Annotated in this window: 209 protein-coding genes, 2 tRNA genes, 2 other RNA genes, 2 pseudogenes and 1 riboswitch (2 of these 216 cut by a window edge); of the genes and pseudogenes, 124 read left to right on the top strand and 91 right to left on the bottom strand. The window is 49.1% G+C overall.

Translation table 11 applies throughout. The annotated features are described in order from the left end of the window. Both dnaX and ffs read right to left on the bottom strand, forming a co-directional pair. Positions 1-403, bottom strand: partial view of a DNA polymerase III subunit gamma/tau gene (gene dnaX / locus ACYQ1O_RS07845; protein ID WP_459991107.1) — the start only. The gene continues 1,229 nt to the left of window position 1, outside the view; 403 of the gene's 1,632 nt are visible here — the first part of the coding sequence; the start codon lies at positions 401-403; its stop codon lies off the left edge, out of view. A 38-nt stretch (positions 404-441) separates the two neighbouring features. Further along, positions 442-538: signal recognition particle sRNA small type (gene ffs / locus ACYQ1O_RS07840), an RNA gene on the bottom strand. A gap of 265 nt (positions 539-803) precedes the next feature. Between ffs and ACYQ1O_RS07835 the strand changes: the two genes are divergently transcribed. From ACYQ1O_RS07835 to ACYQ1O_RS07810, 6 genes are all read left to right on the top strand, one after another. After that, positions 804-1,952, top strand: a complete 1,149-nt coding sequence (locus tag ACYQ1O_RS07835) for a type III PLP-dependent enzyme domain-containing protein (RefSeq protein ID WP_459991106.1) — start codon at positions 804-806, stop codon at positions 1,950-1,952. A gap of 10 nt (positions 1,953-1,962) precedes the next feature. Next, positions 1,963-2,955: a zinc-dependent alcohol dehydrogenase family protein gene (locus ACYQ1O_RS07830; protein WP_459991105.1), complete on the top strand. Its 993-nt coding sequence runs from the start codon at positions 1,963-1,965 to the stop codon at positions 2,953-2,955. Positions 2,956-2,981: 26 nt separating this feature from the next. Beyond that, on the top strand, positions 2,982-4,910 hold the full coding sequence (locus ACYQ1O_RS07825) for an O-linked N-acetylglucosamine transferase, SPINDLY family protein (protein WP_459991104.1): 1,929 nt from the start codon (positions 2,982-2,984) through the stop codon (positions 4,908-4,910). 118 nt (positions 4,911-5,028) lie between these two features. After that, a complete protein-coding gene (gene mrcB / locus ACYQ1O_RS07820) occupies positions 5,029-7,410 on the top strand; it encodes a penicillin-binding protein 1B (RefSeq protein WP_459991103.1) in 2,382 nt (793 codons plus the stop codon). 14 nt (positions 7,411-7,424) lie between these two features. Further along, the gene (lolA, locus tag ACYQ1O_RS07815) at positions 7,425-8,051 is read left to right on the top strand and encodes an outer membrane lipoprotein periplasmic chaperone LolA (RefSeq protein ID WP_459991102.1); all 627 of its coding nucleotides are present in this window, start codon (positions 7,425-7,427) and stop codon (positions 8,049-8,051) included. A 9-nt stretch (positions 8,052-8,060) separates the two neighbouring features. Then, entirely contained in the window at positions 8,061-9,371 is a 1,311-nt protein-coding gene (locus tag ACYQ1O_RS07810; RefSeq protein ID WP_459991101.1) for a replication-associated recombination protein A, read from the top strand. Positions 9,372-9,386: 15 nt separating this feature from the next. On the opposite strand, the gene ACYQ1O_RS07805 is transcribed toward ACYQ1O_RS07810, so the two are convergent. Further along, a complete protein-coding gene (locus ACYQ1O_RS07805; RefSeq protein WP_459991100.1) occupies positions 9,387-10,055 on the bottom strand; it encodes a protein-L-isoaspartate(D-aspartate) O-methyltransferase in 669 nt (222 codons plus the stop codon). Positions 10,056-10,065: 10 nt separating this feature from the next. Continuing rightward, on the bottom strand, positions 10,066-10,806 hold the full coding sequence (gene surE, locus ACYQ1O_RS07800) for a 5'/3'-nucleotidase SurE (protein ID WP_459991099.1): 741 nt from the start codon (positions 10,804-10,806) through the stop codon (positions 10,066-10,068). A 74-nt stretch (positions 10,807-10,880) separates the two neighbouring features. On the opposite strand from surE, the gene ACYQ1O_RS07795 reads away from it, so the two are divergent. Beyond that, a complete protein-coding gene (locus ACYQ1O_RS07795) occupies positions 10,881-11,435 on the top strand; it encodes a Smr/MutS family protein (protein WP_459991098.1) in 555 nt (184 codons plus the stop codon). A gap of 104 nt (positions 11,436-11,539) precedes the next feature. Here ACYQ1O_RS07795 and truD read toward each other — a convergent pair whose 3' ends face one another. Beyond that, positions 11,540-12,559, bottom strand: coding sequence for a tRNA pseudouridine(13) synthase TruD (gene truD, locus ACYQ1O_RS07790; protein ID WP_459991097.1), 1,020 nt, complete (start codon positions 12,557-12,559; stop codon positions 11,540-11,542). 162 nt (positions 12,560-12,721) lie between these two features. Between truD and ACYQ1O_RS07785 the strand changes: the two genes are divergently transcribed. Beyond that, complete coding sequence (locus tag ACYQ1O_RS07785; RefSeq protein ID WP_459991096.1) at positions 12,722-13,279, top strand: DUF1294 domain-containing protein; 558 nt, start codon at positions 12,722-12,724, stop codon at positions 13,277-13,279. On the opposite strand, the gene ispF is transcribed toward ACYQ1O_RS07785, so the two are convergent. Next, a complete protein-coding gene (gene ispF / locus ACYQ1O_RS07780; RefSeq protein WP_459991095.1) occupies positions 13,252-13,722 on the bottom strand; it encodes a 2-C-methyl-D-erythritol 2,4-cyclodiphosphate synthase in 471 nt (156 codons plus the stop codon). The two genes, ACYQ1O_RS07785 and ispF, sit on opposite strands and share 28 nt — an antisense overlap. Next, positions 13,719-14,429, bottom strand: a complete 711-nt coding sequence (gene ispD / locus ACYQ1O_RS07775) for a 2-C-methyl-D-erythritol 4-phosphate cytidylyltransferase (protein ID WP_459991094.1) — start codon at positions 14,427-14,429, stop codon at positions 13,719-13,721. The genes ispF and ispD overlap by 4 nt, the downstream gene beginning before the upstream one ends. Positions 14,430-14,596: 167 nt before the next feature. Here ispD and ACYQ1O_RS07770 point away from each other — a divergent pair, with 167 nt between their 5' ends. Further along, on the top strand, positions 14,597-15,553 hold the full coding sequence (locus ACYQ1O_RS07770; RefSeq protein ID WP_459991093.1) for a chromate resistance protein ChrB domain-containing protein: 957 nt from the start codon (positions 14,597-14,599) through the stop codon (positions 15,551-15,553). Between the two features lie 15 nt (positions 15,554-15,568). Beyond that, a complete protein-coding gene (gene chrA / locus ACYQ1O_RS07765) occupies positions 15,569-16,927 on the top strand; it encodes a chromate efflux transporter (protein WP_459991092.1) in 1,359 nt (452 codons plus the stop codon). Between the two features lie 68 nt (positions 16,928-16,995). Here the strand turns inward: chrA and ACYQ1O_RS07760 are convergent, their stop codons facing one another. Both ACYQ1O_RS07760 and ACYQ1O_RS07755 read right to left on the bottom strand, forming a co-directional pair. Further along, entirely contained in the window at positions 16,996-17,613 is a 618-nt protein-coding gene (locus ACYQ1O_RS07760) for a class I SAM-dependent methyltransferase (protein ID WP_459991447.1), read from the bottom strand. A 19-nt stretch (positions 17,614-17,632) separates the two neighbouring features. Further along, the gene (locus tag ACYQ1O_RS07755) at positions 17,633-19,138 is read right to left on the bottom strand and encodes a class I adenylate-forming enzyme family protein (protein WP_459991091.1); all 1,506 of its coding nucleotides are present in this window, start codon (positions 19,136-19,138) and stop codon (positions 17,633-17,635) included. Between the two features lie 270 nt (positions 19,139-19,408). Between ACYQ1O_RS07755 and ACYQ1O_RS07750 the strand changes: the two genes are divergently transcribed. Continuing rightward, the gene (locus tag ACYQ1O_RS07750; RefSeq protein ID WP_459991090.1) at positions 19,409-20,194 is read left to right on the top strand and encodes a glycosyltransferase family 2 protein; all 786 of its coding nucleotides are present in this window, start codon (positions 19,409-19,411) and stop codon (positions 20,192-20,194) included. A 24-nt stretch (positions 20,195-20,218) separates the two neighbouring features. Continuing rightward, complete coding sequence (locus tag ACYQ1O_RS07745; protein WP_459991089.1) at positions 20,219-22,459, top strand: CHASE2 domain-containing protein; 2,241 nt, start codon at positions 20,219-20,221, stop codon at positions 22,457-22,459. A gap of 10 nt (positions 22,460-22,469) precedes the next feature. Here ACYQ1O_RS07745 and ACYQ1O_RS07740 read toward each other — a convergent pair whose 3' ends face one another. The 3 genes from ACYQ1O_RS07740 to ACYQ1O_RS07730 form a co-directional block, all read right to left on the bottom strand. Then, complete coding sequence (locus ACYQ1O_RS07740) at positions 22,470-22,916, bottom strand: GtrA family protein (RefSeq protein WP_459991088.1); 447 nt, start codon at positions 22,914-22,916, stop codon at positions 22,470-22,472. 146 nt (positions 22,917-23,062) lie between these two features. After that, positions 23,063-25,003, bottom strand: a complete 1,941-nt coding sequence (locus ACYQ1O_RS07735; protein ID WP_459991087.1) for a hypothetical protein — start codon at positions 25,001-25,003, stop codon at positions 23,063-23,065. 126 nt (positions 25,004-25,129) lie between these two features. Beyond that, entirely contained in the window at positions 25,130-26,107 is a 978-nt protein-coding gene (locus ACYQ1O_RS07730) for a malate dehydrogenase (RefSeq protein ID WP_459991086.1), read from the bottom strand. 249 nt (positions 26,108-26,356) lie between these two features. On the opposite strand from ACYQ1O_RS07730, the gene ACYQ1O_RS07725 reads away from it, so the two are divergent. The 5 genes from ACYQ1O_RS07725 (at position 26,357) to ACYQ1O_RS07705 (ending at position 33,545) form a co-directional block, all read left to right on the top strand. Continuing rightward, complete coding sequence (locus tag ACYQ1O_RS07725) at positions 26,357-27,214, top strand: NADP-dependent methylenetetrahydromethanopterin/methylenetetrahydrofolate dehydrogenase (protein ID WP_459991085.1); 858 nt, start codon at positions 26,357-26,359, stop codon at positions 27,212-27,214. 6 nt (positions 27,215-27,220) lie between these two features. Then, a complete protein-coding gene (locus ACYQ1O_RS07720) occupies positions 27,221-28,570 on the top strand; it encodes a glycerate kinase type-2 family protein (RefSeq protein ID WP_459991084.1) in 1,350 nt (449 codons plus the stop codon). Positions 28,571-28,590: 20 nt separating this feature from the next. Continuing rightward, a complete protein-coding gene (gene glyA / locus ACYQ1O_RS07715; protein WP_459991083.1) occupies positions 28,591-29,844 on the top strand; it encodes a serine hydroxymethyltransferase in 1,254 nt (417 codons plus the stop codon). A gap of 164 nt (positions 29,845-30,008) precedes the next feature. Next, on the top strand, positions 30,009-31,673 hold the full coding sequence (locus tag ACYQ1O_RS07710) for a galactose oxidase early set domain-containing protein (protein ID WP_459991082.1): 1,665 nt from the start codon (positions 30,009-30,011) through the stop codon (positions 31,671-31,673). A 198-nt stretch (positions 31,674-31,871) separates the two neighbouring features. Beyond that, the gene (locus ACYQ1O_RS07705; protein ID WP_459991081.1) at positions 31,872-33,545 is read left to right on the top strand and encodes a formate--tetrahydrofolate ligase; all 1,674 of its coding nucleotides are present in this window, start codon (positions 31,872-31,874) and stop codon (positions 33,543-33,545) included. A gap of 106 nt (positions 33,546-33,651) precedes the next feature. Here the strand turns inward: ACYQ1O_RS07705 and ACYQ1O_RS07700 are convergent, their stop codons facing one another. Next, a complete protein-coding gene (locus tag ACYQ1O_RS07700; protein ID WP_459991080.1) occupies positions 33,652-34,041 on the bottom strand; it encodes a 4a-hydroxytetrahydrobiopterin dehydratase in 390 nt (129 codons plus the stop codon). A gap of 107 nt (positions 34,042-34,148) precedes the next feature. Between ACYQ1O_RS07700 and ACYQ1O_RS07695 the strand changes: the two genes are divergently transcribed. Further along, complete coding sequence (locus tag ACYQ1O_RS07695; RefSeq protein ID WP_459991078.1) at positions 34,149-34,535, top strand: YajD family HNH nuclease; 387 nt, start codon at positions 34,149-34,151, stop codon at positions 34,533-34,535. Here ACYQ1O_RS07695 and rnhA read toward each other — a convergent pair. Together rnhA and ACYQ1O_RS07685 are read right to left on the bottom strand one after the other, a co-directional pair. Next, positions 34,532-34,966: a ribonuclease HI gene (gene rnhA / locus ACYQ1O_RS07690; protein ID WP_459991077.1), complete on the bottom strand. Its 435-nt coding sequence runs from the start codon at positions 34,964-34,966 to the stop codon at positions 34,532-34,534. The genes ACYQ1O_RS07695 and rnhA overlap by 4 nt on opposite strands. After that, entirely contained in the window at positions 34,959-35,675 is a 717-nt protein-coding gene (locus tag ACYQ1O_RS07685) for a class I SAM-dependent methyltransferase (RefSeq protein WP_459991076.1), read from the bottom strand. Before ACYQ1O_RS07685 ends, rnhA begins: the two co-directional genes overlap by 8 nt. Before the next feature lie 98 nt (positions 35,676-35,773). Between ACYQ1O_RS07685 and ACYQ1O_RS07680 the strand changes: the two genes are divergently transcribed. Further along, complete coding sequence (locus ACYQ1O_RS07680) at positions 35,774-37,513, top strand: lytic transglycosylase (protein ID WP_459991075.1); 1,740 nt, start codon at positions 35,774-35,776, stop codon at positions 37,511-37,513. A gap of 314 nt (positions 37,514-37,827) precedes the next feature. On the opposite strand, the gene ACYQ1O_RS07675 is transcribed toward ACYQ1O_RS07680, so the two are convergent. The 9 genes from ACYQ1O_RS07675 to ACYQ1O_RS07635 form a co-directional block, all read right to left on the bottom strand. Continuing rightward, complete coding sequence (locus ACYQ1O_RS07675; protein ID WP_459991074.1) at positions 37,828-41,241, bottom strand: mechanosensitive ion channel domain-containing protein; 3,414 nt, start codon at positions 41,239-41,241, stop codon at positions 37,828-37,830. Between the two features lie 205 nt (positions 41,242-41,446). After that, positions 41,447-43,003, bottom strand: coding sequence for a fused MFS/spermidine synthase (locus tag ACYQ1O_RS07670; protein ID WP_459991073.1), 1,557 nt, complete (start codon positions 43,001-43,003; stop codon positions 41,447-41,449). Between the two features lie 55 nt (positions 43,004-43,058). After that, complete coding sequence (locus ACYQ1O_RS07665; protein WP_459991446.1) at positions 43,059-43,925, bottom strand: FAD:protein FMN transferase; 867 nt, start codon at positions 43,923-43,925, stop codon at positions 43,059-43,061. Positions 43,926-43,998: 73 nt separating this feature from the next. After that, positions 43,999-46,686, bottom strand: coding sequence for a DUF3570 domain-containing protein (locus tag ACYQ1O_RS07660; RefSeq protein WP_459991072.1), 2,688 nt, complete (start codon positions 46,684-46,686; stop codon positions 43,999-44,001). Then, positions 46,673-46,897: a DUF4266 domain-containing protein gene (locus ACYQ1O_RS07655; protein WP_459991071.1), complete on the bottom strand. Its 225-nt coding sequence runs from the start codon at positions 46,895-46,897 to the stop codon at positions 46,673-46,675. Before ACYQ1O_RS07655 ends, ACYQ1O_RS07660 begins: the two co-directional genes overlap by 14 nt. A 25-nt stretch (positions 46,898-46,922) precedes the next feature. Then, complete coding sequence (locus tag ACYQ1O_RS07650; protein WP_459991070.1) at positions 46,923-47,438, bottom strand: TlpA family protein disulfide reductase; 516 nt, start codon at positions 47,436-47,438, stop codon at positions 46,923-46,925. Between the two features lie 126 nt (positions 47,439-47,564). Further along, positions 47,565-47,999 carry a hypothetical protein gene (locus ACYQ1O_RS07645; protein WP_459991069.1) on the bottom strand — a complete coding sequence of 145 codons (435 nt, stop codon included), beginning with the start codon at positions 47,997-47,999 and terminating at the stop codon, positions 47,565-47,567. 154 nt (positions 48,000-48,153) lie between these two features. Further along, positions 48,154-49,014, bottom strand: coding sequence for a HEAT repeat domain-containing protein (locus tag ACYQ1O_RS07640; RefSeq protein WP_459991068.1), 861 nt, complete (start codon positions 49,012-49,014; stop codon positions 48,154-48,156). A 60-nt stretch (positions 49,015-49,074) separates the two neighbouring features. Continuing rightward, entirely contained in the window at positions 49,075-49,911 is an 837-nt protein-coding gene (locus ACYQ1O_RS07635; protein WP_459991067.1) for a hypothetical protein, read from the bottom strand. A gap of 584 nt (positions 49,912-50,495) precedes the next feature. On the opposite strand from ACYQ1O_RS07635, the gene ACYQ1O_RS07630 reads away from it, so the two are divergent. From ACYQ1O_RS07630 to ACYQ1O_RS07595, 8 genes are all read left to right on the top strand, one after another. After that, a complete protein-coding gene (locus ACYQ1O_RS07630; protein WP_459991066.1) occupies positions 50,496-50,999 on the top strand; it encodes a peroxiredoxin in 504 nt (167 codons plus the stop codon). A 46-nt stretch (positions 51,000-51,045) separates the two neighbouring features. Further along, complete coding sequence (locus ACYQ1O_RS07625) at positions 51,046-51,471, top strand: VOC family protein (protein ID WP_459991065.1); 426 nt, start codon at positions 51,046-51,048, stop codon at positions 51,469-51,471. Next, a complete protein-coding gene (locus ACYQ1O_RS07620; protein ID WP_459991064.1) occupies positions 51,449-52,219 on the top strand; it encodes an SDR family NAD(P)-dependent oxidoreductase in 771 nt (256 codons plus the stop codon). The genes ACYQ1O_RS07625 and ACYQ1O_RS07620 overlap by 23 nt, the downstream gene beginning before the upstream one ends. An 88-nt stretch (positions 52,220-52,307) precedes the next feature. Further along, positions 52,308-52,580 (top strand): type II toxin-antitoxin system RelE family toxin, encoded by a 273-nt coding sequence (locus ACYQ1O_RS07615; RefSeq protein WP_459991445.1) that lies wholly within the window; start codon positions 52,308-52,310, stop codon positions 52,578-52,580. A 174-nt stretch (positions 52,581-52,754) separates the two neighbouring features. Further along, complete coding sequence (locus tag ACYQ1O_RS07610) at positions 52,755-54,083, top strand: AAA family ATPase (RefSeq protein ID WP_459991063.1); 1,329 nt, start codon at positions 52,755-52,757, stop codon at positions 54,081-54,083. Next, positions 54,076-54,738, top strand: coding sequence for an RloB family protein (locus tag ACYQ1O_RS07605; protein ID WP_459991062.1), 663 nt, complete (start codon positions 54,076-54,078; stop codon positions 54,736-54,738). The genes ACYQ1O_RS07610 and ACYQ1O_RS07605 overlap by 8 nt, the downstream gene beginning before the upstream one ends. After that, positions 54,722-54,883, top strand: a complete 162-nt coding sequence (locus tag ACYQ1O_RS07600; RefSeq protein WP_459991061.1) for a hypothetical protein — start codon at positions 54,722-54,724, stop codon at positions 54,881-54,883. Before ACYQ1O_RS07605 ends, ACYQ1O_RS07600 begins: the two co-directional genes overlap by 17 nt. A 41-nt stretch (positions 54,884-54,924) precedes the next feature. Next, entirely contained in the window at positions 54,925-56,487 is a 1,563-nt protein-coding gene (locus ACYQ1O_RS07595; RefSeq protein WP_459991060.1) for an NCS2 family permease, read from the top strand. A gap of 18 nt (positions 56,488-56,505) precedes the next feature. On the opposite strand, the gene ACYQ1O_RS07590 is transcribed toward ACYQ1O_RS07595, so the two are convergent. From ACYQ1O_RS07590 to apbC, 7 genes are all read right to left on the bottom strand, one after another. Continuing rightward, positions 56,506-57,021: an ArsI/CadI family heavy metal resistance metalloenzyme gene (locus tag ACYQ1O_RS07590; RefSeq protein ID WP_459991059.1), complete on the bottom strand. Its 516-nt coding sequence runs from the start codon at positions 57,019-57,021 to the stop codon at positions 56,506-56,508. 285 nt (positions 57,022-57,306) lie between these two features. Then, positions 57,307-57,383, bottom strand: a tRNA-Met gene (locus ACYQ1O_RS07585). A gap of 56 nt (positions 57,384-57,439) precedes the next feature. Then, positions 57,440-58,531, bottom strand: a complete 1,092-nt coding sequence (gene ychF, locus ACYQ1O_RS07580; protein WP_459991058.1) for a redox-regulated ATPase YchF — start codon at positions 58,529-58,531, stop codon at positions 57,440-57,442. Between the two features lie 132 nt (positions 58,532-58,663). Beyond that, complete coding sequence (locus ACYQ1O_RS07575) at positions 58,664-60,838, bottom strand: YgiQ family radical SAM protein (RefSeq protein ID WP_459991057.1); 2,175 nt, start codon at positions 60,836-60,838, stop codon at positions 58,664-58,666. Next, positions 60,835-61,719, bottom strand: a complete 885-nt coding sequence (locus ACYQ1O_RS07570; protein WP_459991056.1) for a spermine/spermidine synthase domain-containing protein — start codon at positions 61,717-61,719, stop codon at positions 60,835-60,837. Before ACYQ1O_RS07570 ends, ACYQ1O_RS07575 begins: the two co-directional genes overlap by 4 nt. A gap of 221 nt (positions 61,720-61,940) precedes the next feature. Beyond that, a complete protein-coding gene (mfd, locus tag ACYQ1O_RS07565) occupies positions 61,941-65,396 on the bottom strand; it encodes a transcription-repair coupling factor (protein ID WP_459991055.1) in 3,456 nt (1,151 codons plus the stop codon). 436 nt (positions 65,397-65,832) lie between these two features. Next, positions 65,833-66,924 (bottom strand): iron-sulfur cluster carrier protein ApbC, encoded by a 1,092-nt coding sequence (gene apbC / locus ACYQ1O_RS07560; RefSeq protein ID WP_459991054.1) that lies wholly within the window; start codon positions 66,922-66,924, stop codon positions 65,833-65,835. 402 nt (positions 66,925-67,326) lie between these two features. On the opposite strand from apbC, the gene ACYQ1O_RS07555 reads away from it, so the two are divergent. From ACYQ1O_RS07555 to ACYQ1O_RS07540, 4 genes are all read left to right on the top strand, one after another. Further along, entirely contained in the window at positions 67,327-68,382 is a 1,056-nt protein-coding gene (locus tag ACYQ1O_RS07555) for an HD domain-containing phosphohydrolase (protein ID WP_459991053.1), read from the top strand. 2 nt (positions 68,383-68,384) lie between these two features. After that, the gene (locus ACYQ1O_RS07550; RefSeq protein ID WP_459991052.1) at positions 68,385-71,981 is read left to right on the top strand and encodes a transporter substrate-binding domain-containing protein; all 3,597 of its coding nucleotides are present in this window, start codon (positions 68,385-68,387) and stop codon (positions 71,979-71,981) included. Positions 71,982-72,162: 181 nt separating this feature from the next. Beyond that, on the top strand, positions 72,163-74,226 hold the full coding sequence (gene metG, locus ACYQ1O_RS07545) for a methionine--tRNA ligase (protein WP_459991051.1): 2,064 nt from the start codon (positions 72,163-72,165) through the stop codon (positions 74,224-74,226). A 255-nt stretch (positions 74,227-74,481) separates the two neighbouring features. Continuing rightward, positions 74,482-75,012, top strand: coding sequence for an SRPBCC family protein (locus ACYQ1O_RS07540; RefSeq protein WP_459991050.1), 531 nt, complete (start codon positions 74,482-74,484; stop codon positions 75,010-75,012). Between the two features lie 51 nt (positions 75,013-75,063). On the opposite strand, the gene ACYQ1O_RS07535 is transcribed toward ACYQ1O_RS07540, so the two are convergent. Continuing rightward, a complete protein-coding gene (locus ACYQ1O_RS07535; RefSeq protein WP_459991049.1) occupies positions 75,064-75,726 on the bottom strand; it encodes a response regulator in 663 nt (220 codons plus the stop codon). A 334-nt stretch (positions 75,727-76,060) separates the two neighbouring features. Between ACYQ1O_RS07535 and ACYQ1O_RS07530 the strand changes: the two genes are divergently transcribed. From ACYQ1O_RS07530 to trhO, 17 genes are all read left to right on the top strand, one after another. Further along, complete coding sequence (locus ACYQ1O_RS07530) at positions 76,061-77,869, top strand: methanol/ethanol family PQQ-dependent dehydrogenase (RefSeq protein ID WP_459991048.1); 1,809 nt, start codon at positions 76,061-76,063, stop codon at positions 77,867-77,869. A 167-nt stretch (positions 77,870-78,036) separates the two neighbouring features. Beyond that, entirely contained in the window at positions 78,037-78,882 is an 846-nt protein-coding gene (gene moxJ, locus ACYQ1O_RS07525) for a methanol oxidation system protein MoxJ (RefSeq protein ID WP_459991047.1), read from the top strand. A 15-nt stretch (positions 78,883-78,897) separates the two neighbouring features. Beyond that, entirely contained in the window at positions 78,898-79,368 is a 471-nt protein-coding gene (moxG, locus tag ACYQ1O_RS07520; protein ID WP_459991046.1) for a cytochrome c(L), periplasmic, read from the top strand. A gap of 13 nt (positions 79,369-79,381) precedes the next feature. After that, positions 79,382-79,669, top strand: coding sequence for a methanol dehydrogenase [cytochrome c] subunit (locus ACYQ1O_RS07515; protein ID WP_459991045.1), 288 nt, complete (start codon positions 79,382-79,384; stop codon positions 79,667-79,669). Positions 79,670-79,833: 164 nt separating this feature from the next. Further along, positions 79,834-80,844, top strand: a complete 1,011-nt coding sequence (locus tag ACYQ1O_RS07510; protein WP_459991044.1) for an AAA family ATPase — start codon at positions 79,834-79,836, stop codon at positions 80,842-80,844. Between the two features lie 149 nt (positions 80,845-80,993). Further along, entirely contained in the window at positions 80,994-81,611 is a 618-nt protein-coding gene (locus tag ACYQ1O_RS07505; RefSeq protein ID WP_459991043.1) for a hypothetical protein, read from the top strand. A gap of 217 nt (positions 81,612-81,828) precedes the next feature. Beyond that, the gene (locus ACYQ1O_RS07500) at positions 81,829-82,665 is read left to right on the top strand and encodes a DUF58 domain-containing protein (protein ID WP_459991042.1); all 837 of its coding nucleotides are present in this window, start codon (positions 81,829-81,831) and stop codon (positions 82,663-82,665) included. Continuing rightward, on the top strand, positions 82,662-83,630 hold the full coding sequence (locus ACYQ1O_RS07495) for a nonribosomal peptide synthetase MxaA (RefSeq protein WP_459991041.1): 969 nt from the start codon (positions 82,662-82,664) through the stop codon (positions 83,628-83,630). The genes ACYQ1O_RS07500 and ACYQ1O_RS07495 overlap by 4 nt, the downstream gene beginning before the upstream one ends. Continuing rightward, positions 83,627-84,607: a vWA domain-containing protein gene (locus ACYQ1O_RS07490; protein ID WP_459991040.1), complete on the top strand. Its 981-nt coding sequence runs from the start codon at positions 83,627-83,629 to the stop codon at positions 84,605-84,607. The genes ACYQ1O_RS07495 and ACYQ1O_RS07490 overlap by 4 nt, the downstream gene beginning before the upstream one ends. Beyond that, a complete protein-coding gene (locus ACYQ1O_RS07485; protein ID WP_459991039.1) occupies positions 84,604-85,155 on the top strand; it encodes an MxaK protein in 552 nt (183 codons plus the stop codon). The genes ACYQ1O_RS07490 and ACYQ1O_RS07485 overlap by 4 nt, the downstream gene beginning before the upstream one ends. 84 nt (positions 85,156-85,239) lie before the next feature. Then, positions 85,240-86,190: a vWA domain-containing protein gene (locus tag ACYQ1O_RS07480; protein WP_459991038.1), complete on the top strand. Its 951-nt coding sequence runs from the start codon at positions 85,240-85,242 to the stop codon at positions 86,188-86,190. A 315-nt stretch (positions 86,191-86,505) separates the two neighbouring features. Continuing rightward, complete coding sequence (locus ACYQ1O_RS07475) at positions 86,506-87,600, top strand: response regulator (RefSeq protein WP_459991037.1); 1,095 nt, start codon at positions 86,506-86,508, stop codon at positions 87,598-87,600. A 66-nt stretch (positions 87,601-87,666) separates the two neighbouring features. Next, positions 87,667-89,469, top strand: a complete 1,803-nt coding sequence (locus ACYQ1O_RS07470) for a PAS domain-containing protein (protein WP_459991036.1) — start codon at positions 87,667-87,669, stop codon at positions 89,467-89,469. Continuing rightward, complete coding sequence (locus ACYQ1O_RS07465) at positions 89,459-91,366, top strand: PAS domain S-box protein (RefSeq protein ID WP_459991035.1); 1,908 nt, start codon at positions 89,459-89,461, stop codon at positions 91,364-91,366. Before ACYQ1O_RS07470 ends, ACYQ1O_RS07465 begins: the two co-directional genes overlap by 11 nt. 28 nt (positions 91,367-91,394) lie before the next feature. Then, on the top strand, positions 91,395-94,547 hold the full coding sequence (locus ACYQ1O_RS07460) for a response regulator (protein ID WP_459991034.1): 3,153 nt from the start codon (positions 91,395-91,397) through the stop codon (positions 94,545-94,547). A gap of 88 nt (positions 94,548-94,635) precedes the next feature. Further along, positions 94,636-96,954: a TonB-dependent receptor gene (locus ACYQ1O_RS07455; RefSeq protein ID WP_459991033.1), complete on the top strand. Its 2,319-nt coding sequence runs from the start codon at positions 94,636-94,638 to the stop codon at positions 96,952-96,954. A gap of 220 nt (positions 96,955-97,174) precedes the next feature. After that, positions 97,175-98,164, top strand: a complete 990-nt coding sequence (gene trhO, locus ACYQ1O_RS07450; RefSeq protein ID WP_459991032.1) for an oxygen-dependent tRNA uridine(34) hydroxylase TrhO — start codon at positions 97,175-97,177, stop codon at positions 98,162-98,164. A 52-nt stretch (positions 98,165-98,216) separates the two neighbouring features. On the opposite strand, the gene ACYQ1O_RS07445 is transcribed toward trhO, so the two are convergent. The 10 genes from ACYQ1O_RS07445 to tilS form a co-directional block, all read right to left on the bottom strand. Then, entirely contained in the window at positions 98,217-100,391 is a 2,175-nt protein-coding gene (locus tag ACYQ1O_RS07445; RefSeq protein WP_459991031.1) for a glutamine synthetase III family protein, read from the bottom strand. Between the two features lie 354 nt (positions 100,392-100,745). Beyond that, a complete protein-coding gene (ftsB, locus tag ACYQ1O_RS07440; RefSeq protein WP_459991030.1) occupies positions 100,746-101,015 on the bottom strand; it encodes a cell division protein FtsB in 270 nt (89 codons plus the stop codon). Between the two features lie 86 nt (positions 101,016-101,101). Continuing rightward, complete coding sequence (gene eno, locus ACYQ1O_RS07435) at positions 101,102-102,382, bottom strand: phosphopyruvate hydratase (protein WP_459991029.1); 1,281 nt, start codon at positions 102,380-102,382, stop codon at positions 101,102-101,104. Positions 102,383-102,463: 81 nt separating this feature from the next. Continuing rightward, complete coding sequence (locus ACYQ1O_RS07430; protein WP_459991028.1) at positions 102,464-102,937, bottom strand: hypothetical protein; 474 nt, start codon at positions 102,935-102,937, stop codon at positions 102,464-102,466. 35 nt (positions 102,938-102,972) lie between these two features. Further along, positions 102,973-103,806 carry a 3-deoxy-8-phosphooctulonate synthase gene (gene kdsA / locus ACYQ1O_RS07425; RefSeq protein ID WP_459991027.1) on the bottom strand — a complete coding sequence of 278 codons (834 nt, stop codon included), beginning with the start codon at positions 103,804-103,806 and terminating at the stop codon, positions 102,973-102,975. Between the two features lie 42 nt (positions 103,807-103,848). After that, positions 103,849-104,463, bottom strand: coding sequence for a Uma2 family endonuclease (locus ACYQ1O_RS07420; RefSeq protein ID WP_459991026.1), 615 nt, complete (start codon positions 104,461-104,463; stop codon positions 103,849-103,851). Between the two features lie 29 nt (positions 104,464-104,492). Then, positions 104,493-105,107: a Uma2 family endonuclease gene (locus tag ACYQ1O_RS07415; protein WP_459991025.1), complete on the bottom strand. Its 615-nt coding sequence runs from the start codon at positions 105,105-105,107 to the stop codon at positions 104,493-104,495. 18 nt (positions 105,108-105,125) lie between these two features. Beyond that, a complete protein-coding gene (locus tag ACYQ1O_RS07410; RefSeq protein ID WP_459991024.1) occupies positions 105,126-105,602 on the bottom strand; it encodes a Uma2 family endonuclease in 477 nt (158 codons plus the stop codon). 77 nt (positions 105,603-105,679) lie between these two features. After that, the gene (gene pyrG / locus ACYQ1O_RS07405; RefSeq protein WP_459991023.1) at positions 105,680-107,305 is read right to left on the bottom strand and encodes a CTP synthase; all 1,626 of its coding nucleotides are present in this window, start codon (positions 107,303-107,305) and stop codon (positions 105,680-105,682) included. 227 nt (positions 107,306-107,532) lie between these two features. Next, positions 107,533-108,849: a tRNA lysidine(34) synthetase TilS gene (gene tilS / locus ACYQ1O_RS07400; RefSeq protein WP_459991022.1), complete on the bottom strand. Its 1,317-nt coding sequence runs from the start codon at positions 108,847-108,849 to the stop codon at positions 107,533-107,535. A gap of 90 nt (positions 108,850-108,939) precedes the next feature. On the opposite strand from tilS, the gene ACYQ1O_RS07395 reads away from it, so the two are divergent. Both ACYQ1O_RS07395 and ACYQ1O_RS07390 read left to right on the top strand, forming a co-directional pair. Further along, positions 108,940-109,179: a TIGR02647 family protein gene (locus ACYQ1O_RS07395; protein WP_459991021.1), complete on the top strand. Its 240-nt coding sequence runs from the start codon at positions 108,940-108,942 to the stop codon at positions 109,177-109,179. Positions 109,180-109,722: 543 nt separating this feature from the next. Further along, positions 109,723-112,104: a hypothetical protein gene (locus ACYQ1O_RS07390; protein ID WP_459991020.1), complete on the top strand. Its 2,382-nt coding sequence runs from the start codon at positions 109,723-109,725 to the stop codon at positions 112,102-112,104. Between the two features lie 85 nt (positions 112,105-112,189). On the opposite strand, the gene ACYQ1O_RS07385 is transcribed toward ACYQ1O_RS07390, so the two are convergent. Continuing rightward, positions 112,190-112,411 carry a (2Fe-2S)-binding protein gene (locus ACYQ1O_RS07385; protein WP_459991019.1) on the bottom strand — a complete coding sequence of 74 codons (222 nt, stop codon included), beginning with the start codon at positions 112,409-112,411 and terminating at the stop codon, positions 112,190-112,192. Positions 112,412-112,620: 209 nt separating this feature from the next. Here ACYQ1O_RS07385 and ACYQ1O_RS07380 point away from each other — a divergent pair, with 209 nt between their 5' ends. From ACYQ1O_RS07380 to corA, 13 genes are all read left to right on the top strand, one after another. Then, positions 112,621-113,517, top strand: a complete 897-nt coding sequence (locus ACYQ1O_RS07380; RefSeq protein ID WP_459991018.1) for an NAD(+) kinase — start codon at positions 112,621-112,623, stop codon at positions 113,515-113,517. A 51-nt stretch (positions 113,518-113,568) separates the two neighbouring features. After that, positions 113,569-115,920 (top strand): EcoAI/FtnUII family type I restriction enzme subunit R, encoded by a 2,352-nt coding sequence (gene hsdR / locus ACYQ1O_RS07375; RefSeq protein WP_459991017.1) that lies wholly within the window; start codon positions 113,569-113,571, stop codon positions 115,918-115,920. A 52-nt stretch (positions 115,921-115,972) separates the two neighbouring features. After that, positions 115,973-116,314, top strand: a complete 342-nt coding sequence (locus ACYQ1O_RS07370; RefSeq protein WP_459991016.1) for an endonuclease domain-containing protein — start codon at positions 115,973-115,975, stop codon at positions 116,312-116,314. A 73-nt stretch (positions 116,315-116,387) separates the two neighbouring features. Continuing rightward, the gene (locus tag ACYQ1O_RS07365; protein WP_459991015.1) at positions 116,388-117,866 is read left to right on the top strand and encodes a type I restriction-modification system subunit M; all 1,479 of its coding nucleotides are present in this window, start codon (positions 116,388-116,390) and stop codon (positions 117,864-117,866) included. Between the two features lie 250 nt (positions 117,867-118,116). Further along, entirely contained in the window at positions 118,117-118,260 is a 144-nt protein-coding gene (locus ACYQ1O_RS07360) for a hypothetical protein (protein WP_459991014.1), read from the top strand. Positions 118,261-118,614: 354 nt separating this feature from the next. After that, entirely contained in the window at positions 118,615-120,384 is a 1,770-nt protein-coding gene (locus ACYQ1O_RS07355; RefSeq protein WP_459991013.1) for a restriction endonuclease subunit S, read from the top strand. Positions 120,385-120,621: 237 nt separating this feature from the next. After that, positions 120,622-122,307: a DNA repair protein RecN gene (recN, locus tag ACYQ1O_RS07350; protein ID WP_459991012.1), complete on the top strand. Its 1,686-nt coding sequence runs from the start codon at positions 120,622-120,624 to the stop codon at positions 122,305-122,307. 18 nt (positions 122,308-122,325) lie between these two features. After that, complete coding sequence (locus ACYQ1O_RS07345) at positions 122,326-123,351, top strand: agmatine deiminase family protein (RefSeq protein WP_459991011.1); 1,026 nt, start codon at positions 122,326-122,328, stop codon at positions 123,349-123,351. Between the two features lie 103 nt (positions 123,352-123,454). Then, complete coding sequence (locus ACYQ1O_RS07340; RefSeq protein ID WP_459991010.1) at positions 123,455-123,886, top strand: glutaredoxin family protein; 432 nt, start codon at positions 123,455-123,457, stop codon at positions 123,884-123,886. Positions 123,887-124,027: 141 nt separating this feature from the next. Then, a complete protein-coding gene (locus ACYQ1O_RS07335) occupies positions 124,028-124,399 on the top strand; it encodes a hypothetical protein (RefSeq protein WP_459991009.1) in 372 nt (123 codons plus the stop codon). A 228-nt stretch (positions 124,400-124,627) separates the two neighbouring features. Further along, positions 124,628-124,966 carry a zinc ribbon domain-containing protein YjdM gene (locus ACYQ1O_RS07330; protein ID WP_459991008.1) on the top strand — a complete coding sequence of 113 codons (339 nt, stop codon included), beginning with the start codon at positions 124,628-124,630 and terminating at the stop codon, positions 124,964-124,966. Positions 124,967-125,035: 69 nt separating this feature from the next. After that, positions 125,036-126,229, top strand: coding sequence for a hypothetical protein (locus ACYQ1O_RS07325; protein WP_459991007.1), 1,194 nt, complete (start codon positions 125,036-125,038; stop codon positions 126,227-126,229). 13 nt (positions 126,230-126,242) lie between these two features. Next, the gene (gene corA / locus ACYQ1O_RS07320; RefSeq protein ID WP_459991006.1) at positions 126,243-127,232 is read left to right on the top strand and encodes a magnesium/cobalt transporter CorA; all 990 of its coding nucleotides are present in this window, start codon (positions 126,243-126,245) and stop codon (positions 127,230-127,232) included. A 110-nt stretch (positions 127,233-127,342) separates the two neighbouring features. Here corA and ACYQ1O_RS07315 read toward each other — a convergent pair whose 3' ends face one another. The 4 genes from ACYQ1O_RS07315 to ACYQ1O_RS07300 all read right to left on the bottom strand — a co-directional run bounded on the left by ACYQ1O_RS07315 (position 127,343) and on the right by ACYQ1O_RS07300 (position 129,942). After that, entirely contained in the window at positions 127,343-128,974 is a 1,632-nt protein-coding gene (locus ACYQ1O_RS07315) for a M10 family metallopeptidase (RefSeq protein ID WP_459991005.1), read from the bottom strand. A 244-nt stretch (positions 128,975-129,218) separates the two neighbouring features. Beyond that, a non-coding RNA gene (gene ssrS, locus ACYQ1O_RS07310) (6S RNA) lies at positions 129,219-129,397 on the bottom strand. Positions 129,398-129,418: 21 nt separating this feature from the next. Further along, positions 129,419-129,718, bottom strand: a complete 300-nt coding sequence (locus tag ACYQ1O_RS07305; protein ID WP_459991004.1) for a cell division protein ZapA — start codon at positions 129,716-129,718, stop codon at positions 129,419-129,421. Continuing rightward, positions 129,715-129,942 carry a TIGR02449 family protein gene (locus ACYQ1O_RS07300; RefSeq protein ID WP_459991003.1) on the bottom strand — a complete coding sequence of 76 codons (228 nt, stop codon included), beginning with the start codon at positions 129,940-129,942 and terminating at the stop codon, positions 129,715-129,717. The genes ACYQ1O_RS07305 and ACYQ1O_RS07300 overlap by 4 nt, the downstream gene beginning before the upstream one ends. Positions 129,943-130,049: 107 nt before the next feature. Here ACYQ1O_RS07300 and ACYQ1O_RS07295 point away from each other — a divergent pair, with 107 nt between their 5' ends. From ACYQ1O_RS07295 to ubiH, 3 genes are read left to right on the top strand one after another with little or no spacing between them, the layout of a single operon-like run. Continuing rightward, entirely contained in the window at positions 130,050-130,571 is a 522-nt protein-coding gene (locus ACYQ1O_RS07295; protein ID WP_459991002.1) for a UPF0149 family protein, read from the top strand. A gap of 18 nt (positions 130,572-130,589) precedes the next feature. Continuing rightward, a complete protein-coding gene (gene pepP / locus ACYQ1O_RS07290) occupies positions 130,590-131,900 on the top strand; it encodes a Xaa-Pro aminopeptidase (protein ID WP_459991001.1) in 1,311 nt (436 codons plus the stop codon). Then, entirely contained in the window at positions 131,900-133,093 is a 1,194-nt protein-coding gene (gene ubiH / locus ACYQ1O_RS07285; protein WP_459991000.1) for a 2-octaprenyl-6-methoxyphenyl hydroxylase, read from the top strand. Before pepP ends, ubiH begins: the two co-directional genes overlap by 1 nt. 27 nt (positions 133,094-133,120) lie before the next feature. Here the strand turns inward: ubiH and ACYQ1O_RS07280 are convergent, their stop codons facing one another. Then, positions 133,121-133,402, bottom strand: a complete 282-nt coding sequence (locus tag ACYQ1O_RS07280) for a hypothetical protein (protein WP_459990999.1) — start codon at positions 133,400-133,402, stop codon at positions 133,121-133,123. A gap of 541 nt (positions 133,403-133,943) precedes the next feature. Here ACYQ1O_RS07280 and ACYQ1O_RS07275 point away from each other — a divergent pair. The 7 genes from ACYQ1O_RS07275 to cobT all read left to right on the top strand — a co-directional run bounded on the left by ACYQ1O_RS07275 (position 133,944) and on the right by cobT (position 140,620). Beyond that, positions 133,944-134,087, top strand: coding sequence for a hypothetical protein (locus ACYQ1O_RS07275; RefSeq protein WP_459990998.1), 144 nt, complete (start codon positions 133,944-133,946; stop codon positions 134,085-134,087). Between the two features lie 329 nt (positions 134,088-134,416). After that, positions 134,417-134,622, top strand: a riboswitch (cobalamin riboswitch). 112 nt (positions 134,623-134,734) lie between these two features. Continuing rightward, positions 134,735-136,585, top strand: a complete 1,851-nt coding sequence (locus tag ACYQ1O_RS07270) for a TonB-dependent receptor domain-containing protein (RefSeq protein ID WP_459990997.1) — start codon at positions 134,735-134,737, stop codon at positions 136,583-136,585. Positions 136,586-136,638: 53 nt separating this feature from the next. Continuing rightward, on the top strand, positions 136,639-137,229 hold the full coding sequence (locus tag ACYQ1O_RS07265) for a hypothetical protein (RefSeq protein WP_459990996.1): 591 nt from the start codon (positions 136,639-136,641) through the stop codon (positions 137,227-137,229). 93 nt (positions 137,230-137,322) lie between these two features. Then, positions 137,323-138,225, top strand: a complete 903-nt coding sequence (locus tag ACYQ1O_RS07260) for an ABC transporter substrate-binding protein (protein ID WP_459990995.1) — start codon at positions 137,323-137,325, stop codon at positions 138,223-138,225. A gap of 8 nt (positions 138,226-138,233) precedes the next feature. Then, positions 138,234-138,929 (top strand): Dph6-related ATP pyrophosphatase, encoded by a 696-nt coding sequence (locus ACYQ1O_RS07255; RefSeq protein ID WP_459990994.1) that lies wholly within the window; start codon positions 138,234-138,236, stop codon positions 138,927-138,929. A 4-nt stretch (positions 138,930-138,933) separates the two neighbouring features. After that, positions 138,934-139,575: a 5,6-dimethylbenzimidazole synthase gene (bluB, locus tag ACYQ1O_RS07250; RefSeq protein WP_459990993.1), complete on the top strand. Its 642-nt coding sequence runs from the start codon at positions 138,934-138,936 to the stop codon at positions 139,573-139,575. A gap of 4 nt (positions 139,576-139,579) precedes the next feature. Continuing rightward, the gene (cobT, locus tag ACYQ1O_RS07245; RefSeq protein ID WP_459990992.1) at positions 139,580-140,620 is read left to right on the top strand and encodes a nicotinate-nucleotide--dimethylbenzimidazole phosphoribosyltransferase; all 1,041 of its coding nucleotides are present in this window, start codon (positions 139,580-139,582) and stop codon (positions 140,618-140,620) included. Here the strand turns inward: cobT and ACYQ1O_RS07240 are convergent. Beyond that, the gene (locus ACYQ1O_RS07240) at positions 140,555-141,046 is read right to left on the bottom strand and encodes a phage integrase N-terminal SAM-like domain-containing protein (protein ID WP_459990991.1); all 492 of its coding nucleotides are present in this window, start codon (positions 141,044-141,046) and stop codon (positions 140,555-140,557) included. The genes cobT and ACYQ1O_RS07240 overlap by 66 nt on opposite strands. Before the next feature lie 432 nt (positions 141,047-141,478). Between ACYQ1O_RS07240 and ACYQ1O_RS07235 the strand changes: the two genes are divergently transcribed. The 3 genes from ACYQ1O_RS07235 (at position 141,479) to ACYQ1O_RS07225 (ending at position 146,128) form a co-directional block, all read left to right on the top strand. Beyond that, positions 141,479-142,954, top strand: a complete 1,476-nt coding sequence (locus ACYQ1O_RS07235) for a hypothetical protein (protein WP_459990990.1) — start codon at positions 141,479-141,481, stop codon at positions 142,952-142,954. A gap of 913 nt (positions 142,955-143,867) precedes the next feature. Further along, positions 143,868-145,943: a carbon starvation CstA family protein gene (locus tag ACYQ1O_RS07230; RefSeq protein WP_459991444.1), complete on the top strand. Its 2,076-nt coding sequence runs from the start codon at positions 143,868-143,870 to the stop codon at positions 145,941-145,943. After that, entirely contained in the window at positions 145,943-146,128 is a 186-nt protein-coding gene (locus tag ACYQ1O_RS07225) for a YbdD/YjiX family protein (protein WP_459990989.1), read from the top strand. Before ACYQ1O_RS07230 ends, ACYQ1O_RS07225 begins: the two co-directional genes overlap by 1 nt. Positions 146,129-146,166: 38 nt before the next feature. Here ACYQ1O_RS07225 and ACYQ1O_RS07220 read toward each other — a convergent pair whose 3' ends face one another. The 3 genes from ACYQ1O_RS07220 to ACYQ1O_RS07210 all read right to left on the bottom strand — a co-directional run bounded on the left by ACYQ1O_RS07220 (position 146,167) and on the right by ACYQ1O_RS07210 (position 151,120). Then, a complete protein-coding gene (locus tag ACYQ1O_RS07220; RefSeq protein ID WP_459990988.1) occupies positions 146,167-146,778 on the bottom strand; it encodes a hypothetical protein in 612 nt (203 codons plus the stop codon). A gap of 337 nt (positions 146,779-147,115) precedes the next feature. Further along, positions 147,116-149,353 carry a bifunctional SulP family inorganic anion transporter/carbonic anhydrase gene (locus ACYQ1O_RS07215; RefSeq protein WP_459990987.1) on the bottom strand — a complete coding sequence of 746 codons (2,238 nt, stop codon included), beginning with the start codon at positions 149,351-149,353 and terminating at the stop codon, positions 147,116-147,118. 189 nt (positions 149,354-149,542) lie between these two features. Then, positions 149,543-151,120, bottom strand: coding sequence for a SulP family inorganic anion transporter (locus ACYQ1O_RS07210; protein ID WP_459990986.1), 1,578 nt, complete (start codon positions 151,118-151,120; stop codon positions 149,543-149,545). 117 nt (positions 151,121-151,237) lie between these two features. Here ACYQ1O_RS07210 and ACYQ1O_RS07205 point away from each other — a divergent pair, with 117 nt between their 5' ends. The 4 genes from ACYQ1O_RS07205 (at position 151,238) to ACYQ1O_RS07190 (ending at position 154,389) form a co-directional block, all read left to right on the top strand. Next, positions 151,238-151,930 carry a response regulator gene (locus ACYQ1O_RS07205; protein WP_459990985.1) on the top strand — a complete coding sequence of 231 codons (693 nt, stop codon included), beginning with the start codon at positions 151,238-151,240 and terminating at the stop codon, positions 151,928-151,930. After that, positions 151,902-153,287, top strand: a complete 1,386-nt coding sequence (locus ACYQ1O_RS07200) for a sensor histidine kinase (protein WP_459990984.1) — start codon at positions 151,902-151,904, stop codon at positions 153,285-153,287. Before ACYQ1O_RS07205 ends, ACYQ1O_RS07200 begins: the two co-directional genes overlap by 29 nt. A gap of 131 nt (positions 153,288-153,418) precedes the next feature. Next, positions 153,419-153,871, top strand: coding sequence for a regulator (locus ACYQ1O_RS07195; RefSeq protein WP_459990983.1), 453 nt, complete (start codon positions 153,419-153,421; stop codon positions 153,869-153,871). Then, positions 153,868-154,389 carry a DUF2380 domain-containing protein gene (locus ACYQ1O_RS07190; protein ID WP_459990982.1) on the top strand — a complete coding sequence of 174 codons (522 nt, stop codon included), beginning with the start codon at positions 153,868-153,870 and terminating at the stop codon, positions 154,387-154,389. The genes ACYQ1O_RS07195 and ACYQ1O_RS07190 overlap by 4 nt, the downstream gene beginning before the upstream one ends. A 129-nt stretch (positions 154,390-154,518) precedes the next feature. Here the strand turns inward: ACYQ1O_RS07190 and ACYQ1O_RS07185 are convergent, their stop codons facing one another. Next, the gene (locus tag ACYQ1O_RS07185) at positions 154,519-154,998 is read right to left on the bottom strand and encodes a hypothetical protein (RefSeq protein ID WP_459990981.1); all 480 of its coding nucleotides are present in this window, start codon (positions 154,996-154,998) and stop codon (positions 154,519-154,521) included. Between the two features lie 39 nt (positions 154,999-155,037). Next, positions 155,038-156,876: a biosynthetic arginine decarboxylase gene (gene speA / locus ACYQ1O_RS07180; protein WP_459990980.1), complete on the bottom strand. Its 1,839-nt coding sequence runs from the start codon at positions 156,874-156,876 to the stop codon at positions 155,038-155,040. 87 nt (positions 156,877-156,963) lie between these two features. Between speA and speE the strand changes: the two genes are divergently transcribed. Genes speE through ACYQ1O_RS07160 form a run of 4 tightly spaced genes read left to right on the top strand, consistent with a single transcriptional unit; the run spans position 156,964 to position 160,262 of the window. Continuing rightward, positions 156,964-157,812, top strand: coding sequence for a polyamine aminopropyltransferase (gene speE, locus ACYQ1O_RS07175; RefSeq protein ID WP_459990979.1), 849 nt, complete (start codon positions 156,964-156,966; stop codon positions 157,810-157,812). Next, positions 157,813-158,397 (top strand): MarR family winged helix-turn-helix transcriptional regulator, encoded by a 585-nt coding sequence (locus tag ACYQ1O_RS07170; protein WP_459990978.1) that lies wholly within the window; start codon positions 157,813-157,815, stop codon positions 158,395-158,397. It abuts the gene before it with no gap. A gap of 50 nt (positions 158,398-158,447) precedes the next feature. Next, the gene (ubiK, locus tag ACYQ1O_RS07165) at positions 158,448-158,735 is read left to right on the top strand and encodes a ubiquinone biosynthesis accessory factor UbiK (RefSeq protein ID WP_459990977.1); all 288 of its coding nucleotides are present in this window, start codon (positions 158,448-158,450) and stop codon (positions 158,733-158,735) included. Positions 158,736-158,753: 18 nt separating this feature from the next. Next, positions 158,754-160,262 (top strand): YifB family Mg chelatase-like AAA ATPase, encoded by a 1,509-nt coding sequence (locus ACYQ1O_RS07160; protein ID WP_459990976.1) that lies wholly within the window; start codon positions 158,754-158,756, stop codon positions 160,260-160,262. 12 nt (positions 160,263-160,274) lie between these two features. Here the strand turns inward: ACYQ1O_RS07160 and ACYQ1O_RS07155 are convergent, their stop codons facing one another. From ACYQ1O_RS07155 to ACYQ1O_RS07140, 4 genes are all read right to left on the bottom strand, one after another. Then, complete coding sequence (locus ACYQ1O_RS07155; protein ID WP_459990975.1) at positions 160,275-160,958, bottom strand: Fe2+-dependent dioxygenase; 684 nt, start codon at positions 160,956-160,958, stop codon at positions 160,275-160,277. A 2-nt stretch (positions 160,959-160,960) separates the two neighbouring features. Continuing rightward, positions 160,961-161,656 carry a PepSY-associated TM helix domain-containing protein gene (locus tag ACYQ1O_RS07150; protein ID WP_459990974.1) on the bottom strand — a complete coding sequence of 232 codons (696 nt, stop codon included), beginning with the start codon at positions 161,654-161,656 and terminating at the stop codon, positions 160,961-160,963. 439 nt (positions 161,657-162,095) lie between these two features. Beyond that, positions 162,096-164,261, bottom strand: coding sequence for a TonB-dependent receptor (locus ACYQ1O_RS07145; RefSeq protein ID WP_459990973.1), 2,166 nt, complete (start codon positions 164,259-164,261; stop codon positions 162,096-162,098). A 251-nt stretch (positions 164,262-164,512) separates the two neighbouring features. Next, entirely contained in the window at positions 164,513-164,794 is a 282-nt protein-coding gene (locus tag ACYQ1O_RS07140) for a hypothetical protein (RefSeq protein WP_459990972.1), read from the bottom strand. An 84-nt stretch (positions 164,795-164,878) separates the two neighbouring features. Between ACYQ1O_RS07140 and ACYQ1O_RS07135 the strand changes: the two genes are divergently transcribed. Next, complete coding sequence (locus ACYQ1O_RS07135) at positions 164,879-165,028, top strand: hypothetical protein (RefSeq protein WP_459990971.1); 150 nt, start codon at positions 164,879-164,881, stop codon at positions 165,026-165,028. A gap of 92 nt (positions 165,029-165,120) precedes the next feature. Here ACYQ1O_RS07135 and ACYQ1O_RS07130 read toward each other — a convergent pair whose 3' ends face one another. From ACYQ1O_RS07130 to ACYQ1O_RS07075, 12 genes are all read right to left on the bottom strand, one after another. After that, positions 165,121-167,334 (bottom strand): TonB-dependent siderophore receptor, encoded by a 2,214-nt coding sequence (locus tag ACYQ1O_RS07130; protein WP_459990970.1) that lies wholly within the window; start codon positions 167,332-167,334, stop codon positions 165,121-165,123. Positions 167,335-167,406: 72 nt separating this feature from the next. Beyond that, complete coding sequence (locus tag ACYQ1O_RS07125; protein ID WP_459990969.1) at positions 167,407-167,583, bottom strand: hypothetical protein; 177 nt, start codon at positions 167,581-167,583, stop codon at positions 167,407-167,409. Further along, positions 167,580-168,719, bottom strand: coding sequence for a PepSY-associated TM helix domain-containing protein (locus ACYQ1O_RS07120; RefSeq protein WP_459990968.1), 1,140 nt, complete (start codon positions 168,717-168,719; stop codon positions 167,580-167,582). Before ACYQ1O_RS07120 ends, ACYQ1O_RS07125 begins: the two co-directional genes overlap by 4 nt. After that, positions 168,719-170,887, bottom strand: a complete 2,169-nt coding sequence (locus ACYQ1O_RS07115) for a TonB-dependent siderophore receptor (protein WP_459990967.1) — start codon at positions 170,885-170,887, stop codon at positions 168,719-168,721. Before ACYQ1O_RS07115 ends, ACYQ1O_RS07120 begins: the two co-directional genes overlap by 1 nt. A 71-nt stretch (positions 170,888-170,958) precedes the next feature. Further along, complete coding sequence (locus ACYQ1O_RS07110) at positions 170,959-171,282, bottom strand: hypothetical protein (RefSeq protein WP_459990966.1); 324 nt, start codon at positions 171,280-171,282, stop codon at positions 170,959-170,961. Positions 171,283-171,326: 44 nt separating this feature from the next. Then, on the bottom strand, positions 171,327-171,749 hold the full coding sequence (locus ACYQ1O_RS07105) for an ExbD/TolR family protein (protein ID WP_459991443.1): 423 nt from the start codon (positions 171,747-171,749) through the stop codon (positions 171,327-171,329). Continuing rightward, the gene (locus tag ACYQ1O_RS07100; protein ID WP_459990965.1) at positions 171,749-172,438 is read right to left on the bottom strand and encodes a MotA/TolQ/ExbB proton channel family protein; all 690 of its coding nucleotides are present in this window, start codon (positions 172,436-172,438) and stop codon (positions 171,749-171,751) included. The genes ACYQ1O_RS07105 and ACYQ1O_RS07100 overlap by 1 nt, the downstream gene beginning before the upstream one ends. A 2-nt stretch (positions 172,439-172,440) precedes the next feature. Beyond that, a complete protein-coding gene (locus ACYQ1O_RS07095) occupies positions 172,441-173,259 on the bottom strand; it encodes an energy transducer TonB (RefSeq protein ID WP_459990964.1) in 819 nt (272 codons plus the stop codon). Between the two features lie 87 nt (positions 173,260-173,346). Continuing rightward, positions 173,347-173,529 carry a hemin uptake protein HemP gene (gene hemP / locus ACYQ1O_RS07090; protein ID WP_459990963.1) on the bottom strand — a complete coding sequence of 61 codons (183 nt, stop codon included), beginning with the start codon at positions 173,527-173,529 and terminating at the stop codon, positions 173,347-173,349. A 17-nt stretch (positions 173,530-173,546) separates the two neighbouring features. Continuing rightward, a complete protein-coding gene (locus ACYQ1O_RS07085) occupies positions 173,547-173,822 on the bottom strand; it encodes a hypothetical protein (RefSeq protein ID WP_459990962.1) in 276 nt (91 codons plus the stop codon). A 313-nt stretch (positions 173,823-174,135) separates the two neighbouring features. After that, on the bottom strand, positions 174,136-174,807 hold the full coding sequence (locus ACYQ1O_RS07080; RefSeq protein WP_459990961.1) for a response regulator: 672 nt from the start codon (positions 174,805-174,807) through the stop codon (positions 174,136-174,138). Beyond that, positions 174,804-176,252 (bottom strand): sensor histidine kinase, encoded by a 1,449-nt coding sequence (locus ACYQ1O_RS07075; protein ID WP_459990960.1) that lies wholly within the window; start codon positions 176,250-176,252, stop codon positions 174,804-174,806. Before ACYQ1O_RS07075 ends, ACYQ1O_RS07080 begins: the two co-directional genes overlap by 4 nt. 203 nt (positions 176,253-176,455) lie before the next feature. Between ACYQ1O_RS07075 and ACYQ1O_RS07070 the strand changes: the two genes are divergently transcribed. The 8 genes from ACYQ1O_RS07070 to ACYQ1O_RS07035 all read left to right on the top strand — a co-directional run bounded on the left by ACYQ1O_RS07070 (position 176,456) and on the right by ACYQ1O_RS07035 (position 186,175). Continuing rightward, entirely contained in the window at positions 176,456-177,157 is a 702-nt protein-coding gene (locus ACYQ1O_RS07070) for an MlaA family lipoprotein (RefSeq protein ID WP_459990959.1), read from the top strand. Between the two features lie 108 nt (positions 177,158-177,265). Beyond that, the gene (lptA, locus tag ACYQ1O_RS07065) at positions 177,266-177,799 is read left to right on the top strand and encodes a lipopolysaccharide transport periplasmic protein LptA (RefSeq protein WP_459990958.1); all 534 of its coding nucleotides are present in this window, start codon (positions 177,266-177,268) and stop codon (positions 177,797-177,799) included. Between the two features lie 288 nt (positions 177,800-178,087). Then, positions 178,088-178,738, top strand: coding sequence for a CerR family C-terminal domain-containing protein (locus tag ACYQ1O_RS07060; protein WP_459990957.1), 651 nt, complete (start codon positions 178,088-178,090; stop codon positions 178,736-178,738). A gap of 2 nt (positions 178,739-178,740) precedes the next feature. Next, positions 178,741-180,258 (top strand): efflux transporter outer membrane subunit, encoded by a 1,518-nt coding sequence (locus ACYQ1O_RS07055; protein WP_459990956.1) that lies wholly within the window; start codon positions 178,741-178,743, stop codon positions 180,256-180,258. Between the two features lie 308 nt (positions 180,259-180,566). Further along, positions 180,567-181,394 carry a MipA/OmpV family protein gene (locus ACYQ1O_RS07050; protein ID WP_459990955.1) on the top strand — a complete coding sequence of 276 codons (828 nt, stop codon included), beginning with the start codon at positions 180,567-180,569 and terminating at the stop codon, positions 181,392-181,394. A gap of 80 nt (positions 181,395-181,474) precedes the next feature. After that, positions 181,475-182,584, top strand: coding sequence for an efflux RND transporter periplasmic adaptor subunit (locus tag ACYQ1O_RS07045; protein ID WP_459990954.1), 1,110 nt, complete (start codon positions 181,475-181,477; stop codon positions 182,582-182,584). Beyond that, positions 182,581-185,694 (top strand): efflux RND transporter permease subunit, encoded by a 3,114-nt coding sequence (locus ACYQ1O_RS07040; RefSeq protein ID WP_459990953.1) that lies wholly within the window; start codon positions 182,581-182,583, stop codon positions 185,692-185,694. Before ACYQ1O_RS07045 ends, ACYQ1O_RS07040 begins: the two co-directional genes overlap by 4 nt. Beyond that, on the top strand, positions 185,681-186,175 hold the full coding sequence (locus ACYQ1O_RS07035; protein ID WP_459990952.1) for a YkgJ family cysteine cluster protein: 495 nt from the start codon (positions 185,681-185,683) through the stop codon (positions 186,173-186,175). Before ACYQ1O_RS07040 ends, ACYQ1O_RS07035 begins: the two co-directional genes overlap by 14 nt. 49 nt (positions 186,176-186,224) lie before the next feature. On the opposite strand, the gene ACYQ1O_RS07030 is transcribed toward ACYQ1O_RS07035, so the two are convergent. From ACYQ1O_RS07030 to rlmE, 8 genes are all read right to left on the bottom strand, one after another. Further along, positions 186,225-186,605: a group II truncated hemoglobin gene (locus ACYQ1O_RS07030; protein ID WP_459990951.1), complete on the bottom strand. Its 381-nt coding sequence runs from the start codon at positions 186,603-186,605 to the stop codon at positions 186,225-186,227. A 71-nt stretch (positions 186,606-186,676) separates the two neighbouring features. Next, positions 186,677-187,405, bottom strand: coding sequence for a DUF3581 domain-containing protein (locus ACYQ1O_RS07025; RefSeq protein WP_459990950.1), 729 nt, complete (start codon positions 187,403-187,405; stop codon positions 186,677-186,679). Between the two features lie 349 nt (positions 187,406-187,754). Then, a tRNA-Leu gene (locus ACYQ1O_RS07020) sits at positions 187,755-187,839 on the bottom strand. A gap of 16 nt (positions 187,840-187,855) precedes the next feature. Beyond that, the gene (gene secG, locus ACYQ1O_RS07015) at positions 187,856-188,392 is read right to left on the bottom strand and encodes a preprotein translocase subunit SecG (protein WP_459990949.1); all 537 of its coding nucleotides are present in this window, start codon (positions 188,390-188,392) and stop codon (positions 187,856-187,858) included. A gap of 6 nt (positions 188,393-188,398) precedes the next feature. Next, positions 188,399-189,154, bottom strand: a complete 756-nt coding sequence (gene tpiA, locus ACYQ1O_RS07010; protein ID WP_459990948.1) for a triose-phosphate isomerase — start codon at positions 189,152-189,154, stop codon at positions 188,399-188,401. A gap of 55 nt (positions 189,155-189,209) precedes the next feature. Next, positions 189,210-190,550 (bottom strand): phosphoglucosamine mutase, encoded by a 1,341-nt coding sequence (gene glmM, locus ACYQ1O_RS07005; RefSeq protein ID WP_459990947.1) that lies wholly within the window; start codon positions 190,548-190,550, stop codon positions 189,210-189,212. A gap of 165 nt (positions 190,551-190,715) precedes the next feature. Then, on the bottom strand, positions 190,716-192,635 hold the full coding sequence (gene ftsH, locus ACYQ1O_RS07000) for an ATP-dependent zinc metalloprotease FtsH (RefSeq protein WP_459990946.1): 1,920 nt from the start codon (positions 192,633-192,635) through the stop codon (positions 190,716-190,718). Positions 192,636-192,787: 152 nt separating this feature from the next. Then, positions 192,788-193,405 carry a 23S rRNA (uridine(2552)-2'-O)-methyltransferase RlmE gene (gene rlmE / locus ACYQ1O_RS06995; protein ID WP_459990945.1) on the bottom strand — a complete coding sequence of 206 codons (618 nt, stop codon included), beginning with the start codon at positions 193,403-193,405 and terminating at the stop codon, positions 192,788-192,790. Between the two features lie 47 nt (positions 193,406-193,452). On the opposite strand from rlmE, the gene yhbY reads away from it, so the two are divergent. After that, entirely contained in the window at positions 193,453-193,725 is a 273-nt protein-coding gene (gene yhbY / locus ACYQ1O_RS06990) for a ribosome assembly RNA-binding protein YhbY (RefSeq protein ID WP_459990944.1), read from the top strand. 52 nt (positions 193,726-193,777) lie between these two features. Here yhbY and greA read toward each other — a convergent pair whose 3' ends face one another. From greA to ACYQ1O_RS06970, 4 genes are all read right to left on the bottom strand, one after another. Then, positions 193,778-194,254 carry a transcription elongation factor GreA gene (greA, locus tag ACYQ1O_RS06985; RefSeq protein ID WP_459990943.1) on the bottom strand — a complete coding sequence of 159 codons (477 nt, stop codon included), beginning with the start codon at positions 194,252-194,254 and terminating at the stop codon, positions 193,778-193,780. Positions 194,255-194,291: 37 nt separating this feature from the next. After that, on the bottom strand, positions 194,292-197,513 hold the full coding sequence (carB, locus tag ACYQ1O_RS06980) for a carbamoyl-phosphate synthase large subunit (RefSeq protein WP_459990942.1): 3,222 nt from the start codon (positions 197,511-197,513) through the stop codon (positions 194,292-194,294). A 25-nt stretch (positions 197,514-197,538) separates the two neighbouring features. Further along, complete coding sequence (carA, locus tag ACYQ1O_RS06975) at positions 197,539-198,666, bottom strand: glutamine-hydrolyzing carbamoyl-phosphate synthase small subunit (protein ID WP_459990941.1); 1,128 nt, start codon at positions 198,664-198,666, stop codon at positions 197,539-197,541. Positions 198,667-198,799: 133 nt separating this feature from the next. Then, positions 198,800-200,032: a multifunctional CCA addition/repair protein gene (locus ACYQ1O_RS06970; RefSeq protein WP_459990940.1), complete on the bottom strand. Its 1,233-nt coding sequence runs from the start codon at positions 200,030-200,032 to the stop codon at positions 198,800-198,802. A 145-nt stretch (positions 200,033-200,177) separates the two neighbouring features. Here ACYQ1O_RS06970 and ACYQ1O_RS06965 point away from each other — a divergent pair, with 145 nt between their 5' ends. The 4 genes from ACYQ1O_RS06965 (at position 200,178) to rsfS (ending at position 203,356) form a co-directional block, all read left to right on the top strand. After that, positions 200,178-200,969, top strand: a complete 792-nt coding sequence (locus ACYQ1O_RS06965; protein WP_459990939.1) for a sulfite exporter TauE/SafE family protein — start codon at positions 200,178-200,180, stop codon at positions 200,967-200,969. Positions 200,970-201,104: 135 nt separating this feature from the next. Beyond that, positions 201,105-202,361: a glutamate-5-semialdehyde dehydrogenase gene (locus tag ACYQ1O_RS06960; protein WP_459990938.1), complete on the top strand. Its 1,257-nt coding sequence runs from the start codon at positions 201,105-201,107 to the stop codon at positions 202,359-202,361. Continuing rightward, the gene (gene nadD / locus ACYQ1O_RS06955; RefSeq protein WP_459990937.1) at positions 202,362-202,985 is read left to right on the top strand and encodes a nicotinate-nucleotide adenylyltransferase; all 624 of its coding nucleotides are present in this window, start codon (positions 202,362-202,364) and stop codon (positions 202,983-202,985) included. Positions 202,986-203,002: 17 nt separating this feature from the next. Further along, complete coding sequence (gene rsfS, locus ACYQ1O_RS06950; protein ID WP_459990936.1) at positions 203,003-203,356, top strand: ribosome silencing factor; 354 nt, start codon at positions 203,003-203,005, stop codon at positions 203,354-203,356. Between the two features lie 109 nt (positions 203,357-203,465). On the opposite strand, the gene ACYQ1O_RS06945 is transcribed toward rsfS, so the two are convergent. Both ACYQ1O_RS06945 and ACYQ1O_RS06940 read right to left on the bottom strand, forming a co-directional pair. After that, positions 203,466-204,800, bottom strand: coding sequence for a hemolysin family protein (locus tag ACYQ1O_RS06945; protein WP_459990935.1), 1,335 nt, complete (start codon positions 204,798-204,800; stop codon positions 203,466-203,468). A gap of 176 nt (positions 204,801-204,976) precedes the next feature. After that, positions 204,977-206,233, bottom strand: a complete 1,257-nt coding sequence (locus ACYQ1O_RS06940) for a L,D-transpeptidase family protein (protein ID WP_459990934.1) — start codon at positions 206,231-206,233, stop codon at positions 204,977-204,979. Between the two features lie 449 nt (positions 206,234-206,682). Between ACYQ1O_RS06940 and ACYQ1O_RS06935 the strand changes: the two genes are divergently transcribed. Continuing rightward, positions 206,683-208,089: an amino acid permease gene (locus ACYQ1O_RS06935; protein ID WP_459990933.1), complete on the top strand. Its 1,407-nt coding sequence runs from the start codon at positions 206,683-206,685 to the stop codon at positions 208,087-208,089. A gap of 63 nt (positions 208,090-208,152) precedes the next feature. Here the strand turns inward: ACYQ1O_RS06935 and ACYQ1O_RS06930 are convergent, their stop codons facing one another. Beyond that, positions 208,153-208,605 (bottom strand): chromate resistance protein ChrB domain-containing protein, encoded by a 453-nt coding sequence (locus ACYQ1O_RS06930; protein ID WP_459990932.1) that lies wholly within the window; start codon positions 208,603-208,605, stop codon positions 208,153-208,155. A gap of 16 nt (positions 208,606-208,621) precedes the next feature. Continuing rightward, positions 208,622-209,008 (bottom strand): cupin domain-containing protein, encoded by a 387-nt coding sequence (locus ACYQ1O_RS06925; protein ID WP_459990931.1) that lies wholly within the window; start codon positions 209,006-209,008, stop codon positions 208,622-208,624. A gap of 179 nt (positions 209,009-209,187) precedes the next feature. Between ACYQ1O_RS06925 and ACYQ1O_RS06920 the strand changes: the two are divergent. Continuing rightward, positions 209,188-209,364: pseudogene (locus ACYQ1O_RS06920) on the top strand (IS110 family transposase); the annotation flags it as partial. 24 nt (positions 209,365-209,388) lie between these two features. Continuing rightward, a pseudogene (locus tag ACYQ1O_RS06915) lies at positions 209,389-209,570 on the top strand (IS110 family transposase); the annotation flags it as partial. Between the two features lie 164 nt (positions 209,571-209,734). Here the strand turns inward: ACYQ1O_RS06915 and ACYQ1O_RS06910 are convergent. The 3 genes from ACYQ1O_RS06910 to ACYQ1O_RS06900 all read right to left on the bottom strand — a co-directional run bounded on the left by ACYQ1O_RS06910 (position 209,735) and on the right by ACYQ1O_RS06900 (position 211,885). Continuing rightward, positions 209,735-210,085 (bottom strand): hypothetical protein, encoded by a 351-nt coding sequence (locus ACYQ1O_RS06910; RefSeq protein WP_459990930.1) that lies wholly within the window; start codon positions 210,083-210,085, stop codon positions 209,735-209,737. Positions 210,086-210,217: 132 nt separating this feature from the next. Further along, positions 210,218-210,865, bottom strand: coding sequence for a hypothetical protein (locus tag ACYQ1O_RS06905; protein ID WP_459990929.1), 648 nt, complete (start codon positions 210,863-210,865; stop codon positions 210,218-210,220). 252 nt (positions 210,866-211,117) lie between these two features. Beyond that, entirely contained in the window at positions 211,118-211,885 is a 768-nt protein-coding gene (locus ACYQ1O_RS06900) for a helix-turn-helix domain-containing protein (protein WP_459990928.1), read from the bottom strand. Between the two features lie 340 nt (positions 211,886-212,225). Between ACYQ1O_RS06900 and nifV the strand changes: the two genes are divergently transcribed. The 21 genes from nifV to ACYQ1O_RS06795 all read left to right on the top strand — a co-directional run bounded on the left by nifV (position 212,226) and on the right by ACYQ1O_RS06795 (position 227,090). Next, a complete protein-coding gene (nifV, locus tag ACYQ1O_RS06895; RefSeq protein ID WP_459990927.1) occupies positions 212,226-213,344 on the top strand; it encodes a homocitrate synthase in 1,119 nt (372 codons plus the stop codon). 125 nt (positions 213,345-213,469) lie between these two features. Beyond that, complete coding sequence (locus ACYQ1O_RS06890) at positions 213,470-213,628, top strand: hypothetical protein (RefSeq protein ID WP_459990926.1); 159 nt, start codon at positions 213,470-213,472, stop codon at positions 213,626-213,628. Between the two features lie 11 nt (positions 213,629-213,639). After that, positions 213,640-214,407, top strand: coding sequence for a serine O-acetyltransferase (cysE, locus tag ACYQ1O_RS06885; RefSeq protein WP_459990925.1), 768 nt, complete (start codon positions 213,640-213,642; stop codon positions 214,405-214,407). Then, positions 214,407-214,910, top strand: a complete 504-nt coding sequence (locus ACYQ1O_RS06880) for a tetratricopeptide repeat protein (RefSeq protein ID WP_459990924.1) — start codon at positions 214,407-214,409, stop codon at positions 214,908-214,910. Before cysE ends, ACYQ1O_RS06880 begins: the two co-directional genes overlap by 1 nt. A 395-nt stretch (positions 214,911-215,305) precedes the next feature. Next, positions 215,306-215,617: a nitrogenase-stabilizing/protective protein NifW gene (gene nifW, locus ACYQ1O_RS06875; RefSeq protein WP_459990923.1), complete on the top strand. Its 312-nt coding sequence runs from the start codon at positions 215,306-215,308 to the stop codon at positions 215,615-215,617. Further along, on the top strand, positions 215,614-216,093 hold the full coding sequence (locus ACYQ1O_RS06870) for a nitrogen fixation protein NifZ (RefSeq protein ID WP_459990922.1): 480 nt from the start codon (positions 215,614-215,616) through the stop codon (positions 216,091-216,093). Before nifW ends, ACYQ1O_RS06870 begins: the two co-directional genes overlap by 4 nt. Positions 216,094-216,249: 156 nt before the next feature. After that, positions 216,250-217,104: a nitrogen fixation protein NifM gene (nifM, locus tag ACYQ1O_RS06865; RefSeq protein WP_459990921.1), complete on the top strand. Its 855-nt coding sequence runs from the start codon at positions 216,250-216,252 to the stop codon at positions 217,102-217,104. 112 nt (positions 217,105-217,216) lie between these two features. After that, on the top strand, positions 217,217-218,491 hold the full coding sequence (clpX, locus tag ACYQ1O_RS06860; protein ID WP_459990920.1) for an ATP-dependent Clp protease ATP-binding subunit ClpX: 1,275 nt from the start codon (positions 217,217-217,219) through the stop codon (positions 218,489-218,491). A gap of 100 nt (positions 218,492-218,591) precedes the next feature. Further along, positions 218,592-219,209, top strand: coding sequence for a Grx4 family monothiol glutaredoxin (gene grxD, locus ACYQ1O_RS06855; protein ID WP_459990919.1), 618 nt, complete (start codon positions 218,592-218,594; stop codon positions 219,207-219,209). 400 nt (positions 219,210-219,609) lie between these two features. Further along, positions 219,610-220,068, top strand: a complete 459-nt coding sequence (locus tag ACYQ1O_RS06850) for a flavodoxin (RefSeq protein ID WP_459990918.1) — start codon at positions 219,610-219,612, stop codon at positions 220,066-220,068. Between the two features lie 2 nt (positions 220,069-220,070). Next, a complete protein-coding gene (locus ACYQ1O_RS06845) occupies positions 220,071-220,442 on the top strand; it encodes a Rieske (2Fe-2S) protein (protein ID WP_459990917.1) in 372 nt (123 codons plus the stop codon). A gap of 15 nt (positions 220,443-220,457) precedes the next feature. Then, entirely contained in the window at positions 220,458-220,910 is a 453-nt protein-coding gene (locus ACYQ1O_RS06840) for a SoxR reducing system RseC family protein (protein WP_459990916.1), read from the top strand. Beyond that, a complete protein-coding gene (locus ACYQ1O_RS06835; protein ID WP_459990915.1) occupies positions 220,891-221,190 on the top strand; it encodes a hypothetical protein in 300 nt (99 codons plus the stop codon). The genes ACYQ1O_RS06840 and ACYQ1O_RS06835 overlap by 20 nt, the downstream gene beginning before the upstream one ends. Then, positions 221,187-221,450 (top strand): DUF6156 family protein, encoded by a 264-nt coding sequence (locus tag ACYQ1O_RS06830; RefSeq protein ID WP_459990914.1) that lies wholly within the window; start codon positions 221,187-221,189, stop codon positions 221,448-221,450. Before ACYQ1O_RS06835 ends, ACYQ1O_RS06830 begins: the two co-directional genes overlap by 4 nt. Before the next feature lie 193 nt (positions 221,451-221,643). After that, complete coding sequence (nifB, locus tag ACYQ1O_RS06825) at positions 221,644-223,134, top strand: nitrogenase cofactor biosynthesis protein NifB (RefSeq protein WP_459990913.1); 1,491 nt, start codon at positions 221,644-221,646, stop codon at positions 223,132-223,134. A gap of 200 nt (positions 223,135-223,334) precedes the next feature. Next, a complete protein-coding gene (locus ACYQ1O_RS06820) occupies positions 223,335-223,613 on the top strand; it encodes a 4Fe-4S dicluster domain-containing protein (RefSeq protein WP_459990912.1) in 279 nt (92 codons plus the stop codon). Between the two features lie 13 nt (positions 223,614-223,626). Continuing rightward, the gene (locus ACYQ1O_RS06815) at positions 223,627-224,046 is read left to right on the top strand and encodes an ArsC/Spx/MgsR family protein (protein ID WP_459990911.1); all 420 of its coding nucleotides are present in this window, start codon (positions 223,627-223,629) and stop codon (positions 224,044-224,046) included. After that, the gene (locus ACYQ1O_RS06810; protein ID WP_459990910.1) at positions 224,039-225,322 is read left to right on the top strand and encodes an FprA family A-type flavoprotein; all 1,284 of its coding nucleotides are present in this window, start codon (positions 224,039-224,041) and stop codon (positions 225,320-225,322) included. Before ACYQ1O_RS06815 ends, ACYQ1O_RS06810 begins: the two co-directional genes overlap by 8 nt. Before the next feature lie 291 nt (positions 225,323-225,613). Further along, positions 225,614-225,901, top strand: coding sequence for a 2Fe-2S iron-sulfur cluster-binding protein (locus tag ACYQ1O_RS06805; RefSeq protein WP_459990909.1), 288 nt, complete (start codon positions 225,614-225,616; stop codon positions 225,899-225,901). A 22-nt stretch (positions 225,902-225,923) separates the two neighbouring features. Continuing rightward, positions 225,924-226,274, top strand: a complete 351-nt coding sequence (locus tag ACYQ1O_RS06800) for a 2Fe-2S iron-sulfur cluster-binding protein (protein ID WP_459990908.1) — start codon at positions 225,924-225,926, stop codon at positions 226,272-226,274. A gap of 237 nt (positions 226,275-226,511) precedes the next feature. Next, entirely contained in the window at positions 226,512-227,090 is a 579-nt protein-coding gene (locus tag ACYQ1O_RS06795) for a nitrogen fixation protein NifQ (protein ID WP_459990907.1), read from the top strand. Positions 227,091-227,112: 22 nt separating this feature from the next. On the opposite strand, the gene ACYQ1O_RS06790 is transcribed toward ACYQ1O_RS06795, so the two are convergent. Both ACYQ1O_RS06790 and ACYQ1O_RS06785 read right to left on the bottom strand, forming a co-directional pair. Next, positions 227,113-228,144, bottom strand: coding sequence for a DUF1444 domain-containing protein (locus tag ACYQ1O_RS06790; protein ID WP_459990906.1), 1,032 nt, complete (start codon positions 228,142-228,144; stop codon positions 227,113-227,115). Positions 228,145-228,185: 41 nt separating this feature from the next. Beyond that, complete coding sequence (locus tag ACYQ1O_RS06785; RefSeq protein WP_459990905.1) at positions 228,186-229,745, bottom strand: hypothetical protein; 1,560 nt, start codon at positions 229,743-229,745, stop codon at positions 228,186-228,188. 257 nt (positions 229,746-230,002) lie between these two features. On the opposite strand from ACYQ1O_RS06785, the gene ACYQ1O_RS06780 reads away from it, so the two are divergent. Both ACYQ1O_RS06780 and ACYQ1O_RS06775 read left to right on the top strand, forming a co-directional pair. Continuing rightward, entirely contained in the window at positions 230,003-230,359 is a 357-nt protein-coding gene (locus ACYQ1O_RS06780; protein WP_459990904.1) for a hypothetical protein, read from the top strand. A 175-nt stretch (positions 230,360-230,534) separates the two neighbouring features. Continuing rightward, positions 230,535-230,686: the beginning of an AAA family ATPase gene (locus ACYQ1O_RS06775; protein WP_459990903.1), read on the top strand. The gene runs 799 nt beyond the window's last position; the window shows 152 of its 951 coding nt (coding positions 1-152); it begins with the start codon at positions 230,535-230,537; its stop codon lies beyond the right edge, outside the window.

The raw sequence follows: 230,686 nt of genomic DNA, 5'->3' as shown, positions 1-230,686 counted from the left end.
TATGCCCGGACAGCATGTGGACTTCGTCAATCAGATAGACTTTATAACGGCCTTGGTTGGGGGCATATTGGGCGTTGTCGAGCAAATCGCGGGTATCTTCAACTTTGGTGCGGGACGCGGCATCCACTTCAACCAAGTCTAAAAACCGGCCTTCATCAAAGGCAACACAAATGGCACATTGACCACAAGGATTGAAATCTTGCAGATTTTCGCAATTGATGGCTTTAGCAAGGATTCTGGCGAGGGTTGTTTTGCCGACACCACGTGTGCCAGTAAACAGGTAAGCATGATGCAGACGGTTGTGCTGCAAGGCGTTTTGCAAGGATTTGACGACGTGGTCTTGACCAACCACATGATTGAAATAGTGAGGTCGCCACTTTCTGGCAAGAACCTGATAACTCATGGCAGGCTCGAAGGAGTTTTTGCGAGATTGGGCGGTAACCGTACCAGCCACATCCCGGCACACGAATCTGCTGCTACCGTTGCTCCCTTCCGGGCCTGGCGGGGTTCGCAGCGTATCGTTGCGGGAGGACCGATACGATCACCATAATGTTTAGCCATCGGCTAAGAGCTGACTATTATGGTGCAATCCGATAAATATTACAACCTGAAATATTTGCCAGATGGGATAATTTTAGCCACGTTACCTTTCATTTACTTAAAAAGTCTTTATCATCAAAATGTTGTCACTTTTAAATAAAATATATTTATCACTTATCGTACGGATAAATTTGTCGACGATAGGATTCTGTGCTTTATTAGCAGACTAAACACCCTTAATTGCCAGCCAATTTTCTACCGCTATGGATCTACAAACCCTAAAAAGCCAAGTCAATCGCTCGCCAGCTTTTATTGTTGATGAGGATGAAATCAAACGCTCCTTAGCCCTATTAAGCGATTTGCGCGCCCAGTCCGGCGTTAAGGTGTTGTATTCGATAAAATCATTGCCGCTTTCCAACGTATTGGAATGCGCCAAACCCGTTGTTGATGGCTTTTCGGTCAGCTCCTTGTTTGAGGCCAAGCTGGCCCGCGAAATATTGGCAGGAAAAGGCAGCATTCACCTCACCACACCGGGCATTAACTTTAATGAACTCGATGATTTGCTGGCAACCGTCAGCCACCTCAGCTTTAATTCGTTAAGCCAATGGCAACGCTTTAGGCAACAAAAACGCAAAGTAGTCACATCTATCGGCGTGCGCCTGAACCCCAAGCTTTCATTTATTGACGACGACCGCTACAACCCTTGCCGCCCTTATTCAAAACTAGGCATATCTATCGATGAATGCTGGCAAAACAACCTGCTGGAAAATATCCAAGGCTTGCACATCCACAGCGTTTTTGGCTACGAAAACTACCAACCGCTGATTAAAACGTTAGAAAAAATGCGCAGTTATTTTGGCAAACAGCTGAACCAGCTCCAGTGGATCAACTTGGGAGGCGGCTACTTGTTTAACCAAATCAGCAATCACCAGCCCTTTATCGAGCTGGTTAAGCAGCTTAAAAAAGATTATGGATTAGACGTTTATATAGAACCAGGCAAAGCCGTCGTCGGTGATGCCGGTTACTTATTGACCACTGTTATCGACACCTTTGCCAGTGATGGCAAAGCGATTGCCGTTTTAGACACTTCCGTCAACCATCAACCGGAGGTGTTCGAGTACGGCTTCCAACCCGAATTGCACGAACACCGCGACAAAGGGCCTTATGCGGTCATCTTGGCAGGCGGCACATGTCTTGCCGGTGATTTGTTCGGTGAATACCGCTTTAACGCACCGTTAAAAATTGGTGACAAACTGGTGTTTAAAAAAGTGGGAGCCTACAGCTTGGTTAAAGCCAGCCGTTTCAATGGCTTCAATTTGCCAGACATCTATGCCTATGAAGCGGGCTTGTTATGTCAAATCAAACATTACAGTTATGAAGATTTCCGCCAACAGTGGCTCACAGACAACTAAGGAACGTCCTATGAAAGCGATATTAATGACAGCCACCGGCAATCCCGACGTGCTTAAACCCAGCAACATTACCGAACCGGAAATCACCCACGCCAGCGAAGTGAAGGTCCGCATCCACGCTGCCGGGGTCAATCCCATCGACACCAAACTCAGACGCAACGGTCTGTTTTACAACAACGCCCTACCCGCCGTATTAGGCTGCGACGGTGCAGGCAGAGTAATAGCCACCGGTGACGCCGTCAGCCGTTTTAAAGTTGGCGACAAAGTCTGGTTTTGCCACGGTGGTTTAGGCTTGGAACAAGGCAACTACGCAGAATTTAACGTGCTGGATGAGCGCTGGATCAGCCTGATGCCTGCCAGCTTAAGCTACAGCCAAGCCGCTGCCGCACCTTTGGTTTGCATCACCGCCAGCGGCGCATTATTTGATCGGGGCGGTTTGCAGGCTGGGCAAACCGTGCTGATCCACGGCGGCGCGGGCGGGGTCGGTCATGTTGCCATTCAGCTCGCCAAAATCATGGGCGCACGGGTCATCACCACGGTGGGTAACGCACAAAAAGCCGCCTTCGTGCAAAGTTTGGGGGCGGATGAAAGCATTATTTACCCAGAACAAGATTTTGCCGAAGCCGTCAAAGACCTTACCCACGGCAAAGGAGTTGACTTGGTATTGGATACCGTCGGTGCCGAAGTTTTTAAAACCAGCATTGCCATCACCGCACATTTCGGACGTATCGTCACCTTGCTCGACCCCGGCGAACTTTGCCTAAAAGAAGCCAGGATGCGTAACTTATTGATCGGCTTCGAACTGATGCTGACCCCCATGCTAAGAAATCTACCGGAAGCCAGGGATAAGCAGGTCGAAATCCTCAAGCGCTGCGCCAAATGGGTGGACAACGATTTGCTGAAAATAGAGCTGAGCCACGTGATGGCTTTAGACGATGCCGCGCTGGCCCACCAGCAAATTGAAACCGGACACACCAGTGGAAAAATTGTGCTGAGCATTTAAAGGCAAAGCAGAAATTGGCGAAGGCGATGAGTAAAAAACTGCGGACAAAAATCCCACCACCCAAAAAACCAAGCGTGGCAAAGCCGCCACTACAACAGCCCAGTGACGAGCAAATCAACCACGTGGTGGCGTTGTATAAACAAGGCGATTTCGACGGCGTGGAACAGCAAGCCAAGGTGCTTATTAAACAATTTCCGCAACATAATTTTGGTTGGAAAGCCTTGGGCGCGGTGCTGCCACAATTGGGCAGATTGGAAGAATCGCTGGAGGTACAACTTAAATCGGTGCAACTCTCACCTTCCGATGCCGAAGCGCTTTACAATTTGGGCAATACTTACAAAGCCTTAAAGCGCTTGGACGATGCGGTAAAGACTTACCAACAAGCCATTGCCATCAAGCCTCATTTCAGCGAAGTCTATAATAATCTGGGTCTAAGCTTGCATGACTTGGGACGCCTAACCGAAGCCGCCAACAGCTACCAGACCGCACTGGCCCAACAACCGCAAAATGCTGAGTTGCACTACAACTTTGGCATCACGCTCCGTGAATTGGGCAATTTATGCGCCGCCGAGCAAAGCTACCGCCAAGCCATTGCCCTTAATCCCCGCCATACCAAGGCCTACAATAACTTGGGCAATGTCCTAAAAGACGTAGGCCGCTTGCCGGAAGCCGAACATTGCTATAACCAAGCCATTGCCATCAATCCCAATGACATCGATGCGCAAAGCAACCTGCTCTATACCTTTGACTACAAAACCAATTATTCTCCCGCCGTCCGTCTAAGCCACGCCCGGCGTTACGGCGAGATTGCCGCCCAACAGGCCGGCAAAACTTACACCAACTGGCAATGCCCGACACCTGCAAAGCCGTTGCGGGTAGGTTTTGTCTCCGGCGATTTGTGCAATCATCCGGTCAGTTTCTTTTTAAAAAGCCTGCTGGCACACACCAACAGCGCCGACATCGAATTTTATGCCTACGTTACCCGCACCAAAAATGACGATGTCAACGCCCAACTGCGCCCTTATTTTACCGCTTGGCAATCCCTTGAAGAATTGGACGATGAAGCCGCAGCCAAATTGATCCACCACGATAGCATCCATATTTTGATTGACTTGGCAGGCCACACCGCCCACAACCGTTTACCGTTGTTTGCTTGGAAAGCAGCACCGATACAAATCAGCTGGCTGGGCTATTGGGCCAGCACCGGTGTTAAGGAAATGGATTACTTCTTTGCAGATACAACTGGCGTGCCAGAACACTTGCGCTGGCAATTTACCGAACAAGTCTATTACTTGCCGAACACGCGGCTATGTTTTTCAGCACCGGACGCAGCAATCCCTGTTTCCGGCTTACCTGCTTTACGCAATGGTCATATCACCTTTGGCTGCTTTCAAAACTTAAGCAAAGTGACCGATCCGGTACTGGCTTTGTGGGGCAGGATTCTGGCACAACTGCCCAACGCGCGTTTGCGCCTGCAAAGCAAACAGTTCTTTGACGGGCAATTCACCGACCTGTTTTACCAACGCCTGGCGACACAAGGCATCAAACCTGAACAAGTCAGCATCCATAAAGCCAATCTCCGCGAGCAATACTTAGCTGCACACGCCGAAGTCGATTTTATTTTGGATACTTTCCCGTATAACGGCGGCACCACCACCTGTGAAGCCTTATGGATGGGCGTGCCGACACTCACTTTGCTGGGTGAAACCTTGCTGGCAAGGCAAGGTGCCAGCCTGTTGTCCGCCGCCGGATTGACCGATTGGATTGCCGATGACCCACAATCCTACGCCGATAAAGCCATCGCTTTCGCCACTGACATCCACCGGCTGGTGCAACTGCGCCAAAATTTAAGGCAACAGGTTTTGGCGTCGCCGTTATTCGATGGGCAACAATTCGCCCGACATTTTGAAACGGCATTGCAGGATATTTGGCAACAGAATCAATTGTGTAGTTGAGTATATTTGTAAATGCCGCATTGATGCCGCAACTCAGCATTGAGCGTTCTAATACACTATTTATGTATAATAGAAAGCCAATCAATTGCAGTTAAATAAAAACCAACGAACAGAGGCTATGGCAGATAGATCAAACAAGCGCGGGATGCGGTATGGGGCTAAAAAAACCGAACGGAAACCGTCCTCCCACTGGTTTAGAAATATATTCCTGCTTCTGTTGGTTGGCTGCGGATTTGTTCTGTTCAGTTATCTAGGTTATTTGGACTTTTACGTCCGCGAGCAATTCGAAGGCAAACGCTGGGCCATTCCCGCCCGAGTTTACGCCAACCCAGTCGAACTTTATGCTGGCGCCAACATGAGCGCGGCAAAATTTGAAGAATTGCTGCAAATTTTGCATTACCACAAAGATGCGCATTTAGGTTCGGAAGGTTCTTATTTTAAAAACGGCGCGCAAATCAAGCTCAAATCCCGCGACTTCGCCTTTTGGGACCAACATCAACCTAGCCTGTTGATGCAAATTGATTTCAACGAAAACAGCATTGCCGCCATCACCGACCTGCAAAGCTCGGAAAGTTTGCCGATTGCCCGTATAGATCCGGTACAAATTGGCAGCCTTTACCCCACCATTAAAGAAGACCGCGTCCTAATCAAGCTTGAAGAAGCTCCTGACAGCCTGATTAAAGGCTTGCTGGCCTCAGAAGACCGCGACTTCTACACCCACTTCGGCGTGTCCATGCGGGGCATAGCCAGGGCGTTATGGGCCAACGTGCAAGCGGGCGGTATGGTACAAGGCGGCAGCACTATCACCCAACAATTGGTCAAAAATTTTTATCTCAGTTCTGAACGGAAATTGACCCGCAAAATTAAAGAAGCCTTAATGGCTTTTATTTTGGAATTCCGCTACAGCAAAAACGAGATTCTGGAAGCTTATCTGAACGAAATCTACCTCGGTCAAAACGGCTCCAACGGTGTGCATGGTTTTGGCTTGGCGAGCGAGTTTTATTTTGGCAGCTCATTAAAAGAGCTGACCTTAGACCAAGTCTCTTTGCTGGTCGCCTTGGTGCGCGGGCCATCGGAGTATGACCCACGCCGCTTCGCCAACCGTGCCTTGCAACGCCGTAACCTAGTACTGACCGAAATGGCGGCAGAAGGCTATATTTCCCCGCAAGATGCCGAAGCCGCCAAAGCCAAGCCCATCAATATCATCCCAAAAGCGCAAAGGGCTTCGAACCGTTACCCAGGCTTTATGGACTTGGTGAAACGCCAGCTTAAGGAAGAATACCCCGAAGAGGAAATCACTTCGGAAGGCTTAAAGATTTTCACCACATTGGATACGCAAACCCAAGACACCTTGGAAAAAACCGTTGCCAACAAATTATTGCAGCTGGAAAAATTGCCGCACGCTAAAGACTTGGAATCCGCCGTCATCCTCACCCGTAAAGACAGCGGTGAAATTGCCGCCATGGTGAGCGGTCGCGAAAATGCCGTCTCTGGCTTTAACCGCGCTCTGGATGCAGTGCGGCCTATTGGCTCACTCATGAAACCGTTTGTGTACCTGACTGCCTTGGAAAACCCCAAGGAATGGACAATCACCTCGCGGTTAAACGATACCGGCGTGACCGTCAAAGGCGAAAACGGTACCGATTGGACACCGAAAAACTACGATCACAAAGAGCACGGCAGTGTGCCGCTGCATAAGGCATTGGCGAAGTCCTACAATTTGGCAACCGTCAATTTGGGCAGAAAAGTAGGCATTGGCAATATCGCCAAAAACTTAAGAAGCATCGGGATCAACAAAAATATCGACCTCTACCCTTCTTTATTGTTAGGCGCGACATCATTATCGCCGATGGATGTCGCACAAATGTACCAAACCTTAATGGACGGCGGTTTTTCCACACCCATTAAAGCCATCCGTGGGGTCATTAACGCCAAAAACGAAGCCGTCAACAGCTACCCGCTCAACATTAAGCAAGTGGTTGACCCTGGAGCAACGTTTATCGTCAACACCATTTTGCAAGAAGTCATGCACGAAGGTACGGCGGCTTCGGTCTATGACACCTTCCCCAAAGATTACGGCTTGGCCGGTAAAACAGGCACCACCAACGATGCCAAAGACAGCTGGTTTGCCGGTTTTTCAGGCGACTATCTGGCGGTGGTTTGGGTGGGGCGCGACGACAACAAACCGATTGGCCTCACCGGCGCAACCGGCGCATTGCCCATCTGGACCGCATTAATGCAACAAGTTTCCAGCCAACCGTTTACACTCGACCCCGACCAAGTGGAAAACATCAAAATGGTTTGGGTTAACGCCGATAGCGGCCTGCTCAACCGCAAAGGCTGCGGCAATGGGCGTGAATACCCTTATATTGAAGGATCGGAACCAACCAGTTACTCATCATGCGGCTCAGAACAACCCGATCAATCTGAACCAAACGATGCTTCTGAACCTAACGTAATCGAACAAGACAAACCTTGGTTTGATCTCTTCCCCGAATAATTGACAACGACACTATGAAAAAAACTTTTTTGCTCACGTTTGGCCTTCTGGCTTTTTTGGGCTTTTCAGCCGCCAGCCAAGCTGAAGAACCGATACAACAATTAAAAATATTTTTAAAAAACACCAAATCGTTGCAAGCCGACTTTAAGCAAGTGCTGGTCAACGAAGCCGGACAAGCCGCACAAACCAGCTATGGCGAGTTTTACCTGCAACGCCCAGGCAAATTCCGTTGGGATTACCACAAACCGTTCCAACAACAAATCATCTCCAATGGCGGCAAAGTTTGGTTCTACGATACCGATCTGGAACAAGTCACCGTCAAAAAACTTGACGAATCCGTGGGTACAACACCTGCGCTATTGCTCAGTGGTGATGTCTCCTTGGAACAAAACTACCACATGGAAAACCAAGGTACTGAAGGCACATTGCAAATTATTAAGCTGGTGCCTAAAAACCAAGACAGCAGCTTCAAATACGTGACAATTGGTTTGGACAAAGGCCAACTTGGCGGCATGGAATTAAGCGATAACTTTGGGCAATTGACACGCATCTATTTTTCCAACAGCAAACTAAACCAACCCATTGCAGCCAGCTTATTCGAGTTTAAAGCGCCCAAAGGCGCGGATGTTTTTTCCGAATAACCCCCCTTCATGTTTGATGATCTGACCAAACCGTTGGCTGACCGTATGCGTCCTAGGGCGCTAGATGATTACATCGGTCAGCCACACATCTTAAAACCCGGCAAACCGCTTTACGAAGCCATCCAATCAGGCCGGCTGCACTCGATGATTTTTTGGGGGCCGCCTGGGACGGGCAAAACCACGTTGGCGCGCTTGATTGCCCAACACTCCGATGCCGACTTTATCCCGCTATCGGCGGTTTTGTCAGGCGTTAAAGAAATCCGCGCAGCGGTTGCCGAAGCACAAAGCAGCCAGCACCTCCAGCGCCGCCGTACCGTGCTGTTTGTCGATGAAGTCCATCGTTTCAACAAAGCCCAACAAGATGCTTTTTTGCCTCATGTTGAAGACGGCACGGTTTATTTTGTGGGTGCAACCACCGAAAACCCATCGTTTGCCCTCAATAACGCCTTGTTGTCGCGCGCCCGCGTCTATGTGCTGAACGCTCTGACCGCCGAAGATTTATTGGCGGTGCTGGACAACGCCTTGAACGACACCGTACGTGGCTTGGGGCAGTTACGCCTGACTATCGCCGAAGACATCAAACTGCAGTTTGCCAAGGCCGCCGATGGCGATGCCCGGCGTTTATTGAATCTATTGGAAATCGCCGCCGAATTGGCAGAAGCTAAGGGCAGCAAAAGCATCGACGAAGCGTGTGCTTTGGAGATTTTATCGGGCGGTGTCAGGCGTTTTGACAACCAAGGCGAAGAGTTTTACAACCAGATTTCCGCTTTGCATAAATCAGTGCGCGGCAGCTCGCCCGATGCCGCCTTATACTGGCTATGCCGGATGGTTGATGCGGGTTGTGATTTGGCCTATTTGGCGCGGCGGATTGTCCGCATGGCCTCGGAAGACATCGGCAACGCCGACCCAAGGGCTTTGCAAATCGCCATCAATGCCTGGGAAGCGCAAGAGCGCCTGGGCAGCCCGGAAGGTGAGCTGACTTTGGCACAAGCTGTGGTTTATCTGGCGTGTGCGCCCAAAAGCAATGCTGTTTATGTGGCCTATAAAGCGGCGCTGAATGCCGCCAAACAAAGCGGCAGCTTGGCAGTACCCGTGCATTTACGCAACGCCCCCACCAAGCTAATGAAGTCTTTAGATTACGGCAAGGAATACCGTTACGCCCACAACGAACCGGAAGCCTATGCAGCGGGGGAAAATTATTTTCCTGATGAATTGGTGGGCAGTTGTTTTTACCAGCCCGTGGACCGTGGTTTGGAAATCAAGATAAAAGAAAAACTGAAGCATTTGCGCGAGCTTGACCAACAAGCGCAATTCAAGTGACCACAAAACCAAGCTTTAGCCTTGTTCTTTGCCCGATTTAAACGGTACAAAACTCACTTTGCCAAAATCTTCAATTTTATAATCGCTTGCCGTGCGGGTAACGCGTTTTAACACTTGGCTGCCACCGCTCACGCCGGTAGGAATCACCATCACACCTCCGACCGCCATTTGCTCCAAAAGCATCTGGGGAATTTCCAGAGGCGCAGCCGACACCAAAATGCCGTCATAAGGTGCGTAATCTGCCCAACCCCAGCCACCATCGCTGTGCATATAGCTGATGTTTTTAATCAGCAAATCGTACATGTGGCTTCTGGCAACCCGCTGCAACGGTAAAATACGCTCTACCGTATAAACTTTGCCGACCAGTTGCGCCAAGACGGCGGTTTGGTAACCGCAACCGGTACCGATTTCCAACACCTTCGTTAACGGGCCATTTTCCAGCAACAGTTCCGTCATTTTGGCAACCGTATAAGGATGGGAGATGGTTTGCCCGTATCCGATGGGTAAGGCATCATCATCATAAGCACGGCTGGCTAATGCTTCGGCAACAAAAATGTGGCGCGGTACCTTACGCATCACATCCAACAACTGGGGGTTACTAATGCCTTGTTCAGCCAATCGTGCCACCATACGCTCGCGGGTACGTGGTGAGGTCATGCCAGAACCTTGCAAAGATGATGTCATTATCAATCTCCTAAGCTAACCATGTTTTTAATGCATTAATCCTTTCATACCACGTCAAATCCAATTGCAATGGCGTTACTGACACATAGCCCGCATTGATGGCATAAAAATCAGTGCCTGGCCCCGCGTCTTGCTCACCGCCTGGCGGCCCCACCCAATAAATGCTACGCCCACGCGGATCGGTACTTTTAATGACTGGCTCGGACTTATGGCGTTGCCCCAAGCGGGTGGCTTGATAGCCTTTTATTTCGGCAAAAGGAACATCGGGTACGTTAACATTCAAAATAGTATCCGATGGAAGCGGTGAACTAATAATACGTTTTAATAGTGTTAAGGCAACCTCGGCGGCGGTATCAAAATGCACCGGATTGTTGCCCGCCAAAGAAATCGCAATGGCAGGCAAGCCTAGAAAGCGCCCTTCGCTGGCAGCGGCAACCGTACCGGAATACAAGACGTCATCACCCAAGTTAGAGCCATGGTTAATGCCGGCAAACACCATATCAGGCTCATGTTCCAACAGACCGGTAATGGCCAAATGTACGCAATCGGTCGGTGTGCCGTCTACTTTTATAAAGCCGTTATCGGCGGTATGGGCGCGTAGCGGCATTTCGAGGGTGAGTGAATTGCTGGCGGCGCTGCGGTTACGGTCTGGCGCAACAACTGACAATTCTGCCTGTCCTTGCAAGGCGTTAGCTAATGCCGCCAATCCTTCTGCCAAATATCCGTCATCATTAGTTAACAAAATGTGCATTATCAATAGCCCTTAGGCAGAATTAGCTATAAAATTTAAAATAGTAGCAATATTAAACGACAAAATCAGCTAGCGTGACAAAAAAAACACTCCTTCCAGAAGATAGCGATTTATTTCGCAGCACCATTGGCAATGTACAAAAAATCAAAGCCGATAAAGTGGCATTGGCACCGGACAACAAGCCCAAACCCTACCCCAAGCCCCGTAACTTAAGTGTTGAAGATGCTTTAACCGACCGCGCCAAAGGTTCGGACATCAATACGGTAGGCATTGAAGACACCTTAAGTTTTACCGCCTTTGATGCCCCCAAAAACTGCTTAAAGCAACTGCAGCAAGGCTATTTTGCTATTGACGCGGAAATTGACCTGCACGGCTTGAATAGTAACGACGCTAAAAAATACTTGCTCAATTTTTTACGCGATTGCGTCATAGACGGTTGCCAATGTGTGCATATCGTCCACGGCAAAGGCTACCGGTCGCAAGACAATTACCCTATCCTAAAAAATAACCTCAATTTATGGCTGCGCCAGCATCAAGATGTTCAAGCATTTTGCTCGGCTGCGCCCAAAGATGGCGGTAGCGGAGCAGTGCTGGTGTTGTTGTATTTGTCGGAAAAATACCAAAAATAGGTGTATTGAGGCTTACCAGCCCTAAACGTTATTCATGGTTCGACAGGCTCACCACGAACAGCTTCAAGAACACTAAACCCCATAGCAATCTATAAAAGATCGGATCAACAGTCGATAATCTCCCTCAACAAAGCGGTTGCATAACAGCCCGCCGGTAGCGAGAAGCTGAGCTGCAATACTGTGTCTTCGATAAATTGCCATTGCAAATCAGCGGCCTTAAGGCGTAAGGCACGGCGGGCTTTGGCAACACCGGCGGCTTCCAAGCCTTCTGCGAGTGCTTGATTGGCGGAAATAATTGTCTGTTCGATTGCCAACGCTTCACCCGCCACATCGGGCGCGCCTTTGCCCCATAATACAGCCGATGGATGGATAATTTGTTCCGCCACGCGCCGAAGGATTTCTTCATCAGGCTGTGTCGATTTAAAGCAAGTTTGCGCCCCGTCAAACATAAACGTATCGCCCGCCAACGCTTGGTTCCACGAGCCATCCAAAACGCGCGAGGCGAGAATATGGTTAAACAAGTAGGAGCGTGCCGCCGACAAATACAAGCTACGCTGCTCACGCCCCGCCTTCATGCCTTGAAACATCGCCAGCGCTTTGCTGACATTTTGGCCTTCGTGCCCAAAGCGTTGCGAACCATAATAATTGGGTATGCCATACGCTTTAATAGCCGCCAGTTGTTGTTCGGTTTTTGCCTTATCACCTTGCCAATCGCGCACCGTAATGACAAAACAATTGCCCGATAGAACACCGCGTTTTAGTTTGCGGGCATGGCGATGGCTTTGTAAGATTTTTATGCTGTCGCTGGCAAATAACGACCAATCGGGATCGGCTTTGCCCGGCAACCACACACTAAACCATTGTGTAGCCACTGCATAACGGTCTTTTAAACCTGCATAACCAATATCACGTTGCCGGACATCGGCGAATCGTGCCAATTGCCTGGCGATAAAATCGGTGTTTTCACCGGTTTTTTGAATTTGTACAAAGGCGTGTTCACCCTCGCCAGACGGAGCAAAAGACAATTGTTCGGTGACAATAAAATCTTCAGCTTGGCTACGGAAATTGCCCGTGGCGGAAGGTGTGCCGTAACAATAAGGCCAGATAGGCAGGTCAATTTTCATTTTTATATTTTTTAATCAATCAGTTGATGATTTTTTGCTACCCATGGAAAAAAGTTTGGCCTTATAAAAAACCATATTCTTTTCCTTAAGAAAAATTTCCGGCTATCATTCACCCGTTTTTCCGATGCCGGAAACCGATTTTTAGACCCACAACCTAACGCGATGATAAAACACACTTTCAGAGGCATTAGCCTTGCCCTATTTTTGTTGTTCAGCCAAACCAGCCTTGCTGATGTGTTCAAGTGCGTAGACAGCAACGGCGTGGTCAGCTACGTTGACCATGTTTGCGAAAAAGGCGCCACCAGTACCTTAGTAGAAAAATCCAGCCAAAAACAAAAAGCCCTTGCCGCCATAAAAGCACCGTTGCCCAAACTGGACATCTCCGGCTTAAGCATCAATACGCAACGCTTGCTGGCTGCGTGCTATTTAATCATGAGCGTGCTGTGTTTCTTTTTTTATTTTCTCGACAAGCAAAATGCGGAAACGGGCGGCTTTCGGACACCGGAAAGCAGTTTGCATTTGCTGGAATTATTGGGCGGCTGGCCTGGCGGTTTATTGGCACAACGGCTATTACGGCATAAAAACCGCAAAACCAGCTACCAAATCGTGTTTTGGTTGATCGCCGGTTTGCATATCGTGTTTTGGATTGATTACCTGATCCTCAACCGCAGCCTATCCGACGCCATCAAAAACTATTTGGCAACCATGACAATCGCCTGAACAGCAATGCCTTCTTTACGGCCTTCAAAGCCCAATTGTTCGGTGGTGGTGGCTTTTACGTTAATACAATCGACATCAACCAACAAATCCTCGGCAATATTGGCACACATGGCGGCTATATGTGGAGCCATTTTCGGGGCTTGGGCAATGATGGTCATATCGGCATTCACCAAGTGATAGCCTTTGGCTTGGACAATGCCATAGACATGACGTAATAAAACGCGGCTGTCCGCCCCTTTAAACTCAGGGTCGGTGTCAGGGAAATGTTTGCCGATGTCGCCCAAGGCCAACGCCCCCAAAAGCGCATCACACAAAGCATGCAACACCACGTCGCCGTCGGAATGGGCGATCAGGCCTTGCCCATAAGGGATGCTGACCCCCCCTAAAATGATATGGTCGCCTTCACCAAAACGGTGTACATCATAGCCTTGCCCTACTCTCATACTGATTGCTCCAAATTTAGTTGCTGCAAATAAAACGCCGCCAAGGCCAAATCTTCAGGCCGGGTGATTTTAATGTTCTCTGGACGGCCTTCGACAATCTTGGGCTGCCAACCTTGCAATTCCAACGCACTGGCTTCATCGGTGACAGCGGGATTGCCTTCGTTGGCTTCCAGTGCCGACTTTAACATGCCATACCGGAACATCTGCGGCGTTAATGCCCGCCAGACATGGCTTCTGTCGAGCGTAGCCACAATACTGCCTTCTTGCACATTTTTTAAGGTGTCGTGTGACGACAATGCCAAAATGCCACCGACAGGATCGTTCGCCAAAGTGTTTATCAACAAATGAATATCCGAAGGCATCAAACAGGGGCGGGCAGCATCGTGCACCAGGACCCAATCGTCGTCAGACGCTTGCGCCTGCAAGGCTTTTAAGGCTGATAACACCGAATCGGCGCGTTCTTTGCCGCCCGGCGCGGTGATAACTTGCTGATGCCGGGCAACCGGCAATTCGGGCCAATAGGGGTCTTCTACAGAAATGGCAACGCTGACGGCGGTAAACACGTCGGCGCGCAACAAATTGTGCAAGGTTTGTTCAATAACGGTTTGGCCTGCCAGCGGCAGATATTGTTTGGGGCAATTAGCGTTCATGCGCTTGCCGACACCGGCAGCCGGTACGACAGCCCAATATTTTGTAGGTTGGCTCATATCGAAAAGGGTTGGGATTGATCGCCGCTGACCTGATGGGGTCAAGGTAGCGGAAGTGCTGGCTATGTTACATGAATAAAGCCCGTGCGGGCAGTATTGACAAAGCCTATTCGGTGTCTCCAGTAAAATTGTAGAGTATTCTACAAACTTGTTATAGACTAAACATTATGAATAATTGGCTATTATTAATTTTGTCTTTACCGACTGAAAACACCACCGTGCGCATGCGTGTTTGGCGTAGTATCAAAACAGCGGGGGCGGCAGTGCTGCGCGACGGCGTTTATATCCTGCCTAACCGACCTGACTGCCTAAACCATTTTCAACAGACGGCAGATGCCGTTAACGCTGCGAATGGCACGGTGTTTTTAATGCCTGCCCGTTTTCCCGACGACGATCTGTGCAGTTTATTCGACCGCAGCCAGGAATACCTAAGCCTACAGTCCGACATCGAAAAGCATCATCAAGCCCTCACCGCCGGCACGCCGCCTGCTGATTTGGTAAAACCTATCCGCAAACTGCAAAAATCGCTGACCCTTTTGCAAACAATTGATTTTTTCCCAAGCACTGCACAAAGCCAAACCATAGCGGCAATGACGGAACTCAACACCACCCTCACCACGTTGCTGTCACCACAAGAACCATCCGCCAGCCAACAACCCATCATCAAGCACCGAGCGGAAGATTTCCAAAACCGCCGCTGGGCAACCCGCCAGCATTTATGGGTGGATAGGCTAGCCAGCGCCTGGCTCATAAAGCGCCACATTGATCCAGCCGCTCAATTTGTCTGGCTAGCTTCGATAGCTGATTGCCCTAGCGATGCCATCGGTTTTGATTTTGATGGCGCGCCGTTCAGCCATGTCGGCGCACGGGTCACCTTTGAAAGCATGCTAGCCAGCTTCGACTTGGAAACGCCTGCTTTGCTGCGCTTGGCAAAGCTGGTGCATTACTTGGATGTGGGCGGCATCAGACCCGCTGAAACCACCGGTATCGAACAAGTTCTGACAGGACTCAAAACCACGTTATCGGATGACGACCAATTTTTAGCGGCGGCAAACTGTGTGTTTGACGGTTTGTACGCCGCCTTTTTGCAAAGCACCCAACCCCATCACGAAAACCTTCTTTAACCACTGGAGAATCGTATGAACAAACCACAAGCCGTTAGCTTTGCCGAAGCGTTTAAGTTTTGGTTAAAAATGGGTTTCATCAGCTTTGGCGGCCCCGCCGGACAAATTGCCATCATGCATCAAGAATTGGTGGAAAGACGCCGCTGGATTTCCGAAAAACGCTTTTTGCATGCCTTGAACTACTGCATGTTGTTGCCAGGGCCGGAAGCGCAGCAGCTGGCAACGTATTTAGGCTGGCTGATGCACAAAACTTGGGGTGGCATTATTGCCGGTTTATTGTTTATCCTACCGTCCTTATTTTTGCTGATCGCCTTAGGCTGGGTCTATGTCAGCTTTGGGCAAGTGCCTGCCGTTGCCAGCGTGTTGTATGGCATCAAGCCCGCCGTCACGGCAATTGTCTTGTTCGCCGCACACCGCATCGGTTCGCGGGCTTTGAAAAACAACATCATGTGGACATTGGCGGCCTTATCCTTTATCGCCGTGTTTGCACTTAAAGCCCCCTTCCCTTTAATTGTACTGATTGCGGCACTGCTCGGTGCAATCGGTGGGCGCATCATGCCCGACAAGTTTATTGTCGGCGGCGGGCACGGGGCAGCCAAACAAAGCTACGGCCCGGCGCTGATCGACGACGATACCCCTGTCCCTGACCACGCCCGTTTTAGCTGGAAAAAGCTGGCTTGGATTGCCGTCATCGGTTTATTGCTCTGGGCAGGCGTATTAGGCTATTTGTGCTGGCAATACGGCTGGACGGGCGCACTAACGCAAATGGGCTGGTTTTTTACTAAAGCTGCACTGCTGACATTCGGCGGCGCTTATGCCGTATTGCCTTACGTCTACCAAGGTGCAGTCGAACACTACCATTGGCTGACCGCCACACAAATGATCGATGGCTTAGCCTTGGGCGAAACCACACCGGGGCCGTTGATTATGATTGTCACCTTTGTCGGTTTCTTAGGCGGCTTCAGCCAATTGCCTTTTGGAGCCGATGCGCCCTTATTGGCGGGCATTGTTGCCGCTGTGGTGGTGACATTTTTTACCTTTCTACCCAGCTTTGTGTTTATTTTGGCGGGCGGGCCGTTGGTGGAATCCACTCACGGCAACTTAAAATTTACCGCACCCTTATCAGCGATTACCGCTGCGGTAGTGGGTGTGATCCTTAATTTGGCGGTCTTTTTTGCTTGGCATGTACTTTGGCCTAAAGGTTTTGAAGGCCCTTTTGAAATCGCTTCGGCACTGATTGGTGTGCTGGCAATGCTAGCGTTGTTCCGCTATAAAATCGGCATCATGAAAGTGATCGGAGGGGCAGCGGTGATGGGCTTGGTGGTGGAAATGCTGGCTAAACCCTTGTTGTTGCAAATGGGTATTTCATTGTAACTCGCGTCAGGAGTGCAAAACTTGTTTGCACTCCACCTTGCCAATCAATTTTTTCAAACGAACAAGATTTATTTTTTAGCAACAATCAGCTTGATAATATCGCCGCTGCCCGCTTCGATGTGAACGCGTTGGAACGCACAAGACTGAACGTTTTTGACCGTATTGCGGTTGATATTGGCGCCAACCAACCAAAGCACCAAAGGATTGGCAAGATTCATCAACCAAGCCAAAATTGGCTGGCTACTGATGACATGTTCCAACAAAATAACCTGACCGCCAGGCTTGCAGACACGGTAAAGCTCTTTCAAGCCTTTCAATGGCTGCGGCACAGAACAAAACACAAAAGAAGCAACCACCGTATCAAAACTATTGTCGGCATAATACAAACCTTGTATGTCCATTTGCTCCAAATGGACGCTGACATTTTTTCTTTGCTGGTTCTTTTGCGCTTGCTTAAGCATGGCGGGACTGAAATCAATAGCTGTGATACGGGCATCGCTGGGGTAAAAAGCAAAATTTTTGCCGGTGCCGACACCCACTTCCAAAATATCCGGACCTTGCACTTTAGACCAAAGTTTTTGCCGCCAAGGCTTAAAGAACAAGCCTTCCATCATGGCTTCCATGCCATCAAAGTAAGGTGCAAGACGGTCGTAACGTTTTCTTATGGTAGTGGTGTCAGTTTTCATCGGCATAGGTTTTATCTGATTATTGCAAATATTTTCTTAAAATTTTGCCCAGCGGGCTGCGCGGTATCTCTGCGATAAACTCTACGCGCTTAGGGATTTTATATTCCGCCAAACTGGCTTTAGCATAGTCGATGATTTCAGTTTCTGTGCAGTCCATCCCCTCCACCAGCACCACAAAAGCTTTCAGCATTTGCCCATAGTCGGCGTGATCGACTCCGACCACCACCGATTCTTGTACTTTAGGGTAGCTGCCGATCACTTCTTCAACTTCTAGTGGGTCTACTTTGTTGCCTGCGACAATAAACAAAAGTTTTTTTCTGCCGGTAATGAACAAATAACCATCGTCATCAAGATGACCTAAATCCCCTGCAAAAAACCAATGGTCGACAAAGCAAGATTGGCTGAGCTCGGCATGGTCATCATAGCGGCTGGTCATGGCTGGACTGCTGATCCAAATCTCGCCTTCGCTACCGGCAGGCTGCACATTGCCCTCATCATCCCTTATGCCAACCTGCACGCCTGCCATTGGCAAACCGACAGACAATGGCTTTATCACCGCTTGTTGATGGTTTAAGGTTATCGCGCCGGTTTCGGTAGAACCGTATAATTGGCTGATAGGCTTGTTAAACTTGGTATAAAAATCGTCCGCAACCGCTTGTGGCAAAGGCGCGCCAGCAGAAATCAACAACCTAAGTGCGCCCAGTTCAGGTGGCTGCTCAAATTTGACGCCAGCCAACACTTTAAACATAAACGGCACAGCAGGATAAATCGTCACGCCATAATTGACCAAAGCCTGAAGTGTGCGGCGGGCGTTAAATTCAGTGGTTAACATCACCAATTGCCCGCCTGACAACAGGGCGGCCAATAAAGCATTCGATAAACCGTGGGCGTGGTAAAGAGGAATCGTACATAAAAAACAATCGCTTGAACTTATCCCAACTGTATTAGTCAAGCTATTGTATTCATTTAAAATTTGTTCTTGTGTGCGGGTGACCCGTTTGGATTTGCCAGTAGACCCCGATGAGAACATATAAAGCGCGGGTAGGGAAATATTTACTGTATCCAGGACAGGCAAGCAATCAAGCGCTTCCGCTTCAAGCAAATCGGTTTCTGTAAACAATAATCCAGTAAAATTGCTGGTCAGATCGAGCTGTTCAACCGTTTTGGATTTGGCAAAAACAACATTAGCGTGGCTAGAAGCTAAAAACAGCTGGATTTCGGCTTCCGTAAAATTCGGATTTAACGCGACAACAATGCCATTGATAGCAAAGGTTGCTAAAGTGGCGGCAATAAACTCAATGCTATTTGGAAATAATATGGCAACCGTTGGTTGCTTATCTGCCTGTTTTTCTAACAGGCAGAGACAAGCTTTTATTTTTTCTTGTATTTGAAGATAGCTATAAGGGACACCGTCACAAACAACGGCGACCTTGTTGGGCGTGAGATCGAAATGTTTTTGCAAATGCCCGTAAATACCAGCAACATTGGAATTCGCTTGTTTGATTTGATTTGCTTGAATACTCATTGATTGTCCGCCATTTTTTATATTAAATTAATAAATAAATTGCCATTAATGTATTAAGATACCGCTTGGCTTTTGTTGGTTTTATTTCGGTTTTAATGACTCTATTTTAGGTATATTAGGGACTGCTTCTTATTTTATCCAACTCTTAAAATGCTGATTGGGTTAAAAATTACCATTTTTTAATTTAACACTCTCTTTTTTTAACAAAAACATGTTACATAAAGCTAGCTGGATTTCATTAATTTAATACACCATTCACAGGACATTATTATGAATACCTCTGCACAATCTGCGACAAGCAACACAAGCAACACAAGCAACACAAGCAACACAAGCAACACAAGCAAAGCTTTATCGTTTGACAGTGTCAGTGTCATTTTTCCTGCCTTTAACGAAGAAAGTAATGTTGCCAATGCGGCTAACATGGCCTTTTCTATTTTTTCGCAATACTTTAAATCGGTTGAAGTCATTATCGTCAACGACGGCAGCGCCGACAAAACAGGTGAAATTATTGAGCAACTAGCCACTGAACTTGAAGGTTTTAGAGCCATCTCGCACCCCCACAACATGGGTTACGGACAAGCCATCAACACCGGTTTTTGTGCCGCCAAGAATGAGCTGCTGTTTTTTACCGACTCTGACCTGCAATTTGATCTTAATGAAGTTTCCAAGCTAGTGGAATGGATAAACGATTACGATTTGGTCATCGGCTATCGCGAAAAAAGAGCCGATCCTTTTTACAGAAAGCTTAACGCTAAATCGTGGAATATCCTTGTTAGTATCGTGTTAGGATTGAAAGTGAAAGACATTGATTGTGCATTTAAACTGTTCCGCCGCCAAGTGATTGATGATATTAAATTGGAATCTAAAGGTGCGATGATTAACACCGAATTACTGGCCAGCGCACAACGTAAAGGCATGACCATTAAAGAAATACCGGTTACCCATTTCCCTAGGCAATATGGCCAGCAAACCGGCGCAAAATTATCGGTGATTGTAAAAGCTTTCAAAGAATTGTTTTTACTTTCCAATAAAATCAATGCGATTGCTAAATAACACTGCTTATTAGATTTGCCATAGATGGCTAAAATTTTAAAAACATTACCGTTTACCGTTTGTGCTTTGTTGTTGGGGGTATTTGCCATTTTTGTCTCGTTGATTGAAGACGGTTACGACATTGAGAAAAAATGGGGATTGACAAGCTTGTTTGGCCTACGCGGCGAAATCGCAGCCCCTAAAGAAGTGGTCATCGTCAGCGTCGATCCCAAATCTTTAAATGCGACCGGGCTTCCAATAGATAAGCAAACTCCCAACATCATTAACCGCATGGCGCATAAAGCATTAATTGCCCAGTTAAATAGCCAGCAGCCCCAGATTATTGCATTTAGCTATTTTTTTAGGATCGATAAAGATCCTAAAATCGATTCCGATTTAGCCGATGCCATTGCCCACAGCGGCAATATCATCCTTAGCAGCCTTTTAGAGAACGCCGACACCATCGATATGGGGTCAGGCAATACGCTGCACATGGAAAGGATCAAGCCGCCAATAGAGGCTTTCGCCAATGCGGCATTAGCTGTTGCGCCGTTTGCCGTCGACAATTCTGACGGAATTAGCCAACAGTTTTGGACTTATAAAGAAAGCGCCGGCGACATGGCCACGCTTCCTACCACCATCTTCCACTGGTATGTGCTAAAAACAGCCTATACCGAAATTACTCATTTACTGTCATCCAACAACTCGGCATTTAAACCGCTATTGCCCAGCAGCTTTGAACAATTTAAAGCCAACAGGCAAGCCATCGAACAACTCCGCAATGTCTTATTAACAGGAGGGCAATCTTTCGAAGACTGGCAACAGTTACTTGCCAGCAGCCATTTTTCCGATGAAAAAAAGCAACTGATTGCCGCATGGTTAGCGTATTTAATGCATAACGATGACTTAGTTTACTTTAACCATTACGGCAGCAATGGCTCGATTACCACGCTACCACTCAGTACGGCACTGACCCTAACCGGCTTAAAACAAAACATGTTTGCCAATAAGATTGTTTTGGTTGGGCAATCAGAAGCCTTTGATACCGGTCAAATTAATGGCTATAAAAACACTTTCTCTAAACTTGGTGAAAACATCAGCGCTGTAGAACTGGCAGCAACCGCCGTTGCCAATTTGCTGACCAATACTTGGATAAAGCCACTGGCAGTGGGTGACCAATGTCTATTATTGTTAAGTTGGGTCGTATTTTTAACACTGCTTTGTTGGTTATTGGCTTACCCGTTGGCAGTCATCGCGCTACTGCTATGCTCTCTGGGGTATTGGGCAATCAGTTGCTACCTGTTCACCAACCAATCCATTTGGATACCTACAATCATCCCCACCTTGCTGCAAGCCCCACTGCTCTTATTCGGCATTTCTTTCAACCGTTTTTGGCAAACCCAAAAAGAGAAGCAAAATATCGAACAGGCCATTCAATATTACCTGCCCGAACACGTGGTCAATCAAATCAGCAACAACAATGCCGCCCAAGATATGCAGGCGTTTGGCGAGCTGATAAACGGCATCTGCCTTGCCACCGATGCCGGTCAGTACACCCGGCTCTCTGAAAGTTTGCCGCCAGACCAACTCAATGTGTTGATGAACAGTTATTACGGCGTCATTTTTCCTGAAGTCACCCATCAAGATGGCATTATTTCCGACATTGTTGGCGACGCCATGATGGCATTATGGCGCTCTGCCCCCAATAGCCATAACAAAGCCAGTGCGTGTCATGCCGCCCTAGCCATCAAACAGGCTGTCGATAACTTTAACGCCAACAACATCCATCAAATCCCCACGCGCTTAGGCTTGCATTATGGCGAGATGCGCTTAGGCAATGTCGGAGCCGTCGAACATTATGAGTATCGGGCGGTGGGTGATACCGTCAACACGGCAAGCCGTATTGAAGGCTTAAACAAACAATTGGGTACGCAAATCCTTATGTCGTCCCAGGTTATTGAGGGTGTGGCAGGATTTGTTAGCCGAGAGCTGGGAATTTTTTACCTGCCAGGCAAAACACTGCCCATTAATATTTATGAATTGATGGGCAACACGGAAGAAAGCTTGGCGCAACAATTGCCACTGATTATTGGATTTTCCAAAGCGTTAGGCTATTTTCAACAACACCATTGGCCTCAAGCGTTGCAATTGTTTTTACTACTGCAAAAACAATTCCCAAATGATGGCCCAACCCAGTTTTATATTAATCTTATCCGGAACGAATCACTGGCAAACGCCGTGATACAAACCAGCCTGCCCGTTGCTGTGGCAGTCAAAAAAAGTTGATCCGCCCCGTTTAGTGTTCGTGTTTGCCGGCCACTTTAAAATTAACGTAAAGGTTTAACAAATAATTCCAAGTACCGGTCACAAAGGCAATCAAAACCCTGGATAACAGGTAATTCCAAGCAAGCACGTTAACCATCAGATACATACCACCCGTAACAATGGCCAAGCCACAACCGGCGATAAGCAAAAAACCGCCATAACCGGCATGTAACGAGCGCAATGTGCCTTTGAAGACATATTTACGGCTAATAAAATAATTGATCGAAACGGCAATCAAAAAAGCGATGCCTGCCGACCAGACAGGATCAGCATTGAATACGCCAGTAAAAAGGTACAACAACAGCAAGTCGAACAAAAATGTTGAGCCGCCCACCATTGCATATTTAAAAAAGCGATGCAGTGACCTTATGTCCAGGTTTTTCAACTTTGTTTGGACATCATTAAAATCCAATTTCATCTTTATTATTCCAATCGAGTCTAACGAAAATTTATGATGGGCAAATCTAGCAGTTCAGTTTAAAAAAGCAATGTTTTGTTTATGTTCGCCGTCAAGCAATCCACAATGATCCTACTCCCAAACCGGTAGTATTTATCGTATTTAGGTTAACCCCAACCAATTCCGACCAACAAATCGTTATTGCCGTCATTTTGGAACACATAAGCGTCCGCACCAACATTAAAAACCACCGTTGCACCTGTCGAAGTAATATTGGTTTGCAGATAAGCCAATACATTCGTCAAGTTACCTGCCCCAATGCCGAGCGCACTGGCATACGTATCAACATCATCAAAAGTGATGAGACCGTTGCTGATTGCGTGACTTTTGATAACGCCCGCATCCGAACCATTCGTGCCTACTGTGTTGGCAGCAACCGTGGTGCTTTGCAAATCCAATTTGTCCACACCGGCGCTGGAGCTGACACTCAAGCCTTTTTGAAAACCGTTAATGACATCAAAGCTGCCGACCAAACTGTTGCCGGTCGCTATTTTTACCGTATCGGTAGCGGCAGTGGTTTCGGCAAGGTTGAGGGTGTCTTTACCCGAACCGGGGTTGTAAATGTCGGTGCCATTGCCGCCGGTCAGCATATCATCGCCCGCGCCGCCCAATAAATTGTTGGTGCCTGAATTGCCGACCAAGACATTATTCAGGCTATTCCCAGTCCCATTATTAGTGGCGGTTCCCAACAATGTTAAATTTTCAATATTGGCACCCAACACATAGCTGATGGCGCTGCTGACCAAGTCAACCTCTGTTGCAAATGTCGATGTTTCAATCACCACGTCGCCGCTATTGTCGACAAAATAACTGTCGTTGCCCAAACCGCCAATCATAACGTCAGCACCGGCGGCACCTTGTAAACTGTTATTTTTGTCGTTGCCGACCAGCGTGTTGTTAAGGGAGTTGCCGGTCGCATCAATGGCTGATGTGCCGATCAGCGTTAAGTTTTCAAGGTTTGCAGTTAAGGCAAAGCTGACCGAACTGAACACCGTATCAATTTCCGTTGCCACCGTGGAGGCTTCAACAATTAAATCGCCGCTGTTGTCGACCAGATAGACATCGCTGCCGATACCACCGACATAAGTATCGGCAATACTGCCACCGCCACCCCAGCTGAACATTTTGCCGTCCGCCCTTAATGCGGCAAAACTGCTGCCAATCGCAAACAACTGGGTGACGTCTACCGTACCGTTAATGTCACCAGCCACGGCACTGCTATTGCCGCCATAGTTGCTATCGCCCCAAGTCACCACCGAGCCATCGGCGCGCAACGCTGCAAATGCCAAACCGTTGGTCACCACTTTTGTCACATTCTGCAACGTTCCGGAACCGCTCAGCTTATCGGCAACCGCGCTACTGTCTCCGCCATGGACGCTATCGCCCCACGTTACCACCGAACCATCCGTAAGCCTGGCAGCAAATGCTGAACGCCCAGCCACCACCTCCACAACATCGACAGCACCACTGCCATTTAGCTTAGTGATGCCACTGGTACTGCCGCCATAAGCGGCATTGCCCCACGCCACCACCGAACCGTCTGTACGGCGGGCAGCGAAGGCTTTTTCTGTGTGGTAGATTTCCACTATATCAATAGCGGCATTTTGGTTGAGCGTAGCATTGACCGCACTGGTGTCGCCGCCAAAATCGGCATTACCCCAAGCGATAACCGAACCATCCGCCCGTAATGCCGCAAAAGCGGAGGATGTTGCGTATATTTTTTGGACGTCTTTGGAACTGGTCGAGCCGTTCAGTTCGCCTGCCACAGCACTGCTATTGCCGCCATTGTTGGCGTCGCCCCACGTGATGACCGAGCCATCGGTCCGTAAAGCGGCAAATGCAAAGGCATTGGCGTAAATACGGGTAACATCCGTCGTGCCGTTGAGTGATGTGGAAACGGCACTGATGCTACCTCCGTAGTTGGCATCGCCCCATGCATAAACAGCCCCGCCTGTTAATACGGAGGCATACGCAAAAGCCGTAGAAACTATTTGCCCTGGGTAAAGCAGATTATTTGCGTCGATAGCGCGGGTATAAAGGGTTGCCATGAAGATGCTCCAAAAAAACGGTAGAAAAGATGATAAAGCCGTGCAAATCAGCCGGACTGTGCAGAGAAAAAAAGCGGAAGGCATAAAAAAAGCCTTGATACGGTGGCATCAAGGCTTTTTTAATTGTTATAGCAAATGTTTAACCGCGTCACGTTCTTGCTTAAGCTCGGTTTCAGAATGCCGCAGTTTTTGCAGACTAAAATCGTTAATATCCAAGCCCTTAACAATAGATACCTCGCCATCAACAACCGTAACGGGGTAGGAATACACCAAGCCTTGCTCCACACCGTAACTGCCATCAGAAGCGACTCCCATACTGACCCAATCACCAGGTTCCGTACCAAAAATCCACGACTTCATTTGATCAATGGCGGCATTGGCAGCTGAAGCGGCACTGGATTGCCCCCGTGCCTGTATGACTTCCGTGCCACGTTGTTGGACCGTCGGTATAAAATCATCCACAAACCAATCCTGACCGACTAACGGCAAAGCCTCTTGGCCTTTGACTTTGGCATGGTGCAAATCAGGGTATTGGGTAGCGGAATGGTTGCCCCAAACCGTCATGTTTTTTATGTCTGTCGTTAATACGCCGCATCTTTCAGCCAGTTGGCTCAGCGCGCGGTTATGGTCTAAACGGGTCATGCATGAAAAATTGTCTGGCGTTAAATCGGGGGCATTGCAAATGGCAATCAAGGCATTGGTATTGGCAGGATTACCCGTCACCAACACTTTGACGTGACGGCTGGCGACTTCGTTAAGTGCTTTGCCTTGCACAGCAAATATTTCGGCATTGACCTGCAACAAATCCTTACGCTCCATACCCGCAGTACGCGGCCTTGCCCCGACCAAGAACGCGTAATCTACATTTTTAAAGGCTGTTTTTGGATTGTCGGTAATTTCTACACGGTGTAACAAAGGATTGGCGCAATCATGCAACTCCATAACAACGCCTTCAAGCGCCTTCAATGCAGGGGTGACTTCCAAAAGATGTAAGACAATCGGCTGTTCTGGGCCAAACAACTGACCAGCCGCCAAACGGAACAACAATGAATAGCTGATTTGGCCAGCTGCGCCAGTAACCGCTATATGTATCGGGGTTTTCATCGGTTTTCCTTGTATTTTTGCCTTGATAATCTTTAATTTGCCATTAGCCTAACGCCGCATTGGGAATGCACATCCTGTCACCTAGCCCAAAAGTGCCGTTTTAAAAACGCGTAATCGTACCATTCCTGACCTGCCAAAACACGCTAATAATGCGTATCCCAAGCATTGTTAATCGGTACGAGTAAAGCTTATTCGGTTATAATGCCGCATGAAACCATTTTTAACTTGCACACCACTTCCTCTTAATCCATGAAGAAACTGCTGTTCCAATTCGACACCGATACCCATCCTTCCGTCTTCGACACGGTCGTTGGCTACGATGGCGGTGCCGACCACGTCATCGGCTACGGTGGCTTAACGCCTGACAACATTACGCCATTGGTCGAAGGCACCATTTTTACCCGCGCACCCAAAGACAAAAAGAACACCGCCATTTTTGTCGGCGGCAGCAATATGCAAGCGGGGCAAGCCTTATTCACCGCCGTACAAAAGCAGTTTTTTCCTGGTTTTCAAGTTTCCGTCATGCTTGACAGCAATGGCAGCAACACAACAGCCGCAGCAGCCGTTGCCAAATTGGCAACCAGCGGCACGTTGCAAGGCAAAAAAGCAGTGGTGCTAGCTGGAACGGGTCCGGTCGGTCAGCGCGCTGCCGTCATGCTGGCATTGGAAGGCGCACAGGTTTCGTTAACGGGTCGGCAAATGGCACGTGCAGCGGAAGCTTGCGCGAATATGCATACCCGTTTTGGCGTGGAGATCACACCCATTGAAGCTTTCAGCAACGCCGACCGCGCAGCCGCCATTGCCGATGCCAATATCGTCATCGCCGCCGGCGCTGCGGGCGTGGAATTGCTGACGGTCGAACAGTGGTGCGACAACCCTCATTTAGAAATGATTGCAGATGCCAACGCCACACCACCGTTAGGCATTGGCGGAACCGATATGATGGATAAAGGTATCGATCGGCACGGCAAAATCATTTGGGGGGCGATTGGTTTTGGTGCATTAAAATTGGCCTTGCACCGCGCCTGCATCGCGCAACTGTTTGATGACAACAAACAAGTTTTTGATGCCGAAAAGATTTTCACCCTCGCCAAAGCGATGGCTTAAGCGGCAATGACCCACGCTTTGCCCCGCACTTCTGCGCTCGCTATTTTCCAAGCCGGTATTGCCGCTGCCGACCCTTATCAGGCAGTCAAGCATTGCTTGTCAGCTTCGGATGACCCTTTGGAAATCGCCCTTGATAACGGCAAAAAACGAGCTGGTCGGTGGTCAAAAATACATATTATCGCCTTTGGCAAAGCTGCCTGCGCCATGGCAAAAGCTGCGCAAGAAACCATTCCGGCACATTTATTGGCGGGTAACAGCTTGGCGATTACCAATTACGAAAATGTTGTCACGCTTGATAATATTGAAGTAATAGGCGCAAGCCACCCTTTGCCGGATGCCAATGGTTTGCAAGCGGCACAACAACTTGCCGAACGCGTCACTGCCGCACAAGCGGGCGAGTTGGTGTTGGTGCTGGTCAGCGGTGGCGGTTCAGCGCTGATCCCCTACCCTGTTGCTGGCATCAGCTTGGCTGATAAAATCGCCACCACCCAACTATTACTGGCATCGGGCGCAACCATCAACCAAATCAACTGCGTCCGCAAACATTTATCACAATTAAAAGGCGGCGGACTGGCAAAACTGGCGGCTCCTGCCGATTGCCATGCGCTGATTTTATCGGATGTATTAGGCGATGACTTAAGCGCCATCGCCAGCGGCCCTACCGTCCCCGACAGCAGCACCTATGCCGAAGCCGTGGCGATCTTGTCGGAAAAAAAACTTTGGGGGCAATTGCCTGGTAGTGTGCAAAAGCATCTACAGCAAGGTGTGGCGGGGCAAATTGCCGAAACCCCCAAATCTAACGACACCATTTTTAATAGCACTAGCCATACCTTAGTGGGTAGCAACGGCATCAGCCTAAAAGCCGCCGCAGAAACAGCCAGCCGCTTAGGTTTTGATTGCCGGATTGTCAGCGACCAGCTCACCGGCATTGCCCGCGAACAGGCCGAATGGCTGGCAAGCACCGCAAAAAACCTAGTTGCTAATGGTTTGGCACGTCCAACCGCCCTGCTTGCCGGCGGCGAAACAACCGTTATCTTAAAAGGTGACGGCTTGGGCGGACGTAATCAGGAAATGGCTTTGGCATTTGCCTTGGCTGCCGAACAACACGGTCTGACCGGCTGGACATTTTTAAGCGGTGGCACTGACGGACGCGACGGCCCTACCGATGCCGCAGGCGGTTTGGTCGATACCGGCAGCTTGGCTCGCATGGTTGCCGCCGGCATCAACCCGCAAACGGCGTTGGCAAACAACGACTCGTACACGGCGCTTAAACACTCACAAGATTTGCTGATGACGGGCGCAACCGGTACTAACGTTGCCGATTTGCAAATCTTATTGCTTCATCCTCATTGTTAAAACTTCTTTAGGAGAACCCCATGTTTACATCCACCATGTTCATTGCTGGCTTTGATGACGATTTGTTCCAAGCCATGGAAGAAGAACGCCAACGTCAGGAAGACCATATCGAACTGATCGCATCAGAAAATTACACCAGCCCACGCGTCATGGAAGCCATGGGCTCACAACTGACCAACAAATACGCCGAAGGCTACCCAGGCAAACGTTATTACGGCGGCTGCGAATTTGTCGATAAAGTCGAGCAGCTCGCCATCGACCGCGCCAAAGCCTTATTTGCTGCCGATTACGCCAACGTGCAAGCGCATTCCGGCTCGCAAGCCAACATGGCGGTGTTCATGGCCTTAATCCAACCCGGCGATACCATTTTGGGTTTAAGTCTTGCCGATGGCGGACATTTGACCCACGGCGCCAAACCGAATTTTTCCGGCAAACTTTACCATGCCATCCAATACGGTTTAAACGCCGAAACTTGCGAGATTGATTACGATCAAGTTGAAGCTTTAGCTTTAGAACACAAACCCAAACTTATCATTGCAGGCTTCTCCGCCTATTCCCGTGTCTGGGATTGGCAACGTTTCCGTGACATTGCCGATAAAGTCGGCGCGTATTTTGTCGTCGATATGGCACACGTCGCCGGATTGATTGCCGCTGGTTTATACCCAAACCCGGTACCGTTTGCGGATGTGGTCACCAGCACCACCCACAAATCCTTGCGCGGGCCACGCGGTGGCTTGATTGTCTGCAAAAGCAATCCTGAAATTGAGAAAAAAATCGACTCCAGCATTTTCCCTGGTATTCAAGGCGGCCCATCGATGCACGTCATCGCCGCGAAAGCCGTGGCTTTTAAAGAAGCGATGGAACCGGAATTTAAAGCCTATCAACAACAAGTGATTAAAAACGCCCAAGCCATGGCGAAAGTGTTTATGGCACGTGGTTATGATGTCGTTTCTGGCGGCACTGACGACCATTTAATGTTGGTATCGTTGATTGCCAAAGGTATTACCGGCAAAGCCGCCGATGCCGCCTTAGGCCGCGCCCATATCACCGTCAATAAAAATGCCGTGCCGAACGACCCGCAATCGCCGTTCGTCACCAGCGGCATCCGTGTCGGCACACCTGCACCGACTACACGCGGCTTTAAAGAAGTGGAAGTCACCGAAATTGCCAATATGATGTGTGATGTGATGGATAATTTGGAAGATGAATCTGTCATCGAAGCGGTTCGGGCCAGGGTTGCCAACCTTTGCGCGCGTTTCCCCGTTTACGGCTAATGCTTGTCCGGAGCCTAAACGGCGTTTAGGCTCCCCTCCACTAAAAACCCACCTCAGAACAATTTGAAATATTTGATTTAAATCAAGAAGTCAACAGGAGTATATTAGTAGACTAGGTCAGTTGACTTTGCCTAACCACCTCCGCCACTACCAGACACTCCGCCATGATTAATCCTATATATCAAATTACCCGCATACTGATTTGTTCCGCCCTGCTAGCGCCAGCAACTGCCTACACGCATAGCCAAGACGACGTATTAATGGATGAACACAGAGAATTGGATGATGTCGTTGTAACCACCCAACAAGAGCAAGCGCTAAAAAAACGATTGGCAACCAACAAAGCAACTTCCACAAACACCCGTACGTTAGCGGCGGTAGTGGCGGGGCAAGAATATCTGCAAGGCAAATGGGAAGGTCCTTATGATTGGCCCATTATCGGCATCCATTTGACGTTACTGAATAACGGTAAAGTCATGGCATTTGACTCCAGCGGAGACGGCCCAACCGCTGCCTTTAACGACCAAACTTATAGCCGTGGTGATTTATGGGATCCGACCACCAACACCCATACACCTGCCACCATCTCGCTTGGCTATAACATTTTTTGCAGCGGTCACGCCAATCTTGCCAACGGACAAGTTTTTTTGGCAGGCGGCAACAAAAACCAGTTGCTTGACGGCTTAAACAAACTCAGCAATTACAACCCCTATTTGAACACCGATTTTGCCCACCAATTTTCAGCCGTTGGCACAATGGTTTACGAACGCTGGTATCCGTCGGTTACCGCCTTGGCTAATGGCGAAATGCTGGTCAGTGGCGGCGGGGTCAAAACGCCGGAAGTCCGCAAAGCCGATGGCTCCATGCGGACCTTGTCCAACATCAACGAAAGTTTTGCGGCAAGTCGCCTATACCATTGGTTAAAACAAGCACCTAACGGCAAAGTGGCTTACGTTGGCCCAAGCCCACAATTACGTTACTTGGAAACCAAAGATAACGGCAAATGGGAAGTTGTCGGCAACCGCGACACACTGAACCGCAATTATGGCAGCCACGCCAGCTATGGCGTTGACAAAATATTGGTCAGTGGCGGCAACATTCCCGCTGTCGCTTCCGCTATCAGCGTTAATTTAAACACGCTATCACCCACGCCGGTGGCAAGTATGAAATACGCGCGCCGCCAACACAATTTGACCGTATTGCCTGACGGCAGCGTTTTAGCCACTGGCGGCTTCTCTGGCAGCAAAACATTATTTGACTACACGACAGCCGTTTATCCGGCAGAATGGTGGAATCCTAGCGCCAACACTTGGACAGAACTGGCACCGATGAGCGTCCACCGTGGCTACCACTCAACGGCGCTATTGCTACCTGATGCCCGCGTCCTGAGTGCCGGTGGCGGCATTTGCGACAGCTGCTTTGATGCGGGCTACCACAACAAAAATGCCGAGATTTTTTCTCCACCTTATCTGTTCAAAAAAGATGGCTCAGGGCAATTGGCTATCCGTCCAGTCATTAGTGCTGTACCTGACAATATTACCCCTAACAAATCTTTTACCATTAGCACCGCTAACGCCAACAGCATCCAAAAAGTGACCTTAATCCGTTTGGGATCCGTCACCCATAGCACGAATATGGAACAAAACTATATTCCGTTAATGTTCAGCAAAAACATCAACAGCTTAAAAGCCACAGCGCCCGCCAATAATTTTATTGCCCCGCCCGGTTATTACATGTTGTTTATCCTTAACACCAGCGGTGTGCCTTCCGTTGCCAAAATCATTAAAGTGAATGGCGGCGATACTGTTACGGTGCCTGCGGCAAACTAGGCAAAAAAAGAGCTTTTTCCGGCAGGGAGCGCCGGAATTTCTCCCCCTCCCTGACGGCTGCCGACATTCTGTTGCCCGCTTTTGCGGCATCTTTTACCCAAATTTGAAGCTAAATTGCCGTATAATGCCGCAATAGCTGATATTGCCTATCCGCTAAAAAAACTTGTTAACCGAATCCTCTTTTACCTAATACCTAAAATGTCTGATATAGAAATCGCCCAACAAGCCAACATGCAGCCCATTATTGCCTTGGCAGAACAGCACTATGGCATTGCTGCAGAACACCTTGACCCTATTGGTCATTACAAAGCCAAAATCTCGCTGGAATACATCAACAGCCTGGCGGATAAACAAGACGGCAAACTCATTTTAGTAACCGCCATCAGCCCTACCCCTGCTGGTGAAGGCAAAACGACCACCACTGTCGGTTTAGGCGATGCCTTAAACCGTATCGGCAAAAAAACCATCATGTGCTTGCGCGAGCCTTCTTTAGGCCCGTGTTTTGGTGTCAAAGGTGGCGCAGCAGGTGGCGGTTACGCGCAAGTGGTGCCCATGGAAGACATCAACCTGCATTTCACGGGCGACTTCCACGCCATTGGCGTCGCGCACAATTTGTTGTCAGCACTGATCGACAACCACATCAACCACGGCAACGAGCTGGACATCGACCCGCGCCGCATCCAATGGAAACGCGTCGTCGACATGAATGACCGCGCCTTGCGGAACATCGTAGTCGGCATGGGCGGCCCAGCCAACGGCTATCTGCGCGAAGACGGCTACGACATCGTCGTGGCCTCGGAAGTGATGGCCATTTTATGCTTAGCCACCAGCCGCGCCGACTTAAAAGCCCGCTTAGGCCGTATCGTCATCGGTTACAAATCCGATAAAATCACCCCCATTTATGCCAGCGACCTGAACGCCCAAGGCGCTATGGCGGCACTGTTGAAAGATGCCATCAAGCCGAACTTGGTACAAACTTTAGAAAACAATATCGCCATCATCCATGGCGGGCCGTTTGCCAACATCGCCCACGGTTGCAACACCGTCACCGCCACCAAAACCGCCTTAAAACTGGCGGATTATGTGGTGACAGAAGCCGGTTTTGGTGCTGATTTGGGCGCAGAAAAATTCATCGACATCAAATGCCGTATGTCCGGCTTAAAACCTTCCGCTGTGGTCTTAGTCGCCACCGTCCGCGCGTTAAAATTCCACGGCGGCGTCGCCAAAGAAGCCTTAAACCAAGAAGATTTGGCAGCCTTGAAACAAGGTTTTGCCAACTTAGAACGCCATTACCACAACATCACCCAACACTACGGCTTGCCGTGTGTGGTTTGCATCAACCACTTCACCTTTGACACCGAAGCTGAAATCAACTGGCTGCAAGCCCAATGCACCGAGCTGGGCGCAACCTGTATTGTCTCCAAACATTGGGCTTCGGGTGGCGCGGGCGCAGAAGCTTTGGCACATGCGGTTGCTGACGTGGTTGACGGGCGCGAACCCAGCTTTAGCTATGTGTATGATGAAGAACTGAGTTTGTGGAAAAAAATCGAAGCCATCGCCACTAAGCTGTACGGTGCCGCCAACATCACCGCCAATGCCAAAGTCAAAGCGCAACTGGCGGCTTGGCAAGCGGATTACGGCAAATTCCCGATTTGTATGGCGAAAACGCAAATGTCTTTCTCCACCAATCCCAATAGCAAAGGCGCACCGTCAGGCCACACGGTAGAAATCAGCGACGTGCGTTTGGCGAATGGCGCGGGATTTATCGTCGCCATTGCCGGCGATATGATGACCATGCCCGGCTTGCCGAAAGTACCGGCAGCCGAACGCATTGATATTGATGACAACGGTAAAATTACCGGCTTGTTTTAATCGATAACAGAACGGTTTAAACATTTAAAACCCGATGACGGTTTATAAGCCGGAATCGGGTTTTTTCATATCAGCTTGGGCGATAAACATCACGCCAATCGTTAGCTTAGGTTTTATCGTATTTAATATATTTAAAGCGAGGGTCATCCGGCGTACCTTCCAGCGATCCGCCTTCCAATCCTGGCTGCCACATGATGACTTCTTCCATTTTTTTTGCCAATTCAAAGTCTTTGTTGGTGATGCCCTTGGCGGCGTGGTTCATTAGCTTGACGATGACAAAGGCATAAGAAACCGTCAAATCAGGATGATGGAAAGCCACTTCGGCAAGATGCCCCACCGTGTTCACCACCATCAATGTCGCTTTCCAGCCACTGGTTTTGTATTTGCGGCGTATCCAACCGCTTTCCAAATACCAATGGGGCAATTCTTCCAATAAGCGTGCCTCAACTTCAGCATCACTGTAGGTTTCTTCGTGTTGTCGTTCTCTCCAGCCCATTTTGTACCTCGTATGTAGTTTAGGTTTGTTGCAACGAAAGATTACCGATGATCTTAACAATAAAATCGGCTATGCTTTTAGCTATTTATTGTTTGTTAAGGATTGTTATGCCGCAGAAAAAAACCGTTGCCGATAAAGCCAAGTTGGATGAAATTGTTGCCGAAGCACGTCGTAACCAAACGTTAAGGGAACAATCTTATCGGGGACAAGCGTTAAAAATGTATCCATGGATTTGTGGACGTTGCGCCCGCGAGTTTACCCACAAGAATTTGGCGGAACTCACAGTACACCATAAAAACCATGACCACGATTTTAATCCGCCCGATGGCAGCAATTGGGAGTTGTTATGCCTGTATTGCCACGATAACGAACATCAGCGCTATGAAGAAACCCGTTATGGCGTCAGCAGCCAAACCGCCAAAGCTGCAGCACCCGAGTCAACTCATAACCCGTTTGCCAATCTGAAATCCCTGTTGCAAAACAAAAACAGTTAAAGTGACGCAATCCCTAAATTGGCAAGCGCATCGGCCCGCTCGTTACCGTGATCGCCGGAATGGCCTTTTACCCATTTCCACTCAATATGGTGACAGGCAATGGCTGCATCCAGCCGACGCCATAGGTCTTCGTTTTTAACCGCCGTTTTTGACGCTGTTTTCCAGCCACGCTTTTTCCAATTCGGCAGCCATTCAGTGATACCTTGCAAGACGTATTTGGAATCGCTATTGATTTCAACCTTGCAAGGTGCCGTTAAGGCTTCCAAAGCCGTGATTGCCGCCATCAGCTCCATGCGGTTGTTCGTGGTATTGGCCTCGCCGCCAAAAAGTTCCTTGCGCTTGCCGTTGTAACTGAGCAAGACCCCCCAGCCACCAGGGCCTGGGTTACCTTTACAAGCGCCATCGGTATAAATGATTACAAGATTAGTCATGGTGTTCGTTTTGTGCCGAGCTGTTGAAAGTGTTTGCCATCGCCAAACGGGCTATGCCGTTGGTAACAGGCGTTAAGGGAATCAGGTTGTAACGGCGCTTGATAGCCTTGACAGCATAAGCTGTCGATGCCAAGGAATTGTAATGGCGGACAAATTTCCCATGTTGGGTGCTAATGGTTTCCAAGTTAAAATCCGAAGACGCCGTCACTTCGAAGTTAAGTAATTTAAGCCAGTCCAATATGCGACCGCGACCAATAAAATGACCGCGCCATGAGTCTGCCAAATGAATATCCCATAAATATTGGCAGCGTATCCAAAAACACCAAGGATTGAAATTAAGTGCCAAAAAAACACCTTCTGGCTTAAGAACGCGTTCAATTTCGCGCATGGTTTGAAACCGGTAAGCATCAAACTCCAATAAATGCGGCACAATAATCATATCGACACTTTCACTTTGTAAGGGCAAGCGATAAGCCTTGGCCTGAATTTTTCTGGCCTGTTTACAGCCTAGGTTTTTGGCATCTAAAATGGTGTAATATTTATACAACGAGCAATCAATAAATTCGTCTTCCCAACCCAATCCGCCAATCTGCAAGACTGTTTGTTGGCAACTGACAGTAATCTGTTTTTGCAGATACTCTGTCTCTAAATCCCTTAAAAGTTTGCCCCTGGGAGTTTGGTAACAGTCAAACAAAAAGTTTCGTTTCATTAATTATGCTCGATAAATCATATGTTAATGTATGACATTGAATAAAAACACGCTATACTAAAATCCATCCCACTCGAACTAATTCCCCTAAGGCCACTATGATGATGCATGTTAATTTTAACAGGCTAGTTAATCCTTTTTTAGTTTTGGTTGTCCTGTCGTTAGCAGGATGTTCCGGAACACCAAAAAACAACATAAGCTCAGGCGAAAATTCCGGTGTTGCTGAGAACGAAGGTTATTACAACCCAGATGACAACCACAGCAAGCTCAAGTTTAAATCCACCCGCCATTCCGGTAGCCAAGAGCAATTCGACACGGTTTGGGAACGCTTATTCTCGCTCTACTCCCTGCCCGAAATCCAAAATCCACGCGTTGACCGCGCTATCGACTGGTACCTGCAACACCCTGCTTCGTTGGCTATTATCCAACAACGCGCCGAACCTTACCTGTATTTGATCCTCGATGAAATCGAAGCCAAAGGCATGCCGGGTGAATTGGCTTTGTTGCCCGTAGTAGAAAGCGCCTTCGTACCCGATGCCTATTCGAAAGCAGATGCCAGCGGGCTTTGGCAATTTGTTCCCAGCACTGGCGAAGACTACGGCCTGCAACAAAATGAATGGTATGACGGCCGCCGTGACATTTACGCATCCACCCAAGCCGCCACGACTTACTTAAAAGAACTCAGCGAAATGTTTGATGGCGATTGGTTATTGGCGTTGGCTTCGTATAACTGCGGGCAAAATAAAGTCAAAAGAACCATCGAAAAAGATGACAGCCAATATTCAAACCCCGATTATTGGACACTGGATTTACCGCAAGAAACCCAAGACTATGTACCACGCTTGCTGGCTATTTCCAGAATTTTTGCCCATGCTGAAGAGTATGGCATCAATCTAAGATACATTCCCAACAAGCCCTACGTAGAAATGGTTGATGTGCAATCACCGCTCGACTTAAGAAAAGCAGCGCAATTAGCCAACACGCCATTCGATAAATTCAAAAAACTCAACCCAGGTTTTAACCGCTCCTGCACAGCACCGAACGGCCCCCACCGCCTATTAGTACCGGTCGATAAAGTAGAAGTTTTTAAAAGCAATTTGGCAACCTTGCCTTATGATGAGCGTTTGGACATCAACCAATATTTCTATGAGCAGCGCATGGCAACCGCCAAACGCGAAGAAGAACGTTTGGCACGTCAAAAGCGTGAAGAAGAAAAACAACAAGCTGCCGAAAACAGCCGTTATAAACCAACCATTGTTGCCAGCAGCGGCAAATACACTGTCAAACGCGGTGATACCTTGGCAGAAATTGCCGAAAAAAATCATACAACAGTAAAAAACTTGCAGGCTATGAACCATTTAGGCAAACAGCCTTTGCGCTACGGCATGACCTTACAAGTGCCAAGCACCACGACTACTGCCAGCAATAAAAACAACGTTCTGCCATTGCTGACTAAAACAACCGGTGTAGGCAAAACCAAAACCGCTGCCAGCCAAGTCTATGCCGTTAAAAAAGGCGACACCATATGGAGCATCTCGCAACGTTTCTCAGTCAGCGCCAAAGACCTTGCCGATTGGAACAAAATTACCACCAAAACGCCTTTGTTGGCAGGTCGTAAGCTTTCCATTAAAGCGTCAACCCCACAATTGGCAAGTAGCTCATCGGCAATCCGCTTAATCCATTACACGGTTGGTAAAGGCGATTCGCTAAACCACATTGCCAAAAAGTTTAATGTCTCAATCCCTGATTTACGTAAATCCAATAATGATGCATTGGCTAAAGGCTTGCGTCCTGGTCAAAAACTGAAAATCTTGATTGATGGTCAACCACGCTCCTAAGCCCCACACTTTGGTAAGTTATGTAAATTGCAGTTCGTCGCCTAGAATGCAAACCTAGCTTTGCATTGGTACAAGTTTAGGTTTGTACTCAATCCCGTTAAGTAAAGGATTTTTCCGTTCGTCCTGAGCTTGTCGAAGGATGAACGGAAAAATCCATCGCCAGCAAGTTGAGCCGTTCATGCTTCGACAAGCTCAACACGAACGGCTCAATTTGCTTACCTTAAAGGTATTTTGCTTGTAATCCGGTATCAACAAAAAGCCCAAAACAGTTAACTGTTTTGGGCTTTTTGTTGATGTGCAATGTCCTACTATTTTTAGCCAGATACCGCAGCACCTAATGCCCCTCTAAGAGAGGCATTATCCACTTCACCACTATTGGCATAATGCACATGTACATCCCGCTGCGGGAATGGAATGGAAATATTATTTTCCCTCAGTGCTTTTTCAATCCGCATATGGACATCATGGGTTACAGGCAAGCGGTTGGCAAGTTCGTTGACGAAAATGTAAATCGTAAAATTTAACGAACTATCGCCAAAACCTAAGCATAAAACCGTTGGTTCTGGCTCAGCCAATACCAATGGCGTAGCTTTTACGGTCTCTAAAATGACCTTGTGGGCAAATTCCGCATCCGAACCATAAGCCACACCGACCGGTATGGTGATACGGGTGACGGCATTGCTTAGCGTCCAATTGACCAACTGGCTAGTAATAAAAGTTTTATTGGGTACGATCAGCTCTTTTTGATCCCAGTCGGTTAGCGTAGTCGCACGCATTTGGATGCGGCTAACCTTGCCGGTCACATCACCAATAGTAACGGTATCACCAATACGGATGGGCCGTTCAAACAGCAAGATAATGCCCGACACCAAATTGGCAAAAATCTCCTGCAAACCAAAACCCAAACCCACACCCAGCGCCGCCACCAGCCATTGCACTTGCGACCAGCTGCCACCCAACTCATTGGCAACCGCAATCAGGCCAATGGAATACAGCACATACTTCGCCAACTGGTTGACGGCATAGCGGCTACCGGCCTCCATTTCCAAACGCCGGAACAACAACAATTCCATGACACCGGAAAAATTCCGTACCGAAACGCCAATAATAAACACATACAAACCCGCCAACAGCATATTGGTCAGCGTAACGGATTGTAAAACCTCTTCATTATTTTCTGTCAACACGGTATGTTGCCAAAGCACGATTTGGTCTAAAAATGAAAATGCTGGCAAAATATTTTTCCAAATCATCCCCAAACCCAAGCACAACACAAAGGCAATAAACACGTGCAACAAGCGGATAGTTTGTGCGTTGATGGTCGGAATATCGATCTCATTGTGTTCTACATGAACCAAACTGTCTTCAACGCTGGCAAGATGCCGTTCCTGTTGATGGGCTTGGGCTTCAAGCCGTTGCCTGGCGTTTTCTTGTGCCAGCTGCCGGTTAACCAACGATAACCATCGGAACACCAGGGCATGGATAAATACGTTAAAAATCACCAACCTTATGCTGGCAATCAGTTTTTGTTGCAGTTCCAATGCACTTAAATAATAGCCCGCTACCGCAAAGCCCATCACAATTACCGGCACAAAAACTAAAGCGGGAAACCATATGAAACGTAATTTCGCCAGCCAACTATCCGGATGGTTTTGTAAATAATCCCGAAGCAAACCTTTGCTGGGACTTAACAGACGAACCACCAACCAAGCCAATGCCAACAGGTTAACCAGCAAGGCCAAACGCCCTAAATTGTCACTGTGCATAGCAATTTTCGAGGCACCGGTACTGGCTACCAAAAACACACAAGGCACGGAAAACCAGCGATACCAAACAATCTGCTTGCGGATTAAGGCTGCATCTTGAGGACGCCACTGAAAATGCTGATAAACGATACTGTCATTCGCGAACAGTTTGGTGAAAAACTGCAGAAACAACAAAGGCATCGCCATTGCTTGCAAACCCGCTGCGATGGCTTCGGAAAAATCGGCAATCAGAACGTTACTGCCAATAAGGGTACCCAAAAAGTAAAGCGAAATAGGGAGAGGCATCACCCAAACAAAGCTGTACACCAAGGCATTAAGGGTGTCGTAAAAAGAAACTTGATTGACAGCCACCACCGCCAATAGCTTTTTTTTGGCCCAATGCCCTAAAAAAAACAATGACAACGTTGCCAGAACATCGGCAAAACTTAAAAATGGTAATCGGTAGACCGTCATAAAGGTATCACCCAGCAGTTGCATCCAGTTATTGGGTGACAACAGCCATCGGGTCGAATGGTATAAACCCGCCGGATAATTACCGTTGATGGGTTCGGAGCTGGGTACCCATAGCAAGCGCTCGTCCAAGTACACGGCGAACTTTTCCGCCTGCCCTAACAAATTTTCTTTGGCGAAATCGTAATCACCCAAAATCCGCAAATAATTGGCGTTATTGTGCGCCAACTTATTCAGCAATTCTTTTTGACCATCCAATAAAATCCGCAACTCGGCTTGGATCATCATACGTTCATTTGCCAACAAACCTGAATCCACTTGGGTTTCCATCAGATTGCGCAGAGCCGTATCAACATCGGCAATTTTCTTTTGCTTATCCTCGATTTTAAATTGCTGCAAACTGGTTAATGCCGTTTCATTCTGCAAATTTTCGGTTTGCACACTGTATTGGTCCCGATCAGGCAAATTTCGACGTTGTTCGCGCAAAATTTTACCCAAGGCAGGGCTTAAACCCGCTAGGCTGATTTTCTTTTCCGCGCTTTTAAAATCGCTGTCGAGTTCAGTAGCCAAGCTTTCTATTCGGTTTTTTTGCTCGTTATAACTGTCGATTTTTCCGGCAACGGCTTGCAGATCACGGCTATAGCCAATATTTTCGCGGGTTAGCGTTTGGATGGCTAACGGTTTGCCTGCCAATTCTTTTTCAGCTTGACTGAAAGCATCTTCCAAATCTTTTGCTTCGCGCTCGCGACGCGTGGTCATCAGATTTTCAATGGCGGCAATCGCCGGCAACATCAGGTTTTTTTGCAACGCCAGCAACTTGGTTTCGGCTTTTAGCAGCTCAACACGGGCAGGATTGCTGATGGCTTCGTACTCGAGCATTTTGAGTTCGGTTGTTTTGTAATCAACCTCCGTTTTTAAGTAGAGCTCACGGGCTTCCACTTCCAATTTGCTGTCACTGGCGCTGGCGGGCGTTTGCAGCTTGACTTGTGCGGCTTGAAGGTCTTGTTGAGCGGTGGAGGTTTCTTGGCGAATTTGTTGTAAGCGGCTGTTTTGTAAAATAAGCTCGTTTTCAAACTTATTCATTTGCGCATCCAAATTGCTGATTTTGCCTTTTTCTATAATCAGCCGCTGCTCCAGTTCTTCGCTGCTGATATTATCGAAAGCATCAATGCTTTGTTTATTGACACGACTTTCTATTTGCTCAATGTCTTTTTGTAAGGCTTTGGTTTTTATAGGGGCGCTTTTAATGGCCTGTTCATACGCTTGGGATTTAACCTTAAAATTTTCTATGCTCAGCAAGTTGTCTTGCGCACCCTGATAAACCGACAATACCTTCGACTTAAGCGCCTTATCCAAACCTTCGCGGGTATTTAAGGCATCAATTTTGGTTTGTAAATAGGTTTTGTTGATAGTGGTAGCCGTGTCTGGTTTTACGGCTTGGGCCAGTGAACTGCCAATAAATAACCACGTGAGCAATATCAACAAAAAACGGGGATTGCAAAAAACTCGCATACGGTTTAACCAAATAAAAATTGCTGGAATGAGGGCGAGCCAGTTAACAATGGAGGTTAACTGAAGGCGAAACGCAGATAGGAGTATACCAATATTCGCTATTGGACGACTAACCGCAAGCCAATAGCGAAGCTAAGAAAGGCGCTGCACCAACAAGAACCTTATCAATGCAGAAAAAATGATGGAGGGGGTATAACGGAAACCGCTAGCGGATCAATAAGTCAGAACCTAGCCAATCGACAATAAAACGACGGTAATGCTCGGCTTTAGCCGTTTGCAGATGTTCCAAAGGGTTGAGGTTGTCGGTTAACAGTACGCCACGTTGTGGGTCAACGCTAAATTGCCGTTCTTTCAGCCAAGCCACTTGGTCGGGCATTAGGCTTGTCGATTCAATATTAATGGCTTGTTGGGCCGCCAGAAAAATGAAGTCGTTAAAGTCTTTGCCTGGCTCCGAGACAAAAGTGGCTTGATTTGCAAACACTTGACCCAATGTTTTGGCAACCGATGCCAAAGCGGTGTGTTTGCTGTCAGCAAACGAAACGAAGTTAACTGCCAAAATACCTTGGGGTGACAGCAGGCCGCGCAATTGGGTGAGTGTCTCAACGGTCAGCAAATGTGCGGGTTCGGAACCACCAGTGAAGCAATCGTGAATGATTAAGTCGTAAGGGCCTTGCAGGCGACGGATTTCGTAGCGGGCATCGCCGATAATGGCTTGACCGTTGGGCTGATAGCCAAAATAGTTGCGTGCCGCTTCGGAGACGGCAGGGTCAATTTCCAAGGTATCGGTAACAATGCCATAACGGTCACGCAGCACTTGCGCCATATGGCCTGCGCCTAAACCGATGATTAACGCCTTGGTCATTTTATGTTCGGGAGTTAACGCCGGAATCAGGCCGACAATGTCTTGGTAACTTAACCGGCTTACGCCGCTGGCAAGACTGGATGCGCCAATGGCCGAGGCATCGGAAGTCAGCATACGCAAATCCCGCGCCGGTTGGTCGATAACCCTTACCCAGCCGTACAAGCTTTCTTGTTCGGACTGGATAATAAATTTACCGCCGCCATCGTAGACATGCCCTGCCCCGACCACTTTGGGCAACAAGCACAAACCGATAACTGCCAAGCCTAAGCATGGTATGACCGCGACGGTTTTAGCCATTTGTTTTTGCTCATAAACCGCCACCAAAATTGCCCAAAACAAAAGTATCACGCCTAAGCCAATCAAAATTTCGCGCGAGCCGATCATGGGAAACAGGAAAAAGCCCAAAATCAACGTACCGAATACACTGCCCATCGTGCTGACTGCATAAATGGTGCCTGAGCTGTTGCCGATGCCTTCCAATTGTTTAGTTGCCAATTTGATGGCAAAAGGTCCGACCATACCCAACAGCGTAAGGCTGGGTGAAAACAGCAACAAGGCACTGACAAATGCACCGGCACGCAAGCCCAGCGGATCAGTTGCCAGTAAAATGGGGCGAGTTAAAAAAGGGATAAGCAACGTCAACAAGGCGGCAAGGCCGATCACCAGCGATAAGCCGCTGCGCTTGGCGCTATCGGCCCAGCGTCCGCCAATAAAATAGCCAGTCGCCAAGGCAATCATGGTCACAGAAATGAGAGATGACCAAACGTACAAACTGGCACCGTAAAAAGGCGCGATCAGGCGTGTACCCAAGAGTTCGATGACCATGACCGAGGCACCGGTCAGCGATACGGTCAGATAAAGACCTAAACGGCCTAAGGCATTTAAAGGATTGTTTGTCATTGTTGTTATTGTTCTTCTCAAAAATATTCGATGTTGTAAGAGCTTTTATAACGGGCTAATGCCCAATAGAGCCGCCTGAACCACCCGCCACATCCACCCACAAATGCGGCAATCCCAAAGCCATCAACCAATCCGGCCCCGCCTGTTCTTTCAGCATGGCAATGGTGGACGCGCTGCCCGCCACTACGCAAAAATCGCCCACCACGCTGACCGCAGCCAAATGCCCCACCGGCCAACCGGTTTGGGGATTCAGTACATGCCCATAACGGATGCCATCAATCACTATGCAGCGCTCATAATCGCCACTGCTGGCTAAAGCGCCTTCATGCAAAAGCAAGGTGTCCAAAATATCGTTTTGATGGCGGGGATGGCGGATGCCAATGCGCCAAGCTTCTTTGTCCGGCCTAGGGCCGATGATTTTGATGTCGCCGCCCAAGTTGACCACCCCATGCACAATACCGGCGGTACGGCACATTGCCGCGACCCTATCGACGGCGTATTCCTTAACAATGCCGCCAAAATCGATTTCCATACCGGGCGTGGGAAAACTGAGCAACGGCGGTTGCCATTGCAATTTGTGCCAACCGACCTTATCAAGCAAACTGTCAACCACATGCGGATCAGGTAAGCTACCCGTATCAAACCGCCAAGCACGCCGTAAAATGCCGGAGGTGATGTCAAACAAACCATCGCTTTGTTGGTAACAAGCCAAAGCGTAATTGAGCAAGCCAGTAGTTTCGGCATCGACTTTAATACTGCCGCCCGCCGCCGCCACGCGGTTTATTTTCGACAAAAAACTGTTTTGCCGGTAACGCGAATAACGGGCTTCCAAGCGGTTGACATCGGCAATGGCGGCATCGGCTACACGTTTGGCCTGTTGGGCGGAACGGGCGAACAGTTGGATGTCGCACGGTGAACCCATCGCCTTAAAGGCATAACGGTAAAAAGTTAAGGCCGAAGACTTCAAAAAATTGCCAATACGCCAGACAAAACCATCAGAAAGCCACACTCCAATTAGCCGCTAAAGTACCATCGCGCGGCAACTGATAGCCGTTGACATCATCAACCACCGGCTCCAACCATTCGACGCTAAAGCGGTTGCCTTGCAAATCGCCTTGTGGAATGGTGACGCTGACACCAAAACCGACATCGACAAACCGACCGCCGTAGCTGCTTGAGTAATCCATCGGGCCAATCGGGTAATACGTGTTGTTATAGCGGTATTTGTTTTTGTTTTGATCGGTGTAAACACTGCGAACCGATGCCGATAGCCAAGGGTTGAGGGCATAACTGCTCCAAGCTGTGGCTTGGAAAATATCGCCAAAGGCAAAACCGGATTCATTTTTGTCATCAATACGTTTGGTGCCGCTTAGCTGCGCGCCCCAAGACAGCGATTCCCATTGCCCCGTGTAAGTCAAGCTGGGTTTGAAATCCCAAGTCCCGCTGCCCAATTGCATTCCGTAATGGTAATAACCAATATCAACGCCGTGGGTGCGCCTTAATTTAATGCCGACATCGCCTGTCGGTGCGCTAAGCCCTAAAGAGGCAATCAAATGATGGTTGCCGTAATTGAACAATTTGAACAAAGCGTACATGCCCGTATCACCAATACCGCCAGTTGCATGATGATGTTGAGAATGCATGACCGCCGCCTGAACATTCGCATCCGTTGGCGTTGTTGTGCCGTCTAAGCCTCTAATGGACATCCCCATATCCATCAACTGCGGCATCAGCATTAAAGTCAGCCAATCGGTGGGGGCGTACATCAAGTCAAACATATGCATGTGCATCGTCATTTCAGAAGGTGCGACATAACAAGCGTTGCCACGGCAACCGCGGTTAAGGATGGCTTGGTCGCTGGCTTCGTTTTCGTGATGCAATATGTTGCCGGATTGGCTGCTGTACATATAACGGTAGCCCACCATAAAGTCGCCGGCGTTGGGCAAAACATGGTCGAACATGACACCCGCAGGCGCATGTGCGCCATGATGATGCGCGTGTCCGCCGTGGTGATGGTCACTGTGTCCGCCACCGGAAAACTTAATGGCGGCAAGATCAACTTTCAAATTGGCATTCACCAACCAATAGTCAAAATCGGCGTAACTGCCCTCGCCGCCGCCACCGAGCTTAAGGTCGCCGGCGTGGCTGTAATATTCACCGCCTGCTTCAAGAGTAATGCCTTTGGCAAATTTCTTGGCAACGGTCAAACCGCCGCTTAATGCGCCATAACCGGATAATCGATGGTCGCTGGAATAGTTTTTAGGCAATTTGTTACGGTCGAAAGGTACTTTTTTATTGGTGGGATTAACCTTAATGCGCTCAAGAAAGCTCAATACATGTCCAGTGTCTTTATCGACATAACCTTGGGTGGTTTTGTAATACTCTTTGCCATCGTTGTTGCTGGCAGAAACATAGACCTCCCGGCCCAAGCTATCGACAGCATTGGAAGAAAAGGCTTGGTTGGACACCAGATAGGGCTGGTAAAAATCGGCGGCCTCTTGCGAGTAGTAACGGACTCTGGGCGTAACCGTCCATCCACCTTCAAAGGGTTGCGCCCAATCCGCTTCAAACGTATGGGCGGTGATACCCCAATCATCATTAAACAGCTTGTAGTTGAAATGCAATGCGGCATCGAAATAATCCAAATGCTGCACATAACCCAATGTGCCGTTCCATTGGTTGCGCTCATTGGGGCGTTGTTCAAGCAACGAAGTAACTGTGCCGTTCAACACACTGCCGGTTTGGCTAGGGTCAACAAAGGCGACTTGAACGACTTTGTAAGGGTTTTCCAAGTAGCCGGTGCTACGGGTAAAGCCAACGCCTGCGGTGACCAAGGCATTTTTGTTGATGATTTGCGTTAAGCCAATATTAGCCGCCCAATCTTCGCGTTTTCCGAACAAGGTACGCTGACCATTGCTGCCGATAGTGATTTCGCTGTCACTGTAAGCGGCATTATAAGAAGCGCCACCGGCACTGGTGTCGTAGATATAAGGCTGGGCATCGTGGTCGATGGTGGCTTGGGTATCGCTGTTGGTATAACTTAACGCAGCGTTGGCACTGGTCAGCTTTTGATTAAAGTCCCACCGGCCCGATAGATTACCAAAGCGGGATTCATAATCATTTTCTATGGAAATGCCGCCGCCTGCCGCCAACTCCGCCTCATCCCATTCATAACCCAATTTAAAGTCGCCTTGTTTGCGGGTTTCTGGCGAGGCTTGCGACAAGGTATGCACCAACTGGGTATTTTTGACCAGATTGCCTGAAGCGTCTTTTGATAAGGGATTGAGGTTTCTGTCAAAGCTGACGTTATTGGTGTTCAGGTAAGGTGATGCACCCGAAACCGCACCCACACCGGTATAGCGGCTGTTGCCACCAAAAGCCAAAGGTGCAGTAGCAACCGGCGTTGCCCCACCCCAAGTATCTTGAATGTAGTTGAAAGCAAATTTAACGCGGTCAGCCAATTTCACGCGCGCACTGGTATTCAGGCTATTGACTTCAATGGGCGCGAAAGCACTGCTTGCGCCAAAAAGGTTGCGCGCACCTTCTTGATAATGGCTGTATTGGAAATCGACTTCGCTGTCTTCGGCATAAGCAGGGGCGGCAACCAACCCTGGCAGTGCCAATGCAGCGACACTTAAAGCATTCAGTGCCGGATTCACCGGTTTGTTCTTAGTAACAGCCACAACCGCCTCCGCTGGCAGAACTGCTGCCCGAACCCGCTTCACGGCTACCGTAAGTATGGCCTTGTAAAGCCGACTGGATAGGGTTGGGATCAAGTGCCATATGTGGCTTGGCTAAAGTACCGCGCTCCCACGGCGCAACGGTACTGCAGGCCGACACTAACACTAAAAAACCGCTCAATAACGCGGCTTTGGCAAATTTTGTATAGTTCATAAAAAGACCTGGCAAAGCAACGTACTTACTTATTTTTGACGGCATCTTCAGCCAGCAATTGTTCGATTAAAGCCCGGACCTCTTCCGCTTCGGAAGGGCGGAAGCCCAAATGCACGTGACGGATCAGGCCTTTTTTGTCGATCAGATAAGACGAAGGCATACCTTTTACGGCAAAACTACGCGCACATTGCTCGCCACTATCGCTCACAATGCTGAAACTGGCGGGATATTTATCCAAGAAAGCTTGGGCAGCGGCTTTGTCTTCATCCAAATTAACGCCCAAAATTTGCAAGCCTTTGGCTTTCAAATCGTTATCCAGCTGGTTTAGAAACGGAAACGATTTGGCACAAGGCCCGCACCAAGATGCCCAAAAATCGACATAAACCACTTTGCCTTTAAATTGCGCCAAGGTTTGTTTTTGCTGGTCAGCCCAAGAAGTCAGCTCGCATTGGGCGGCGGGGTCGCCTTGCTCCAAGGCCATTGAAGCATAACTAGGCAGCAACAATGCCAGTAGAAATAACAATTGCAGTTTTTTTATCATTATTATTGTTTTTATTGTTGAAAACTAAAGGCAATTTTGCCATTCCATGGCATAGTTTTTAAATCGCTTAAGCAGCTGCCCGCCATCTGCCGAAAGATGGCAGATGGCTTATCAAACGGACAAGTATTACTTGTTTTGCAACATGAAAATGGATGTTCCTGTGTGGATACCGGTATTGGTTGTGCAATGGTAAGTCATGTTGTAGGTTTCTGCGCCTGCTTTGGTTTTATCAACGATGACAAAATAGTCACCAGGACCCGCTGCAACGGTAATCGTTGGACTAGGAGTGGCATCACCATCCACTTGGTCAGTTGCATTAGCTGCCAACAAATCCTTTACAACTTGGACACTAATCACAGGAGCGACAACCGGTGCCTGGTCAATAATGGAAACAGCCAACCTAGCAGGTGTACCGCTGCCATCATCATCGCAAGTCACCACATAGTAATCGGTTGCGCCAATGCCTGAACCCAATGATCCAGCTTGGTCATGTGCAGAAGCAAAGCCAGCGACGGTCAATAAAGAAGCAGCCAATAGTGTATTTTTTAAAGTCATGTTCATGGTTATCCTCGTATTTAAAATAATTTTTGTTTTCTATAAGTAGCTGATTCAAGCAACTCCATTCGTTGCCTAATTAATTTTTGATTGCCACAAATCCGACAACCTCATCCTTGCCTCGGTATCAATGCCTTCAATTGGAAAGCATTGATATGAATCATTTTAACAGGACATCCAGCTTATTGGCAGCATAAGCACGGACGGTTTCGTCACTGTCCGAAAGCGCCTGTTGCAACAAAGCGACATTACTGCCTGCGTTGTCGATCACCATTAACCTGACTGAACTGTCACTGTCCAGCAAGGCTTCCTGCAATTCTTTTGACGCCGCTTCGCCTTCGCGTTTGGCAAGACTGTTAATAGCTTGCGCCCGCACTTCGGCATTTTTATCGCTTAGGGCTGCACCCAACACTTGGCGGATAGAGCCATCATCTTCGTTACCTTTCGTTGCCAATTGGGCAAGGGCAGAAGCCCGCACCGACGCTTCCGGTGATTTTGCCATGGACAAGAGCTTTTCCAGTTGCTTCGGATCAAGCTGCTTGTTTTTATATTCTTTAGTTTTGGTTGGCTCTGTTGATGCCGAAACAACCGTACAATTTCCGGCCTGCGCCGCAGCCAAACCAAAATCCGTACCCAAAATCCATAAATCGAGCGGCATTTTTTGTGAATCTCCTTTTTCACCCGTTTGCGGATAGCGGACGGCTATGTCCACTTTATGCGCAAACAAACATTCCATAATGGCCTTGACCGATGAAGCCACACAGGTTGCGCTAATGGTCGCTACCGGCAACACTGAATAGTGGAAAGCCACACCCGTTTTGCGGGCTATTTCATCCAACACGGCATTGGGTTCTGCCTGATGCGCTTCCAGAATAAACTCAGTGCCTTTATCTTGTGTTATATCAAATCGGACAGTACCTTTGCTATCGGCGGCAGTATTGCCCAAACCGAAGCAAAGCCAAAAGGCCGCCACTAAGGCAGCCTTGTTTATTGCATATTCAACTTGCAATTTCAGCTTCATTTTCCAAATTAAATTCAAGGTAATTGACTAGCCCAACACTAGCCAATTACCCCAATCAACTTAGTTGCCAGGCCAGAAGGTTGGCGTAACAGTTGAAGGAATTGGCAAGTAAGCGTCGATGTCCGCATCAGAAGGTTCAATTGCCACATCGAAGCCAGCACCGCAAGAGGCATCAAGTGGTTGTGCAGTCAAGTCGCGGTTAATGGTCATGGTTGGCCAGTAGAACTTGCCCGCCGCTACGTCAGTGGCGTTGTAAGGCATTGTTTCTGGATCATTGAATTTTGTAGTCATGTGACCAATCCAAAAGTCTGCGCGATCATCGGCAGCATCGTTAACTGCACCGCGTTTACACCAGTTGGCGACAGCCATACGGACTTTCAAAGATTTTGCACAGTTGATAGCGCCAGAAGCGTCCGCTTTAAATTGTACCGCACTCATTCTGAAAGGAATCAAACCGACAACACTTGTACCGCCCTGTTTAGAACCGCCGTAAGTGTAAAAGCCACGTAAGTTGCCCGCCGCGTCAAAAACAGCTTTTTGGTTATTAAATAAGGATGGGAAAATTGCGCGTGGCCCCATACCTGTCCAAACACCACCAGTAACACCACCAGCAAGCACAGTGCTTAAGTCAATAGCTTCGATAGTGTTACCGGCAGAGTCAATCTTATTGACGGGAGAACCCGCACCATTGGGGAAAACAACGCTAGCACCCACAAGGTCTTGTGATGTACCAGAACCTTCGCCACCTACGTTACTGGCGCAGCCGTGAGTTGCTGTAAATGCATTGTAGATAGTGCTGGTGCCTGCGGTAATGGTGTCTTTAACGCCAGTGTGGGCGAATACGCCTTGACTTAAGGCACAAGTAACAATGGCAAGAGTGGTAAGTGATTTTTTCATCTGTTGTCCTCCAGTGGACATTAATATGATTCGTTTAAATTATTTTTAGGTGTGACCCGGCAACATCCTGTCACCTCATTTCCATGAGTCACGCATTCTATAAAGCAGGTAGCGTGCCAACTTTTTAATAATTTTAAAAAAGCCATTAAAAACACAAGTAATTGATTTTTATAGTTAAATATAAAAATTAGAGAATTGAACGATTTGATTCCCTTAAAGTTCCAGAGAAATACTTATCTTTTAATCAGGTAAAGCTTGTGTGATAACACACACCCATAAAACCAAGCCAACCACAAGCCATTGATATTAAATGTATAATTTTCGAGTGCGTGATATAACACAGTCAACTGTGTTATATGACACAGTTTAATTAATTCAAACCAGCGTCTGGCGTTACGGAAAAAATACTTATCCTTTAAATATAAGCCGGGGTACACGTGCGATTCCCTTGCCAATTCGACATAACTAATTGAATGGGAAATGTTATTTAATCACTGGACAATCAACCACCAGCTCACTATGATGCCAAGCACGCTCGCATCCATGCAGCGTGTCTAACTATTTGGGAATTATGAGGAGAATTTATGCTAGAAAAACAACAATATGCACCCATGTTCAGATCATTCAACCAACACAACCAATTGGTGAGCCTGGCCGATTACACCGGTGAGAAAAACATCGTCTTGTACTTCTACCCTAAAGACGACACCCCAGGCTGTACCATTGAAGCCAACGACTTTACCCGCCTCGCCGATGAATTTGCAGCGTTGGATACGGTCGTTATAGGAGTCAGCAAAGACAGCTGCGCCAGCCACGCCGACTTCATCAGCAAATACGGCCTAAAACTGGATTTGCTGGCGGACACCAGCGGCGCATTATGCGAAAGCTTCGGCGTTTGGCGCGAGCGTGAGAAAAATGGCGTAAAAAGCATGGCGATTTTACGTTCCACGTTTGTCATTGATAAAGAAGGCAAACTGGCAGAAGTCTGCTACGGCGTTAACCACGAAGGCCACGCCGAAGAGATGTTGGCATTGGTCAATAATATGGTCAACCCAGCCCCCGCCGTAGAAGAAGAGACCGCCCAATAACGGCAGCGGCGTATCGCTGCCTTGATCGACAACTTATAGAGTAAGCATGAAAATATCAGGAATTAACCATATCAATATCGTCCTCACCGAAGCGCAATTGGCGGACGTGGTGGCGTTTTATGTCGATGTCATCGGTTTGACACAGGGATTGCGCGCGCCGTCAAGACGCAATGGCGCGTGGCTGTATTGTGACGGCAAAGCCATCATTCACTTATCGGTTGTTGAAGAAAGCCTCTATCAAGGCCGCGATACCCATTTTAACCATGTCGCGCTGGGCTGTTCGGGTGTGGACGACTTATTGACCCTGCTAGCCCAACAAAACATCGCTTACGAAATTGACTACCGCTCGCCACCCGAAATGACGCAGGTGTTTTTGTACGATCCGGTTGGCGTTAAGGTTGAACTTAACTTCCCTGGTGAAAAACCAGCCACCCTTCAGGACTATCGTTATGATACCCGAACAATCGCTTGATCTGACCGGCAAAGTCGCGCTTATCAGCGGCGCAGCCGTCGGCATAGGCCGTGCCACCGCCTTAGCCTTAGGCAAAGCCGGTGCCACCATTGGCCTGCATTATTATTCCAGCCAAAACGCAGCCGAAACCTTATTGGCGGAACTGACCGGACTTGGCATTAAAGCTATCCTGCTACAAGCTGACTTAAGCAATGAAGCCCAAGCCCAAGCCATCGTAGAAAACTTAGTGGCTAGCGCAGGCCGCTTGGACATCGTCGTCAACAACAGCGGCGGCTTGGTCAAACGTGCAAAAATCGAAGACTGCACCTTAGAAAACTGGAACAAATCGCTGGACATCAACCTGACCAGCGCATTTTTGCTGACCAAACACGCCATTCCGCATTTGCGTGCCACCGGCAGCGGACGCATCATTAATATCTTATCGTTGTCTGTGCAGACTGGCGGTGCCAACGGTGGCGGTTCTTACGCCGCCGCCAAAGGCGGCTTGATGGTGTTCACCCACACGCTGGCGAAAGAATTGGCACCGCATGTGCGCACCAACTCCATCATGCCCGGTACGGTGGAAACCCAACACCACGAAATCCATTCCACACCGGAAATGATGGAAAACTACCGCAAACAAACCCCGCTAGGCCGCAACACCTTTGCCGAAGAAGTCGCCAGCTCGGTGCTGTTCTTAGCCAGCGATATGGCCTCGCATATCAACGGCGCGCTAATTGACATCAGCGGCGGACGTTTTTTGCGCTGATAGGAATTGGCAAAACCCCCAACGTGTTCATCGGCTAATGCCGACTGCAATAATTAGCCGATGAACCAATAACCCCAACCACTAAAACATCTGCGTTTTAGCAAAAGCCCACCCTCCCCTTCAAAACCAATTCAAAAAGAAACTGAAAGAACGCCTAGAAAATCCCCATGCTCCTGCGGCAGCTTTGTTGGATGCGCTAAACCTATACAAAATCAAACTGCCCCAACAAGGCTATCGTTTGGTTTATTCTATTGCGGATAACGTTGTGACAGTAACGGTCATCGCCGTTGGCAAGCGTGACCGGAATGAAGTTTATGAGATTGCGTTGGCTAGGTTGGGAACGGGAAAACCGAAAACTTGACCGATTGATGCGTATATCCAGATAACAAAGGATTGTTTATGTTACGCCACATCCATAATTGCAAAGTTTAATTAAGCCTATTGTGAGCTATTACCCACCTTACAATTCGACTTTTTTCGAAAATAATGCAAAAATCCTGATTACAGGTCATTTATTAAAGTTTCTCCCCTATCTATGCTTATCCGTTTCGGTTGTTCCAATTACAAATCCATCTATGGTTATCAAGAGTTGCTTTTTACCGCTTCTAGCTTGAAAGACCCGCAAGCGGATTTGATTAATACGTCGGCGCTTCCTGACGCGATTTTACCCAGCATTGCCATTTATGGGGCGAATGCGTCGGGTAAAACCAATATGATTGAGGCTTTAAAGTTTTTTGTCGAATTTATCCGTAACTCGTATAGAAAAGCTGAAACTAGCGGCATTCATAGGCCTGTTTTTAAGCTGAATGCCGATGCAAAAGATGAAACCAGTGAGTTTGATATGGATTTTGTTTTGGGCGGAATTCATTATCACTATGGCTTTAAAATCAATGATAAAGCCGTTATGGAAGAATGGTTGTTTTCTTATAGTTATGAAAACCGTAAATCAAGAAAAGTTTTATTCCATAGGAATAGTCAAGAAGAGAGCGAATATAAATTTAGCAAGTATTTGAAAGGTGAGAATAGGGTTATTGCCCGACTGACTAGAGACAATAGTTTGTTTTTAAGTACCGCAGCCCAAAATAACCACGAGTTTTTAGAGGGGATTCACGCTTATTTTTTGATGGCTTTTTCATTTAGATTTGACCAAGTGTTATCACTTAATACCATAGCTACTAATCTTAAAAATATCGGTGTAATTGATCAAATTAGCCAATTTTTAAAAAACTCTGGAGCTGGAGTAGATGGCATTAAATTAAAAATTAAAAATCCAGAAAAAAATGAGTTTTTAGTTAGGGAAAAAGCGAAAGCATTCGTGAAAGATGTATTTTCTGAAATGTTAGGTGAAGGCTTTGTTATCGGGCTTGATGAATTTGATGATTCTGTGTTCGATAATCGCTTAGAACTTTCCCATAAAGACCAAAACGGAAATCCTGTTTTGTTTGAATTAGAAGAAGAAAGCCTCGGCACAAAAGCAATGATCGCCCTATTAACGCCAGCCTTTAAAGCACTAAACCAAGGTGGCATTTTTATCGTGGATGAAATCGAATCCAGCCTACACGCACTCTTAACCCTTCAAATCATAAAATTATTCAACCATAAAGAAACCAACCCCAACGGCGCACAATTGCTGTTCACAACCCACGAAACCCATATTCTGTGCAGCAATCTATTAAGACGCGACCAAATTTGGTTTTCAGAAAAAAATCTTAGCGGCGAAACTGTCATCGCGCCGTTGACCGATTACCAATTACGCAGCACCGATAATATTCAAAAAGGCTATTTGGAAGGGCGGTTTGGGGCAATTCCATTTTTAGGCGATATTCAACAGCTTTTCCAACGCGAAAAAAATGTCAATGGCTAGACGACTCCCGCCATCGCGGTCAACTAGCCGAAAACTGGGTACAAAACCGCCAAAATTTCTAATCATTGCGGTTTGTGAAGGTAAAAACACTGAGCCGGATTACTTAAAAAGCTTTGCTAAACAACATGGCAACGGTTTAGTGGAAGTTGAAACCGTAGCTCCGGCGGGCGCACCTTTTACCATTGTGAAGAAAGCGGTCGAGATAAAAAAACAGCGGGATGCACAAGCCAAGAAAACGCTTGATAGCTTTGATGGTTTATTTGAAGTCTGGGCGGTTTTTGATGTGGACGAGCATCCAAATATCCCGCAAGCGCTTGATATGGCAAAAGCCAACAAAGTCCATACCGCCATATCCAACCCTTGTATTGAAATTTGGGCTTTATGGCATATCACGCCGCATTGCGCCCACATCCATAGACATGATCTTCAACGTAAATTGGCTTCGGCAATGCCAAAATATGAGCCAGAGCGTAGTAAGCAGTTTGATTTTGAACAAATAAAATACGATTTTGCCGTGGCTAAAACGCGTGCTGAAAAGCAATTGGCTGACCACGAGGCGACAGGCAATCCAATGGCAAACCCCTCAACCACTTTTTATCGGTTATTGGATAGAATCATTGAGAACGGAATTTTTTCTAATGCACCCAGCCGATAGTGCCGATAGCATCGCCCAATTACATCGCTATATCGCGGAACAAAAACCACTGCTGACCAAACGCTACGTAATATTGCTCGCCTATAATTTGTCCCAACAACTATGGGATGGCTGTTTCGGACGAAATGTTTTGGCGGTGATATAAGATGACCCACCATTAATTTCAACTTTTTCAAGGATGCGCCTATGAAATGGTTTGTACGTGCCGATATTGACGGTTTTTTTGGTTTGGCTTTGGACAATCTGGTGCAATTGCTGGTGATTGTCGGTTTATGTAGCCATGTGTTGGGCTTTTCCGATGACTTGATTTATCGGCATATTTTGCCCGGCGCGGCGGTGTCTTTGTTGGTCGGCAATCTTTATTACGCTTACCAAGCCAAGCAATTGGCGGCTTTGACTGGGCGTGACGATATTTGCGCCTTGCCTTATGGCATCAATACCGTGTCTTTGTTCGCGCATATTTTTTTGGTGATGCTGCCCGCGAAAATGGTTGCTGTGGCAGCGGGGGCGGCGGATCCTGACATCATTGCGTGGCAAGCGGGTTTATTGGCGTGTTTCGGTTCGGGTTTGATTGAGTTGTTCGGATCATTTGTCGCCGAACGCTTACGTAAAGCCACACCCCGTGCGGCGTTGTTGTCGACCTTATCCGGCATTGCCCTGACCTTCATTTCCTTGGGTTTCCTGTTCCGCACTTACGCACATCCCGTGGTGGGGTTGGTAACCTTGGCAGTGATTTTATTGGTGTATTTCGGCAAACTGAAATTTCGCGGCAATATTCCGGGTGGTTTGGTCGCCGTGTTATTAGGCGTGTTGCTATCTTGGCTGATGGGTTTGGCACCGGTGGGCATCAAGCCAGAAAATGATTTGGGCTTATTTTTGCCGATACCCGTTGTCGGTGATTTATGGGCTGCGTTGGCTTCGCCGCAAAGTTTGACCTATCTATCGGTGATTATCCCGATGGGTTTGTTTAATGTGATTGGCTCTTTGCAGAACATTGAATCGGCAGAAGCGGCGGGTGACAGTTTCCCAACGCGTCCGTCGTTAATGGCGAACGGTATCGGTACGTTGGCGGCGTGTGTGTTTGGTTCGTGCTTCCCGACGACGATTTACATCGGTCATCCTGGCTGGAAAGAGATGGGCGCACGGGTGGGTTATTCGATCATGAACGGCGCGTTTATGACCGTGATTTGCCTGACCGGAAGTTTGTCGTACATCGCCTGGGCTGTGCCGATTGATGCGGGCATGGCGATTGTGTTGTGGATAGGCATCGTTATCGCCGCACAAGCCTTTCAAGAAACGCCCAAAAGCCACGCGCCCGCCGTGGTCTTGGGCTTGTTGCCAGGCATTACCGCGTGGGGTGCGTTTATGGCGAAAAGCGGGGTGCGTGCCGCCAGCGATCCCAGTCAATCAGTGTCTTTATTTAACGATGCTTTAATCAGCCGCTTCCAAATGGCGGACATTTGGATACACGGCGCATTTGCCTTGGAACAAGGCTTTATTTTCACCGCGATGATTTTGGCAGCGATGACGGTAGCGGTCATTGAACGGCAATTTATCAACGCCGCGCTGTGGAGCGGTGCGGCAAGCTTGTTGTCCGCCAGCGGTTTGATTCATTCCTACCGCTGGACACCTAGCGATACCGCCTTGTCGTTAACGCCCGCTTGGGAATGGGCGTTAGCCTATGCGTTGATGGGCGTGGTGTTTTTCTTGGCGAAATGGCTTTGTGTGGAAGATAAAGCGGGTCATTAGCTTGATCCATTTCGTTCATTATTCACAACAATTATCGGTGCCGCTGGCTTCAGGATTGGGAACGCAGCAGGCCGATTTGCTTTTGCCGATGCTGGTGATGGGAATATTCACAGGCACACAGCAGCCGCTATTGGCTTCGGGAACGGGGATATTGTCTTCGCCAAAAGTGAGCGCGTCGGATAAGGTCAAGAAGTTTTCCCAAGCCAGCCCTTGCGGGTCTATTGTCCAATGCTTTTCGCTATTGGCATAGCAACAGGCGGTTTCGCCTTCATCCAGCAGGTTACCAGCCGAGGCACTTTGCGCGTGTTGTTTCAGTTCCGCCAATTCTTCGCTGCTTTCCACCTGAAATCCAAAATGGTTTAAGCCCAGCGCGTGGCCTCGGGCGGAAATGGCAAAATTCACTTTCGGGTCTTCCAGCATCCATTTGGCATAATCGGCTTGTTGCTTGCTAGGCGGCTGTCCGAATAATTTGCTATAAAAATCGACACTTTCTTGGATGTTGTTAACGGCAATGTGGACGTGGAAACGTTTCATGGGGTGTTCCTGTAGGTAAGAAAAGTATATATCTCAAAGAGATAGGGATAAGACTGTAAAATCGGGAAAAGGTCACAAGCAGAGGTCAATTTGTTGTGTTACCGGAACCAGAAAACTGTTTGGAACCGCTCGAACACCTAAAGTGAAAAGCAGTATCGTAAGGCTATTGATTAAAAACGCCAATTTAAAAATTGGTTCTTTGACCCATCTTTTCGTTGGGCATAAAAAAACCCGCTAAGCCGTAGGGCTTGCAGGTTTATTTTTTAAATCTTTTGGAGCTTTGTTTGGTGGTGATAGGTGGATTTGAACCACCGACCTGAGGGTTATGAATCCTCCGCTCTAACCAACTGAGCTATATCACCATTCTTAAACAAGTCCTTGTAAAGAGCGAGAATTATAAATAGCTGGATTTAACTTGTCAAACATTGAATCTAAAATGCATGACATCGCCATCTTTTACCGTATATTCCTTGCCTTCCAAACGCCATTTTCCGGCATCTTTTGCGCCTTGCTCGCCTTTGTTGGCAATGAAATCTTCATAAGAAATCACTTCGGCGCGGATGAAACCTTTTTCGAAATCGGTATGGATCACGCCTGCTGCTTGTGGTGCCGAAGCGCCAACCGGAATGGTCCATGCCCTCACCTCTTTCACGCCAGCGGTAAAGTAGGTGGCAAGGTTCAACAACTGATAACCGGCGCGGACAACGCGGTTTAAGCCAGGCTCTTCCAAACCTAAATCTTCCAAAAACTCTTTCTTTTCGTCTTCGTCCAATTGTGCGATTTCCGCTTCGATAGCCGCGCAAATCGGCACAACCATTGCACCTTCTTTAGTGGCAAATTCGCGCACGCTATCAAGCATAGGGTTGTTTTCAAAACCATCATCTTGCACGTTGGCAATGTACATGGTGGGTTTTAAGGTCATCAGGCACAAGTCGCGGATCAGCGCTTTTTCTTCAACACTCAGCGGCAACAAGCGTGCAGGCAAGCCAGCATCCAATTGCTTATAGACTTGTTCCAAGACATTTTTTTTCGCCAACTCGTCTTTGTTGCCGGTTTTGGCAATTTTGGTGGAGCGCAACAAAGCTTTTTCAACCGAGGCCATATCGGCTAACGCCAATTCGGTGTTAATGACCTCGATGTCGGAAATGGGGTCAACTTTGCCCGCCACATGGACGACGTTTTCATCATTGAAGCAACGCACCACATGGGCGATAGCATCGGTTTCGCGGATGTTGGCAAGGAATTTATTGCCCAAACCTTCGCCTTTTGATGCACCTTCGACCAAACCGGCAATATCGACAAACTCAATCGTGGTCGGCAATACGCGTTCAGGTTTGACGATTTCGGCAAGCTTTTCCATGCGCGGATCAGGCACTGGCACGACGCCAACGTTAGGGTCAATGGTGCAAAACGGGTAGTTTTCAGCCGCGATTTTTGCTTTGGTGAGCGCATTAAATAAGGTCGATTTGCCAACATTGGGCAAACCGACGATTCCGCAATACAGTGCCATAAAATTATTTTGTAAGAAAAATGTGGGTTAAAAAGCGCGTACAGAAAGAGAGACCAACTGACATGACCGCCTATTATACAAGCCTGAACGCAATCTAAAAAGTTCGCAGGCGCAGCAAACGTTTAAATGCAATCAGCGCACCTTGGGCCGGCTTTTAGGGGAAACCTTGCCGCCGCCGTTTTTTTGTGTAGGCAAACCGGTGTATTTGGTTTTAAACACCTGGCCTTTGCCGCTCGTCACCGGCATCGTGCCTTTGGGCTGGAACGACGGCACCAGATGATGTTTGCCATTGCCAATCAAATCTGACCGCCCCATTTCTTTTAAAGCATCGCGCAACAGAGGCCAGTTTTTCGGATCGTGATAGCGCAAAAAAGCTTTGTGCAAGCGGCGTTGTTTGACGCTTTTCGGGATGTAGATATTCGCTGCTTTGTGGTTCACTTTGTGCAGCGTGTCTTTGCCGGAATGGTACATCGCCGTTGCGGTCGCCATCGGTGACGGCAAAAACGCCTGTACTTGATCGGCTCGGAAGCCATTACGTTTCAGCCAAATCGCCAGATTCAGCATATCCTCATCCGTCGTACCCGGATGCGCGGCGATAAAATACGGGATCAGATACTGTTCCTTACCGGCTTCTTTGGAATATTTGTCGAACATTTCCTTGAAGCGGTCATACGTACCCATACCGGGCTTCATCATTTTCGACAATGGCCCTTGTTCGGTATGTTCGGGCGCAATTTTCAGATAGCCGCCGACATGGTGCGTGACCAATTCTTTAACGTATTCCGGTGATTCCACCGCCAAATCGTATCGTAAGCCCGAAGCAATGAAGATTTTCTTGATGCCAGGCAAAGCGCGGGCGCGGCGATACAGCTTAATCAACGGCGAATGGTCGGTGTTCAAGTTCGGGCAAATGCCGGGATAAACGCAAGACGGCTTGCGGCAAGCGGCTTCAATTTTCGGGTCTTTGCAAGCCAAGCGGTACATGTTCGCCGTCGGTCCGCCCAAGTCGGAAATGTGTCCAGTGAAGGCAGGCGAAGTGTCGCGGATGGCTTCAATTTCTTTGATGATGGAATCTTCCGAACGGCTTTGGATAATGCGGCCTTCGTGTTCGGTAATCGAGCAGAAAGTACAACCGCCAAAACAACCGCGCATGATGTTGACCGAATGCTGGATCATCTCGAACGCCGGAATATGCGCCTTGCCGTAGGTTTGGTGCGGCAAACGCGAGTACGGCAAATCGAACACGCCGTCCATTTCTTTGGTGGACAACGGGATCGGCGGCGGATTCAGCCACACATCGCGGCTACCGTGGCGTTGAATCAAAGGCCGCGCATTGCCGGGATTGGTTTCGGCGTGCATCACGCGCGAGGCGTGGGCGTAAAGTATTGGATCATCTTTAACCGCTTCGTAATCCGGCAAACGTATGACGGTTTTGGCGCGTTGGTTGCGCATCTGCAGTTTATCAAAACGGATCGCGGATTCGCCCGCCTCCAACAACGGGTTTTCCGGCGCGGCGGGTTTCAAATCGCAGGCAGGGTTTTCTTGGTACGGATCGACCGGCGGAATTAAAGCGCCGGGTTTGTCGATGTCGGTGGAATCTTTAACGGCAAAACCGGCAGGAATCTGTTTAACGTAGTGAGCCGTACCGCGTATGCCTTTCAAATCGTTGATGGATTCGCCATTCGCCAAGCGGTGCGCGATTTCGACCACTTGCCGTTCGGCGTTGCCGTAAACCAGCAAATCGGCTTTGCTATCCAGCAATACGGACTTGCGTACCGTGTCCGACCAATAATCGTAATGTGCTATGCGGCGGAGGCTGGCTTCAATGCCGCCGATGATGATCGGCACGTCTTTGAACGCTTCGCGGCAGCGGTGTGAATAGACGTTGACCGCACGATCAGGGCGTTTGCCTGCGGCACCATCCGGTGTGTAGGCATCGTTGGAGCGGATTTTTTTGTCTGACGTGTAGCGGTTGACCATCGAATCCATGTTACCGCCGGTCACACCGAAGAACAGGTTGGGACGGCCTAAGGCTTTAAAATCTGCCGCGCTGGTCCAATCGGGTTGCGACAAAATGCCAACGCGGAAACCTTGCGCTTCCAACAGGCGACCAATCAAGGCCATACCGAAGCTGGGGTGGTCGATGTAGGCATCGCCGGTCACTAAGATCACATCGCAACTGTCCCAGCCCAGCGCGTCCATTTCAGCGCGGGTCATCGGCAGTTCAGTTGCTACACCAAAGCGTTGCGCCCAATATTTGCGGTAGCCGAACAGATAAGGGGCGGCAGGAAATGCGGATTCGGTCATGATTTAAAAATATGCTTAAAAGTACTGGTGTTGTGTCTTTTTATATCTTGCAAAAAGACGGGATAATCAATTTGGTAAAGATGTTCAAGTTCTGCGGCCTGTTGTTTGAGCGTTTTAAAATCAAACAAAGGCATTTCGCTGTTAAAGGCTAGCCCGATGATGTTACTACGATCTTTCACCGGCAAAAACAACACCCGCCAGCCGAAAGCCGTGCCTAACCAATTGGCGCATTCAATAAAATCCGGTGCTTGCAGACCGCCCCACAGGTTGATGACCATCATGCCATCCGGTTTTAGCAGCTGGCGGCAAGCGTCAAAAAAAGCTTGGTTGCGTAAGGGTTGCGCCATACCTTCGTGGTCGAAGGCATCGACAAACACTACCCCGAACGATTCCGGCTGGGTTTCTGCGCGTTGCCGCACCGCTTGCGCCCCTTCGCCAACAATCACTTTTAAGCGCGGGTCTAAGGGCAAACCAAAATAGCTACGGGCAATTTTGACGACGCTTTTTCGGTATTCGACAACTTGCAGTCGGCAATCAGGAAAATGGTGCAGCAAATGCTTGGCTAAAGACCCTCCACCCAAGCCCAACAATAACGCCTCGTCAAGCAAGTCGGGTTTAAACAGCAAGTAGCTGGTCATTGCACGCGTGTAAGCCAATTGCAATTGTTCAGGCCGCGCCAAGGCCATGCTGCTTTGCAAAGCCGCCGAGCCAAAATGCAAGGTACGTATACCCGCACAATCGACCACTTCCAAAATCCCATCGTCGTCATGGCTTTCGTGGATCAACAAGCCATCGTATTTGTACATAAACAGACGGTTTTTAAAATAAAACAATGCATTATACACAAACTTACGGATTTTGGCGTTTACCCTGTAGGACATTTCTGACTACCTCCGTGATAGGTAAGATTTGTTCTTAACGCGGAACAACCAAGGTTGTCAAAACAATGGCTGAACTAAGCATACGCCAGATAGCGGAAGATTATCGAAAATGAAGGCAAGCGATGGAAGTGGAACCAAGGGAGCTTAGGAGGGTAGCAAAAACCAATACAGCAAAGGGTACGCAGCGTACCCTACTTTTTTACAATCACCCCATCAGCACTTTATTTTGCCGGTAAAGGATCCAAAAGTTGCAGCAAGCGGCTGATAAACTGCATTTTGCTTTCGGTGTCGGCGAACGTTTGGGTAAACCGTAGTTTATCGACACCGTCAAACTTATAGCATTGGCTTTGCGTTTGGATCAGTTCAATGAACTTTTCGGTATTGATATTGGGTTGCGGGCTAAAAATCAGACGCCCGCCTGCCGCGTTGGCTTCAATTTTTTTGATGCCCATCGATTCGGCCTGTTGTTTCAATTGCGCGATACTGAACAAGGTTTTCACAGGCTCCGGCAACAAGCCAAAACGATCCACCATTTCCACCTGTAACTCATGCAACTCTTCAGGGCTGTCGGCGCTGGAGATACGCTTGTACAACACCAAACGGGCGTGGATGTCGGGCAAATAATCTTCGGGGATCAGTGCAGCCGCTTGCAAATCGACTTCCGGGCCGCGATCCATGGGTGTATCCAACTCCGGTTGCTTGCCGGACTTTAACGCCGCCACGGCACGTTCCAGCAGCTCTGTGTAAAGCGTAAAACCAATTTCTTGGATTTGTCCGCTTTGTTCGTCACCTAACAACTCGCCCGCACCGCGAATTTCCAAGTCGTGTGACGACAACATAAAGCCTGCGCCCAAATCGCCAGAAGCTTCCACCGCCTCCAAACGTTTGACGGCATCTTTGCTCAACGCCGATTTATGCGGCACGACAAAATAAGCATACGCACGATGATGCGAACGCCCTACCCTGCCGCGCAGCTGGTGCAATTGCGCCAAGCCCAGTTTGTCGGCGCGGTTGATGATGATGGTGTTGGCACTGGGAATGTCGATGCCGCTTTCGATAATGGTGGAACACAACAGCAGGTTAAAGCGCTGGTGGTAAAAATCGAGCATGATGCGTTCCAGCTCGCGTTCCGGCATTTGCCCGTGCGCCATTTCAATACGCGCTTCGGGAACGAGCTTAGCCAAATCTTCCGCCATTTTGCCCATGCTTTTGACATCGTTATGCAAGAAAAACAACTGGCCGCCACGACGGATTTCGCGCAGACAGGCTTCTTTAATATCGGCATCGACCCATTCGCTGATGAAGGTTTTAATGGCGTGGCGGTTGGGCGGCGGGCTGGCAATAATGGAAATGTCGCGCAAGCCGGACATTGCCATGTTCAACGTGCGCGGTATCGGTGTCGCGGTCAAGGTGAGCATGTCCACCTCATTGCGCAATTTTTTGAAATGCTCTTTTTGGGCGACCCCAAAGCGGTGTTCTTCGTCAATGATGACCAAGCCCAATTGCTTGTATTTGAGTTCCTTGGACAGCAATTTATGCGTGCCAATGACAATATCCACCTTGCCTTGCTCCAAGTCTTCGGTGGTTTGCTTTTGCTGTTTGGGGGAAACAAAGCGCGACATGACTTCGATGCGGAAAGGCCAATCGGCAAAACGGTCGCAAAAGTTTTGGTAATGTTGCTGCGCCAACAACGTGGTCGGCACCAAAACCGCCACTTGTTTGCCGCTTTGCACGGCGATAAAGGCCGCGCGCATGGACACTTCGGTTTTGCCAAAACCGACATCGCCGCAAATCACCCGGTCCATCGGTTGTGGGCAAGCCATATCGTCCAAAATGGCTTCGATAGCGGTTTGCTGGTCGGGCGTTTCCTCAAACGGGAAGGCATCGGCAAAGGCTTGGTAATCGGTATTTTCCACGGCGAAGGCATGGCCTTGTTTGGCGGCGCGTTTGGCGTGGATTTCCAGCAGTTCGGCGGCAACATCGTGGATGCGTTCAATGGCTTTTTTCTTGGCTTTGCTCCATTGGTCGCCGCCCAGTTTATGCAATGGTGCATTTTCGGGGCTGACACCGGTGTAGCGTCCGATGACATGCAGACTGGAAACCGGCACATAAAGCTTGTCGTTGTTGGCGTATTCCAGCATTAAAAATTCTGCATCGATGCCGCCAATTTGCAAGGTCTGCAAACCCATGTAGCGGCCTACGCCGTGTTCCTGATGCACAACCGGCGAACCGATGGTCAGCTCGTTCAAATTGTTGACGATATTTTCCAGCTCGCGCACTGCCGAACGTCGCCGCCTGCGCCGTTGCTGGACTTTTTCGCCGGACAACTGGCTTTCGGTGATGATGGCAATCGCCGGATTTGCCAAACACAAGCCGCTATCGACGTGCGCCACCAACATGCACGGCGAGGTTTCGGACTTTAAAAACGCCTGCCAAGTATCGACTTGTTTGACCCGAATTTTGTAGCCGCGCAATTTGCCGATCAAGGCTTCGCGGCGGCCTGCCGATTCGGCAATGAACAGCACTTTGCCTAAAAATTGCTCGGTAAATTGCCGCAAACGCTGCACCGGTTCGGTGAGTTTGGCGTCGATGGTGACATTGGGCAGCACTTGGCTGTGGAAATCGACCGCGTCGGCAACGGCGCTGGCGGACAATTGTATGCGGTCAAAGCTTTCCGCCTTGGTTTGCAAATCCGCCGCCGACAAGAACAATAATTCCGGCTTTAGCAGCGGCCTTTCTGAATCGTATTTGCGTTGCAAAAAGCGGTCTTCCGCCTCGCTGTAAAACACCTGCGCTTGGCTGGCGAAGCTTTCCGGCACCACCAACACGGCGTTGCCAGGCAGATAATCAAACAAGGTGGCGGTATGGCTGACAAACAGCGGCAGGTAATATTCAATGCCATTGGGCGCAATGCCTTTGCTGACATCGCCATACAAGGTGTTCTTAGCGGAGGTTTGCGGAAACATGTCCCGAAACGTTTGCCGGAACAGTTTGATGGATTCGTCGGTAAACGGAAATTCGCGGGCGGGGAACAGCTCAATTTTGTCGATCTTTTCTAGCGAACGTTGTGATTCGGCATCGAATGTACGGATGGATTCCACCTCATCATCAAACAGCTCAATACGGAACGGCACTTTGCTGCCCATGGGGAACAAATCGACAATCGCCCCACGCACGGCAAATTCACCGTGTTGGTAAACTTGGCTGACGCATTGGTAACCCACGCTTTCCAACTTGATGCGGTTCAGTTCCAAATTAAAATCATCGCCCACGGCAATGGCAAAGCTGTTCGCCAAGACATGTTCCCTGGGTGCCAACCGGTGCATCAAGGTGGTCAGCGACACCACCAACGCGCCGCGCTTGGTTTGCGGCAACAGTGCCATCGTCCGTAAACGTTCGGAAGTAATTTCGGGCAGCGGCGAGAAGACATCGTAGGGTAAGGTTTCCCAATCGGGGAAATGCAAAATCGGCTGGCTGTTGCCGAGGAAAAACGCCAGTTCATGTTCCAAGCGCAAAGCGGTCGGATTATCGGCGGTGACAATCACCAGCAAGCGCTTTTCTTGCTTGATGGCAGAGGCCAAGGCCAACGCATCGGCACAGCCGTGCAAGCCCGTCCAAATTAACGGTTGGCCTTGCTGGGCGGGAACAGGGGGGGAAAAAATCAGATTATCAGCCATTAGCGGAATGTCGGGCGGTGAGCAAGATAGGTTTGGGTTAAACCGCAGAATTATACCTGAGTTTAAACGCCGACTTCAGAACCGCCAAATGGATGTTGCCCAGCAAGAAAGCCCAACTGCCATCGGCATGGATTGTGCCAATGGCAGTCGCTGCGAGACAGGAGTCGAGTAGTCCCCAGAAGCGATAGTGCTTGTGTTTTCACGAAGCGTTTTTTGCGTAGTGAAAATGCAGGCTGTCCGAAATCGCGTCGAGTCATTGCGGTAACGATGTCGCCTATCCCCTTGTTGGGTAGGCAGACGAGAGAAGCAGGACGGCTGGGGCAGCCGAAGGCAAGAGCGGTCGCGTGATTTTTGCTGATTGACCGGCACGGAGGCCGAAGCAATCTTTCGCAAAAATAGCGACTCCCTGCCAAAGCCTTTTGCCAAGCAGAACTAACTAGCTATTTTGAATGACAATATTGGGAAATTTACCACTAAAGTCTTTGGTCTTTAAAGCCAGCTTGGCGGCGGTTTTACGGGCAATGCTTTTGTAAATCTGCGCGGCACGTCCATCAGGGTCAGCCACGACCGTGGGTTTGCCCAAGTCGGCATCTTGGCGGATGTTGATGTCCAGCGGCAATGCCCCTAAAAATTCGACGCGGTTGGCATCCGCCATCGCCGCACCGCCACCCGTACCGAAAATGGCTTCTTCGTGACCGCATTGCGAGCAAATATGCAGGCTCATGTTTTCAACAATGCCCAACACCGGCACGTTGACTTTGCCGAACATCGCCAAGCCGCGCTGTGCGTCTATCAGGGCGATGTCTTGCGGAGTGGTGACGATAATCGCGCCGCTGACCGGAATCTGCTGGGCTAAGGTCAATTGGATGTCGCCGGTGCCTGGCGGCAAATCGATAATCAAATAATCAATATCTGACCAATTGGTGTCACGCAGCAATTGTTGCAAAGCGTTGGTCACCATCGGCCCGCGCCAAATGACGGCTTGGTCGGCCTCGACCAGATAACCGATGGACATGGTTTGGATACCGTAGGCAATCTTGGGCATCATGGTTTTTTTGTCTTGGCTTTCGGGTAAGCCCGATAAACCCAACATGGTAGGAATGCTCGGCCCGTAAATATCGGCATCCAAAATGCCTACCGTCGCGCCTTCTGCAGCCAATGCCAAAGCAATATTGGCGGATGTGGTGGACTTGCCGACCCCGCCTTTGCCCGATGCGACGGCAATAATGTTTTTTATGTTCGGCAAAGGTCTTAAGGTCTGCTGCACGGCATGGGAAACAATTTTTACACTGACTTCAACCACCACGCTGCCAATGTCCGGCAAGGTTTTTAAATGCGCCGTCACCGCTGCCGCCAGCTCTTCAACATAACTTTTTGCCGGATAGCCCAACTCGATTTTTACGCTCACATCCGCGCCTTCTACCGAAATCGACTTGACCGATTTTGCCGACACCAAATCTTGTCCGTGATTGGGGTCGATAAACAGCTTTAAGTAGTTTTCCACTGTTTGTTTGTCGATGCTTGTCATTGAATGCTCCATAAAAATAGAAATCGGCTTAATCGAAGCAGGATATAAGGCATAGGCTGATATTTCAATAGAATTCATGCCGGACTGGCGGCTATGCGACGCCGATGGCCTGATCTAAGGAAGCCAAAAAAGATTGGCATTCAAGCAGGCTTGAAGGTATAAAGACACAACCAAGGATGCCGTCATTTGCACATCAAACAATCAATAAGCCTTTTATTTATAAGGTATAAACTCATGTTAAAGACATAAAAACCATCGCCGTTGGCGGCTTTGCCAGCCCTTATCTGCCAATGCTTGCTTGGCATTATGCATACAACGCTCAACTGACTGTTTAATCTAAATGAATAGTTTATACTGCCAAATTTTTTTGTTGCCGTTCTCCTATAAGCAAAGGATTTAACCATGCTAAAGAACCCTCGGATCATGATAGTTGATGACGTGGTGGTCAATATCCAAGTCGCCATGAACATCTTGAAAGAAGACCATTACGATTTTTCTTTTGCTATGAACGGCTCCGAAGCCCTCGAACTGATCGAGCAAGAACCTGAAGTATTCAGCCTGATTTTGCTGGATGTGATGATGCCCGGCATGGATGGTTTTGAAGTTTGCCAAATCTTAAAAAACAACCCCGCCACCGCCGACATCCCAGTTATTTTTCTAACCGCACGGGTGGATATTGATTCCATATCAAAAGGTTTTGCCGTGGGCGGGGTCGATTACATCACCAAGCCCTTCCATCCGGAAGAATTGTTGGTCAGGACAAAAAACCATATTGAACTGTTCCATGCCCGTTTATTGCTTAAACAACATTGTTTGGTATTGGAAACGAAAGTAAAGCATGAGCGGCACAAGCTGTTGTCGGAATTGGAAGAAAATCAAAAAGACATGATTTTTATGCTGACCGAACTCATGGAGTCCACATCCGATGAAACCGGCAAGCATATCAAAAGGCTATCGGAAATCGCCGCCTTGTTGGCCAAATATCACCCTAGCCTAAACGATGAAGACGTTGAAATCCTTTACCATGCCGCACCGATGCATGATATTGGCAAAATGATGGTGGCGCCTGAACTGCTCAACAAACCAGGCCGCTATACCGACGAAGAATTTGAAGCCATGAAAAGTCATGCCAACCACGGCTACGAATTGCTGAAAAATTCCGAACGCAAGCTGATAAAAGCGGCAGCCATCATTGCCCATGAACATCATGAAAAATGGAACGGTCAAGGCTACCCCAGAGGTTTAATCGGCACACAAATCCATATTTATGGACGCATTGTGGCCTTGGCGGATGTTTTTGATGCCTTAGCGCACTCGCGGCGTTATAAAGACGCTTGGCAAATTGATGACGTGGTCAACTACATTAAAGGTCTCAGCGGCATCCAGTTTGACCCTGAATTGGTCGCCATATTCCTGGAACATCTGGATGAGTTTATTGCCATCTGCTATTCCAAATAAGCATGCCAATCCCACCCCTCCACAAGGCCAATGTTTGGCATTTGACGCTACGGTACTGTTTTTGCGCGTGGCTCGCTTTGCTTATCAGCAGCCACCCTGCCCACGCAGAAGACGACTTATCGCCCGCCAACGCAACCATTAACGCTGTTCCTAGCTTAAGCCCGGAAGAATTGGCCTGGATTAAAGACCACCCGGTTATCCGCTACGGTGGCGAACAAGACTGGCCTCCGTACGACTTTGCTGACAATAAAGGCCAACACGATGGCTTAAGCAAAGACATGCTTGAACTGATTAGCCAACATACTGGCCTGAAATTCCAAGCGACATTAGGTGATTGGAACGATTTGCTCGACAAAATCCAACACCACGAAATTGACTTGCTGCCGGTCATTTTTTATTCCGAACAACGCAGCCGCTACCTGCGTTTTACGCAGCCCTATCAAGAAATGCTCAATTATTTCTTTGTCCACGAGGAATTGGCAGCACACAACCTGGAGGATTTGAACGGAAAAACCTTGGCTATCCCCAAGGATTATGTGTTTATCGATACCCTCCGCAAACACTTCCCAAAAATAAAAATTTTGGAAGTTAATAACCTGAAGACAGCCGTACAAAGCGTCATCGAACGCAAAGCCGATGTTTTGGTGGACACTTATGCCGTACTCAGTTACTGGCTCAAGCAAAACGCCATCACCACTATAAAACCCTTCAAAATACTGCCGCACCAAGAAACTATCAGCCTGCACATGGCGGTTGCCGAAGACCAAGTGCTGCTCGCCAGCATTTTGGACAAAACCCTAGCCAGCATACCAAGCCAAGAAAAGTGGCAAGTGGAAGAAAAGTGGCTGGCTTTAGACCCAAAACTGCGCGGGCAACGCGTTGTTTTAAGCCCGCAAGAACGTGAATGGCTGGACAAGCACCCCGTTATCCGTTTTGGCGGCGACCCTAATTGGCTGCCCTACGAAGCCTTCAATAAACAAGGCCAATACATCGGTATTGTTGCTGAATACTTGGCATTGATTGAAGAAAAGCTGGGTATTCACTTAGAAATAATCCGTAGTCAATCGTGGAGCGAAACCGTTGGTTTGCTCGAAAAAGGCCAGCTAGACGTAGTATCAGCTGGGCAAGGCAGCACTTTGCCAATAGGTTCACAGCTTAAATTCACCCAAAAATATCTCAACAGCCCGATCATCATCGTCATGCGCGCCGATGCCGACTATGTGGAAAACATCGAGCAAATCAAAAGCAAAAAACTGGCGGCGATCAAAGACTATGATGACGTGCATTTCCCCGGCATCCCCTTACTTTATGTCGACAACATCCCGGATGGATTAACCGCAGTGTCCACCGGCAAAATAGACGCCCTGTTTTGCACACTCGCGCAAGCCAGCTACCACATCACCGAACTGGGCATTAACAATGTCAGGATTGTTGGCAAAACCGACTTTAAAACCGAAGTGGGCTTTGGTATGCGCGAAGAATTTGCCCCGTTAGTACCCATTTTAAACAAAGCCCTCAACGCCATCAGCCAAAGCGAAAAGCAAAAAATATACGATGCGTGGAGCAAGGAAAAATTTACCGACACCACCAATTACCGGCTTATCACGCAAATTGTTGTCGGCTTTTTACTGACCTTGCTGATTATTCTGATGTGGATGCGCTTGCTTACCAAAGAAATCAAGCGGCGCAAACAAACCGAAGCCGAACTGACCGCCTTAAATGCCCGTTTTACCTTAGCTACCGAAGCCGTGGCGTTGGGCATTTGGGAATTGCAGTTGGGTGATCCTGCCGTTTTCATTGCCGATGACCGCACCTTGGAAATGTACGGGCAACCCAGAAAGGCACAAGTCACTTTTGAAAGCTGGCTAAGCCATATCCATGCCGATGACCACGCGCATATTTTTGCCGAGCTGAATACGGTAAAGCAACACGGCGGACGCGGACGTATTGAGTTCCGCAGCTACAAGCCCAATGGCGAAATCGTCCACATCTACAGCGGCTACCGGGCCATCACCAATGCCGACGGGGTCAGCAGCGTGATTGGCGTCAATTGGGATATTACCGAACAAAAAATGACCGCTTTGGCTTTGGAAACCGCCAAACAACAGGCCGAATACGCCAACCGCGCCAAATCGGAATTCCTTGCCAACATGAGCCATGAAATCCGCACGCCCATGAACGCCATTATTGGCTTTACCGAACTGCTCAACGAACAGATCCAAGACCCCAAACTCAAAACCTTTGCGCAAACTATCCAAGCGGCGGGCAACAACCTGCTCAGTTTGATTAACGACATTTTGGACTTGTCGAAAATTGAAGCCGGCAAAATGCGCATCGAAATGGCACCCACCAACCCGCACGATTTGTTCGAGGAATTGGGCAGCATTTTCATAATTAAAATGCGCGAAAAACGCTTGGATTTGCTCCTGGAAATCGACACCAACATCCCGCCATGCCTACTGATGGATGCGGTTCGGCTGCGGCAAATCCTGTTCAACCTGATCGGCAACGCCGTCAAATTTACCGACCAAGGCTTTATCCGCGTCAGCGCCAAAGCTTGTAATACCGACAAGGCCTTAAGCAAAACCGATCTGCTGATTACCGTCCAAGACACCGGCATTGGCATATCGGCAGACCAATTGCCCATCATTTTTCAAGATTTTGAACAATCACAAGGCCAAGACCACAAAAAATACGGCGGTACAGGCTTAGGTTTGGCAATCAGCAAACGGCTTACCGAAATGATGGGTGGCAGCATCAGCGTCAACAGCCAATTGGGCAAAGGCACCACCCTGACCGTCAAACTGACCGGGATTGCCGTTACGACCCCAAAAAATCCGCAACAAAAACCCCAAGACAACCCTCAAACCGCGCAATTTTTACCCGCCACCGTCTTGGTGGTTGACGATATAGCCAGCAACCGCGAGCTACTAAAAGCCAGCATTGCAACACAGCCCATTACCGTTATCGAAGCCGAAAATGGCTTGCAAGCCGTGACCTTGGCGAGCCAACACGCTTTTAACCTGATTTTGATGGATATTAGAATGCCGGTGATGGATGGGTACGAAGCCTGCGAAAAAATCAAAGCCATTGTCAATGTACCCATCATCGCCCTAACAGCATCCATTATGATGGAGGAATACCAGCAATTGAAAAACCACCATTTCGATGGTTACTTACAAAAACCGGTGCATAAAAAAGACCTTATCAATGAAATGCTGCGTTTTTTGGGTCACAAGCCACACCTCCATTTACCCGACGAAGCCCAACCCTTGCTGACCATCCCCCCTGAACAACAGCTATTGCTACCCAAACTGTTGGGGCAATTGGAAACCGCTTCGGCCCAATACCAGCTTTGCAGCAAAAGCAACAACATTTCAGAGCTGAAAAAGTTTGCCGACAAACTGCAATACCTGGTCGAAAGCTGCCCACTGCCGGTCATCACCGACTATATCGCGGAACTCCATCAACATATTGACGCGTTTGACATTATTGCCATTAAGCAAACCATCCATCGCTACCCTCATCTGATACAAGAACTGTCCAATTTGGCAGAATCCCAAGAACCGCCGGAAAAAGCCTTCGACAAGCACGCGTAGAACGATAACAAACTGATTCCCTAAGTATTAACCGCGACCCATACCCAGCATATTTAGCCCCCGTACACGAAAGTGATACAGCACGGGAAGACGGGCAAAAAGCCAACGCATCTCACCAATCAAGCCAACAATTTATGCGATAATGCCCGCATTTATCCGTACTTAAAGTGACACGCCGACTATGACAACCCGAAAAATCCTCGTAACCAGCGCCCTGCCCTATGCCAACGGCCCGATCCACTTAGGCCATTTGGTGGAATACATCCAAACCGACATTTGGGTGCGCTTCCAAAAGCAACGCGGACACCAATGCTACTACGTGTGCGCCGACGACACCCACGGCACGCCCATCATGCTCCGCGCCGACAAGGAAGGCATTACCCCGGAAACCTTGATTGGCAAAGTTTGGCAGCAACACAACGCGGATTTCCAAGAATTTGGCGTGGCCTTCGACAATTACCACAGTACCCATTCCGACGAAAACCGCGAATTGTCGGCGATGATCTACACCCAATTACGCGATGCCGGGCATATCAGCTCACGCACCATCACCCAAGCGTTTGACCCCGTCAAACAAATGTTTTTGCCCGACCGTTTCATCAAAGGCGACTGCCCCAAATGCGGCGCGACGGAACAATACGGCGACGGCTGCGAAGTCTGCGGTGCCACCTATTCGCCTACCGATTTAAAAAATGCCGTCTCGGCCTTATCGGGCGAAAAACCCATCGAAAAAGAATCGGTGCATTATTTCTTCGATCTGGCGAATTTTGCCGACATGTTGACTGCTTGGACTAACGCCGGACACTTGCAGGCCGAAGTCACCAATAAACTGGCGGAATGGCTGCAAGGTGGCCTGCAGCAATGGGACATTTCCCGCGATGCGCCGTATTTTGGCTTTGAAATCCCCGACGCACCGGGCAAATACTTCTACGTCTGGCTGGATGCGCCGATTGGTTACATGGCCAGTTTTAAAAATTTGTGCGCGAAAACCGGCCTTAATTTTGACGAATTTTGGGCTAAAGGCAGTGATGCCGAGCTGTACCATTTCATTGGCAAAGACATCATTTATTTCCACGCCCTGTTCTGGCCCGCCATGCTCAGCGGTGCGGGCTTACGCACGCCATCAGCCATTTTTGCACACGGCTTTTTAACCGTGAACGGCGAAAAAATGTCAAAATCGCGCGGCACCTTCATCACCGCCCGCACGTATCTGGAACATTTAAACCCCGAATACTTGCGCTACTACTTTGCCGCCAAGCTCAGCGGCGGTGTCGATGATATCGACTTGAACTTTGACGATTTCAGCCAACGCGTCAACTCCGATTTGGTGGGTAAAGTGGTCAATATCGCCAGCCGTTGCAGCGGCTTTATCGCCAAACGCTTTGCCAATGGCTTGTCTGCTGACTGCGCCGAACCGGCTTTATTTGACAGCTTTATCGCCGTCAACGAAACCGTTGCCGAGTTCTACGAAGCCCGCGAATACGGCAAAGCCATGCGCGAAATCATGGCCTTAGCGGACAAGGCCAACCAGTACATCGACGAGAAAAAACCTTGGCTGATCGCCAAAGAAGAAGGCCAAGACGCGCAATTGCAAGCGGTCTGCTCGATGGGCTTAAACTTGTTCCGCGTGTTGGCGGCGTATTTGAAACCGGTGATCCCAACCTTGGCAAGCGAAGCGGAAAGCTTCTTGAACATTGCCCCGCAAGGCTGGGTGGCAGGCATGCAACCCTTGCTGGCACATACCATCAACGACTTCAAACCACTGATGACGCGTGTCGATGCCGATAAAATCACCGCCATTGTTGAAGCCTCAAAAGAAAATTTGGAAAAAACCCCGACCGTTGCAACTAAAGCCACCGCCAAACCTGCTGCCGCCGTCGAAAAATCTGAAAAATCTGAAGGCTTTGAGCCGATTGCCGACACCATCGACTTTAACGATTTTGCCAAACTCGATTTACGTATCGCCAAAATCATCAAAGCCGATCACGTTGAAGGTTCGGACAAATTGCTGCAACTGACCGTTGATTTGGGCAATGAAACCCGCACGATTTTTTCCGGCATCAAATCCGCTTACCAACCCGAAGATTTGCAAGGCAAACTGACGTTAGTGATTGCCAATTTGGCACCGCGCAAAATGCGCTTTGGCATGTCTGAAGGCATGGTGCTGGCTGCAGGGCCTGGAGAAAAAGAAATCTTCCTGCTCAGCCCTGACACCGGTGCCGTTGCAGGCATGCGGGTTAAGTAAGGCCAAAACTGTTTTACATTAAAAACTTGTTATTGTTATCGCCACAACGGATTGATTGCCGTTGTGGCGTAACACCGTCTGTTTATTGAAAAAGACGCTCCGTTTCCATTTGCACCCGCTCCGAATCAACCCCTTCCTACCTTTTTACTGCAATCATCATATTTTCAGGAATTATTCTTGCCAAGATCAGGAATAGCGCCCGATGTTTCTTGCTCTGGATTATCAATAATAAGCATTTTTCAGGAACAATTGCTTATGAAGTCCTCCGTATCCGTTTTCGCCAGTTTTTTAATCTTTCCTCTGTTTGCCTTGGCTCATGGGCCAACACCACAAAAAGCCAAAGAAAGCATCACGATTAACGCCCCCGTCAGTATCGTATGGGATACCGTCAAATCCTTCGACGGCATCGCCAACTGGCATCCTGATGTAAAAAACAGTATCGGCGATGGTAAACACGAGTCCGGCGGCATACGCACCATCACACTGCAAAACGATGGGCAATTGGTTGAAGAATTGGATTTTTACAGTGATAAAGACCACGAATACAGTTACCGTCTGAAAACCGAAAACACCCAAGCCTTTCCGGCAAGTTCATATTCTGTGACCTTGCAAGTCACTCCAGGCAGTGATGCCGGCAACAGCACCGTGGTCTTGAAAAGTCGGTTTTATCGTGGCGACACCGGCAACACGCCACCGGAAAATTTAAATGACGAGGCGGCGGTCAAAGCAATGAATAGTTTTTTTAAGAAGGGTTTAGAAGGGTTGAAAGCTAAAGTCGAGAAATAACTCAGCTAAATCAGGGTGGGCAAACCGCATTGCCCACCAACTTCCCGTCAATTATTGCAACGAATCCTGAGCCTCAATCAAACCCTGTCTGCTCGCCAACAACGTCATTTCGGCAATCGTCGCCACCCCCAGCTTTTCCTTAATCGCCGTGCCGTGGTTACACACGGTTTTGTAGCTCAAACATAATTTCTCTGCCGCCTTATGCGTGGTATAGCCGTTTGCCAGCAAGCAAAACACATCAAATTCGCGCGGCGACAATAATTTTATCTTTTCCGCATCGTCCAAGCCTGAACTCATGGTAACAGCCAATTGCTGGGCAAGTTCAGGGTCAACATAAGTGCCGCCTTGGGCGATTTTGCCGACAGCTGTTATCAAAACTTCAGGATCGCTGTTTTTAGTAATGTAGCCTTTTGCACCGGCTTTTAAGGCGCGAGTGACATAAACCAATTCATTATGGATGCTAAAGACCAAAATTTTCGCTTGGGGATCGCGATTAATAAGGCGACGGATGGTTTCAAAACCACCAAAACCTGGCATCGACAAATCCAACACCACTAAATCAGGCGAATATTGGTTGTATATCTGACAAGCCGTTTCGCCACGGTCTGCTTCGTAAATCTGGCCGATGTTTTCCGATAAAGACAGATAGGTTTTATAGCCTGCCCTGACGACCGCGTGATCGTCGACTAACAAAACATTAATTTTTTGTGCCACCTTTTCCTCCTAGGCAAACGCCCATCATGCCGTGTTTACGTTATTTGGCCTATAGGAGGATTTCCTTTTTATATTGTTTTCCCAAGCTTGACCATCGCTGACATTTGTCGGCAGCCGTTCATTCAGGAATTTTTCATCCAGATTTATCGCTATTTTCCTTGTGTTTTTAAAGGCTTATTCCGTAACGACCACACCACCGACTCCCGTAATATGCACATCCAGCATAGCCATGTACGCCGGCAATACCTTTGCCAGATCAAGTAAGCCAAACACATCGACTGCCATCGTACATGGCTAAGCCCTAATGAATACTAAAAATAATTCTGGAGGAATCATGAGGATTTTGAAAATGGCCCGTTGTGTCGGACGTACTGCGTTGGCGACGGGCATTGCCTTGGCTTTGGCGCAACCTGCGCTCGCCAACAAAGAACTGGAAAAACTGTCGCGCCAAAACACCAACTGGGCGATGCAAACTAAAGATTACAGCGCAACGCATTTTAGCGAGCTGTACGACATCAATGTCACCAACGTCAAAAATCTGAAACCCGTTTGGTCATTTTCCACAGGCGTGTTGAACGGTCACGAAGGCGGCCCGCTGGTCATCAACGGCATCATGTATGTGCATACGCCTTATCCAAACAATATTTTCGCCATCGACTTGAACGAGCCGGGCAAAATCCTCTGGGAATACAAACCCAAACAAAACCCAGCCGCCCGCGCCGTGGCCTGTTGTGACGTGGTCAACCGGGGCTTGGCTTATGCACCGGAAGGTAACGGCTATCCAGCGACTATTTTCCAAAACCAATTGGACGGCCATATCGTCGCCTTGAATGCCAAAACCGGTGAACTGCTTTGGAAAATGGAAAACTCCGATATTGCCATGGGATCGACTTTAACCGTCGCGCCGTTTGTCGCTAAAGACAAGGTCATCGTTGGCAGTTCTGGTGCGGAATTGGGCGTGCGTGGTTATGCGACCGCCTACAACATCAAAGACGGCAAACAAGCCTGGCGCGTTTATGCCACCGGCCCTGATGAAGACATCAAATTGTCCAAAGATTTCAACAAAGCCAACCCACATTACGGGCAGTTTGGTTTGGGTCTGAAAACCTGGGAAGGCGACGCGTGGAAAATCGGCGGCGGCACCAACTGGGGTTGGTATGCCTTCGATCCTGATTTAGACATGCTCTATTACGGCTCAGGCAACCCCGCACCGTGGAACGAAACCATGCGCCCTGGCGACAACAAATGGACGATGACCATTTGGGGTCGTGACGTGAACACAGGCGAAGCTAAATTCGGTTACCAAAAAACCCCGCATGACGAATGGGACTACGCAGGCGTCAACTACATGGGCTTGTCCGAGCAAGTGGTGGACGGCAAAAAACGCAAACTGCTGACTCATCCTGACCGTAATGGTTTGGTGTACACGCTTGATAGAGAAAACGGCGATTTGATTAACGCTTTCAAAATTGACGACACCGTTAACTGGGTGAAAAAAGTCGATTTGAAAACGGGCTTACCCATCCGTGATCCTGAATATTCAACACACATGGATCACGAAGCCAAAGGCATTTGCCCATCGGCGATGGGTTACCACAACCAAGGTATCGAATCATACGACCCGGCGAAAAAACTGTTCTTCATGGGCATCAACCACATCTGTATGGATTGGGAACCGTTCATGCTGCCGTACCGCGCAGGCCAGTTCTTCGTCGGCGCGACTTTGAACATGTACCCCGGCCCGAAAGGCACTTTAGGTCAAGTCAAAGCCATGAACTCCGTCACTGGCGAATTTGAATGGGAAGTGAAAGAGAAATTCGCGGTCTGGGGCGGCACAACGGCTACCGCTGGCGATTTGGTGTTCTACGGCACGTTGGATGGTTACATCAAAGCCTTGAACTCGAAAACGGGCGAAGAGCTGTGGAAATTCAAACTGCCGTCTGGCGTTATCGGTCATCCGATCACTTATCTGCATAACGGCAAACAATATGTGGCGATTTATTACGGCGTAGGCGGCTGGCCTGGTGTTGGCTTGGTGTTTGACCTGAAAGACCCGACAGCAGGCTTAGGTGCAGTGGGTGCGTTTAAAGAATTGGCGCATTACACGCAAATGGGCGGCGGTGTGATGGTGTTTGCTCTGTAGTGCATGGCAAACATCGTTCCCACGCTCCGGCGTGGGAATGCCGCCTGTGACGTTCCAGCGCACCCTCAGGGGCATAAATCACGCAACGCCGGAGCGTTGCAAGATGAATTCCCATTTATGCCCTGCCGGGTGCGCCGGAGGGTGGGAACTATAAGTAGAGAAAAAACATGCCATTAACAAAAAAACATTTATTAGCCCTCGTGTGCCTAGGTTTGGGTTTGTCAACGGCAAACGCCGATGACAGCTCCTTAAAAATCTGCGCCGCCGAAGATGAAATGCCGTACTCCAACAACAAAGGCGAAGGGTTTGAAAACAAACTCGGCCAGTTAGTCGGTCAGGCATTAAACAAAAAAATCGAATATGTCTATTGGACTGACCCGCGCTATTACCTGCGCGACACCTTGGACAAAGGCTTATGCGATGTCGTCATCGGCGTGGATACGGGCGACCCGCGTGTCTCCACTAGTGTGGCGTATTACCGTTCTGGGTATGTGTTCATCACCCGCAAAGACGGTCAGGCAATCAACTCGTGGGATAGCGAAGCTTTGCAAAAAGCCCAGCGTATCGCCTTTGTGCCGGGTTCGCCTGCGGAAGTGATGTTACGCGCCATCGGACGCTATAACGATATGTTCAATTATTCGCAAGAACTGGTCGGCTATAAGTCCAAACGCAACCAATACGTCAAATACGATACGGCAAAATTGGTCAGCGAAGTCGCCTCAGGCCATGCCGAAGTGGCGGCGTTATGGGGGCCGGCGGCTGGGCCTTATGTCAAAGCCTCTGGCACACCGTTGACGATGACCGTCATTCCCGACACCAACAAACGGGCGGACGGCGAAAAAGTCGGGCATCACTACAGCACGTCCATGGCGGTGCGTAAAGGCAACGAAGCCTTGCTTGCTGAATTGAACCACGTCATTAAAGCGAAACAACCGGAGATACGGCAGTTGCTGGAAGCCGAAGGCATACCGTTGCTGGACGCAGAACAAGTCGCCGTTGCCGCAACCCATTAAGGAAAAAATCAGCACATGAAATTATCAACACTCACCCTGTGTGCTGCGCTATCGCTGTTTTTTAGCGCGGCACAGGCCGACATCACCTTGCATAACGCCATCACCGGCGAAACCTTAGATATGAGCTTCGCCAAAAAAGGCGGCAACACCGATGCCTTCAAGCAATTTATGCAAGACGGCAAAAACCCTTACAACGGCAATAAAGAAGTCGTGGAAAAAGGCAAAAGCCTTTACATGACGGGCTGTTCCGGTTGCCACGGACACGAGGCGGAAGGCAAACTCGGCCCAGGTCTAGCGGACGATTACTGGACGTATCCACGCAACGCCACCGACCAAGGTTTGTTTGAACTGTTGTTCGGCGGTGCTAACGGCATGATGGGGCCGCAGTACGTCAACTTTAACACCGATGAAATGTTGCAAATCATGGCGTTTATTCGTGACATCTATACAGGTGATCCGAAAAAGGCCAAATGGTTAACTAAATAATGAGGATAACACCATGAAAAAATTAGCATTATTCAGCATGGCGGTACTTACCGCCGGATTGTCAGCGTCCGCCTTGGCCTACGATGGCACCAACTGCAAAGAACCCGGCGTGTGCTGGGAGCCTAAACCTGGCTATCCCGACAAAGTCGCAGGCAGCAAATACGATCCGAAACATGACGTTAACGAACTGAATAAACAAGCCCAATCGGTTAAAGAAATGGAAGCGCGTAACGAGAAACGCCGCCTGAATTTCGTCAAAACCGGCAAGTTTGTTTATGACGTGGATGACATCGCCAATTAAGTTTGGCGGTTTTTTAGAAGTAGGATGGGCTGACGAAAGGAAGCCCATCCGTTACGCCCAATGATGCGTTTTCCTTCGTTCAGCACATCCTACGATTTGTTTTTAGGCTAAATCCCCCTCAATTCCGGCAAATGTCACTTGCCGGATTTTTTTTACAGAAAACCATGACCGACCTAAACACCAGCCGCGACCAAGCCCTAAGCTTTGAACACCAACTCAACCAAATCGTCATCGGGCAAACTGCCGCCGTGCGCCATTTGTTATTAGCGATATTTGCACGCGGTCATGTTTTGTTGGAAGGCAATGTCGGTGTCGGCAAAACGACCTTGCTCCGTGCCATTGCTCACGGTTTGGGTGGCGATTACCAACGCATCGAAGGCACGATAGACCTAATGCCAGCCGACCTGATTTATTACACCTACCTAGATGCCAGCGGCAAACCCCGCGTCGACCCCGGCCCCTTGCTTAACCACCGCGAACGTTTGGCGACCTTCTTTTTTAACGAAATCAACCGCGCCCGTCCGCAAGTCCATTCCTTATTATTACGAGCAATGGCGGAACGCAGTGTCAGCGCATTCAACCAAACCTACCATTTGCCGCATCTGCAAGTATTTGCCGACCGCAACCGCGTCGAGCGCGAAGAAACCTTTGAATTACCCGCCGCCGCCAAAGATCGATTTATGTTTGAAATCAGCATCGACATGCCCAGCGATGAAGCAGTGTTGCAAGAACTGATGTTCAACCCGCGTTACCACGACACCGACCGCTTGGTGCAAGAAATGCCGGGCGGACAAATCGCCTATTACCAGCTGAATGAAGTCGCCGCCAGCATCCAAGCCCACATCCACAGCAGCGACAAACTCAAAGCCTACGCCTTGGCCTTGTGGCAAGCCTCGCATAATCCCGCCAAGTTCGGCATCCGCTTGACTGATGTCGACATGGCGGAATTGATCCAAGCTGGCGCCAGCCCGCGCGGCATGAGTTTTTTTCTCCGCGCCGCGAAAACCCGCGCTTGGTTGGAAGGCCGCGACAATTTGTTACCAGAAGATTTACAGGCAGTGTACCCGGTGACGATGGCGCACCGGATATTTTTCAGCCCTTTGTACGCTTACCGGAAAGAGGAACTGATGCCGCAATTGATTAAAGGAATATTGACGCAGATTGCTGCGCCGTGAATGTAAAGACAGACAGGCTCGTTCCCAAGCTCCAGAATTCGTAGGTCGGGTTAGCGATAGCGTAACCCGACATTTGCGGATTGCGTCGGGTTACGCTTCGCTAACCACGACCTACATGTGGAAATGAACATAAAAATAAGAGCGCTACCATGAATACCACTATAAAAAATCAACTAAACGCCATATTCGACCTCACCGCCTTACGCTTAGCCATCGCCGCTTACGCAGGCTTAGGCTTGTTCGTGGTGCTAATCGCCGAAGGCTTAGATAACCAAGAACCCGCGCCCTACGCAGCCTATTATGTCGGTGCGATTAACGAGGCCATCAGCCCAAAATTTTGGGATTTGCTCAGCGACACCAGCTTATTGCTGCTCTGCCTAAGCCTACCCGCCGCGTATTTGTCCCAACAACACGCCGCATTATTAACGCCAGCAAAGTATTTATGCCGCCTCAATAATCGGCTGTTTTTATTGGCGTTTACCTTAGGCGCGACGGCGTGGGGAATTTTGTTGGCGCAAATTATCTTGCGCTTGGCAGACGGCGCGTATCCCGCCGCTTGGGGCGATTTATTTTTTAATGCGCCAGCTTTTTTAATCCTAATCTTTTTGCCCTCGATCAACAGCTTATGGTGGTGCGCCGCACAAGCCGTAGCACAGCCGGACAGTACCGCGCTGCAATGGCTATTTGAAAAATTGGGCAAATACACCTGGCCTGCGTATGCCGCGTTTGCTGGTTTAATGGTGTTTTTGGTCGTTAATCAGCAATGAGTAATTCGTCCACAGAAGAAACGAAAATTTCAGCTTGTCAATAGCTCCAGCTTCTCTGTCATTAAGCAAACTGTGATGCAGAAAGAAGGTAGGTGCGAATTTATTCGCATTTATGCCCTGTGGCTACTGTGCGGATAAATCCGCACCTACACATTCTGGCTTTAGCTTAAATTAATAGTAAAGCTCGTGCTTGGGTACGAGCATAAATAATTAAACCATGAACCCAACCCAAATTTTCCAATACCGCTTAAGCACACCCAGCAACCGCGTTTATCCAGGTGCACATATCGGGCGCAGGGTCAGTAGCGGGCATTTGTTCAAACAGCATGAGCCGTTGCTGGCGCATCCCGACCCTCGACGCATTGATTTGCGGGCGAGTGTGTTGGATGTGTTCGGGCAATATCGGGTGCGGGTTTACCAGCAACACAGCTTGATTGATGTGCTATTGCTGGCGGATTTGTCGGCATCTATGAGCCAAAACAAAACCTTATTACTGGACTGTCTGGATGCCATCGCCGAATCGGCTTTCAGTTATGGCGACCGTTTTAGTTTTATCGGTTGTAATAGCCAAGCTTCGGCTCGTTATCATTTAAGTCATTGCCAACAACTCGGGGCACTCCGCAGCTTTAGCCAGCAATTGCAAGCCGCCCGTTTCACGCCACAGAATCCTGACTGGCAATCAGCTCTGCCGCATTTGCCCAACCGCTCGTCTTTGATATTTTTACTGTCCGATTTTTATTTTGATTTGGCTAGCCTTGCGCCTATCTTGCCGCAATTGCGCCAGCACGATGTCATTCCGCTAGTCGTCTGGCAAACAGCCGATTATGAAAACTTGCCAGAATGGGGCTTGGTCAATTTTCAAGATAGCGAAAGCCGTACCACGCGCACGCTGTTCATGCGCCCGGCGTTGCGACGCAGAATTGTGCAGAATTTCCAAAAACGGCGGCAACATCTGCAAAGTTTTTTCCGTGGCTATGGCTGTGAACCCTTGTTTTTGCAAGACAATTTCAACGCCACACAGCTGCAAGCGTATTTTTCACAGAGGGCGGTATGAAAGCATTGTGGTATTTTTTATGGAGCGCGGGCGTCCCGCCCGCCAGTCGCGGTCAAGATGACCGCGCTCCGACATTAATCCTACAAGGCTTACTGGTATCGCTGTGCTTAATAGCCTGTAGCAATTCACCCAACACAGCCGTCAGCGATTTTGAATTTTTAACCCCGCGCCCGTTCGGTTACATCAACGGCGATGAAATCCGCCACAAAATCATTATCGAAACCCGCAATGGTGTGCAACTGCAACGCGGCGGCCTGCCTAAGCGCGGCGCAATCAATCGCTGGTTGAATATCAATCAAGTGACCGTCAACGAAGCCAAAATCAGCGGCGGTTTCCATTATGAAATTGACTTGGTCTACCAAGCCTTTTACGCGCCGCTGGAAGTGAAAATGCTCACCATCCCCAGCTTTGATCTGCCCTTAGCGCAAGGCGGCAATAACGCCAGCCAAACCGTGCCTGCGTGGCATTTCACCTTATCGCCGTTGCGCGAGTTGTCGATCAGAAAAGACGAATCAGGCCAGTACATGCGCCCCGATGCCGCACCGCCGTTGCTCGATAATGCGGGCGTAGTTTACGGTTTGTGGGCGGCAATTGCCGTCACGCTTAGCAACGCGGGCGGTTTGGCGTATGTTTATGGCTATTTGCCAGGCTTGCCGAAACGCCGCGTGTTTAAACGGGCGGCGAAAAAACTCGCCGGATTGTCGGATGCGCAAACAGCGGAAGCTTTGACTGTGTTCCACCAAGCTTTGAATGCCGTCAATGGTGCACCCTTGTTCCAACATCAATTGGCGGATTTTTACCAACGCCATCCGGCTTATCAAAGCGTTGATGCGCAACTGCGGTGGTTTTTCCAAACCTCCAACCAATTTTTTTTCAGCGATACCGCGCCAACCCAGCCTGAAACGCTCGCCAGTTTACGCAAGCTCTGCGCGGCCTGTTTGGCTAGAGAACGGGGTTGGCGATGAGTTTGGCTGTGGATACGCCGTGGTGGCTGGCGGCTTTGTTGCTGACCGTATTGCCGCTGTTTAATAGCGGCATACAGCCCAGCACTTACCCGCACTTGCAGATGTTGCCTATCGACCCGCTGTCGCAAGCCATTTCCGTGTTATTGCGGGTTTGCGCGATGGCGACTATTGCCGCCTTGGTGTTGGGCTTGGCAGGTCTGCATCAAACTGAACAAAGCCGCGAGCGCATCGGCTATGGCGCAAACATCGTTTTGCTTTTAGATCGCAGCAATAGCATGGACAACACCTTTGCCGGCAAAACGCCGGATGGCGCGAACGAATCCAAAGCCACAGCGGCGCGACGGTTGTTAAGTGATTTTGTCGAACAACGCCCACACGATTTGCTGGGCATTGCCGAATACAGCACCGCGCCGTTGTTTGTGTTGCCGCTGACCGACAACAAAGCCGCGATACACGCAGCGATCAACGCCACCGCCACACCCGCTTTGGCGTACACCCATGTCAGCAAGGGCTTGAGCATGGCCTTGGATTTGTTTAAAGACCAACCCTTGAGCGGTTCGCGGATTGTATTGCTGGTGTCCGATGGCGCGGCGGCGATAGACCCGGACAGCGAATTGCAACTGCGTGTCGCTTTTAAAAGGCAAAACATCCGTTTGTACTGGCTATTTTTGCGCACCGCTAACAGCCCCGGCATTTTTGAGAAACCGCAAGACCCACGCGACGATAACGCCGGAGCGATGCCGGAACGTTACCTGCATTTGTTTTTTTCCAGCCTGAACATTCCGTATCAAGCCTACCAAGCCGAAAGCCCAGATGCCATGCAGCAAGCCATCGCCGACATCAACCGCTTGGAACACGCGCCGCTGCATTACCGCGAACGCATCCCCAAACGCGATTTGTCGGGAGATTGTTATTTATGGGCGACGGGCTTGTTAGCAATTTTGCTGGCGGTGAAATTTTTTGAGGTGAAAAGATGAGCAAAGTATGGGGGTTATGGGGCGTGTTGCTTTTGGGTACGGCGGCAATGCTGGTGCAAATCTGGACGTTGGTCGGTATCAGCCAAAGCAACCGAGCAATTACTGATTTGGCAGCAGGCAAAGATGTACCGCTGGAGAAAATCGTCAATGCCGCTCCGGAAGTGCGTTTGGCGCGGGCGATGGTGTTCAAGAAACAACAGCGTTATGACGAAGCCTTAGCGACTTTGAACTTGATTTTAGACGCACCCAATCCGGCCTTGCAGGCGAAAATCCGTTACAACTTAGGCAATATTTATTTGCATTTGGCGGTAGTCAAAACCGAAGCGATGGCGATCAACGAGGCCATGCCTTTGGTAGCTTTGGCAAAACAAGCCTACCGCCAAGCCTTGGCGTTGGATAGCCAGTTTTGGGATGCCAAATATAACCTAGAAGTCGCCATGCGCTTGTTGCCGGAAATGGACAAGGTCAGTAATGCAGAGGAAAGTCCGGTTAACCAGAAATCACAGTTGTGGACGACGGTGCCGGGGTTTCCTAGAGGCTTGCCTTAAATCGGAGTAAAAAAACATGTTTTTTTACTCCATTCCGCTCGTTCCCAAGTTTCTGCTTGGGAACGAGAGCAACGAGCGTATCTTATGCCCTCATACTACCTAAAAAACTACCGCTTCTGGCTATTAACCCTAGCCCTACTCGCCATGCTGGTCGCCCTCGTCCGCCCGACCCAAAACCAGCCGCGCCCTATCTATAACTACACGTTCATCATCGACATCACCCGTAGCATGAACGCCGCCGATTACCAATTGGACGGGCAAGCAGTCAGCCGTTTGGAATACGTCAAACACAGCTTGCGTGGCCTGTTGGCGAAATTGCCTTGCCAATCGAAAGTTGGCTTAGGATTATTCACGGAACGGCGTTCGACTTTATTATTCGAGCCGATAGAAGTTTGCCAAGGCTTCAATGAAATTGATACCGCCTTAGCGCAAGTCGATTGGCGTATGGCTTGGGCGGCGGATAGCCGTATCGCCAGTGGTTTGTTGAACACCTTGCAGATGCTGGAAAAACTCGATACCCACGTTATTTTCATCACCGACGGGCAAGAAGCTCCGCCCGTGAATCCCCGTTACCGTAGCGATTTTGCCGCTGTGAAAGGCAAGGCCAAAGGCATGATTATCGGTGCTGGCGGCTTGCAAGCCGTGCCTATCCCAAAATTCAATAACAAAGGCGAGCCAGACGGATTTTACCGCCCTGATGATGTACCGCACCGCTCAACTTTTGGTGAATCGGATTTGAACCCGGAAAAAATCCAAGGTTATAACGCCCGTAATGCCCCGTTTGGTAATGATACCAGCGCAGGCAACGAGCATTTGACGGCTTTGCAGGAAAGTTATCTGCAAGCCTTAAGCACCGAAGCGGGCTTGCATTATCAACGTCTGTCTAACGTTGATGATTTGGCTGTCGCCTTGCAAATCCCAGAATTTGCCAAACCAATCAACACTGCCGTGGATGTACGCTGGCAAGCGGCTTTAGTGGCATTGGCCTTATTGATGCTAGTTTTCATTCGGCGATTAGATCGTGGCTTAACTTGACCCTGAGTCATTGCCCAATGCTTAACGAATCCCAATGTAGTTTTAAGCTAGAAGCCTCAGTTCCCTCACCATTTAAACCACATCAAAAGCCAATGAAATACCTAAAAATACGTATTGCCCCACTGCTTAATTAAACAATTTGTGATCTACTTGTTAACTAAGCATTTATTTATAGGCTACACTTGAGCGCGGTTACAAACACATAGCCCATAAAAATCTTCTTATAATGTTATTTGTTAACATTTTTTTTAGGGTTTTTATGCTAGCCTGATTGCTGTATTGACTCAATATAATTAGAGGGTAAGAGGTTCTACAATGTCCAAAATCCCCAACCAAACCGTTTTAATTGTTGATGATTCTCCTGAGAACATCACCGTCCTCAGCGAATTGCTGCAACCGCTCTACGAAGTCAGGGTAGCAACATCGGGCAAAAAAGCCCTGAGCTTGGTTTCCAACATGCTCAGCCCTAACCTTATCCTATTAGATGTAATGATGCCGGATATGGACGGCTATCAAGTGTTTGAGCATCTACGTAACGATCCTGCCACCGCCGATATCCCTGTCATTTTCTTAACAGCAATGGATAGCCCAGAAGCCGTGCTGCACGGCCTAAAAATGGGTGCCGTCGATTACATCAGCAAACCTATCGTGCCGCCGATTCTACTGGCGCGTATCCATAACCAATTAGAGCTAAAGCACGTCCGCGATTGCCTGCATTACCAAAACTGCTCGTTGGAACTGGAAGTCAGCAAACGCATGGCGGAAAACGAATTGATCCAAGAAGTCTGCATCAGGGCATTGGCGCATCTGGCTGAAATGCGCGACCCCGAAACCGGCAACCACATCTTACGCACCCAAGCTTATGTGCGTTTGCTGGCAACACTCATTAAAGACAACCCCCGCTTTTCAGCAACGATTGACGATGCCTACATCAATGCCGTAGCCCGTTCAGCCCCCTTGCATGACATAGGCAAAGTCGGTATTCCCGATTATATTCTGTTAAAACCCGGCAAACTGAGTGTTGATGAATGGACAATCATGAAAACCCATGCGCACAATGGCGCAATAGCAATTGAGCAAGCAGAAAAAGACGTCAAAATGCCGGTTTTCTTTCTAAGACTCGCCAAGGAAATCGCCCATTGGCACCATGAAAAATGGGATGGCAGCGGCTATCCTGATGGTTTGGTTGGCGATGCCATCCCTATTTCGGCAAGGATAATGGCGCTGGCAGATGTCTTTGATGCGCTCATTTCCCGCCGTGTTTACAAAGAACCCATCCCCATAGACGAAATTGAAAACCTAATATTAATTGGTAAAGGTCAGCATTTTGATCCGGATATGGTTGATGCCATGATGGCTAATTTTGATGATTTTTGCGGTATCGCCGAACACTACAAAGATGCAGATTAACCATTTTCCATAAAGGTTTACGTTGTTTAAGCAACAAAAGGCCAAGCCATTCCTAGGAGGCATCTTATGGATTCACCGGCTACCCCCAACTCTTCCTCCCAGACTGACGGGCAAAAAATCGACGCCAATTCCCTGAGCATTTACGGTTTCGGTTTTGTATTAAGTGCCGCCGCCTTTTTGATCAGCCAAGACTTGCCCAACTCGGTTGAGCAACAATCGACACTGATATTGTTCATGTTCCCCATTTTGGTCACCGCCATGCTGGGTGGTTTACGACCAGGACTGGCAACCACAGCTATGGTTAGTGTTTGCTCGGCATTGTTAATGCCCTCTGCAACTGCATACAGTACTGCCCCGCCATTTCATGTGTTGCCATGGAGCATGTTAATCATCAACGGCATACTGGTCAGCCTGATGAGCGACCAACTCCACCAATCACGTCAGCGCGAACGCGAAAAATGGCAGGAACTGGCCGCCATTGAAAACCGCCTTTGGCATAGCGACACTCTTTTTCAAGCGACGTTTGACTACGCGGCAGTCGGTATGGCCCTGATTGGCTTAGATGGGCGATGGCTGCGCGTCAACCGCAAACTCTGTGAAATTTTGGGTTACAGCATGGAAGAGCTGTTAGATAACACCTGCCCTGCCCTAACCAACCCCGATGATTTACAGGCTGATTCCGAACACGCGCAAATGTTGCTCAACAAAGAAATTGACTCGTTTTCCTTAGAAAAGCGTTACATCCACAAAAACGGACACTTCGTTTGGGTCAACCTGTCTGTCGCCATCACCTACAAAAGTGACGGCTCGCAAGATTATTTTATTTCCGTTATCGAAGACATTACCGAACGTAAACAAACCGCCTTGCTTCTCGAACAAAGCGAAGCCATGAAGCGCGCCATTTTAGATTCGGTATCCTCGCACATTGCCGTATTGGACAAGCATGGCACCATCGTCGCCGTCAATAAACCTTGGCTACAATTTGTGGAGCATGAAGCGCATTGCGCAAACGAGAATGAAGGGCGCTGTAATGTCGGGGCAAATTATTTGGATACTTGCCGAAAAAGCCTGCACTGCTCCAGCGATGATGCCGCACTGGCTTTAAAAGGCATTCTTGCGGTACTCAATAACCAAAACGACAACTTTAAACTGGATTACGATTGCAGCATGCCAGAACACCCCCGTTGGTTCAGCATGACAGTTACGCCATTGTTCAACGACATTGGCGGTGCCGTCGTTTCCCATACCGACATCACCGAAAGAAAATTGGCTGAACTGGCCTTATGGCAAATAAAAGAAGATTTATCCGCCACCTTACAGGCCATTCCTGACCTGCTGTTTGAAATTGATGCATCGGGTCGTTACATCAACGTCAAAACCAACCAAGAAGACTTATTGGTTGCACCTAGCATTAACTTATTGGGTCACACCGTACAAGAAATGCTACCCGCAGAGGCTGCGCAAACCGTGATGGACTCAATAAAAGCCGCCAGCCGCAAAGGCACCGATTACGGACGCACCATTATTCTGCCGCTACAGGGTTCTGAACACTGCTTTGAATTGTCCGTAGCCCGTAAACTGGACGGCAACGGCTTACCACAACATTTTATTGTACTTTCGCGCGACATCACTGAACGTCGCAAGACAGAACTGGCCTTGCGTCAACAAACCCAGCAATTGGCAGAAAATAACGCCGAACTGCATCGATTCAACCAAGCCATGATAGGGCGAGAGCTGAATATGATCGAGCTAAAAATGAAAGTGAACCAACTATCAGAACAACTTGACCTCGCCAAACCTTATCCACTGGCTTTTTTAGATGAAAGCAGCCGCTCTTTTTTCAACAAACAACGCTGTAATGAATTATAAAAACGTATTCATTGCCATATTGCTACCTATCATTGCACTGTCAATGCAACAAGTCTTGCATGTTTGGCTGGCGCCTTACGTTTGGTTTTTATTTTTCCCCGCCGTTTTTTTCAGCGCACAATGGGGCGGATTTTGGAGCGGATTGATTAGCTCCTTTTTAAGCATTTGCCTAGCTTGGTATTTTTTGATCCCCCCCATCTTCAGCTGGACATTGGAAAACCCAAACCAGCTAACCGTTTTTGCCCTATTTTTAGGCATGGGTATTTTAATTAGCCACACCCACGAACGTTTACACCAAGCACAATTAACAATAGCCAACAATTTGGTCAGCGAAGGTGAAAAACAATGTTCAGCCATTCTTGAGCAAGCCGCTATCGGTATTGCTTTGTTAACACCTGAAGGCCAATTATTAAAAGCAAACAGTACACTCTGTGAAATACTGGGCTATAGCCATGATGAATTGCTGCAAAAAAAACTTCAAGACATCACCCATCCCGAAGACTTGGCAACGGACCAACCCCAAACCCAACAAATAATCGCGGGAGACATTCAAACGTATTCAAAGGAAAAACGTTTCCTGCGCAAAAATGGCACGCCCCTATGGATTAATCAAATAGCCACCTTAACCAGAAAAGCGGATGCCAGTCCTGATTATTTTATTTTCATCATCCAAGATATTCAGCATCGTAAAGAAGTTGAGGCTTTATTACAGGCAAGCGAAGAAAAATTACGCTCATCCTTTTCCAATGCAGCCATTGGCTTTGCAATGTCCGATTTGCAAGGCCGTTATTTGGAAGCCAATGCCGCCTACAGCAAAATAACCGGCTACCGTTTGGAACAATTACAACATCAAAATTTTCAAGGTCTTATCCATCCGGATGACGTTGCCGAAAACCTACAGCTTGTCGATCAGTTACTTGCCAAACAAGCGCGGGATTTTGTTATTGAAAACCGCTATATCAATAAAGAAGGTAATACTATTTGGGTACGTAAAAGCGTTTCCTTGGTTTGTGATGCCCAAGACCAGCCTTTATGGTTCATCGCTTTAGTAGAAGACATTAGCGCCCGTAAACAGGCAGAAAGAGACCTTATCCAATTAAACCTCAACCTTGAACAACAAATTGCCAACCGTACCGCCGAACTGACCCATGCCAACCGCGAACTCGACAGCTTTGCCTACAGCGTATCGCACGATTTACGCGCACCACTCCGTGCCATGAGCGGCTTCAGCCAAGCCTTACTGGAAGATTACAGCCAACAATTGCCCGATGAAGCCCGCCTATTCCTAAGCCACATCAACATCGCCAGTATAAAAATGAACGAACTGGTTGATGGCATGTTGGTGCTATGCCGCAACAATCGTAGCGAAATGCAAATGGACGATGTCGATTTAAGCTTTATTGCCGAACACCTGATGAAAGAACTGGCAACCAAGGATCCGGAACGCCACGTTAATGTAGAAATTGAACCTGGCTTGCTGGTGCGTGGCGATTGGTTCATGTTGGAAGTGCTGCTGCGCAATTTACTGGAAAATGCATGGAAATATACCGCCCGCACCCACCCCGCCAACATCCGCTTCTACCACGAAAAATCGCCCAATGGCGAACATTACTGTGTCGAAGACAATGGCGCGGGGTTTGATATGGTTAATGCCGGACGTTTATTCCAACCTTTTCAACGCCTGCATCGCCAAGAAGACTTTGCCGGCATTGGTATTGGCTTAGCTACCGTCCGCCGTATCATTAACCGTCATGGCGGGGAAATCACTGCGCACGGAGAAATCGGCAAAGGTGCGGTGTTTCGTTTTAGTTTGGGCACGGATACCGCCCAAGATACGGGCGGGTTTGTACCCATTGAAAGGCAACGTCTACTTGCCGAATCTTTGGCGAACCGTTAACACAGCTTTTTACTTGTAAAAATACGCCATGTCCAAGCTCATTAAAATACTCATCATTGAAGACAATCCCGCCGATTTTTTGTTGCTGAAGCGCTATTTGCTGCAACAAAACAGCCTGATCGATTGCCTTTGTGCCAGTAATAGCGTTGAACTGGCAACAGCCTTGATGAATGATTGGGATGCAATACTATCCGACTACAACTTACAAGGCATGGACTTTATTACCGTATTTAAAAAAATACGCCAACACAAACCTGATATGCCCATCTTGTTGATTTCTGGCAGTATCGGCGAACAAACCGCCGTGGAATTGCTGCGCTTAGGCATCAACGATTTTATTTATAAAGACAATTTGTTGCGCTTATGGCCTTCACTGAGCCGCGCAATGGAAGAGGTTGAAGAGCGTCGCGCCCGCGCCGCTGCCGAAGCCGCGTTATTGGCAAACCAAAAAGCCAGCTTAGAAGCTCAACATCAAGCCCGACTAGCCGCCTTAAACTTAATGGAAGAAGCCATTGCCGCGCGCGCCCATGCCGAAGCCGCCAACCAAGCGTTGCGTGAAAGTGAAGAACGCTTCCGCATTGCTACCGAAAATCTCCGTGATGCTTTTATTTTAATGGATGGAGAAACGACTGAAATTGTGCTTTGGAATGCTGCCGCAACCGCCATGTTCGGGTACAGCAAAGAAGAGGCCATTGGTCAGCCCATGCACAAATTAATTGCCCCAACACGCTTTCAAGATGCGACAGAAAAAGGCATTGCGCATTTTTCCCACAGTGGTCAAGGCGCATTGGTCGGTCAAACCATCGAACTACCCGCCATGCGCCGCAATGGCGAAGAATTTGCCACCGAACTGTCAATTTCCGCCATGCTTATCAACGGAAAATGGCATGGAGCAGGCGTTATCCGTGACATTACGCTGCGTAAACAAGCCGAAGATGAACTCCGTCAATACCGTGACCAATTAGAAGATATCGTCGAACAGCGCACTGCCGAATTAAGCCTGCAAAGCCATGCCCTACAAGCCATGATTGACAATATTCCCCATATGGCTTGGATGAAAGACCGCGAAGGCCGCTTTCTTGCCGCCAACCGCGCCGTTGCCGAAGCCATTGGCCAATCAAGTACCGAGCTTATTGGCAAAGGCTATTTCGATATTTGGCCGGAGGCTATCGCCGATTTGTACTGCGCCGACAATGAAGAAGTCATGGCAACACGCACCCCAAAAACTTTTGTGCAACCGTTAGCAAGGCAACAGGACTCATTGTATGAAATTTTTATCGCCCCCATCGTCGACGCCAACGATGAGGTGATTGGTACGGCAGGCTTTTCAAGAGACATCAAACCACAAAGGGAAATGGAAGCCGAACTGGCGCTGCGGGCGAGCGTGGCAGAGGCGGCTACCGAAGCCAAAACCCATTTTTTAACCAATATGAGCCATGAAATCCGTACGCCAATGAATGCGATTATTGGACTCACTTATCTGCTCAAACAAACGCCGCTTAATCTTGAACAAAGTGAACGCCTGGAAAAAATTGACACGGCGGCACAGCATTTACTGTCGATTATCAACGATATTTTAGACTTGTCGAAAATTGAGGCGGGGCATTTGCAATTGGAGCAAATCGACTTCTCGCTACCGGCGTTGATGGATAACATTTATTCCCTAGCCATCGTACAAGCTAAAGCCAAGGGCTTGAATCTCTACATTGATACAGACAATGTGCCAAACCATTTGTGTGGTGATTTAACCCGCTTACGGCAAGCGCTCATCAACTATGTCAGCAACGCCATCAAATTCACCGAAGAAGGCTGCATCAGTATTCGCTGCAAACTATTGGATAGCAATACATCAGAATTACTGATCCGCTTTGAAGTTGAAGATACCGGCATTGGTATTGATGAAAAAAACCTGCCCCGATTATTTGAAGCATTCAGTCAAGCCGATGTCTCCACAACCCGTAAATACGGCGGCACCGGCTTGGGGTTGGCAATCACCAAACATTTGGCGAATTTGATGGGCGGTGAAACAGGCGTGGATAGCGCAGCCGGAAAAGGCAGTACGTTTTGGTTTACGGCGCAAATAGCCTACGGCAAGCCCATTACTGAAACCCATACTGCCGGCTCATCAGAAACACAAATGTTGCTGGCAACAAAATATGTCAACGCCCGTTTGCTATTGGCAGAAGACAACTCCATCAACCGTGAAGTCGTCGTTGATTTATTGCATAGTTTAGGCTTAACGATTGATATAGCCGAAAATGGTCGTATCGCGGTCGAAAAAGCCCGAAGCCTACATTACGATTTAATCTTAATGGATGTACAAATGCCGGAATTGGATGGCCTGTCCGCCACCAAAGCCCTACGCGCGCAGTTCAACCACAACGAATTGCCCATTATTGCCATGACAGCCAATGTCTTTGAAGATAATAGGGAAACTTGTTTTTTGGCGGGTATGAATGATTTCATCTCCAAACCCGTCAACCCAGAAGCTTTATATGCCACACTGCTACACTGGCTATCGAAAAAAGCATTCAAAAAACAAGACTATTACCCCGCGATGCCCAAACAAGAGCAACGCGATCAAGTCTTATTAGGCAAAACTATTAATCCCATCAACATTGATGGTCTGGATAGCCAGACTGGCTTGACTATCCTTAAGGGCAACACTGATAAGTACAAACAACTGTTACGTATGTTTGTCAGCAACCATCATCACGACATGCAGCAAGTGCATCACCAAATCACAGAAGGCCACTACACACAAGCCCAACATTTAGCCCACACATTAAAAGGCGTTGCCGCCACCCTAGGTGCAAATGAACTTGCCGAAGCTGCTAAACGAACCGAACGGGCGATTTTAGAAAAGGCACCTTTAGAAGAATGTCTGCAATTGTCCATTTCTTGCGACAGCCAATTGACTGTTCTGATCGACAATATCAATGCTTGGCTTAGCCAAGCAGAACCCCTATCTGACACTTCTGCACAGCCGCTTGATAATGAAGCCCTAACAAAACTTGCCGAACTGGAGCAACTGCTTTCCGATAGCAATAGCCGCGCAAACCAACTGGCACAAGAACTCGGCCCTGTGCTGCGCGGCAAGTTGGGCGACCAATATTTCGACTTTATGCGCCATATTGAAGTGTTTGATTATGAAAGCGCACTGAAAACACTCTGTGAATAGCCCATAGGAAAAATTCCTTTTTAACCTGCTTGCCTGTATTGCCAGAAGCGACTCCGATAAGATAGCCGCAATTAATACGAGGCAACACATGAAACACTTTAGCCCATTAATACTTGGCTTATTTGGCTGGTCAGCATTGGCTGGCTTCGCTTATGCAGACGAAAAAAGCGTCGATTTAGGCGTGGTCGATGTCATCGGCGTAACACCGCTACAAGGCAGCAATGTGCCGGTGGAAAAAATTCCCGCCCACATCCAAACCGTTTCGTCGGAACAATTACAGCAAGCGCAAAGCATTTCCTTAGCCGATTACATCAACCAATATTTGGGCAGTGTCGATGTCAACGAAGCGCAAAACAACCCCTTACAACCTGACATTTACTACCGGGGCTTTGTCGCCTCGCCGTTATTAGGGCTGCCTCAAGGTTTATCCACTTATGTGAACGGTGTCCGTTTTAACGAAGCCTTTGGCGACAGTGTCAATTGGGATTTAATCCCCGAAGGTGCCATTGAGTCAATGGAACTCTACCCTGGCTCCAATCCGGTTTACGGTCTTAACACCTTAGGCGGTGCTATTTCCATCAAAACCAAAACCGGTTTTTCAGCACCCAAACACGAGCTAGAAGTCTACGGCGGCTCATGGGGTCGGCATTCGGAAGAAATCACCAGTGGCGCGAATAACGGCACCTGGGGCTATTTTATTGATTTGCACCATTTCTCCGAAGAAGGCTGGCGCGATTTTTCGCCCACAGAAGCCAAACAAGCCCTCGGTAGTTTAAGCTGGCGCGGCGACAAAGGCAGCTTGGACCTGACCTTAGCCACTAACGACAACGACTTGCGCGGCAATGGTGCAACCCCTATCCAACTGCTGGAACAAGACCGCAGTGCAGTTTTCACCCATCCCGACCAATCCATCACGCGGCTATTCTTCTCGGAACTCGCCGGCAGTTATTCGCTGACCGACAATATTGAACTGAGCGGCAACACTTATTTCCGTCAAAACCGTATCCGGACTTTCAATGGTGATGACAGCGATTACGACGAGTGTGCCAATGGCTCAGGATTTTTGTGCGAAGAAGGTGAAGATGAGCCGGTTATCGATACCAACGGCAATCCGGTACTGGCTGATGACAGTGTGGAAGGGGCCACCAACAACACCAGCAGCACCAACATGTACAGCCGTGGCGGTACTTTACAGTCGGCGTTTTTGGGCAATCTTTTCCAACACGAAAACAGCCTGACCGTCGGCGCCAGCTACGACTACGCCACCGTGCATTTTGCCGCCGATACCGAGCTGGCCTCGCTGACCGCCGACCGTGGCACGGTCGGCAGCGGCGTCTATGTCGATGCCTCCAAAGTCCGTTTGCATACCCATACCGAAACCTACGGCCTGTTCATCACCGACAGTTTTTCCATTACCGACCAGCTGACCGCCACCTTGGCGGGCCGTTACAACAACATCCACATCGACATGCAAGACAAATATGTCAACGATGTCAAAACCCTGGATGGCTCGCACGGCTTTGACCGCTTTAACCCGTCAGCAGGCTTAACTTACGAATTCAATAAAAGCCTGAGCGTCTACGGCAGTTACAGCGAATCGGCGCGCGTACCCTCGCCGATGGAACTCAGCTGCGCCGATCCCGAAGCCCCGTGTAAACTGCCCAACGCCTTTGTGGCGGATCCGCCTTTGGAGCAAGTGGTTGCCAACACTTGGGAAACCGGTTTGCGCGGCGATTTTGCACCGTTTAAAAACGACAGCCAACTTAAATGGAACCTGGGCTTTTTCCACACCATCAACCATAACGACATCATCTTCCGTCGTGATGCCAGCAGCGGCATTATCAGCCAAGGTTATTTTGATAATGTTGGCGATACCCGGCGCATGGGCATGGAGGCGGGCTCTACACTCACCTATCCGCAACTGTTCAGCACGATAGACGATTGGCACTTGAGCACTAACTACACTTATCTTGATGCCACTTTCCAAAACGGCTTTGAAACCTTAAACCCGCTGGATGACACCAGCGTCTTGCAGGTTAAGGCAGGCGACCGCATTCCCGGCATCGCCGAACACCTTTTTAAAGCAGCACTGGGTGTGGAGTTGTGGCAACGTTTTTCGATTGGCATTACCGGCATCTACAGCGGCGACAAAATCTTTAGGGGTGACGAAGCCAATAGCACCGCACCTTTAGCGGGCTACTGGCTATTCAACGGCACAGCGGAATATAAAGTGACGGAAAACTTCTCGGTTTTCGGCAAAGTGAACAATATCTTTGACACCCGCTACAACACTTTCGGCGTCTACGGACAAGCCGATCAGGTCTTAGGCGGCGCATATAATGACAGCCGATTCTTGTCACCGGGCGCGCCACAGGCGGGTTGGGTTGGTGTTAGGTTGACGATGTAAAATACTTATAAATTACCGCAATTCAAGAAACATCACGAGCGGGTGAAAATAAAATTCACCCGTACTTCAACAATAATAAGCTTTTAAATCAACAAGAGATCACTCTAATTCCATACAAATAAAGCGGAATTTTCTCATCAACAATTTTTAGAAATGTTTATAATAGACCTCTTTTTTGTCCCGGTTTTACGTTCCGGCTTACATTAAGGAATCCTTTTATATGCATCCACCTATTGTTGTTTGTGCAATGTACAAATTTGTCACATTGCCCCATTTTCAAGATTTACGCCAACCCTTGCTCAATGTCATGGAGCGGCAAAATATCCGTGGCACTTTGCTGTTAGCCGAAGAAGGCATTAACGGCACAGTTGCCGGTTCCCGCCAAGCGATTGACAGCTTATTGAACTGGCTGAGGACCGAGCCGTTGTTGGCAGACATCGACAATAAAGAGTCGTATACCGACACCATGCCGTTTAACCGCGCCAAAGTTAAACTGAAAAAAGAAATTGTTACGATGGGCGTGGAAGGCATCGATCCCAAACGCGTAGTCGGCACTTATATTGCGCCTAAAGATTGGAATGAGTTGATTTCAGACCCGGAAGTATTGCTGATCGACACCCGCAACGATTACGAATACCAAGTCGGCACGTTTAAAAACGCCATCAATCCCAACACCGAAACTTTCCGCGAATTTCCTGAATTCGTCAAACAACACCTCGATCCTAGCAAACATAAAAAAGTGGCGATGTTTTGCACCGGCGGTATCCGTTGCGAAAAATCGACCGCTTATATGAAAGAGCAAGGTTTCGACGAGGTTTATCATTTAAAAGGCGGCATTTTGAAGTATTTAGAAGAAGTGCCGCCACAAGATACGCTTTGGCAAGGTGAGTGCTTTGTCTTTGATGAACGGGTGACCGTTGACCTGCATTTGCAAAAAGGCCAGTACGACCAATGTAATGCTTGCCGTATGCCGATTACTGAAGAAGATAAGACCAGCGAACATTACCAGCAAGGCATCAGCTGCCCGCATTGTTTTGATAAAGTCAGCACTGAACGCAAACTGCGTTTTATGGAAAGGGAAAAACAAGTGCAATTGGCTAAACAGCGTGGCGAAACCCACATTGGTTCCGATGCGGCAAAAGTTTTAGAAGCCAAAAGACAAGAAAAGATAAAACGATTAGCTGCCAAAAAATTAGCCAGCAACGCGTAAAAATCGGTAGGGAAAGGCGTACAAAATGAATTTTGTACGCCTAGCGGCAAACTTACTTAATAAACAACATTTCTTGATAAGTTGGGAAAGGCCACAACTCATCAGCAATTTCGGCTTCTAAGGCATCGGCGGAAGCACGTACCTCATCCATCAACGGACGGATGGTTTTAGCACAGAACTGCATGTGTTCTTCCGATGTTTCAAAATCATGCTGGGCAATTGCTTCGCCCAATTTTGCCACTGAAGCCATCATGGCATCAACCAGCGCCGCCGTTTTGCTTAAGCTACTGGTATCCATGCTCACACCCATCTCTTTCATGCTGGCCAATGTGCTGGACAAGCCTGACAAATGGCTGATCGCCGCCGGATAAATGCCAGTTTTCGCCATGCTAACCACCAATTTGGCTTCCACTTCAATCGCCAAAATGTATTGTTCTGCATAGATTTCATAGCGGCTAGCCAGTTCGACCGGTGTTAACACGCCCAGTTTATCGAACAATTCTTCAACAAAAGCTTCTTTCAAAATCGGCAAAGCATCTGCGCCAGTACGCAAGTTCAACAAGCCACGTTCTTCAACCGCCATTTTATGCCATTCGGCAGAATAACCGTTGCCACCGAAAACGACTGCACCATGGTTGTCAATGATGGTTTTCAGCACTTTCAAAATTACAGCGCCCAATTCGGTGCCTTTAGCCAGATCGGCTTCCATTTCATCAGCCACAAAATTGAGCGAATCCGCCAACATGGTGTTCATGGCGACTAATGGGCCAGCAACGGATTGGCCTGAACCCACGGCACGGAATTCAAAGCGGTTACCGGTGAAGGCGAACGGCGAGGTGCGGTTACGGTCACCGGCGTCTTTGTCGAACACTGGCAATGTGCTGATGCCCAAATCCATGACACCTGCGTTTAATGAACCTGTAATTTCGCCATTTTTGATTTGCTCAAAGACGTTATCCAATTGCGATCCCAAATAAACGGACATGATCGCAGGTGGTGCTTCGTTGGCACCCAAACGGTGGTCGTTGCTGGCGGTGGCGATAGCGGCACGCAATACTGGGCCGTATTTGTGGACACCGCGGATAACTGCCGCGCAGAACACTAAAAATTGTAAGTTATCGTGTGGCGTGCTGCCAGGATCAAGTAAGTTGCCTTGGGTTGCGTTACCGACAGACCAGTTGACGTGTTTACCTGAGCCATTGACGCCTTTGAAGGGTTTTTCGTGTAACAAACAAACCAAGCCATGACGTTTGGCGGTGTTTTTTAGCACTGTCATCAATAATTGCTGATGGTCGGTCGCCACGTTGGCAGCTTCAAACACGGGGGCGATTTCAAACTGCCCAGGCGCCACTTCATTATGGCGGGTTTTGGCAGGAATGCCTAAGCGATACAGTTGTTCTTCAACATCTTGCATGTACACTTGTACGCGCTCTGGAATCGCACCGAAATAATGGTCGTCGAATTGTTGGCCTTTGGCGGGCGGCGCACCAAACAAAGTGCGGCCTGCCAACAATAAGTCTGGACGGCTATTGACGAAATTCGCATCAACCAAGAAATATTCTTGTTCAGCGCCACAGCTGGAGTTAACAGGAGCAATTTCGGTATTGCCCAACAATTTTAAAACGCGTTGCGCGGCTTTGTTCATTGCTGTGTTGGCACGCAGCAAAGGCGTTTTTTTGTCTAAGGCTTCGCCTGTCCAGGATACGAATACGGTAGGAATACATAAGGTTGCACCGTTGTCGGTGGTCATGATGTAGGCTGGGCTGGTCACATCCCAAGCGGTATAACCACGGGCTTCAAAAGTTGAACGGATGCCACCGTTAGGGAATGATGAACCATCAGGCTCGCCTTGCACCAAAACTTTTCCGCCAAACTCGGAGATGACCGTACCATCGCTTTGTACAGAAATAAAACCGTCGTGCTTTTCAGCCGACAAGTTGGTCAACGGATAAAAAACGTGCGCGTAATACATTGCGCCTTTGCTCATCGCCCAATCTTTCATCGCCAAAGCCACTACGTTGGCAATGGAAACATCTAAAGCCTCGCCGGTTTCGATGGTTTTTTTCAAAGATTTGAAAACATCTTTTGGCAAGCTGCCTTTCATTTTATTTAAGGTAAATACATCAGAAGCCCATAAGCTTTCCAACGGTTCGGACGGTGCAATGGGGTACGGCGGGCGGTTGGTGATTTGTTGAATCGCTTGCACACGTTTGGCATTTCCACTCATATTTTTCTCCGAGATTTCAGTCTAGTCATTTGGGTTGGCGTTTCTGACTTCCGACCGATCGACATTGAGTTGGCAACAGCTCAAGCCCAACCATCAGTTAATAGCAAAAACTATCAAGTCAAAAAAGAAATACAAGCAATTTAAATGCCTGAAATTATCACGTAGAAAAAATTGATGTTTGCCAAGAAAAACAGCACTGCAACCGTACATAATGGCTTTTAAAACAGAATGGCCTGACAAGACCGCACAGATATTGTGCGTTGACTGACTAGATAAAGTGCAAACAGAGGAAAGGATGAGAAGTTGTTGCTAAATCGCCGCCAAATGTGCGCTAGCTTTTTTACATAGCAGTCGTTATTCAATGACTTGAAAAAATGTCTCGCCATCACGGATCATGCCCATTTCTTCACGGGCGCGTTCTTCAAGGGCTTCTTGCCCGTCTTTTAAATCTAAGATTTCAGCTTTTAAGGCATCGTTACGTTGTTTTTTTTCTTCAACGTCTTTTTTTAAGGCCACCAAACGGTCTTGGTAATCTTCAATTTCTTTAATACTGCCATCGCCCAACCATAAACGTTGCTGCAACAAAGCAATAATTAACAACATAACGGGGATGAGTATTTTCATAGTGTTTGATCGGTGAAATGGTCGGGCAAGCCACAGCCCGCCCGACCCAAAACATAAGCAACCTAATAATAAGGCTGCTTAGTCAATTACAACTTTTTAAACGCGCTATGGCCTGCGTAAACTGCCAATTCGCCCAACTCTTCTTCGATTTTCATCAAACGGTTGTATTTGGCAACACGGTCAGAACGGCTTAATGAACCCGTTTTGATTTGGCCTGTGCCAGTGGCAACTGCCAAGTCAGCAATGGTAGTGTCTTCGGTTTCGCCTGAACGGTGTGACATAACAGCAGTATAACCAGCCGCATGAGCCATATCGATAGCCGCCAAAGTTTCAGTCAAAGTACCGATTTGGTTTACTTTGATTAAGATTGAGTTAGCGATGTCTTTATCGATACCTTGTTTCAAGATTTTTGGGTTGGTTACGAACAAATCGTCACCGACCAATTGAATTTTGCTGCCCAATTTTTCAGTTAACAATTTCCAGCCGTCCCAATCGTTTTCGTCGAAACCGTCTTCGATGCTGATGATCGGATATTTTTCGACCCAATCCACGAAGAAATCAGCCATTTGCTCAGAAGTATAAGTTTTGCTTTCTGAAGCCAAATCGTAGATGCCATCTGCATAGTATTCAGAGGCAGCTGCATCCAAACCTAAGAAAATATCTACGCCTGGTTTGTAACCGGCTTGTTCAATGGCTTGCAAAATAACGCTGATGGCTTCTTCGTTTGAAGACAAGTTCGGTGCGAAACCGCCTTCGTCGCCAACAGTGGTTGCCAAGCCTTTAGATTTCAATACTTTTGCCAAGTTGTGGAACACTTCTGCACCGTAACGGATGGCTTCTTTAAAAGTAGGCGCGCCGACTGGCAAGATCATGAATTCTTGCAAATCAACGCTGTTGTCCGCGTGTGAACCGCCGTTGATGATGTTCATCATCGGTACTGGCAAAATGAATTTGCCAGATTTGTTCAAATGGCGATACAAAGGAACGCCAGCTTCTTTCGCAGCAGCGTGGGCGGCAGCCATAGAAACCGCCAACATGGCGTTTGCACCCAAACGGGCTTTGGTTTCAGTACCGTCAAGGGCGATCATTGTGTTGTCGATGCCGGCTTGGTCGGATACTTCCATACCAACCACCGCGTCACGGATTTCAGTGCGGACGTTGTTAACCGCGTTCAATACGCCTTTGCCCAAGAAACGGCTTTTGTCGCCATCACGCAATTCAATCGCTTCACGCTCGCCAGTAGACGCGCCTGATGGCACCATTGCGCTGCCGATAACGCCGGATTCGAGGATAACATCGGCTTCTAAAGTGGGGTTACCACGGGAATCTAAAATTTCTCTGGCTTTAATGTCTACGATTTTGCTCATGTTTTGAATGGCTCCAAGGTTAGTAATCGGATGCGGCTTAACCACATACGGGGGTTTAAAAAAATTTCTGTTAATGTGTTATCAGACCGAACGTTTCGGAATTAAGGATTTGATTTGTAACTGCGCACCTTTAGGCGTTGGCTTAAACGTAAAATCGACAATATGCCGTTCATCATTGGGATACAGCTCGTCTTTGCGTTTCATCAGTTCTGCCACCAAACAGCATTTCATCATGGATTCGGACGAATCTCGCATCAACGGCTGGATGTCAAAAAAAACGTTAGTATCCGGTTCAAACGTCTGTCCGAACTCAGGCAATGTCGCCAACACCGAGACTAAGTTCGCCTTTCGTTCTTCAATGTTAGCCGACAAGGCAATATTCCAAGCGGCAACGCCCAATGCCATCAAATTATAATGGCTATCAAAATCCAGCCTATCGCTAGCGAACGGCTTACAGAGATGAGTAATCGCATCGGCTAATTTGACCTGATCGTATTTTTGTAGCGTCGCTTTTTGTAGGCGTTGCAAATGTTTTTTACGATTCGCTTTACTCATCTAGCTTGTTTTTAACTAATAGTACCTGCGTGTTGTTACAGGGTATTTTCAATAAACGGCTGGGCTTTAACGGCTCTGTCCAAAATCAACAACGTTTCCAACAATTCTTTCATGCGGTGCAAAGGCCAAGAATTGGGCCCGTCGCTTTTGGCTTCCGCAGGATTTGGATGGGTTTCCATGAAAATGCCCGCAATACCAACAGCTACTGCCGCCCGTGCCAACACTGGCACATGTTCACGTTGACCGCCAGAGCAGTTGCCTTGTCCGCCTGGCAATTGCACGGAATGAGTAGCATCAAATACCACAGGGCAATCGGTGTCACGCATCACTGCAAGTGAACGCATATCGGAAACCAAGTTGTTATAGCCAAACGACACACCGCGTTCGCAGACCATAATTTTGTCGTTGCCTGTGGCTTTGGCTTTTTTGGCGACATTCGCCATATCCCAAGGCGCGAGGAACTGGCCTTTTTTGATATTGACTGGAATGCCTTGTGAGGCAACCGCTTGGATAAAATTGGTTTGGCGGCATAAAAATGCAGGGGTTTGCATGACATCAACCACGCTGGCGACTTCTGCTAATGGCGTGTCTTCGTGAACATCGGTCAACACAGGCACACCAATTTGCGCTTTCACTTTCGCCAGAATTTCCAAACCTTTTTCCACTCCCAAACCACGGAAGCTTTCGTGCGAAGAGCGGTTGGCTTTGTCGAATGAGGATTTGTAAATGAACGGAATACCCAATTCAGTAGTGAGCTCTTTTAGATACCCTGCGGTATCCAAAGCCAATTGTTCGCTTTCGATGACACAAGGGCCGGCGATTAAAAATAAAGGTTGGTTTAAACCGACTTCAAAACCACATAATTGCATGAATATTCTCTTGTTTAATATAAAAAAATAGATTTAAGGATGTCAGTCATCCACGCAGCCAGCAAAGAGTTCTGCCAAATCAATCGCCAAATCAGGAAACAGGCTTGGCACGGCTTTATCATCTTCGGCGTACATGTTTTTTAATTGGTATTGTCCGTTGTCGTCCAACACAAATTGGTAAACGGCTTGGGCTTCTGGAAAAACCTGCCAATACTCCCGCACACCACTTTCTTGATAAAGCTGGTATTTGATTTGTGTATCACGCTTGGCTGTGCCTTTGGATAAGATTTCAATAATCCAATCCGGCGCACCGTTACAGCCTTGTTTATCCAGCAATTCAGGGTTGCAAATCACACATAAATCCGGCTGGACGACCGTAAAAATCTCTTGGTTTTTTAAGATGGATTTTTTGCGGTCGTATAAACGGACATCGAAAGGCGCAGCAAAGGCACGGCATTGTTTATGTTTGAAATAATTAAACAATTCGCCACTCAAACTCATCGAAATACCTTGATGATTGACATTCGGCGCAGGTGACATCAGCATGATTTTGCCTTTAATCAGCTCAACCGCGTCTTTAAGCCGCCAAGTCAAATAATCGGCGTAACTGTAAGTCTGGTTTAAATCCAATTGCGATAATTCGGTGATGTAAGCCATGATTTATCCTACGATTGATAACAACGTACTCAGACAATGTCGCCAACTTCTTTGGATGCTTCCGCCAACTGCGCCAAGTAGGTGCTGACATCATCATTAACCACCCGCTCGTAAATGTCTTGCACCGTTAAGCTCAAGTCCAACGCGGCAAAAGTGACGGTATCGCCCATAAAAAAATGTTCCGATTGCCAATGGTTGCTACGGCGGCACACTTCCACATCGACTATATCCTGTTCGATCAGCACATATTCCTGCAAACTGGGAAGGCTTTGGTAAAGCCGCCGCTTGGTGGTTTCATCGTGGCGGCGCGTTGATTTTGACAACACTTCGACAATGATTTTCGGCGCTTCAGTGTAATAGGCATCGCCATCGGTTTCACCATCACAAGCGACTACCACATCGGGATAAAAAAACGCCAAATCGCCGATTTTGACTTTCATATCCGAAGCATAAGCAGCACAAGGCGTGCCGCGTAGATGTTGCCTGAATAAGCCGCCGACATTCATCATAATATGCTGATGGTTTCTGCTCGCCCCTGCCATTGCATAAATAGACCCGTTCAGGTATTCATGCTTGGTGTCGCGCTCCAACTCATCGGCAAGATAGTCGTTTGGACTGTAAAAACACAATTGTGCAGAAGCCATAAACACCACCTGCTTTGATTAACTGTCAATATGTAACGGAAAATCAGGCACACATTCAGAATGGATCAATGGATGTTGGGCATTAAAAAAGCTCATCCCGCCTTGTTCATCGCACATCCAGACTTCTTTTGCGCCCGCTTCAAAATATAACTGGCGTTTATCCGCCATTTCTTTTTGGGTGTTGCTACTAGAGATAATCTCCACACAAATTTCCGGTGCAACCGAGGCTTCGGTTTGGGATTTGATAATTGCCCACACTGTCGATGAAGCCCACGCCACATCAGCAACCTTAATACCTTTACTGGTTTTAATAGCGCATTCGGACAAGTTTTTTCCGTTTTGCAATAGCGAACGCAATAAAAACTCCATTTCCCCTTGCAAAGCAGAATGGCAAAGATTGACCGGAGACATAATGATTCTTCCCAACTCGTCCAATTCAATCTTAAAAGGCAAGTCTTGTAAGCTAGGATATTCGCAGACTTCTTGCCAGTTCATATTGCGCCTTGTTTGCTTTAAGAAAAGTAAAAAGCCACCACGTTATCCAAATGCCAAATCACCGGATTCTAAAAACATTACCCTTGCTTGTGCTTAAACGCCGCCGCCACAAACCCCGAAAACAAGGGATGACCCCGACGAGGAGTAGACGTAAATTCGGGATGGAACTGGCAAGCCAAAAACCAAGGATGATCTGGGATTTCAATCATTTCCACCAGACGACCATCGATAGATTTACCGGAGAAGCGCATACCGGCTTTTTCCAAGACATCAAAATATTGGTTGTTGAATTCGTAACGATGGCGATGACGTTCGGTGATGACATCTTTTTGATACATCTGGTAAGCCAACGAATCCGGCTGCAAACGGCATTGCTGCGCACCTAAGCGCATCGAACCGCCCAAATCGGAGTTTTCATCACGCACTTCCACTTTGCCACAATCAGCTTGCCATTCGGTAATCAAACCAATGACGGGGTGCGGTGAAGTGGGCAAAAACTCGCTGCTGTGCGCGCCTTCCAAACCTGCCCGATCACGGGCGAATTCGATAACCGCCACTTGCATACCCAAACAAATGCCAAGATATGGGATGTTGTTCTCGCGGGCATAACGCACCGTGGCAATTTTGCCTTCGACACCGCGTTCACCAAAACCGCCGGGCACCAAAATGGCATCGAACGCTTTCAGGCGCGCAACGCCTTCGTCTTGGATAATTTCCGAATCAAGGTATTCCAGCTTCACTTTAACGCGGGTATGGATGCCGGCGTGGATCAAAGCCTCGCTCAGTGATTTATAAGCATCGGAATGGTCAACATATTTGCCGACAATGCCAATGACCACTTCATCAGTAGGATGCTCCAAGCCATCCAACACCCGATGCCATTCGCTCAGATCGGCAGGTGAGGCGTTGAGGCGCAGCTTGTTGACGACAATGTCATCCAAACCTTGTTGATGCAACATTAAAGGAATGCGGTAAATGGAATCGGCATCGACGGCAGAAATAACCGCTTTTTCTTCAACGTTAGTAAACAAGGCGATTTTGCGGCGGTCACTGGCAGGAATGGCTTGCTCGGAACGGCAAATGAGAATATCGGGCTGGATACCAATACTGCGCAATTCCTTAACCGAATGCTGGGTAGGTTTGGTTTTAATCTCGCCTGCGGAGCGGATATAAGGCACTAACGTCAGATGGATAAATAAGGAACGCTCTGCACCCAAATCAAAACGCATCTGGCGGATGGCCTCCAAAAACGGCAGCGATTCAATATCGCCGACTGTACCGCCGACTTCAATAAGAGCCACATCCATGCCTTCCGCACTGGCGTAAACACGGCTTTTGATTTCGTCGGTGATATGCGGGATCACCTGCACCGTGGCACCCAGATATTCACCTTTGCGCTCGCGGCGCAATACGCTATCGTAGACCTGACCGGTGGTGAAATTGTTTTTCTTGGTCATCGTCGTTTTTAAAAAACGCTCGTAATGGCCCAAGTCCAAGTCAGTTTCGGCACCGTCTTCGGTGACGAACACCTCGCCGTGTTGGAACGGGCTCATGGTGCCAGGATCGACGTTAATGTAAGGGTCAAGCTTGGTCATAGTCACTTTAAGACCACGGGCTTCAAGAATGGCGGCAAGCGATGACGCAGCAATGCCTTTGCCTAGCGATGACACAACACCGCCGGTGATGAAAATATATTTTGTCATGTGGATTTTATGGACGACTACCAGGAATAACGTTTAAAACGCTGCTTTACCGGTGCATTTTAATCGACTACAGCACATTCGTCATGATGTTTCGGGAATTTATCCAGTAAACCACTGAAGATGGTTGATAAAAAACCGTTAGCAGGCGCTTTCGCCAACTTTTGGATGACTATTGCTTTGCAACACCCAAGACAAAACACCCTATCCCAGCCTTAACCGCCCTCAACCTAGGGCATCCACTGCAAGCTGACGCACGCTTCGCCCTGCGGCTGATAAAACGGTGCGCTGATCCATAAATCGCCGACCGCCGCCAACTCATCGCCCACATAAAGCAAAGGCATCTGCGGCCTTTGCCACGGTGGGATGCCCGCTTCTTGATAAAGGTTTTTTAAACTGTGCCTACCCGCCCGTCCGGGCAAGCTGATTTTTTCGCCGCCACGACGAAAACACAGACAAACTTGACCCGTCTGCCAAACTGCCAAAGGCAAGCCAGATTTGCTTGGCTGGTAACCCAAACAACGCCCATCCGGTAAAACCACTGCACTTTGCTGCGCAGGCCACGGCAATTGTTCGGGCATTGGCTGTTGGACACCCTTCAGGCAATACAACTTATCGCGATAACGGCGCAGACAATACCCCTGCCCTACCAACTGCGGATCGCCATCGGCAGGTGCGGCAATCAGTTCGGAAAAAATACGCTGCACGACATTCAACGACGGCATTTTTAACTGCCACTGCTTAAACCAACGCCGGACAACCAAGCGTTGTTCGGTTTCCGGCAAAGCCAATAAAGCGCGGATGCTGAGCGTATTGTCGTTGCTGGAAAACACCGACAAAAACAACCGCTCTACCTGAACAGATTGCCATTGCTGCGCATCGGCGCAATGCCGTGCAGATCTTGCCACGGTTTTGTCCAAAGCAGGCCAGCGTTGTTTCAGCAACGGAATAACCGCATTGCGCAGATAATTGCGGTCGTAGTCGTTGCTAAAATTGCTAGGGTCATCCACCCATTCCAATTGCTGTGCTTGGGCATAATCGGACAAATCTTGCTTACAGGTATCCAGCAAAGGCCTTAACAACACACCGTCGCCAAAATCCATGCGCTCCGGCATACCCGACAAGCCCGGCAAGCCACTGCCGCGAAACAATTGCAGCAATACCGTTTCCAATTGGTCTTCGCGATGTTGCGCAAACAACAGCACATCGCCCTTACCTATCAATGATTTAAACGCCTGATAACGCGCCTCTCTGGCAGCTTCTTCGGGGCTTTGTCCGCTGGCTGCTTGGGCGTTTACGTGAATGGCGACAAAACCCACGTTCAAGGCTTGTGCGGTTTGCTGGCAATGCAAAAGCCAATCGTCGGCAGCCGCTTGCAAACCATGATGGATATAAACCGCAGTGGTTTTTGCCCGCCAATCCGGCAACTGGGCGCACAAATGCAGCAAGACGTGGGAATCCAATCCGCCGCTGTAGCCAATATAAAGGTGGTTAAGCACAGAAAACGGCGCTAAGGCATGACGAACCAACTGCGGATCAATAGGCATAAATTTGGTGGAATCGGATAAAAAATCTATTACTTGGCGGTAAATGATTTTATCCTATCCGCTCAGGACAACAAGCTACGAGGATTGACCATGTTATACACACAAGAATTATTAGAAGAACTGAACATTTTGGTCCGCTACAACTTAACCACCACACTGGAAGGCCTTAAAGTCCACCAAAGCCAAGCCTCACCCGCCACCATTGAAGCCACTAAACGCTTATTTATAAAAGGTTTGGTTTCGCAAGAAGACGGCGGTTACCTGACCAACATGGGCCGCGAAGCCGCAGAACAGGCACAAGCCGTTTTGCACTTGCTGAACCCGGCATAAACAACATCAAACACCCAGCCATCGCGTTAATTTAACCGCGCACCCAATACACCGGCAATACCGGATTGTCCGACAAGTTAAGCCGTTGGCGATACGCCCTTCGGCTTAACCACCTCCCGTCCTTCACCAAACCAAGTCAATAAACAAAAATGCTTAGTTTAACGACTTGAGGTTGCGCTTAATTTCGACAGCACAGGCCTTACTGCGCTTTTTGCACTTCATCCTTCGGCACTGTTAGTTAGATAGCTTGACCCTCCGTTCAATTTCGATGGCGTAGGGTACGCATCGCGTACCTTTATTAAAGATAAGCGCAATGGAAAGGTTTTAAAAGGTACGCAATGCGTACCCTACAGAGTTGTTGATTATGAAAGACAAGGTTTTGATTTATGAATAGAATGGTTAGGGACATTTGATGCAACAACGTACATTGCCTAACTATCAAGGGCATGATGTAAAAGCAAATTGCAAAAGATGTACGGTGGTTATCCAAAAATATTCTAAGACGATACGGCGGTAATTTTTTAGTTCAACAGAGGGGGCAGCATGGCAGTGACAATAACCAACAACACAAAATCATTTCCTGGGCATACTTTGGGGGAATGGCGGAATGGCGGCGCTTTCGCCATGATAAAAACCGACGGCTCGGTGGTCATATGGGGGAATAGCGATTATGGCGGCGACAGCCGTGCGGTGGCGGCGCAGCTCAACGGCACGGTGGATGTGGTGCAAATATTTTCCACAAGCTATGCCTTTGCCGCCCTGCGTAGCGACGGCTCGATGGTCACTTGGGGGGAGAGTAGTTATGGCGGCGACAGCGGCGCGGTGGCGGCACAGATCAACGGCAACGTGGATGTGGTGCAAGTCTTTTCTTCTTACGGAGCCTTTGCCGCCCTGCGCAGCGACGGCTCGGTGGTCACTTGGGGGGATAGCACTTATGGGGGGGATAGCAGCGCAGTGGTGGCACAGCTCAATGGCAACGTGGATGTGCTACAAATCTTTTCCACAGACTCTGCCTTTGCCGCTCTATGCAGCGACGGCTCAGTGGTTACCTGGGGGTATAGCAGCTTAGGTGGCGACAGCAGCGCAGTGGCGTCACAGCTCAACGGCAGTGTGGATGTGCTGCAAATCTTTTCCACAAGCGCCGCTTTTGCCGCCCTGCGCAACGATGGCTCGGTGGTTACCTGGGGGGATAGCGGCTGGGGTGGCGACAGCAATGCGGTGGCGGCGCAGCTCAACGGTAGTGTGGATGTGGTGCAAATCTTTTCCACAAGCGCCGCTTTTGCCGCCCTGCGCAGCGACGGCTCGGTGGTCACTTGGGGGTTTAGCGATCTAGGCGGTGACAGCAGCGCGGTGGCGACGCAGCTTAACGGTACGCTGGATGTGGTGCAAATCTTTTCCACAGGCTATGCCTTTGCCGCCCTGCGCAGCGACGGTTCGGTGGTCACTTGGGGGTTTAGCAGCTTTGGCGGTGACAGCAACGCGGTGGCGGCGCAGCTCAACGGCACGGTGGACGTGGTGCAAATCTTTTCCACAGGCTTTGCCTTTGCCGCCCTGCGCAGCGACGGCTCGGTGGTCACTTGGGGGTTTAGCGCTTACGGCGGCGACAGCCGTGCGGTGGCGGCGCATCTGAACGGCACGGTGGATGTCGTGCAAGTTTTTTCCACTGGCCATGCTTTTGCCGCGCTGCGCAGCGACGGCTCGGTGGTCACTTGGGGGTTTAGCGCTTACGGCGGCGACAGCCGTGCGGTGGCGGCGCAGCTCAACGGTACGGTGGATGTGGTGCAAGTCTTTTCCACTGGCAGTGCCTTTGCCGCGCTGCGCAGCGACGGCTCGGTGGTCACTTGGGGGAGTAGCAATGGCGGCAACAGCAGTACAGTCGCCAGCCAGCTCAGCTCAGGTGTGGTCAGCGGTGCCAATATCTACACCAACGACATCTTCCACGCCGACCCCGACCAAATTCTCACAGGCACCAGCGGCAACGATCTGCTGAAAGGCGGAGATGGCAACGACACCCTTGACGGCGGCACAGGTGCAGATACCATGACCGGCGGCTTGGGCAACGACACTTACAGCGTCGACAACACGGGCGACACAGTGATTGAAACCTCCACCTTGGCGAATGAAATTGACACCGTCAACAGCAGCATTGCTTACACGCTGGGTGCGAACGTCGAAAACCTGACACTGACCGGCACCGCCGCCATCAATGCCACGGGCAACGCCCTAAACAACACGCTGGTTGGCAATGCTGCGGACAATGCCTTGAACGGCAAGGACGGTGCGGACACGCTGATTGGCGGCTTGGGCAATGACAGCTACACCGTAGACAACGCCCGTGACGTGGTAACGGAAACCTCAACACTCGCCACTGAAATTGATGCCGTCAACAGCAGCATTTCTTACAAGCTGGGTGCCAATGTCGAAAATCTGACCCTGACCGGCACCGCCACCATCAATGCCACGGGCAACTCCTTGAACAACACACTGATTGGCAATGCTGCCAATAACATCTTAGTGGGCGGTAGAGGCGACGATGTCATCAAAGGCGGATCTGGCAATGACACGATTACCGGTGGTGACGGCAATGACGTTTTAACCGGCGGCTTAGGGCAAGATATTTTCCGCCTCAACAATGCTTTAAACGCCACAACCAACGTCGACAAAATCACCGACTTTACGGTGGTTGATGACACCATTCAGCTGGGAAAAAGCATTTTTACCCAATTGACTACTACCGGCATATTAGCCGCCGACAATTTGGTGATCGGCAACAAAGCATTGGATGGCAATGATTACCTGATATACAACAGCAGCACTGGCGGCTTGTTTTACGATGCCGACGGCAGCGGCGCAGGCGCGGCGGTCAGGATTGCCATCATGGGCGTCGGTTTGGCATTGACCAACGCCGATTTTGTGGTGATTTAAAGGATTGCCGCATTACATATTCCTGCGCTTTTGCACGCCACAAACGCCCGCCATTTCTATCATTCGGAGTGAAAAACAGGTTTTTTCACTCCGATTTCCTAAGATACCCTTCCAATATTTCCTGCACCTTGTTCTCACACGCACCGCAACCGGTGGTCGCGCCGGTCATTCTGGAAAGTTTATCAACGCTGTCGCAACCACTTTCAATATAAGCGATGATCTGCTGTTCGGTGGTTCCGCTGCAATGGCAAATGATGTCTTTTTTATTATCCGCAGGTTTGGGTTTGTTTGCATTTATGGTGGTCATGGACGCTATTTTTGTCGATTGTAAACAGTGTTGTTCGGCCTAAAACGCAGCCTTATTAAAAAGTTAAAAGAAGTCACTTTGCCGATATTTTTTGTGACGATAAACAAGCTAAACAATAAACCGATTGCAAACTTGCCGTAAATAACGCCAAATGCCTTTAATTTGGCATTTTTTGTATAATCGAACGCTTTCACCTTGTGTCGCTTGATATGGAACTACCTTTTAAAACGATCGGCATCATCGGCAAACCCAGCGATCCAAGCATTGCCGCCACCTTAGCAGTGTTGTACGCCAGCTTGAAAAGCCAAGATTATAGTGTGGTTGTCGAACAGTTCAGCGTGCATTTTATTGATGATCCCGCCGTTGCTTCCTCGCCTATCGACACATTAGGCCAGCACTGCGATCTAGTGATTGCCGTAGGTGGTGACGGAACATTTTTGGCGGCAGCACGGGCGATTGCCGCGTTTGATATTCCGCTGATCGGCATCAACCTAGGCCGCTTAGGTTTTTTGGTGGACATTTCCCCTACCGATTTGACCGACAAGCTAAACCGCATCCTGCAAGGCCATTTCCGCGAAGAAAAACGTTACCTGCTGCGCGCCAAAATTATCCGCAACGGGCAAGTCATCCACGAAGAATGCGCGGTCAATGAAGTGGTGGTGCATCGTTGGATTACGCCCAGCATGATTGAAATCGTCACCAAAATTGACGGCGTGTTTTTAAATTCGCAACGCTCCGATGGCCTTATCATTTCCACGCCGACCGGTTCGACCGCTTATTCGCTATCGGCAGGCGGGCCGATTTTATACCCATCGCTGAATGCCTTGGTGTTAGTGCCACTGAATCCGCATACTTTATCCAACCGGCCTATCGTGATTGATGATTCCGCCGAAATAGAAATCAGCTTTTGCCAAACCAAGCAAATTAACGCCCTGGTGACTTGCGACCACATCGAAATCCCCGAAGTGTTCATCAGCGATAAAATTTTAATCAAAAAAGAACCTAAAGCGATTAGAATCCTACACCCAGAAGACCACGATTTTTTCTACATCCTCAGAAACAAATTGAACTGGAGCAGTGGCTACCCACCTCCACAGGCTAGCTAACCAGACTATCCAAACTTCCATAAATAAAGGCACTTCTTAAAGGACTGGATTGTGGATAGCAAAGAGAAAAAATCCCTCAGTGAAAGTGACATGTGCGATTTGTTCATAACCCCTGCCATCAGAAATGCAGGTTGGGATGCCGTTAGACAAATCCGGCGCGAAGTGACATTAACACCCGGCCCTATTGTTGTCCGTGGCAATTTGTCTTCCCGCAACAAGAAGAAGAAAAAATTCGCGGATTATGTGCTGTATTGGGAACCCAGTGTTCCGGTGGCGGTAGTAGAAGCTAAAGACAATAAACACACGCCCAGCCACGGTTTGCAACAAGCCTTAGGCTATGCAGAAATTCTCGAAGTACCAAGTGCCTTCAGTTCCAACGGCGATGCTTTTGCTTCCCATAACAAAATACCTGCCGTTGGCGAAGAGATAGAAACCACCTTCGCGCTAGAAGACTTCCCAGCCCCCACCGAACTTTGGCGACGTTACAAACAAATTCGTGGTATTGCCGACCAAGACGAACAGCTCGTCATCCAGCCCTATTACCAAGACAGCTCCAGCAAAGAACCCCGCTATTACCAAGTGGAAGCCATCAACCGCACCATCGAAGCCATAGCCAACGGACAAAAACGTGTGCTGTTAGTGATGGCGACTGGAACTGGCAAAACCTATACCACCTTCCAAATCATCTGGCGATTATGGAAAGCCAAAGTGGTCAAACGTGTGTTGTTTTTGGCTGACCGCAATATTTTGGTCGATCAAACCCTGGTCAATGACTTCAAGCCCTTTGGTTCAGTCATGACTAAAATCAAAAACCGCAAACTAGACCCTGCTTACGAAATTTACCTGGGGCTTTACCAAGCCATAACCGGAACGGATGACGCCGACAAAATCTTTAAAAATGTGTCACCCGATTTTTTCGACATGATTGTCATCGACGAATGTCACCGTGGCAGCGCGGCGGAAGATTCGGCATGGCGTGAGATTCTGGCGTATTTTTCCGAAGCAATTCAAGTCGGCCTGACCGCTACGCCCAAAGAAACCAAATATGTCTCCAGCACCCATTATTTCGGTGATCCAGTTTATACCTACAGTCTCAAACAAGGTATAGAAGACGGCTTTCTCGCACCTTATAAAGTCATCCGCATTGATATAGACAAAGACATCCAAGGCTGGACGCCGCCATCCGGCATGACCGACGATTTGGGCAAACCTATCGAAGGGCGTACTTACAACCAAGCCGACATGGATCGCACCCTAATCCTTAACCAGCGCACCAAGCTAGTGGCAAAGCGGGTCATAAAATATCTAATGGCAACCGACCCCTATGCTAAAACCATCATTTTCTGTGAAGACATCGACCACGCCGAACGGATGCGCTCGGCGATTGTGAATGCCGCCGGAAAACTGGCGACCGATAACCCCAAATACGTTATGCGCATTACGGGGGATAGCGTCGAAGGCAAAGCCGAACTCGACAACTTTATCGACCCCGAACAGCGTTACCCGGTCATCGCCACTACCTCGGAACTGCTGACCACTGGCGTGGATGCCAAAACCTGCAAACTCATCGTGCTGGACAAAACCATCAGCTCCATGACCTCATTCAAGCAAATTATCGGACGCGGCACCCGCATTGATGAAGAATACAACAAGTTTTTCTTCACCATCATGGACTTCAAAAAAGCCACCGAACTGTTCCGTGACCCTAATTTTGATGGCGATCCGGTGGTCATTTACGAACCCGATGATGACGATGATCCCGTGCCGCCAGATCCAGAACCCGAAGAAGATGAAGATGGTAACGAAGTCAATGAAGAGCCAGGCGTTTACAAAGTGCGCGTTAGCGGCGTACCCGTCAGGATCATTGCCGAGCGTGTCGAATATCTGGGCAATGATGGCAAACTGGTCACCGAATCCTACCGTGATTTTAGCCGCAAACAGATACAAACCGAATTCGCCTCGCTCGATGACTTTTTGCAACGCTGGCAACACGCCAAGAAAAAACAGGCCATTATCGACTTGCTGGAAGAATACGGCATAGTGCTGGAAAATCTCGCCGCCGAAATCGGCAAAGACTACGGCGATTTTGACCTGATCTGCCATATTGCTTTCGACCAGCCGCCACTGACTCGAAAAGTACGCGCCAACCAAGTCAAAAAACGCAATTACTTCACTAAATACGGCGACCAAGCCAGAGCCGTGTTGACCGCATTGCTGGACAAATACGCCGACGAAGGCATAGGTAGCCTGGAAAATGCTAAAGTGCTAAAGCTAAAACCTTTTAGCGAAATAGGCACACCCGTAGAAATCATCAACCAAGTGTTTGGAGGCAAAAACAATTATGAACAAGCCATCCAAGAACTAGAAGATGAGCTATTCAAGATTTCGAAACCATCGTTGTGATTAAAAAGCCCTCTCCAAAGGGAGAGGGTTGAGGTGAGGGGAAATTAAAACCATGACCTTAACAAACCAAGCAAGATCATTAAGAAAAAACCAAACCGATGTGGAACAACGATTATGGCAACAACTCCGCAACAGACGCTTGCTAAACCATAAATTTAGACGGCAATTTCCGATTGAACCTTATATTGTTGATTTTGTTTGTCTTGAATTGAAACTAATCATTGAATTAGATGGCGGGCAACATGCCGATCAACTGGATTATGATCAACACCGTAGCCAATATTTAGGCAAAAAAGGATTCAAAATCCTACGCTTTTGGAATAATGAAATCATTGAAAACAACGAAGGTGTTTTAGAAACTATTCGCTTGGCTATTTTAGACATTACCGGATGAGTGTTTTTTAATTTCCCCTCACCCAACCCTCTCCCGCTGAAGAGGGCTTTTAATACAAACAGGACGTACCCGCATGAGCAACATTTCCGGCATCATCAAATCCATCCAAGACATCATGCGTAAAGATGTCGGCGTGGATGGCGATGCCCAACGCATCAGCCAATTAGTCTGGCTATTTTTCCTAAAAATCTTCGACGACCGTGAAGCCGAATTGGAGCTGACCGAAGACGACTACCAATCACCCTTGCCCGAACACCTGCGCTGGCGCAACTGGGCACAAAACCCCGAAGGCATGACGGGCGACGAACTGTCCGATTTCGTCAACCTGCAATTGTTCCCGTCCTTAAAAGACAAACTGCCCTTGCAAGGCGCAACCGCAATACGCGCCCAAGTCGTGCGTGATGTCTTTGAAGATGCCTACAACTACATGAAATCCGGCACCTTGATGCGGCAGGTGATTAATAAAATCTGCGAAATCGACTTCAACAACACAGGCGACCGCCACACCTTCGGCAGCATTTACGAACAAATCCTTAAAGACCTGCAAAGCGCCGGTAACGCGGGCGAGTTTTACACACCCCGCGCCGTCACCCGTTTTATAGTCGACCGCATTAACCCGCAATTGGCGGAAACTGTCCTCGATCCTGCTTGCGGCACGGGCGGCTTCTTGGCCTGCACCATCGACCATAAACGCGAGCTCTACCGCAAAACCGAACAAGACGAACAAATTCTGCAAGCCTCTATCCGCGGTGTGGAGAAAAAAGCCCTGCCGCACATGCTCTGTATCACCAACATGATCCTGCACGGCATCGACACCCCCACGCATATCCGCCACGACAATACCCTAAGCCGCCCTTACAAAGACTACACCAACAAAGAACGCGTCAATGTCATCATCACCAACCCGCCGTTTGGCGGCATGGAAGAAGACGGCATCGAAAACAACTTTCCGGCTAACCTGCGTACCCGCGAAACCGCCGACTTGTTCATGGCCTTAATCATCAAACTGCTCAAAGACCAAGGCCGCGCCGCCGTGGTGTTGCCCGACGGCTTCCTGTTTGGCGAAGGTATGAAAACCCGCCTGAAACAATCGCTATTGGAAGAATGCAACCTGCACACCATCGTGCGCCTGCCCAACGGCGTGTTCAGCCCTTACACGGGCATCAAAACCAACATCCTGTTCTTCACCAAAGGCCAACCCACCGAACAAGTTTGGTATTACGAACACCCTTATCCAGACGGTGTAAAAAACTACAACAAAACCAAACCCATGCGCTTTGAAGAATTCCAACCCGAAATCGACTGGTGGGGCGATGCCGCCGACGGCTACGCGGCACGGGTGCAAAACCAGCAAGCATGGCAAGTTACGGTTGCCGAGATCAAAGCGCGAAACTACAACCTGGACATTAAAAACCCCCATGTCGGCGAACAAACCAGCCACGACTCCGAACAATTACTAAAACAATACGCCGAACAACAGCAGGAAATAGGCAAATTGCGCGACCAGCTTAAAACGATTTTGCAACAGGCCTTAGGTAAAGGATATGCATAAATTATTGATTTAAAATACAAAAAAATAGAAATCTGGACATCAGCGCAACTGACCAAAAGTAGTAGGGTTCGCTAAAAGCCCTCTCCAGCGGGAGAGGGTTGGGTGAGGGATATTAAAACCCAATCGTATTCCATCATTGCATGATATTTTTTAAAACGAAAACAACCCCGTTCTTGAAACCCAAAGTTGTTATTTCCCCTCACCCCAACCCTCTCCCTTTGGAGAGGGCTTTTATTAGAGAAGTCGATTAATGCTTGATGCAATCACCCAACACATGGATGTCTGGACATCCGCGCAACTGACCAAAAGCACGGCGGGGCGCGGAAAGCCCTCTCCAGCGGGAGAGGGTTGGGTGAGGGATATTAAAATCCAATCGTTTTCCGTCATTGCATGATAGTTTTTAAATCGAAAACAGCCATGTTCTTGAAACCCAAAGTGTATATTTCCCCTCACCCCAACCCTCTCCCTTTGGAGAGGGCTTTCATGGAGCAGCCGATTAATGATTGATTTAATCACCCAACATATGGAAATCTGGGCTGCCGCACAACTGACCAAAAGCACGCCGGCGTGCGATAAAGCCCTCTCCAGCGGGAGAGGGTTGGGTGAGGGATATTAAATCCAATCATTTTCCATCATTGAGTTATGTTTTTTAAATCGAAAACAACTCTGTTCTTGAAACCAAAAGTTTTTATTTCCCCTCACCCCAACCCTCTCCCTTTGGAGAGGGCTTTAATGGAGCTGCCGATTAATGATTGATTTAATCACCCAACACATGGACATCTGGACATCCGCGCAACTGACCAAAAGCACGGCGGGGCGCGGCAATAGCGGTAAACAAACCGCCTATGGCATTAAAAAACTGCGCGAATTGATTTTGGAATTGGCGGTGCGGGGCAAGTTAGTGCCGCAAGATCCGAATGATGAACCGGCTAGTGTTTTGTTGGAGAAAATTGCTGAGGAAAAGGCGCGGTTGGTTAAAGAAGGGGTAATAAAAGATCAAAAATCAACGCTTGAAATTAATGAAATTGAAATGATTTCTCTGCCCAATAAATGGAAATTATGTCGTTTAGGAACCCTATTTAACGCTCTGCTTAGCGGAGGAACACCAAGCAAAAATAATCCTGAATATTGGGGAGGGAATATACCTTGGGCTAGTGTAAAAGATTTGGGTCAGTCTAAATATATTGAAAAAACTCAGGATTATATTACTGATGCTGGTCTTGCTGCGGGCAGTAAACTTGCTGATATTGGCGATATTCTTATTTGTACTCGAATGGGATTAGGAAAAATTGCAATTTGTAAAAACCAGATAGCTATAAATCAGGATTTGAAAGCTGTTAAATTGAGTTCACAAATCAACTTAGATTATTTTTTAACTGTGTTTTCCACGTTCAATATTAAGGGAACAGGTACTACCGTTGCTGGGATCAAGCAAGATGAGCTTTTGAATTTTTTATTTCCTCTGCCACCCCTAGCCGAACAACACCGCATAGTAGCCAAAGTCGATGAACTCATGGCCTTGTGCGACCAACTGGAACGACAACAAACCGACAACCACGCTGCCCACCAAACGCTGGTGGAAACCCTGCTCGGCGCACTGATTGCCGAAGATGGTGCAACAGCCAACAATGCCGAGGCCATGTCCGGCTATCCGTCACAGGATGGATTCGCCGCCACTTGGCAGCGCATCGCCGAACACTTCGACACCCTGTTCACCACCGAACACAGCATCGACCAACTCAAACAAACCATCCTCCAACTCGCCGTCATGGGCAAACTGGTTCCCCAAGACCCGAATGACGAACCAGCCAGTGTTTTGCTGGAAAAAATCGCTGAGGAAAAGGCGCGGTTGGTAAAAGAAGGGAAAATTAAAAAACTAAATTCACTACCAAAAATAACCGATGGAGAAAAAGCATTTACAATTCCTAAAATGTGGGAATGGGTTAGGCTTGGTTACGCGTTGAAAAAAATAACAGATGGGACACATCATTCACCACCAAATGGAGATGAAGGAGATTTTCTTTATATTTCGGCGAAGAATATAAAGGCCGAAGGCGTAATGTTGAGCAATGCCACTTACGTTAGTAAAGAAGTTCACCAAGAGATTTATTCGAGATGCGATCCTGAATATGGGGATATTCTGTACATTAAGGATGGTGCTACAACTGGGATCGCTACGATAAATAATTTAGAAATGCCTTTTTCAATGCTTTCAAGTGTAGCGTTACTAAAAGTCCCAAACGGAATTTTGAACACATATCTATTGCTTTCACTGAAATCACCATATTTTTATAATGAAATGCGATTAGGAATGACAGGTGTTGCAATAACAAGGGTAACACTTTCCAAATTAGATAATGCCGTTATATCCTTACCCCCACTAGCCGAACAATACCGAATAGTAGCCAAAGTAGACGAACTAATGGCACTCTGCGATGCCCTAAAAGCCCGTATCAAACTAGCCCAAACCACGCAAATCCAGCTAGCCGATGTCATCGTCGAGCAGGCTGCGGCTTAAACCCGTCCGTTAGCCACTGCCATTAAGCTAAAAAATTGTGCCATGCTTACCTTTAGATAAAGCGATAAAGTTCCATCATTCCGGCAGGGATTGCCGGAATGACGGATATATTTGCAAAAACGCGGCTTAGGTCATTTTTAGCAAAAGCCCTTTAAATCCCTATAGAGCCAAAATTTTTAATCAAAAAAAATCCTAAAGCGATTAGAATCATCCAATCAAAAGCCACCTGTATCCCCCATGCTAGTTAATCTGACTATTAACGATCTTGCTGTCGTCAAATCGCTCGATTTGGAACTTGCCCAAGGCATGTCGGTACTCACCGGCGAAACCGGCGCGGGCAAATCCATTTTGCTGACCGCCTTAGGCTTAGCTTTGGGTGACCGTGCCGATTCTGGCTATGTGCGCCCCGATGCCAAACGCGCGGAAATCAATCTGACTTTTGATTTGTCGGACGCGCCCAACGCCCAACAATGGCTGGTCGACAACGAGCTGGACGACGACGGGCAATGCCTGATCCGCCGCGTGGTCAACCAAGATGGGCGATCTAAGGCTTACATCAACAACACGCCCGTCACCTTGCAAGCCTTGCAATCTTTAAGCGAAACGCTGGTGGAAATCCACGGGCAACACGCGCATCTGAGCTTGCTCAACCCGGACCAACAAAGGCGCTTGTTAGACGTTTATGGCAAAAACCTAGCCCTGCTGGAACAAACCAACGCCAGCTACAAAAATTGGCAACACACCCACAAAGAACTGACCAGCCTGCAAAAAGCCAGCAAAGACCAAGGCGAGCGTGAAGAATTGCTGCGCTATCAAATTGAAGAATTGCAGCAGCTGGATTTGCGCGATTTCAGCTATGCCGCCTTATCGGAAGAACACAGCAAATTGGCGAATTTAGGGCAAATCTTAAGCAGCGGTCAGGCGCAGGTGGAAAGCCTTTACGAAGGTGATGTTTCGGTGGCTTCCCTGCTTAACGGTTGCTTGCGCGAACTGACCGATTTGGCGCGCTTTGCGCCGGAATTGTCGGAGATTTGCGCGTTGTTGTCGGAAGCGCGCATCCAAAGCGAAGAAGCGGCTTTGCAATTGCGGCGATTTTTGGAAGCGCAACAGGCCGACCCCGTCCACTTGGATGAATTGGAAACCCAGATTGGCGTGGTGCAAAGCTTAAGCCGCAAGCATCATGTGTTGCCCGATGAATTGCCGGACGTGCTGGCAAAACTGAGCAACGAACTCGACAACCTCACCCACAGCAGCGAACGCATCGACGCATTAAGCCTCGCTTGCGAAAAACTGCTGGATGATTACCGCCAACTCGCCAGCGATTTATCAGCCCGGCGCATTGCCGCAGCCGCCGAGTTGCAAAGGCATATTTCTGCGATGATTAAAGAATTGGGGATGCCGCAAGGTGAATTTTTGGTGGCGGTCACCGCCTTGGAAAGCGATGTGCCTAAGTTGAACGGCAACGATAAAATCGAATTTTTAGTCAGCGCCAACCCCGGCTTGCCGCCGAAACCGTTGGCAAAAGTGGCATCGGGCGGGGAATTGTCGCGCATTAGCTTGGCAATCCAAGTGACGACATCGAACGACAAAACCACGCCAACGATGATTTTTGACGAGGTCGATTCCGGCATTGGCGGCGGCATTGCCGAAATTGTCGGGCAAAAATTGCGCGCCTTAAGCCTAGGCCGGCAAGTCTTGTGCGTCACCCATTTGCCGCAAGTCGCCGCGCAAGCGCATTGGCATTTGTATGTGCAAAAAAACCAGCAAACCGACATCACCTCATCGGGTGTCCGCCTATTGGCCGATGCCGAGCGTGTCGAAGAAGTCGCCCGCATGTTGGGCGGCGTCAACATCACCGCCAACACTTTGGCCCATGCTGAAGAAATGTTGGCACAAGCCCTCGCCGATCCGGTCGGCCATTAACCACAGGAACCCTTAAAAATGACACGTTTTCCAGCCGAATGGGAAAAGCAATCAGCGGTCTTAATCGCTTGGCCCCACCAAAGCGGTGATTTCAGCAACCGCTTGGCAGCCGTTGAGCAATCGTACCGCTTTATTGCCTTAACCATCAGCTCGCACCAGCACCTTATCATCGTTTGTAAAGATGACAGCCACCAACAACATATCCAAGCGCAACTGGGCGACATCGCCACTATTGCCTATGTGCAAGCCGAAATGAATGATATTTGGGTGCGCGATACTGCTTTTCTGACTGCCGAGCAAAACAATGCTGCAATTCTGCTAAACTTTACGTTTAATGGCTGGGGCGGGAAATATGCGCATGACCACGACAACGCACTCAACGGCAAATTGTTGGAAACACCGATTTTTGCGGGCTTAAACAGCCAAGCGGTAGATTTTATTTTGGAAGGCGGTAGCGTCGAAAGTGATGGCATCGATACCATTATGACGACTAAGCAATGCCTGCTGAACCCTAACCGCAACAACAGCCTAACTTTATTTGAAATAGAGCGTGAATTACGCCAGCAATTTGGCGCAACGCGCATTTTCTGGATAGACCAGCCCAACTTGTCCGGCGACGACACCGACGCCCACATTGACACGTTGGCACGTTTTTGCACGGCGGACACCATCGCCTACACCAGTTGCGAAGATCCACAAGACCCGCATTATGCGAGCTTGAAAAACATGGAAGAGCAGTTGCAGGGTTTGCGGACCAACACCGGCGAACGTTACCAATTGGTGCCGTTGCCCATGCCTAAACCGATTTTTGATGAAGAAGGCTGTCAATTGCCGGCAAATTACGCTAACTTTTTAATCATCAACGGTGCGGTCATGGTGCCGGTATATGAAGATGACAATGATGCCGTTGCTTTAGAACGGCTGGCGGCGTGTTTCCCTGAACATAAAATTATCGCCACGCCCTGCCGACCCTTAGTGCATCAATACGGCAGCCTGCATTGCATGACCATGCAATTTCCGGCCACTGTGGCACTGACGTTTTGATAGTGCAACCCAACTAACGGCACGCGGGTAGCGTGTTCCCTTTACAGGGATGTAAATTTTTTAGCAACCGAATCAATTCAATTTTTTTCAATCGGTATCCAATATGTCCATGAAACAACTAAGCCTCATTTTATTTGCTTTAGCTTTCACTACCCCAGGCCAGGCAAAAGTTTTTAAATGGACAGATGCCGATGGTAGCGTTCATTTCACCGATTCAAACGCCCAAAAAGCGGATGCAAAACCCTTGCAAATGGGCCCGCGCCCAGCCGAGCCCGCCAAAAAGCAACTTCCAATCGATAAATCTTCAATCGTTTTGTACGTTAGCAGCTCATGTTTGCCTTGCGATGAAGCTAAAGAATTTTTAAACCGAAGGAATATTCCGTTCAAAGAGTACGATGTCGAAAATGACAGTATCGCCGCTGCACAAAAATATACATTGGCACCGGGTTATGGCGGCATTCCTTTGGCGGTCATTTACGGAAAAATCATCAAAGGCTTTGCTGAAAATGACTACAAAGCCGCGTTGGTCAAATAACGCAAACAACCAACATCCCTCCAAATATTAGCGGTTAGGTAAACCAAGGCTTACCAAGCCGCGCATTTCGTCTTTTGCCTTTTCAGCATTTCCAAGTAAGCTTGGCACTTACACATAAAAACCATAACAAAGAGGCAACCCATGAAATCTTCCCACCTAATCACCTTATTGCTAGTAATATCTAGCAGCCAAGTTTGGGCTTACGGTAGCGACAGCAGCACTAAAGCCTGTGTAAAACCTAAATTTAGCCATTTCCAACCCGTTAATAACAGCGAAGTGGCAACAAATTCGACTTTTACCTTTATCGCTTCACCGCAAACCAATCCAGAAACCTTAGAAGTCACTGTAAAAGGCCAGCCCGTCGAACTGACCATTACCGAAAAAAATAAGAATTTTTACGTCAGCGGTACGCTGCCTGCCAGCATTAGCCATGATTTTGTACGTATCAACATTGCCGCCGAAAGCCCTAGCAAATGCCGTGGTGCAGATGGCTGGCTGTTAAAGGTCAACTGACACGTTGCCAAAACCCAGCCTGTTTAAAACCAATAACAGACTGGGTTTTATGTTTGAAATCCTCTCATTGCCATTTTTCAAAGCCGCTTATTTCTAGCCTGCAACCAGCCATTTCCTACACGCCTTGTGTGGACAATATTCGCTAATATCTGGCATGATGCCTGCTTTACCTCAAAGCCGCCGCGTTGGCCTGCGCTTGAGACCCATTAAAATTAAGGAACAACTGCCATGAGCAACCTCCCACCTTGCCCGTCTTGCGGCTCAGAATTTACCTATGAAGACGGCAGCCAATTCGTTTGCCCTGAATGCGCCCACGAATGGAGCCAAGACAGCGCCGGTGACAGTGACGACAACCGTGTGATTAAAGATGCCAACGGCAACATCTTGCAAGATGGCGACAGCGTGACCGTCATTAAAGACCTGAAAGTCAAAGGCTCATCCTTAGTGGTCAAAGTGGGCACCAAAGTTAAAAACATCCGTTTGGTGGATGGCGATCATGACATTGATTGCAAAATTGACGGCATCGGTGCCATGAAACTGAAGTCTGAGTTTGTCAAAAAGATTTAATTGCCACAGCGGGCAATCGGCAAAGCATTGCCCGCGCCAACTTTTCTTTAACCTCGCTTGCGGCAAACTATGCTCCGGTCAAAACGCTTAGCCTTCAAAAGCGCCCTTCTGTTATGGGCAGCACTCTTGTCGGGTTGCATAGCCACACCCACTATGCTGGATGATGCGGTGGTGGCTTACGACCGGGCCATTACCGAAACCTTGTCCAAACAACTGCTGTTAAACATAGCCCGCGCCCATCAGCATCAACCGATGCACTTTACCGGCGTGTCCAATATTGCCGCCACTTTCAATTTTCAGCTCAGTGCCGGTGCATCGCCCGCGTTAACTGGCGACAGCGGTGCCTTGGTGGTACCGACGTTTGGCGGCAGCATTTCCGAAAATCCCACCATCAGCATCGTCCCCATGGAAGGTGAAGAATTCACCCGCCGCTTGCTGACCCCGCTACCGGAAAACAAGCTGACCCTGTTGTTGCGTCAAGGCGCAGATGTCGATTTGATTTTGCGTTTGTTGGTGGATGAGCTGCACATTAAAGATGCCACGCTCAATAAAATTTGCCAGAACAAACCTGCCGACCGCCAAGGTTACCCCACCTTCCGGCAAGCCATGCTGCATTTGTCTGCCATTCAAGACCAACATGCCTTGTACGTTAACCCGCTGCTCTACGACAAGACTTGGCAACTGCCCGCCAGCCACTTTTCGGTAGAAGAATTTTCCGATCTGCAAAAGGAATACGACGTCAATTTTGATGCCAAACAGCAGCAGATCAAACTCAGCAAACGCATCAGCGGGCATATCATTTTAAGCAATTACAATCCCAGCCGGCTCAGCAACGCCGAACGCGAACAATTGCAGGAAGAAGCCAATAACCTTTATGCCAATGAAATTATTGTCGATATTCGCCCCGGTTTTGCAGGCGGCGAGTGGCCTTGGCACGGCCGACTAAAATTGCGGAGTTTCCACAATGTGCTGAACTTTATTGGTCAAGGCATTCAGGATGATCCTGAATATGAGATTGCCAAACACGCGCAAACACCGGAAGTGCGCGAAAACCCCACCCAAACCTTAGGCGTGACCGTGACGGAATCAGCCATAAAAGAGGCCGATGTCAGCATCAAATACGGCAAATATTATTACGCCATCCAGCGCGAAAAAGGCCATCAATGGAACCGCGAAGGCTTCCGGCTGTTGTACCAAATTTTCCAGATGACCATGAGCGAATTGTCCCAACAAGGTGCGCCGAGCATCACCATTGCCAAATAATGAAGGAGGCCTTTTGAGTTTCGAAGTTGATAACAGCATGGTCATGCGTTGCGTGGCCTACAAAAACGGCATCAGCCAAGGTGATGTCACCATTGAAGACATCAGTGAAGTGCTGAAAGAACCCGATACCTTCGTCTGGCTAGGCCTGCACGAAGCCGATAGCCATTTGCTGTTAAAAGTCCAAGAAGAATTCGGTCTGCACGAACTCGCCATCGAAGATGCCTGCAACGCCCATCAACAGCCCAAAATTGAAGAATACGACAGTTCCGTATTTATGGTCTTGCACACGGCGGCATTAACGGAAACCAGCGTTGCCTTTGGCGAAACCCACGTGTTTGCCGGCAAGCGTTTTGTGGTTACGGTCCGGCATGGTTCGCTGCTGGACCACCGGAAAATCCGCGCCAGTTGTGAAGCCAAACCCGACCACCTCGCCAAAGGGCCGGGATTTGTGTTGTATGCGATCATGGATTTCATCGTCGATAACTATGTGCCGGTCATTGAAGGCTTGCAGGCGCGCTTTGAGGTGTTGGAATCGGCTATTTTTGCCAACCACCCCAGCCGACGCACTATGGAAGAACTGTACCAGCTGAAGCGCGAACTTTTGCAATTGCACAATGCCATCATGCCGGTAATCGATATGTGCAACGAGCTGACCCGCTTCCATAGCGACATTATCCCTAAGGATATGAACAACTATTTCCGTGACATAGCCGACCACATCCGACGTATCGACCAAACGTTGCACGGCCTGCGCGAAATGCTGATTTCCGCCATGCAAGTGCATTTGACCTTTGAAACTGTGCGCCAAAACGAAGTGGTCAAAGGTTTGGCGGGCTGGGGCGCGATTTTGGCAATTCCTACGATGGTGTTCAGCTTGTACGGGATGAATTTTAAGTACATGCCCGAATTGGAATGGCAGTACAGCTATCCCACCGTATTAAGCCTTGTAGTTGTCGGGAGCGTATTGTTGTATCTGCATCTAAAGCGCAGCGGCTGGTTATAAGCACAAAATCAAACCTGAACGCCGCGCTTTCCATTTTTTAAGCTGAAATAAAAAAGCCTTCCAGACTTTTATATCTGGAAGGCTTTATTTTTTTTAAGCGATTTTAGTGTTTATACCACAACAAAATCGGCATTGGTCATCGTCAAATTGACGCCCAAGGTGGCAATCTGCACTTGCGAACCTGCGCCACTGCCATCGGCATCGTAATACAATTTGCCCGTGCTTTGGTTGTAAACGATATAGTCGTTCGTATCCAAGGCTTGGCTTCCCAATACCAATTGGCCAGCTGCCAGCCCGCCTTTAACGGTAAGGGCGGTAAATACGGTGTTTTTAAGCTGGATAGTGTCATCGACAACGCTAAAGTCTGTAACCGTATCAATGCCGGAAACACTATCAAATATGAAGGTATCCTGACCAATACCTCCCGTTAAAGTGTCATTGCCAGCGCCACCTATTAAAGTATCGGCACCCGCCCCTCCAACCAACTTATCATTTCCTGCATTTCCAGATAAGGTATTGGCAGCCGAGTTGCCGGTGATGGTATTTGCCACACCGTTACCGGTTCCGTTTATTGCCGCCGAGCCGGTTAAGGTCAATTTTTCAAAATAGCTGCCCAACGTATAAGTAATGCTTGATTGCACAGTATCCGAACCTGAGGCGGCGGCTTCCGTTACCGTGTCGCCCGTAGAATTGACGATATAGGTATCGTTGCCACCGCCACCACTCATGCTGTCGTCGCCTAAGCCGCCGTCGAGCTTGTCGTTACCCAAATTGCCGCTGATATTGTCATTGCCCGAACCGCCCGTTAGGGTATTGTTGAGGTCATTGCCGATTAACGTGTCATTTCCTGAACCACCAATCGCATTTTCAATACTGACATTATAAGCGATCGCCACATTGCTGACCGCGCTTGCCGTCGGCACACTCGTTGGCGTTTGTTTGACACCTAATGAACTGAATGTACCAGCATTCAGATTGATGATTTGGCTAAAGGTTTGGTTGGACAAGTCGAAGGTGTCGATACCACCTGCGTCCCAAATGGTTTTCAGTTCGCCTTTGGTGTTGCTGAAAGTGTAAGTGTCATTACCAGTACGCGTGGTCATGTTGGCGCCGTACAAATATTGGATGGCAGCAATATCGTAAAGCATCGGCGTGCTAGGCTGCACATAGAAGGTACTAAAGTTACCCGCCCCGGTGTATTCGTTATAGGACATGGTGGAGTATTGCTTATTGTCTTCTGCACCTGTCAGATAAGTTGGATTACCAGAAATGGTTTTATTAATGTGCTTAAGGCCCAACGCATGGCCAATTTCATGCTGCATAATCTGGAAAAGCTGACCGCCCGGCGCATAGTCTGTGTATTTGGGATTAAACCAAATATCGCCAGATTTGGCAGACGAGGATACCGGATAATACGCTAAACCGGCATCGGGATCGACGTAAGTGCTGAAAGCTGCACGTATGCTGCCTGTGACGGATGCATTGTCGGCAACTTGCGTGAAATTGATATTTGCCACATCAGACCAAGTTGCCAAGGCGCTGATAAAATTGGCCTGTTGGGTGGCGTTCAGTGGCGACCATACGCCGGATGAAATTTCAGGGCCGTAACCTGAAATCCAAGTTGAAGTTGCGGTGGGGAAACTGAATGTGATTGTCGTTGTTGTTCCAGCTGGCGTACTCCATTTATACAAACTCATCAATGCATCAATGGTTTGTGTGCCAGAAAGTGTCGCTGTTGCCATGTATCGTCCTCTAAAAATTATAATAATGTGGATGCCGAAATGGATAGAAAAATCGGTTATTAAGCCGCTTAACTAATGGCGATAATTTTGATCCAATAATATTATTTTTTCTGGGGAAAATACGTAGTATGAGCATTTTTTTTGTGGGTCATATCACAAAAAATAGATAAGCTTCCGTATTCGCAGACTTGGCTTGTTGCCAGAAAATGCTGGCTTTTGGATAGAATAAAGAAAGGAAAAGGATGCATCTCCCGATTGCGCCGATATGCGCTTTCGTCCTTGAACCAACAGTTCAAGTGGGAACATATCTTGTCAATCAGGCTTCCTGAACGAACAGGCTTGCACACCATGACACAGAACTGCACCCGGGGTAAAAACAGGTTCAGGAAACACCCAGCACACTGTCGAACGCTCCAGGAGATACAGGCTTACAGTGTAACGCAATTACGGTTTTTCCAAAACGTTTTCAACTTTGTTGCTGAGGTTCTTCAATGCTTCGTTAAGGCTGAGCTTCAGCATAGCGTTTTGATTTTTCAACACTTGCAGCTCGTGTGCCAAGTTTAAAGCCGCCAAAACGGCAATCCTCTCAGCACCGTTCACTTTGCCGGAATCGCGCATTTTGCGCATTTGTTGGTCAAGTTGTTGCGCCGAATAGGTCAAATCGTCTTGTTCATCAAGATCGCAAAGGATTTTGTATTCCTTGCCCATAATCATCAGCGTGACGGATTGGGGTTTGTCGCTCATAGTCCTTGCTCCATAGCTTTCAGGCGGTTAATCATGGCTTCAACACGGGTGCGCGCCAAAGTGGTTTTTTCCAGCAGCTGGAGTTTTTCTTCCAACAATAATTCTTGTTGGTTTTTTAACGCCTCATTTTCGTGTTTGACGGCATGGAAGCGTTCAATCAATAAGTCAACCTTGTTTTCCAACAAGGCCAATTCTAAGGGTTGTTCAAGCATGGGATGGGTCACGGATAGTTGCCAAATAAAACGGTGGTAAAAAGTTAACAAATGGTCAATAACTTTGCGTTCAATGTTAGCATAAGCATTGTTTTTATTTTAGTGAATATCAAAGCACCATGGCTTACCAAACTATCAACTCCATTTTGCAGCAAGCCCAGCCAGAACTGAGCGCCGCCGAGGCGCACGGTATGGCCACCGGGCTTTTATGCGTCAACGACCACACTACCAGCAACTACTGGCTGACGGAGCTGCTCAACGAAACCCAACCCGATGATATTGAAGGCATTACGTTACTCAACAATCTGTTTGAAGAATCCCGCCGCCTCTTAAATAGCGAAGATTTCGATTTTGAACTGTTTTTGCCTGACGACGAAAGCGCATTAAGCGAACAAGTCATCGCCTTAAAAAACTGGTGCCAAGGCTTTCTGTTAGGTATAGGCAGCGCGCATTTGGCAAAAGAATGTTCGCCAGAAGCCCGGGAAGTCCTTAAAGACATCACCGAATTTACCAAACTGGATACCGACGCAGAAGGTGCGGAAGATGAATCGGCTTTTGTGGAAGTCAGTGAATATTTACGCGCAGCGGTTATGTTGCTGAAATACGAATTTTATAATGATCCGGATTCCACCCTTCATTAAGCAAAAGGATATCTGTGCATGAAAGCTTCTGAATTTAAAAAACGCCGTAAACACTTGATGCAACAGGTGGGTGTCGGCAACATTGCGCTCATCGCCAGCGCACCCAGCCATATCCGTAACCGTGATGTACATTACCCGTTCCGGCAAGACAGCGATTTTTATTATTTGACAGGCTTTAACGAAGCCGAAGCTTTGGCGGTGTTCATTCCTGGGCGTGAACAGGGTGAATACATTTTATTCTGCCGTGAATTCGATGCCACCAAAGCCCTATGGGAAGGTGCGCACGCAGGCCTTGATGGCGCAACCCACCATTTTGGTGCCGATGACGCCTTTCCCATCACCGATCTTGCCGATATTTTGCCCGGCATGTTGGAAGACAAGCAAAAAGTCTTTTACCCGATGGGGCGCGACCCTGAACTGGATCATAGCTTGCTGGAATGGATCACCCATATCCGCACCAAATCGCGCATGGGCGTTGGCGCACCTGGTGAATTGGTTTCGATAGAGCAAATGCTACATGAAATGCGCTTGTTTAAAAGTGCGGCGGAATTAAAACTGATGCGCCGTGCGGCTGAAGTTTCTGCCGCAGGCCACATCAAAGCCATGCAAGCGTGTAAAGCCGGTTTGTACGAATACCAAATTGAAGCCGAACTCGTCCATCATTTCAACCACGAAGGTCTGAGGGCGGTTGCTTACCCGTCCATCGTCGCAGGCGGAAAAAATGCCTGCACACTGCACTATGTCGAGAACAAAGACAAACTCAAGCAAGGCGACTTGTTGCTGATTGACGCAGGCGCAGAATGCGACCACTACGCTGCCGACATTACCCGCACCTTCCCTGTTGCCGGCAAATTCTCCGAACCCCAAAAACAGCTGTACCAATTGGTGTTGGATGCACAACTGGCGGCAATCGAAGCCATTAAACCCGGCGTTGCTTGGAACATCCCCCATGAAGTTGCCGTAGAAGTACTCACAAGAGGCTTAGTCGCTTTAGGCTTATTAAAAGGCCGCGTCAAAAAACTGATTAAGGACGAAAAATACAAAGCCTTCTACATGCACCGCACGGGGCATTGGTTGGGCATGGATGTACATGACGTCGGTGACTACAAAATCAATCAAGAATGGCGCATCTTAGAGCCTGGCATGGTACTGACCGTTGAACCTGGCCTGTATATTCCTTCGGATTGTAAAACCGTCGATGAAAAATGGCGCGGCATAGGCATCCGCATTGAAGACGATGTTGTCGTCACCGCTAACGGCTGCAAAGTGCTGACGGCTGGCGTACCTAAAGCCATAGAAGATATTGAAGCGATAATGCAGGCGGCCTAATGCAAATGGATTACGATTTAGTCATTATTGGCGGCGGTCTGGCGGGCAATTGTCTGGCGCTGGCTTTAAAGGATACCGGCTTAAAAATTGCGGTTATCGAAGCGCAAAGCCCCGAACAATTACACAACTCGCCCGCCGGCGACCGTGCCTTGGCTCTAGCTGCCGGCACGGTGAAGGTTTTGGAGAAAATGGGCGTTTGGGCTGGCATCCGCGATAAGGCCGAGGCCATTAAACATATCCATATTTCCGACCAAGGCCATTTCGGTAAAACCCGTTTGTCCGCCGACAAGCAACAAGTCGACGCTTTAGGTTATGTGATCGCCGCCCGCGACATTGAACGTTATTTGGCGGAAAAAGTGGCGGAAGCCCCCATCGATTTGATCTGCCCTGCCCGCCTGACCGGTTTGATGTCCGGCGCAGACAGTGTCAACATGAGCTTAAAACACGGCGACCAAGCGCTTAACTTAACGGCGAAACTACTGGTGGGTGCCGACGGCGGGCATTCTTCAGTCCGCAAATTACTAGATATTCCGCAACACAGCACCGATTACGGACAAACCGCCTTAGTCACCACAGTAAAATCCGCACGCGCCAACCAACACACCGCCTATGAAAGGTTTACCTGCTCAGGGCCATTGGCTTTGCTGCCGGTATCCAAATACCATAGCTCTGTCGTATGGACACGCAAACACGATGATGCCGAAGATTTAATGGCAGGTAGCGAGGCGGAATTTATGTCGGCTTTACAAGCCTGCTTCGGCTACCGTCTGGGCGAGTTGACACTAGCCGCGCCGCGCCGCGCATTTCCGTTATCGTTGATCCGCGCCGAACAGATGGTCAGCGGACGCGCCGTTATCATCGGCAACGCCGTGCATCAGCTGCACCCAGTGGCGGGTCAAGGCTTTAACCTTGGCATACGTGACGTGGTGCAATTGGCGGATAAATTGCTTAAACAACAGCAATTGGGGCAAGATATTGGCGAGGCAAAATTATTAGCGGGCTATGCGCAAGAAAGGCATAAAGACCACAACCACGTGATCGGTTTTACAGATGGCTTAGTAAAGATTTTTTCAAACGATTGGTTAGCGCTTGCTGCAGCCAGAAATGTGGGTCTGACGGTATTGGACCATTTGCCTTTTGCTAAAGCTTCATTTGCCAAACAAGCAATGGGGTTATCGCAAACGGGGCTTTAAGTCTTAAGCCCCTTTATACAAACCGTATTAGCCGCCAAATAATGCATAACCCAAATAGACAAAAATACTCAGGGTAATCAAGCCAGTTAGGGTAAGGATAATTTTGTAGCGACGATCAACCATTTTGTAATGCTTTTCAATATCTTCAAGACGGTGGTCAATTTCGACTGCCTTTTCATCGTGATTGAGAGCTGCAGGAACAAAATTAAAATCTTCCTCAAGCTCTTTTAAGAACTGGTTAAAACGCTTTTCCAGCTCCTGCATCTGAGCATCCAGCTCTTGATTCATTTTTTCAGTATCGTGCGCCATTGGTAATTAGAACTCCAAACTAAATTGAATGCGGTTGGTTTGTATAATACTTCATCTGCTTTCAAGCAGTGATAAAAAATCGAACTAAGCTAAGTTTTTTTCATTCCATGAATTAGCCGTAGTTTGTAGCTCACTAAGTACAGCCATTTTTAATTTTCATATCCAGTTTAGCTATTTATTTCCATCTGTAAACTAAAAATCCTATCCACAGAAACGCGCCTCTTTTGTCCGGCCGCCGAGAAATCAAAGCTATGAAAATACGATGCAAAACTACTTCGTGCGGGTTAGTGCTTAGCCTTTTTGGCTATTCGCCTGCCGCCTAAGTAGCCAACCAAGCACCTACTGCCAATGCTGGTGTTGATACTACGATTAATAAAACAGTCCAAGCAAGGCTAAGGCAAAGATACCGATGGTTTAATCGTCACGTACCAGTGGAACCAAACCGCCGATCCAACTGTGGCTCTGACAGGTGTAAACCAAGCTCAGGCCAGCTTCACAATGGTGGGTCGAGATAACAGCGCAAGACCCTGACGTGGCCTCCATGTCAATCCTCTGGCCCGATGGACGCATTCTGCCTTTGAAATATACCTGGACCAACGGAAACAACTATCCGATATTCGCAGCCAATTACCAATTTCCTGATAACGGCGGCATCTATACCTTGTTATGCGAAATCCATCAATAACCGCAGCACGACAGTGAAACTGAATGTACCTGCCTGTTCACATGGAACAGATGGGCTATGCCACTAGAGTAATTGGCCTGAACTTAAATATATCCAGCCATTAATAATCGATAACTTACTGATAAAAAATTATTATTTATTTTATTTCCACCTAAAACCGGAGTGCAGGAACATGTTTTTGCACTCCAAACCCCAAATTGCCAAGACTTAAAAAACGACTCCACAGAAAAACATTTAGGGATTTTCTTTTTGTAACGCACCATTGCCTCGCTGGCTTTTTTAATCCGTAAATAAACAACACCGTATTGCTTTACGGCAACAAACCCTTATAATCCACCCTCCTTTAAGGTTCCAAGCCGCTCACGCTGTTTGGTTAAACGGGAAGTTGGTACGGCGCATGCCCAAGCCAACACTGCCCCCGCAACGGTAGATAAGTTAAAGTCATCAATATGCCACTGTGCAAGCATGGGAAGGCGATGACCTGGGTTTTTACCCGCTTATAAGTCCGGAGACCGGCCTCAAAGGTTATTCGATGCAGCGGAGGGCTGCTTGCGAAACAAGACCGCATCCTTGCGCCCGTCTTCTTTTGCCTATTGTTCTCCGCTGCCTAACCCACAAGATTGCACGGGCGGTGCAAAAGAGGACTTATGCAAAAAATCATTGTTAGCTCGCTACTCATCACAGGCTTCAGTACAACACTGCAAGCCGAAACCTCCGAAGTGACCACACTACCTGAAAAGGTCGTTACGGCAACCCGATCCGATTTTAAGAACGAAGAATTGGCGGCGGCATCCACCGTTTACACCCGCGAAGACATTGAACGCTCGCAAGCCAGAACCTTACCGGATTTGTTTAAAGGCTCTTTAGGTGTTGATCTGGCACAAAGCGGCGGCTACGGACAAACCACCGACGTGTTTTTGCGCGGCACGAACCCAGGCCATGTGCTGGTGTTGATTGACGGCATTAAAGTCGGTTCGGCAACATCGGGTACGACGGCTTACGAATTGCTGCCCATTGACCAAATTGAGCGCGTGGAAATCATCCGCGGCCCGCAGTCCAGTTTATACGGATCGGAAGCGATTGGTGGCGTTATCCAAATCTTCACCCGCAAAGGCAAAGAAGGCAAAACCAAAGTGGCCTTGCAAGCAGGTGGCGGTTCTTACGATACTGCACAAACTGCCGGTTCGGTCAGCGGCAAAATTGACAACAGCTGGTATAACTTGGGCGTATCGCACATCAATTCACAAGGCTTCAGCGTGAAGCAAAACAGCGACCCTGACCGCGACGGCTACGAAAACACCGGATTGAATGCCCGTATCGGTCATCATTTTGACAACAATGCCGAATTGGAAGCCTCTTTTATGCGCGCCGAGGGCATCAAACAATACGACTCCAGTTATGGCGGGGACAACGCCGCATTTGCCAACCATGTCATCAGCCTGTCGGGCAGCATGGATATGACCGACAACTTGCGCAGCACCGTGCGCCTCGGTCAAAGCCAAGACCAGCTGCAAACCTTTTTGTCCGACAGCACCAACGACGGACACTTTTACACCACACGCTGGAACGCCAGCTGGTTAAACCAACTGCACATCAATGACGACCAACAAATGGTGTTAGGTTCCGATTACCGTTTGGACGAAGTCGAAAGCGACGACCTTGATAGCTTTAGCGCAGGCTTTAACTCCTACCAAGAACGCTCGCGCTACGATGTCGGTGTATTCACCGAATTGCACAGCCGTCTGTTCGACCGGCATTTTTTAAACACCTCGCTGCGCTGGGATAAAAACCAAGCATTTGGCGATTACGTCACTGGCAATATCGGCTGGCGGTTTAATTCCGAAACCGGTATCAGCCCGTTTGCCAGTTTTGGCAACGCCTTTAAAGCGCCTAACTTCAACGAACTGTATTGGCCTGATGACGGCTTTGGCGGTCATGGCAACCCTAACTTAAAACCGGAAGAATCGCGTTCGTTTGAAGTGGGATTGGCTGGCAAGCACCGTTTGGCGAGTTGGGAACTGCGCGCCTACCACACCGATGCCGACCAGCTGATCGCCGGCTGGCCGCCAGTGAATGTCAACAAAGCCCGTATAGAAGGCATTGAAGCAGAAATCAGCACCAATTGGCTGGGCTGGCACCATAAGTTAGCCATGTCCATTTTGGAGCCGATTGACACCAGCACCGGCTTACGCCTACAACGCCGCACCGACAAAACCTTGTCGTTCGATATGTCGCGCAGCTTGAATGCCTTTGATGTGGGTGCCAACGTATTGGCACAAGGCGACCGTCCTGATTTGGCCTATGATGCGGCCTTTAACCCCGTGCGGGTCAACCTGCACGGTTTTGTCACCGTTGATTTGCGTACGGCCTACCATATCGACAAAAACTGGATGGTCAGTGCTAAACTGAACAACCTGTTTAATGAAATCTATCAAACCGCCAACACCTATATCACGGCTGACCGCAACTTTTTTATCAGTATCCATTACAATAACTGATAATACCCACAGCACATGCCGTGCATAGATTGCTATATTTTCTTGGAGAACACATGAACCGCCTATCCTCGGTTTTAACACCGTTGTTAAAAACACACTATCTGCCCATCCCGCTGATCGCCTTAATGGTCATGACGCGTTACCACCATTTTGGCAATGCCTTGCATTTGCCAGATGCGTCGTTAGCGGTATTTTTCTTGGCGGGTTTTTATCAATTGAGCAAAAAAGCCTTTTTTGCCTTTTTGGTCATTTTGGCAGGCCTGATTGATTACCTTGCCATTGCCAATGGCACCAGCGCTTATTGCATTTCCCCTGCGTATGTTTTCCTGATCCCTACTTATGGGGTGATGTATTTGGCGGGGCATTATTGCTCGGCTTTCAAAGCGTTGAACGGGTTAGAAATGGCCTTATCTGGCGCTTTGGTTGCACTGGCCATATCCACCGCGTTCCTTATTTCCAATGCCAGCTTTTACTTTTTATCCGACCGTTTTGGCGAAATGTCGATCTTGGAATACACCAGCCGCGTCGTCCAATACTTCCCACCTTACTTTGTCAGCGCCTTGTTGTATTCGCTGGTGGGTTTGGGTGTGATGAAAGCCGCCAAAATCATAGCAGGCTTATCTGCACAACAGTCCGAAGCGTAATTTAAGAGCTGCACAAAACCAGGCGTCCAAAAGAATTTTGGACGCCTGCCTTATCAGGCAATATCTGATAGCCCTTAACCACTGCGAGCCTTCATGAAAGCCTGTTCATTTCTTCCAGCCTCAACGCACATCATTAACGAGCTGGGCTTACAAAACCACTTGCACGGCGTGACTTTCGAATGCCCATCGGACAAACCCAAAGTTGTCCGATCCTATCTGGAAAACACCCACCACAGCAGCGCCGAAATTGACCGCATCGTCAGCGATTACGACCGCGAAGGCAAAACCTTGTACTACATCGACATGGATTTGCTGCACGCCATCGCCCCAGATGTGATTTTTACCCAACACGTCTGCAACGTCTGCCAAATCGGCACCGCCTTTGTCGAAAAAGCCATCCACGCGCTGCCAAAAACACCCAAGCTGATTCCGCTAGTGCCACGCCACCTGAACGATATTTTCGACAACGTCTTAACCATCGCCACCGAATTAGGCCAAGCCGAACAAGGCCAACAACTGCTAAACCAATGCCAGCAACGCATCGGCGACATCGTTGATAATTTAAGAAAACATCGCGCCCCACCGCGCCGCGTGATGTTATTGGAATGGCTAGACCCCATTTACAACTGCGGACATTGGATACCCGACCAAATCGCCCTGGCTGGCGGCAGCGATGCGCTCTCCTGTCCGGCGGGTTATTCCGTGCCGATTGATTGGGAAAAAATCTGTTATTACGATCCTGAAGTCATCGTTATTGCGCCCTGCGGATTCAGCATAGAACGCGCCAGCGAAGAAGTGGATTTATTGAAAGCCAAACCCGGTTGGCAAGATTTGCAAGCGGTCAAAAACCAACAAGTGTATTTGGCGGATGCCGATTTTTTCACCCGCCCCAGCACCAGCGTTGTCGATGGCATCGAACTGCTCGCCGCCTTGTTCCATCCGCAACTGTTCAGCATTCCCGCCGCCGCGCACGACAAAGCCCGCGCCATTGCCTAAACCCTGTTATGAAAAAACCCATCATCATCGCCTCATCGGGCGGTAAAGACGCAACGCTGGCCTTGCATCGCCTGCGCCATCATCCTGATTATTGCGAGACTTACCAACCCGTCGGCTTAATGACCACCTTTTGCGCACAAAGCCAACGCTCCAACGCGCACCAAATCCGCCTGGAAGTCATGGAAGTCCATGCCGCCTCTTTAGGATTAGCGTTTTACCCGTTGTTTATGCAGCAGCCATCCGACCACGGTTTTTACGATTACCCGGCCGTAGTCGGCGCGTTCTACGACAGTATGGTCGCACAAGGCATAAGCCACTTCTTGTATGGCGACATTCATCTGGAAGATGTCAAAACCTACCGCGACCAACTCAACCAACAACACGGCATTACTGGCGTTTACCCACTATGGCGCGAACATCCGGCAGGGCTGATCCACGAATTCCTCAACCTCGGCTTTAAAGCCAAAGTGGTCGCCGTTGACAGCAGCCGATTAGGCGTAGACTGCTTAGGCAAAACCCTCGATACCGCCTTTCTGCAAGCCCTGCCGCTGCACGTCGATGCCTGCGCCGAAAATGGCGAATTCCACACCCTGTGTTACGACGGCCCAGACTTTGCTTTCCCACTCGCCATAGCTGATGGCGAGCAAAGCCAACAAGGCCACTATCATTATTTGGATGTTGCCCTGACCTGCGCCCTGCCCTAAACACATGAATGACGATTGCTATAGCGATGCCGAACGCCAAGCCGTTTATCGCGCCATTTACGAACGGCGTGACATGCGCCACTTTCTGCCCCACCCCGTTGACCCCAACGTTTTAAGCCGCTTACTGAACGCCGCCCACCACGCGCCCAGCGTCGGCTTTATGCAACCGTGGCGGTTTATCCGCATCACCTGCCCCGAATTGCGCTTAGCCATTCATCAGCTGGTCGAACAAGAACGCCAACTGACCGCCGAAGCCTTAAACGAACGCAGCGACGAATTCATGAAATTAAAAGTCGAAGGTATTTTAGAATGCGGCGAACTGCTGGTTGCCGCGCTGTGCGACCAACGCCAAGCGCACATTTTTGGACGGCGCACCCTGCCCGATATGGACTTGGCCTCCGTCGCCTGCGCCATCCAAAACCTCTGGCTAGCCGCCCGCGCTGAAGGTTTGGGCATGGGCTGGGTATCGCTGTTCGACCCGCCCGCCCTAAAAACCCTGCTGACCATGCCCGACGACAGCCAACCCATTGCCATTTTATGCCTAGGCCACGTCGAAGCCTTCTACGAAAAACCCATGCTCGAACAAAGCCACTGGGCGCAGCGGCAAAGCCTAGACAACCTGCTTTTTGAAAATTACTGGAAATAACACCATGTCATTCGCTGTTAACATTGCCCCGCTTAGCCAACAACTGCACGCCGCCCTGCAAGAAAAAATCGACCAAAAAACCAAACCGCTAGGCGCATTAGGACAACTGGAACAACTGGCCTTAAAAATTGGCCTGATCCAAAACAGCCTAAACCCGCAACTGAAACAACCCTGCATCATCGTATTCGCAGCCGACCACGGCCTGACCGCAGCGGGCGTCAGCGCCTTTCCCCAAGCCGTCACCGCACAAATGGTCGGCAATTTTTTAGCAGGCGGCGCTGCCATCAACGTCTTTGCCAAACAACATGGAATTGAATTGCTGATTGTCGATGCGGGCGTCAACGCCGACTTAAGCGCCTACACGCAACTGATCCACGCCAAAATCGCCCACGGCACAGCCAACAGCATCAACCAACCCGCCATGAGCGCCGAACAATGCCAACAAGCCCTGCAAACAGGCGCGGACTTGGTCAACCGCCAATGGCAAACAGGCTGCAACTGCATCGGCTTTGGAGAAATGGGCATCGGCAACACCGCCGCCGCCGCGTTAATCATGCAACGCCTCACCGGATTGCCGCTAAGCCAATGCACCGGACGCGGCACTGGCCTTAACGACAGCCAACTGGCGCAAAAAATCGCCACCTTACAACAAGTGCTAGACTACCACGCGCACGCCAACGACGCACTCGCCGTGCTGCAACACCTCGGCGGTTTTGAAATCGCCATGATGACAGGCGCATACCTACAAGCCGCCGCCAACAGCATGACCATCCTCGTCGATGGCTTCATCACCTGCGCCGCCCTACTCGCCGCCGCTCGCCTAAACCCCACCGTACTCGACTACTGCATCTACAGCCACGTCTCCCAAGAACAAGGCCACCAATCCCTACTCCACCACCTCAACGCCCAAGCCCTGCTCAACCTCAACATGCGCCTAGGCGAAGGCTCAGGCATCGCCGTCGCCTACCCGTTACTGCAATCAGCCGTGGCGTTTTTGAACGGCATGGCTTCGTTTGCGGAGGCTGGGGTGGCGGGGAAGGCTTAGGTTTTTAGGGCAAAGATTCGATGTTGGAAAATACCAACCTAAGAACGCGACAGCCTTAACCACCATTGGAGTCCAAAACATGTTTTGGACTCCAAAATTAAGACACATCAATAATTGAGGCTCTTTCAACCACGGCAAATCCAAATTCAACACTGCCTTATACAAAAACGCCAGCGCCGATAAGGCTTGGTTTTGTGTACAAGCCGCCACCTGCCCCTCCACCGCCAAATGCGTCAAAAACGCCTCCACTTCCGCCGCACCCATTTCTTGGGGATGCCGCTTGCCGTGGAACAGGATGAAGCGTATGACCCAATGCACATAAAGCTTCTCTGTGGCGAAGCTGTAATGCTTCACCCGAAGGCGGTCACGCACCAAATCTAACAACTTGGGCGGTGGGTTAGGAGGAGTATAAATTAGATTGCACAAATCGTTTGCTAACAGAAAAGTGATAGGGTATAGTTTTGAAAAATATCAATATGCAAGAACGACATACACCTTTACAGGTGCATTTCAAGACCCCTTTTTAACTGAGGGGGAGCAGGAGGCAGGGCTATACGCTGTCGGGCTACCGGCCGCAAGCCTACTATAGCAGCGAAGATCATGATGCTGCCTGGGAGTTGATTGACAATTAAAAGGTTTATCCCGGAGATACCGTCACCGTGCGCTTGCACCTCCTGCATCCGGAGTTGCTCAAGTCTGAAAGATTTTCAACCGAAGAAGCATATAGCCATCCCTCAATCCAACCGTGAACGACGTGCTGAGAGCGAGAGTTAAGGTTGTAGCGGGTAGGTCACCAATGTCCATTCCGGCAGCCATAGTAGCTGCTCGTTAAAAAACCAATGAGGTCAAAAGTCAGCCATGAAACTAAGTGAAACCCTGAACAAAACGATCGCGGATCTTTGCAAGAACAAGTTCACAGGCGCCGGGGAGAACCATTGCGCGCACTTTGTATGTCACGTGCTGGAACTGGACTCGGGCTACGACTGCAAAACGCACAAGAATGGCAGCCATCCCGGAGCGTGCATTCGCGTCCACGAGCTCTTCGCGGAGTGTCCGCAAGTAGGCACTTGGAATAACGCGCCTCAGGGCATGAAGATTGTGTTTGTCACCGACAATTCGAACGTCGATCTCACCGCGCACACAATGCGCAACGTCCCCAAGAAGCATGTTGGTATTTTTTCCGAAGGTCACGTTTACCACTACTCGAACACGCAGGACATTGTAATCCGGCAGACTCCAACGGATTTTCTCGCTCGCTTTCAGGGAGCATACGGTGGTAATCAAGGATTGTTCTTTGGCGCATTTCCGCCCGCGGCAAAGTTGCCTGATCCGGAAACCGGGACTCCGCCTGTTACCCCGTTCGTAACGACGCCGAATCTCGCGACCACGGGACCAGAGCCGACGATTCGACAGGTAGCGGTTTCAGCCGGCAAATATGACTATTTCGCAAAGCTCCCGGGCGTCGCGGAGTATTACGTTGCAAGCAATACAAAGTATGAATCGCGCCGTGGACTTTGGCAGCCAACGAGTAAGCTTAATGGCCCACGTTACACTATCGCTGCCTTTGCCGAAGAGTACGAAACCGTGGCCGGAATGCTGGGGGTCATCTCGGCCGGTGAGAGCAGTGGCTACTTCAATCGGCTGAACACATATGACCGGGCGGCATTCACCTTCGGATTTTTTCAACTCGCTGCCCACACGCCGAACGACAATCTCGTCCTGCTATTTCGGAGGGCGGCAGTCGAGAACTCCGCGTTCCAGGCGTTGTTTCCCGACTTGAAGCTGGTCGACGGAGTTCTTCACCGCGACCTAGGTAGTCACAAGGTCAGCCTTGAGAAGCAATACCCGCGGCCCGGTCACCCAAGTGAGAAGAATCTGAAGGACTTCATGACGTACCTGAACGCCGACGGCACGAGTATCGACGATAGAGAATTATCCGCCTCTGCTCTGCTCGTTCATCTTGCGAACTCGGACGAAGCGTTCAACCGGCTGCAAGTTAGTGTCGCAGCGCAGATCACCATGAGGAAACTTACAAGCGCATACAGCCTTTGGTACAACCTCAACGGAGTTTCGGATCTGATCTGCACCGCGATTGCGGACATCCATCACCAGGGTCGAGGTACGAAAACCGAGGTTCGAAACGCTCTCTTGTCGGCGAACACGGTTCAGGGAAAAGTAAGCGCACTCTGCAAAGTCGGACAGGATAATTATGCTGAACGCTGCGCGACTTTGAAGCAGGTGCTAGCCAAGGCAGAAGCAGATGAACACTTAGGAATATCTGTGTTCGATAAGGCGAGCGGCCTGTTCAAGCCGAATCAAGGCTGGCCCGTATAGACGCGGCTGATCTTCTATCGCCGCTTGAAATGTAGCCGTGAGCCTACACTTCCGGCATCCAGAGTTACTTTTCAGTCGCGTTCGTGTGGGCGGTAGCTTTAAGATTTGCTCAGGCGTGCGTGTTGTAGCGCGTGGCAAGGATAATCTGCATTTTGAACCTGATGGAGAAAGCAAAACTTTATAATCGGTAGGCGTAATCTAACAACTGCATGCACCCGACTGCGAAATAACGGACCTCTTATCGTTAGCTTGGATGGTTTCGAGGTTGAATGAGCGGCGGGTGATGCCGGGCGTTGAGCAACCCTAATCACGAGCATGTTGAGCTTGGGTTATGTGGGTTGTAAGTCGGCGGCAGTGGAAAGGCAGCTGTTGTTTCAACCTGTGTTTTTTGGGTGTTGGTTTTGTTGCCATTGTGCAACTGCGAATTACCGTAACACACCAACAGAAATCCACTGGTTTTAGTGCCATTAGGGAGTCCAAAACCTGTTTTGGACTCCAACCAAAAACCCACCGAAACAGACCCTTTCATTTATCTCCCTGCTTCATAACAGGTGCAATCCACCAAAAACCCAAGCTATTAGCAAACCAACGCCAGCATGCTTAGCCTTAGCTAGACATCAGGTTAACCCCCCCTTTTTATTTACCTAAACTCCTGAAATTCTCCCAACCCCTTGTATCGAAGCAAATAAAAAGCTTTGGTAGTGGCTAATTATAAAATGTTCGTTTACAGTAGGAATTTGGATCATATGAACTATGAACGCGGCACTACTGATACGGGTCAAGGCTGCGGTCATCAGCCGGAGCAATAAGATTTAAGATGACCTTACAAAATGGCGTCATTTTTCGCCATTGGCTCGTACGCATCATTTTAAAAACCCGTTCCTTTTTGAATTTCACCCTTTCCATCATCCCCATGCCCATGAACAAGCTTTTACAATCCGCCGTTTGGATACTTATTGCCATTCTTGGTGCCGCTGCTGTTGGCGGCATTGCCCTTAACCGAGGCGAAAGCATTAATGCCTTATGGTTTATTACTGCCGCGTTATGCATCTATGCCCTCGCCTATCGCTTTTATGCGGCGTGGATTGCCGCCACTGTGTTGATGGTCGATGACACCCGCGCCACTCCGGCGGAACGTTTGGAAAACGGGCATGATTTTATCCCCACCAATCGCTGGGTGGTGTTCGGACACCATTTTGCGGCAATTGCAGGGCCTGGGCCTTTGGTTGGGCCGACGCTGGCGGCGCAGTTTGGCTTTTTGCCAGGCACGTTATGGATTTTGTTTGGCTCGGTTTTGGGTGGCTGCGTTCAAGATATGGTGACGCTGTTTTTGTCCACCCGCCGCGATGGCAAAAGCTTGGGGCAAATGGCGCGTGACGAGCTGGGTGCGCTCGGCGGTTCGGCGGCCTTGATCGGCACGTTTACGATTATGGTGATCCTGATTGCTGTCTTGGGTTTGGTCGTGGTCAATGCCATGAAACACAGCCCGTGGGCCACTTATACGGTGGGGGCCACCATTCCAATCGCCATGGTGGTGGGCACCTACATGCGCCATTTCCGGCCCGGACAAGTGCTGGAAGCCACTACATTGGGGGTGATCTTTTTGTTGTTGGCGGTGGTTGGTGGTGGTTGGGTTGATAACAACCCCAGCTTGCGCGGTTACTTCGACCACGAAGGTTTGACCTTGGCATGGTGCATCATGGCTTATGGCTTGGCAGCGGCGGTGATGCCGGTTTGGTTATTGCTTGCCCCACGCGACTATTTATCCACCTTTATGAAGCTTGGTACGATCAGCTTGCTGGCGGTGGCGATTTTATTTTTGCACCCTGATATAAAAATGCCCGCCATCACGCCGTTTATTGACGGCACGGGGCCGATTTTTGGCGGCAAATTATTTCCGTTTGTATTCATCACCATTGCTTGCGGTGCCATTTCCGGCTTCCATGCGCTGATTGCCTCCGGCACTACACCGAAATTATTAGCCAACGAACGTGACATCCGCATGATTGGCTACGGCGGCATGTTGTTGGAATCTTTCGTTGCCATTATGGCAATGATAGCCGCCACGGTGCTTGACCCCGGCGTATTTTTTGCCATTAACAGCCCGGCGGGCATTGTCGGTGCAGAAGCTGCCGATGCCGTGGCGAAGATCAGCAGCTGGGGTTTTCCGGTTAGCGTTGCGCAAATGCAAACCCTTGCCCAACAAATGGGCGAAGCAACCTTGTTTGCCCGCACCGGTGGCGCGCCATCGTTGGCAGTGGGTATGGCAAGCATCTTCGGCAGCTTGTTTGGCGAAGGACTATTGGCGTTGTGGTATCACTTCGCGATCATGTTTGAAGCCATTTTCATCTTAACCACGCTCGATGCCGGCACGCGCGTGGGGCGTTTTATGCTGCAAGACATGCTGGGCAACATCTGGCCTAAAATGGCGGATACATCTTGGACGCCATCGGTGGTTATCACCAGTTCGATTGTGGTCGCTTGCTGGGGCTATTTTCTGTACATCGGTGTTATCGACCCGAATGGCGGCGTCAACATTTTGTGGCCTTTATTCGGCATCGCCAACCAAATGTTGGCAGCCATTGCGTTGAGCGTAGCGACGGGTATTTTGGTCAAATCGGGCAAGCTGAAATATGCTTGGGTGACGGGGTTGCCGCTGACGTGGCTGATTATCATCACCGGTACGGCTTCTTATGAAAAAATCACCAGCAGTGACATTCGTGTCGGTTTTTTTGCCGCAGCCAATGACTTGTCCAGTAAATTGGAAGCAGGCACGTTACCGGCAGCAAAATCTGCCATTGCTCCGCAATTGATCTTTAACCTGCATTTTGATGCTTATCTGACGCTATTCTTCGTCAGCCTTTTGGCGTTGATTGTTTTGGATATGCTGCGCGTCTGCACACTTTATCTGCTTGGCAAAACCGTCAAACCACTGAGCGAAGCTCCGCACAGCCCCAGCCGTTTGCAAGAAGATTGGGTGCGCGATTAATGTTTAAGAAACTGCAACCGGCGTGGCAATTGCTGCGCCAAATGTCTGGCGATGATGCCTATGAAAGGTATTTGCAGCATTTTGCCGAACACCATCAGGACGAAGGTAGTGAGCCGTTAAGCAGAAAAGCCTATTTTAAGCAACAACTGGACTCAAAATGGAATGGGATTAACCGATGTTGTTAACTAGAGGTGTGTAGGTGGGCTAAAAATATTCCGCTTACTTATTGATTCATTGAGTCTTCTTTAATAAGCACATAACTCAGCCCTTTTCTGCCTATTTCAAACGAATTTTTCCATTCGGTATAAATACCCAATTTGTTTTGGGCGGCAATTTCAAGATACAAACGCACTTTAGCAGGAGACATGCCGCTTTGTTGGACAACATCGTCTACTCCCCAATCTTTGGTCGGGTTTGTTGAAACCGTTGTTATCACCTTATCGAATTCTTCGGTAACAAAATAGTTACCGTCCGTCTTAATGAAAATGATCTCCTCTGCCGATGAGGCAGCCATTGCATTAAATAACTTGCCTAACTCCTGCTGAATACAATGGCGCACATTAACAGGCTGCTGATTGCTTAGGTCGGTAACAGGAGCGACTAAAGCGTCTAACTCTTTCTTTGAAAGCAATACCCGACCTTTACTGGCTTCAGCAACAAAGCTTTGAACCTGTAGTAAATCGCCGCTGACTTTTACATCTAATTTGGCATTTGGCGTGGAACAGGTATTTTTCAAAATTGTTAACGCATGCTCCGTATTAAGTGGTGATATTGCAGAAACTGATTGAGAAAATAAAGGCAATATAATGCCAATAATAAAGTAACTCTTTTTCATGATTGTACCCTGCTTATGACAAAATGGCTTAGACATATGTATTCCAACCACTTGATTAACATAGTAAATTAATAAAAAATTTCAATTAATTGCAATATAGAATCATTATATTAAGAACGTATCCTTGTACCTTAATAGGCTTATTGATCGAATACGATGTTAAACAGTTTTAGAATTGAGGCCATAGTACAGAAACATATCTAGCAAAAATACGGCGATGTTCACACTATTTGAATAACAATAAGCTTAACAGTCGTTTATTTTCAAATTTAATTAAAGCGTTTAATATTTGATATTAATATCTAAAAATCAGATAGATAAATATCTAACAGAAAAACTAATCCGATTCTGGCGCAAGCAGAGCAATCTCATCAAACTCAACTTTTCCTGTCTCAATATCGTACATTGCCCCCACCAAACCAATCTCGCCGCTATCAAGCATCGATTTCAGCAAAGGGCTTTGGGCTCGGATTTGCGCAACGGTCAGCTGTACGTTTTTATCGGCGACCTTTTGCACCAATGTGTCTTTGTCAGCTAATGTTCCAGCTGATTCTTCAGCATGAACCGCTTCTACAGCCGGTTTGATTTTTGCCAACAAACCAGTCAAATGATCCAAATGCACATCGGCACAAGCGCCTTTAATCGCCCCGCAATGCGAATGCCCCAGCACCACAATCAGTTTTGATCCCGCGACCTTACAGGCAAATTCCATGCTGCCCAGCATGTCATCATTGACGATGTTGCCTGCCACACGCGCGCTAAAGACATCTCCCAAACCTTGGTCAAAAATCAATTCCACCGAAGTGCGCGAATCCATACAGCTTAAGATAATGGCAATCGGGTATTGGCCTTGTTGGGTGTCGTTGATCTGTTCAAGCAGATTGCGGTTGTATTCCAAATTGTTGACGAAGCGTTGGTTGCCTTCTTTTAATATTGCCAATATCTCGGCTGGTGTTAACGCTTGTTGGGCGTTGTAGGTGGGCGGGCGGACGTTGTCGATAGGTGCCAAGCTACCAAAACCGCGAAGGTTTTCAATGGTCAGCCCAATGCCTTTTATAGCGGCTTCATCACGAAAACCTTCAATAATTTCATAGACATCGTAATCGATGTATTTGCAACGGGTAGCATCAATAACCACTTCAGCACCGGGCGGCAAACGCTCCAAAATGCGTTTGATGCTGGCCTTGTTTAAAAAGGTGACCTGTTCCGACAACCTTAAAATGGTTTTATTGCCCAGTTGCAATTCTTGGAAATAAAACGCGCTACGGTAATTTTCAAGCAAAATCGAGAACAATGCCGTGGTCAGGCCAATCACCAAACCCAGCAACATGTCGGTAAACACCAAGCCGATGATGGTCGCGCAAAACGGAATAAAGTGATACAGACCGGCTTTATACATGGCATACAAAGCCTGAGGATTGGCAAGCTTATAGCCCACCACCAACAAAATCGCTGCCAATGTTGCCAACGGAATTTTATTAAGCCAATCGGGAATAAAAGCCACCGCAAACAATAACAAGCCACCGTGTACCAAAGCAGATAACCGCGTACGCGCACCCGATTGGATATTGAAGGAACTGCGGACAATCACTTGCGTCAACGGTAATCCACCCAGCAAACCACAACAGACATTGCCCAAGCCTTGTGCAAGCAATTCACGGTCGGTAGGTGTTATACGTCTGTAAGGGTCAAGCTTGTCAACCGCCTCCACCGAAAGCAGTGTTTCCAAACTAGCCACCAGCGCCAAGGTTAAGGCCGCCACATAAACGGCAGGATTGGAGAATGCGTTGAAATCAGGAAAATGCAGGTGATTGGCAAAATCACCCAACCCGGCCATGACCGGCAAAGCGACTAAATGGCTGCTTTGTAAAGCCAGTGCAGGATAATAAGCTTGCAACAGCGCATTAATTACCACGCCAACCATCACCGCCAACAGTACGCCTTGGTAATTGCGGAAAAGGCGTTGTTGTTTAATGATGGGCAGTTCCCATAAGATCAATATCGCCAACGAAACCGCAGCAATGACTATAGCGGTAGGCGACGAGTAAGCCAGCATGTGCAGCAATTCGCTGAAAGACGAATAGTGGTCAGCCTGAAAGAAAGCGATATCGCCTTCGTAATCGGCATCGTAGCCAATAGCGTGGGGAATTTGCTTGAGCAAAATAATAATGCCAATACCCGACAACATGCCGTTAATGACCGAAGAGGGGAAGTAATAAGCCACCACGCCCGCTTTCAGCAGACCAAAGACCACTTGCAGCAAACCTGCCAACACCACCGCCAGCAAGAAAGATTCGAACCCCAATTCTTGGATTGACGCCAAAACGATGACCGTCAACCCCGCTGCCGTTCCGCTGATGCCTAAGGCCGATCCGCTCAACAAAGCCACCAACAAGCCACCAACAATACCTGTGACCAAACCGGAAATCAGCGGCGCACCTGATGCTAAAGCTATGCCCAGTGACAAAGGAATGGCAACCAAAAATACCGCTATTCCGGCAGGAATATCGGATTTTAAATCGGCAAGCAGCGTGCTATGGCCTGATGGATGTGAAGATTTTATTGCTGATTTCATGTTTTTTTACTGTTCTATTTTTTGCAGATAGGGGGTCTTTTTAGATCACTTTTTTTGAATCGCATCGATATTGCCGTTAAGTTAAGCCCTTCGACAAGCTCAGGGCGAACGGCAATCAATTGACTCCGTTCGCCGAGCTTGTCGAGGCTTTATTCAGCGATTCCCAAACGCTGGAAAACGCACAAGCCTTTACTCAACGATCACCAACGCCTCATGCTTTTGCATTTTCTCTTTACCGTACAAATCCAGCACTTCTACGTGGATATTGTCATCGGGTGCCGTCGCCAAAAAGTCTTCGATAGTTTCCAAAATATCATGGTCGATAAATTGGGCGCGGCGGGCATCAATTGTCATAGTGCTGTCCGGTTTGACCCTCAAAATGAATTTCCGCAATAACGCCTTATTTAAAAAAGACACGTCTTTGTTGAACACCAAGGAATAATGCTTACCTTTCTCAACCAAAGTAATGGCAGCATGGAAATTGTTGCGGATGACGAAAAACAAACCGACCACCATACCGATTGCCATTCCGATGAGCAAGTCGGTAGCAATAATGGCGGCTACGGTAATCACAAACGGCAGCAATTGGCTTAAGCCTTTTTTGTAATAGTCCTTAAATAAGGAAGGCTTAGCCAATTTGTAGCCGGTGTGCAACAAAATGGCGGACAAACATGCCAGAGGGATGTAATTTAAATAACGGGCGAATAACATCACACTCAGTAACAACAGTAATCCGTGGACAAAACACGAAAAACGGGTTTTGCCGCCGGCGTTAATATTGGCGGAACTGCGGACAATGACCGCAGTTATCGGCAAACCGCCCAGCAAACCGCTGACAATATTGCCGACACCTTGGGCTTTCAGCTCGCGGTTGGTGGGTGCCAAACGTTTGAGCGGATCAAGTTTATCGGTCGCCTCAAGACTCAACAAAGTTTCCAAACTGGCGATAATGGCTAAAGTCGCCGCCACCACATAAACTTGTGGATGACTTAAATAGCTGAAATCCGGCAACATAAAATTGCCGAAAAATTCACCGGCATTGCCAGAAACCGGCAAATGCACCCGATGTTCGTCCTTAACAGCCCACTCGGGCGCAAAAGTGGTTGCCAGCAAATTGTAGGCAACACCCCACGACACCGCTACCAACGGCCCTGGCACTAATTTAAGAGCCGCTTGTTTTTTGATAAACGGGCTTTCCCAACAAATCAAAATCAGCAAACCAACCGAGCTAATCACCAACGCCCCGCTTGATAAGGCGTTAAACGCTTGGAAGAGCTCAAAAAAACTGGATTCGGCAGTCTCACGCATATAACTTTCGTCGCCTTCAAAGCTGGTATCGAAACCGGTGGCATGGGGAATTTGTTTGATGATTAAAATCAGGCCAATCGCCGCCAACATGCCTTTAATGACCGCCGCCGGAAAGAACGCGCCAATAATACCGGCGCGCAAATAGCCTAACGCCAATTGCATCACGCCTGCCAGCACGCAAGCCGTTAAAAAGCCTTGGAAACTGCCCAAGGTTTCAATCGCATTAAAGACAATCACCGTTAAGCCCGCTGCCGGTCCTGAAACGCTCAATTGCGAACCGCTTAGCCAACAGACCAGCAAACCGCCGACCAGCCCCGCTATCAATCCGGCAAACAAGGGTGCACCCGATGCCAAGGCAATCCCCAAACACAAGGGCAAAGCCACCAGGAAAACCACAATCCCTGACGGGATGTCATCTTTCATATGTCCTAAATAATACTGAATATGCTTGTGGATCATGGAGTGTTCCCTCTGAAATACAATTTAAACGATAGCGTTGCATGGGCTGGCACAGCATCGTGCTAGTCTATAGCCAATCACTATAGTTGCCTAAGCTTTCAACAACCTTTCACTTGAATGAAGATCCTTATTATTGAAGACGACGCGGTACTTGCCGACGGCCTGACCCACACCCTAAACAGCAGCGGCTACACCACCCGCATAGCCAACACCGGCCGTTACGCCGAGCAACTGCTGGCCAGCGAAGATTTTGACTTGGTGGTATTGGACTTAGGCTTGCCCGACATCGACGGGCTGGAACTGCTGCGCAAACTGCGCCGTAAAAAGCTGCCTTTGCCGATTATGATATTAACCGCCAGGGATGGCTTAAATGACCGTATCATCGGCATTGAACAAGGCGCGGATGACTACATGGGCAAGCCTTTTGAACTGCGCGAATTGGAAGCCAGGCTACACGCCCTGATCCGCCGCTGCTACGGCGGATTTAGCACCGACATCCGCATTGGCGCGCTAACCTTGGACACCCAACAGCACCGCGTGCTTAGCCAGGGGCAAACATTGAGCTTGCCCGCCCGCGAATACGGGGTTTTGGAAGTGTTGCTGATGCAAGCCGGCAAAGTGGTCACCAAGGATCGCCTGTCACAACGACTGTCCAGCGAAGGTGAAAGCCTGACCGACAATGCCATTGAAATCCACATCCACCGCCTACGAAAACGCATCGAACCCTATGGCATCGCCATCCGCACCTTGCGAGGCCTGGGCTATCTGCTGGAAGAAACCCATGGACAACCTGCCAACCCACAACCGTAAAAGCCTGCAAACCGGCATCCTGATCCGTCTGGTCATCCCGCTGATTGGCTTCGTGCTGATCGACGCCGTGCTCTCCTACTTTGTCACCCTGCATTACGTTGACAAAGCCTATGACCGCTGGCTGCTGGACTCTGCCGACTCCTTAACCCAAGAAATCAAAGTGCAAAACGGCAAAGTCATTGCCGAACTGCCACCTGCCGCACTGGAAATTTTTAAATGGGATGAAGACGACAAAACCTATTTCAAAATCATCTCCACCGAAAGGGATGTCATCGCCGGTGACAAACAAGTCCCCGAACCTTTCGCCAGCGATACCGACTGGTCGCATCCGGTGTTTTTTTATGACCAGCTTTATGGCGAACCGGTACGCGTTGTCTCGACACTGATTAAACTGCCCAACAGCACGGAAACCGTTTTTATCCACGTTGCCGAAACCACCAACAAACGCCGCGCCATGATGACCGATATTTTGCTGGCGGACCTGCTCCCGCAAATTGGCTTGGTGCTGGTTGTCAGCTTGTTTTTGTTATCTGGCTTAAAACACGGCCTAAAGCCACTGCACCATTTGGCAGAAAAAATTGCCGGACGCCGTTCGCGCGACCTGACCCCCATCCCCGACCAGCAAGTCTTTATGGAAGTACGCACTCTGACCGACACCATCAACGAATTGCTCATCCACCACCAACAGGCCATCGACACCCAACAACGCTTCATCAGCAATGCCGCGCACCAACTGCGCACACCGCTGGCGGGCCTGAAACTTCAAGCCGAACGCGCCCTGCGCGAACAAGACCTTAACGCACTGCAACCTGCCCTGCAACAAATCCAAAATTGCGCCGACCGCCTTTCGCACCTGACCACGCAACTACTGGTCTTGGCAAAATCCGAACCCCTGCACGGCAGCCACACACTAGAACCGGTTGATCTGTGCGAAATTGCCAAAAACACCTGCATCGACTGGGTACCCAAAGCCTTGCAACGCAATATCGACATCAGCCTGGAAGGAACGGATGCGCCGCTTATCATCAACGGCGATGCCATCTTGCTGGGCGAACTGATCGGCAATTTGCTCGACAACGCCATTGCCTACGGCAACGAAGGCGGCAACATCCGCGTCCAACTTAACCGTTACCTCAACCCCAGCTTAAGCATAGAAGACGACGGCCCCGGCATACCGGAAGCGGAAATGGAAAAAATCTGCGAACGCTTTTACCGCATTGCCGGCAGCGGCGGTGATGGCTGCGGCCTGGGCTTAGCCATCGTTAAAGAAATCAGCGAACTGCATGGCGCAAGCTTGCACATCAGCCGCGCCAACGCCCATGGTGGCACGCGCATCAATTTACGTTTTGCCGATTAACCTTGACCACACGGGCAAATTACCCGTGTTATCAGGGCAAATATCGGCTTACGCGAACGCGGCAAAACCCTAAACTGGCCTCGTCCCGCCCACACGGCGGCGGAAAATCCCCAATAAAACGAGGCACTGTAATGACTATCCCACTCTTTGACGACCCCCGTATCCGCTGGCAAACCCTCAACGGTTTTGAGCATTTTTCCTATTTCATCCTCAATATTGACGACGGCAATCACATCATTGATGTGCTGTTCAAATTTGCCGCGCAACAGCAAATTGTCCTGCATCGCCATAAAGCCCTGAACCACACGTTTGTTATCGATGGCGAACACCGTTTGTACAAAACCGATGGCACGCTGAAAGAATGCCGTGCCGCAGGCACATACACCTGCAGCCCCGCCAGTGACGAACCACACCGCGAAGGCGGCGGCGAAACCGATGCCATTGTGTTTTTTAGCATCCGCAGCCCAGCGGGTGTGCTGTACGAAATTCTCGACGACGACTTGAACACGATTGCCGCCCTCAGCACCGACGACTTCGCCAACCTGTACCAACTGCAAAACCACCCCAACGGAGCAAAGCCATGAGCCGCACTTTGTTACTGGCAACAGGCGTGCTGATCGGGTTGCTGTGCAGCAATCTCGCCTACGCCAACCCACGCATCGCCGTTTTGGCTTTTGAATTGAACGACATCACCTCGCTACCCAACACGCCGCAAGAACAACAACGCACCGCTTCCATCCAACCGTTGCTGGAAGCGGCGATAAAACAAACGCAAACGGCTTATGAATTGGTCGCCATCGACCCGAAAAGCCAAGCCGCTGCCAACCCCAGCTTAGGGTATTTGTTCCATTTCCATGATCTGGCGGCAAAACTAGGCCAAGACGTGAACGCCGATTGGGTCATCGTCGGGCAACACAGCAAACCCAGCTTTTTGTTTTCATATTTATTGGTACATGTCATCAATGTCAAAACCCAGCAATTGGTGGGCAGTATCGATATAGAACTAAAAGGCAACCACGAATCCGTTACCCAGCATGGGGTTAGGAATTTAGCTAGGAAAATTGGCGGGATTATTGGGGGGAACAGCGATAAACGTGAATAGAGAACTATTTTACTAATCAATCCTGCTTTAAAAGTAACCTTTCGATACAAACCGATCAGCCATCATTTACTTCTAAGTATTAGGGGTGTACTTAAACAGGAACTACCAAGCAAGAAAGAGAGATGGCATTTAAATTGGAATCTTTTCAGAAAGGGATTGAATAACGTGATCCAGTGTCGGAATAACGGAACCAAAATCGCCGCTTTTAATGTCTTCCCTTACTTGGCTTATTAATTCAATTGTGTAAGGCAGCAAATAGTTTGTGTTTGATCCCCAAAGCCACTGATCAGCATCTTGAGCCAAACAAACTTTGCCGTGTTCGGTTTTCATCATTGAAAGCAATGCAACAAGCAGCTCAATAAATTCCTCTTCATGGGGAAAAAATTCAGTAAGGTCAATGACCCATTGTTCGCTGTGCTGTTGGGCAGTTTCATATAACGAAGGCCAACGTTTTTGTTTGTTTATCTGCCGAAGAAGCTGTTCCACTGTACCTTTAGGAACATAAAGAATGGCCTCTTCAGGGCAGTTTAAAACACCCCAATCTTCTCCTAGGTTATCAATAAAAATGCTATCCAATTGAGCGACCGGATCGGCGTTAATATATTGCATAACGGAATAAAGTCTGAGCTTACCTTCGCGCCAGCAGATTTATTTCTCCAAATAAGTATAAGCATTCAACCCCGCTACCAATTCCTGCTCATATTCCTGGCGTTGCCCGTCGCTCAAGTCGCTGTGCGCCAATTTTTCCCTGAACGCGGTTTTCAATTCTTCGCTGCTGATGTGCACGTAGTCTAATAATTCCGAGACATCTTCACCTTCTTGCAGGTCGTAGAAATGGTAGCCGTTGTTGTCGATTTTGATGTTGATGGAATGGGTGTCGCCGAACAGGTTGTGCATGTCGCCTAAGATTTCTTGGTAAGCGCCGACCATAAAAAAGCCGATCAAATAATGGTCGGTTTTACTGATGCGATGCACGGGCAAGGTTTTTTCCAGATTTTGCCCGTCGATGTATTGGTCGATGCGTCCGTCGGAATCGCAGGTTAAGTCTTGGATGACGGCGCGGCGCGTGGGCTGTTCGTCGAGTCGATGAATCGGCATGATGGGGAAGATTTGGTCGATGCCCCAAATGTCGGGCAAGGATTGGAACAGCGAGAAATTACAGAAAATCTTGTCCGCCAGTTTTTCGTCCAATTCGTGCAGAATCTCCGCTTCGCTTTGGATGTTCGGATTAAGCTGGTTTTGGATTTGTTGGCAGATGATGGCGTAGTCGTTTTCCGCTTGCGCCAATTCGTTGATGCCGAGTTTGTCGCGGGCAAATTTGGCACGCGCTTCAGATAAAGAAAAATATGCGTCGTGGTAGTCTTCGACCAAATTGTGGCTATCGGGCAGCGGCTGGGCGGCGGCTTCGCTGCTGTACACGGATTCAATGTCGGTGACGTTGGTGATGAGTACGGCGTGGTGAGCGGTTAAGGCTCGTCCGGATTCGGTGATGATGTCCGGTTGCGGCACCTGCTTTTCCGCGCAAATGTCGGCAAAACTGCGGACAATGTTGTGCGCGTATTCGTCAAGGCTGTAGTTGATGGACGATTCGCGGCGCGAGCGGCTACCGTCGTAATCCACGCCCAAACCGCCACCGGCATCGACCACTTCGATTTTCGCGCCCAAGCGGTGCAGTTCTACATAGAATTGTCCGGCTTCTTTCAGAGCAATTTTGATGTCGTGAATGTTGGCAATTTGCGAACCCATATGGAAATGCATCAGCTTTAGGCAATCGAGCATATCTGCTGCTTTCAGGCGTTCGATGAGTTGCAGCACTTCGTAAGCATGCAGGCCAAATTTGGATTTTTCGCCGCCGCTGTTTTGCCATTTGCCGGCGCTGATGCTCGACAGGCGCACACGCAAACCCAAGCTGGGTTTGATGTTTAAACGCGCGGCTTCTTCAATAATCAGTTCCAGTTCCAACGGCTTTTCGATGACCAAATACAGCTTCAAGCCCATTTTCAGGCCAATCAGCGCCAAGCGGATATAGGCGCGGTCTTTGTAGCCATTGCAGACCACCACGCCTTGTTTGGACAAGGCCATAATCGCCAGCAACTCAGGTTTGCTACCAGCCTCCAAACCAATATTGTCCGCCGCCAAAATGCCTTCCACCACTTGCCGTTGCTGGTTGACTTTAATGGGGTAAACGGGCGTGTAGCGGCCTTGGTAGCCAATGTTGGTGCAGGCTTTTTGAAAGGCTTTGTCCAGACGGTTGACGCGGTCTTTTAAAATATCGGTAAAACGCACCAGTACCGGCAGCGATAATTGCTTATCTTTCAAAGACTCGGCTATTTCAAACAAATCTAAAGTCGCCGCTTGGTCGTGGCTAGGTTTGACGCAAACATGACCGTTTTCATTAATGGAAAAATAACCGTCGCCCCAATTTTCAATGGCGTAAAGTTGCGCGGATTGTTCAATTGTCCAGTTGTGTTCAGCCGTTAAATTCATGTTTCACTCGGTATTTGTGCCAAAAAGATGGCGAATTCTAATATAATGGGTGCTTACTCATCCGTTTATTTTTCAGGAATCCACCTAATGAATCCATCCCAATGGTTCACCGAGCAATTGCCCGGTGCTGAAACTGCTTTCTCTTTAAAAATTAAACAAAAGCTGCACGAAGAACAATCGCCCTTCCAATTTTTGGAAATCTACGAAACGGAAGGCTTCGGCAATTTGATGGTGATTGACGGTTGCACCATGGTGTCCACCCGCGACAATTTCTTCTACCACGAAATGATGAGCCACCCTGCCCTGTTCACCCATCCTGCCCCCAAACGGGTGTGGATCATTGGTGGCGGCGATTGCGGCACCTTAAAAGAAGTCTTGAAACACCCAACCGTTGAACACGCCGTACAAATCGACATTGACGAGCGCGTCACCCGTTTGGCGGAAATTTACTTCCCTGAATTGTGCGAATCCAATAACGACCCGCGCGCCGACCTGAAATTCATCGACGGCATCAAATGGGTGAAAGACGCGGCGCCCAATTCCGTGGATATTATCATTATTGACAGCACCGACCCAGTTGGCCCAGCTGAAGGCCTGTTTGGTGAAGCTTTTTACCGCGATTGCTTTAACTGCTTGTCAGAAAACGGTATGCTGGTACAACAAAGCGAATCAGCCCTGTTGCACATGAAACTGATCGGCGAAATGCGCGCGGCGATGGGCAAATCCGGCCTAAGCCACCAGCAAACTTTGTTTTTCCCGCAGTGCATTTACCCATCGGGCTGGTGGAGCGCAACCATCGCTGCCAAAAATCCGCTGCCTGCGTTTAGGGAAAGCGATTGTGCCAGCAAAACCTTCGACACGGTTTACTACAATACCGACATCCACAAAGCGGCATTGGCGCAACCGGAATTTTTCAAAAAGGCGTTTTCACTGTAAATGCAAGATTTAACCACGTTTAGGCTTATTGAACGCATCAGTAACCTGTTGCGTTCGGAAGAGCGCAAAAAATACGCTGCCATTGGCTTGCAGCCTGTGCATATCCAAGTATTGGAATATCTGGCGACCTGCAACCAATTCAGCGACACACCGGCGGCGGTTGCCGAATATTTGGGCCTGACCAAAGGCACAGTATCGCAATCGCTACAGGTGCTGGAGCGCAAAGGTTATCTGGTCAAAAGCCAAGATGCCGATGATGGCCGCGTGGTTCATTTGTGCTTATCAGCAGAAGGCAACAGCTTATTGGACGAACTGAAGCCTTCTGATATTTTTGCAATGGCGGAGCAAGCCCTTGCCGCCCAGCAATTCACCAAGATTGATGAAGCGTTGGGCTTTATCCTCAGCGAATTGCAAAAAGCCAACAACGCCAAAAGTTTTGGTGTTTGCCATAGCTGCATCAATTTTCTGATCCAAGACAACCATTATTTGTGCAACCTGACGCAACTGCCATTAAGCCACAACGACGCACAAAAGATTTGCCGCGAACACGCCTTGCCACCAGCCCCTGTTATGGCTGCCGAATAGCACCGTACGCTATTCGTTTTCTAACCTAACCCAACCCAGAGATCGCCACCATGTTTGACCCTAAAGCCATTGATGATATTGCCAACCGTTTAGCCGGTGCCATTCCGCCAGGCCTTAACCACTTTAAAGACGACATGGAAAAAAACTTCCATGCCATCCTGCAAAGCGCGTTGGCTAAGTTGGACCTGGTCACCCGTGAAGAATTCGAAGTACAAAAATTGGTGCTGGCTAAAACCCGCAGCAAATTGGAAGATTTGGAAAAACGCGTCGCGCTGATGGAGCAACAGGCCGCTGCGCCACAACCTGAAACCTTCAACGACCCACAAGTCGAACTGTAAGCGTTCCGCTTAAGCGCCATGTCCTTAGCCGTACTCTACAGCCGAGGCCGTTCCGGCATCGCCGCGCCGTTGGTCACCGTGGAAGTCCACGTGGCTAACGGTTTGCCGGCGCTATCCATCGTTGGTTTGCCCGAAGCCGCTGTCAAAGAAAGCAAAGACCGCGTCCGTGGTGCCATTCTCAATTCCCACTTCGAATTTCCAGCACAACGCATCACTGTCAATCTTGCCCCTGCCGATTTGCCCAAAGAAGGCGGGCGTTTCGATTTAGCCATCGCCTTAGGCATCCTTGCCGCATCAGGACAGATCGCCTGCAACCAGCTTGACCACTACGAATGTGTTGGCGAATTATCGCTGAGCGGCGAACTGCGCCCCATCATCGGCGTGTTGCCCATTGCCCTGCAAGCCCGCGACCACGGCAGGAAACTGATCTTGCCCAAACAAAATCTCGCCGAAGCGGCGTTGGTCAAGCGCATCGAAATTATCCCCGCCAGCCACTTGCTGGAAGTCTGCGCACATTTGGGCGGGCAACAAATCATCCAAACCGCCTTCGAATGCCCAGATTCACCTAAATCAGCAAACGAGTTGGACTTTGCCGATGTCCATGGGCAATACCACGTCAAACGAGCCTGTGAAATTGCCGCAGCGGGCGCGCATAATTTGCTGATGCTAGGCCCACCAGGCACCGGCAAATCCATGATTGCCTCACGTATGCCCAGCATTTTACCGGCATTGACCGAACAACAAGCGCAGGAAACAGCAGCAATCGCCTCGATCAGCGACCAAGGTTTGGATGTTGCCAATTGGTTGCAACCCCCTTATCGCGCCCCGCACCATACCGCGTCTGCGGCAGCATTGGTGGGCGGTGGCGGCAACCCGCGCCCGGGCGAAATATCATTGGCACACAACGGCACCTTATTTTTAGATGAATTACCGGAGTTTGACCGCAAAGTCTTGGAAGTTCTGCGCGAGCCACTGGAAACAGGCCATATCACCATCTCCCGCGCCGCCCGCCAAACCGACTTTCCCGCCCGTTTCCAACTGATCGCCGCCATGAACCCTTGCCCCTGCGGTTACCTAGGCGACGCCTCAGGCCGTTGCCATTGCACCTCCGAGCAAGTCATGCGCTACCGGGCGCGTATCTCCGGGCCGTTGTTGGATCGGATCGACATGCATTTGGAAGTGCCGCGCGTCAGCCATGAAATTTTACGCAAAGGCTCACCCAACGGCGAAGAAAGCAGCGCGCACATCCGCCAACGCGTAATTGCCGCCCGCAACATTGCCATGGCACGCGCAGGCAAAGCCAACGCCGCCCTTTCAGCAAAAGAAGTGAAACAGTTTTGCGGTTTATCCGAGCCAGGTCACCAATTACTGGAACAAGCGATGGATAAATTTGGATTATCTAACCGCGCCTACCACCGCATTTTAAAATTGGCGCGCACCATTGCCGATTTGGCAGGCTCAGACGGAATAGCGCTTAACCATTTAAGCGAAGCGATTGGCTACCGCAAACTCGATCGGCAAAGCTAATTTTTATCCCCATCAAACCTCCGCCCACATCCTCAACAAATTATGGTAACAGCCCGTCAAACTGACGGCGGGCGCGGTATCGCCTTGACTGCTGCGCAATTCCAAAATCGCCATATCCATGTCAAACAACAAACGGCGGCGTTCGGTTTCGCGCACCAGACTTTCCAACCAAAAAAACGCCGCTATCCTCGCACCTTTAGTGACGGCTTCGACGCGATGCAAGCTGGAACTTGGATATAACAGCATATCGCCCGCCGCCAATTTCACCGCGTGTTGCCCGTAAGTGTCTTCAATGACCAACTCGCCGCCTTCATAACTGTCCGGATCGCTTAGAAATACCGTGGCGGATAAATCAGTACGGATGCGTTGCCCTGTCACTGGGCAAGCGCGGATGGCATTGTCGATATGGTTGCCGAAAGTGTTGTGCGCACCTTCGTAGCGGTTGAACAAAGGCGGGAAGATGCGTTTGGGCAAGGCGGCGGACAAAAACAAGGCATTTTGGTTTAAGGCTTGGGCGATGATCGGGCGCAAGGCTTGGCATTCGCGGCTTTGTTCCGGCAATTGCCAATTGTTTTTCACTTGCGCCGATTGCGTTCCGGCGGTGACGCGCCCGTCCACCCATTCGGCATGGGCGAGCAAATCCTGGCATTGTTGCAAAGCTTGCGGGCTGAGCAGTTCGGGAATCTGGATCAGCATGGTTAATCACCTATCGCTTGCCAAGTGAAAAACAAAGCCAAGCTTAAGCAGGTCAGCACCAATCCGACTGCGGCGATGCGCCTGCCGTGCAAGCCCGTCCACAGCAAAGTGCCGGTCAAACTCAGCACCACCAAACTACCCGCCAGCGTATCTGCCAACAACACCCAGCCGATGCCCATGCCCGAACCTTTATGCAGATTGGTCAGCAGCGCGAAAAAATTGCCCTCGCCTTTCTTGACGGTGACAAACGCATTGCCTTGCCAGTATTCGGCCTGCACCATGCGCTTAGGGTTGCGGATGGTAATTTGCCATTGCGGCGGCTGTTGGAAATTGGCGTTATTCCAAACGACGGTTTTGGCGGGTTCGCGGCGGATTTTTGCGTTTTCGACATCAATGTTTAAAGTTTGCCCTAACCACGTCGCCAAGGCTTTAGGATCGCTGGGATGCGGTTCTGGTAGCGGCAATTGCAGTTCATGCTGTTCTATTTTGGCAGCGGGGATTTTCAGGATGTCGCGATGATTCAGCAAAATGCCGGACACACCAAACAACAAACCCAGCACCGCACCCCACAAACCCAACCAAGCATGGGTTCGACGCAACCATTTTAAAAATGTGCCACGGGCGAGGGATTTAGGCAGGAAAAGATAACCGCCTTGGGTTTTCGGCGGGCGGGTTGTGGTGGGAGAGGTATTGCTCATACAGGACACTTGATAAATGTTATTTAGAGAAGGGAAGGATTATCGTTCCGAAGCTAGAACTTCATTGCCATTAAGAATTTAAGAACTAACGTTACGTAGTAACGTGTTTTTGCTCCCCGTTTGCCGCGTCGAGCACCGCAGTATTTGTCGGGAATAGCCCGAAGCACCCAAGGGCATAAAGGGTGCGGCAAGGATGCCGCACGGAGGCAGATTACCCACAGGGCATAAAGGGCAGGAAGCCCATTCTGCCTCCCCCCGATAAATGCGGGGAGCGCAAGACATAAGCGGTAACCGGGCCGCCTTTTCTTTGGATACTTTCTTTTGGCGGCGCAAAAGAAAGTAGCTCGCCGTCGAGTGCGAGAACCCGATTAACTATCCGTCGTGAAGCGACACCTTATTTTTTAGTTCCAATCCGCAGAAAATGTCTGCGTAACATCAGTTAATACTTCACATTCACCGTCACTTGCGCCGACAACGGCACACCCGGCAACGCCGAGCGGGTTTGCCCCGATTCGTAATAAACCGTATCCGCCAAATTGAACACATTCATCTGCACATCGTAATGTTTTTGGTGATAAGCGACGACAGCATCCAATCGCGCGTATGCGGGCAAAGTGACTTCGTTGACGCTATCAGCATAACGGTCGGACGCGTAAAACACGCCGCCGCCGACTTCCCATTCGGGTGTGATGTGGTAGCTGTTCCAAACCACGCCGCTGTGTTCCGGTACGTTAGTCGCGTTCATGCCTTGGAAGGATTTGGTCAAACCGCTGACCGTGCCCACTGCCGTGCTGGTCGATTTTGTGATCTGAGCATCCAAATACGCATAAGTCATCGACATATCCCAACGTGGCAACACTTCGCCCGCCAAGCCGAACTCAAAACCATCAGTGCGCTGTTCGCCCGCCAAAATGCTCAGTGCCGAATCGTTGGGATCGGTGGTACGGGCATTGGTTTTCTCCAAGCGGAACAAGGCCGCTGTTGCCGCCAAACGACCGCCGAACAAATCGTATTTCGCGCCAATTTCGAAATTTTGGTTTTGTTCGGGCGGCAAATTGGCGTTGGCGGCGGAAATGGACAAACTTTCCGCAGTCGGGTTAAACGACGTGCCATAGCTGAAATAATACGATTGCGCCTTATCCGGCTGCCAGACCAAACCACTCCGCGGACTCCATTGGCTATCGCTGCGGCTGAAACTGTCAGTGCCGATGCGGTCGAATTGCTGGGCGTCGAATTGGTCGTAGCGCGTTCCCGCCAATAATTTCCATTCCGGAGTAATTTCAAACTGATCCAAGACATAGCCGGCGTAGGTTTGCGCCTTGGTATAACGGTCGGTTGCCAACGTGCCGCTGAAATCGGTCGCCAAGCCGCTGCTGCTGGATGTCAGCACAGGGTTAAAAATCGAAATGCTGCTCACGCCCGTGGAGTTTTTGGATTTGAAATCGTAATTTTCCCAACCAAATTCGCTGCCGAACATAAAGGTGTTATTGAAACCCAACAAGGGCTTTTTAAATACAAAATCGGTTTGGTTATAAACCGTTTCCTGTTCATTGCGGCGCAAGGCTTGGTTACGCGCTACCGTCGATGTCGCGCCGGTATCGGTCACCGTACCGAACAAATGTGTCAGGTAATTGCGTTCATACGACCCGACCCGCACGGTGTTTTTGACCGAAAAATCGTCATTAAAACGATGGTTTAACGCCACCGTAGCGACATTGGTATCGGTCTCCATCAAACGGTTATCGGTAAAACCGTAATACGTGTTGGTCGGCACATCGGCAGGTTTACCACGGAATATCGGCACACCGTAGTCGAACACGCCCTGCTCTTCCTGATGCAGCAAACTTAAATCGACACTGGTGTCGTCATCGACTTTCAGCCGGAACGACGGCGCAAAGCCTAGCCGTTCGGTGTTGTTGTAATCGCGGAACGATCCGCTATCTTGAAACAGGAAATTCAAGCGTGCCGACAAGTTTTGGTAGGCTGATTCGGCATCAATCGTCGTGCGTTTAAAATCATAAGAACCGTAGGTGAAACTGCCGGTCACGCCGGTTTTGCCCGTGGGTTTTTTGGCAACTTGGTTAATCACCCCGCCCGTCGCGCCGCGTCCGAACAAAATCGACGACGCGCCTTTCAGCACTTCGGCCTTGTCGATGAAAAAAGTGTCACGGTTGTATTGCCCGTTTTCTTTCACGCCATCGAGATAATTGTCCGTATTCGCAGCAAACCCGCGCAAAGTGATGGAATCGCCCGTGCGTCCGCCTTCACCAGCGGCAATCGTCAAACCGCTGACGTTTTTTAAGGCATCGCGCAAATTAAACGCATTTTGCGATTGGATCAGCTCTTTGGTCACCACACTGACCGACTGCGGAATATCGCGGATCGCCATTTCGGTTTTGCCACCTGTTGTCGAGGTTTCGGCCTTAAAACGCTTAGGCTTTGGCGTTTGTGCGGCCTTTACTTTGACATCTTCCAAAACGGTTTCGCTATCGGCATGAAGGCTTGGAGCAGGCTCGCCCGCCATAACCACACCACTTAAAACCGCCCCCAGCGGCATCAACGCCCCGAACCGCCATTTGGCTTTTTGCTTGCTTGTATTGTTCATGATTTCCCCTCAGGTTTTACGTAGTACAAAATGGCTGCCTGGCGGGGAAATGCTGGGTGGCTATGGTTTTTATAATTTTAGCGGTTGTCGACAAGCGACACCCCAGTAAATGATAATGATTCTCATTTTAATAAAATAACCAGCGCTGTCAAGCCTTAAGTTTTTGCTTAGGAATGGACTCGAAACAAGTTGAACAACAGAAATTTCATCGGAAGGAAAAACTTTACTTTGCAAATAAGAATCATTATCATTTATAAAAAATAACCAACACTTTTTACTGCCGTGAAAAACATCCTGCCCTTTTTTCGCCCCCGTTTAACCGTCAAGCTGGCAATTGCACCGGAGGTATTGGCTGTGTTGGTCGCAAAAGGCCAACTCCATGCCACCGATTTCCGCTGCCTAGACTTAGATTCAAAGCAAATCGTTTGGAAGATGTTCCTGACGCAGGCAAAAGCCAAATTATTTTCAGAAACCCATCCACCACAACCTTCATAAAGCGGCGTAAACCTCATTTTTGATAAGAGTAGTGCCATGAGCAAAAAACCCTGTACTCATCCGCCACCGAATACAGCAAAGCCTTAATCTGCAGAGACTGCGGCATTGTGCATTGGCATTTTATGAACATGTCGATGCGTTTCGATGTTGCCGATTTTTTAGGCATGGCTGATACATTGGCGGAAGCCGCGCAAAATATTCGGGCGGGAAACAACAAAAAAGCGCAAAGCCCGGTTTTGACTTTGGTGAATCCCTCAACGCGTCTTAATTAATAAGTTAGCTACTGAGGAGTAAAAAACATGATTTTTTACTCCTCAGATTGCAGCATCTATTCGCAATCAGGAAGCGATATTGTGACGAATTCTCACCAACTATAACGCAAGCTCGCCAACAACGTGCGGCGATCGCCGTAAAAACAGTTGCCGCCGTAACAGGTCGTAAAATAATCCTTATCGAGCAAATTGTTCATATTCACGCCCAAGCGCAGACCGTGCAAACGGCTGTCCAACTTGCCCAAATCATAATGCACCGACGCATCCACTAAAACGTATGAGGGCGTTTTTTGGCTATTGCTCAGGTCGCCGTAATTACCGTCGGCATAGCGTAAGCCACCGCCCAAACCCAGGCCAGCGAATTGCCCGCGCGGCTGCGTGTAATCGAGCCACAGTCCGGCTTGATGTGCAGGCGTATAAGTCAGCCTGTTGCCTAATTCCGAGGTAATCGTGGATTGCGTCACTTTCGTATCGGTGTAGGTGTACGAAGCGACCGCATCTAAGCCGATGCCGAAGTGAGCCTTGCCCTCCAATTCCAGACCTTGAGAACGCACCTCGCCGGTTTGAAGGCTGTAACCGGCATGGCTGGGTTCGGGGTCGTTGGTCAGTACATTTTGCTGGGTCAGATGAAACCATGCGGCAGTCAACAGCGCGTTATAACCGGGCGGTTGGTATTTCACGCCGACTTCGTGCTGCTGCCCAGTAGTAGGCTTAAAGGTTGCGCCGTCAAAATCCGTACCCGCCGCTGGCTCAAATGATTCGGAATAACTGTAATAAGGCGCTACGCCTACATCGAAGAGATAACTTAAGCCGGTGCGGTAAGTGAAGGCTTGGTCATCTTGCGGTGTTGCGGACTTGCCGTTATTGACTGTTGTCGCTGTCGCCCAATCGTAGCGGACGCCCAAGGTCGCCAACCATCGCCCTAGCCGGATTTGGTCTTGTCCGTATAGGCCAATCTGGTCTTGTTGCTGGCGGCTTTTACTGGTCAATGCAGGCACTTCAAAAGCATTGCCGTACTGTGGGTTATAAATATCCAAAACCAGTTCCGGCACTTCAAAATCGGTGAATCCGCGCCGCCGCTGTGCGGTAAAGTGGCGGAAATCCAAGCCCGTCAATACGGTATGCCGCAAGCTACCGGTATTCATGTCGGCTTGCAGCTGGTTGTCCAGCGTGAAGGTTTGCGCTTGGTCTTGATAAGCCGCGCCATAGCGGTTGATGGCGCTCATCCCGCTATTGACGAAACTGCCGCCCGGAATGAGACGACCCGCATCATAATCAAAGCCATAATAATAATCGGGATAAATGCCGTGATAAGTGCTGCTGATGTCGGCATAGCGCAGGTTTTGCCGCGCCTTGATAGCGGAATTGAACTGGTGTTCCAAAGCATAACCGACGGCAAACTGTTCGCGCTGGTAGCTATCAAAATTAGGCTCTCCCAAAAAACGGTTGCTGGGAATCTTACCGTTTGGGTTGGGCAACACCGTGCCTTCATACGGCAAAAACTGCATGGCATTGCCGGTTTCATCCTTTTGGTAATGGCTTAACAATGTTAATGAGGTCTTCTCATCCGGCTTCCAGGTAAAACTGGGCGCGATGTAATAGCGGTCATCTTCGACAAAATCCACCTGCGTATCGCTGCCCCTGCCCAAACCCACCAAGCGGTACAGCAAATCGTCGCGACCATCGACAGGGCCTGCGAAATCAAAACTGCCTTGCACCCGGTCAAAACTGCCGCCCAACAACTGTACTTCATGGAACGGCTGTTCGGTCGGGCGTTTGCTGACCATATTAACCAAGCCTCCGGGCGGGTTTTGCCCGTACAGCACCGACGACGGCCCGCGCAGCACTTCGATGCGCTCCAGGCCATAAGGGTCAACCCGCAACTGGGCGTAACTGCTGCTGGCACTCATCAGCCGGGTGCCATCCAGATATTGCGTGCCTTCAAAGCCGCGCAGATTGAAATAATCATCGCGGGTGCTGGGGCCAAACATGCCGCTGACCACGCCCGGCGTATACGCCACGGCTTGGGTGATGCTCTGTGCCGCACGCACTACGAATTCATCTTGGTTGATGACGCTGATCGATTGCGGAGTTTCCAGTAAGGGTGTGTCAGTTTTGGTGGCACTGCTGCTTTCAGCAACAGTGCCGCTTTCTTCCTCTGGTTTGGCACTGGGTTTAGCTTTTACCGTCACCGTCGGTAAAATGGCCTCGTCCACAGGTTCTGCAGCCAAGGCTACTAAGGGTAAACACAGTTGTAAAAAGCTAACAATGGCTGTCAGCTCGTTATTTTTGTACAGAATAGCCATCGCCAAAACCTCATTTTAGCCACAGTAAGGCTGCCTGGCGAAGTGCTAGGTGGCTGGTCAAAAGCAATCAACTTAGTGTGTTTTTAAAACACATCGGATACAAACCATAATCGGTACAGACAATGCCAGCCAAGATAGGGCATCAGCAAAGCCATCACCAAGCAAGGCGCTGATGAGGCCGCCTGTACTGAGCAAAGCCAGTGCTATTGGCATTGCCCACAGTTTTACTAGGGGCGATTGAGTTTTCATAAGCTGCACTGATCTGGCTTGCCAAATCGGCTTGCCATTCGCTCGGCATACGGCAGTTTGCGTTTTTTCCACCATAACACCAAGCCACTGACCAGCAACCAAATCGCTAAAGCATCCAGTAATGCCCAAATGATTTTTAAGGGCAAACCACCATAATCGCCAAAATGCAGCGGTTTGGAAATTAACAATGCTGTGACATAGGCGGGCAATTCCGCAGTCGCCACGGCGCGGCCTGTATGCGCGTCAATCAATACCGGGGTCAGTAGTTTCGAGGTTAATGGCGTTGAACCTTGCAAATAAGCGACAAAATGTGATTTTCCGGCAAACGAGTTACCTGGGAACGCCAAAAAACTGAGGGTTTTGTCGGCATCCACCGTGTTGGCAGCCAATACTACGGTTTGCACCGAAACCTGTGCGCTTGAAGCTGGTGGGACTTGATAGGCTTGAAGCATCTGTGCCAGTTGCTCGTTTTGCCATTGGCTGAATATCGGCGTTGCCAAAGTGTTAACCACGCCCGTAAAGCCCACCACCAAGAACCAAATCAAGCTCACGATGCCGATCAAATTATGCCAATCCAACCAAAGCAAGCGCGACGATTGCCGATAACGCACCGTACCAAAAGCCAGTTTCCGCATAAAGGGCGCATACAAAACCACGCCAGATACCAACGAGACCATTAACAACACCCCCATCAAACCTAAAAATAACGTTCCCCACAGTCCGGCGAACAAATCAACGTGCAGTCTGAGGATAATATTCATCAGTCCGGTATCCAGCGGGTACTCGCCCAGTAACGCGCCAGTTCGGGCATCAAAGCTATAAAACGCGCTCGCTTCATTCGCCGCCACGGTTTTGCCCATGCGGACAAACCACACATCCTTTTCGTCAGCATCGGTACTTAAAAATTGCACGGCATCCTTAGGCCGCAAACGCTGGGCTGCCGAGACAATCGTATCGACACTGACACGCGCCTGCGTTTCCGGTCTGTCCGGCGGACTCACGCGCCTGCCGAGGGCTTGGTCGATTTCATCGGCAAAAATCAGCGGCAAACCTGTCAGGCATAACAACAGCATGAATAGCGTGCAAATCAGGCTAGTCCATTTGTGGATGCAAGCCCAGTGTTTAAGCGACAACATCAGAAATTGTACTTAATCGAACCCGTCACTACACGCCGTGGCCCGAAGGTGACAAACTCGCCGCCGCTAGTGAAAGCAGTGGCGACGTATTCTTCATCTAAAGCGTTTTGCAAATTGACGGCAAAGGTAAACGGCTTGAAGTTGTAATGCACGGCGGCATCGAACAACACCACATCAGGCACTTTAATGGTGTTACGCGCGCCAAAACTGCTGCCGTAAGAATTGCCGATATAACGTGTGCCGCCGCCAAGACCAAAGCCTTTGGCAACGCCTGTCGGGATGGTGTAATCCGCCCAGAGTGTGGCTTTGTGGTCGGGTGCGTATTCCAACGGTTCGCCAACTTCGTCGGCAAACGAGCTTTTGGTCACTTCCGCTTCCATGTAGGTGTAGCTGCCTGTCAAATTCAAACCATTGCCCAAGCTGGCAAGACCTTCCAGTTCCACACCACTGGAATGGGCCTGACCGCGTTGGACATCATTAAAAGTGGTGGGATCGGTGGTTAAAAAGTTGTCGCGGGTCAAATCGAAATAGGCCAAGGTGATGAAACTATCGACATTTTTGGGTTGGTATTTAACGCCGAATTCATACTGCTCGCCTGTTTCCGGTTTGAAGGTATTGCCGTTGACATCAGTACCAATAGACGGCAAGAAAGATTGCGCGTAGCTGAAATAAGGTGCGAGACCATTATCAGCGGCATAAACCAAGCCTGCACGTCCGGTGGCTTGGTCATCGCTTTGTGTGGTTACTTTGCCGTTCAGGCGATTAGTGGCTTGGTTTTCCGCCATGTCATAACGCCCACCCAACATCACCCGCCAGTTTTTATCGACATTCACTTGGTCTTGCAAATACAAGCCCGTTTGGTCTTGGACGACTTCGGCATTTTTAAAAACGGGTGCGGCAGCAACTGTCGCGCCATAGATCGGATTGAAAATGTCTAAGCTAGGTGCGCTGCCAAACGTTTGTAAGGAATGGGAATCAACATGCTGGAAGTCGATGCCCGATAACACCGTATGCCGCACACTACCCGTGGCGAATTTGAATTGGGCTTGGTTATCAAGGTTAAAACCTTCTACTTTGCCGAAACTTTCATACAACGCGCGGCTGACTGTGCGTTGGTCGGCAAGCAATGCAGTTGGGTAAACGGTGCGGTCATCGACATCATTATTGTAATAACGCGCATTTTGCCGGAAGCTCACCACTTGGTTTAAGTGGTGTTCCAGCAAATAACCCAAAGCAAATTCTTCGCGCTGATAGGTATCAACATTGGGCTCGCCGTTGAAGCGGTTGGTTGGGATGCTGCCGTTAGGATTGGCTTTTAACGTGCCTTCTATGGGATAACGCTGCGAAGCCCGCGTTTTATCTTTTTGGTAATGCGACAAAAACGTCACCGTGGTGTTATCGCTAGGTTTCCATGTTAAAGCTGGAGCGACATAGATGCGGTTGTCGGGTACATAATCGACTTGTGTATCGCTGTCGCGTACCAGTCCGGTCAAACGGTAGGCCAAGGTTTTTTCTGAATTAACTGCCCCTGAGAAATCCCATTCACCTTGCAAACGATCAAAGCTACCTGCTTCAAATTTGATTTCGCGGAATGGGTCGAAAGTCGGGCGTTTGGAGACATAATTGACCAAACCGCCAGCACTGGCTTGCCCGTACAACACCGAAGCTGGGCCGCGCGGCACTTCCACACGTTCTGCGCCGTATGGCTCTAAGCTGTAGCCGATGGCAAAACCGGGGTTGATGAGTTTTAAGCCGTCACGGTACAACCCGGAGGTAGTCGCATCGAAACCGCGCATCCGTATCCATGTAAAGCGCGGTTCAAAACCAAAGGTTTCGCTTTGCACACCGGGGGTGTAACGCAAGGCTTCCGCCATCGTGCTGACATTTTGCGCTTCCATCTGGGCGTTGGTTACAACCGAAACCGATTGCGGCGTTTCCAGCAAAGGCGTGTCGGTTTTGGTGGTTGCGTTTGCCGTTTTGGCGACATAACTGTTGGGTTTCTTAGGCTTTACGCTGGCGGCTTGGACTTTAACATCTTCCAAAACGGCTTCCGCCTCGCCGTTATCGGCTGCACTCGGTTCAGTAGCATAGACCTCACCAACTAAAGCCATACCCAGTGCAACGAATATCCCTATTTGCAATTTTATAGGGGTTGTTGAGTTATTCATCATTTCCTCGCAGGTTTGCGTTTTAATAATGCTGCCTGGCGGAAATGCTGGGTGGCTGAAATTATATTTATTTAAGGCTGGTTTTTAATAACGCCGGTATCCTGAAAAACCAAGCCAATGCCGATAGGGAAAAAACTGTTGCAATCGGTATTGATATAAGCAATCTCACAATCCAGATTAAGACATTCGCCATGACGGCAAATTTGCACTGATGTTAAGTCGCACCATTCACAGTTTTTAGTCCACGTATCCGGCAGCTCCAAAAATGCCCCTTCTGATGAAAGGCTACCGACCAATCCTCTATGGATAATGCCATCCAAAAAAAACCAGTAATCGATTAAGCTAGATAAATCTAAGTATTTATTAAGGTTTTGTTGTATTTTGAGTCTATTCATATTTTGGCCCTGCCCTTCTGTTGCTATTAAAAAGCAGCTTTTGCTTATTTGTCTGTGTTGGGTGCGGCAACAAAACCCATCCGGCTAACCCCCGCTTCTGCCGCATCAGCCAAGGTTTCCGCCAACAAACGGTACGGTACGGTTTGGTCGGCGCGGATATGCACTTCCGGTGCGGGCGTTTGGGTGGCGATTTGCCTTAGGCGTTGTTGGAATTCAGGACGTGATACGGGCGCGTCATTCCAAAACAATTGCTGGCTGCTGTTGATGCTGACGTTAATCGCTTCCGGTGGTTCGGGTTGCGCCGCGCCGTTGGTTTTCGGTAAGTCGATTTTTACGGTGTGCGTCATCAACGGCGCGGCGATCATGAAGATGATTAACAGCACCAACATCACGTCGATCAACGGTACCATGTTGATTTCCGCCACCGGATGCGTGTTTTTGTTTTGGTCAAAGCCACCGAATGCCATCACTCACCTGCCGATTGCTGCGGCACGGTAGCGCCTGTGGTTAAGAATGCAAACAGATCATGGGCAAAGGTGTCGAGTTTTGCCAAGGTCAGGCGATTGCTGCGCGAGCAATCGTTGTAGGCCAACACGGCAGGGATGGCGACAGCCAAACCCAAGCCGGTCATAATCAAGGCTTCGCCGACCGGCCCGGCGATTTGGTCTAACGTGCCTTGTCCGCCTTTGCCGATACCGATCAGCGCGTGGTAAACGCCCCAAACGGTGCCGAACAGGCCGACAAACGGCGCGGTGCTGGCGATAGAAGCCAATGCCGTCAAACCCCATTCCAGCTTGGCGGTTTCTTCGTCGATGACGCGGCGCATGGCGCGAGTGAGAAATTCCGCCGCCGATCCGGCTTCGTGCAAACGCTGCGCGGCGTGGTTGGCATGATGCCGGGCAGATTGGATGGCGTGGAAAGTCAGCAGCGCGAAAGGCTCATGGGCGCGGGTTTGTGACAAGTGCTTGGCGACATCGTCCAACGAAGCCGCCGCCCAAAAATGCGCCAAAAAGCGTTGGCTGCGGTGATGGTTGATCCGGCCTTGCCAAGCTTTGACGAGGATAAAAAACCAGCTCGCCATCGACATCGCCAACAACAAAGCAAATAAGGCTTTGCCCACGCCATCGCTTTGGGCGAAAAAATGCTGTAAATCCATACTTATCCCTCCAAATAAAAGGCGACGGGCACGACCACCCAAGCCGCTACTTGTACCGCGCCTTGCTGGGCAGGCACAAACCGCCACTGCTTGACGCTGCTTAGCGCGGCTTCGTCTAAGCGTTGATAGCCACTGCTTTTACGCAACACCACTTGCTCGACTTTACCGTCGGTGCTGATTTTGGCGCGCACCAACACGCGGCCTTGTTCGCCTTGTTCGCGGGATTCGGGCGGGTAATCGGGCGCGGGGTTATGCAGATAATCGGCGTTTAGATGCGGCAAAGTGACGGGTTCGGCGGCAACTGGCGCGGCAGGCGCGCTTGACGGTGCAACTTGCGCCGTAGTGCTGACTGGCTTAGGTTCAAAGCGCGGCAAAGAGGGCAACAGACTGGGTGCTGCTACGGAACGGTTTGCTTGACGGCTGGCAATCAAGTTTTTGGCTGGTTTTGCTAAGGGCTTGGGAAGCGTTTTAGCCTGCGCTTTGGACTTAGATTGTGGTTTAGGTGGCGTTTTCACATCCGGCTTTGGGCTGGGTGCAACTTGCGCCACTGGTGCTGGCAGCCAAGACACCGTCAGCACGGTCGGTTTTTGGGCTGGCGGTTCTGCATCACTGTAGATCGCGTTGCTAAGCCATAGACCATGCAAAGCAATGGTCGCCGCAATCGCCAACGCATAACCACCCTGACGGCGAATTGCCGAACCTTTGGGTGGCGCGGAATTCAGCAGCGGACGCGCTGGGACAACCGTCAACACAGGACGGCAGGGGTTCAGCGTTTCGGTCTGCACCGGAAACGGCACGATTTTTAAGGCAGGTCTGGACATCGCCATCTCTCATGATTGCATGGTAGCGTGGCTGGCTGCCTGGCGGCCTGGCTCGATAGAGCTGGGGGCTGGGTGGCTTGCGGGGTGCTATTTGGTTAAGATCAATTTGCCGTTGCTGGTAATTCGCAAACGGTATTCTTCATTATTGTGTTCGATGACCAGCTCTTGCTGATTGCCGAACAATTCGCCGCTGCTGACGCGTCGGCGGCCTGGCGCATTTTCTTGCTCCAGAATAACGATACTGGGTAAGTTGTTAGTGGTATTTTTCATAGTTGCGGCTGGAAACGTTAATGGAATTTAGCCGTCCGTACCCGTGCTTTTTGTTGATCTAACAACTGCGCGGTAATTTTCTGCCAATGGTCGAGCAATAACAGATAGGTATCACGGCTGGAGGCGGTTTCCGCCAATTCCGGATGGCTAATCAATAAATGCAATTGCTGGACGATCCGGTGCGCCAGCGTGGGGCAATGGTGACCGTTGATAAAGTCGGTCATGGCAAGACACGTCGCCGCATGCAGCAGCGCCAAACCATCTTGCCCAGAAGCGGGGGATTGTTGTTGCATAAAATCACCGATCAATACGTCATCACAAAAAAAGTCTGACGCACCTTGATTCATACGCCAGACGATTGTGGGCGAGAGGTCAATCATCGCTTGCATTAAATGATAATGATTCGCATTTAAAAACACAAGGGTTTTTGTCGGTAATTTTTCCTAAATTTTATTCGGTTGAGTTTTAATCAGAGGAAAGCGCTCTCGCCTAGCGTGTCTGACAAGATTTCCCTTGTCTTACAAAGTTCTATTAAATCAACAGCCAAGCAGATCAATCTCTTAACAATTTTTAGGGCTATCCTATTACCCACCGATTCGCCGTTGCTTACGTTAACAAACGATGCCGCCACGCATAGGCGGTGGCTTGGGTGCGGTCGGTCAAATACAGCTTGGACAAAATATTGCTGACATGGGATTTCACTGTTTTTTCGCCAATGCCGAGCTTCTCGGCAATCAGCAGATTGGCAAGCCCTTGGGCCAGCAACAACAAAACCTGCATTTCGCGGTCACTGAGCGCGTCATGCAGGGCGCGGTCACTGCGGCGGCGCGACATCGCGCCCATTAACAAAGTGGCAATGCGCGGGCTTAAGGTGCTTTCGCCGCGTCCGGCCGCGCGGATGGCCGCCACTAATTCATCCGGGTCAGTGTCTTTCAACAGATAGGACAATGCGCCCGCCTGAGTGGCCTCAACCACGGTTTGCTCGGTTTCAAGCGACGTGAGAATCACGATATGGGTGCGGGGACTTAATTTTTTGATGCACTTGGTGGCTTCAATACCATCCATATCCGGCATGACGATGTCCATCAAAACCACATTGGGCAACAGCACTGCCGATAACTCAACGGCTTCCCTGCCACTAGCGGTGGTCGCCAGCATTTTAATATCCGGTGCAGATGACAATAAAGCAGTCAGGCCGCGACAAACCACGCCGTGGTCGTCAGCAGCAATCAGGGTGATAAAAGGTTCCGGATTAGGTGATTCTAAATAATGTGTCATTGTCGTTTTCCCTCCCAAGTCATTGCAATCGCCGTCCCTAGATTTTCTGAGGTTTCGATGGAAAATGTGCCGGCGGGAAGCGAGGCGGCACGCTCGCGCATGGATACGATGCCCGATCCCAAAGTGGGCTGCGTTGGCTTGAAGCCTCTGCCATCATCTTTTATCAGCAACTCAAAATGGCTTGCAGACTGGGCTAAATGGATAAAAACCTGCGTTGCATTGCCGTGCCGTATGGCGTTGGTGACGCTTTCTTGAACCACGCGGCTGAGTACAAAAAACTGGCTGTCCGGCAGCCTTAAATCCGGCGCAACGATACAGGGAATACGCACATTAAATTTGCGTTCGAGGTTTTCGCATAAAATTTTTAGGTTCATCGCAGTACCCTCCTGTTGCGGGCCGATCATCCGCAATTCCGAAATGACCCCTACCAACTGTTCTTGCGCCTGTTTCAAAATAGACCTTGATTCAAGGAGGTTTTGTTTGGCTTCGCCTAAATCCGGTGCTTTGGCGTTAATGGCTGCCAGTTGCAGCGACAGCGCGAACAGGTTTTGTTTGACAGTATCATGTAACTCCCTCGCCATACGGGTGCGCTCGTCTTGGATCGCCGCCTCTTGTTTCAAGCCTAGCAATTCCTTCAACTGCCCCGCCATCTTATTTAAGTGCTGGCTATGCTCAGATAATTCGTCGGCCTCGCTATCCATAATGCGCCGATCCAAATCCCCTTCACGCCAAGCACTACTGACTGAGGTGATATGCCGTAAGCGCCGCACCAGATTTATTGAGGCCAAGTACCCGCTCAGCACAATACAGAGAGTGATGACATAGGGTATGAGTGCCGAAATCCAATCTTCATCACTGTTGAATTTCTTGGCGAGGCTGAATTTTGCGGTAACGATTAGGGCTACACGCCCTTTTGAGGTCGGATCACGGGAACTCAGCGGGATATTGATATATACAGAATGGGGCAAATGTTCAGGGACAAAGGCTTCGCCGCCAGCAACAGCGGCCCGATGTGCCGTTAATAGGGTGATGATGCTTTCGTCGGCACTGTCCATGCGTTGTGTAATAGGATGGTCATGGTCATCAAACACGACAAAACTTGCCGTTGGGTCACTGGACACACGGATGTGGTCGGCTACGGAATTGTCGTCCAAATTTTCCCTCATCATCAAGTCATCAATAATCTCAGGGGCATCAGCAATATCTTGGCTAGCCAACACCCCGATTTCTATCAGTCGCCTTAAGGGTTTGATGCGTTCGGTCACTGTTGCCAATAAAGCGGCAGGCTGCATCGCCTCGCTAAAATGCCGGTAATGGATCATGATGTCAAAAGCCGACATCAGCGATTTAATGCCAAATACGGCACATACTGTATAGACGATAGTCAGCTTAAACCAAAAACGTTGGGTAAAGGCCGGGCGATAGATGGTGAGAAATTTTTTCATGCTATCAATATAACGTAAAACCCTTGCCTTTACTTCCGCCCTAAGATGTGATGCCACTCCGCCTTAAGGCGGATTTTTATACCCGCCCCAGTACCGTTGTTGAATCTAGGCCAGTCCGTAAAATGCTTGCCAAGGGCATCTTCGCCCTATGCGCACAATCACCTGCGTAGTTTTTTCTAAACGATTACTTAAAGGTCAAGGCCATGAAATTTAACAACTCCCCTACCTGCATTGCCGCCAGCACACTAGTTTTATTGAGCGCTTGCGCTTCAGCCCCGACCCCGAACGCCGACGCTAGGGACCCTTATGAACGCTGGAACAGAAAAGTCTACTCGTTTAACCAAGTCGTCGATGGCTATGTCCTGAAACCAGTGGCGAAAGGTTACGACTGGATCATGCCCGATTTTGCCAACCAAGGCGTAACGAATTTTTTTAGCAACATTGACGATATAAGCGTCATTGTCAATTCAACCTTACAAGGGAAACTTGCCCAAGCAGGTTCCGATAGTGCCAGGCTGGTGGTCAATACCACCGCAGGGGTAGCAGGTTTGTTTGATGTGGCAAGCCGAATAGACCTGCCCAAACACGAGGAAAATTTCGATAAAACCTTAGGTTCATGGGGCGTGGGCAAAGGGTCTTATTTAGTGCTGCCGATTTTTGGCCCCAGCTCAACCAGAGGCCTTGCCGGTACTGCGGTTGACATGACAGCCAATCCTCTGCAATTCATGGGCTTAGGGACAATCAGTATGGTCGATGTGGTCGATAAGCGTTCCGATATGCTGCCGATGGATAAAATCGTCGATGAAGCGGCAACAAAAGACCGTTATGTGTTTTTCAAAAACATGTACTTGTCGGGAGACGAAGACCCTATGGGAGAATTAAGTGACGGAATAAATAAAAAATGATGGCCTTGACTGCTCCCAAGCTCTAGTTTCACTGCCATTAGGTTAAGAAGGGCTTGGGAACGGGTACAAACCTATCCATGCGGAACCGCTTCCAAAATTGAAGGGTATATGAAACTAAACCAACTAATAAAAAGCTGTCTCTGGATAGTGTTAGCGGACAGCTATTGGACGGAGCCATTGGCATTGGCGAGCGATGCCGACCAGCCCATCACCATCGACTCCAACACCGCAACCTACGATGATGTTAGTGCCACCAGCACTTACACGGGCAATGTCATTTCCACCCAAGGCAGCATTAATATCCTTTCGGACAATCTGGTAATCCATTTTGTGGAAGGCGAAGTGGATAGATTGGTGTTTACCGGAAAGAAGGCGAAATTTAGGCAAATGCCCAATCCAGGTGCAGACAACATCACCGGAGAAGCCTTAACAGGCGAGTATTACCCCAAGAAAAATCTGTTGGTGTTGATTGATGGCGCGATTGTCCGGCAAGGCAATACTACACACACCAGCGACCTGATCGAATATGACTCTATGGGTGCCATTGTGAAAGCGGGTGAAAAAACCTCCGATGCCAAACGAGTCCACAGCGTATTCCAGCCTAAACAAAAAATGGCAAACAATAATGTTCCCATTTTTTAGCCCAGTTTAACCGTCCGCGCCACTGACAGCAGTTTATGTTTTAGAAATAGCCTGTGCGCCACACAATCATTGAGACAAGCATCGGCACACTTAGCGCTCATACTCATTTCAACAATGTCTATTGAAATTCCCATCCGGCTTTTTTAGCAAAAGGCCTCAACACATATTGAGCCTAAATTTTAGGCTGAGGCAAAATTGCTTGAAAAAATTGACAATCAATCGTTTGATTGAAATAATCACAATCAATCGTTTGATTTAATTTTTCCACGCCTACACCCAACCACAGCCATGACCAAATCCCCCGACACGCCAGACACCCCAAACGCCCGCACTTGCTTGGTGATGGCGGCGTTAAAAATCTTCGCAGAAAAAGGTTTTGAAGCCGCAACCACGCGCAGTATTTGCGAATTGGCGGGGGCGAATATTTCTGCGATCCGTTATTACTTTGGCGATAAAGCGGGGTTGTATCGGGCGGCTTATACCGAACCGATGTGCGATGCGCCTTGCCATTCCAATTTTGAAACCTTCGCCAAACTACCGTTGCCGGAAGCGTTGCGCTTGTTTTTCCGCGAGTTTTTGGAGCCGTTAAAAAAAGGCGAGGAATTGCGTTTGGCGATGAAATTGCGCTTTCGGGAAATGATTGAACCGACGGGCGTGTGGCAGGAAGAGATTGATGCGGAAATAAAACCCCAACACGAAGCTTTGGTGCTGATGCTGAAACAGCGTTTTGGTTTGGCGGAAGTCGATGACGATTTGCAACGGCTGACGTTTTCCATCATCGGCATGGCGGTGCATTTTTATGTCGGGCAAGACATCGTCGATAGCATTGCCCCGCATTTGTTGGCAACCCCCGAAGACATCGACATTTTGGCAGATCGGCTAGCGGCTTACGCCATCGCCATTATTGACAGTGAAGCACAACGCCGTATTGGAGCTTAAGCATGAATAGACCCAAAAATGTAGGGTGGGCAGCGCGGTTTTGCCCACCAACCATACGTGGAAATGGTGTACCCAAAGGGCATAAAGGCAGAAAAGCGTTGCCCACGCAAGCATTATTAATCGCTTTGCCTTTGCTGCTGTCCGGTTGCGGTATCCAAAGCGGCTGGTTGACTACCGTCGGCCCGGAATACCAAGCGCCCACGCCGCCGACTGAAAAGCAATGGCAAGCACCACCGCCAGCACTAGCGCATCAAGGTAAATTGACCGAATTGGCGCAGTGGTGGGAGCAATTCCACGATCCGGTGTTAAGCCGTTTATTGGCGGCGGCGCAAGCGGAAAGCGCCAGTGTTGCCAATGCCAAGGCGCGTATTGAACAGTCGCGCTCTAGCTTGGTCGGTACCGATTCGCAATTTTTGCCGAGTTTGGACGCGGGGTTAAACGCCTCCCATTCGTCGTTTTCGTTCGGACAAGCGCCGTCCATCCGCAACCAATATTCCTTTGATGTGCAATCCAGTTGGGAGCTGGATTTGTTCGGCGGTTTGGCGCGCCAGCAAGAAGCCGCGCGCAGCCAATTGGCTTCGCGCACAGCAGCTTGGCATGATGCGCGGGTGGCGGTGGCGGCGGAATTGGCGAATGCTTATCTGGCGCAACGTTATTGCGAGGCGCAGGTGCAGCTGCGGCAACACGATGCCGACTCGCGGCAAGCGTCGGCAAAATTGCTCGATCTTGCCGCCAGCGCGGGATTTCGCAACAGCGCCGATGTCGCCCTTGCCCATGCCAGTGCCAGCGATGGCAAAACCGCGTTGTGGCAACAACAGGCGCAATGCGACCGCTCGGTGAAAAGTCTGGTGGCGATGACCGGATTGGCAGAAAAAGACTTGCGGCAGTTGTTGGCGCAAAGCACCGCCAGCTTGCCCAAGCCGCCTGAGTTTGCCATCAACGCCGTGCCCGCGCAAACGGTGTTGCAGCGGCCTGATGTCGCCGCCGCCGAGCGCGATATGGCGGAAGCCAGCGCCAAAATCGGCGCGGAACAAGCCAAACGTTATCCCAAATTGAGCTTGTCCGGCAACATCACGCCCGTGTTGCAAAACGTCAACGGTTCGGCGTTGACTTTGGCGGAAACCTGGTCGTTTGGGCCGTCGCTGAGTTTGCCGTTGTTTGATGCCGGCAAACGCGCCGCCAATGTCGAATCGGCAAAAGCCAATTACATCGCTACTGTTGCCCAGTTCCGCAGCACAGTACGCACGGCGGCAAAAGAAGTGGAAGACGCGTTAGTGCGTTTGGCGAGTGTCGATCAGCGTTTACCGCAAACCCGCTCCGCCGCCAAAGATTACCAAACCAATTTCCAATCCAGCCAGCAGTTGTATCAAGCAGGCTTGGGGAATTTGTTGGACGCGGAAACTGCGCGGCGTACACAAGTGGCGGCAGATTTGGCGGTGAAGGATTTGGAACAGGAGCGCGTCGCCGCTTGGATTGCTTTGTATCGGGCGGTGGGTGGTGGGTGGCAGGCGCAAAAATAGGGGAATCAAAAATCATGATTTTTGACTCCAGAATGGGCTTGTCGAACCCTGAGCGAAACACATCGTTCCCACGCTCTGCGTGGGAATGTAGCTAGGGACGCTCTGCGTCCCGTAACGCCGGAGCGTTACAGGATGAATTCCCACGCAGAGCGTGGGAACTATATGATTTTGGTCGCCACTTTGCGGGCAAGATGCCCGCGCTCCTTTGATGCACGTTCCCAAACGCCCGCTTCGCATCAAATTGAAACAAAAAGGATGCTGTCATTTTTAACCGTTCGCCTTTTCGCCAGTCTTCATGAGGATTTGTTATGACCCGTAAATTTTTAATATCCAGCGTGGCTGGTCTTGTATTGATAGTCCCTTTGTCAGTTGCGGCACGCGATTCATACGGCCCGCCGCCCGCTAAAGATTGGACATTAACGCTAGGTTTAGCACCTGTTTATAGTCCGGCATTTTTAGGTTCTAAAGATTACGCGTTGTCGGTTTACCCCGATATTCGGCTTAATTACCAAGATAAGTTATTTTTTTCAGTGCGTGATGGCCTTGGCTATAACGTCATCAATACCCCCAGTTGGAAAGTGGGGCCTTTAGTAAAAATCCGCTTTGGTCGTCGTGAAGAACAAGGTGGCTCGCCTTTTTTGGTAGCCGGAAACTCGGACGGACTTAAAGGTTTAGGCGATATTGACACTTCGGGGGAAGCAGGTGGTTTCGCACAGTACACCTATGCCCAAATCCGTTCGCGGGTGGAATTACGCCAAAGTTTCGGCGGTTATGACAGCTTTGTTGGCGACTTGAATGTCAATTATTTTAAACGTTTAGGACCTTTGAATTTTAGCATCGGCCCACGCCTTAGCTTTGCGGGCGATGATTACGTCAACACCTTTTTCGGCATTTCCGCCAGCCAGTCGCAACGGTCAGGACTCGCTCAACATCAGGGCGAGGCGGGCTTGGTGTCTTACGGGATTGGTGGCTCAGCGGTCATGCCGATTACAGCAAAACTGGCGGTCACGTTATTTGCAGGTTATGACCGCCTAGACAGTGATATTGCGAACTCGCCGCTTATCCAAGAACGCGGCGATGCCAACCAAGCCAGTGTAGGGCTTGCCTTCGGTTATCGAACCGATTGGAACAACTGACCGTAACGGAGCGCGATCCTATTGGTCGCCTTTGCGGGCAAGAGGCCCGCGCTCCCTTCCTTATTTAATCGGAGATATTCATGAAACACGGCAACTCCCTCGCCTTAATCACCACGGCTTGTTTGGCGTTGGTGACGGTCAGCCCTATCGGCTACAGCGACGATAAACCCGCCGATGGTACAGCCGCCAGCCGTCCGGCGTTGAGTGTGACGGTGGTGCAACCTAGCCAACAAACCATTCCGCTGACTTTATCCGCAAACGGTTCCATCGCCGCTTGGCAGGAAGCGATTATCGGCGCGGAAATCAGCGACCAACGTTTGGCGGAGGTGCGGGTGCAAGTGGGCGAAACGGTCCGCAAAGGTCAAGTGTTGGCGGTGTTTGCCGATGACAGTGTGGCGGCGGATGTCGCCCAAGCCAAAGCGGCGTTGGCGGAAGCCGAGGCTAATTTAAGCGAAGCACGGTTAAACGCAGGCAGTGCGCGTAAAGTCGCGGGTTCTGGGGTATTAAGTGCACAGCAAACCGCGCAATACCTGACCAGCGAAAAAACCGCCGAGGCGAAAGTGCAATCTGCCAAAGCGCAATTGGACAGCCAATTACTGCGGCTAAAACATACCCGCGTGGTCGCCAGCGATGACGGCATAATCTCCGCCCGCAACGCCACTTTGGGTGCGGTCGCTACGCCGGGGCAGGAATTGTTCCGGCTGATCCGGCAAAACCGTTTGGAATGGCGCGCGGAATTGACGGCGGCGGAAATGGCGAAACTGCACGCAGGTGTCGCCGTCACTATCAATATTCCCAATGTCGCACAAACCACGGGTAAAGTGCGTTTGCTCGCGCCCACCTTAGATATGCAAAGCCGCAACGGTTTAGTCTACGTCGATTTGCCCGATGCCACCCGCCACGGCTTGCGCTCTGGCACGTTCGCGCAAGGCGAGTTTACCTTGGGCAGCAGCCCTGCCCTGACCATTCCGCAAACGGCTTTGTCGTTGCGCGAAGGTTTTAGTTATGTATTCAAGCTAGGCAAATCTAATGGCGATCAAGCCAGCGTCAGCCAAGTGAAAGTGCAGCTGGGGCGGCGCATGGGCGATCAGTACGAAATTCTCGAAGGCATCCAAGCTGACGACCGCTTAGTCGCCAGCGGCGCGGCGTTTTTGGCGGATGGCGATACTGTTAAGGTGGTGCAACCATGAACGTCTCCAGTTGGTGTATCCGTAACCCGATTCCGGCGTTAATGCTGTTCTTGCTGCTCAGCGTTGGCGGCTTGATGAGCTTTAAAGCCATGAAAGTGCAAAACTTTCCTGACTTAGATTTACCGACCGTCATCGTCAACGCCAGTTTGCCGGGGGCATCGCCGGGGCAATTGGAAACTGATGTCGCCCGTAAAATTGAAAATTCGCTGGCGACCTTGCAAGGCTTAAAACACATCACCACCACCATCAAAGACGGTAGTGTTAACCTGACTGTGCAATTCCGTTTGGAAAAACCTGTGCAAGAGGCGGTGGACGATGTGCGTTCGGCGGTCAGTAAAGTCCGTGCCGATATGCCGGGCGATTTGCGCGATCCTATCGTCAATAAGTTGGATATGGCCTCCACGCCGATTTTTGCCTTTACCGTCGCCTCCAACCAGCGCGATGAAGAAGCCTTGTCGTGGTTTGTGGACGACACCATCACCAAACGCTTGCTGGCGGTGGCGGGGGTTGGCGAGGTCAAACGCGTCGGCGGGGTGAGCCGTGAAATCACCATTGCCCTTGATCCGGTCAAGCTGCAAGCCTTGGGCGCGACGGCGGCGGACATTTCCCGACAATTGCGGCAAATCCAGCAAGAAAGCTCCGGCGGTCGTACCGATTTGGGCAGCGGCGAGCAACCCGTGCGGACGCTAGCGAACGTGAAATCAGTGGAAGAATTGCGACCGATGGAAATTTCCTTGGCGGACGGACGGCGTATCCGTCTCGACCAAGTGGCTAATATTACCGACGGCATTGCCGAACCGCGTTCCTTGGCGTTTTACAACGGCAAACGCGTGGTGGGTTTTGAAGTCAGCCGCAGCCGTGGTGCGAGTGAGGTGGAAGTCGGCGCGGGCGTGCAAAAAACCTTGGCGGACTTGCGCTTGCTCAACCCCGATATTGAGTTAAACGAAGCCTTCAACTTTGTCATCCCCGTGCAGGAAGAATTCAGTGGCTCGATGTCCTTGCTTTACGAAGGCGCGGCTTTGGCGGTATTGGTGGTGTGGCTGTTTTTGCGCGATTGGCGGGCGACATTTGTTTCCGCCGTGGCCTTGCCGTTATCGACCATTCCGGCGTTTATCGGCATGGATTATTTTGGCTTCTCCTTGAATGTCGTCACCTTATTGGCCTTGTCTTTGGTGGTGGGCATTTTGGTCGATGACGCGATTGTGGAAGTGGAAAATATTGTCCGGCATTTACGCATGGGCAAAACCCCTTACCAAGCGGCGATGGAAGCGGCGGATGAAATCGGCATGGCAGTGGTTGCCACCACCTTTGCTTTGGTGGCGGTGTTTTTGCCGACCGCGTTTATGAGCGGTATCGCCGGACGATTCTTCAAGCAATTCGGCTGGACAGCTTCGCTGGCGATTATGGCCTCGCTGGTGGTGGCGCGAATGCTCACGCCAATGATGTCGGCGTATATGCTGAAAAACAGCGGTCATCAAGAAGAAAAAGACAGCGCGGTGATGCGCCATTATTTGCACTGGGCGGCGTGGTGTTTGCGCCATCGTCTACTGACAGTTGCGGGTGCTTTGGCGTTTTTTGTCGGTTCAATCATGTTGATTCCGTTGTTGCCGAAAGGCTTTATCCCGCCCGATGACAATCCGCAAAGCCAAGCGTTTGTCGAATTGCCGCCAGGGGCGACGCTAGCGCAAACCAATGCCGCAGCCGAAAAGGCGCGGCAATTGATCGCCGCTGTGCCGTATGTGAAAAACATTTACACCACCATCGGCGCGGGTTCGGCGGGTTCTGACCCGATGGCAAGCCAAGGCGGCAGTGAAGTCCGCAAAGCCACGCTGACCTTGGTATTGGCAGACCGCAAAGACCGTCCGGTGCGTAAACAAGCCATCGAGCAAGACATCCGCAAAGCCTTGGAAAACTTGCCGGGCGTGCGTACCAAAGTCGGCTTGGGTGCGTCGGGCGAAAAATACATTTTGGTGCTGAGCGGCGAAGACCCGCAAACCTTGTCCGCAGCCGCCCGCGCGGTTGAAAAAGACTTACGCACCATCCACGGCCTAGGCAATATCGCCTCCAGCGCATCGTTGGTCAGGCCGGAAATCGCCGTGCGCCCCGACTTTGCCCGCGCCGCCGATTTGGGTGTCACTTCCGCCGCCATCGCCGAAACCCTGCGTATCGCCACTGTCGGAGATTACGATATATCGTTGCCTAAGTTCAACTTGGCGCAGCGGCAAGTGCCGATGATGGTCAAGCTTAACGACGAAGGGCGACGCGATTTGTCGGTATTGGAGCGTCTTGCCGTACCGTCCAGCAAAGTGGGCATGGGGCCGGTGATGGTCAGTCAAGTCGCTGATTTGTCATTGTCCAGCGGCCCAGCAGTCATCGACCGCTATGACCGCGCCCGTAACGTCAATTTTGAAATTGAACTATCGGATTTGCCGCTGGGTGATGTCGCCACCGCCGTACAAAAACTGCCCAGTATCCAATCGCTACCCGCAGGCGTTCAGCAAATTAACGTCGGCGATGCCGAAATGATGATCGAGCTGTTCACCAGTTTTGGTGTGGCGATGCTGATCGGCGTGTTGTGCATTTATGTCGTTCTGGTGTTGTTGTTTAAAGACTTCCTGCAACCGATCACCATTTTGGTCGCCCTGCCCTTGTCGTTCGGCGGCGGTTTTGTCGCCTTGTTGCTGGCGGACAAAAGCTTTTCCATGCCGTCGTTAATTGGCTTGATTATGCTGATGGGCGTTGCCACTAAAAACTCCATCTTGCTGGTCGAATACGCCATCGTCGCCCGCCGCGACCACGGCTTAAACCGCTTGGATGCCTTGCTGGACGCCTGCCACAAACGCGCCCGCCCCATCATCATGACGACGATTGCGATGGGTGCAGGTATGTTGCCGATTGCCATGGGCTGGGGTGCAGCGGATGCGTCTTTCCGCAGCCCGATGGCGGTGGCGGTGATTGGTGGTTTGGTCACCTCTACTTTACTAAGCTTGCTGGTGATTCCGGTGGCATATACTTATTTGGATGATTTGAATACCGCGATCTTTAAAATAGGGCGATGGCTGGGTGATGCGAAAGGAAAAGAAATTGGAAAACACCATGAACGCACTTGAGCAACTCCACTCCGATATTGATGCGCGGGTGAAAAACATCCGCGATAACTATCCCGATTGGTTATGCCGACAAGGCTGTGATGGTTGCTGCAGACGACTTGCGGAAATCCCCAGCTTAACTTCCGCAGAATGGTTGCTGTTACGCGAAGGTTTGGCAGCTTTGCCTACAGAGGTGTTTAAAGAAGTTGCCCAAGGAATCACCGCATTGGCGCAGCAGACATCTCGCCCTGTTGTTTGTCCGATGCTAGACCTTAGCCAAGGCGCATGTCGAGTTTATGCCCACCGCCCTGTCGCATGCCGCACTTATGGATTTTACGTACAGCGCGACAAAGGGCTTTACTGTAAAGACATTGAAACGCGCGAAACCAACGGCGATTGGGTCGGTGTGGTATGGGGCAACCACGATACTATCGATCGCCGTTTACAGCCTTTGGGCGAAACCCGTGAGTTGACCGAATGGTTTGCAGAGTGGATGGGCTAATGCACCCGATGGCTTGCCTTTCTTAGCATCAGCAAGAAAGGCGGGCAACTTATTGATTAATCATATGCGTTGCCAATTGTTGCAACGCATTGCGGAGATTGGTTTCCAGTTGAGCATCCATCGGCGTATCCGCAATCGCCTTATTCATGCACAACATCCATTGGTCCCGTTCAGATTCGCCAATGGCAAACGGCAGGTGGCGGGCGCGCAGCATAGGGTGACCAAATTCTTCAATAAACAAATTGGGGCCACCTAGCCACCCTGACAGAAACTTGAACAATTTGTCTTTAGCGGAAGAAAGGTCGGCCTGATGGATGCCGCGAATGCCTGCTGCTTCGGGTAATGTGTCCATATAGTAGTAAAAGCGGTCGACCAAGTTTAGGATGGCTTGTTCACCGCCCATTGCGCCGTAAGGTGTTCGGGTTGTCATTGCAAATTGCTTTGTAAAATGGATAAGTTGTTGATAGCGGCTAATTAATGACATTACCAAATCACCGATATTTAGTTACTGACTGGCACTAAATTCGCCAAATACTCGTTTTTCCTAGATAAATATTCATCGACAAATACCTGCATAGGCTCAGCTTCATAAGCACTTGGTACGCTGATTGCCAATTTTTTAAAGCCTGAGCCAACAATCTCTTCTCCCGCTTTGATTTGGAAATACAGAAAAGCCGAAGCACGTTTGCCATTGACTTCTATTTTCGGTTCCTGCATGACTACTGATGCTTGCTGGAAATTAAGATGGTCGAATGACAGGGTCATGCTTTCATAAATAACCAAGGGGCGGCTGATGTTAAACATGACATTTTCTTGAGCCAACAATGGCACCAGCACGTAAGGGAAATTTTGCCCGGAAAACGCCACGTAATCACGAATAAAACTTTCTATGAGTGCGGGATCGCGGCTCACACTTCCAGAACGCTCAACCTGCAAATAGGTTTTGCCTTGATTGTCGGTAACATCAATTTGCTCGGCATCTGTATCAGGAAAATTCAGCAAGACATCATGTCCTACCATGCCCGAAAATATAAAATGCATATTTTGGCTTAAACCATATTTCTCTAGGGCTAAAGAAAACAACAAATCGCCAGGCACGCAAAAACGCTTTGAATCAACATCGTGTAAGGGATTGAAATCCCGGGCGACTTCTTTGGCAAACATACTGGCCTTTTCGGCAGCAATACTAAGGTTTCCATCAAAAACACTATAAAAATCTTTTAAAAACATATTATTACTTATCAATACCAATGAACTAAAAACTCAGGTAATGGTAAAAATCAACGTGATGTTGTTTTTCAAAGATCCCATCAAAAAACATGTTTTTTGACTCCTCTTTCGTGCAATCACTTAATTTTTTACCACTACCAAAACTCAAACCAAATCGTATGGCTTAATATTCCTTCTAAAATATTTAGGAAAATTCCAACTCAACCATTACTAACGATTCTGTTTACCATCACAATTTGATCTATTTTGGAGTAATGAACAAGGAGGGAATTATATTTTTTAGGCAATAAAAAACCCGCGAAGGCACTTGGCTAGCGGGTTTATTCTCGTGGGTTATGAATCCCGTTGTTGGTACCGATGGCCGGATTTGAACCGGCACGACTTTCGTCACCACCCCCTCAAGATGGCGTGTCTACCAATTTCACCACATCGGCTTAAACTTGTAACTGACTACTTTTTGGCTGGTTCTTTAGCCTTTTCAGGAACAGCGGTTTTTTCTTCTACTGTTTTTATTTCATCAGCTTTAGGCACGACAGTGGGTTGGATATCCGCCGGTGCTTCTGTTGCCGTAACCGCTTTTTCTGGAATTGCCTGAGATCCTTTAACATCGCTTGCTGCGGGTGCCGCAGGAATTTGAGTTTTTAATTGGTCGACAATCAGGTTCTCCATTTTCTGCGTAGCAACATCTGGCGTTACAGGGATACTCAGTTGTTCTTCCTGGGCAGCTGTAGGTGCCATCAAATCAGTAGACTGACCTTTTTTACCGCCCAAAAATGCCAATCCTAAGCTCGTTATAAAAAACAATGTTGCTAAAATGGCGGTTGTCCTTGACAGGAACGACGCTGCACCTTGCGCACCAAAAACTGAACCGGCAGAGCCTGAGCCGAAAGATGCACCTGCATCTGCACCTTTGCCTTGTTGCATCATGATTAAACCAATGATGCCCAAGCCCAACAGCACATGAATTACTATGATTACTTGATACATGAAAATCTAAACTGCTTTTGTAGAATTATAAATCTTTAAAAAGGATTCCGCGTCTAAGGAAGCCCCACCGATTAAGCCGCCATCAATATCTGGCATGGCAAACAAGCCTTGGGCATTGTCTGGTTTAGCGCTGCCGCCGTAAAGGATCTGTAAGTTTTCGGCAATGCTTTGGTCTTTAGCGGCAATGTATTGGCGGATGTAATGATGCACTTCTTGTGCTTGTTCATCCGTTGCTGTTTTGCCCGTACCAATTGCCCAGACAGGTTCATAAGCAATAACAGCTTTACTGAATGCGGCAATGCCTGCTGCACTGATAACCGCATCCAATTGCTCGTTGATGACAGCAAAGGTTTTGTCTTGCTCACGCTCTTCAAGGGTTTCACCAACACACAAAACAGGAATAATGCCTTTTTCTTGAGCTTGGCAGAAACGGGCAGCAACTGATGCGTCAGTATCGCCGTAATAACTGCGTCTTTCGGAATGGCCGACAAGCGCGTATTTACAACCAAATTCGCTCAACATGCTGGCTGAAATTTCGCCGGTATATGCGCCTGATGCTTTGTCTGCAATGTTTTGCGAACCCAAACCAAGTGCTGTGCCGTTAACCAATGCGCTGATGTCGGCAATATGGATATAAGGAACACAAATTGCCAACTCTGCGCTGCTTGAACCTAGGCCTGCAATGATACCTTGTGCCAGTGCTTTTGCACTTTCACGAGTTCCATTCATTTTCCAATTTCCAATGACCAGTGACTGACGCATTATCGCTCCTCGTATAGAATAAAACCGCCAATGATATAGCCTATTATGGCTTTGTTCAAGCTTCTATTTCGCTTTTAACGGTATCAGCCAATTCATTGGCGTATTGTTTGACGAGATAAGAGTCTTCACCTTCGACCATCACACGGATCAACGGCTCTGTACCCGAAGTTCTGAGCAAAACACGGCCTTTATCGCCCAACTGGGTTTCGACAGCTTGCACGGCCTTATAAATACCAGGGTAGTCAGCAACGTTGACTTTTTTGGCAACCCTAACGTTGACCAATTCTTGCGGATATTTTTGCATATCGCTTTTTAATTGATGGAGCGACTTGCCGCTTCTTTGCATTTCCGCCATCACTTGTAAGGCGGAAATGATACCGTCACCTGTGCTTGTTTTATCCAAGCAGATGATATGGCCTGAGTTTTCACCGCCAATAATGCCGCCATGTTCATTAAGCATTTTTAACACATAACGATCCCCAACTTTGGCCCGTAACAAAGACAAGCCTAAGGTTGCCAGCGCTTTTTCCATGCCAAGATTAGACATAAGCGTACCGACAACAGGACCTTTCATTGCACCTTCTTCAAGCCGGGATTTGGCAATGATGTAGATCAGTTCGTCACCATCGACGACTTCGCCTTTATGGTCAACCATAATTAGACGGTCGCCATCGCCATCTAAGGCAATACCCAAATCGGCTTGGTTAGCCAATACAGTTTCTGAAAGCAATTTAGGCTTGGTCGCGCCGCAATCATCATTAATATTAAGGCCGTTGGGTTCTACGCCGATGGCAATCACTTCCGCGCCGACTTCGCTAAAAACAGGCGGGGCAATGTGGTAGGTGGCTCCGTGGGCGCAATCGACGACAACTTTTATACCAGCAAAATCGTAGCGGGTGGGGATGCTGGCTTTGCAGAACTCAATGTAACGGCCCGCCGCATCAACCACGCGCTTAGCCTTACCCAGTTTTGCAGATTCTACTGTCACCATCGGCGAATCGATATATTCTTCAATTTTACGTTCGGTTTCATCAGGTAATTTAGTGCCTAAAACGGAGAAAAACTTAACGCCATTATCGTAATAAGGGTTATGCGACGCGCTAATGACGATACCTGCCTGAGCACGAAGTGTGCGGGTCAAATAGGCAATACCTGGCGTAGGCATGGGGCCCAACAAACGCGTGTTCACACCTGCGGCGGTCAGTCCTGACTCAATTGCCGATTCGAACATGTAACCAGAAATTCGGGTATCTTTACCCACCAGCACAAAATCGTTACCTTCTTCAGCAAACACTCGTCCGGCAGCCCAACCTAGCTTTAAAAAAAAGTCTGGGGTAATTGGCGCATCTCCTACTTTGCCTCTAATTCCATCCGTGCCAAAATATTTTCTAGTCATTTATATAAAACCCATTATCCCCATTAAATATCAATATCATGAAATTAACTTTCAACTTCAAAAAAGATTAAAAACAGCCTTTTCTAAAACATAAGATCGCTTGAAATGGATATAAAAAAAGGAGAGGTGCGGACACCTCTCCTTTTAACTTAACGTAGATTCACACTAGCCCTGTTGAGCAGTTGCACCTAAAGAACCGTCAGTTTTTTTATCATCTTTGGGTTTGAAATCATCAACGCTGACTCCACCACGCGGTGGCATGTCATCCCAGCCTTGTGGCGCCCTAACCGGTTTGCGCGCCATCAAATCATCGATTTGATACTTGTCGATGGTTTCGTATTTCATTAACGCATCGGACATGGCGTGAAGGATGTCGATATTGTCTTTGATGATTTGCTCTGCACGTTGGTAGTTACGGTCAATGATGGAGCGGATTTCTTCATCAATGGTATGCGAAGTTTCTTCTGCAACTGATTTGTGTTGGGTGACTGAACGGCCCAAGAAGACTTCACCTTCTTCTTCACTGTACGACAATGGCCCTAAACGTTGCGACAAACCCCACTTAGTCACCATGTTTCTCGCCAGCTCAGTCGCCCGCTCAATATCGTTGGAAGCACCTGTACTGACTTGCTCCCAGCCGAAAATCACTTCTTCGGCAATACGTCCACCGTACAAGCTGGAAATCATACTATCCAGTTTTTGCTTGCTGGCACTGTACTGATCTTTTTCGGGCAGGAACATGGTTACGCCCAAGGCGCGGCCTCTGGGCATGATGCTAACTTTGTAAACAGGGTCATGTTCAGGCACCAGTTTGCCGACAACAGCATGGCCTGCTTCGTGATAAGCTGTCATGCGTTTTTCTTTGTCGCCCATGACCATCGTGTGGCGTTCAGCGCCCATAATCAGCTTGTCTTTGGCTTTTTCAAGATCAACCATGCTGACTACGCGTTTGTTCATACGGGCAGCAAACAAAGCGGCTTCGTTTACCAAATTGGCCAAATCCGCACCCGAAAAACCGGATGTGCCTTGAGCAATATATTTGGCTTCAACATCATCGGCAGCAGGTACTTTCTTTAAATGCACTCCCAATATCTGTTCACGGCCCCGGACATCAGGCAAGCCCACCGTCACTTGGCGGTCAAAGCGACCTGGACGCAACAAAGCTTTGTCCAATACGTCAGGACGGTTGGTGGCAGCAATGACGATAATGCCTTCATTGCCTTCAAAACCGTCCATCTCAACCAGCAATTGGTTCAAGGTTTGTTCGCGCTCATCATTACCGCCACCTAAACCAGCACCACGCTGACGGCCTACTGCATCAATTTCGTCGATAAAGATAATGCAAGGTGCGTGCTTTTTGGCTTGCTCAAACATGTCACGGACACGTGACGCGCCAACACCCACAAACATTTCGACAAAATCGGAACCCGAAATGGTAAAGAATGGCACTTTCGCTTCACCGGCAATAGCCCTTGCCAACAAGGTTTTACCTGTGCCAGGAGGGCCGATCATCAATGCGCCACGCGGAATTTTTCCACCCAAACGTTGGTATTTGGCAGGGTCTTTTAAGAAATCGACCATTTCCGACACTTCTTCCTTAGCCTCGTCACAGCCCGCCACGTCGGCAAACGTGACTTTAATTTGGTTTTCTTCCAACATGCGTGCTTTGCTTTTGCCAAAGCTCATCGCGCCACGACCACCTGCGCCACCGCCTTGCATTTGCCGCATGAAAAACACCCAAACAGCAATCAATAACAACATGGGGCCAAATGACACCAGCAATTGCATGATTAATGAGGGTTGTTCGGGTGGCACGGCCTTGATTTCAACATTATTGGCCAACAGGTCATCAACCAAGTGCAAATCGTTAGGTGCATAGGTTTTAAATACTTGCCCGCCTTGCATTTTGCCTTTGATAACGTGGTCGTCAATCATGACTTGCTGAACCTGGCCAGCCTTAACCGATTCGATGAATTGCGAATAAGAAAGCGAAGAATCCGCCCGCTCGCCTTGAGGGCCAAAATTATTAAAAACCGACATCAGCACAACGGCGATGACGACCCACAAGATTATATTTTTTAACATATCATTCAACTTACACGCCCCGGCTATTTACAGCACCTGGTTTAAAAACTGACCCGATTATATCAGGACTACTTTACTGACTAATGTAATTTATTCGTCATTTACCATATATCATCATTTCCAGACATTGCCTATATTGGGATGCAGCAACCTCATTTAAAGCCTTTGGCTAAAATATAAACTTCATTGCTTCTTGGCCTGGAGGCTTTGGGCTTTCTGATGACGACTTTGGCAAAGTTTTGCTGTACTTCGCGGTGAAAAGCTTCGAAACCTTCACCTTGAAACACTTTGACCAGAAACGCGCCATCCCTGACCAAAACCGATTTGGCTGTATCTAACGCCAACTCGCAGAGATAAATGGCTGATGGCTGGTCGATCGACTTATTGCCACTGATATTCGGTGCCATATCGGACATCACCAAATGGATAGGCTCACCCGCCAAGACTTCATAAAGCTGGTTGAACACCATTTCTTCGCGGAAATCGCCTTGGATAAAATGGACATCTTCCAGTACATCCATCGGCAAAATATCCAATGCCACCAACTTGTTTTTTTTCGCCATCAATTGCCTGGCAAGCTGCGACCAACCTCCCGGTGCAGCCCCCAAGTCGACGACATTCATCCCTGGCTTAATCAGTTGGTCTTTCTCTTGAATTTCTTTTAACTTAAAAACTGCGCGCGAGCGGTAGCCCTGCGCTTGGGCAAGTTTGACGTATTCGTCATCGAAATGTTCCTGCATCCAACGGTTACTGCTTTTACTGCGCGCCATATCGCCTTAATTTGTGTAGAATTTACGGTTTTGATTTAGGAAAAAGTGTGAAGCCAACAGATAAAAAACAATTACGAACCGCCGCCCACGAACTAAAGCCCGTTGTGATGATCGGTCAGGCAGGGCTGACCCCAGCCGTTCTGGCTGAAATTGACATCGCGCTCAGTGTCCACGAGCTGATTAAAATTAAAGTTCGTGCCGAACGTGATGAACGTAAAGAAATAATTGAAGGTATTTGCCAAGCAAGCAAAGCTGAACTTATTCAAGGGATAGGTCAAGTTGCCGTTATCTACCGATTAAACCCCAATAAAGGCAAATAAAAACATTGGACAAAAGGCGCAAGACAACGAGTGTCTCGCGCTTTTTAACCTTTTATACGTAATGGACAGCAATAATCTCGTATTCCACATTACCTGCCGGTGCCTTAACCGTCACAATATCTTCAACTTCCTTGCCAATCAACGCCCTGGCAATGGGCGAGCCGATAGAAATACGACCTTCTTTGATATTGGCTTCGTCTTCACCCACAATTTGGTAAGTGACACGTTTTTCTGATCCTATATCTTCAATCTCAACGGTTGCACCAAACACCACCTTGCCGTTGGCATCCACTTTGGTCACGTCAATAATCTGTGCATTAGCCAACTTGCCTTCAATTTCGGCAATGCGGCCTTCGGCAAAGCTTTGCTGCTCTTTAGCGGCGTGGTATTCGGCATTTTCCTTTAAATCGCCATGCGCCCTGGCTTCGGAAATGGCGTTGATGATGCGCGGACGCGTCACTGTTTTTAATTCTTCTAGCTCTTCGCGCAGTTTGGTTGCGCCAGCGACAGTCAAAGGTACTTTACTCATTAAATATAACTCCCGTTTTTTATACTTCCATTGCTGACTATTCGGTCAGGCTTTTATGTAAATCTTGCAGGCAGTTGACATCACCGGCATCCAATTCGCCCAATGCGTAACAAGCGGCTTTTGCGCCCGCCATGGTGGTGTAGTAAGTCACCCGGTTTTGCAATGCAGCCCTACGCATAGTGAAAGAATCGGAGATGGCTTTTTTGCCTTCTGTGGTGTTAATCACCAATTGAATCTGACCATTTTTAATCATATCAACGGTATTTGGACGGCCTTCGTTCACTTTTAAAACTTTCTCGCAAGGAATACCGACTTCCTTCAAGAAACTCGCCGTGCCGCCTGTCGCAACGATTTCGTAATTTTTATCGACCAACATGCGGGCAATTTCGGCAACTTTGTTTTTATCGGCATCACGGATACTAATCAATACTTTACCGCTGGCGTTCAAGTTAACACCTGCAGCACGCTGCGATTTGGCAAACGCTTCACCGAAGGTTTTGCCCACGCCCATCACTTCCCCTGTCGATTTCATTTCCGGACCCAATAAAGGATCAACGCCTGGGAATTTAACGAATGGGAACACGGCTTCTTTAACCGAATAGTAATCAGGGATGCGCTCTTCGGTAACGCCTTGTTGCGCCAAGGTTTGCCCCACCATCACCCGTGCGGCAATTTTTGCCAACGGATAACCTGTCGCTTTCGAGACAAATGGTGCGGTTCTTGATGCGCGCGGATTGACTTCTAATACATAAATATCAGTGCCTTGAATCGCAAATTGGGTATTCATCAAACCACGCACGCCCAAAGCTTCCGCCATTTTGGCAACTTGTTCGCGCAATTGGTCTTGAATATCCGCCGCCAATTCATACGGTGGCAACGAACAAGCCGAATCACCTGAATGCACACCGGCTTGTTCAATGTGTTCCATCAAACCGCCAATCAGCACCCGTTCGCCGTCATAAATGGCATCGACATCCATTTCCACGGCATCATCCAAGAACCGGTCCAGCAGAACTGGCGAATCGTTAGAGACGCTCACCGCTTCTTTCATGTAGCGCTGCAAGCCCTCTTCATTAATAACGATTTCCATTGCCCGACCACCCAACACATAAGACGGGCGCACGACTAACGGATAGCCCAGTTCTTTGGCGGCATTAATGGCTTGCTCAACCGAACGCGCAGTGGCATTGGGCGGTTGTTTTAAGTTGAGGCGCTCCAACAATTTTTGGAAACGCTCGCGGTCTTCCGCCAAGTCGATGGAATCCGGTGACGTGCCAATAATCGGCACGCCGGCGGCTTCCAAAGCCCGCGCCAATTTCAACGGTGTTTGTCCGCCGTATTGCACAATCACACCTTTGGGTTTTTCCAATTGCACGATTTCCAACACGTCTTCCAAGGTCAACGGTTCAAAATACAAGCGGTCAGAGGTGTCAAAATCCGTGGAAACCGTTTCAGGATTACAGTTAATCATGATGGTTTCGTAACCGTCTTCACGTAAGGCCAACGCCGCGTGGACGCAGCAGTAGTCAAACTCAATACCTTGCCCGATACGGTTAGGGCCGCCGCCTAAGATGATAATTTTTTCTTTGTCAGAAACGCGGGCTTCGCATTCTTCTTCATATGTCGAATACAAATACGCCGTATCGGAAGCGAATTCCGCCGCGCAAGAGTCAATGCGTTTGTAAACAGGGCGGATATTTTGCTTATGACGGGTGTTGCGCACTTCAATTTCCGACGCGCCCAACAGCTGCGCAATGCGGCTGTCAGAAAAGCCTTTGCGTTTCAGTTGGTAAAGCTCGCCTTCTTTTAAAGTTGACAGCGTTTTGGTGGACAACGATTGTTCGGTCAGGATCAAATCTTCGACTTGCGCCAAAAACCACGGATCAATTTTGCACGTGTCGTGGACGTCCGCCAACGTCATGCCGCTGCGGAACGCGTCGCCCACATAAAGCAAACGATCGGGGCCTGGATGGCGCAATTCACGACGGATAATATCGTCCGCATCTTCAGCATTGATGTCGATGATTTCATTAAGGCCGTTGATGCCAATCTCCAAACCGCGCAAGGCTTTTTGCAAAGACTCTTGGAAAGTGCGACCTATGGCCATCACTTCACCGACTGACTTCATTTGTGTGGTCAGGCGGTCATCTGCTTGTGGGAATTTCTCGAAAGTGAAGCGCGGGATTTTGGTAACAACATAGTCGATACTTGGCTCGAACGATGCTGGCGTACGTCCGCCAGTGATTTCGTTCTGCAATTCATCCAACGTGTAACCAATCGCCAATTTTGCCGCGACTTTGGCAATTGGAAAACCTGTGGCTTTAGATGCCAGCGCCGACGAACGCGATACGCGCGGATTCATTTCGATAACAATCAAACGTCCATCAACTGGATTAATCGCTACCTGCACGTTTGAACCGCCGGTATCGACACCAATTTCGCGCAGAACCGCTAACGATACATTCCGCAGGATTTGGTATTCCTTATCTGTCAGAGTTTGAGCAGGGGCAACGGTAATAGAGTCGCCCGTATGCACGCCCATCGGATCGAAGTTTTCTATCGAACAAACGATGATGCAATTGTCATTGCGGTCACGCACCACCTCCATTTCGTATTCTTTCCAACCCAACACCGATTCTTCAATCAGCAATTCGTTGGTGGGCGACAAATCCAAGCCGCGCTCGCAAATCTCCATGAACTCTTGTTTATTGTATGCAATGCCGCCGCCGCTACCACCCATCGTGAAAGACGGACGGATAACGGTGGGATAACCCACTTCCGCTTGTGCTGCCAACGCTTCTTCCATCGTATGCGCAGTCTTTGATCGGGCAACTTCAAAGCCCAAACGCCCCATCGCATCATTAAATAACTGGCGATCTTCGGCTTTGTTGATGGCTTCTTTGGTAGCGCCAATCATTTCCACGTTGTACTTTGCCAACACGCCGTGTTTGTCCAAAGCTAAGGCGCAGTTCAGGGCCGTTTGTCCGCCCATCGTCGGCAACACTGCATCGGGGCGTTCTTTTTCGATGATTTTTTCCACCGTTTGCCAGTCGATAGGCTCGATGTAAATTGCATCCGCCATATCCGGGTCGGTCATGATGGTCGCGGGATTAGAATTCACCAAAATCACGCGGTAGCCTTCTTCGCGCAAGGCTTTGCAGGCTTGGGTGCCAGAGTAATCAAATTCGCAAGCCTGACCAATAACGATAGGGCCTGCGCCAAGTAAAAGGATGGATTTTATGTCGGTTCTTTTCGGCATTTTATGATTTGCTAGCTAATGAGTGTTAAGCGGTTTGATTCATCAAATCGATGAAAGCATCAAATAAAGATTCCACATCATGTGGACCAGGACTCGCTTCAGGATGGCCTTGGAAGCTAAACGCCGGAACATCAGTGCGGCGAATGCCTTGTAAGCTGCCGTCGAATAAAGAACGGTGCGTGGCAATCAGGTTTTCCGGCAAGCTGGCTTCGTTGACCGCAAAGCCGTGGTTTTGGCTGGAAATCATCACATGACCCGTGGCAATGTCTTGCACAGGATGGTTGGCACCATGATGTCCGAATTTCATTTTTTCGGTTTGTGCGCCGCTGGCTAAAGCCAATAATTGATGGCCTAAGCAAATGCCGAAGACGGGGATTTTTTCCGCCAAAATGGTTTTGATGGCTTCAATTGCGTAAGTACAAGGTTCTGGATCGCCAGGGCCGTTGGATAAGAACACGCCATCGGGATTCATTGCCAATACTTCAGAGGCAGGTGTTTTGGCGGGTACGACGGTGACGCGGCAACCGCGATTAACCAATAAGCGCAGGATGTTGCGTTTGACGCCAAAGTCATAAGCAACGACATGTTTGGTCAAGTTTTCGCCGGTTTGATGTCCATTTTTAAGCGTCCAAGTGTTTTCTGTCCACTCGTAGGCAGCAGCGGTGGTGACTTCTTTTGCCAAATCCAAGCCTTTAAGACCTGCAAATCCGGCAATGGCCGCTTCGGCAGTGGCAATATCCACTTCTTCACCGGCAATAATGGCACCGCGTTGTGCACCTTTGTCGCGCAAAATGCGCGTCAGTTTGCGGGTGTCAATGTCGGCAATGGCAACGACGTTGTTGTCTATCAAATATTGCTGCAAGGTTTTTTCGCTGCGCCAGTTGCTGGTCAGCAAAGGCAAATTGCGGATGACCAAACCACTGGCAAAAACGCCTGTTGATTCGTCATCTTCGGCGGTTGTGCCGACATTGCCGATGTGCGGATAGGTCAGCGTGACGATTTGCTGGGCATAAGAGGGGTCGCTAAGGATTTCCTGATAACCCGTCATGGCAGTGTTAAACACCACCTCACCTACTGAACTGCCGTCCGCGCCAATCGACACGCCGTTAAAAACTGTACCATCTTCCAAAACTAATAAAGCTGACTTAGCCAAACGCGTTACCTCAAATATGCAAAACGGGATGAACCCTAAGTGGATTCCATCCCGTCATTAAAATTCTTTCCCTAATTTTACGGAATTATGCCGTTTAGGTCATTACAATTTTTACCCTGTTTGATACGAATGCCTATTCTTGCTGATAGGCGTTCATCGCTTGCCTGACGGCTTTAATGCGTAACCGCCGTATCGCTTCACCGATTTGGGGGCCTTGCAGGCCACTCTTTGAAATCGACGAGGTATCAACCGACTGTAAGGCGGCGGCAATGCGACTTAAATATCTAACCTGATTATAATCCCTTGTTTCAAAACCTGTTCTACCCTTTGCATCGGCCTCGCAAGCCAGCAAAAACAGCGCAAAGTTATTTTTGGGTTTTGTCACACCTAAAGCAACCATCATATCGACAATTGTGCTGGCACGTAAATCAAACACCCGATGGCAGTGGGTGTGGTATTGCATAACTTGCAGCGCCAACACGCGAAATGAATTCGGCACCCTTAATCGTTTACAAAATGTTTCCAAAATGGGCAGGCCTGCATTTTCATGCCCATAGTGATGGGGCAAGTTATCTTTGGGCGATAGGGCCTTGCCCAAATCATGCACTAACGCGGCAAACCGGACTTCGGGATTGTCCGACAACAGCACCGCTTGTTGCAAACTCATTAAACTGTGGATGCCGGTGTCAATTTCAGGATGATGCTGTTCGGGTTGTGGTACGCCAAATAAGGCATGTATTTCAGGGAAAATCTTGGCTAATGCGCCACAGGCATTTAAGGTTTCAAAAAATGCGGCAGGGGTTTGCTCGTTCAAGGCTTTGAACAGTTCCGCCCAGACCCGTTCGGGGACAAGGTAATCCACCTCACCCGCTTCAACCATCTGCTGCATCATCGCGCGGGTTTCTTCCGCCAGTGTAAAACCTAAATGGGCGTAGCGGGCAGCGAACCGTGCCAAGCGTAAAATACGGACAGGATCTTCGGCAAATGCAGGCGAGACATGGCGAAAAATACGCTGCTGTAAATCTTGCTGCCCGCCGTAGGGGTCTATCACTTGCCCGTCTTCGTCCAATGCCATGGCATTGATGGTCAGGTCACGGCGCAGCAAATCTTGCTCAAGGCTAATATCTGGTTCGGCATGGATGACAAAACCTTTGTAGCCAGGCGCGGTTTTACGTTCCGTTCTGGCAAGGGCGTATTCTTCGTTGTTATCAGGATGCAAAAACACCGGAAAATCCTTGCCGACCGGGCGAAAACCCTGTGCCAACATGGATTCCGGCGTTTCGCCAATAACCAACCAATCGCGCTCAATAACCGGATAGCCTAACAATTGATCGCGGACTGCGCCGCCAACCAGATAAATTTGCATTTGTCACTCATTCAATAATTTTGGCTTTAGAATAACATAATGGTTTTAAGTTGCGGCTGACATCAATAAAGCTACCTAAGTTATTTGCCAATTGCCAATCCGAACCAACTTTCGGCTTCTTTAAAAACTTTATCAGGGAAACCCCATGTTAGACATCATTATCGCCAGCGCTTGCTTAGGGCTTGTTGCCGGTTTATTGGCAGGCCTTTTTGGCATTGGCGGCGGCTTGGTCATTGTGCCAGTGCTGGCTTTTGTATTTACTGCACACGGTTTTCCCAGCGAGCTGATTATGATGATGGCGATCGCCACATCGCTGGCGACCATCATCTTAACGGCATTATCATCCATCTACACCCACCACCGGCTCGGTGCGGTATTGTGGCAAAAAGTGTTCAAGCTCAGCCCGGGCATAATTGTTGGCACCGCTATTGGGGCTTTTTTAGCCAAGCAACTCTCGACTGACGGCTTAAAGCTATTGTTGGGCGTATTTTTGGTTTATGTGGGTTTGCAAATGGCGCTGCAATTCCAACCTAAACAAGGCCGGAAAGCCCTGGCGGGTTTTTGGGATTTTTTTGCTGGCAACGTCATCGGCCTATTGTCGGCAATGGTGGGCATCGGCGGCGGCACGCTCACCGTACCCTATTTGCTTTACAACCAACTGCCTATGCGCAATGCCGTCGCCATTTCCAGCGCTTGCGGCTTGCCGATTGCCATCATCGGCACCCTCAGCTACACCTGGCTGGGGCAAAATACGCCGAACCTGCCGTCCTGGAGCCTTGGCTATATTTACTTGCCTGCCGTATTAGGCATCAGTTTAACCAGCATTTTTACCGCCCCCGTTGGCGCATGGCTTGCCAACAAACTGCCCGCCAAACAATTGAAGCGTTATTTTTCGATATTGCTGCTGGTGATGGCGGTTAAGTTGCTGATCTATTGACCGTGTTTTGCCATTTTGGCTAATACAATAAAAAAACACTTGTAAATCTTATAGTTGTTAAAAATAACCGCTACTCATTAGACGCAATTGCCTATATAATGCTCGGCTGATTGTTCATCCGTTAAAGGCAAGCAAATGGATATTAAAAACTACATGCAAACGCTGGGCGCTCAAGCCAAAGCCGCTGGACGCGTATTAAGCAAAGCCGACACTGGCCTAAAAAACGCCGCGTTATTAAAAATAGCCGAAGCTATCGCCAACCATGCCGATCACTTGGTGGCAGAAAACCAAAAAGACTTGGCTGCCGGTAAGCTTAACGGCCTCGATGCCGCTTCACTTGACCGCCTGACCTTGTCGCCCAAAGCCCTCAACACAATGATTGAAGGCTTAAAACAAGTCGCCGCCCTGCCCGACCCGATTGGGGAAATCACCGGCTTAAGTTACCGGCCTTCCGGCATTCAGGTGGGACAAATGCGCGTGCCTTTAGGTGTGATCGGCATCATTTACGAATCGCGCCCCAATGTCACGGTCGATGCCGCCGCCCTGTGCCTTAAATCGGGCAACGCCTGTATTTTGCGTGGCGGTTCGGAAGCCATCCATTCCAACCAAGCTATTGCCGCTTGTATTTTAGAAGGTTTAAAAGCCGCTGGCCTGCCCGAACATGCGGTACAAATTGTAGCCACCGCCGATCGCGCTGCCGTTGGTGAATTAATCACCCTGAAAGACTATGTCGATGTCATTGTGCCACGCGGCGGCAAAAGCCTGATTGAACGCATCAGCAACGAAGCCAGCATTCCGGTCATTAAACATTTGGACGGCATCTGCCATGTCTATATCGACGACCAGGCCGACATCGCCAAAGCCGTCGCCATTGCCGACAACGCAAAAACCCATCGTTATGGCGTCTGCAATGCCATGGAAACCCTGTTGGTCGCCGAAAGCATTGCCAGTGAGGTGTTGCCTTTATTGGCGGAAATCTACCAGCAAAAAAATGTCGAACTGCGCGGCTGCGCCAAAACCTGTTCGTTAATCCCCAGCTGCGTGCGCGCTACCGAAGCCGATTGGCACACCGAGTACCTTGCGCCCATTTTATCGATCCGCATTGTTGACGGCATTGACGAGGCGATTGCCCACATCAACCGCTACAGCTCGGCGCATACTGAAGCCATCATTACCGAAAACTACACCTTGGCAAGGCGTTTCTTGCGCGAAGTGGATTCCAGCTCGGTGATGGTCAACGCCTCGACACGCTTTGCCGATGGCTTTGAATACGGTTTGGGTGCAGAAATTGGCATCAGCACCGACAAGTTGCATGCGCGCGGCCCTGTGGGTTTGCACGGCCTGACCTCGTTGAAATTTATTGTGTTGGGCGACGGACATATCCGCCAATAAATGATAGGGGTTTTTGGCGGTACGTTTGATCCTATCCACTACGGGCATTTGCGCTCGGCAGTGGAAGTGAAAGAGCTGTTCGGCCTTAACGAAGTGCGGCTGATCCCCTCCGCCCAACCGCCGCACCGTGGGCAGCCCAGCGCATCAGCCGCGCAACGTTTGGCGATGCTGCGTTTGGCAATCACCGGACAGACAGGGCTACTTGCCGACGACAGGGAAATGGTACGGGGCGGCAAATCGTACATGATTGATACACTGCAATCTTTACGTGAAGACTATCCGCATCTGCCCATCCTGTTATTTATCGGCACCGATGCGTTCAACCATTTGACCACTTGGAAAAATTGGCAACAATTGTTCGATGTCGCCCATGTGGTGGTCATCACGCGGCCCGGTTACAGCCCGCAGTTGCTGGATCCTTTTTTTAAAGGCAAGCACACGCCAGAGCGCTGCCAATTGTCGGAAAACCTCGCCGGTAAGTTATACTTTCAGGCCATTACCCCACTTGATATTTCTGCAACCGCCATCCGGCAACAGGTTGCCGAGCATCGGAATCCGGCGTTTTTATTGCCAGATACCGTCATTGCTTATATCAGACACCACAAACTTTACCAAAACCATTGATTAGCTTAGGAAATTGAATGCAGACTGAAGCATTGTTGAAAATCGTCCAAGACGTACTGGACGAGCGCAAAGGGCTTTACATCACCACCCTCGATGTACGCAACAAAACCACATTTACCGATTACATGGTGCTGGTCACCGGTACATCAGACCGCCATTTAAAATCGATGTGCGATTATGTCGCCAGCCAATGCATTGAAAATGGCCTGCAACCGCTAGGTATCGAAGGCGATTTGGGTTCGGATTGGATTTTGTTGGATATGGGCGACGTGATTGTCCACGCCATGACCGCGCAAGCACGCGAGCATTACCAATTGGAAAAATTATGGTCGGTTGACGCGCCTAAAACCAGCGAACAATTGGCTGGCTAAGCGGCTTAAGGGCTAAGGAACAGCACTTGACCCGCTCCTTTTTGCTGAGGACGGGCAATTGCAAGCCGAAGCCCGCCCTCTTATCGAAACATGGGGGCAAACTTGATTTTTAATGGCCTGTGTCCGAATGCAAACTGGCATTCGGGAATATTTGCACAAACACCACGCGCGGGCCGTCCATTTTTTTGATTAAGACATCGAATTGATTAAAAGCAATTTTTTGGTCTTGCGTCGGAATATCACCCAACTTCGCCATAATCAAACCACCCAACGAAGCGGTGTCTTCCAAATCCAGCGCCTCGTTTTCAATATCAATCCCTAAAATCCTTTCCAGCGAGAAGATCGGCAAACTGCCTTTAACGAATAAAGAGCCGTCATCAAAACGAGCCCAATCGTTGTTGTTATGGCGGAATTCGTCTTTTATCTCGCCGACAATCGCGCTGAGCAAATTGTCCAGCGTAATAAAGCCTTGTGGCTTTTCGCCTTGCCGTCCAATCATGGTGAAATGTGATGCGCCAGTGCGGAAATGCCTGACCAATTCCATGGCTGGCGTCTGCGGTGACACGTATTGGATAGGCCGCAAGTATTTTTCTAAATTATCAATCACCTGCAATTGCTGTTGCGCCAAAAACAAATCCTTTAAGTGGATCACACCCAAGACATCAATGCCGTTGGCGGCAAAATACGGGTAGCGGCTAAAACGGGTTTTGTATACGGTTTCCAAATTTTCCGCCAAGGCTTTGGCTTGGTACAAGGCGGTCACTTCATGCAAGGGGCGCATTAAGTCAGAGACTTCCAACTCGCTGAAATCCAAGGTTTTTGCCAAGATATTCCATTCGTCGCGGTTAAAACGTTCGCTGGCGCGATTACTGCGTAGGATAAATTTTAATTCTTCGGCAGAATAACTGGCATCATGCCCATGACCGCCCGACAAGCCCATCACATACAGCACCAAATTGGCGCTGTTGTTCAGCAACCAAATCGCCGGAAACATCAGCCAATAAAAACCATACAACGGCACGGCACCCAGCAAAGCAATGGCTTCCGGACTGCGGATGGCTAAGGATTTGGGAGCTAATTCGCCGACGACAATATGCAAGAAAGAAATGGTGGAAAAAGCAATGGCAAAAGAAATGCCATGCAAAAGTTCGGGCGAATTAAGCGTCATCTGTTCAAGCAGCGGTTCTAACAAACTGGCAAAAGCCGGTTCCCCCACCCAGCCCAAACCCAATGAAGCCAAGGTGATGCCGAGCTGGCAAGCCGACAAATAAGCATCCAGTTTGCCGTGGACTTTTGCCAAGATGCGCCCGCGCCAACCGTGTTTTTCGATAATGGCACGCAGCCTTGTCTGCCGCAACTTAACCAAGCCGAATTCGGCTGCCACAAAAAAACCATTGAGCACTACCAAAAACAGCGCAACCAAGACTAAAAAAAGATTGTTCATCGTTTGAAAATGAGTGAAGACAGGCTGCGTTTATATCATAAGCTGCAGCCGTTTCGGGAAATTTATTACGGGTTTGGTGTGTGAAACAACACCGGTCGGAAGGATATGGCGAGGTATTACAATCGGGCAAAATGCGCAAACAGCCTGCGATAATGCCCTCGCTTAAACTAAAACAATTAGGTTCCGCGATAATAACCACCGGTAGAAGCGGTTTTTTTGTTGGCTTTTTTATCTTGTTTTTTGGTTTCTTTAACGGCGACTACCGTTGGTTTTTTTTTGGCAGCTTTGGCATCCGGCTTCTTCGCGGATTTATTGACAGCAACCACATTGGTTTTGGCGGCTTTTTTCGCTTGTTTGGGTTCGGGTTTGGCAGCCACGACTGGCAATTTTTTTGTCGGCTTGGCAACGACAGGCAAAACCTTAGGTTTTGGCGCTGGCTTTGGCAATGCGACAGGCATGGGCGCCGGCTCGACCGTTGCACCTTCTAGCGGCGGCAAACGCTCATAAAGCGCAATAGGATCACCGGTCAATTCGGTTAAGGCTTTGTTTAACGCTTCTTGATCGAAATCAGGAAAATCTTCTTTGGTCGCTTTTTGGATCAACGACAAGGCTATTGCATAACGTTGCTGTTGGCTCATCTCATCACCTTCCAAATCGGGATGGGCTTCGATGTATAAAACGTTATCCAACCAACCCACTTTAACGGGCTGTTTAATCAAGTACACAGGCGTACCCACATCAACTTGACCGTACAAGGCTTGAATATCTTCAGGATACATACGCACACAGCCGTGGGTAATCTGCATACCGATGCCGTAAATCTTGTCAATATCCGTGCCGTGGATTCGGTATTCGCCAGGCAAGTTCAGATATAAAGCATACGCGCCTAATGGATTGTGCGGGCCTGGCGGAACGATCTCCGGCAACGGGTCGCCATTGGCGGCGTGTTCGCGGCGGATGGATTCGGGCGGATGCCAAGCGGGATCTTTTACTTTTCGGGCCACAGAGGTTTTGCCCAATGGCGTTTTCCAATCTTGCCGACCGACACCGTGGGCAAAGGAAATGACTTTGCCAGGGTTGTTGCGCGGATAGTAAAACATGCGGTATTCGGAAATGTTCAGAACAATACCATCGTGCGGCGCATCAGGCAAAACACGTTTGTTAGGTAAACGCACCGATTGGCCTGGCTTAACCAACCAGCGGTCTACATTGGGGTTAATCCGGACCACTTCCATTTGCCCCAACAAATAATCTCTGGCGACATCCAACAATGTTTGTGAATGGGCGACTTCAATGGTGGCTTGCTCATCACTGGGAAATTGTTCGACAACACTATCGCCAGGATTTGGCGGCAAGTTATATGTTGTCGCTAAGGCGTTGCCGCCGTTAGCTAAAAATAAAAATAGGCTGGCGATAATAATATGGTTTTTCATTAATAATGCTTCTCGTGGGGAAGATACAAAAATGCGGGTAACGGGGTGCGGTCAGTCAATGCTGGCGGTCGTCAAAGACTGCCCTGAGTGATGGTTTGTTGGCATTTTACCACGCAAGTTGCGAATTAACCATTTTTCGGTCCAAGTTTACTTGCCAACGGCTTGATTTGTTGGATATAAATGCATCACCCTAGCTGTCTGAGAGGTGAATGGTTAAAAAAATTCCAATTCCGTGCAAGTTTTACCTATTTATAGTTTGCTGGGCTATAATCCAAAAAAACGCTATTGCAAAGCCCATCAATCCATCATCTTTCCGGCTTATTGCCAACATCAGCAAAAATAATCAACCACTTACCCACTTTAAAAGCCGATTAACCTCTTAACCGCCACCTGCTTTTTAATAGTTGCCACTTTTCCTGAATTTAACTGCCTTTTAGGAGCTTCCATCTATGTCGTTGCCATTATTCCGCACCAAACCCATAAGCCCCGATGATGATTCAGACCACGCACTGCACCGTTGCCTGTCCGCTTGGGATTTGGCCTTTTTGGGCATAGGCGCGATTATCGGTACGGGCATTTTTGTGCTGACCGGCATTGCCGCCGCCACCCAAGCCGGACCTGCGGTGATTTTGTCGTTTATCATTGCTGGTTTTGCCTGCGCCTTTGCGGCCTTGTCCTATGCGGAATTGTCCGCCGCCGTGGGCGGTTGCGGCAGTGCCTATGGTTACAGCTATGCAGCGTTTGGTGAATTGTTCGCCTTTATCATCGGCTGGGATTTGCTCTTGGAATACGGCATTTCCGTCGCTGCTGTTGCTAACGGCTGGGCAGGTTATTTTTGCAATGCGTTAACGGCAATTGGTTGGCCGATGCCTGACATGCTGACCAAAGCCCCCAAGCTTGGTGGACTTATCAACCTGCCCGCCAGTCTGATTATCTTAATGTTGATGGGCTTGCTGATTATCGGCGTCAAGCACAGCGCAAGGGTCAATAACGTGATGGTAGTGGTGAAGCTCATCACCATCAGCATTTTCATTGGCGTTGCCGTGTTCAACGTCAACCCCGACAACTGGCAACCCTTTATGCCTTTTGGTTGGTTTGAAACCTTGCCCGACGGCAAAACCACCGGCGTCTTGGCGGGCGCATCGTTAGTGTTTTTTGCTTATGTCGGTTTCGATGCCGTCTCTACCGCTGCCGAAGAAGCCAAAAACCCGCAAAAAGATTTGCCGTTCGGCATTGTCACATCGCTTGGATTTTGCACCTTGATTTACATTGCGGTCTCGGCCTTGTTGACAGGCGTCGTCCATTACACCGACCTGAACGTCTCCTCGCCAGTGGCCCATGCCTTGACTTTATTGGGCTTCAACTGGGCTTCGGCACTGATTTCCACCGGCGTTATCGCAGGTCTCACCACGGTGATGCTGGTGCTTTATTACGGGCTGACACGGATTATTTTCGCCATGTCGCGCGACGGCCTGTTTTCGCCGATGTTTAGCGTGGTAAACACCAAGACGCAAACACCGGTGCGGGTTATTGTCATTTGCGGAGTCATCATGTCGCTGATTGCAGGCTTTATGCCGCTGGGCGATTTGGCAGAATTGGTCAACATCGGCACCTTAGCCGCGTTTGTATTGGTGTGTTTAGGCGTGATTGTTTTACGGATCACCCAACCCGATATGCCCAGACCGTTCCGCTCGCCGTTTAGTCCGCTGTTCCCTATTCTGGGCATGTTGTCATGCGGCGCATTGATGGCTTTCTTGCCGTCGATGACATGGCTGCGTTTTGTCATTTGGTTGGTCATCGGCCTGATTGTCTATGCGGTCTATTCTTTCCACCACAGCAAATTGGCCTCCGAATAGACCTTCCTGCCATTAAGCCGTGGGTGCCACTTGGCATCCACGGCTTAACCCAACAAAGATTGCCTAAACTTTAGGATTCCAAGTATGCGTTTCATTGCGGACATACTTGCACCACGCATACAACGCGTCATAAATCACAAAACCTTGTGCGAGCAGCGCGTGGTCGTCCTGGTAGTTATGAGACAGGCCGATAGAAATAGCCAATAAACCCGCCGCTTGTGGTGCCAAATCCAACCTATCGGTGTCTGCACTCCGGACAATCACCGCCAAATCCTGCAAGGCAGGATCGGTAAGCCGATACTTATCCAAGAACGCGTCAAAGCTGCACAACTCGCCCACATGACTGAGTTCCACATGGGCAATATCAAACGGGATTGCACCTTGGCGCTCCGCCTCCAACAACACCGCGTCCGCTGGCGCAAAAAGAAATTCCGGTGCGTTATCAATAAAGCGGGCAATAAGCCACGGACAAGCAATCCGGTCAATTTTTGGGCGGGCGCGGGTAATCCACTTCATAGACTTACCTGAAAGGCTACTTGGCAGGTGCCATTTCAAAAATAATCAATTCCGCTTCGCTTTTGCCGATGTTTTCCACCGCCATACGCTCGCCGGTTTCCCAAAACACTTCACCCGCTTTATAGGTTTGGGTTTTGCCCGCCTCGGTGACTTCCAACTGGCCTTTGACCACATAACGTGGGCCTGGGCCTTCGTGGGTATGCCAAGGGGTTTTAAAACCCGGCGCAAAGACAACTTTCATCACTTTGGCGGTAATTTCCGAACTGGGCAAATCGACTTGGTTTTGTAATAAAACCGAACGTTGCATAGCCGGATTTTCTTGGCCTAACGCGTTAAAACTGGCAATCATCAGCAGTGCAGACACGCCTGTTAACAAAGGTTTGATGGCAGCAATTAGCGACATTGTTTTTCTCCGATAGTGGAAGGATGGGGCATAACAAGCTGATAATTCTACCTTAATTAAACGGTTTAAGTTGCTGAATTAAGCTCGTAGGGCAATGGTATGAATACCTCCCACTTATCGGCATTGAGGTGCCAGACTGATAGAATTAATTATCAGACCGCTTAGAGGAGGCGTCCATCATGAATATTAAACGAATAGGAATAGACTTGGCAAAGTAGGTTTTTCGACTTCACGGTGTCGACCACCAAGAAAAAACCGTATTGCGTAAACAGCTTAAGCGCCACCAAGTCCTGGATTATTTCGCTAAGCTGCCGCCCTGTTTGGTTGGCATGGAAGCGTGCGGCAGCTCCCACCACTGCACCCAAAGAGCATAAAAGCGGCTGATCCATGGCGCTAGGTCGGTGCTCAAAGTCGCCAATAAAAAAGACGACCCGCGCAGCCGCTGGCTGCAAGGCTTAGCAGCCGCCGCAACAAGAATATTGCCGCTGTCGCCTTGGCAAAAAAGAACGCCCGTATGGCCTGGGTCTTGTTGGCCAAAGAAACCCATTTCCTGCCGGAAGGCAAACCGTATCAAAAACCCGCTTTACCGATAGACGCCAAACCACTGCCATCATCACAAGCAGTGGGATTGGCAAAGCACCTCCCCCCTTCAAGCATGATCTGACACGCTAAAAAACAGCCGCTATTGGCGTTTATTTTTTAGATTGGTGAGGCACATGTGGTGGTTTAGATTCTTTCAAATCTTTCAAAAAAGGCCATCACATTAGAACGAACAATATCAAAAAATTCCTTTTCACAATCGAATGAAATGCCTGTTAGCCATTCAGGGGAATCCGCAATTGAAAGAGTGATTTCAACATTCAAATGCTCGCTACTATAGAGTTGCTTTAGATATTCTGCATTCTGTCCAAGATTAAGCATTGTTGGGTATAAATTGTAAATATTCTGAAGCCAAACTCGCGTACGAAAAACGAAGTTTTCATTAATGTCTTCAAATATTTCAATTCGAACGAGTTTTTTCTCATTACTTAATTCAACGAAAAATTCATACGACCCAATGAGGCGAAAAATACGCATCTAAAACTCCTTCTCCAAAATATCTGAAATATACTGTGTAGTGCGTAGGTTGGGGTGAGGAACGAACCCCAACACATCCGGACGCATCAATTGTTGGGGTTCCTGACGTCACCCCAACCTACGCGCTACGGGCTAATATATTAATTCGTGATAAATAGCTTTGCCATTTGAATCAAGTTTGTAATAACCACCGCAATATTTTTCTGCGATAGGTGTGGAATATTCGGTTGAAGCATTTATATTTGAAGTAACTTTTGCTTCAAAATTAAAACTATAGTGCGGTTTTTCTTTTCCTGAAAGCATATCAACCATTGATGGAGAACTAAAGTTTGAAACTGTGAGCTCTAATTTAATTCCGCGCAAATTAAACTCACGGCGATGTCCAAACTCAGGATTATTATTGCATGGCCCTAACATCTGCTCAGAAGCAAAACCCCCTCTTGTGTTAAATGTTTTATTAAAAGTCCAGTGTTCAATCCCATTTATTAAGTCTACTCCAATATTACTTTTGTAGAATAATTGACACTTATACATTCCATAATATTCAACACTATCATCGTCTACAGCATCACCATCATTACATCTAAGTTCATATAGTTTTTCTTCAGGGTTTTCTTCTGAAAAAATATTTAGTACAAATTTAGGGTGTTCAGTAGTCACCAGCGAAGAAAGGGATGTAGGTTTTATTTTCGGCCAAATCTTTGGTTTTTCATCTGCACTTAAAACATTAACTACTGCATATAGAAAAAGCACAATGCCAATCTTAGAAAATAAATTCATGTAAATTTCCTTTCATTATGGACATGGACATTGTTTATCATCTGGCACATCAATTGTTGCACTATGAACTCCTGGAGAAATAGCTCGTAGGGCGCAATAGCCGATAGGCGTATTGCGCCTGCTGGAGGCTCATCATCCGGCGGAATACGCTGCGCTATTCCGCCCTACCTTGCTGCCATGAAATTAATAACTTATTATTTTTCAAAAAGATAATTATAGGATGCGCTGATGAACGAAGCGCATCCTATATTTCTACCTTGCTAATTTCAAAATATCTTTAGGTGGCTGGGTGTTTAGAATATCTAAGTATTCCTTATGTGATAAATCAATTAAATATTCATAGTCATTAGCAAGTTTTATAGAGTGCCAGTTAACATTAAATAACCATATACATGATAAAAACACACGATTTGTTCGATCATAAATACGTTCATCAATAGGGGGATAGCTTGTTTTTTGGGCGATTATGTATCCTGCAGGTCGAGTTCCTTTTAAGTGGAATATAATTGCAGTATCAATCAATGAATACCTTTCTTCTTCATCTTTTACTGAAGCATAGTTCCTAAAAAAAACGGGATTTCCATAAAGCGGCATTACTTGATTGGCAGTATCCGGCCAAGCATTTATTGTTTTTACCAACTCAAAATTAAGACTTTTATTGGATCTGAATTCAGTGTGGTAATAACTTAAAACCTTTCCCCAACCTAAAGTTGTCGCTAAAACGTACCGACTTCCATGTTTATCTGTAGCAGCAATAATCTCTGGTCGAAGGTTCTCAAACCCATCTTCTGCTACAAAAACATCCCCTTTTCCTTCAATCAACCATTCAGGACTTATCGAATATTTTTGTTTCAGAGCATTTAGCGTTGTTTCTGAAGCCTGCTTACTCTTTCCATTTGTTAACTGGGTCAATGCAGAGGCGGAAATATTAATTTCTTCGGCAATTTTTTGTTTGGTTTTCTTTGTACGCACTTTTATCAAAAAAAGGACGTGTGATAAGCGATCTGCGAAATTATCCATAATTTACTTAAATATTGGTTAAAAAATTAAGTATAAATTAACCATAATTATAATTTTAGTCAACTCAAAAACCGTATAACGCGATAGGGTGTATTTTCCTGATAATTCCAGCAAATCAAGACTATCCGCCTCTTGGCAAAAAAATTGTGAAGCTAGGCATTAGGATTTTATCGCAAACCGAATTTTGTCAGCTTTCCGACAATCGCCGATCTCACCACCGCTATTGTCTGCTTTGATTTCAAACAAAACCCGCTACAAGCCGCTATTTTCCTAGCTTCGTCAATTTGGCAAGCGTTTTGCATTATCCCTAGCAAACCTTGTTTTAATTGTCAAAAAGCCCATGAAAACCCCAAACCGCCAGATCATTATCGACGACACCACCTTACGCGACGGCGAGCAATCGGCAGGTGTGGCGTTTTCGTTAGAAGAAAAGCTGGCAATAGCGACACAGCTTTCGGCTTTGGGCGTACCGGAATTGGAGATTGGCATTCCGGCGATGGGCGGGTTAGAACGGGAAGAAATTCAAGCGATTGCCGACTTAGGTTTGCCTAGCCAATTATTGGTTTGGTCACGGATGCGCCATGACGATTTACAGGCGTGTGTCGGCTTGGATGTGCAAAAGATTGATTTATCCATTTCCGCTTCCGACCAACACATCCAGCACAAACTCAAACAAAGCCGCGCTTGGGTTTTGCAAACCATAAACACGCTGGTCAGCAAAGCGACCGATTTGGGTTTTGAAGTCTGTGTCGGCATGGAAGACGCTTCCCGCGCCGATGCGGATTTTCTGGCGCAAATGGCAGAAGCCGCGCAATTGGCAGGGGCAACGCGGATACGTTTTGCCGACACGGTAGGCATTATGGAACCCTTCGGTGTCTTCGCCGCCATCAAACAGTTACGCTCCGCAACCGATTTGGACATCGAAATGCACGCCCATGATGATTTGGGTTTGGCGACGGCGAACACCTTGGCAGCGGCGTTGGCAGGTGCGACTCACGTCAATACCACCGTCAACGGTTTGGGTGAACGCGCAGGTAATGCGGCTTTGGAAGAAGTTGTGGTCGGTTTGCAGCAATTGTACGGTTTCGATACTGGCGTTTCACTAGAGCAATTTCCTGCATTGTCAGTCTTGGTTGCTAGTGCTTCTGGCGATGCGATTGGTTCGCGTAAGAGTTTGGTCGGTGCCAATGTGTTCAGCCATGAAGCGGGCATCCATGTCGATGGCTTGCTGAAAGATCCGAACAATTACCAAGGCGTTGATCCGGCGATTGTCGGTCGTCATCACCAATTGGTATTGGGCAAGCATTCCGGTACGCAAGGTGTGATACATGCTTATCAGCAATTAGGCATACACGTTAATCGGCAACAGGCACAAGGCTTGTTGGCAAAAGTGCGGAGTTTTGTTTGCGAACATAAACAGGCACCGGATGCGTTGAGTTTGAAAGGGTTTTTATCGTAATTGTAGGATGTACCCAAAGGGCATAAAGGCTGAACGAAGTGAAGCCCATCATTTATCGCACAAGTGTTGATGGGCTTCCTTGCGTCAGCCCATCCTACGAATTTCATCAATCAAAGGTGATCGCCATGAACGAAGATTTAGAAATGCTGGTTGACTGTAAAACCATCGAATCCGAAAACCAAGAAGCTAAAACCTTACCTGTCGACGATGATCGCTACCCAGGTTCGTTCTTCCGCATTCCGCGTCCGCCAATTGCCGGACAAACAGGCTGGAGTTTGCGCTAGTGGTTAGGGTGATGCCTACCGCTACAGCGGATAAGCCGCTAAGTTTTTTTGCTCAATGGGTGGAAGATGTCAATTGCGTGTTTGCGAGGGATCCGGCGGCGCGGAGTCTGGCGGAGATTTTGCTGACTTACTCCGGTGTCCACGCGGTGTTGTTTCATCGCATTAGCCATCGTTTATGGTTGGCGGAATGGAAATTAACGGCACGGGTTTTAGCGGCTTTCTCCAAATGGATGACCAGCGTGGAAATCCATCCCGGCGCGACCATTGGACGGCGTTTGTTTATCGACCACGCGCTCGGCGTGGTCATCGGCGAAACGGCAGTGATTGGCGATGATGTCACTTTGTATCACGGTGTCACGCTAGGCGGCACAACGTGGAATAAAGAAAAACGCCACCCGACTTTAGGCAATAACGTGCTAGTCGGTTCGGGTGCGAAAATCCTCGGTGCGATTACTTTAGGCAATAACGTCCGTGTCGGCGCCAATTCGGTGGTGGTTAAGGATGTGCCGCATTGCTGCACCGTGGTTGGTATTCCAGGCCGAGTTATCCAAAGCAAAGGCACGAAGATACAAAACAAGCACGGTATTGATTTAGATCATCACTTGGTTCCTGATCCGGTCGGCAAAGCCATTGCTTGTTTAATGGAACGAATCGATGAGTTGGAGGCCAAGCAGGCCGAATGGCAAAAAGCCAATAGCCATGATAACTGTGATACTTGCGACGCCGAAAGCATCTGTGTTTCGCACCAAGAACCCGTGAAACTGACCGTGGTGCAATAATGGACTTGTTAGATTTTGAAGCGCAAGGTTTGTATTTTGAAGAAGCCGATGTCGCTGGCGTGAAGGAATTAATTGCCGACGCTGCGGAAAAATACGCCAGTGGCGATGCTGAATTGCCGTTATTGCAAGCGTATTTTAAAGCCCCGAATTCGTTGAACGTGTTGGTGGCGTTAAATCGATTTTATTACTACCAACACCGTTTGGAAGACGCATTGGCAGCCACCCAAAAAGCGTTGGCTGTGATTAGGCCATTGGTGGATTTTCCTGACGATTGGCGGCAATTGCAGTTGGCTCATTTGCAAACCGCACCCGTTAAGCTGTTGACGCAAGTGCGTTTGTATTTGTTTACCTTAAAAGCCATTGGCTTTTTGTTGATGCGTTTGGAACGGTTGGACGAAAGCCAAGCCATTTTTGAAAAACTGGTGGCCTTGGATAGTAAGGACAGGATAGGCGCACAAGCGTTATTGGATTTGTTGTTGCAATGCCGAAAGGAAGCGGCTTGAGCAAACGGACAAAATGTAGGATGCACCCCAAGGGCATAAAGGCTGACGATAGGAAGCCCATCAATAATTCTTGGTAAACGATGGGCTTCCCTTCGTTCAGCCCATCCTACAAGAAAGCGGTGATTCGATTTTAAAACCGGAGTTTTACCATGTTAAAAACCAAACCCAATTCCCTTATTGCCATTATCAGCGGTGCATTGTTCCTGATTTTAGCGATTTATTTATTCGCGCAAGACACGTCATTAATCGGGCCGTTGTAAGCGTAGGTTGGGCAAACGAACAAAATGTAGGATGGGCTGATGTAAGGAAGCCCATCGTTTACTAGGAATTATTGATGGGCTTCCTTACGTCAGCCCATCCTACAATCTACCCATTAACCCCCAGCGGAGAGCGCCATGAGTTTTTTAGAAGAAATGGAAGAATTGGAATCTGCTGAAGATTTTTTGCAGTATTTTCAATTAGATTACAACCAAACCGTGGTGCATGTGAACCGCTTACACATTCTGCAACGCTTCCACAATTACTTGCAACAAGGTGCTGACAGTATGCCGGAAGATGAAGATGCACTTCGGGCGATCTACAAACGTCTGTTGCTGCAAGCTTATCAAGACTTTGTCGTGTCTGACGCGCAAACCGAAAAAGTCTTTAAAGTTTTCCATATGGGCGAACAAAATTCGTTCGTCGCGTTGACTGACATCAAAACATGAAGCCCGATCGCTTTGATGAAGGCCGTTTTGATTATGGCGAAGCGGTGCGCGTCACCCGCAACGTCCGTAACGACGGCACTTATCCAGGTATCGACACGGGCGTGCTGTTGGTGCGGCGCGGTAGCGTCGGGCATGTCATCAATGTCGGCACGTTTTTGCAAGATCAAGTGATTTTCACTGTGCATTTCTTGACGCAAGACATCATGGTCGGTTGCCGATTGGAAGAATTGATTAGTGCTGATGACCCGTGGAACCCCAGCCGTTTTGAATTCCGCGATAAAGTCGTCTGCACGATGGACTTGGGTGTGCAAGGCAATGTGTTAGTCAGCAAAGGCACAGAAGGTGAGGTTTACAAAGTCATCCGCGAGGATGAAAACATCAAATACCACGTTGCTTTTTATGACCGCACCCTGCTCGTGCCTGAAACCGTGCTGGCTCCTGCACATCCAGAGAGTTTTAATGAGCCGGAGCTGTAACGATACGTCGTCATTCCGGCAGGGATTGCCGGAATCCAGAAGCCAGGGATGGCAAACACAACAGATTTACATCCATGTAATCTGGATGTCGGCAATCCCTGCCGACATGACGGTTCTATTTGTTAATCATGCAGAAAAATGATGGACACTTAATTTATGAGCCAGTCGCAAACCGAAGCCTACAATTTATTACGCACCGCCTTAGCATTGTTCAAAAAATCTCCGGCGCAATTGGCAGAAGATGAATACCATCAGGTGGTCGTGCAAGCCAGCAATGAGCTGAAACTGGAAAACCGCGTGTTGAATTCGCCAGAAGCGGCAACGGTGGTGATTACCGAACAGGAAGTGCAAGCGGCGTTTTTAGAAATCCGCAACCGCTACGAAAGTGAAGACGATTTTTTTGCCGACTTGGCACAAAACCAATTGGACGAAGACAGCTTACGCGCCGCGCTGCATCGCCAATGTAAAGTCGACACCGTTTTGGATGTGGTCGGCAGCCATACCCCGAAAATCAGTGAGGTAGAAGTGGGGATTTATTACCACCTGCACCCTGAACAATTTCAAAAACCGGAAATCCGCGAAGCGGCGCATATTTTTGTCAGCATCAATCCGGATTATCCGGAAAACACCCGCGAAATCGCTTTGCAACGTATTCAAGAATTAAGCGTAAAGCTACAAAAGAAGCCCTATAAATTTGCCGATTTCGCTATGCGCCATTCCGAATGCCCGACTTCTTTGCAAGGCGGATTATTGGGCAAAGTGCCGCAAGGTAAGCTTTATCCTGAGATTGATGCGGTCTTATTTACTTTAAAAGAAGGCGAAATCAGCGGCGTGGTGGAATCGGAAATTGGTTTTCATTTGGTGTTGTGCAAGCGGATTGATAAGCCGGAAACGATGTCGCTTGCCAAAGCCACACCGAAGATACGCCAGATGATGAACGACCGCGCCAAACGCACTTGCCAACGCGCTTGGCTGGCGAGTTTGGGTAAGGAAACCGTTGAGCGGCATTGAATGTAGGGTACGCTGTGCGTACCTTATGAATGATCGTTGTACAAATAAACATTGCAAAAGGTACGCACAGCGTACCCTACTTTGACAATTTTCCCTTTTGAGGACAGCCACCATGACCATCAAAGAACTGAAACATTGCTCGTTCTGCGGCATTGAACAATCGGCTTCAATACCTTTGATTGCCGGCGCGGAAGGCTATATCTGCGGAGCTTGCGTGGCCTTGGCGCATCAGGTGGTCAGCAATTGGAGCCGCAAGAAAGAACTCTCGAAAATGCAGGGTACGTTACCCATTCCTGCCAAAATTAAAGAACACTTAGACCAATACGTCATCGGCCAAAACCTCGCCAAAGAAATCTTGGCGGTGGCGGTTTACAACCATTATAAACGCCTGAAACACGAAGGCGGCGATGCGGGTTTAGGCCAGTTCGATAAAGATGTCGAAATCGGCAAATCTAATTTGTTACTGATTGGGCCATCGGGAACAGGCAAAACTTTGCTTGCTAGCACTTTGGCAAAAATCGTCGGTGTGCCGTTTGTGGTTGCCGATGCCACCACGCTGACCCAAGCAGGTTATGTCGGCGACGACGTGGAAAATATCCTCGTGCGTTTGTTAGATGTCGCTGAAGGCAATATGGCGAACGCCGAATGGGGCATTGTTTATTTGGATGAAATCGACAAAATCGCCCGCAGCCCAGAACAACCGACCGGAACGCGTGACGTATCCGGCGAAGGTGTGCAGCAAGCTTTGTTGCGCTTGGTCGAAGGTTCGCACGTCAAACTGCCCAGCAAAGGCCGTCACAGTAAAGATGGTGTGGATTTGATGATGGACACCCGCAATATTTTATTCATCGCAGGCGGTTCCTTCCCAGGCTTAGAAAAACATGTTGAAAAACGCTTAGTGCCGACCAACTCGGCAATTGGTTTCCATGCCGAAATGAATAAAACCACCGAAAAGCCCAGCTTGGAAGCCATGCTTAATGCCACCCAACCCAGCGATTTACGCAAATTTGGTTTAATCCCTGAATTTATTGGTCGCTTCCCCGTGTTAGCCCCGCTTGAGCCGTTGGATGTCGATGCCTTAATCCGCGTTCTCACCGAACCGAAAAACGCCTTGGTCAAACAATACCAACAATTGTTTGCCTTTGAAGGCGTGGAATTGGCGTTCGATCACGACGCGCTGGTGGCGATTGCCGAAAAAGCCATCGAGCGGGAAACTGGCGCTAGAGGCTTACGCAGCATCATGGAACAGATTTTACGCAAAACCATGTTTGAGGTGCCGTCACGCGATGATGTCGAGCGTTGTATTGTTGATGCTGAAGTGGTGAATGGCGTGGGTGAAATCAAGCTGGAACTGAAAGACGAACCGCGTCGGGAACAGGCGGGGTAATTGGTAAATACGTAGGTTGGGGTGAGGTAACGAACCCCAACAACTCTCGGAATAATGTTGGGGTTCGTTACCTCACCCCAACCTACAAATTAGGACAGACATGAAAACCACCGAAGAAAAAATCCGCGAACAACTGGCAGGCAACCCCATCATCTTGTACATGAAGGGCGTGCCGGACAAACCCGAATGCGGTTTTTCCGCCAAAACCGTCGGCATCCTAAAACAAACAGGGATTCCGTACACCTATGTGAATGTCTTGGCTGCCCCGTTTATCCGCGAAAAATTACCGAGCATTTCGCACTGGCCGACTTATCCGCAATTGTTCGTCAACGGTGAATTGGTAGGCGGCTGCGATATTGTCGATGCCATGAATAACGATGGCAGCTTGTTGCCTTTGCTGAAATCCGCCGAAACCAAAGATGAAACCGCTAGCGGTGAGCATTTAAGCGTTGCCGAGGTAACTGCATTGGTAAAACAAAACCTTGCCGATGCTGAAGTGATTGTTGATGGTGCGGGTTGTGATTTGACTTTAACAGTCATCAGCGGCTGCTTTGCGGATTTGCCGTTAGTGAAAAAACAGCAAGCGGTGTTGGCAACGCTGAAAGCGCCTTTGGCTTCCGGCAAACTCCATGCCGTCAGCGTGTTGGCTTATACGCCGGAAGAATGGCAAGCGAAACAATCGGCATCGACCAGTGGTTTATTACAAATTCAACTGTGATTGCGTCAGACCTTCCAGGTTTCATAAACCTGGAAGGTCTATGCTATTAGTAAGGAAATCATCATGGCAAAAATCGGCATTTTTTTCGGTACCGACACCGGCAACACGCGGCGTGCAGGGAGTCGCTATTTTTGCGAAAGATTGCTTCGGCCTCCGTGCCGGTCAATCAGCAAAAATCACGCGACCGCTCTTGCCTTCGGCTGCCCCAGCCGTCCTGCTTCTCTCGTCTGCCTACCCAACAAGGGGATAGGCGACATCGTTACCGCAATGACTCGACGCGATTTCGGACAGCCTGCATTTTCACTACGCAAAAAACGCTTCGTGAAAACACAAGCACTATCGCTTCTGGGGACTACTCGACTCCTGTCTCGCAGCGATCGCCAAGGACATCCAGACCTTATTGGGCGCAGAACTAGCCGCCAAACCCGTCAACATCCGCACCGCCAGCGTAGACGATTTATTGCAATACGACACGCTGATCTTAGGCACACCTACCTATGGCGAGGGCGAATTGCCCGGTTTAAGCAATGGCACCAGCACGGAAAGCTGGGCGGAGTTTTTGCCGAAACTGGCAGGCTATGATTCTTCCGGCAAAACCGTCGCCATCTACGGTTTAGGCAATCAAAAAGGCTACGCCAAAGATTTCGTCAGCGCGATGATTTTCCTGCACGACAGCTTTAAGCAATGTGGCGCGACTTTACTCGGCGCATCCAGCACCGATGGCTACACCTTCAAGCAATCAAAAGCCGTTGTCGATGGGCAATTTGTGGGGTTGGCTTTGGATCAGGAAAACCAAAAAGACCTTACGCCCAGCCGCTTGTCAGCGTGGTTGGAAAGCTTGCAAACTGCTTGGGCGTAGTCATGCAAACCAGCAAACTCGCTGCCATTTGTTCGCTGGAAGATTTGCAAAAGGTCAGCTATTTGACCCGCGCTATTCTGTTCAAAAAACAGCCCACCTCAGCCTTGGTGTTTTGGCTTGACGGTCAAGCCTACAGCTACGTCAATCACTGTATGCACATGCACCGCCCGCTCAACTGCGAGCAAGATGCCATTTTTGATGAAACCGGACGTTATCTGCGTTGCTCCATGCACGGTTTTATTTTTGAGCCAACCACGGGCGAATGCCAAAGCCCCGTGTGTTTAGGGCAACGCTTGCAAACCTTACGCTTGCAAGTGCTTGATGGTGTCATATATTTTGCGGAAAAGCATTTGCAGTTGCGGGATGAATTGTAGGATGGAGAAAGAATCATGCTAGAAGAACTCGCCATCGTCGTAAAAACTGACTCGCAACACACCTGGGTCACCAGCACCCAGCAATCGGCTTGCGGTGGCTGTCTGCAAAAAGCCGCTTGCACCACCCACGTTTTAGGCAATGTACTAAAACGTAACCCCGTGTTAGTCGATAACAATCTGTCATTGGCGATTGGCGATCATGTACTGGTCAGTATTGAAGAAAGCCACTTGCTTCGCGCTGCCTTAACTTTGTATTTATTACCGCTACTTGCCGTGTTTATCGGTGTCGGACTTACCGACAGCTTCTTGGCAGGCACTGACAATGCCGATAGTTGGCTAGCCGTCAGCGCATTAATCAGTTTGTTGCTGGCGTTGTTGTTCATCAATCGCATTCACCGCAACTGGCTACCCCGCCCTACCGTCAGCAAAAAAGTCACTCCTGCCGCGTATGAATGTTTGGGCAATTGATAAAGACACCTCACTCAAGCTGCTGTTACTGGAGTTGGTACACCGCTTCGGCGAAAACGCCTTGGCGATCAACACCCAAGAAACGCATTACCAAGCCATCGAGCTGTGTGCGCTAGACGACCCCAAACTCGCCGCTTACATCTACACCTTTGCACAAGCGCCAAGCCGTTACGGCATTGATCTGAAATATCCCATCGCCCATCACAATATCATCGGCGAACATGAAAACTTGCCGCTAGAAAATATCATCGACATCATCAGCACCCATCTACTCTCATGACCAAAACCCGCTATTTCCTCAGCTACAGCAGCGTAAAACTGCCGTTAAAACTGGTCAACGAAATCACCGAAGCCGACCTCAATCACCGCAATTTTTATTACCAAGGCAAGTTTGACGACAATGGCCTGTTACTGCATTGCCAAAAAATCGTCTACAACGAAGTGGAATCGCAACACCATTACCGTTACGACGACAACGGCACATTGGTGTGGGCGCAAATTAGCGAAGATGACGACGTTCGGGAAATTGACTTACGTTAAAACAATCGCTTGGACAAACGTAATAGCCTTGTTCCATTCATGACAATTCCACAAAAAGCCGCTGTTGCATTCACAACAAACCATCGCCAATAAAATTTTAACCCATTATAAATCAATGTAATAAAACATTATTTACAGTTGGCACAGCCTGTGCATTCACCTATCGTAAACACACCAGCGAGAGGTCAATCCCATGCAACTGCCTGTCTTAAACGAAGCCCCTGCGGCAAAAAGTGGCTGCTCCACCAGCTCCTGCGGTTCCACCGAAAATCAAATGGATGCCTTGCCCGATTCGATTCGGGAAAAAGTCCAAAACCACCCTTGTTACTCCGAAGACGCGCATCATTACTTCGCGCGTATGCACGTCGCCGTTGCGCCTGCCTGTAACATCCAATGCCATTATTGCAACCGCAAATACGATTGCTCAAACGAATCCCGCCCTGGCGTGGTTTCCGAATTGTTGACGCCCGATCAAGCCGTTAAAAAGACCATGGCAGTCGCGGCGACCATTCCACAAATGACGGTATTAGGCATCGCCGGCCCAGGTGATCCGTTAGCTAATCCTGAGCGAACGTTCGAAACTTTCCGACGTTTAAGCGAGGAAGCACCGGACATCAAACTGTGCGTATCCACCAATGGTTTGGCTTTGCCGGATGCGGTGGAAGAGTTGTCGAAACATAACATCGACCACGTCACCATCACCATCAACTGTGTTGATCCTGAAATCGGCGCGAAGATTTATCCGTGGATTTTCTGGAACAACAAGCGCATTAAAGGTAAGAAAGCCGCCAAAATTTTGATCGACCAGCAACAAAAAGGCTTGGAAATGCTGATTGCCAAAGGCATTTTGGTCAAGGTTAATTCGGTGATGATTCCTGGCATTAACGATCAGCATTTGGCGGAAGTTAGCCGCGTGGTCAAATCCAAAGGCGCGTTTTTGCATAACGTGATGCCGCTGATTGCCGAAGCCGAACACGGTACGTTCTTCGGTGTGATGGGGCAACGCGGGCCAACGCCGGATGAATTGCAGGATTTGCAAGACGCTTGCTCCGGCGACATGAATATGATGCGCCATTGCCGCCAATGCCGTGCTGATGCGGTGGGCTTGCTCGGTGAAGATCGGGGTGATGAATTCACCATCGATAAAATCGAAGAAATGGACATTGATTACCAAGCGGCAATGGAAAAACGCAAAGTGATTCATACCGCCATCCAAGCCGAAATGGACAGCAAACGTTTGGAAAAAGCGCAAAAAGCCGAACAATTTAAAGCGGAAGCCAAATTGGCAACCCGTCCAGTACTGATGGCGGTGGCGACTTTAGGCCAAGGTTTAATCAACGTCCACTTCGGTCACGCCAAAGAGTTCTTGATTTACGAAGCCTCGCCAGACGGCGTGCGTTTCATCAGCCACCGCAAAGCCGACCAATATTGCGGTGGCGACAGCACTTGCGGCGATGGCGAAAGCGTCTTGCAACAAACCGTCCGTGCTTTGGCAGGCTGTGAAGCGGTGTTGTGTTCGAAAATTGGTTACGAGCCATGGGATTTGCTGGAAGCGGCAGGCATCATTCCGAATGGTGAACATGCGATGGAGCCTATCGAAGAAGCGGTCATGGCGGTGTACAAGGAAATGGCTTCGGCAGGTAAGTTGGATGCTAAGCCGGAAGCCATGCGGGCGAGTGCTTAACAGCTGAATTTCGTCCACGAAAGGCACGAAAAAACACGAAAAATTTTATCGTTTTCATCGTTCCCATGCTCTGCGTGGGAATGCCGTAAGCAACGCTCCAGCGTTGCGTAATGTTTCGTGTCACGCAACGCCGGAGCGTTGCAGGATGAATTCCCACGCAGAGCGTGGGAACTATATAAACGGCACTAAAGGAGTCCGACATGGCTGTATCCATCAACGAATTATGTGTCAACTGCTTCGCCTGCGAACCCGTTTGCCCTAGCAAAGCGATTTTCGAAAGCAAGCCGCATTTTAAGGTTAACCCGAACAAATGCACTGAATGCGAAGGCGATTATCCGGTGTTCCAGTGCGCCAGCATCTGCCCAATTGAAGGGGCGATTTTGAATTCATTAGGCGAAGCCATCAATCCGCCGGGATCGTTAACGGGCATTCCACCCGAACGGATGGCGGAAGCGATGGCTGAGTTGCAATCTCATTAAACAGGACAAACCAATGGCTACCGTGGTGTTTTACGAAAAACCAGGCTGCGTCAGTAATCAGCGACAAAAAGCCATGCTGCTGGCGGCGGGGCATCAGGTGATTGCCAAAAACTTACTCTCCGAAGCTTGGCGCGCAGAACGCTTGCGTGCCTTTTTTGGTTCGCTGCCTGTGCAAAATTGGTTTAACTACAGCGCGCCTGCGATAAAAATCGGTCAGATCAGACCAGAAGTTCTGGACGAAGAACGTGCCTTGGATTTAATGCTGGAAAACCCGTTGCTGATTCGCCGTCCGCTGCTGCAAGTCGGCGAGGAAAAACGCGTGGGCTTTGATCCGTTGATATTGGATGAATGGATAGGCTTAACGGAGCAAACTGCCGCCGATTTGGAAAGCTGTCCGAAGACGCTTGCCCAAGCAAGCTGCGGTCATGGTTAAGCCACCGCTATTAATTAACGAAGGCATCCCGCAGGCCGTGGCCTTGTCGGAGCGGGTGCATTGGATAGGCGCACTCGACCCTAACCTGCGGACGTTCGACATCATTTTAAAAACCGCCAACGGCACCAGTTACAACGCTTATCTGGTGCGCGGCAGTGCGGGTGTGGCAGTGATCGACACGGTGAAAGAAAGTTTCGCCGCCGATTTTTTCGCGCGTTTGGAAACCGTAGCGCGTTACGACGAAATTAGCGTCATCGTCCTGAACCATCTCGAACCCGACCATACGGGCGCGTTGCCGGAGTTGATGCGCCGTGCGCCACAAGCGCGGCTATATATCTCGCAAAAAGGGCAAACCATGCTGAAAGCGTTGCTCAAGCAAGAAGATTTGGCATTTACCCCCGTATTGACGGGCGACAGCGTATCGCTAGGCGACAGGACGCTGCAATTTTTACACACGCCGTATTTGCACTGGCCCGATACCCAATGCACGTATTTGCCGGAAGAACATACGTTGTTTTCCGGTGATGTGTTTGGCTGTCATTTTTGCGATAGCCGTTTATTTAACGACCAAGTCGGCGATTTTCGATTTTCGTTTGAATACTACTACGCGCACATCATGCGTCCGTTCAAGGACTATGTGAATCGTGCGCTGGATTTGATCGAGCCGTTATTGCCGCTGGAAAACATCGCCCCTGCGCACGGGCCGCTGTTACGCGACCGTCCACATCGTTACGTGCGCCGCTACCGCGAATTGTCGCGCTCGACCTTGCACAACGACAAGGACGATGACGAAAAAACCTTGCTGATTTTTTACATCAGCTCCTATGGCAACACGCGTCGCATGGCGGAAGCGATTTACGAAGGCGCGATGGCGGTCGAGCAAGTGCGCGTGTCCTTGTACGATTTGGAAGGCAGCGAGCTGGAGCCGTTTGTGGATTTGATTGAAGGTGCCGACGGCATTGTGTTCGGCACACCGACCATTAATGGCGATGCCGTCAAACCCGTGTGGGATTTATTGTCGTCGTTGGCGGTGATTAATCTCAAATCCAAAGTCGGCGGCGTGTTCGGCTCTTATGGCTGGACAGGCGAAGCCGTGCGGATGGTGGAAGACCGTCTGCGCGGTTTAAAGCTGCGCGTGCCCGTGCAGGGCTTGCGGATCAAGCTGATCCCGACCGAAGAAGAGATTGCCTTGTGCCATGAATTTGGTCTTGAACTGGCGCAGGAATTGGTCGGCTTGCGGCAAAGCAAGGTTATTGATATGGCGGATTTGGCGTAGTTCGGATTTACGCTAGTTCCCAAGCTGGAGCTTCACTGTCATTAAGTTAAGGAAAAAATGATATGAACCAGAGACTTAAGCCGTTCGTGCTGAGCTTGTCGAAGCATGAATGGTTTAAGTCTCTGCTCACGGATTTTTCCATTCATCCTTCGACAAGCTCAGGACGAACGGAAAAATCCTGACACATCCAGCCTATCCCATTGATAGGTATTGTTAATTATTAACTTAATGGCAGTGAAGCTGGAGCTTGGGAACGAGAATTTTAACAACCCTCCAACAGGAGCAAACAACATGGCGAAAGCAACGATTACCTTTGAAGACATTAACATCACCGTGTCCGCACCCGCCGGTACGCGCATCATCGAAATTTCCGAAAAAGTCGGTTCAGGTATCACTTACGGTTGCCGCGAAGGCGATTGCGGAACATGTATCATGAAAGTCACCGAAGGCTACAACAATTTAAGTGAACCGTCGGTTTTAGAAGACAAAGTCTTGCGCGAAAACATGGCGGGCAAACACAACCGCTTGGCTTGCCAAGCCCAAGTATTGGCTGGCGTTATCAAAGTCCGCCCAGTCTAATAATAATTAACAGGAGCCAATCATGGCCTTAGTCACCTTTTCAAACCCCGAATACAAAGATAAAACCGTTTACGCAGTGGCAGGCAGCCACACACAAACCTTACTGAAACTCGCCCGCGAAAACAAAATTCCTATCAATTTTGAATGCGAAGACGGCGAATGCGGTACGTGCTTGGTGAAAGTCAGCAGCGTTGATAAAAAGCTTGAACGCATGGGCGGCACGTTGACGGAAAAAGAAAAAGCCGTCCTGCGCCAATGCGGCAAAATCAGCAAAGAAGAAATGGAACAAGTGATTGTTGACGATTTACCGCCACCTTGGCGTTTGGCTTGCCAAATGATCGTCCGTGATGAAGATATTTTGGTGGAATATTAAGACCTTTCAGGTTTTCAAAACCTGAAAGGTCTAGTTTGATTTGCATGTTTTTTGCAACCCAACGATGCGTTTGTGTTTCGCATTAAGACACCAAAATGTAGGATGGGCTGACGATAGGAAGCCCATCGGGTTAATTAGTTTGATGGGCTTCCTATCGTCAGCCCATCCTACCGCGCTAGCGTTTATCAGGAGTAAAAAAACATGTTTTTTACTCCACTTTCTTCCGTGAGGTTGCTCATGTCCGCATTGCCAAAATTTCAGCAAGACTCGCGTTCGGCAGTTTATGAACGGCTTAGCGCACCAGGCATCCGCTCACCCAATCAGGAATGGTTGGCGTGTATGCTCGCCAGTTGGCAAGTCGGTGAAGGCGTTTTGCCGGATTTTCTCGGCTTAGAACCTGCTCAATTTAGCCAACTGCAAGCCGATTTATTCCCCCACGCCAACTTACCGACAGTAGCGGTTTCCGGCAGCCAATTAGACTACAGCCGGATGTTAGAAAAAGAGGATTTGGTCAGGTTGCTGCAAAACCACGCCAACGCAGACGTGCTGGAAACCGACTGGATGATCGCCATCATCGTCGCGGGTTGTTTAGGCAGCGACCATCTTTGGCAAGATTTAGGTTTGTGGTCACGCGCGCAACTCAGCGCCATGCTCAACCACAACTTCCCTGCCCTCGCCGTTAAAAACGACAAAGACATGAAATGGAAGAAATTTATCTACAAACAATTGTGCGAAGCCGAAGGTATTTACGTTTGCCGTGCGCCGTCTTGCGAGGTTTGTATTGATTATCCGAAGTGTTTCGGGGCGGAAGAATAACTGCCGCCCGATTTTCTGAACGTTAATAGTAACCTTTGAAAGCTTCCCATTTGCCATCTTCACGGCGGATGAACAGGCTTTCGCTAATCAAGTTTTCACCGGCTTTGGTGACCCGCTCGGCAATGGCATGCAGTTCTTTGATGCCTTCAATCGACCGGACATCGCAAAATGCGCAAACATGGCGGGCCGGAATGACCACTACCGGCGTATTGGGCAAAGCGTCGGGCAATTGCTCTTTTAACACGTTATCCCATAAGTCATCCAACAACACCAAACTGGCTTCCAATTGACCACCCGCCAACAACGCATAAGAATTTTTAAAGGCTTTGATCTTTAAGTTGTTGTTGACCTGGTCGGTCAGATTATTTAAAGCCATTAAATGCAGGGCTTTCAAATCCAAATCGGTCGCCTTAATGTCGGCGTCGGTCACATACCGGTAAGCATCGTCTTTTTCCATGTAATAGCTCACACCAAACACGCCTTTTTGGCATAAAACCAATGGCGAATCTTTTTCTGCCAGCGCCAATCCGGCACTTTTGCCCTCCATGTCCACAACGTGACCTTCGGGCAAATCCGGCAAGTCCGCTACTTTAATATGGGCGATAACGTCGACAACTTGGTTGAAGTTTTTGGGCATTTTGGGCGCAGAAGAACTGAATTCTGGCGCAACGACAGGCCGGTTATTGCTGGTAACCGGGCGCGGCGTAACGGCTTTGCGGGGCGCGTCAACGACAACGGCTTCCTTGCTGCCTTTATAAGCAACATAGATAAAATAAACGCATACCAGCCCGTTCAAACCCGGTACAAGAGCCAGGAAAATACCTAAGTATTTGGTTAAGCTGTTTAAGTCAAGCAATTGACCAACAAGCACAATGCCCAATGCACCCGCCAAAAAAGCAATGGCGCTGGCGGAAATTTCAGGCATCGATACCGTTCCGCTCACCGTAAACAGGGCAATACAGGCAAGCGACGCGACAAAGCCAAGCCACAAAAAAATTCTGGCGTACAGCAATTGGGAGAGATTAAGGTTTTCTGGCTGGGAATGGGTCATCATGGTCAATTTCTACAGTGGTTTAAATAAGTTTTGCAGGGCATTTAAATGCTTTCATCCAAGTATTTATCCCAAGCAAAAGTATTGTTTTTAAAGCTATCAATACCTTTATAAAACTCGGCAAAAATATCCGGAAACAACCGTTCGGCAGCATCGCTGTTTATCAGTTTCGGGCTGTAGAGGGCAAATCCTTTTGGGCTGCTGGCTGGACGATAAGGCACGGCAATCGTCAAGCTGAGTTGGCTGCCTGGGTAACAACGCAAATCGACCACAATGGCGTCCATGCGGGCTTTGGGCAAATTCACGTAACCATCGTACATGTAGGCCAGATAAGGCGCGTTTTCTGGGTTATGGGCCAAACTTGCATGGCCTCTCTGATTGGCCTCATCCAGACTGCCGTAAAACGACAAATCCACCAACGTTTTTTGTCCACCGCCCTGTGGTTGTAGCAACGTTGGCGGCAAATTAGCCCCTTCGGCAATCATGTAGGCACCATAAGCCGCCAAAAAGCCTGCTTGGTTAATGCCTTCGACAAACAAGGCAATTTTACCCTGAAAATTTTGCCGCAGAGCAGCAATTGAATTTTGTCCCGCCACTGCCGGTTGTCGGGCTGCGGCGCGATAAATGGAAACCACTTTCGGCAAACCGCTTGCCAAGACCTTTTCGGCAAAAAGGCTGCAACTGCTTTCTGGTTTTGGCGCAAACAGCACATCGGTCAGCGTAGCAATGGGGAAATAGATACGCTCGCCCAACGCGCAATTATGGATGCTCTCAAAGTTAAACCCAATATCGTCACCGTACATGGCTTGCGTTTGCTGATGGTTAAGCCATTTCAACGAGCAATTGGCGGCCTGCGCTGTCGTGCTGCCCAAATAGGAGGCCAGCAATAAAATAAAATTAGCGGTTTTTTGATAATTGACAAACTCTTCGTAAGACGTGTCCTGCTGGGCAATCAAGGCGCGCACTTCACGTAACATGGCATCGACGCGCTTTAAGCTGTCCAAGCTAAAATCCAACCCGACCTGCCTCAGCACATCATCCAAGGCCACCCCGCCAGGAATCTCTTTGCCCTGCAGAAAATCATGCAAATAGTCTTGCTGCCATTCGGCGGAAGAAGTGGCATTCGAAGAAGCAATCAACTGCACAACTTGCTCAACAAACCTGCCTGCGCTAAGGCTGGGCGAATCATCAAAAAGAATGCTTTGCAAAACCAACAAGGGAAAACACACCTGACCACCCACCAAAGCCAGTACATGGGTAAAAAAATCCTTGGGTAATGGCGGTTCGGCTGGCAGCAATTTTACCGCCTCGTCATAACGCATCCATGCCACCGACTTGCCTGCTTGCTTGGCAATGAATTCGCCCAGATAAAAAGCCAACAACAAAGCAAAATTAGCTTTGGCGGAATCATCTAAAAAACCCGCTTTTACCGGCTTTACCTTTTCGCGCATTTGGCTAAGCAAATTATCAAGACGCGCCAAACTGGCATCACTAAAATCCAACTTCGCTTGCTGTAAAGCCTTGCTAAACAATAAGCCGCCATCGACTGCGCTATCATTGGCATAAGCATTCAATAAATACGCAGCTTTTTGGTCCATTGTCATCCCTGTGTCCTCTCTTGGTTAACTAATATCAAGTGACGAAAAAGGCGTGTTAGGGAATGTAACACGCCTTTTTTAAAGTTAAGCCAAGCTTAGTCGGTGTTTAAATTTTGTCTATGCATAAATGCTATCTACCAACACAGGGAATTAACGGCTCTAGCGTACGATTTATCAGGATGTTGGTATCGATTCCGGACTTTGGTAGGCCATCCGCAAAACTGCTAGACTGGGCAACCACGACAATCAACCAACGCCCAGCCATGAACCTGACCCAAATCAAATGCCTTGCCGTCTTTGCTGTTTTCGCCATCATTGGTTTCGGGCCGATTTCCCCGGGCTGTTTGATCGGCATGTATCTTGTGGTGAAAAGGCCGCATTGGTTTGCGCGCACCATCAGCCATCTGTATGTCGGTTTGGCGGAACCCATAGCCGACATGCCCAACCCCAATGCCGGACAAAGCAAATCCGTACGGATAAAGTGCTTCCTGAGCTTATTGACCTTATTCATTATCGACATCCTGCCCGTACCCGTCACCCCCGTTATCGCATTCGGCATCATTTTGCTGAGGCCGATGGCGTTTTATCGGGTTGTATTGGGGGTTTATGGCAGACATTAAGATAGGCCAGCTGACCAAGCACGACACTTTCAACGTTAACGCACCTGCGCCAGAACTGACCGGCAATGCCAGAGCCTAGGCCGTGTAAGATGGTGTTTTAAATAGAATATCGTTATGCTTAAGCCAATCAGGCATTAAACCAGCACCACGCATCACTCAACCGAGGACACCGCAAATGGACGGACATTTTCTAACCGATATTGAAATCAAACAATTCAAATGCTTTACCGATTTTAAAGCGGCGGGATTTAAGCGCGTCAATTTGATTGGCGGGAAGAATAATGTGGGTAAGACGGCGTTTATGGAGGCTTGTTATATTAATGTACG

The organism is Methylosoma difficile (assembly GCF_054657615.1).
The sequence above is the reverse complement of the archived record's forward strand: the minus strand, read 5'-3'. Positions and strand labels throughout refer to the sequence as shown.

Bases quoted from the DNA above. Each gene is read 5' to 3' on its own strand.
- lptA (WP_459990958.1), top strand. From the start codon at position 177,266: ATGAAACTAAACCAACTAATAAAAAGCTGTCTCTGGATAGTGTTAGCG.
- ACYQ1O_RS06945 (WP_459990935.1), bottom strand. From the start codon at position 204,800: ATGAACAATCTTTTTTTAGTCTTGGTTGCGCTGTTTTTGGTAGTGCTC.
- ACYQ1O_RS07785 (WP_459991096.1), top strand. From the start codon at position 12,722: ATGATAAAACACACTTTCAGAGGCATTAGCCTTGCCCTATTTTTGTTG.
- ACYQ1O_RS07745 (WP_459991089.1), top strand. From the start codon at position 20,219: ATGGCTAAAATTTTAAAAACATTACCGTTTACCGTTTGTGCTTTGTTG.
- ACYQ1O_RS07105 (WP_459991443.1), bottom strand. From the start codon at position 171,749: ATGGCATTCGGTGGCTTTGACCAAAACAAAAACACGCATCCGGTGGCG.
- ACYQ1O_RS07060 (WP_459990957.1), top strand. From the start codon at position 178,088: ATGACCAAATCCCCCGACACGCCAGACACCCCAAACGCCCGCACTTGC.
- ACYQ1O_RS07455 (WP_459991033.1), top strand. From the start codon at position 94,636: ATGAAACACTTTAGCCCATTAATACTTGGCTTATTTGGCTGGTCAGCA.
- ACYQ1O_RS07630 (WP_459991066.1), top strand. From the start codon at position 50,496: ATGCTAGAAAAACAACAATATGCACCCATGTTCAGATCATTCAACCAA.
- ACYQ1O_RS07625 (WP_459991065.1), top strand. From the start codon at position 51,046: ATGAAAATATCAGGAATTAACCATATCAATATCGTCCTCACCGAAGCG.
- secG (WP_459990949.1), bottom strand. From the start codon at position 188,392: ATGTATCAAGTAATCATAGTAATTCATGTGCTGTTGGGCTTGGGCATC.
- ACYQ1O_RS06805 (WP_459990909.1), top strand. From the start codon at position 225,614: ATGGCGAAAGCAACGATTACCTTTGAAGACATTAACATCACCGTGTCC.
- ACYQ1O_RS07380 (WP_459991018.1), top strand. From the start codon at position 112,621: ATGGAACTACCTTTTAAAACGATCGGCATCATCGGCAAACCCAGCGAT.
- ACYQ1O_RS07275 (WP_459990998.1), top strand. From the start codon at position 133,944: ATGTCAATCCTCTGGCCCGATGGACGCATTCTGCCTTTGAAATATACC.
- ACYQ1O_RS06900 (WP_459990928.1), bottom strand. From the start codon at position 211,885: ATGGATAATTTCGCAGATCGCTTATCACACGTCCTTTTTTTGATAAAA.
- ACYQ1O_RS07835 (WP_459991106.1), top strand. From the start codon at position 804: ATGGATCTACAAACCCTAAAAAGCCAAGTCAATCGCTCGCCAGCTTTT.
- ACYQ1O_RS07055 (WP_459990956.1), top strand. From the start codon at position 178,741: ATGAATAGACCCAAAAATGTAGGGTGGGCAGCGCGGTTTTGCCCACCA.
- ACYQ1O_RS07810 (WP_459991101.1), top strand. From the start codon at position 8,061: ATGTTTGATGATCTGACCAAACCGTTGGCTGACCGTATGCGTCCTAGG.
- ACYQ1O_RS07125 (WP_459990969.1), bottom strand. From the start codon at position 167,583: ATGAAAACTCAATCGCCCCTAGTAAAACTGTGGGCAATGCCAATAGCA.
- ACYQ1O_RS07670 (WP_459991073.1), bottom strand. From the start codon at position 43,003: ATGACAAACAATCCTTTAAATGCCTTAGGCCGTTTAGGTCTTTATCTG.
- ACYQ1O_RS07650 (WP_459991070.1), bottom strand. From the start codon at position 47,438: ATGATAAAAAAACTGCAATTGTTATTTCTACTGGCATTGTTGCTGCCT.
- ACYQ1O_RS06930 (WP_459990932.1), bottom strand. From the start codon at position 208,605: ATGAAGTGGATTACCCGCGCCCGCCCAAAAATTGACCGGATTGCTTGT.
- ACYQ1O_RS07645 (WP_459991069.1), bottom strand. From the start codon at position 47,999: ATGAACATGACTTTAAAAAATACACTATTGGCTGCTTCTTTATTGACC.
- ACYQ1O_RS07485 (WP_459991039.1), top strand. From the start codon at position 84,604: ATGAGCAAAGTATGGGGGTTATGGGGCGTGTTGCTTTTGGGTACGGCG.
- ACYQ1O_RS06800 (WP_459990908.1), top strand. From the start codon at position 225,924: ATGGCCTTAGTCACCTTTTCAAACCCCGAATACAAAGATAAAACCGTT.
- ACYQ1O_RS06835 (WP_459990915.1), top strand. From the start codon at position 220,891: ATGAATGTTTGGGCAATTGATAAAGACACCTCACTCAAGCTGCTGTTA.
- ACYQ1O_RS06940 (WP_459990934.1), bottom strand. From the start codon at position 206,233: ATGAAAAACCATATTATTATCGCCAGCCTATTTTTATTTTTAGCTAAC.
- cobT (WP_459990992.1), top strand. From the start codon at position 139,580: ATGTCATTCGCTGTTAACATTGCCCCGCTTAGCCAACAACTGCACGCC.
- ACYQ1O_RS06935 (WP_459990933.1), top strand. From the start codon at position 206,683: ATGTCGTTGCCATTATTCCGCACCAAACCCATAAGCCCCGATGATGAT.
- ACYQ1O_RS07665 (WP_459991446.1), bottom strand. From the start codon at position 43,925: ATGGGTTCACCGTGCGACATCCAACTGTTCGCCCGTTCCGCCCAACAG.
- ACYQ1O_RS07760 (WP_459991447.1), bottom strand. From the start codon at position 17,613: ATGAAAACTGACACCACTACCATAAGAAAACGTTACGACCGTCTTGCA.
- ACYQ1O_RS07825 (WP_459991104.1), top strand. From the start codon at position 2,982: ATGAGTAAAAAACTGCGGACAAAAATCCCACCACCCAAAAAACCAAGC.
- ACYQ1O_RS07605 (WP_459991062.1), top strand. From the start codon at position 54,076: ATGGCTAGACGACTCCCGCCATCGCGGTCAACTAGCCGAAAACTGGGT.
- ACYQ1O_RS07195 (WP_459990983.1), top strand. From the start codon at position 153,419: ATGACTATCCCACTCTTTGACGACCCCCGTATCCGCTGGCAAACCCTC.
- ACYQ1O_RS07410 (WP_459991024.1), bottom strand. From the start codon at position 105,602: ATGAACTGGCAAGAAGTCTGCGAATATCCTAGCTTACAAGACTTGCCT.
- ACYQ1O_RS06925 (WP_459990931.1), bottom strand. From the start codon at position 209,008: ATGTCGCTAATTGCTGCCATCAAACCTTTGTTAACAGGCGTGTCTGCA.
- ACYQ1O_RS07500 (WP_459991042.1), top strand. From the start codon at position 81,829: ATGAACCCAACCCAAATTTTCCAATACCGCTTAAGCACACCCAGCAAC.
- ACYQ1O_RS07460 (WP_459991034.1), top strand. From the start codon at position 91,395: ATGTCCAAGCTCATTAAAATACTCATCATTGAAGACAATCCCGCCGAT.
- ACYQ1O_RS07445 (WP_459991031.1), bottom strand. From the start codon at position 100,391: ATGAGTGGAAATGCCAAACGTGTGCAAGCGATTCAACAAATCACCAAC.
- ACYQ1O_RS07705 (WP_459991081.1), top strand. From the start codon at position 31,872: ATGTCTGATATAGAAATCGCCCAACAAGCCAACATGCAGCCCATTATT.
- nifM (WP_459990921.1), top strand. From the start codon at position 216,250: ATGAGCCAGTCGCAAACCGAAGCCTACAATTTATTACGCACCGCCTTA.
- ychF (WP_459991058.1), bottom strand. From the start codon at position 58,531: ATGGCACTGTATTGCGGAATCGTCGGTTTGCCCAATGTTGGCAAATCG.
- rnhA (WP_459991077.1), bottom strand. From the start codon at position 34,966: ATGACTAATCTTGTAATCATTTATACCGATGGCGCTTGTAAAGGTAAC.
- metG (WP_459991051.1), top strand. From the start codon at position 72,163: ATGACAACCCGAAAAATCCTCGTAACCAGCGCCCTGCCCTATGCCAAC.
- ACYQ1O_RS07325 (WP_459991007.1), top strand. From the start codon at position 125,036: ATGCTCCGGTCAAAACGCTTAGCCTTCAAAAGCGCCCTTCTGTTATGG.
- ACYQ1O_RS07075 (WP_459990960.1), bottom strand. From the start codon at position 176,252: ATGAAAAAATTTCTCACCATCTATCGCCCGGCCTTTACCCAACGTTTT.
- ACYQ1O_RS07700 (WP_459991080.1), bottom strand. From the start codon at position 34,041: ATGGGCTGGAGAGAACGACAACACGAAGAAACCTACAGTGATGCTGAA.
- ACYQ1O_RS07035 (WP_459990952.1), top strand. From the start codon at position 185,681: ATGAACGCACTTGAGCAACTCCACTCCGATATTGATGCGCGGGTGAAA.
- ACYQ1O_RS07170 (WP_459990978.1), top strand. From the start codon at position 157,813: ATGCAAGATTTAACCACGTTTAGGCTTATTGAACGCATCAGTAACCTG.
- ACYQ1O_RS07695 (WP_459991078.1), top strand. From the start codon at position 34,149: ATGCCGCAGAAAAAAACCGTTGCCGATAAAGCCAAGTTGGATGAAATT.
- ACYQ1O_RS07155 (WP_459990975.1), bottom strand. From the start codon at position 160,958: ATGCTGATCCAGATTCCCGAACTGCTCAGCCCGCAAGCTTTGCAACAA.
- ACYQ1O_RS07190 (WP_459990982.1), top strand. From the start codon at position 153,868: ATGAGCCGCACTTTGTTACTGGCAACAGGCGTGCTGATCGGGTTGCTG.
- ACYQ1O_RS07480 (WP_459991038.1), top strand. From the start codon at position 85,240: ATGCCCTCATACTACCTAAAAAACTACCGCTTCTGGCTATTAACCCTA.
- ACYQ1O_RS07230 (WP_459991444.1), top strand. From the start codon at position 143,868: ATGCCCATGAACAAGCTTTTACAATCCGCCGTTTGGATACTTATTGCC.
- nifB (WP_459990913.1), top strand. From the start codon at position 221,644: ATGCAACTGCCTGTCTTAAACGAAGCCCCTGCGGCAAAAAGTGGCTGC.
- ACYQ1O_RS07530 (WP_459991048.1), top strand. From the start codon at position 76,061: ATGAGGATTTTGAAAATGGCCCGTTGTGTCGGACGTACTGCGTTGGCG.
- kdsA (WP_459991027.1), bottom strand. From the start codon at position 103,806: ATGCAATTATGTGGTTTTGAAGTCGGTTTAAACCAACCTTTATTTTTA.
- ACYQ1O_RS07340 (WP_459991010.1), top strand. From the start codon at position 123,455: ATGTCCATGAAACAACTAAGCCTCATTTTATTTGCTTTAGCTTTCACT.
- ACYQ1O_RS07130 (WP_459990970.1), bottom strand. From the start codon at position 167,334: ATGGCTATTCTGTACAAAAATAACGAGCTGACAGCCATTGTTAGCTTT.
- cysE (WP_459990925.1), top strand. From the start codon at position 213,640: ATGCCTACCGCTACAGCGGATAAGCCGCTAAGTTTTTTTGCTCAATGG.
- ACYQ1O_RS07470 (WP_459991036.1), top strand. From the start codon at position 87,667: ATGGATTCACCGGCTACCCCCAACTCTTCCTCCCAGACTGACGGGCAA.
- ACYQ1O_RS07720 (WP_459991084.1), top strand. From the start codon at position 27,221: ATGACCCACGCTTTGCCCCGCACTTCTGCGCTCGCTATTTTCCAAGCC.
- ACYQ1O_RS07600 (WP_459991061.1), top strand. From the start codon at position 54,722: ATGCACCCAGCCGATAGTGCCGATAGCATCGCCCAATTACATCGCTAT.
- ACYQ1O_RS07025 (WP_459990950.1), bottom strand. From the start codon at position 187,405: ATGTTTTTAAAAGATTTTTATAGTGTTTTTGATGGAAACCTTAGTATT.
- ACYQ1O_RS07465 (WP_459991035.1), top strand. From the start codon at position 89,459: ATGAATTATAAAAACGTATTCATTGCCATATTGCTACCTATCATTGCA.
- ACYQ1O_RS07080 (WP_459990961.1), bottom strand. From the start codon at position 174,807: ATGACACATTATTTAGAATCACCTAATCCGGAACCTTTTATCACCCTG.
- ACYQ1O_RS07210 (WP_459990986.1), bottom strand. From the start codon at position 151,120: ATGATCCACAAGCATATTCAGTATTATTTAGGACATATGAAAGATGAC.
- moxJ (WP_459991047.1), top strand. From the start codon at position 78,037: ATGCCATTAACAAAAAAACATTTATTAGCCCTCGTGTGCCTAGGTTTG.
- grxD (WP_459990919.1), top strand. From the start codon at position 218,592: ATGAAAACCACCGAAGAAAAAATCCGCGAACAACTGGCAGGCAACCCC.
- ACYQ1O_RS06880 (WP_459990924.1), top strand. From the start codon at position 214,407: ATGGACTTGTTAGATTTTGAAGCGCAAGGTTTGTATTTTGAAGAAGCC.
- ACYQ1O_RS06795 (WP_459990907.1), top strand. From the start codon at position 226,512: ATGTCCGCATTGCCAAAATTTCAGCAAGACTCGCGTTCGGCAGTTTAT.
- moxG (WP_459991046.1), top strand. From the start codon at position 78,898: ATGAAATTATCAACACTCACCCTGTGTGCTGCGCTATCGCTGTTTTTT.
- ACYQ1O_RS07110 (WP_459990966.1), bottom strand. From the start codon at position 171,282: ATGAATAGACTCAAAATACAACAAAACCTTAATAAATACTTAGATTTA.
- ACYQ1O_RS07225 (WP_459990989.1), top strand. From the start codon at position 145,943: ATGTTTAAGAAACTGCAACCGGCGTGGCAATTGCTGCGCCAAATGTCT.
- ACYQ1O_RS06960 (WP_459990938.1), top strand. From the start codon at position 201,105: ATGGATATTAAAAACTACATGCAAACGCTGGGCGCTCAAGCCAAAGCC.
- ftsH (WP_459990946.1), bottom strand. From the start codon at position 192,635: ATGTTAAAAAATATAATCTTGTGGGTCGTCATCGCCGTTGTGCTGATG.
- ACYQ1O_RS07710 (WP_459991082.1), top strand. From the start codon at position 30,009: ATGATTAATCCTATATATCAAATTACCCGCATACTGATTTGTTCCGCC.
- recN (WP_459991012.1), top strand. From the start codon at position 120,622: ATGCTAGTTAATCTGACTATTAACGATCTTGCTGTCGTCAAATCGCTC.
- ACYQ1O_RS06810 (WP_459990910.1), top strand. From the start codon at position 224,039: ATGGTTAAGCCACCGCTATTAATTAACGAAGGCATCCCGCAGGCCGTG.
- ACYQ1O_RS07330 (WP_459991008.1), top strand. From the start codon at position 124,628: ATGAGCAACCTCCCACCTTGCCCGTCTTGCGGCTCAGAATTTACCTAT.
- mrcB (WP_459991103.1), top strand. From the start codon at position 5,029: ATGGCAGATAGATCAAACAAGCGCGGGATGCGGTATGGGGCTAAAAAA.
- ACYQ1O_RS07385 (WP_459991019.1), bottom strand. From the start codon at position 112,411: ATGACCACCATAAATGCAAACAAACCCAAACCTGCGGATAATAAAAAA.
- ACYQ1O_RS07370 (WP_459991016.1), top strand. From the start codon at position 115,973: ATGACCTTAACAAACCAAGCAAGATCATTAAGAAAAAACCAAACCGAT.
- ACYQ1O_RS07685 (WP_459991076.1), bottom strand. From the start codon at position 35,675: ATGAAACGAAACTTTTTGTTTGACTGTTACCAAACTCCCAGGGGCAAA.
- apbC (WP_459991054.1), bottom strand. From the start codon at position 66,924: ATGACAAGCATCGACAAACAAACAGTGGAAAACTACTTAAAGCTGTTT.
- ACYQ1O_RS07590 (WP_459991059.1), bottom strand. From the start codon at position 57,021: ATGAAACGTTTCCACGTCCACATTGCCGTTAACAACATCCAAGAAAGT.
- ACYQ1O_RS07830 (WP_459991105.1), top strand. From the start codon at position 1,963: ATGAAAGCGATATTAATGACAGCCACCGGCAATCCCGACGTGCTTAAA.
- ACYQ1O_RS06870 (WP_459990922.1), top strand. From the start codon at position 215,614: ATGAAGCCCGATCGCTTTGATGAAGGCCGTTTTGATTATGGCGAAGCG.
- ACYQ1O_RS07420 (WP_459991026.1), bottom strand. From the start codon at position 104,463: ATGGCTTACATCACCGAATTATCGCAATTGGATTTAAACCAGACTTAC.
- ftsB (WP_459991030.1), bottom strand. From the start codon at position 101,015: ATGAAAATACTCATCCCCGTTATGTTGTTAATTATTGCTTTGTTGCAG.
- speA (WP_459990980.1), bottom strand. From the start codon at position 156,876: ATGAATTTAACGGCTGAACACAACTGGACAATTGAACAATCCGCGCAA.
- ACYQ1O_RS07475 (WP_459991037.1), top strand. From the start codon at position 86,506: ATGTCCAAAATCCCCAACCAAACCGTTTTAATTGTTGATGATTCTCCT.
- ACYQ1O_RS07730 (WP_459991086.1), bottom strand. From the start codon at position 26,107: ATGAAAACCCCGATACATATAGCGGTTACTGGCGCAGCTGGCCAAATC.
- nifW (WP_459990923.1), top strand. From the start codon at position 215,306: ATGAGTTTTTTAGAAGAAATGGAAGAATTGGAATCTGCTGAAGATTTT.
- clpX (WP_459990920.1), top strand. From the start codon at position 217,217: ATGACCATCAAAGAACTGAAACATTGCTCGTTCTGCGGCATTGAACAA.
- ACYQ1O_RS07305 (WP_459991004.1), bottom strand. From the start codon at position 129,718: ATGAGCGACAAACCCCAATCCGTCACGCTGATGATTATGGGCAAGGAA.
- ACYQ1O_RS07570 (WP_459991056.1), bottom strand. From the start codon at position 61,719: ATGTCCTACAGGGTAAACGCCAAAATCCGTAAGTTTGTGTATAATGCA.
- ACYQ1O_RS06790 (WP_459990906.1), bottom strand. From the start codon at position 228,144: ATGATGACCCATTCCCAGCCAGAAAACCTTAATCTCTCCCAATTGCTG.
- ACYQ1O_RS07755 (WP_459991091.1), bottom strand. From the start codon at position 19,138: ATGAGTATTCAAGCAAATCAAATCAAACAAGCGAATTCCAATGTTGCT.
- truD (WP_459991097.1), bottom strand. From the start codon at position 12,559: ATGAAAATTGACCTGCCTATCTGGCCTTATTGTTACGGCACACCTTCC.
- ACYQ1O_RS07100 (WP_459990965.1), bottom strand. From the start codon at position 172,438: ATGGATTTACAGCATTTTTTCGCCCAAAGCGATGGCGTGGGCAAAGCC.
- ACYQ1O_RS07315 (WP_459991005.1), bottom strand. From the start codon at position 128,974: ATGGCAACAGCGACACTTTCTGGCACACAAACCATTGATGCATTGATG.
- ACYQ1O_RS06820 (WP_459990912.1), top strand. From the start codon at position 223,335: ATGGCTGTATCCATCAACGAATTATGTGTCAACTGCTTCGCCTGCGAA.
- ACYQ1O_RS07115 (WP_459990967.1), bottom strand. From the start codon at position 170,887: ATGAATAACTCAACAACCCCTATAAAATTGCAAATAGGGATATTCGTT.
- ACYQ1O_RS07270 (WP_459990997.1), top strand. From the start codon at position 134,735: ATGCAAAAAATCATTGTTAGCTCGCTACTCATCACAGGCTTCAGTACA.
- ACYQ1O_RS07725 (WP_459991085.1), top strand. From the start codon at position 26,357: ATGAAGAAACTGCTGTTCCAATTCGACACCGATACCCATCCTTCCGTC.
- ACYQ1O_RS07655 (WP_459991071.1), bottom strand. From the start codon at position 46,897: ATGAACTATACAAAATTTGCCAAAGCCGCGTTATTGAGCGGTTTTTTA.
- ACYQ1O_RS07510 (WP_459991044.1), top strand. From the start codon at position 79,834: ATGACCGACCTAAACACCAGCCGCGACCAAGCCCTAAGCTTTGAACAC.
- ACYQ1O_RS07295 (WP_459991002.1), top strand. From the start codon at position 130,050: ATGGCTTACCAAACTATCAACTCCATTTTGCAGCAAGCCCAGCCAGAA.
- tilS (WP_459991022.1), bottom strand. From the start codon at position 108,849: ATGCCTATTGATCCGCAGTTGGTTCGTCATGCCTTAGCGCCGTTTTCT.
- ACYQ1O_RS07620 (WP_459991064.1), top strand. From the start codon at position 51,449: ATGATACCCGAACAATCGCTTGATCTGACCGGCAAAGTCGCGCTTATC.
- glmM (WP_459990947.1), bottom strand. From the start codon at position 190,550: ATGACTAGAAAATATTTTGGCACGGATGGAATTAGAGGCAAAGTAGGA.
- ACYQ1O_RS07145 (WP_459990973.1), bottom strand. From the start codon at position 164,261: ATGAACAATACAAGCAAGCAAAAAGCCAAATGGCGGTTCGGGGCGTTG.
- ispD (WP_459991094.1), bottom strand. From the start codon at position 14,429: ATGAGCCAACCTACAAAATATTGGGCTGTCGTACCGGCTGCCGGTGTC.
- ACYQ1O_RS06970 (WP_459990940.1), bottom strand. From the start codon at position 200,032: ATGCAAATTTATCTGGTTGGCGGCGCAGTCCGCGATCAATTGTTAGGC.
- eno (WP_459991029.1), bottom strand. From the start codon at position 102,382: ATGAGCAAAATCGTAGACATTAAAGCCAGAGAAATTTTAGATTCCCGT.
- ACYQ1O_RS06890 (WP_459990926.1), top strand. From the start codon at position 213,470: ATGAACGAAGATTTAGAAATGCTGGTTGACTGTAAAACCATCGAATCC.
- nifV (WP_459990927.1), top strand. From the start codon at position 212,226: ATGAAAACCCCAAACCGCCAGATCATTATCGACGACACCACCTTACGC.
- ACYQ1O_RS07740 (WP_459991088.1), bottom strand. From the start codon at position 22,916: ATGAAATTGGATTTTAATGATGTCCAAACAAAGTTGAAAAACCTGGAC.
- carB (WP_459990942.1), bottom strand. From the start codon at position 197,513: ATGCCGAAAAGAACCGACATAAAATCCATCCTTTTACTTGGCGCAGGC.
- ACYQ1O_RS07200 (WP_459990984.1), top strand. From the start codon at position 151,902: ATGGACAACCTGCCAACCCACAACCGTAAAAGCCTGCAAACCGGCATC.
- ACYQ1O_RS07120 (WP_459990968.1), bottom strand. From the start codon at position 168,719: ATGTTGTCGCTTAAACACTGGGCTTGCATCCACAAATGGACTAGCCTG.
- ACYQ1O_RS07365 (WP_459991015.1), top strand. From the start codon at position 116,388: ATGAGCAACATTTCCGGCATCATCAAATCCATCCAAGACATCATGCGT.
- ACYQ1O_RS07595 (WP_459991060.1), top strand. From the start codon at position 54,925: ATGAAATGGTTTGTACGTGCCGATATTGACGGTTTTTTTGGTTTGGCT.
- ACYQ1O_RS07070 (WP_459990959.1), top strand. From the start codon at position 176,456: ATGAAATTTAACAACTCCCCTACCTGCATTGCCGCCAGCACACTAGTT.
- ACYQ1O_RS07360 (WP_459991014.1), top strand. From the start codon at position 118,117: ATGCTTGATGCAATCACCCAACACATGGATGTCTGGACATCCGCGCAA.
- mfd (WP_459991055.1), bottom strand. From the start codon at position 65,396: ATGGCTGATAATCTGATTTTTTCCCCCCCTGTTCCCGCCCAGCAAGGC.
- ACYQ1O_RS07050 (WP_459990955.1), top strand. From the start codon at position 180,567: ATGACCCGTAAATTTTTAATATCCAGCGTGGCTGGTCTTGTATTGATA.
- ACYQ1O_RS07265 (WP_459990996.1), top strand. From the start codon at position 136,639: ATGAACCGCCTATCCTCGGTTTTAACACCGTTGTTAAAAACACACTAT.
- ACYQ1O_RS07160 (WP_459990976.1), top strand. From the start codon at position 158,754: ATGTCCTTAGCCGTACTCTACAGCCGAGGCCGTTCCGGCATCGCCGCG.
- ACYQ1O_RS07095 (WP_459990964.1), bottom strand. From the start codon at position 173,259: ATGTCCAGACCTGCCTTAAAAATCGTGCCGTTTCCGGTGCAGACCGAA.
- tpiA (WP_459990948.1), bottom strand. From the start codon at position 189,154: ATGCGTCAGTCACTGGTCATTGGAAATTGGAAAATGAATGGAACTCGT.
- ACYQ1O_RS07345 (WP_459991011.1), top strand. From the start codon at position 122,326: ATGACACGTTTTCCAGCCGAATGGGAAAAGCAATCAGCGGTCTTAATC.
- nadD (WP_459990937.1), top strand. From the start codon at position 202,362: ATGATAGGGGTTTTTGGCGGTACGTTTGATCCTATCCACTACGGGCAT.
- ACYQ1O_RS07040 (WP_459990953.1), top strand. From the start codon at position 182,581: ATGAACGTCTCCAGTTGGTGTATCCGTAACCCGATTCCGGCGTTAATG.
- ACYQ1O_RS07750 (WP_459991090.1), top strand. From the start codon at position 19,409: ATGAATACCTCTGCACAATCTGCGACAAGCAACACAAGCAACACAAGC.
- ACYQ1O_RS07515 (WP_459991045.1), top strand. From the start codon at position 79,382: ATGAAAAAATTAGCATTATTCAGCATGGCGGTACTTACCGCCGGATTG.
- ACYQ1O_RS07430 (WP_459991028.1), bottom strand. From the start codon at position 102,937: ATGAGTAAAGCGAATCGTAAAAAACATTTGCAACGCCTACAAAAAGCG.
- speE (WP_459990979.1), top strand. From the start codon at position 156,964: ATGAATCCATCCCAATGGTTCACCGAGCAATTGCCCGGTGCTGAAACT.
- ACYQ1O_RS07770 (WP_459991093.1), top strand. From the start codon at position 14,597: ATGAATAATTGGCTATTATTAATTTTGTCTTTACCGACTGAAAACACC.
- ACYQ1O_RS07260 (WP_459990995.1), top strand. From the start codon at position 137,323: ATGAAAGCCTGTTCATTTCTTCCAGCCTCAACGCACATCATTAACGAG.
- ACYQ1O_RS07355 (WP_459991013.1), top strand. From the start codon at position 118,615: ATGATTGATTTAATCACCCAACACATGGACATCTGGACATCCGCGCAA.
- glyA (WP_459991083.1), top strand. From the start codon at position 28,591: ATGTTTACATCCACCATGTTCATTGCTGGCTTTGATGACGATTTGTTC.
- ACYQ1O_RS06910 (WP_459990930.1), bottom strand. From the start codon at position 210,085: ATGCGTATTTTTCGCCTCATTGGGTCGTATGAATTTTTCGTTGAATTA.
- ACYQ1O_RS06785 (WP_459990905.1), bottom strand. From the start codon at position 229,745: ATGACAATGGACCAAAAAGCTGCGTATTTATTGAATGCTTATGCCAAT.
- ACYQ1O_RS07215 (WP_459990987.1), bottom strand. From the start codon at position 149,353: ATGAAATCAGCAATAAAATCTTCACATCCATCAGGCCATAGCACGCTG.
- ACYQ1O_RS07235 (WP_459990990.1), top strand. From the start codon at position 141,479: ATGAAACTAAGTGAAACCCTGAACAAAACGATCGCGGATCTTTGCAAG.
- ACYQ1O_RS06840 (WP_459990916.1), top strand. From the start codon at position 220,458: ATGCTAGAAGAACTCGCCATCGTCGTAAAAACTGACTCGCAACACACC.
- ACYQ1O_RS07550 (WP_459991052.1), top strand. From the start codon at position 68,385: ATGCCAATCCCACCCCTCCACAAGGCCAATGTTTGGCATTTGACGCTA.
- ubiH (WP_459991000.1), top strand. From the start codon at position 131,900: ATGCAAATGGATTACGATTTAGTCATTATTGGCGGCGGTCTGGCGGGC.
- ubiK (WP_459990977.1), top strand. From the start codon at position 158,448: ATGTTTGACCCTAAAGCCATTGATGATATTGCCAACCGTTTAGCCGGT.
- surE (WP_459991099.1), bottom strand. From the start codon at position 10,806: ATGCACATTTTGTTAACTAATGATGACGGATATTTGGCAGAAGGATTG.
- ACYQ1O_RS07395 (WP_459991021.1), top strand. From the start codon at position 108,940: ATGTTATACACACAAGAATTATTAGAAGAACTGAACATTTTGGTCCGC.
- ACYQ1O_RS07575 (WP_459991057.1), bottom strand. From the start codon at position 60,838: ATGACCGAATCCGCATTTCCTGCCGCCCCTTATCTGTTCGGCTACCGC.
- lolA (WP_459991102.1), top strand. From the start codon at position 7,425: ATGAAAAAAACTTTTTTGCTCACGTTTGGCCTTCTGGCTTTTTTGGGC.
- hemP (WP_459990963.1), bottom strand. From the start codon at position 173,529: ATGAAAAATACCACTAACAACTTACCCAGTATCGTTATTCTGGAGCAA.
- ACYQ1O_RS07675 (WP_459991074.1), bottom strand. From the start codon at position 41,241: ATGCGAGTTTTTTGCAATCCCCGTTTTTTGTTGATATTGCTCACGTGG.
- pepP (WP_459991001.1), top strand. From the start codon at position 130,590: ATGAAAGCTTCTGAATTTAAAAAACGCCGTAAACACTTGATGCAACAG.
- ACYQ1O_RS07030 (WP_459990951.1), bottom strand. From the start codon at position 186,605: ATGACAACCCGAACACCTTACGGCGCAATGGGCGGTGAACAAGCCATC.
- rsfS (WP_459990936.1), top strand. From the start codon at position 203,003: ATGCAGACTGAAGCATTGTTGAAAATCGTCCAAGACGTACTGGACGAG.
- ispF (WP_459991095.1), bottom strand. From the start codon at position 13,722: ATGAGAGTAGGGCAAGGCTATGATGTACACCGTTTTGGTGAAGGCGAC.
- ACYQ1O_RS07140 (WP_459990972.1), bottom strand. From the start codon at position 164,794: ATGGCACTACTCTTATCAAAAATGAGGTTTACGCCGCTTTATGAAGGT.
- ACYQ1O_RS06965 (WP_459990939.1), top strand. From the start codon at position 200,178: ATGTTAGACATCATTATCGCCAGCGCTTGCTTAGGGCTTGTTGCCGGT.
- ACYQ1O_RS07635 (WP_459991067.1), bottom strand. From the start codon at position 49,911: ATGAAAAAATCACTTACCACTCTTGCCATTGTTACTTGTGCCTTAAGT.
- ACYQ1O_RS07280 (WP_459990999.1), bottom strand. From the start codon at position 133,402: ATGGCGCACGATACTGAAAAAATGAATCAAGAGCTGGATGCTCAGATG.
- ACYQ1O_RS07390 (WP_459991020.1), top strand. From the start codon at position 109,723: ATGGCAGTGACAATAACCAACAACACAAAATCATTTCCTGGGCATACT.
- ACYQ1O_RS07540 (WP_459991050.1), top strand. From the start codon at position 74,482: ATGAAGTCCTCCGTATCCGTTTTCGCCAGTTTTTTAATCTTTCCTCTG.
- ACYQ1O_RS06830 (WP_459990914.1), top strand. From the start codon at position 221,187: ATGACCAAAACCCGCTATTTCCTCAGCTACAGCAGCGTAAAACTGCCG.
- ACYQ1O_RS07205 (WP_459990985.1), top strand. From the start codon at position 151,238: ATGAAGATCCTTATTATTGAAGACGACGCGGTACTTGCCGACGGCCTG.
- ACYQ1O_RS07220 (WP_459990988.1), bottom strand. From the start codon at position 146,778: ATGAAAAAGAGTTACTTTATTATTGGCATTATATTGCCTTTATTTTCT.
- ACYQ1O_RS07185 (WP_459990981.1), bottom strand. From the start codon at position 154,998: ATGCAATATATTAACGCCGATCCGGTCGCTCAATTGGATAGCATTTTT.
- ACYQ1O_RS07735 (WP_459991087.1), bottom strand. From the start codon at position 25,003: ATGGCAACCCTTTATACCCGCGCTATCGACGCAAATAATCTGCTTTAC.
- ACYQ1O_RS07415 (WP_459991025.1), bottom strand. From the start codon at position 105,107: ATGGCTTCTGCACAATTGTGTTTTTACAGTCCAAACGACTATCTTGCC.
- ACYQ1O_RS07680 (WP_459991075.1), top strand. From the start codon at position 35,774: ATGATGATGCATGTTAATTTTAACAGGCTAGTTAATCCTTTTTTAGTT.
- pyrG (WP_459991023.1), bottom strand. From the start codon at position 107,305: ATGACAAAATATATTTTCATCACCGGCGGTGTTGTGTCATCGCTAGGC.
- ACYQ1O_RS07805 (WP_459991100.1), bottom strand. From the start codon at position 10,055: ATGACATCATCTTTGCAAGGTTCTGGCATGACCTCACCACGTACCCGC.
- ACYQ1O_RS06905 (WP_459990929.1), bottom strand. From the start codon at position 210,865: ATGAATTTATTTTCTAAGATTGGCATTGTGCTTTTTCTATATGCAGTA.
- ACYQ1O_RS07610 (WP_459991063.1), top strand. From the start codon at position 52,755: ATGCTTATCCGTTTCGGTTGTTCCAATTACAAATCCATCTATGGTTAT.
- ACYQ1O_RS07490 (WP_459991040.1), top strand. From the start codon at position 83,627: ATGAGTTTGGCTGTGGATACGCCGTGGTGGCTGGCGGCTTTGTTGCTG.
- ACYQ1O_RS07335 (WP_459991009.1), top strand. From the start codon at position 124,028: ATGAAATCTTCCCACCTAATCACCTTATTGCTAGTAATATCTAGCAGC.
- ACYQ1O_RS07045 (WP_459990954.1), top strand. From the start codon at position 181,475: ATGAAACACGGCAACTCCCTCGCCTTAATCACCACGGCTTGTTTGGCG.
- ACYQ1O_RS07255 (WP_459990994.1), top strand. From the start codon at position 138,234: ATGAAAAAACCCATCATCATCGCCTCATCGGGCGGTAAAGACGCAACG.
- ACYQ1O_RS07085 (WP_459990962.1), bottom strand. From the start codon at position 173,822: ATGCAACAACAATCCCCCGCTTCTGGGCAAGATGGTTTGGCGCTGCTG.
- chrA (WP_459991092.1), top strand. From the start codon at position 15,569: ATGAACAAACCACAAGCCGTTAGCTTTGCCGAAGCGTTTAAGTTTTGG.
- ACYQ1O_RS07640 (WP_459991068.1), bottom strand. From the start codon at position 49,014: ATGAAGCTGAAATTGCAAGTTGAATATGCAATAAACAAGGCTGCCTTA.
- ACYQ1O_RS07135 (WP_459990971.1), top strand. From the start codon at position 164,879: ATGAACATGTCGATGCGTTTCGATGTTGCCGATTTTTTAGGCATGGCT.
- trhO (WP_459991032.1), top strand. From the start codon at position 97,175: ATGCATCCACCTATTGTTGTTTGTGCAATGTACAAATTTGTCACATTG.
- bluB (WP_459990993.1), top strand. From the start codon at position 138,934: ATGAATGACGATTGCTATAGCGATGCCGAACGCCAAGCCGTTTATCGC.
- ACYQ1O_RS07505 (WP_459991043.1), top strand. From the start codon at position 80,994: ATGAATACCACTATAAAAAATCAACTAAACGCCATATTCGACCTCACC.
- greA (WP_459990943.1), bottom strand. From the start codon at position 194,254: ATGAGTAAAGTACCTTTGACTGTCGCTGGCGCAACCAAACTGCGCGAA.
- ACYQ1O_RS07555 (WP_459991053.1), top strand. From the start codon at position 67,327: ATGCTAAAGAACCCTCGGATCATGATAGTTGATGACGTGGTGGTCAAT.
- ACYQ1O_RS06780 (WP_459990904.1), top strand. From the start codon at position 230,003: ATGAACCTGACCCAAATCAAATGCCTTGCCGTCTTTGCTGTTTTCGCC.
- ACYQ1O_RS06845 (WP_459990917.1), top strand. From the start codon at position 220,071: ATGCAAACCAGCAAACTCGCTGCCATTTGTTCGCTGGAAGATTTGCAA.
- ACYQ1O_RS06815 (WP_459990911.1), top strand. From the start codon at position 223,627: ATGGCTACCGTGGTGTTTTACGAAAAACCAGGCTGCGTCAGTAATCAG.
- ACYQ1O_RS07495 (WP_459991041.1), top strand. From the start codon at position 82,662: ATGAAAGCATTGTGGTATTTTTTATGGAGCGCGGGCGTCCCGCCCGCC.
- rlmE (WP_459990945.1), bottom strand. From the start codon at position 193,405: ATGGCGCGCAGTAAAAGCAGTAACCGTTGGATGCAGGAACATTTCGAT.
- ACYQ1O_RS07150 (WP_459990974.1), bottom strand. From the start codon at position 161,656: ATGAGCAATACCTCTCCCACCACAACCCGCCCGCCGAAAACCCAAGGC.